This window comes from Gelidibacter sp., assembly GCF_035515035.1.
In the GTDB taxonomy this organism is placed as follows: Bacteria; Bacteroidota; Bacteroidia; order Flavobacteriales; family Flavobacteriaceae; genus Gelidibacter.
Genome location: NZ_DATJCA010000106.1, coordinates 1 through 167017, shown reverse-complemented (window position 1 = coordinate 167017; position 167017 = coordinate 1). Strand labels below are relative to the sequence as shown.

General features: G+C 37.6%; 145 protein-coding genes, 1 tRNA gene and 2 pseudogenes. 92 read left to right on the top strand and 56 right to left on the bottom strand.

The features are described 5' to 3' along the window. Positions 1-321 precede the first annotated feature (321 nt). Positions 322-1089: a TerB family tellurite resistance protein gene (locus tag VLZ86_RS09000; protein WP_325450495.1), complete on the bottom strand. Its 768-nt coding sequence runs from the start codon at positions 1087-1089 to the stop codon at positions 322-324. Between the two features lie 200 nt (positions 1090-1289). On the opposite strand from VLZ86_RS09000, the gene VLZ86_RS08995 reads away from it, so the two are divergent. The 7 genes and pseudogenes from VLZ86_RS08995 (at position 1290) to VLZ86_RS08965 (ending at position 5386) form a co-directional block, all read left to right on the top strand. Further along, positions 1290-1700, top strand: a complete 411-nt coding sequence (locus VLZ86_RS08995; protein WP_325450493.1) for a BrxA/BrxB family bacilliredoxin — start codon at positions 1290-1292, stop codon at positions 1698-1700. Positions 1701-1834: 134 nt separating this feature from the next. Continuing rightward, positions 1835-2245 carry a hypothetical protein gene (locus tag VLZ86_RS08990; RefSeq protein ID WP_325450491.1) on the top strand — a complete coding sequence of 137 codons (411 nt, stop codon included), beginning with the start codon at positions 1835-1837 and terminating at the stop codon, positions 2243-2245. A 20-nt stretch (positions 2246-2265) separates the two neighbouring features. Continuing rightward, the gene (locus VLZ86_RS08985) at positions 2266-3003 is read left to right on the top strand and encodes a lysophospholipid acyltransferase family protein (RefSeq protein WP_325450489.1); all 738 of its coding nucleotides are present in this window, start codon (positions 2266-2268) and stop codon (positions 3001-3003) included. Between the two features lie 12 nt (positions 3004-3015). Further along, positions 3016-4005, top strand: a complete 990-nt coding sequence (locus tag VLZ86_RS08980) for an acyl-ACP desaturase (protein ID WP_325450487.1) — start codon at positions 3016-3018, stop codon at positions 4003-4005. 222 nt (positions 4006-4227) lie between these two features. Next, positions 4228-4488: pseudogene (locus VLZ86_RS08975) on the top strand (GxxExxY protein). Next, entirely contained in the window at positions 4485-4580 is a 96-nt protein-coding gene (locus tag VLZ86_RS16310) for a GxxExxY protein (RefSeq protein ID WP_325450501.1), read from the top strand. The pseudogene VLZ86_RS08975 and the gene VLZ86_RS16310 overlap by 4 nt, the downstream one beginning before the upstream one ends. A 149-nt stretch (positions 4581-4729) precedes the next feature. Further along, on the top strand, positions 4730-5386 hold the full coding sequence (locus VLZ86_RS08965; RefSeq protein WP_325450485.1) for an HD domain-containing protein: 657 nt from the start codon (positions 4730-4732) through the stop codon (positions 5384-5386). Here the strand turns inward: VLZ86_RS08965 and VLZ86_RS08960 are convergent. Both VLZ86_RS08960 and VLZ86_RS08955 read right to left on the bottom strand, forming a co-directional pair. Next, positions 5359-6132: pseudogene (locus VLZ86_RS08960) on the bottom strand (TraB/GumN family protein). The gene VLZ86_RS08965 and the pseudogene VLZ86_RS08960 sit on opposite strands and share 28 nt — an antisense overlap. Positions 6133-6253: 121 nt before the next feature. Continuing rightward, entirely contained in the window at positions 6254-7327 is a 1074-nt protein-coding gene (locus tag VLZ86_RS08955) for a PA0069 family radical SAM protein (protein ID WP_325450483.1), read from the bottom strand. Positions 7328-7562: 235 nt separating this feature from the next. Between VLZ86_RS08955 and VLZ86_RS08950 the strand changes: the two genes are divergently transcribed. Then, positions 7563-9725: a S46 family peptidase gene (locus tag VLZ86_RS08950; RefSeq protein ID WP_325450481.1), complete on the top strand. Its 2163-nt coding sequence runs from the start codon at positions 7563-7565 to the stop codon at positions 9723-9725. A 395-nt stretch (positions 9726-10120) separates the two neighbouring features. On the opposite strand, the gene VLZ86_RS08945 is transcribed toward VLZ86_RS08950, so the two are convergent. The 6 genes from VLZ86_RS08945 to VLZ86_RS08920 all read right to left on the bottom strand — a co-directional run bounded on the left by VLZ86_RS08945 (position 10121) and on the right by VLZ86_RS08920 (position 16751). Continuing rightward, the gene (locus VLZ86_RS08945) at positions 10121-10903 is read right to left on the bottom strand and encodes an enoyl-CoA hydratase/isomerase family protein (protein WP_325450479.1); all 783 of its coding nucleotides are present in this window, start codon (positions 10901-10903) and stop codon (positions 10121-10123) included. 123 nt (positions 10904-11026) lie between these two features. Further along, positions 11027-12505 carry a sensor histidine kinase gene (locus tag VLZ86_RS08940; protein WP_325450477.1) on the bottom strand — a complete coding sequence of 493 codons (1479 nt, stop codon included), beginning with the start codon at positions 12503-12505 and terminating at the stop codon, positions 11027-11029. A 237-nt stretch (positions 12506-12742) separates the two neighbouring features. Then, positions 12743-13291 (bottom strand): CopD family protein, encoded by a 549-nt coding sequence (locus VLZ86_RS08935; RefSeq protein ID WP_325450475.1) that lies wholly within the window; start codon positions 13289-13291, stop codon positions 12743-12745. A gap of 14 nt (positions 13292-13305) precedes the next feature. Beyond that, a complete protein-coding gene (locus VLZ86_RS08930; RefSeq protein ID WP_325450473.1) occupies positions 13306-14658 on the bottom strand; it encodes an MATE family efflux transporter in 1353 nt (450 codons plus the stop codon). Then, the gene (gene hemH / locus VLZ86_RS08925; protein WP_325450471.1) at positions 14658-15692 is read right to left on the bottom strand and encodes a ferrochelatase; all 1035 of its coding nucleotides are present in this window, start codon (positions 15690-15692) and stop codon (positions 14658-14660) included. Before hemH ends, VLZ86_RS08930 begins: the two co-directional genes overlap by 1 nt. Positions 15693-15848: 156 nt before the next feature. Continuing rightward, entirely contained in the window at positions 15849-16751 is a 903-nt protein-coding gene (locus tag VLZ86_RS08920; RefSeq protein ID WP_325450469.1) for an AraC family transcriptional regulator, read from the bottom strand. Between the two features lie 215 nt (positions 16752-16966). Here VLZ86_RS08920 and hemA point away from each other — a divergent pair, with 215 nt between their 5' ends. The 12 genes from hemA (at position 16967) to VLZ86_RS08860 (ending at position 28481) form a co-directional block, all read left to right on the top strand. Then, positions 16967-18211: a glutamyl-tRNA reductase gene (gene hemA / locus VLZ86_RS08915; protein WP_325450467.1), complete on the top strand. Its 1245-nt coding sequence runs from the start codon at positions 16967-16969 to the stop codon at positions 18209-18211. Then, entirely contained in the window at positions 18204-19784 is a 1581-nt protein-coding gene (gene hemC, locus VLZ86_RS08910) for a hydroxymethylbilane synthase (RefSeq protein ID WP_325450465.1), read from the top strand. The genes hemA and hemC overlap by 8 nt, the downstream gene beginning before the upstream one ends. Before the next feature lie 115 nt (positions 19785-19899). Then, positions 19900-20931, top strand: coding sequence for a uroporphyrinogen decarboxylase (gene hemE, locus VLZ86_RS08905; protein WP_325450463.1), 1032 nt, complete (start codon positions 19900-19902; stop codon positions 20929-20931). 53 nt (positions 20932-20984) lie between these two features. Next, complete coding sequence (locus tag VLZ86_RS08900; protein WP_325450461.1) at positions 20985-21746, top strand: EI24 domain-containing protein; 762 nt, start codon at positions 20985-20987, stop codon at positions 21744-21746. Beyond that, positions 21736-22275, top strand: a complete 540-nt coding sequence (locus tag VLZ86_RS08895) for a GNAT family N-acetyltransferase (protein ID WP_325450459.1) — start codon at positions 21736-21738, stop codon at positions 22273-22275. The genes VLZ86_RS08900 and VLZ86_RS08895 overlap by 11 nt, the downstream gene beginning before the upstream one ends. Further along, complete coding sequence (gene hemF, locus VLZ86_RS08890; RefSeq protein WP_325450457.1) at positions 22265-23176, top strand: oxygen-dependent coproporphyrinogen oxidase; 912 nt, start codon at positions 22265-22267, stop codon at positions 23174-23176. Before VLZ86_RS08895 ends, hemF begins: the two co-directional genes overlap by 11 nt. 41 nt (positions 23177-23217) lie before the next feature. Further along, on the top strand, positions 23218-24210 hold the full coding sequence (gene hemB / locus VLZ86_RS08885; RefSeq protein ID WP_325450455.1) for a porphobilinogen synthase: 993 nt from the start codon (positions 23218-23220) through the stop codon (positions 24208-24210). Between the two features lie 163 nt (positions 24211-24373). Continuing rightward, positions 24374-24781, top strand: a complete 408-nt coding sequence (locus VLZ86_RS08880) for an Lrp/AsnC family transcriptional regulator (RefSeq protein WP_325450453.1) — start codon at positions 24374-24376, stop codon at positions 24779-24781. A gap of 82 nt (positions 24782-24863) precedes the next feature. Next, positions 24864-25976, top strand: a complete 1113-nt coding sequence (locus VLZ86_RS08875) for a CNNM domain-containing protein (protein WP_325450451.1) — start codon at positions 24864-24866, stop codon at positions 25974-25976. Continuing rightward, positions 25976-26449: a methylated-DNA--[protein]-cysteine S-methyltransferase gene (locus VLZ86_RS08870; RefSeq protein ID WP_325450449.1), complete on the top strand. Its 474-nt coding sequence runs from the start codon at positions 25976-25978 to the stop codon at positions 26447-26449. The genes VLZ86_RS08875 and VLZ86_RS08870 overlap by 1 nt, the downstream gene beginning before the upstream one ends. Before the next feature lie 95 nt (positions 26450-26544). Beyond that, positions 26545-27705, top strand: coding sequence for a serine hydrolase (locus VLZ86_RS08865; RefSeq protein ID WP_325450447.1), 1161 nt, complete (start codon positions 26545-26547; stop codon positions 27703-27705). A 65-nt stretch (positions 27706-27770) separates the two neighbouring features. Next, positions 27771-28481, top strand: a complete 711-nt coding sequence (locus VLZ86_RS08860) for a 3'-5' exonuclease (protein ID WP_325450499.1) — start codon at positions 27771-27773, stop codon at positions 28479-28481. Between the two features lie 730 nt (positions 28482-29211). On the opposite strand, the gene VLZ86_RS08855 is transcribed toward VLZ86_RS08860, so the two are convergent. The 5 genes from VLZ86_RS08855 to VLZ86_RS08835 form a co-directional block, all read right to left on the bottom strand. Continuing rightward, positions 29212-29865 (bottom strand): 3-oxoacid CoA-transferase subunit B, encoded by a 654-nt coding sequence (locus tag VLZ86_RS08855; RefSeq protein ID WP_325450445.1) that lies wholly within the window; start codon positions 29863-29865, stop codon positions 29212-29214. A 101-nt stretch (positions 29866-29966) separates the two neighbouring features. Then, positions 29967-30668, bottom strand: a complete 702-nt coding sequence (locus VLZ86_RS08850; RefSeq protein WP_325450443.1) for a CoA transferase subunit A — start codon at positions 30666-30668, stop codon at positions 29967-29969. Positions 30669-30935: 267 nt separating this feature from the next. Further along, positions 30936-33251 carry a penicillin-binding protein 1A gene (locus VLZ86_RS08845; protein WP_325450441.1) on the bottom strand — a complete coding sequence of 772 codons (2316 nt, stop codon included), beginning with the start codon at positions 33249-33251 and terminating at the stop codon, positions 30936-30938. 8 nt (positions 33252-33259) lie between these two features. Continuing rightward, positions 33260-33748: a gliding motility lipoprotein GldH gene (locus VLZ86_RS08840; protein ID WP_325450439.1), complete on the bottom strand. Its 489-nt coding sequence runs from the start codon at positions 33746-33748 to the stop codon at positions 33260-33262. Continuing rightward, on the bottom strand, positions 33738-35009 hold the full coding sequence (locus VLZ86_RS08835) for a regulatory iron-sulfur-containing complex subunit RicT (RefSeq protein WP_325450437.1): 1272 nt from the start codon (positions 35007-35009) through the stop codon (positions 33738-33740). The genes VLZ86_RS08840 and VLZ86_RS08835 overlap by 11 nt, the downstream gene beginning before the upstream one ends. A 321-nt stretch (positions 35010-35330) precedes the next feature. On the opposite strand from VLZ86_RS08835, the gene VLZ86_RS08830 reads away from it, so the two are divergent. Continuing rightward, positions 35331-36752, top strand: a complete 1422-nt coding sequence (locus VLZ86_RS08830) for a peptidoglycan DD-metalloendopeptidase family protein (protein WP_325450435.1) — start codon at positions 35331-35333, stop codon at positions 36750-36752. Between the two features lie 80 nt (positions 36753-36832). Here VLZ86_RS08830 and VLZ86_RS08825 read toward each other — a convergent pair whose 3' ends face one another. After that, a complete protein-coding gene (locus tag VLZ86_RS08825; protein ID WP_325450433.1) occupies positions 36833-37897 on the bottom strand; it encodes a rhodanese-related sulfurtransferase in 1065 nt (354 codons plus the stop codon). Between the two features lie 568 nt (positions 37898-38465). Here VLZ86_RS08825 and recA point away from each other — a divergent pair. The 4 genes from recA to VLZ86_RS08805 all read left to right on the top strand — a co-directional run bounded on the left by recA (position 38466) and on the right by VLZ86_RS08805 (position 42135). Further along, positions 38466-39482, top strand: coding sequence for a recombinase RecA (recA, locus tag VLZ86_RS08820; RefSeq protein WP_325450431.1), 1017 nt, complete (start codon positions 38466-38468; stop codon positions 39480-39482). Positions 39483-39623: 141 nt separating this feature from the next. After that, the gene (locus tag VLZ86_RS08815) at positions 39624-40040 is read left to right on the top strand and encodes a hypothetical protein (RefSeq protein ID WP_325450429.1); all 417 of its coding nucleotides are present in this window, start codon (positions 39624-39626) and stop codon (positions 40038-40040) included. Between the two features lie 22 nt (positions 40041-40062). Then, the gene (locus tag VLZ86_RS08810) at positions 40063-40605 is read left to right on the top strand and encodes an RNA polymerase sigma factor (RefSeq protein ID WP_325450427.1); all 543 of its coding nucleotides are present in this window, start codon (positions 40063-40065) and stop codon (positions 40603-40605) included. Further along, on the top strand, positions 40606-42135 hold the full coding sequence (locus VLZ86_RS08805; protein WP_325450426.1) for a hypothetical protein: 1530 nt from the start codon (positions 40606-40608) through the stop codon (positions 42133-42135). Positions 42136-42206: 71 nt separating this feature from the next. On the opposite strand, the gene VLZ86_RS08800 is transcribed toward VLZ86_RS08805, so the two are convergent. Next, on the bottom strand, positions 42207-42947 hold the full coding sequence (locus VLZ86_RS08800) for a lysophospholipid acyltransferase family protein (RefSeq protein WP_325450424.1): 741 nt from the start codon (positions 42945-42947) through the stop codon (positions 42207-42209). A 387-nt stretch (positions 42948-43334) separates the two neighbouring features. Here VLZ86_RS08800 and trpS point away from each other — a divergent pair, with 387 nt between their 5' ends. After that, positions 43335-44303 carry a tryptophan--tRNA ligase gene (gene trpS / locus VLZ86_RS08795; protein WP_325450422.1) on the top strand — a complete coding sequence of 323 codons (969 nt, stop codon included), beginning with the start codon at positions 43335-43337 and terminating at the stop codon, positions 44301-44303. Positions 44304-44784: 481 nt separating this feature from the next. On the opposite strand, the gene rpmA is transcribed toward trpS, so the two are convergent. The 4 genes from rpmA to VLZ86_RS08775 all read right to left on the bottom strand — a co-directional run bounded on the left by rpmA (position 44785) and on the right by VLZ86_RS08775 (position 47821). Next, positions 44785-45045, bottom strand: a complete 261-nt coding sequence (gene rpmA, locus VLZ86_RS08790) for a 50S ribosomal protein L27 (protein WP_325450420.1) — start codon at positions 45043-45045, stop codon at positions 44785-44787. 48 nt (positions 45046-45093) lie between these two features. Continuing rightward, the gene (gene rplU, locus VLZ86_RS08785) at positions 45094-45855 is read right to left on the bottom strand and encodes a 50S ribosomal protein L21 (RefSeq protein ID WP_325450418.1); all 762 of its coding nucleotides are present in this window, start codon (positions 45853-45855) and stop codon (positions 45094-45096) included. Between the two features lie 198 nt (positions 45856-46053). Next, positions 46054-47193: an ATP-binding cassette domain-containing protein gene (locus VLZ86_RS08780; RefSeq protein ID WP_325450416.1), complete on the bottom strand. Its 1140-nt coding sequence runs from the start codon at positions 47191-47193 to the stop codon at positions 46054-46056. Positions 47194-47326: 133 nt separating this feature from the next. Beyond that, on the bottom strand, positions 47327-47821 hold the full coding sequence (locus VLZ86_RS08775) for a DUF4199 domain-containing protein (RefSeq protein WP_325450414.1): 495 nt from the start codon (positions 47819-47821) through the stop codon (positions 47327-47329). A gap of 193 nt (positions 47822-48014) precedes the next feature. Between VLZ86_RS08775 and VLZ86_RS08770 the strand changes: the two genes are divergently transcribed. The 3 genes from VLZ86_RS08770 to VLZ86_RS08760 all read left to right on the top strand — a co-directional run bounded on the left by VLZ86_RS08770 (position 48015) and on the right by VLZ86_RS08760 (position 52221). After that, positions 48015-49334 carry a pitrilysin family protein gene (locus VLZ86_RS08770; RefSeq protein WP_325450412.1) on the top strand — a complete coding sequence of 440 codons (1320 nt, stop codon included), beginning with the start codon at positions 48015-48017 and terminating at the stop codon, positions 49332-49334. A gap of 29 nt (positions 49335-49363) precedes the next feature. Then, positions 49364-51439, top strand: a complete 2076-nt coding sequence (locus VLZ86_RS08765; protein WP_325450410.1) for a pitrilysin family protein — start codon at positions 49364-49366, stop codon at positions 51437-51439. A 257-nt stretch (positions 51440-51696) separates the two neighbouring features. Then, positions 51697-52221, top strand: coding sequence for a heavy metal-associated domain-containing protein (locus VLZ86_RS08760; RefSeq protein ID WP_325450408.1), 525 nt, complete (start codon positions 51697-51699; stop codon positions 52219-52221). Positions 52222-52282: 61 nt separating this feature from the next. Here the strand turns inward: VLZ86_RS08760 and VLZ86_RS08755 are convergent, their stop codons facing one another. The 3 genes from VLZ86_RS08755 to VLZ86_RS08745 are packed head-to-tail and all read right to left on the bottom strand — an operon-like array spanning position 52283 to position 53955. Beyond that, the gene (locus VLZ86_RS08755; RefSeq protein ID WP_325450406.1) at positions 52283-52801 is read right to left on the bottom strand and encodes a YciI family protein; all 519 of its coding nucleotides are present in this window, start codon (positions 52799-52801) and stop codon (positions 52283-52285) included. Positions 52802-52823: 22 nt separating this feature from the next. After that, entirely contained in the window at positions 52824-53303 is a 480-nt protein-coding gene (locus tag VLZ86_RS08750) for a CYTH domain-containing protein (protein ID WP_325450404.1), read from the bottom strand. Further along, the gene (locus tag VLZ86_RS08745) at positions 53296-53955 is read right to left on the bottom strand and encodes an NAD(P)H-binding protein (RefSeq protein WP_325450402.1); all 660 of its coding nucleotides are present in this window, start codon (positions 53953-53955) and stop codon (positions 53296-53298) included. The genes VLZ86_RS08750 and VLZ86_RS08745 overlap by 8 nt, the downstream gene beginning before the upstream one ends. A 43-nt stretch (positions 53956-53998) precedes the next feature. On the opposite strand from VLZ86_RS08745, the gene dinB reads away from it, so the two are divergent. After that, a complete protein-coding gene (gene dinB, locus VLZ86_RS08740; protein WP_325450400.1) occupies positions 53999-55105 on the top strand; it encodes a DNA polymerase IV in 1107 nt (368 codons plus the stop codon). 18 nt (positions 55106-55123) lie between these two features. Here dinB and VLZ86_RS08735 read toward each other — a convergent pair whose 3' ends face one another. From VLZ86_RS08735 to VLZ86_RS08710, 6 genes are all read right to left on the bottom strand, one after another. Continuing rightward, positions 55124-55516, bottom strand: a complete 393-nt coding sequence (locus VLZ86_RS08735) for a hypothetical protein (RefSeq protein WP_325450399.1) — start codon at positions 55514-55516, stop codon at positions 55124-55126. A gap of 220 nt (positions 55517-55736) precedes the next feature. Continuing rightward, positions 55737-57179, bottom strand: a complete 1443-nt coding sequence (gene pyk, locus VLZ86_RS08730; protein WP_325450397.1) for a pyruvate kinase — start codon at positions 57177-57179, stop codon at positions 55737-55739. 3 nt (positions 57180-57182) lie between these two features. After that, positions 57183-57662: an IPExxxVDY family protein gene (locus tag VLZ86_RS08725; protein ID WP_325450395.1), complete on the bottom strand. Its 480-nt coding sequence runs from the start codon at positions 57660-57662 to the stop codon at positions 57183-57185. Positions 57663-57787: 125 nt separating this feature from the next. Further along, positions 57788-58534, bottom strand: coding sequence for a ribonuclease III (gene rnc / locus VLZ86_RS08720; protein ID WP_325450393.1), 747 nt, complete (start codon positions 58532-58534; stop codon positions 57788-57790). A 7-nt stretch (positions 58535-58541) separates the two neighbouring features. Further along, positions 58542-59792, bottom strand: a complete 1251-nt coding sequence (gene fabF, locus VLZ86_RS08715; protein ID WP_325450391.1) for a beta-ketoacyl-ACP synthase II — start codon at positions 59790-59792, stop codon at positions 58542-58544. Between the two features lie 12 nt (positions 59793-59804). Further along, on the bottom strand, positions 59805-60038 hold the full coding sequence (locus tag VLZ86_RS08710; protein WP_007647141.1) for an acyl carrier protein: 234 nt from the start codon (positions 60036-60038) through the stop codon (positions 59805-59807). 299 nt (positions 60039-60337) lie between these two features. Here VLZ86_RS08710 and VLZ86_RS08705 point away from each other — a divergent pair, with 299 nt between their 5' ends. The 4 genes from VLZ86_RS08705 (at position 60338) to VLZ86_RS08690 (ending at position 65461) form a co-directional block, all read left to right on the top strand. Then, a complete protein-coding gene (locus VLZ86_RS08705; protein ID WP_325450360.1) occupies positions 60338-60937 on the top strand; it encodes a phosphoribosylglycinamide formyltransferase in 600 nt (199 codons plus the stop codon). A 110-nt stretch (positions 60938-61047) separates the two neighbouring features. Then, positions 61048-61686, top strand: a complete 639-nt coding sequence (locus VLZ86_RS08700; protein ID WP_325450358.1) for a ribonuclease H family protein — start codon at positions 61048-61050, stop codon at positions 61684-61686. Between the two features lie 729 nt (positions 61687-62415). After that, the gene (locus VLZ86_RS08695; protein ID WP_325450356.1) at positions 62416-63351 is read left to right on the top strand and encodes a PfkB family carbohydrate kinase; all 936 of its coding nucleotides are present in this window, start codon (positions 62416-62418) and stop codon (positions 63349-63351) included. A gap of 211 nt (positions 63352-63562) precedes the next feature. Further along, complete coding sequence (locus VLZ86_RS08690; protein WP_325450354.1) at positions 63563-65461, top strand: amidophosphoribosyltransferase; 1899 nt, start codon at positions 63563-63565, stop codon at positions 65459-65461. A gap of 605 nt (positions 65462-66066) precedes the next feature. Here VLZ86_RS08690 and VLZ86_RS08685 read toward each other — a convergent pair. Further along, positions 66067-66675, bottom strand: a complete 609-nt coding sequence (locus tag VLZ86_RS08685; protein WP_325450352.1) for a superoxide dismutase — start codon at positions 66673-66675, stop codon at positions 66067-66069. 211 nt (positions 66676-66886) lie between these two features. Between VLZ86_RS08685 and VLZ86_RS08680 the strand changes: the two genes are divergently transcribed. From VLZ86_RS08680 to VLZ86_RS08665, 4 genes are all read left to right on the top strand, one after another. Continuing rightward, positions 66887-70039 carry a UvrD-helicase domain-containing protein gene (locus VLZ86_RS08680; protein ID WP_325450350.1) on the top strand — a complete coding sequence of 1051 codons (3153 nt, stop codon included), beginning with the start codon at positions 66887-66889 and terminating at the stop codon, positions 70037-70039. A 23-nt stretch (positions 70040-70062) separates the two neighbouring features. Next, positions 70063-71256 carry a glycine C-acetyltransferase gene (gene kbl / locus VLZ86_RS08675; protein WP_325450348.1) on the top strand — a complete coding sequence of 398 codons (1194 nt, stop codon included), beginning with the start codon at positions 70063-70065 and terminating at the stop codon, positions 71254-71256. 124 nt (positions 71257-71380) lie between these two features. Beyond that, complete coding sequence (locus VLZ86_RS08670; protein WP_325450346.1) at positions 71381-72742, top strand: OmpA family protein; 1362 nt, start codon at positions 71381-71383, stop codon at positions 72740-72742. A gap of 67 nt (positions 72743-72809) precedes the next feature. Then, positions 72810-75566, top strand: coding sequence for a PD-(D/E)XK nuclease family protein (locus VLZ86_RS08665; RefSeq protein ID WP_325450344.1), 2757 nt, complete (start codon positions 72810-72812; stop codon positions 75564-75566). Positions 75567-75641: 75 nt separating this feature from the next. Here VLZ86_RS08665 and VLZ86_RS08660 read toward each other — a convergent pair. Both VLZ86_RS08660 and VLZ86_RS08655 read right to left on the bottom strand, forming a co-directional pair. Next, positions 75642-75715, bottom strand: a tRNA-Ala gene (locus VLZ86_RS08660). Next, the gene (locus VLZ86_RS08655; RefSeq protein WP_325450342.1) at positions 75706-75948 is read right to left on the bottom strand and encodes a GIY-YIG nuclease family protein; all 243 of its coding nucleotides are present in this window, start codon (positions 75946-75948) and stop codon (positions 75706-75708) included. The genes VLZ86_RS08660 and VLZ86_RS08655 overlap by 10 nt, the downstream gene beginning before the upstream one ends. Before the next feature lie 326 nt (positions 75949-76274). Here VLZ86_RS08655 and VLZ86_RS08650 point away from each other — a divergent pair, with 326 nt between their 5' ends. Further along, the gene (locus VLZ86_RS08650) at positions 76275-76775 is read left to right on the top strand and encodes a GNAT family N-acetyltransferase (RefSeq protein ID WP_325450340.1); all 501 of its coding nucleotides are present in this window, start codon (positions 76275-76277) and stop codon (positions 76773-76775) included. A gap of 210 nt (positions 76776-76985) precedes the next feature. Here VLZ86_RS08650 and VLZ86_RS08645 read toward each other — a convergent pair whose 3' ends face one another. Then, the gene (locus VLZ86_RS08645; RefSeq protein ID WP_325450338.1) at positions 76986-77627 is read right to left on the bottom strand and encodes a 2OG-Fe(II) oxygenase; all 642 of its coding nucleotides are present in this window, start codon (positions 77625-77627) and stop codon (positions 76986-76988) included. A gap of 117 nt (positions 77628-77744) precedes the next feature. Here VLZ86_RS08645 and VLZ86_RS08640 point away from each other — a divergent pair, with 117 nt between their 5' ends. Beyond that, positions 77745-78194: a 6-carboxytetrahydropterin synthase gene (locus tag VLZ86_RS08640; protein WP_325450336.1), complete on the top strand. Its 450-nt coding sequence runs from the start codon at positions 77745-77747 to the stop codon at positions 78192-78194. A gap of 275 nt (positions 78195-78469) precedes the next feature. Beyond that, positions 78470-79222 carry a UDP-2,3-diacylglucosamine diphosphatase gene (locus tag VLZ86_RS08635; RefSeq protein WP_325450334.1) on the top strand — a complete coding sequence of 251 codons (753 nt, stop codon included), beginning with the start codon at positions 78470-78472 and terminating at the stop codon, positions 79220-79222. On the opposite strand, the gene VLZ86_RS08630 is transcribed toward VLZ86_RS08635, so the two are convergent. From VLZ86_RS08630 to VLZ86_RS08595, 8 genes are all read right to left on the bottom strand, one after another. Further along, positions 79219-80499 carry an MFS transporter gene (locus VLZ86_RS08630; protein ID WP_325450332.1) on the bottom strand — a complete coding sequence of 427 codons (1281 nt, stop codon included), beginning with the start codon at positions 80497-80499 and terminating at the stop codon, positions 79219-79221. The genes VLZ86_RS08635 and VLZ86_RS08630 overlap by 4 nt on opposite strands. Positions 80500-80689: 190 nt before the next feature. Then, on the bottom strand, positions 80690-82381 hold the full coding sequence (recJ, locus tag VLZ86_RS08625; protein WP_325450497.1) for a single-stranded-DNA-specific exonuclease RecJ: 1692 nt from the start codon (positions 82379-82381) through the stop codon (positions 80690-80692). A gap of 75 nt (positions 82382-82456) precedes the next feature. After that, positions 82457-82879: an OsmC family protein gene (locus VLZ86_RS08620; protein WP_325450330.1), complete on the bottom strand. Its 423-nt coding sequence runs from the start codon at positions 82877-82879 to the stop codon at positions 82457-82459. A 165-nt stretch (positions 82880-83044) separates the two neighbouring features. Next, entirely contained in the window at positions 83045-84469 is a 1425-nt protein-coding gene (gene aspA, locus VLZ86_RS08615) for an aspartate ammonia-lyase (RefSeq protein WP_414652547.1), read from the bottom strand. Between the two features lie 531 nt (positions 84470-85000). Beyond that, positions 85001-85600 (bottom strand): uracil-DNA glycosylase family protein, encoded by a 600-nt coding sequence (locus tag VLZ86_RS08610; protein ID WP_325450326.1) that lies wholly within the window; start codon positions 85598-85600, stop codon positions 85001-85003. Positions 85601-85616: 16 nt separating this feature from the next. Continuing rightward, positions 85617-86984 carry an NAD(P)/FAD-dependent oxidoreductase gene (locus tag VLZ86_RS08605; RefSeq protein ID WP_325450324.1) on the bottom strand — a complete coding sequence of 456 codons (1368 nt, stop codon included), beginning with the start codon at positions 86982-86984 and terminating at the stop codon, positions 85617-85619. A gap of 182 nt (positions 86985-87166) precedes the next feature. Next, positions 87167-87844 (bottom strand): 16S rRNA (cytidine(1402)-2'-O)-methyltransferase, encoded by a 678-nt coding sequence (rsmI, locus tag VLZ86_RS08600; protein ID WP_325450322.1) that lies wholly within the window; start codon positions 87842-87844, stop codon positions 87167-87169. Between the two features lie 3 nt (positions 87845-87847). Further along, positions 87848-88591 (bottom strand): hypothetical protein, encoded by a 744-nt coding sequence (locus VLZ86_RS08595; RefSeq protein ID WP_325450320.1) that lies wholly within the window; start codon positions 88589-88591, stop codon positions 87848-87850. 103 nt (positions 88592-88694) lie between these two features. Between VLZ86_RS08595 and VLZ86_RS08590 the strand changes: the two genes are divergently transcribed. From VLZ86_RS08590 to VLZ86_RS08565, 6 genes are all read left to right on the top strand, one after another. After that, positions 88695-89342: a thymidine kinase gene (locus VLZ86_RS08590; RefSeq protein WP_325450318.1), complete on the top strand. Its 648-nt coding sequence runs from the start codon at positions 88695-88697 to the stop codon at positions 89340-89342. After that, positions 89335-90441, top strand: coding sequence for an alanine racemase (gene alr, locus VLZ86_RS08585; protein ID WP_325450316.1), 1107 nt, complete (start codon positions 89335-89337; stop codon positions 90439-90441). Before VLZ86_RS08590 ends, alr begins: the two co-directional genes overlap by 8 nt. Positions 90442-90516: 75 nt before the next feature. Beyond that, positions 90517-90927, top strand: a complete 411-nt coding sequence (mscL, locus tag VLZ86_RS08580) for a large conductance mechanosensitive channel protein MscL (protein ID WP_325450315.1) — start codon at positions 90517-90519, stop codon at positions 90925-90927. A 122-nt stretch (positions 90928-91049) separates the two neighbouring features. Next, positions 91050-92039, top strand: coding sequence for an aspartate-semialdehyde dehydrogenase (locus VLZ86_RS08575; protein ID WP_325450312.1), 990 nt, complete (start codon positions 91050-91052; stop codon positions 92037-92039). A gap of 134 nt (positions 92040-92173) precedes the next feature. After that, positions 92174-94339, top strand: coding sequence for a prolyl oligopeptidase family serine peptidase (locus tag VLZ86_RS08570; protein WP_325450310.1), 2166 nt, complete (start codon positions 92174-92176; stop codon positions 94337-94339). A 67-nt stretch (positions 94340-94406) separates the two neighbouring features. After that, positions 94407-95336 (top strand): ABC transporter ATP-binding protein, encoded by a 930-nt coding sequence (locus tag VLZ86_RS08565; RefSeq protein ID WP_325450308.1) that lies wholly within the window; start codon positions 94407-94409, stop codon positions 95334-95336. A 344-nt stretch (positions 95337-95680) separates the two neighbouring features. On the opposite strand, the gene VLZ86_RS08560 is transcribed toward VLZ86_RS08565, so the two are convergent. The 9 genes from VLZ86_RS08560 to pdxA all read right to left on the bottom strand — a co-directional run bounded on the left by VLZ86_RS08560 (position 95681) and on the right by pdxA (position 103132). Beyond that, positions 95681-96142 carry a 3-oxoacyl-ACP synthase gene (locus tag VLZ86_RS08560; RefSeq protein ID WP_325450306.1) on the bottom strand — a complete coding sequence of 154 codons (462 nt, stop codon included), beginning with the start codon at positions 96140-96142 and terminating at the stop codon, positions 95681-95683. Further along, complete coding sequence (gene mtgA / locus VLZ86_RS08555) at positions 96132-96827, bottom strand: monofunctional biosynthetic peptidoglycan transglycosylase (RefSeq protein ID WP_325450304.1); 696 nt, start codon at positions 96825-96827, stop codon at positions 96132-96134. Before mtgA ends, VLZ86_RS08560 begins: the two co-directional genes overlap by 11 nt. Before the next feature lie 45 nt (positions 96828-96872). Next, positions 96873-97988 (bottom strand): FAD-dependent oxidoreductase, encoded by a 1116-nt coding sequence (locus VLZ86_RS08550; RefSeq protein ID WP_325450302.1) that lies wholly within the window; start codon positions 97986-97988, stop codon positions 96873-96875. A gap of 141 nt (positions 97989-98129) precedes the next feature. Continuing rightward, entirely contained in the window at positions 98130-99482 is a 1353-nt protein-coding gene (gene accC, locus VLZ86_RS08545; protein ID WP_325450300.1) for an acetyl-CoA carboxylase biotin carboxylase subunit, read from the bottom strand. 86 nt (positions 99483-99568) lie between these two features. Further along, positions 99569-100045, bottom strand: coding sequence for an acetyl-CoA carboxylase biotin carboxyl carrier protein (gene accB, locus VLZ86_RS08540; protein ID WP_325450298.1), 477 nt, complete (start codon positions 100043-100045; stop codon positions 99569-99571). A gap of 36 nt (positions 100046-100081) precedes the next feature. Continuing rightward, complete coding sequence (locus VLZ86_RS08535) at positions 100082-101077, bottom strand: beta-ketoacyl-ACP synthase III (RefSeq protein ID WP_325450296.1); 996 nt, start codon at positions 101075-101077, stop codon at positions 100082-100084. Positions 101078-101258: 181 nt separating this feature from the next. Next, the gene (gene rpmF, locus VLZ86_RS08530; protein ID WP_066430995.1) at positions 101259-101462 is read right to left on the bottom strand and encodes a 50S ribosomal protein L32; all 204 of its coding nucleotides are present in this window, start codon (positions 101460-101462) and stop codon (positions 101259-101261) included. A gap of 11 nt (positions 101463-101473) precedes the next feature. After that, on the bottom strand, positions 101474-102013 hold the full coding sequence (locus VLZ86_RS08525; protein ID WP_325450290.1) for a DUF177 domain-containing protein: 540 nt from the start codon (positions 102011-102013) through the stop codon (positions 101474-101476). A gap of 72 nt (positions 102014-102085) precedes the next feature. Next, a complete protein-coding gene (pdxA, locus tag VLZ86_RS08520; RefSeq protein ID WP_325450288.1) occupies positions 102086-103132 on the bottom strand; it encodes a 4-hydroxythreonine-4-phosphate dehydrogenase PdxA in 1047 nt (348 codons plus the stop codon). Positions 103133-103267: 135 nt separating this feature from the next. Between pdxA and VLZ86_RS08515 the strand changes: the two genes are divergently transcribed. After that, the gene (locus VLZ86_RS08515; protein WP_325450286.1) at positions 103268-103858 is read left to right on the top strand and encodes a riboflavin synthase; all 591 of its coding nucleotides are present in this window, start codon (positions 103268-103270) and stop codon (positions 103856-103858) included. Here the strand turns inward: VLZ86_RS08515 and VLZ86_RS08510 are convergent. Both VLZ86_RS08510 and VLZ86_RS08505 read right to left on the bottom strand, forming a co-directional pair. Further along, positions 103855-104091 (bottom strand): hypothetical protein, encoded by a 237-nt coding sequence (locus VLZ86_RS08510; RefSeq protein ID WP_325450284.1) that lies wholly within the window; start codon positions 104089-104091, stop codon positions 103855-103857. The genes VLZ86_RS08515 and VLZ86_RS08510 overlap by 4 nt on opposite strands. A gap of 346 nt (positions 104092-104437) precedes the next feature. Then, positions 104438-105685, bottom strand: coding sequence for an NAD(P)/FAD-dependent oxidoreductase (locus VLZ86_RS08505; RefSeq protein WP_325450282.1), 1248 nt, complete (start codon positions 105683-105685; stop codon positions 104438-104440). Positions 105686-105791: 106 nt separating this feature from the next. On the opposite strand from VLZ86_RS08505, the gene VLZ86_RS08500 reads away from it, so the two are divergent. From VLZ86_RS08500 to argH, 39 genes are all read left to right on the top strand, one after another. Then, positions 105792-107324, top strand: a complete 1533-nt coding sequence (locus VLZ86_RS08500; protein WP_325450280.1) for an aromatic amino acid ammonia-lyase — start codon at positions 105792-105794, stop codon at positions 107322-107324. A 1-nt stretch (position 107325) separates the two neighbouring features. Continuing rightward, a complete protein-coding gene (gene fabG / locus VLZ86_RS08495) occupies positions 107326-108060 on the top strand; it encodes a 3-oxoacyl-ACP reductase FabG (RefSeq protein WP_325450278.1) in 735 nt (244 codons plus the stop codon). A gap of 89 nt (positions 108061-108149) precedes the next feature. Further along, positions 108150-109025, top strand: a complete 876-nt coding sequence (locus tag VLZ86_RS08490) for a lipid A biosynthesis acyltransferase (protein ID WP_325450276.1) — start codon at positions 108150-108152, stop codon at positions 109023-109025. Beyond that, entirely contained in the window at positions 109022-109465 is a 444-nt protein-coding gene (locus tag VLZ86_RS08485; RefSeq protein ID WP_325450274.1) for a hypothetical protein, read from the top strand. The genes VLZ86_RS08490 and VLZ86_RS08485 overlap by 4 nt, the downstream gene beginning before the upstream one ends. Further along, the gene (locus VLZ86_RS08480; protein WP_325450272.1) at positions 109462-109914 is read left to right on the top strand and encodes an acyl-CoA thioesterase; all 453 of its coding nucleotides are present in this window, start codon (positions 109462-109464) and stop codon (positions 109912-109914) included. The genes VLZ86_RS08485 and VLZ86_RS08480 overlap by 4 nt, the downstream gene beginning before the upstream one ends. Continuing rightward, positions 109907-111052: a beta-ketoacyl synthase N-terminal-like domain-containing protein gene (locus VLZ86_RS08475; protein WP_325450270.1), complete on the top strand. Its 1146-nt coding sequence runs from the start codon at positions 109907-109909 to the stop codon at positions 111050-111052. Before VLZ86_RS08480 ends, VLZ86_RS08475 begins: the two co-directional genes overlap by 8 nt. 6 nt (positions 111053-111058) lie before the next feature. After that, positions 111059-112132 (top strand): methyltransferase, encoded by a 1074-nt coding sequence (locus VLZ86_RS08470; RefSeq protein ID WP_325450268.1) that lies wholly within the window; start codon positions 111059-111061, stop codon positions 112130-112132. After that, positions 112125-112751: a 3-oxoacyl-ACP synthase gene (locus VLZ86_RS08465; protein ID WP_325450266.1), complete on the top strand. Its 627-nt coding sequence runs from the start codon at positions 112125-112127 to the stop codon at positions 112749-112751. The genes VLZ86_RS08470 and VLZ86_RS08465 overlap by 8 nt, the downstream gene beginning before the upstream one ends. After that, positions 112739-112996, top strand: a complete 258-nt coding sequence (locus VLZ86_RS08460; RefSeq protein WP_325450264.1) for a phosphopantetheine-binding protein — start codon at positions 112739-112741, stop codon at positions 112994-112996. The genes VLZ86_RS08465 and VLZ86_RS08460 overlap by 13 nt, the downstream gene beginning before the upstream one ends. Positions 112997-113004: 8 nt before the next feature. Then, entirely contained in the window at positions 113005-114195 is a 1191-nt protein-coding gene (locus VLZ86_RS08455; RefSeq protein WP_325450262.1) for a beta-ketoacyl-[acyl-carrier-protein] synthase family protein, read from the top strand. After that, the gene (locus VLZ86_RS08450; protein WP_325450260.1) at positions 114192-115211 is read left to right on the top strand and encodes a beta-ketoacyl synthase chain length factor; all 1020 of its coding nucleotides are present in this window, start codon (positions 114192-114194) and stop codon (positions 115209-115211) included. The genes VLZ86_RS08455 and VLZ86_RS08450 overlap by 4 nt, the downstream gene beginning before the upstream one ends. Next, complete coding sequence (locus VLZ86_RS08445) at positions 115208-115975, top strand: polysaccharide deacetylase family protein (protein WP_325450258.1); 768 nt, start codon at positions 115208-115210, stop codon at positions 115973-115975. Before VLZ86_RS08450 ends, VLZ86_RS08445 begins: the two co-directional genes overlap by 4 nt. Further along, positions 115965-116600: an outer membrane lipoprotein carrier protein LolA gene (locus tag VLZ86_RS08440; protein ID WP_325450256.1), complete on the top strand. Its 636-nt coding sequence runs from the start codon at positions 115965-115967 to the stop codon at positions 116598-116600. Before VLZ86_RS08445 ends, VLZ86_RS08440 begins: the two co-directional genes overlap by 11 nt. Positions 116601-116708: 108 nt before the next feature. Continuing rightward, positions 116709-117080, top strand: a complete 372-nt coding sequence (locus tag VLZ86_RS08435; RefSeq protein WP_325450254.1) for a 3-hydroxyacyl-ACP dehydratase — start codon at positions 116709-116711, stop codon at positions 117078-117080. A 15-nt stretch (positions 117081-117095) separates the two neighbouring features. After that, positions 117096-118295 (top strand): DUF2062 domain-containing protein, encoded by a 1200-nt coding sequence (locus VLZ86_RS08430; protein WP_325450252.1) that lies wholly within the window; start codon positions 117096-117098, stop codon positions 118293-118295. Further along, entirely contained in the window at positions 118288-120735 is a 2448-nt protein-coding gene (locus VLZ86_RS08425; RefSeq protein WP_325450250.1) for an MMPL family transporter, read from the top strand. Before VLZ86_RS08430 ends, VLZ86_RS08425 begins: the two co-directional genes overlap by 8 nt. 124 nt (positions 120736-120859) lie before the next feature. After that, on the top strand, positions 120860-121744 hold the full coding sequence (locus VLZ86_RS08420) for a cupin-like domain-containing protein (protein WP_325450249.1): 885 nt from the start codon (positions 120860-120862) through the stop codon (positions 121742-121744). After that, positions 121737-123416 carry a C45 family peptidase gene (locus VLZ86_RS08415; protein ID WP_325450248.1) on the top strand — a complete coding sequence of 560 codons (1680 nt, stop codon included), beginning with the start codon at positions 121737-121739 and terminating at the stop codon, positions 123414-123416. Before VLZ86_RS08420 ends, VLZ86_RS08415 begins: the two co-directional genes overlap by 8 nt. Beyond that, complete coding sequence (locus VLZ86_RS08410) at positions 123413-124702, top strand: phenylacetate--CoA ligase family protein (RefSeq protein WP_325450246.1); 1290 nt, start codon at positions 123413-123415, stop codon at positions 124700-124702. The genes VLZ86_RS08415 and VLZ86_RS08410 overlap by 4 nt, the downstream gene beginning before the upstream one ends. A 21-nt stretch (positions 124703-124723) precedes the next feature. Continuing rightward, positions 124724-125566, top strand: a complete 843-nt coding sequence (locus tag VLZ86_RS08405; protein WP_414652546.1) for an alpha/beta hydrolase family protein — start codon at positions 124724-124726, stop codon at positions 125564-125566. A gap of 137 nt (positions 125567-125703) precedes the next feature. Further along, on the top strand, positions 125704-129387 hold the full coding sequence (locus VLZ86_RS08400) for a ShlB/FhaC/HecB family hemolysin secretion/activation protein (protein ID WP_325450242.1): 3684 nt from the start codon (positions 125704-125706) through the stop codon (positions 129385-129387). A gap of 26 nt (positions 129388-129413) precedes the next feature. Then, positions 129414-131237, top strand: a complete 1824-nt coding sequence (locus tag VLZ86_RS08395) for an SLC13 family permease (RefSeq protein ID WP_325450240.1) — start codon at positions 129414-129416, stop codon at positions 131235-131237. Between the two features lie 139 nt (positions 131238-131376). Beyond that, positions 131377-133956 carry a phosphoenolpyruvate carboxylase gene (locus tag VLZ86_RS08390; RefSeq protein ID WP_325450238.1) on the top strand — a complete coding sequence of 860 codons (2580 nt, stop codon included), beginning with the start codon at positions 131377-131379 and terminating at the stop codon, positions 133954-133956. Between the two features lie 623 nt (positions 133957-134579). Beyond that, positions 134580-135479 (top strand): branched-chain amino acid transaminase, encoded by a 900-nt coding sequence (locus VLZ86_RS08385; RefSeq protein ID WP_325450236.1) that lies wholly within the window; start codon positions 134580-134582, stop codon positions 135477-135479. After that, entirely contained in the window at positions 135476-137155 is a 1680-nt protein-coding gene (gene ilvD, locus VLZ86_RS08380; RefSeq protein ID WP_325450234.1) for a dihydroxy-acid dehydratase, read from the top strand. Before VLZ86_RS08385 ends, ilvD begins: the two co-directional genes overlap by 4 nt. A 117-nt stretch (positions 137156-137272) precedes the next feature. Beyond that, positions 137273-139009, top strand: a complete 1737-nt coding sequence (ilvB, locus tag VLZ86_RS08375; protein WP_325450232.1) for a biosynthetic-type acetolactate synthase large subunit — start codon at positions 137273-137275, stop codon at positions 139007-139009. Positions 139010-139168: 159 nt separating this feature from the next. Continuing rightward, the gene (ilvN, locus tag VLZ86_RS08370; protein WP_325450230.1) at positions 139169-139696 is read left to right on the top strand and encodes an acetolactate synthase small subunit; all 528 of its coding nucleotides are present in this window, start codon (positions 139169-139171) and stop codon (positions 139694-139696) included. Between the two features lie 13 nt (positions 139697-139709). Continuing rightward, positions 139710-141212, top strand: a complete 1503-nt coding sequence (gene ilvC / locus VLZ86_RS08365) for a ketol-acid reductoisomerase (protein ID WP_325450228.1) — start codon at positions 139710-139712, stop codon at positions 141210-141212. 73 nt (positions 141213-141285) lie between these two features. Further along, on the top strand, positions 141286-142551 hold the full coding sequence (gene ilvA / locus VLZ86_RS08360) for a threonine ammonia-lyase IlvA (RefSeq protein WP_325450226.1): 1266 nt from the start codon (positions 141286-141288) through the stop codon (positions 142549-142551). Between the two features lie 9 nt (positions 142552-142560). Continuing rightward, positions 142561-144141, top strand: coding sequence for an NADP-dependent glyceraldehyde-3-phosphate dehydrogenase (locus VLZ86_RS08355; RefSeq protein WP_325450224.1), 1581 nt, complete (start codon positions 142561-142563; stop codon positions 144139-144141). Between the two features lie 348 nt (positions 144142-144489). Beyond that, the gene (locus tag VLZ86_RS08350; protein ID WP_325450222.1) at positions 144490-145107 is read left to right on the top strand and encodes a GNAT family N-acetyltransferase; all 618 of its coding nucleotides are present in this window, start codon (positions 144490-144492) and stop codon (positions 145105-145107) included. Then, on the top strand, positions 145104-146294 hold the full coding sequence (locus VLZ86_RS08345; protein WP_325450218.1) for an argininosuccinate synthase: 1191 nt from the start codon (positions 145104-145106) through the stop codon (positions 146292-146294). The genes VLZ86_RS08350 and VLZ86_RS08345 overlap by 4 nt, the downstream gene beginning before the upstream one ends. Then, positions 146291-147268 (top strand): N-acetyl-gamma-glutamyl-phosphate reductase, encoded by a 978-nt coding sequence (gene argC, locus VLZ86_RS08340; protein WP_325450216.1) that lies wholly within the window; start codon positions 146291-146293, stop codon positions 147266-147268. The genes VLZ86_RS08345 and argC overlap by 4 nt, the downstream gene beginning before the upstream one ends. Before the next feature lie 115 nt (positions 147269-147383). Beyond that, positions 147384-148184: a pyrroline-5-carboxylate reductase gene (gene proC, locus VLZ86_RS08335; protein ID WP_325450214.1), complete on the top strand. Its 801-nt coding sequence runs from the start codon at positions 147384-147386 to the stop codon at positions 148182-148184. Next, positions 148181-149323: an aspartate aminotransferase family protein gene (locus VLZ86_RS08330; RefSeq protein WP_325450212.1), complete on the top strand. Its 1143-nt coding sequence runs from the start codon at positions 148181-148183 to the stop codon at positions 149321-149323. The genes proC and VLZ86_RS08330 overlap by 4 nt, the downstream gene beginning before the upstream one ends. Before the next feature lie 163 nt (positions 149324-149486). After that, positions 149487-150422: an N-acetylornithine carbamoyltransferase gene (locus VLZ86_RS08325; RefSeq protein ID WP_325450210.1), complete on the top strand. Its 936-nt coding sequence runs from the start codon at positions 149487-149489 to the stop codon at positions 150420-150422. 81 nt (positions 150423-150503) lie between these two features. Further along, positions 150504-151280: an acetylglutamate kinase gene (gene argB, locus VLZ86_RS08320; protein WP_325450208.1), complete on the top strand. Its 777-nt coding sequence runs from the start codon at positions 150504-150506 to the stop codon at positions 151278-151280. Continuing rightward, positions 151277-152338, top strand: a complete 1062-nt coding sequence (locus VLZ86_RS08315; RefSeq protein WP_325450206.1) for a M20 family metallo-hydrolase — start codon at positions 151277-151279, stop codon at positions 152336-152338. Before argB ends, VLZ86_RS08315 begins: the two co-directional genes overlap by 4 nt. A gap of 121 nt (positions 152339-152459) precedes the next feature. After that, positions 152460-153749, top strand: coding sequence for an argininosuccinate lyase (argH, locus tag VLZ86_RS08310; RefSeq protein ID WP_325450204.1), 1290 nt, complete (start codon positions 152460-152462; stop codon positions 153747-153749). A 54-nt stretch (positions 153750-153803) separates the two neighbouring features. Here argH and leuB read toward each other — a convergent pair whose 3' ends face one another. The 4 genes from leuB to VLZ86_RS08290 form a co-directional block, all read right to left on the bottom strand. Then, on the bottom strand, positions 153804-154922 hold the full coding sequence (gene leuB, locus VLZ86_RS08305; protein ID WP_325450202.1) for a 3-isopropylmalate dehydrogenase: 1119 nt from the start codon (positions 154920-154922) through the stop codon (positions 153804-153806). 145 nt (positions 154923-155067) lie between these two features. After that, complete coding sequence (gene leuD, locus VLZ86_RS08300; RefSeq protein WP_325450200.1) at positions 155068-155661, bottom strand: 3-isopropylmalate dehydratase small subunit; 594 nt, start codon at positions 155659-155661, stop codon at positions 155068-155070. A gap of 162 nt (positions 155662-155823) precedes the next feature. Further along, positions 155824-157206 (bottom strand): 3-isopropylmalate dehydratase large subunit, encoded by a 1383-nt coding sequence (gene leuC / locus VLZ86_RS08295; RefSeq protein WP_325450198.1) that lies wholly within the window; start codon positions 157204-157206, stop codon positions 155824-155826. A 1-nt stretch (position 157207) separates the two neighbouring features. Next, on the bottom strand, positions 157208-158383 hold the full coding sequence (locus VLZ86_RS08290) for a 2-isopropylmalate synthase (RefSeq protein ID WP_325450196.1): 1176 nt from the start codon (positions 158381-158383) through the stop codon (positions 157208-157210). Positions 158384-158530: 147 nt separating this feature from the next. Here VLZ86_RS08290 and VLZ86_RS08285 point away from each other — a divergent pair, with 147 nt between their 5' ends. The 5 genes from VLZ86_RS08285 to VLZ86_RS08265 all read left to right on the top strand — a co-directional run. Beyond that, positions 158531-160078 (top strand): hypothetical protein, encoded by a 1548-nt coding sequence (locus VLZ86_RS08285; RefSeq protein ID WP_325450194.1) that lies wholly within the window; start codon positions 158531-158533, stop codon positions 160076-160078. 34 nt (positions 160079-160112) lie between these two features. Continuing rightward, a complete protein-coding gene (locus tag VLZ86_RS08280) occupies positions 160113-161015 on the top strand; it encodes a phospholipase A (RefSeq protein ID WP_325450192.1) in 903 nt (300 codons plus the stop codon). 431 nt (positions 161016-161446) lie between these two features. After that, entirely contained in the window at positions 161447-164419 is a 2973-nt protein-coding gene (locus tag VLZ86_RS08275) for a glycoside hydrolase family 3 N-terminal domain-containing protein (RefSeq protein ID WP_325450190.1), read from the top strand. 228 nt (positions 164420-164647) lie between these two features. Then, on the top strand, positions 164648-165880 hold the full coding sequence (locus VLZ86_RS08270) for a mechanosensitive ion channel (RefSeq protein WP_325450188.1): 1233 nt from the start codon (positions 164648-164650) through the stop codon (positions 165878-165880). Between the two features lie 679 nt (positions 165881-166559). Next, a partial coding sequence (locus VLZ86_RS08265; RefSeq protein ID WP_325450186.1) for an Arm DNA-binding domain-containing protein occupies positions 166560-167017 on the top strand: 458 nt, incomplete at its 3' end.

The following is a 167017-nucleotide window of genomic DNA, read 5'->3' as shown; positions in this document are numbered from 1 at the left end:
GATTTACCATCTTCTTTTAATTCAACAATCAATGAAGGTTGCTCGTCGCGAGACTCTCTTGAAATGGTAAACGTGTGCCTTAGTTTCAAAACATAGGGTCTTAATATCAATTGCATAGTATAAGATTTAATACATTTTTTGAATTAACATCAATAAAATGTCTATTTATAAAAAACTAAATTAATGAATTTATAGGGGTTTGAAGAGTTACGAAAGAATAAATATATGCGGAACAAGACCAAGCGATTTTTAACGGGAAGAAAACTGAGATCTTTGCCATCCAGAGTCGATTTCAAATCTATTGATTTTTTAGAATAAGATTTAAAACCTACGTTCCTTTTGTAATTTCTCATAAGCTTCCTGAACTTGTCGGAATTTTTCCACAGCACCTTTTTGATGTGCTTCGCCCAAGTGGATCACCCGATCCGGATGATATTTTTTAGCCATTTTTCTATAAGCCGTCTTAATTTCGTCATTAGTAGCTTCTTTTGTGATTTCAAGTATCTTATAAGCATTGTCACTGCTGTCATAAAACATGGCCTTAATGCTTTCATAATCTCGAGAGCTGATGCCCAAATACCCCGAAATAGTATGAATTTGATTGACTTCCGAATCCGTCACCATGCCATCGGCTCTAGCGATCCCGAATAGGAAATGCAACAATTGCAAGCGCGAGGCATGATCCATCATCTGTTGGATTTGCATACATACCTGACGCACTGGAATTTGTTGCTGATTAATACCCTTAAACAATTTAAATGCTTTATTGGCGCGTTCCTGCCCGTACATATTTACAAATTGCTGTCGGACAAAATCCAGTTCGCGCTGGTCTTGATGGCCGTCGGCCTTAATCACCACAGACGCCAAGATTAAAAGGCTCACTTCAAAGTCGCCGGGCTGGGTTTGCGGTTGTGCCTGTCTTCTGTAAGTTGGCTGATTTTTCTGCTTGGTTTGCCAATCGCCCAAAAGTGGGGTGCCACTTTCAGAGACTGAATCTATAATACTTCCCAATACCAACCCAATAATAGCACCAATTGGTCCACCAAAAGACCATCCTAATCCTGCGCCTATCCATTTTGAAAAACTCATCTATCTGTTTTAATTTTAGTAGTTCAAATATACTATAGTTAGTCATTTGAAGTTCTAAATAATTACTTAAATTTCCATTGACAACAGAAATACTATCATTCAAACTACCAACCAAGGACAAATATAATAAGGCGATTTTTTCATATCTTTGCAGTCCCGAACTTCGGGATGAATTATTAATCTTTTAAATATCATAATATATGTATCCAGCAGAATTAGTAAAACCAATGCGAGAAGACTTGACCAAGGTTGGATTTGAAGAATTACATACCGCTCAAGACGTCGATACGGCTTTAGCAAAAGAAGGCACAACCTTATTAGTCATTAATTCAGTTTGCGGTTGTGCTGCGGCAAATGCACGTCCGGGAGCGCGAATGAGTTTACAAAACGAAAAACATCCTGACCATACAGTTACTGTATTTGCAGGCGTTGACAAAGAAGCTGTTGCTCAAGCAAGACAGCATATGGTTCCATTTCCTCCAAGCTCACCAAGTATGGCTTTGTTTAAAGATGGCGAATTGGTGCACATGTTAGAGCGTCATCATATTGAGGGAAGACCTGCAGAATTGATTGCAGAAAACCTTGTGGATGCTTATAATCAGTACTGTTAAAAAGCTAGAAGCTTGAAGCACGGTGCTTGAGGTTTCAGAATTAAATTTTAAAAACCACGGTAAACTTATCGTGGTTTTTTTGTTGACAAGCAACCATTTCAAACAAAATGCATCTTTTTTAAAAGTACTTTCCTATGAAAAAATCAGCTTTCGTTTTAAAATTATCTGTACTATTTCTCTTACTGACCGCTAATAAATGTGATGACCCGGAGAATAGTTCCTGTGAAGACTATGTTTCACAATTAGACGGTTTGAGAGTAAAAATTGAAAACCTTGCAAATACTTCAGTGTGTAAGGAGAATTTTGAATGTCGTTACATGGCTTTTGGGAGTAAACCCTGCGGTGGACCTTGGAATTATTTGGTCTATTCAACGTCCATTGATACTTTGGAACTCCACAGCCTGGTAAACGCTTATAATAAAATGGAACAAGAGTTAAATGTGGCCTGTGAGCGAGTTTCAGATTGTATGATGGTTAATCCCCCGCAACGTTTGGAATGTAAAAACAATAAATGCATTGCCATTTATAATAGGTTTTTAGAATGAGTTTTTGTTAATTTTGCAACATGAGAAAAATATTAGCCTACCCATTAACTGTTTTATATTTCATTTGTTTTGGAATCACTTTGGTAGTATTCCATCCCATTCAATGGATCTGTTTTAATGTGTTTGGCTATCAAGCTCATAAAATCAGTGTGGATTGGCTTCAGTTTTTTTTGATGCGCTGCCTAAATGTTTTAGGGACCCGATTCACCTTCACCAATCCTTTTGATATTGACACGGACCAACCACTTATTATAGTGGCCAACCATCAAAGTATGTACGACATCTCTCCAATTATGTGGTATATGCGCAAACACCATCCTAAATTTATTTCAAAAAAAGAACTGGGCAAAGGCATCCCAAGTGTTTCTTACAATTTACGTCATGGAGGCTCTGTATTGATTGATCGTAAAAATCCGAGGCAAGCCATACCCGCCATAATAAAGTTTGGCGAATATATTGAAAACAACAAACGCGCAGCGGTTATTTTCCCAGAAGGCACGAGAAGCAAAACAGGTGTGCCAAAACCTTTTCAAACAAAAGGATTGGAAATGATGATCAAAAAAGTGCCCTCAGCGACCATAGTTCCTATTAGTATCAACAACTCTTGGAAGATGTTGCGCTACGGGAAATTTCCGATGGGTATTGGAAATCATTTGAAATTCACCGTACATCAACCTATCAAAATTGCTACCTTTGTAGATAAACAAGAATTAATCCGATCTGTTGAAGAGACGATTTCTTCTAATATTCATCCCTAAAATTACAAGATTATGTCTTTAAAAAATGTGAGATTAGAAGTGATGCAACACTTGGAAAAAGACGTCGAATCACTTATAGAAAAATATTTAATTCCCATAGATAAAATTTGGCAGCCCACTGATTTTTTACCAGATTCAGAAAGCGACAGCTTTTATGACGATGTTAGGGAAATTCGTGAATTATCTAAAGACTTACCCTATGATTTTTGGGTGGTTTTAGTAGGTGATATGATAACGGAAGAAGCCTTACCAACTTATGAATCTTGGTTGATGGATGTAGAAGGTGTAGATCAGGTAGGTCGAAATTCGTGGGGTAAATGGGTGCGTCATTGGACCGCTGAAGAAAACCGACATGGTGACGTGCTCAATAAGTATTTGTACTTGTCCGGCCGCGTCAATATGAGAGAAATTGAAAAAACGACACAACATTTAATTGCTGACGGATTTGATATTGGCACTGATAGAGATCCTTATAAAAACTTTATTTATACTAGTTTCCAAGAATTGGCCACTTATGTTTCCCATAATCGTGTGGGAAAAATTGCCAGAGAAAAAGGAAATAGGTCACTGGCCAGAATGTGTAATATCATTGCAGGCGATGAAATGCGCCATCACCATGCTTACTCTGAATTTGTAGAACGCATTTTCGCGGTAGACCCGAACCAAATGATGATCGCATTTCAAACCATGATGAAGCAAAAAATCACCATGCCCGCACATTTCTTGAGAGAATCTGGCAATGAGATTGGCACCGCCTTTGAAGAGTTTTCAAATACCGCACAACGTATTGGGGTTTACACCTCTGCTGATTATGTGGATATTTTGGAAAAACTGATCGACCGTTGGGAAATTGGCAATATTAAAAATCTTTCTGACGACGCCGAAAAGGCAAGAGATTACCTCATGAAACTTCCAGACCGAATGAAACGTTTGGCAGGCCGTATGAGAATTCCTGAAAATTCTTATCAATTTAAATGGGTGGAACCTGCGAGCTTGAAATAGATGCAGCGCTGAACTCGCCGATAAATCAGATTTTCACTGTTCATAATTCTCAAAAACTCAAAACTATAGTCTGTAGATAACAATTCATCGCACTTCTGACGGCAATCATTTTAGTCATAAAAAACAGCGTCAACTGCGTTGCGTTTTTTTTTGGAAATCAATAATTTTAAGACTTTCTTTTAGGTAAAACTATCCTATTAGGAAAATTATAAACATTCAGAAATTACAGAACATATTGTTAAGTGCCTCTACAATGCTTATAACCAGCTAGGTTATGGTTTTATTGAAAAAGTCCATGATAAATCCATGTTCAGAGAATTGAATAATATAGGCCTGTTTCTAGAACGATAAAAACCCATTAGTGTTTATTACAAGGAACAGAAAGTTGGCGAATACTACGCCGACCTCATCCTATCAGAATGTGTGATTATAGAAATAAAAGCAGCTGAATCAATTGTGAAGAACATTAATTTCAACTCATAAACTATCTCAAAGCAACCGATATTGAAGTAGGTCTCCTACTCAACTTCGGGAAAAAGCCTCAAATAAAAAGAGAGATTTATTCTAATCAATAAAGACTTTAGATTCTAAAATTAGAACACGGGTGACACAGATAAAACAGATTTACACCGATTTTAGACGATAAAATCTATAATTGTATTATTATATTAAAACTTTCATCAATGAAAATCATAAAAAATCCGCGTTATCAGCGTTCTATTACATGAACATCAAAAAAAATCAAATCTCACAAACTATCGCTTTCGTCAAAGAACAATTAAAAAATGCTGAAGGCGGCCACGACTGGTTTCATATTGAACGGGTTTACAAAAACTCATTATTAATTGCGAAACATGAAGTAGTTGATGTTTTCGTAGTACAGCTTGGTGCGCTGCTTCATGATATTGCCGACAGTAAATTTCATAATGGCGATGAAACTGTAGGACCGAAGATCGCCCGTCAGTTTTTAACGGCCAACGATGTGGATGCTGTAGTTATTGATCACGTCATCAAGATCATTGAGAACATCTCTTTTGGTGGTGGCAATGAAGTTCAAAAATTTAAATCTCCGGAACTTGATGTCGTGCAAGATGCCGACCGATTGGATGCCCTAGGCGCTATCGGCATTGCACGGACGTTCAATTATGGTGGCTTTAAAAATAGAGTTCTTTACGACCCCTCAATACCACCAAATTTGGACATGTCCAAAAAGGAGTACAAAGCTTCAAATGCCCCAACCATCAATCATTTTTATGAAAAGTTATTGTTGTTAAAAGACAAGATGAACACGGAGACAGGACGTAAAATCGCTTTAAAGCGGCACCAGTTCATGGAGTACTTCCTTAAGCAGTTCTATGCGGAATGGGACGGCGAAAAATAAAAAGACCTAACAGTCGCGATAGCTATCGGGACTGTTAGGTCTGGAGAGGTATAACCCGCTTTTCTCAATAGGTTGACAACACCCTGATCTCCTCCAAGATGGGCTGCACCAACACCATAAAATGTAGAAGCTTCTTTAGAGAATTTAGCAATTTCTGGAATCCAATTATTATTTCTTTCATCTAAAAATTTCTCCATCATTACAATATCACCTTTCATATATTCATCCATATACCCATATATTGCCTCAATATCTTCGGAAACGTAGAGTTGTGCCATCTTGTTAAAAATCTAAGCATTTTCTTCGGGCTTGCTAATCATTTCGACAAGATCATCTATCTGTTTTTCATAAGGTGCGGCATCAAAAACTGCCACTTGAGATGCGAAAGTTTCTAAGCCCTCAATTTCTTTTTTGGCTTCTTTTGCCTTTTGCATCAAGTTCATCTCAAAACTGGCTAAAGGACCATCAACCGACGCCATTAAAATAACAGACATTAACATAAACGGTTTCACGGTATTATACATTTGCATGCCGGATCCCGTTTTTTCCTTTAAAAAGTTATCCAATAATTCATACTCACTCTCGTCCATGTAAGACTTCAGCTCTGTTCCTTTCTCTAAATAAGAAAGCACCATCATATCTTTCATAAATTCTGGAGCTGACATATCTACTTCCAAAACAACCTGCTCGGAGGCTTCAAATGCAGATTTTACTTTGTCCTTTAACTCAAAGTCTTTTTCAGGAATAAGGTGACTAAAGTGTCTAATTCTTGAGCATTTATTGAAAAAACACCAATTAAAAACACAAAAAATAAAAGTTGTTTACTCATTAAAAGCGGACATAAAATAAGATGTCAAATTATAAGGATTAAAATAACTTTAGCTGCCCATCCTTGAACTGTTCGTGAAGCGACGAATTGAGTGTTGGCATCGATTTGTTCTTAAAATATTTAAGCTTTGCGAGTTTCACCATATCGTTGATTTGTTTGGCAATCTCACCTTCACCGTGCATGCGTATTCCAATGCGCGAGTCATTCAAACTCCCACCGTGACAACTCTCAATTTGATGCAATACTTTATCTGCACGATCAGGCATCGTTTTTTTAATCCAATCGGTGAAAATTTCAGCTATCGCGCCGTTCAATCTTACGATGGTATGCCCCATATTCAAAGCACCCATTTCTGACACTTTTTTTGCCAGTGCCAAGACCTCATGACTGTTTATGGAAGGAATAATGGGTGCCATCATGACGTTGACGGGAATGCCATGATCTGATAATATTTTTACCGTTTCCAATCGCTTTTTTATGGTTGCCGTTCTGGGTTCTAACACACTCCTGGTATCCTCAGAAAGCGAGGTTATGGATATATTGACCGCTATTAAATTGTCCTGTCCCAGTTCTTTTAATAAATCTAGATCACGAAGGATCAAGGCGTTTTTAGTAATAATGCCCACCGGATGTTTATATTTTAGAAAAACTTCCAAACACCTTCGGGTAATTTCAAATCGCTTCTCAGCGGGTTGGTAGCAATCTGTATTTCCAGACATCACAATAGGATGCGCTTCCCAACTTTTTCTTTTGATGAAATTTTCCAACAAAGCTGGTGCGTCTTTTTTTACCAAAATCCGACGTTCAAAATCCAAACCTGCGCTATAACCCCAAAACTCGTGGGTATTTCTTGCATAACAGTAGATGCATCCATGTTCACAACCTTGATACATATTCATGGAATATCCCATACCCACATCTGGGCTTGCCACTTTGTTGACAATCGTTTTTGGAAAAACCTCCAGAAAGAGCGTTTTATTTTTATCGGCCTCTTCGCCTTCCTTGGCACAGAATTCGAGAAAATCATCCCGAACTTCGTGACTTAATTCGAAGAAGCGATTGGGCACGTTAATTTGTGCTCCACGACCTTTTAAAGTAGGATTTGGGTCCATAATTATAATTTTATTGATAATTCCCGTCGTTATAACGAGCGTTTAAAGTTACTTTCAAATCCATCTATTTGATGGCTACAGAATGTAGAAATTTAGTTTACCCCCTCATTCCGAAACACATATACTTTTTAAACTTTCGTAAAACAGTTAAAAAATAACAAGGTTTTAACACTACTAAAGACCTTAAAACATATAAAAAATCGATAATTTTGGAACTCACAAATAATTTAAAAACATGAAGAAAATATTGCTTTCCCTCACCATTTTTATGATGACCTTTTCATCTGTCCTTAAAGCAGATGAAGGCATGTGGTTTTTAATGCATATTGAACGTCTTAACCAAAGAGACATGCAAAAAATGGGGCTTCAATTAACTGCTGAAGAAATATACAGTATTAACAATAGAAGTTTAAAAGACGCCATTGTACAATTTAATGGTGGATGTACTGCCAGTATTGTTTCAGATAGCGGTTTAGTATTGACCAACCACCACTGTGGCTATGATGCCATTGCGGAATTATCTTCGGCCGATAGAAACCATCTTAAAGATGGCTATTGGGCAAAATCACTAGATGCAGAATTAAAACCAGAAAATTTATACGTCAGATTCTTTGTGAGAATGGATGATGTTTCCACTCGTATCTTATCGCAAGTGAATGATACCATGTCTGAAAAAGAACGTGAAGCTGTTATCAATAAAGAGATTGCTAAAATTGAAAAAGAAAATAACGACGGTGGAAAATATACCGTTTCTGTTCGATCTTTCTATCAAGGGAACGAATTTTACTATTTTGTTTATGAAGACTTCAAAGATGTTCGCTTAGTTGGTACACCTCCAGAAAGTGTTGGTAAATATGGTGGTGATACGGACAACTGGGAATGGCCAAGACATACTGGCGATTTTTCCTTATTCAGAGTGTATGCTGACCAAGATGGAAATCCAGCAGAATACTCTACGGCTAACGTGCCTTTAAAATCAAAATACCATCTTCCTGTAAGTATTGATGGGGTTAAAGAAAATGATTTCGCAATGATCTTAGGATATCCAGGAAGAACCAATCGTTGGATGCCTGCACAAGGGGTTGAGCAAAACGTAAAATATGCTTATCCTGCTTGGGTTGAAGGTTCAAAGGTGAGCATGGACGTCATGAAAAAATACATGGATAATGACGAGGCCATCAATTTGATGTACGCGTCTTCATATGCCAGTATTGCCAACTATTGGAAAAATCGTGGTGGTATGATTGATGCTTTAACCGATCATAAAACAGTAGCAACGAAAACTAAAGTTGAGGACGCTTTTAATAAATGGGCCAATACCAAGAAAAACAAAGCTAAATATGGCAATGTGATTTCTGATATCAATGCTTATTACAAGTTGACCAATGATAAGGCGAAACATGACAACTACCTAACCGGTATTTTACGTGGCAGTAAATTTGCCGCCTTACCATACAGAATGGGAGGTGCTTTGGAACAATATGCTGCTGCAAATGAGGCCGCTCGTGAGAATATGCTTCCAAGGTTAGAATCGTTTATAGAAAGCTCTTATAAAGATTACCACTTGCCTTTAGAAAAAGAAATTCTTGCCAAACAATTGAATTTGTATGCTTCTAAAGCCAATTATCCTCTTCCTGAATTGGTAAAAGAAGTGGGTGATAAAAACAACAACGACTTTACAGCTTTTGTAGATTCTGCTTTTGATTCCAGCATTTTCACTTCAAAAGAAAACGTCATGGCATTTTTACAAAACCCTGATGTTTCAAAATTAGAAAGTGACCAATTATACAAATTGTCTAGACAGTTATTGACAAAATACAGAGAACAACCTGAAAACTTGATACAACCAGAAAACGATTATCAAGCTGCCTTTAGAAAATTAGTGGCTGGTTTACGCGAATCTGGATTGAGCAATATTAAATATCCTGATGCTAACTCCACCTTGCGATTGAGCTATGGAAAAGTGAGAGCTTTACCTAGAAAAGACGGCGAACAGAATGATGCAGAGGTTAATAACTACACGACCTTAAAAGGGATGGTTGCGAAATACGTTCCGAATGATGATGAATTTGACTTGCCACAAGACATGTTGGATGCTTATGAGAAAAAAGATTACGGACGTTATGCCAACGAAAAAGGTGAACTGTCAGTAAACTTTTTATCAGATAATGATATAACCGGAGGCAACTCAGGATCTCCAGTGATCAATGGGAAAGGCGAATTAATTGGATTGGCTTTTGACGGAAACATTGAAGCGATGGCTGGTGATGTTATTTTCGATGCGGATTTACAAAGAACCATTAATGTGGACATCAGATATGTCCTTTGGCTGATCGACAAATATTCAGGCGCTAAGCATATTGTTGATGAATTGACGATTGTTGGCGGGAAATCTTAATTAAAAAATTGACCTATTTTGCTTTTAGCAAATAGAAGCAAGACAGAAATTTGAAATAAAAAATGCGAACTATAATTGGTTCGCATTTTTTTATAGAATCATTTGAGAATTTTTGCTCCCTTTAGGGCGGGGCAAACAAAAAATCGGCATTGTATTTTCATTTTTTAATTCTTATGACTAAAAACGGATATGTAAAATCATTATTTGGATCGGTGAAAATCTGAGTGATCACTAGAACGCAGATAACGCTGATTTTTTATGATTGGCACAGATAGTTATTGACCGTTATTTATTTAACCAGTACAAAGCAAATCAGTTAAAATCTGCTCAATCTGTGTCACCTGCCCTGCCTTCAGGCGGGTCCGTGTTCCATGAGATTCCTGCCTCCGCAGGAATTATGACCCCGGAAACTCCGCCTTCCGCTTTTCTAAAAACGCTGTCGTGCCTTCGGTAAAATCGTCAGTGCCAAAGCATTTTCCAAATTGTTTGATTTCTACTTTATAGCCGTCCACGCCGTCTTTATAATTGGCATTAATGGCTTTTATAGCACCTTTAATGGCCACGGTGGAATTCCGCATGATTTTCCCCGCAATCTTTTCACATAATGGTATCAGCTCATCTTGTGTGGTCACGTGATTAACCAATCCGTAGACTTTCGCAGTTTCCGCATCAATCATGCCAGCGGTCATCACCATTTCCATGGCACGACCCTTTCCAACCAACTGTGGCAAACGTTGTGTCCCACCATACCCAGGAATTACGCCCAATGAGGTTTCTGGTAAGCCCATTTTGGCATTGTCGCTCGCAATCCTAAAATGACAGGCCATGGCCAGTTCGAGTCCACCACCAAGAGCAAATCCGTTGACCGCAGCAATAACTGGTGTGGAAAGATTTTCAATATAATCAAACAACAACTCTTGACCTTTAGCCGCTAATTTTGCACCATCTTCAACATCAAAATGGGCAAACTCACTGATATCAGCACCGGCAACAAAAGCTTTCTCACCACTTCCGGTAATAATGATCACCTTGGTATGTTTATCCTTGTCAGCCACTTTAAAAGCTTGATTGAGCTCGTTAATCGTCGCTTTGTTTAAAGCATTTAATTTATTGGGACGGTTGATGGTAATGATTGTAATCCCGTCGTTTCTTTCTGATAAGATGTTTTCGTAAGACATATAATTATTTTTTTTATTCCGCGCCTGCCTGTGATTGGACAACGCAAATCATTTATTTATTAAATATAATTAACTTTTCACACTGCAATTTGAAGTGATAAAAACTGAAAATTAAGCAATATTTTAAGAGATTCTGGTTTTAGTAGGAAGAATTTCTTTAGGAAAAGTCACCGTAAACGTTGTTCCTTTCCCATTTTGGGAAGTAAAGGAAATAGTTCCCTTATAAGTTTCTACGATGTTTTTAACCATCGCCAATCCAAGACCCATGCCGCTGGATTTTGTAGTAAACTTAGGTTCAAATATTCTAGCGATATTTTCATCGGTGATCCCCTTTCCATTATCAGAAACAGAAATTTTCACCATGTCATTCTCAGACATCACACTGACCACAACTTTTGGATTTTTGCTTTCGGCAACAGCTTGGGTAGCGTTCTTAACCAAATTGGTTATCACACGTATCAATTGTGTACGGTCCAACTGGCAAATAATTTCCTTTTCATCGGCCACAAAAGCAATATAATCTTCACTGAAAATATCCAAGGCCAATTTTACAATTTTAACCACATTAAGTGTTTCATTTTTTTGGGCAGGCATTTTGGCAAAATTTGAAAAGGCAGATGCAATGGAACTCATCGTATCAATTTGCTGTATGAGGGTTTTGCTATACTCATCAACTTTCTGGTGAATTTCAGGATCTTCAGGATTAAATTTTCGCTGAAAACTTTGAACACTCAGTCGCATCGGGGTGAGCGGATTTTTAATTTCGTGGGCTACCTGTTTTGCCATTTCGCGCCACGCCTGCTCACGTTCTGAAGTGGCCAGTTTAACTGCACTTTCCTGCAATTGGTCAATCATGCTGTTGTAAGAATTCACCAAAGTAGCAATCTCCTCACTGGACGATTCAATCTCAATGCGCTGATTTTGTTTTCCCAATCGGGTTGTATTTATTTTATCACTAATTGTTTTAAGCGATTTTGTAATGTATTTGGATAGGAAATAGGCCAGTAGAATAGCTAAGATCAGCATCAGAAAATAGGCATAGCCCAAGCGTTCTAAAAACTCATTTAATTCCTTATTCAAAATATCATCGTTTTGAATATAATGGAGGTTTAAAATTGCAATCGGTTTGAATTTTTTATCTGTGATATAGGTAAAAGACGATTGAAACGTTTGATCATGCTGCACAATTTTCTCAACATACCTGTGTGTGGCTGTATTGGAAAGCGCATTTAAAACATCAGCATCCAAACAACTTGAAAGCGTATCGCCTTCAATACTAGACTTTGACGATTTTAAAAGACCGCCCTCAAGATCAAAAAGATTGACTTGCAATTGGTGGATATCTGCAATCTTATAGATTTCTTCCCTAAAAATTAAAGGGATCTTTTCAGTTTTGGGCTCCCATGATGTTTCACGGATTACAAAGTCAATATGTCGCCGGATATTATCTTCCTTGCGTTCTAAACGATTCCGGTGATAATCCTGAGCTTCCTCATTATATTGATAAATCGTGACTGCTGCAATTAGAATGGAAGCGATAAGCACCAACAAAATCATTGCAAAAAAGATGCGTACACGTAAGGAAAGTCTTCTGGTTCTCATTTAAATAATTGTAGCTCGATAAAGATAGCAATAATCAGTCCAAATGACGGTTGCATCTTAAATTTCAAAAAATGGTATCCTCAAATTCCACGGGATTGGTGATTGATGATTATTGATCACTCCTAACTTTATCTGCCAGTATGAATCGGTGCAGATGAACGGCGCGTGATTTTGATAATATTTATTATTGAATTAAGATTAACGTCGTCTGGAATTTGGAACTTGGAATTTAAAATTCTAGGCATCAGGATTTCGATTTCTGATGTTTTTATATAATTTAAATCCCAGCATTAATAGCACGCCTAATACCACAATGCCCACCACCCCAAAAATCCAGTTGAATGAATTTTTCAGGATCACTAAAAACACCACAGAAAACAAGATAAACGTGGCCCCTTCATTCCACAGTCTCATGAAATTAGAGGTTTTTTTGACTTCATCGCGTTGCAATTGTTTGTAAAACTGATGGGTTTTTAAATGATAAAAGATAAGTAGGAACACGAACGCCAATTTTACATGCATCCAACCTTGATGTAACCACGACGGTATCAAAATAAGTAACCAAATTGCAAAAACAGTGGCTAAAATTGCCGAAGGCCAGGTAATAATGTTCCACAAACGCTTGGCCATCAATTTGAGCTGTTTACCTAAAATTTCCTTTTCAGGCGAGGGTTTATGAAAGGCTTCAATTTGATAGACAAACAATCTTGGAATGTAGAATAGTCCCGCAAACCAGGTGATGACAAAAATAAGATGTAGCGCTTTTATATAATTGTAATAGTCCATCGTTCAAAAATAAATTAAACATCTTTGGGAATCAGATTCTTCTTGATTTCTCGATTCAAGAAATAGGCGGTCACGATAGTGGCCAACACGTCTGAAATTGGAAAAGAAATCCAAACCCCAAGTTCGCCGTAAAACTTCGGCAAAATCAAGATGAGCGGAATGAAGAAAAAACCTTGTCTGGATAATGTCAATAATAAGGCGGGTACGGCTTTCCCAATGGCCTGAAAATAGGCAGCACCAATTAACTGCCATGCAATAATGGGCGTTGCAGCAAATACCCAACGCATATCGTTTGGAGCTTGACTAACCACAGCAGCATCTGTGGTGAACATCCTTGTGATACTTTCCGGAAATATCATCAATACAATAAACACCAAAGTTGCCAGAATTGCGGCGTATTTAATGGCCGTATTTAGCGTTTCCTTTACGCGATGGTAGTTTTCCGCCCCGTAATTGAAACCGGCAATCGGCAAAAATCCTTGAGTAACCCCAAGAACAGGAAACATGGCAAACATTAACATTCTTCCCGCAATCGCATAGGAGGTCACAGAAGTTTCCCCACCTAAATCAAAAAGGATATTATTCATGAACAAATAGGTGACGCTTACCACCGCTTGACGTGACAGCGTGACGAAACCCAAAGAAGTGATTTCTTTGACGATTGGAAAATTCAATCCCAAATGCGCAAAGTCAATTTTTAATTCTGATTTGTTGGAGATAAAAAACCAAAGGATAAATGCCAAACAAATCGCATAAGAAAGCGTAGTAGCCCATGCAGCTCCTGCCATTCCGAAATCCAATACATAGATAAAAATATAATCCATGATCAAATTACTGACCGAAGGAATCATCATAGCGTACATGGCAAATTTTGGCTTTCCCTCCGCTCTAATGACCGTGTTTGCCATCATACAAAGTGCTAAAAGCGGCACTCCATAAAGAACAATTTCATAATAGATTTTGGCGGGTTCAAAAATACCGCCTTTGCCACCAAAGGATTCGATGATGCCATCGGCAAAAAGTAATCCCACAGTGACCAAGGAAAGTGTCAACACCAAAGTCAAGGTGATTTGGTTGCCAAAAGTTTTCAGCGCTTTTTCATAGTTGTTACCGCCCAAGGCCCTAGAAATTATAGAAGAACCTCCAATCCCGATAGCCATTCCCAAAGCCGCAATAAAAAACGACACTGGTAAGACCACATTAATAGCGGCAATGGCCGTAGACCCAATCCAATTCCCAACAAAAATAGTATCCACCAAGATATTCAGCGACATTACCAAAATCCCGATTGATGCAGGAACAGCTTGCTTTATTAAAAGCTTGCTGATGGGTTGTGTGCCTAAATCTTGAGAGGAGTCTTTAGCCATTATACGGGTACAGCTTGTATAGTTGCCCAATCATTGATCCAATTGGAAAGTATCGTTACAAATTCATCATCATCATTTAAACAGGGTACGGTTGTAAATTCCTTACCACCCACTTCATGAAAAATTTCTTGGCCTTCCATGGCAATTTCTTCTAAGGTTTCCAAACAATCACTCACAAATGCCGGGGTGACAACCGCCAAGTTCTGCACCCCTTTTTTGCCCATACGTTCTATGGTCAAATCTGTTGGGGGCTGCAACCAAGGATCAAATCCTAATCTTGACTGAAACGACGACGAATAGGTGCCTTCTTTTAAATTGAGTTTTTCAGCCACTAAGCGTGTGACTTCCAAACATTGGTGACGGTAGCAAAATTCGTGCGCCGGAGATGGTGTTATGCAACAGCTCTTGTCGATTTTACAATGTGATTTTGTGATGTCACGTTTACGAATATGACGTTCTGGAACCCCATGATAAGAAAACAACAAATGATCATATGGATTGTTTTTTAAATGTCTTCCAATAGAATTGGAAAGGACATCTATATAATCTTCGCGATTATAAAACGCTTTCAGATCAGAGATCTTGAGATTTGGAAAATGTTCTTTACGTATTTCTTCTGCCAACACCAAAATAGTTTCGGTAGTTGCCATGGCAAATTGTGGATAAAGCGGCATCAAAAAGACCTCTTCAACCCCTTTGTCAACCAACTCTTGAAGCCCTTTTTTAATGGTTAAACTCCCATAGCGCATGGCCAAAGACACAGGAAGATCGGTGTTTTTTTGTATTTTTTTCTGAAGTCGCTCAGAAATCACGATTAGCGGCGAACCTTCCTCCCACCATATTTTTTGGTACGCTTCCGCGGATGCTTTTGGTCGTGTATTTAAAATAATCCCTTTTACAATGAAGGTTCTTAACCAAAGCGGAACGTCAATGACGCGTTCATCCATTAAAAACTCACTTAAATAAGGCTTAACATCTTCTGGTGTTGGGCTATCCGGCGAACCTAAATTGACAAGTAAAACTCCTTTTTTCATTGAAAACTTTTTTCATTCCTGCGAAGGCAGGAATCTATTTTTTTTAATTATATCCTATTCCTTCGAAAGCAGGCATCCATTTCTTAATTATAATCCAACTTCCACAGATCTTCAAGTCTCGAAAGTCTCTGGAATGAGCATCCTTTAAATATTAATTTACGAAGATAATGACATTAAATATTTTTTGGGGGTCGTGCCATATTTCTTTTTAAATGCCACTATAAAGTGGCTTGATGTACTATAACCAACTTTCAAGCCTACCTCATTCACATTATAGTCAGAAGATTCCAAAAGCTTTCTGGCGACTTCCATCTTATAATCGAATAAAAAACTATATACCGTATCCCCATAAATCTGCTTAAAACCTTCTTTTAGTTTCTTTATGTTCAAACCTATCTCCTCAGAAAGCTCCTGCAAGGTTGGCGGTTCGGCCATTCTGGAAATGACAATATCTTTGGCTTTTCTGATTTTGATCACATTGGTATCATCCACCAAAAAGGGACATTGTTCTATATTGGCATCCTCACTTCTATTGAAATATAAACTTAAGAGCTCATAGGCCTTCCCCTTAAAATAAAGATTTTTGATGGACGAATTCAAATTATAATGAATCAGTTGTGTCAAACCAATGGCCATGGAAGGAGAAATTTTTCCATCCTTATAATACTTTTTATCCTTGTTATCATTGCTCAAAAAAGTGATGTAGCCAGCTTCTTGGGAGAACAGCCCATGGAATTTTTTTATGGAGATCACAATTGAGACCAACCACGAATTGGGTTGCATTTCCATATGCATGGGCAAATCACGTTGTGGGTTATACAAAAGGAGTGAATTTTCCTCCATGATATCCAAAGCATAGCGCCCTTCATTGAAAATGAATTTACTAAGGCCCTTTAAACAAAAATGAAATTGAATAAAACTACTATCGATCTCTCGGGTAATAATATCCACGGCATTACTCTCGTTTTGATAGGTCAACACCAAAAAACCATCATCAATCTCAGTCTCTTCTAAAGAACCTTTAACGACATTTTTTAATTCCATTGTTTTAATATCCATTGTTTCTTATTTAGATTCATTCTAAACAAAACCATCTATAGGCATCGGTACTGCTGCAAAAGTATGTTATTTATGCCACTTCTATAAAATAAAAGACCAAAAAACACCGAGCGACATTTATAGTCCTTTGAGCGTTGTTTTTATTCAATTGACATTTCTACTTTTGTCTTGAATCTTCGCTATCGAATATCCAAAACCAGTATTGAGCACTATTTATGTTGAAAACTACTTATTTTTATGCCATTGGATTAAGCTATAAAAAAGCAGATGCGGATATTAGAGGTCGTTTTAGTTTGGACGACACTTCTAAACAAAACCTACTCCATCAGGCAAAAGAAATAGGCATTGAGAGTTTGATCGTCAATTCAACTTGCAATAGGACTGAGCTTTATGGTTTTGCGGAACATCCTTATCAACTCATCAAATTACTTTGTGAGAACTCCAAAGGCACTATTGAAGAATTCCAGCACGTCGCCTACATCCACAAGAACCAAGAAGCCATTTCACACATGTTTCGTGTAGGTTCTGGACTTGACAGTCAAATTTTAGGCGATTTCGAAATCATCAGTCAGCTCAAAACTAGTGCAAGAACATCCAAGAAATTGGGATTGCTCAACGCTTTTACTGAACGTTTGCTGAATGCGGTCATTCAAGCCAGCAAACGCATTAAGAACGAAACGGAGATTTCTTCCGGAGCAACTTCTGTATCGTTCGCCTCCGTTCAATATATTTTGAAAACGATCGAAAATGTTTCGGATAAAAACATTTTACTTTTTGGAACCGGCAAAATCGGAAGAAATACCTGTGAAAATCTGGTGAAACACACCAAAAACGAACATATCACCTTAATCAACAGAACAAAAACCAAGGCTCAAGAAGTCGCCGGTAAATTCAATCTGTTAGTAAAAGATTACGCTAATCTCCAAGAGGAAATCAACGCCTCTGATATATTAATTGTTGCAACCGGTGCTCTCAATCCCACGGTTGATAAAAGCCAGATTCAATCTAAAAAGCCATTGTTGATTTTAGATCTTTCGATTCCTAAAAATGTCAACCCTGATGTTACTGAATTATCTAATGTATCCTTGATCCATCTTGATGATTTATCGCAAATGACGGACGATACCTTAGAACGCAGAAAAGCTTTTATTCCTTTAGCTGAAAAAATATTAGACGAGGTTAAGCAGGATTTTAACAGTTGGCTTGAAACTCGTAAATTTGCACCAACCATCAACGCATTGAAGCACAAATTGCTCGATTTAAAAAATGCCGAATTGGAAACCCAACGTAAAAAATACGCCGATTTCAATGAAGCCCAAGCCGAGTTGATCAGCAATAATATCATTCAAAAAATTACGAATCACTTTGCGTACCATCTTAAAACAGATGACACGTCTACTGATGACAGTATTGAACTCATCAGAAGAGTGTTCCAGTTAGAATCCACAAAACATGTCTAAAATAATAAGAATTGGTACCCGTGATAGCGAATTAGCGTTATGGCAAGCCAAAGCTGTTCAAAATCAACTAGAGACTTTAGGTCATCTTACCCAATTAGTCCCTGTGAAATCAACAGGCGATTTGGTGCTTGACAAACCCATTTATGAAATGGGGATTGTGGGCGTTTTTACCCGAATTTTAGATGCCGCAATGCTCAACAATGAGATTGATATTGCGGTCCATTCGCTTAAAGATGTACCGACACTTTTACCTCAAGGCATTGTTCAGGCCGCAGTATTAAAACGTGGCAACGTGAGGGATACTTTGGTCTTTAAAAACAACGAAGAGTTTTTATCACAAAGAGATGCGGTCATTGCCACCGGAAGCTTAAGACGCAAAGCCCAATGGCTCAATCGTTATCCCACCCATACTATAGTTGGGTTAAGAGGCAATGTCAATACCAGACTCCAAAAATTACAAGAAAATGAAGATTGGAATGCCGCCATATTTGCTGCTGCCGGGATTGGAAGAATTGGGGTTCGTCCAGAGGATGCCATCAATTTAGACTGGATGGTTCCGGCTCCTGGACAAGGCGCCATCATGATTACCGCACGCGAAGAAGATGAGGAAGTGCTTGCCATTTGCAAAGAAATCAATCACGAAGAAACCGAAATCTGTACCACCATCGAGCGTAAGTTCTTGAATCTTTTAGAAGGTGGCTGCTCGGCACCAATTGGAGCTTTGGCATTCATTAAAAACGAAGAAGTCAACTTTCAAGGTGTGCTATTGAGTGTGGATGGCACCAAAAAGATTGAAGTTACACGTACCGAAAAACTAGGCAATCACCATAATATTGCACAATTTTCTGCAGATTACGTCTTGGAGCGTGGCGGAAGTAGAGTGATGAATGAACTTAGTGATACGGAGAGAGCCATTCAGGTTTTCTCTACCAGAAAACTATCCGAAGTACAGCGTCAGCGTTTTAAAAATGTCGCCGTAGAAAGTACCGACTTCTTAAAAATAAGTTTGAACAGGATTGCAAAACCGATATTGAAGTCGCCCATTGAAAACGTTATCATCACCAGCCAAAACGCTGTAGAAGCCATTACTGCCAGTGTTCCTAAAGAAGAGCTACAATTTAAGAATATCTATTGTGTGGGCCGACGCACCAAAAGATTGATAGAAAATAGAATTGGCAAAGTCAAGCATTCTGAAAATTATGCGAAAGATCTTGCTGCCTATTTGATAGAATTTATTGATGGAACTGAAGTGACCCATTTTTGTAGTGATATAAGATTGGATGAATTGTCTCAAACCCTTGAAAACAACAATATTAAGGTGAATGAGGTGGAGGCATACAAAACCATTTTAGATTCAGAAAAAATAGATCCGAATATTGAAGGGATTATGTTTTACAGCCCTTCAACCGTAGAAAGCTATATGATTAATAACGATGCCGAAGGGAAAGTTGCTTATTGTATAGGAGATACTACCGCTACTGAAGCCAAAAAATATTTTACGGATGTGCGGGTTGCCAAAATACCAACGGTAGAAAGTGTGATTGATTTGGTGAATGAAAATTATGTCTCATAAAACAGACATAATATAATACAGACATAACCTGCAAGTAGGTTTTTAATTCTGAATTACTATATAATAAAAAGACTAACTTAATAATGAGATTCCTGCTTTCGCAGGAATGTGGGACATGGTAAAAAACGATTTATACTTAAGAGCATTAAAAGGTGAAACAGTAGACCGTCCACCAGTTTGGATGATGCGTCAAGCTGGACGCTATTTACCGGAATTTCAAGAAATAAAGGCTAAATACGATTTCTTTACACGTTGTAGAACCCCAGAATTGGCGAGTGAAATTACCGTGCAGCCCATCCGCCGGTATGGTATGGATGCCGCTATTTTATTCAGCGACATTTTGGTGATTCCGCAAGCCATGAATATTGAGGTGCAAATGAAACCTGATTTCGGGCCCTATTTACCAAACCCAGTACGGACACAAAAAGATGTGGACAAGGTGATTGTTCCTGATGTGCATGTTGAATTGGATTATGTCATACAAGCCATTAAAATGACGAAGGAAATGCTTAATGACGAGGTTCCATTGATTGGTTTTGCAGGTTCACCTTGGACTATTTTATGTTATTGCGTACAAGGTCAAGGCAGCAAAAATTTTGACAAAGCAAAGCAGTTTTGTTTTACAAATCCAATTGCAGCGCATCAATTATTGCAAAAAATAACCGACACCACCATTACCTATTTACAAGCAAAAGTGGCTGCTGGATGTGATGCGATACAAATTTTTGATTCTTGGGGCGGCATGTTAGCGCCATCCGATTATCATGAGTTTTCATGGCAATATATCAATCAGATCATTGAAGCTTTAAAGGATCATGCCCCGGTGATCGCTTTTGGTAAAGGCTGTTGGTTTGCCTTAGGTGATATGGCAAAATCAAACGCCACGGCTTTGGGAATTGACTGGACCTGTTCTCCAAGAAACGCACGTTATTTAACTGGAGGAAATATTACCCTACAAGGTAATTTTGATCCTTCCAGATTGTTTTCGCCACCTGCTGAAATCAAGAAAATGGTAAAACAGATGATTGACGAGTTTGGAAAAGATAAATATATCGTCAACTTAGGCCACGGGATTTTACCGAATATTCCTTTGGATAATGCCAAAGCCTTTATTGATGCGGTAAAAGAGTATAAGAGTCCGAACTAAATGATACACAGACCTGACAGGTTTTAAAAAGCTGTCAGGTCTCATTTCAATCTATGATTGGCAACATTTTCAAAGGCATTAAAGCCTACGCAGGAACTTTAAAATTGATTTCCAAACTCAGACTTTGGAAATATTTTGGCGTTCCTATGCTGATCAGTTTTTTAGTGGCCTCAACAATACTTATTTCTGCTTACTCCTTTTCAGATAATTTCGCCTATTATATATCCAAACTATGGGTTTGGGAATGGGGCAAAGAAACGTTTTTCCTAATCAGCGAAATTTTAAGTGGTATTTTAATTCTCGTGTTGGGATTTATACTTTACAAGCACATTGTCATGGCCTTGTCAGCGCCTTTTATGAGTCCGGTATCCGAAAAAATTGAAGCCCATCTTTTAGGTGTAGAAAGACATCAGCATAGAAATACCTCTTTTTCTGAACAATTATGGCGTGGCATACGAATTAACCTGAGAAATTTAGTGATGGAATTGTTGTTGACAATCCCCATTATTCTCATCGGATTTATTCCAGTAATTGGTATCTTTTCTACCATAGCATTGTTCTTAGTCCAAGCCTATTATGCAGGTTTTGGAAACATGGACTATACTTTGGAGCGGCATTTCAAATATGATGAAAGCATTAATTTTGTAAAACAACACCGCGGACTGGCCATTGGAAATGGAATCGTTTTTATGTTGTTTTTATTGATCCCCATTATCGGGATTATTTTTGTATTGCCGTTATCAGTAACTGCGGCATCAACGGAAACAGTAGCTTTGCTTAAATCACAAAACAGATTGAAATCTAATGATTTATAGTTCGGAACATTTCAGTATTTCGCTTTTACAGCCCAAAAACGCCTTGCAGCTGAATAAATTACTGGTGTCCAATACCGAACGCTTTATTCGGTTTCTACCAAAAACCTTGGAAGAAAATACCACCTTGGAAAGTACACAAAACTATATCAAACGAAAAATCAAAGCGGCTGAAAAAAGAAAGGAATTCGTTTATATCATCCAAGATAAACACAGTATAGATATCATAGGGATGATCATTTTGAAGAATTTAGACTGGGAAGCAAAACAAGGAGAATTCGCCTATTGCATTGGCCAACGTTTTAAAGGCAAAGGCTTGATGAAGAAAGCTATAAAGGCAACCTCCCAATATACTATGGAAGAATTAGGATTGGAAACACTTCAAATACTGTCACACAAAACGAATTTGTCAAGCGTAAATACGGCTTTAGGATCAGGTTTTAAATGGCAAGGTACTTTAAAGGATGAGTTTGAGCCATTAAATAAAGCACCTTTAGATATGGAACTTTTTGAATTAAAACATGAAAGATAAATTCTACAATTACATCCTCACCCTCCAAGACACCATCACTTCAAAAATTGAGACTGTAGATGGCAAGGCTAAATTTCAAGAAGATCTTTGGGAACGTCCCGAAGGCGGTGGCGGACGCACACGAGTCATTGAAAACGGCAATGTTTTTGAAAAGGGAGGCGTCAATATCTCTGCAGTTCATGGTGAATTACCGGATAGCATGCAGCAATATTTTGGAGTTAAAGATGCCAATTTCTTTGCCTGCGGCTTAAGTTTAGTACTTCATCCAAAAAATCCGATGGTCCCGACCGTACATGCCAATTGGCGTTATTTCGAAATGTATGACCAACAGGGAAATATCGTCGATTCATGGTTTGGTGGCGGACAAGATCTAACGCCTTATTATTTGTTTGACGAAGATGCCATTCATTTTCATCAGGTCTGTAAAACAGCGTGCGATAAGCATCATCCTGACTTTTACGCGCTGTACAAGAAAAGATGCGACGAGTATTTCTGGAATTCCCACCGCAATGAAGCACGCGGCGTGGGTGGTTTATTTTTTGATTACTGCAAGTCACGAGATGACCTGTCCATGGACGATTGGTATAGCTTTGTAATCGAAGTTGGCGATAGTTTTTTGGACGGTTATGTTCCCATAGTGGAAAAAAGGAAAGAAATGCCCTATTCAGTTGAGCAACGAAATTGGCAGGAAATCCGTCGTGGCCGGTATGTAGAATTCAATTTGGTCCACGACAAAGGCACCTTATTTGGATTAAAAACCAATGGCCGCATTGAAAGTATCTTGATGAGTTTGCCGCCCCATGTACAGTGGGTGTATGACCACCATCCGGAGAAAGGAAGTGAAGAAGACCGACTATTAGACGTATTAAAACATCCTGTAGATTGGACGTCAAGATTATAATAGATTTTAAATTAACTACTGCACACTGAATACTGAAAACTATGTACCCATTAAGAAGAAATAGAAGATTAAGAGCCAATGATGCCATTCGTTCATTAGTAAGAGAAACCATCATTTCACCAAATGATTTTTTAGTACCACTTTTTGTTGTGGAAGGCAAACATGTCAAAGAGGAAATTGCCTCCATGCCAAATTACTTCCGTTACAGCTTAGATCTCTTAGAAAAAGAAGTTAAGGACCTTTGGAGCATGGGCTTAAAATCTGTTTTGCTTTTTGTAAAAGTTCCTGACAACTTAAAAGACAACCAAGGTAAAGAAGCCATCAACCCAAACGGATTGATGCAACGTGCTATCAAAACGGTTAAGAACGCCTGTCCAGAGATGTTGGTGATGACTGACGTGGCTTTTGATCCGTATTCCGCTTATGGACATGATGGCATCGTGCAAAATGGATTGATTCTGAATGATGAATCGGTGGATCTTTTAGCTGAAATGAGTGTTTCCCATGCTCAGGCTGGTGCCGATTTTGTCGCGCCAAGTGATATGATGGACGGCCGTATTTTAGCCATTCGTGAAGCCTTGGAAGATGAAGGCTTTACGGATACCGGAATTATGAGCTATTCGGCTAAATACGCCTCTGCATTTTACGGACCTTTCCGTGATGCCTTGGATTCTGCGCCAGTGGACATGAAAAATGTTCCGAAGGATAAAAGCACGTACCAAATGGATTACGGAAATCGTATTGAAGCGCTTAGAGAAACAGAGATGGATATTGATGAAGGGGCAGATATTGTGATGATCAAACCTGGGTTGTGCTACTTAGATATTGTACGCGAAATCAAAAATGCCGTGGATGTGCCGGTGGCGGTATATCAAGTTTCTGGAGAATATGCCATGCTAAAAGCCGCTGCTGAAAAAGGCTGGTTAAATCATGATGCTGTGATGATGGAACAAATTACCGCCATAAAACGTGCTGGAGCTGATGTGATTGCATCTTACTTTGCGAAGGACGTAATGAGACTTTTGAATAAGTAAAAGAGTTGATTTATATAAAATTTTATCAAAATTAAATTAGTAGAATATTCTAATTCGTTTTTGGTAAATCACATTAAACTGCAATTTTGGTTATCTATCAAAAATAATTTTATATATTTAATTTCGATTTAATGTATAATCACATCATATATTTTTGATTCAAATGGACAGTATAGATACAAAAATCCTCCAAATGCTTCGTCGAAACTCACGCGAATCTTTTGCAACCATTGGCAAAAAAGTAGAACTCTCTGCTCCAGCTGTAGGTAAACGCGTTAAGCAATTGGAGGAAAAAGGAATTATCTTAGGATACTCCCTAAAACTCAATCATGAAAAACTTGGGGTGGCAACCAAAGCTTATATCAATTTAAAAATCCATCAATCGAGTACTTTAAGAACCGCCTACAACCAAATTATCCCTCAAGAAGAAGTGCAGCGTTGCGATCGGATTACGGGTCAAGATAGTCTGTGTATCCTTGGATATTTTAAAAACACTCAGGATCTGATCACCTTTATTGAACGTATTTCACAATATGGAGTTCCAACAACCAGCATCATTTTAGAAAGTTAGCGCTAATTGTCAATTGTTTTTCATCAAAACATAAATAAAGAAACTAAGAATATCCTTAAATTAGCAGGAAACACTTAAATCAATGACCTTATTAATCCTCTATGCTTTTATTTCCATTTTCTTTTCCTTCCTCTGTTCCATATTAGAAGCGGTGTTATTGAGCCTAACACCAACGTTCATTAATATTAAGAAGAAAGAAGGCAAAAGTTATGCGGTAAGTTTGGAAGCATTAAAAAAGGATGTTGATCAACCGCTCATCGCCATTTTAACACTCAACACCATTGCACACACTGTAGGCGCCATTTTAGTGGGTGTGCAGGCCGAAAAAGTATTTGGAAATGGCGATAATTCCATTTTGATCGTATCGGCGGTGATGACCCTTCTCATTTTGGTTCTTTCTGAAATCATTCCTAAAACAATAGGTGCTACCTATTGGAAAAAATTGGCTAATTTCACTGCAAAAGGGCTCAATATCCTAATTTTCCCTTTAAAATATACCGGTATTCTTTGGCTTTTACAGTTGACCACCAAACTTATTGGTGGAAAAAACGCCCACGTTAGCACTGTGAGTAGAGATAGCTTTTTAGCCATGACGGATATTGCCCATGAAGAAGGTGTATTTCAGGAATCGGAGAGTAAAATTATTAAAAACCTCATCAATTTTAAAAAGATTTTAGCAAAGGACATCATGACGCCCCGTACCATGATGGTTTCAGAAGATGAAAAGACCTCGGTGAAATCATTTTTTGAGGAGCACCTTGAACTCCGTGTATCGCGAATTCCAATCTATTCTGAAAACCCGGATAATATTACAGGACTGGTTCTCAAAGATGATATTTTCAGAGAAATGGCCCTTGATAATGATCATAAAATATTGGCAGATATAAGAAGGGATATTATCATTATTGAACGGAACTTGCCAATTCCCATCTTATTTGAAAAATTGATAGAGAGTAAAAACCATATGGCGTTGGTCGTGGATGAATACGGCACCGTTACAGGATTGGTCACTATGGAAGATGTAATTGAAACCTTGTTAGGTCTTGAAATCATGGATGAAAGTGATACTGTTGCAGACCTACAAACGCAGGCTCGAAAAAGTTGGGAAACTCGCGCTAAACACTTGAAAATCATTCAGGATGGGCAGCACAATGAAGCTGAACCTAAAAACGACAACCTAAAGAATGATCGTTAGTGGAATCCTGCATCATCAAATCGCCATTAGGGTTCACTAAAATCAGTGGTGATGAAGACGGCATTAGCGCCATCACCATTTTGAATTCTGAAGAAAAAGTCACGGATATTATTCCCATAGAACTAGAAGATTGCGTCCATCAACTCAATCAATATTTTGAAGGGAAGCGCACACAATTCGATCTCATTTTAAATCCTGAGGGCACAGACTTTCAAAAGAAAGTTTGGGACGCACTTCAAACCATTCCCTACGGAAAAACATGCTCCTATTTAGAACTAGCACAGCAATTGGGAGATGTCAAAGCCATAAGAGCGGTCGCCAATGCCAATGGCAGGAATCCATTGTGGATTGTAATTCCTTGCCATCGTGTTATTGGAAGTGACGGAAGTTTGACAGGTTACGCCGGTGGATTGTACCGCAAACAATGGCTGTTGGAACATGAAAGCCCTTATAAACAGCAATCTTTATTTTAAACAAATAAGTCCTATTAGATTTTAAAAGCTGCAAAGCATTCTTGTATAGCCATTGCGAGAATATTCCTTATATTTAGTCCACTAAACTCCAACTAATGAAATTTCTCAAACAGTTCCTTAAATGGATCCTCATTTTACTAGTACTCATAGTAGCCGTTTTATACATTACCGATACTGATTATTTACTAAAAGCGGTGAGAACTATTTATCTCAAAGGTCATACTACCGCCTATTTAGAAGACTATAAAGAATTTGATAATGAAAAAGTGGCAAACGGAACCCCTCAACCTTGGCCAAACCATTTGGAATATAATTCTGTAAAAGAAACAGATGCACTCCAAAAAATGAATACAGACCTCGGTACTATTGCTTATGTGATTATAAAAAACGACAGTATTTGGTTTGAAAAGTATTATGACGGATTTGATGAAAAGTCCAAGTCCAATTCCTTTTCCATAGCGAAAAGCTATGTTTCTGGATTGATGCAAAAAGCCATTGAGCAAGGTCACATTAAGAGTTTAGACCAACCAGTTGGTGATTACTTCCCAGAATTTAGTGAAGGAAAAGCTGCAAGAATGACGGTTGGCGATCTCTCTTCCATGAGTTCCGGTACTAATTGGGATGAAGCCTATTATTCGCCATTATCCATAACCACACGTGCCTATTTTGATGATGATATTAAAAAAGTGATTTTAGGATTAAAAATGGACGACGAGCCTGGACAAAAATTTAAATACGCCAGCGGTGACACACAACTATTGGCCATGGTCATTGAAAAAGCAACAGGAAAAAAATTATACGATTACCTTTCAGAATCTTTTTGGAAACCTTTGGGATCTGAGAATTCAACCCTTTGGCAAGTGGACAGTGAAGCGAATGATTTGGTCAAAGCCTATTGTTGTATTGCAAGTAATGCCAAAGATTTTGCGCGCTATGGAAAGTTATTTAAAAACCATGGAAAATGGAACGGCCAACAAATTTTAGATTCTGCTTTTGTGGTAAAATCGGTTATGCCTCGTTTTCCAGAAAGTCCAGAATATGGCTACGGCTGGTGGTTGATTCAAGACCATAATGGCAGGGACTTTTTCATGATGCGTGGCCATTTAGGTCAGTATGTGATCGTACAACCTGAGGATAACGTGATTGTTGTGCGCTTGGGCCATAAATCGTTAAAGGTGGATGAAGCTATAGATCCGTTTACGGAAGATATTTATACCTATATTAATGAGGCCTATAAAATGATGGGCCAAAATTAGTGAGCACAACAGGAATATATAAAGGATATTAATTAAAAAGATTCCCGCCTTCGTGGGAATGGATGATGATCAGCAAACTCAATCTAGAAGACATCTTATTCCTGGATATAGAAACGGTTCCAGAAACACATCATTTCTCAGATTTGGACAAAACCAAACAAGAGCTGTGGGAACTCAAATCCAGATACCAAAGAGCCGATATTTCAGCGGGGGATTTTTATGAACGGGCAGGAATATGGGCGGAGTTTGGAAAAATTGTGTGTATTTCTGTCGGATATTTTAAATTTCAAGGGGATATCAGAACTTTTCGAGTGACCTCATTTTATGGTAATGAAGCTAAAATTCTCAATGATTTTAAAAATCTAGTGCTATCTCATTTCAGTCAAACTAAACATTTGTTGTGTGCGCATAATGGGAAGGAATTTGATTTTCCTTATATCGCAAGGCGTATGATCATCCAAAATATTGAATTGCCAAATAAGTTGAACCTCTTCGGTAAAAAGCCTTGGGAAGTCCCGCATTTGGACACCATGGATCTATGGAAGTTTGGCGATTATAAAAATTATACGTCTTTAAAATTGTTGACCAACGTGCTCGGAATTCCGTCGCCCAAAGATGATATTGATGGCAGTGAGGTATGCCGTGTGTATTATGAAGACAATGATGTTGATCGCATCGTTATCTATTGCGAAAAAGATACGATTGCAGTAGCACAAATATTCTTAAGATTACGTGGGGATTCGATATTGGAAGATAGTGAGATTAAGCATATTTAAATAATCTCCGCCCCCGACTTCGATAAACTACGTGAAGTTTTATTCGTTAATTTTCGATGAAATAAAATTTTGGGAATGTGCTCAAACTTAAAGCTATTAAAAAGAGGTCTTCAGCAAATACTTAGAATATACCCTATAGAGGATACAACAAAAATCTCACGCCTAGGGCACAGAAATATGAAAGTATTCGTTTCTGAGATAATTTGCAGGAGATTTCTCAGCAGAAGTAGGTTTCTGATGAAAAATCTCTCACAAAAAATTCATGCTTTGTCCCTGGGGCTTGGGTTAAAGCATGAATATCTTTTTTGTGAGCATTAAAATACCTTTAAGTAATTTTAATGTTTTTTGAAAGGTCTCAAATAATTTACTTTCAGACAATGTAGGTTTTGGTAGATTTGAAGCGGTATTCATAAGTCAAAATTTATGGTAGATTTGGGGCTAATCATAAGTTAGGTTATGGTAAATCTGGTTAAATAGTTTGTGTTAATTAGGTTTTGTAAATATGTAACTTTTTTTTAATAAATCAGTTTAAACACGTTATTATTCGATGAAATGCGCTATTATTTAACATTTAACACCTATTGTGAGGATTAATCCTACATATAGATAATTTATAGCCCTAGGATTATTATCGTTGTTTAAATAGAGAACAAAAAATAGCCACTAAGACACGAATATCATTTAGGAATGTATCCGTGTTATAGTGGCCAAAACATTTAATTGTAAATTTCTATATCACCATCTCAGGGATATCGCCTTCAACAATTAATTTCCCCTCAGTAGCCTTTATAATATCCTCTACTGATATTCCTGGAGCGCGCTCCAACAATTTAAATCCGTCTTCAGTAACTTCTAAAACCGCCAAATTGGTGACGATCTTTTTAACACAGGCTACTCCAGTAAGTGGCAAGCTGCATTTTTTTAATAATTTGGATTCCCCTTCCTTATTGGTATGCATCATGGCCACAATGATATTTTGAGCACTTGCAACTAAATCCATCGCTCCGCCCATGCCTTTCACCATTTTACCCGGGATTTTCCAATTGGCAATATCTCCTTCTTCAGAGACCTCCATAGCACCTAAGATGGTCAAATCCACATGTTGACCCCTGATCATGGAGAAGCTTAAGGACGAGTCAAAAAAGCTGGCTCCCGGCAATGTTGTTATAGTCTGTTTCCCAGCGTTTATCAAATCGGCATCCTCTTCCCCTTCATAAGGGAAGGGTCCCATGCCTAAAACGCCATTTTCACTTTGAAATTCAACTTCTATATCATCTCTGACATAATTGGCAACCAAAGTTGGAATGCCTATACCTAAGTTGACGTAATAGCCATCCTGGACTTCTTGTGCAATGCGTTTCGCAATTCCTATTTTGTCTAACATTTTTTTAAGTTTATAATTCTCGCGAAGGTGGGAATCTCATGAATTTATATCAGTTTTCCCTCACCCTTCAGATTGTGGTAACTAATGTTACCAAATACCTATTAGTTTCGTTGTCTCACTGTTAATTGTTCAATGCGCTTTTCATAATTTTCACCTTGAAAAATCCGCTGGATAAATATTCCTGGAATATGGATTTGGTTGGGATCCAAATTTCCAACAGGAACTAGTTCTTCAACCTCAGCAACGGTAATTTTGGCTGAACCACACATAGCGGGATTAAAGTTTCTTGCCGTCCCTTTAAAGATCAAGTTTCCCGCTGCATCACCCTTCCAAGCTTTAACGAAAGCAAAATCTGCTTCAAAAGCCTTTTCCAAGACATACATCTTTCCGTTAAATTCGCGGATTTCTTTACCCTCTGCCACTTCCGTACCATAACCTGCTGGCGTAAAGAAGGCAGGAAAGCCAGATTGCGCCGCTCTACAGCGCTCTACAAGTGTGCCTTGGGGAACTAGCTCCACATCCAATTCACCACTAAGCATCTGCCGTTCAAATTCATCGTTTTCGCCTACATAGGATGAAATCATCTTTTTGATCTGGCGCTTGTGCAATAACAAGCCCAACCCAAAATCATCCACTCCGGCATTATTGGAAATACAAGTGAGTTCTTTAACATCCATTTTAACCAAATTGTTAATGGCATTTTCAGGAATTCCACAAAGACCGAAACCACCTACCATAAGAGTCATGCCATCTTTGACTCCTTGCATGGCTTCCGTAACGTTAGCTACTTTTTTATTAATCATGAGTATTTTTTTAGGAGTTTTAAAATTACGAAATTAAATAGCCAATCTAAAATGATTTGAGCTTGCAGATATTGTGACTATTTTAAATGAGAACTATTTTCCATCGATTTATATCAGAAAACGGAAAGTGGACAAAAGGTTGCTAAGTAAAATCACGAGATTTTTGATATTCAAACATCAAAAGAAGTTAGAATATCAAAAAAACCATGGAAATCTTGGAAAAACCCTTTACTATAATGATGTAATAAACTCTATCTCAAAAAAGTTTTAAAAATCCAAGCGGTCATCAATACCATCACTATCGGATGATGCTTCGTTTCCTTTCTTACTGCAGTCTACATTTATAGAAAGATTTGCTGGACGTTCAAATTCGCCTATGGAAACTTCAAGATCTTTATCGGCGTAACATTTTTTCATGTAAAGTCCCCAAATGGGTAAGGCCATAGAGGCACCTTGTCCGTAGGCAATGCTTTTGAAATGTGTGGCACGTTCCTCACCTCCAACCCAAACACCAGTAACCAAATTAGGCACCATCCCCATAAACCATCCATCACTCTGATTTTGGGTGGTTCCGGTTTTACCAGCAATAGGGTTTGTAAACGCATATGGATAACCTGTTATGATTTCTTTATAAAGTTTATTGTCAACCGCCCAAGTGCCTCTTAATCGAGATCCCGAACCACCTTCAGTTACCCCTTGTAATAAATTGGTTGTCACATACGCTACTTCTTCACTGAGCACATCTTTTGTTTCTGGTGTAAATTGGTAGAGAATAGTACCATTTTTATCTTCAATACGCATCACCATTACTGGCTTGGTATAGACACCTTTATTGGCAAAGGTGGCGTAGGCGGCTACCATCTCATAAACGCTCAAATCTGGGGTTCCCAACGCAATGGCGGGAACTGGAGGAATTTCTGATTCAATCCCTAAGTTTCTTGCCATATCAATAACGGGCTGTGGACCCACTTTATCCATCAAACGTGCTGTAATGGTATTGATTGAGTTTGCCAAGGCACTCTTTAAGGTTCTAAAACCACCATATTTTCTGTCAGAATTGTCGGGGCTCCAAGGTAAAGGATTTCCAAATTTACCTGCTTCAATGGTTATTTTTGTATTTGGAAACGTATCACAAGGTGACAAGTGCAACTGGTCTATGGCCGTAGCATAAACAAACGGTTTGAAAGTAGAACCTACCTGACGTTTTCCTTGTTTTACATGATCATATTGAAAATGGCGATAATTTATGCCACCAACCCAAGCTTTTACATGGCCTGTTTGAGGCTCCATGGACATCATGCCCGCATGTAGGAACGATTTGTAATAACGCATGGAATCTGCAGGTTTCATAATGGTGTCGATTTCTCCTTTCCATGAAAAAACGGTCATTGGAGTGGGCTTATCGAAAGACGCTATAATTTCTTTTTCACTTCGTCCGTTAGCTTTCATTTTTCTCCAACGTTCAGATTGACGCATGCTTCTATTGAGCAAACTTGTGATTTCCTCTGGCTTTAAATCTAAAAATGGTGCTGTTTTGTTTCGTTCAGGGGTGTTTTGATGAAAAAATTCCGCTTGTAGCCTGGCCATATGCTCATGTACCGCATCTTCAGCATATTGCTGCATACGGGAATCAATAGTGGTATAGATTTTTAAACCGTCATCATACAGGCTATAAAGTCCTGTGCCATCCGGCTTTGGATTATTTTTGATCCAATCTTTCATAAACTCCGTTAGGTAAGCCCTAAAATAAGTAGCCAATCCTTCACGATGGGATTCCGGAGTGTACCGTAAACCCAAATCCAATTTCTTGAGAGAATCACTCACATGCTCGGTGATATAGTCGTATTTTTCGAGTTGGCTCAAAACCACGTTCCTCCTATTTCTAGTGCCTTCTGGATTACGCATTGGTCTTGGATTATAAAGTGCTGAATTCTTGAACATGCCCACCAACATCGCAGATTCCTTGACGTCTAAATTTTTCGTTTCTTTTCCAAAGTAAATTCTAGCAGCACTTCTAATACCATCAGCATTGTTACCAAAGCCATAGATATTGAAATACATCGCAATAATTTCTTCCTTGGTGTATTGACGCTCCAAACGGATAGCAATGACCCATTCCTTTATTTTTTGAGTCACCGTTTCGAGTTTGTTTTTAGATCTAACACCAACAAATAATTGTCTTGCCACCTGTTGTGAGATCGTACTTGCACCCCCTCTTTTTCCTAAGAAAAAGAATGCTCTCAAGGTCCCTCTTGCATCAATCCCAGAATGATCATGAAAGCGCACATCTTCCGTTGCAATCAATGCATCAACCAAATGCTTGGGCAATTCTGAATAATCTACCGGGGTACGGTTGTCATTATTATAAATTTTAGCCAGTAACTCCCCATCTGAAGAAATAATCTCTGTGGCCAAATTAGTGGAAGGGTTTTCTAAACGGGTATAATCAGGCATTTCACCAAAAACACCCCACGAAGCCAAGAAAAATATTAAAACAATGAGTAAGACGCCTCCTATAATGGTCATCCAAAACCATTTGATGTATTTGGAAAAATTTTGGGTTTCTGCTTTCTTTTTCGCCATAATCTAAATTAATTCGTTGCGGGTTCAATCCGGAATCCCACATCTGTAATACCTTCTAAGTTATCAACGCCATTAACCTCCCCATTATTACGCATGGCGTGCTGAATGGTGATTTTATACGCTCCAACCTCATCAAATTTAACGCCTTCCCTATACCATAATTTATTCTCCTTAACATCTGTAAAACCTTCTCCCATAAGCGTTCCATCAGGCTCTGCCATCTGGTATTCTAAAGTGTCCTTAATGGTTTTGCCGTGTGGAAAATTGATTTCAGAGATCAAAAATAAATTACTGAATTTATAATCATTAGTAGTTCTAATGTTGATAAAGAGATTATAAATATTTGTAGAATCTGGAGGCGTCACCGTAAATGAAATCAAGCTATCCTTGTTCCATTGGTTGGGCACTGATTTATATTCGTCAAAAATTTGATTGGAATCACAACTGAACACCAAAAGTACCGTTGTTAAAAGTATCCAAGAAAATTTATTTGGCATCGTTGGAATTGGGTTTATTCGGGTTTGGTTTTCTTCTTTTCTTTTGACCTGTTTTTTGCGGCAGTTTTTGTGATTTTTGCTGAGGCTTCTTATCTTCAGCATCTTGTTTTTGTGTCTCTGGCCTTCTCGTTTTGCTTTTGGTGTTTCGGCGTTTACTCTTACGTTTTGGCGTATCAAACCGTGTTAAACTATCTTGGCCCACCACATTTTCAAAATCAGATTTCACATCTTCAATCAATTCTGATGCATAATCTTCAAGGCTTGTTACTTTTTCTTTTTTCTTGTTTAATGCGATAATTTCATTGGCCTGATCTGTTGTTAATTTGTGCCAATTCATCCATTCGCCTTCATAGGCATACCACATGAATCCTCTAAAAATATCCGTTTTTTGGCAAACTGCAGTCCCTTTTTCAGTGTAGAGTTTAGTATCCGTTTTCGGGAAGTCTTTTAGTGCATCCAAATAGGCGTCCAGCTCATAGTTAAGGCAACATTTCAATTTACCACATTGACCCGCCAATTTTAATGGATTAAGAGATAATTGCTGATAGCGTGCCGCCGATGTGCTCACAGACCTAAAGTCCGTCAACCACGTAGAACAGCACAACTCACGACCACAAGACCCAATACCACCAAGGCGTGCAGCTTCTTGTCGGAACCCTACTTGTTTCATTTCTATTCGGGTACGGAATTCTTTGGCAAACAATTTAATCAATTCCCTAAAATCAACGCGTTCTTCTGCCGTGTAATAAAAAGTAGCTTTACTGGCATCTCCTTGGTATTCAATGTCAGAGATCTTCATTTGCAACTTTAGGTCAATGGCAAATTGCCGCGCTTTGACCTTCATGGGCTCTTCCTTATCACGTGCCTCAGACCAGACGTCAATATCGCGTTGGGATGCTTTCCGGTAGATCTTTAAAACGTTCTCTTCGTCATCAAGTTTAACGTGTTTACGTTTCATTTGAATTCTCACCAGTTCCCCCGTAAGGGTGACCATGCCAATATCATGACCTGATTGTGCCTGTGTAGCTACAATATCGCCAATGCTTAGCGTTAAATTTTCTGTGTTTTTATAATATTCTTTACGTCCATTTTTAAAACGTACTTCGACTCCTATAAAAGGCTCTTCCCCTTGCGGAAGAGACATGTTGGCCAACCAATCAAAAACAGTTAATTTATTGCAGCTATCTGTGCCACAGGTACCATTGTTCTTGCATCCTTTTGGTTGTCCACCCTTTCCGGTTGAGCAACTGTTACAACTCATGTTATGTTATATATATAATTCGTTTAATAACGAATGAGGATTAATAAATTAGGTCTTTGAACACATTAAATTCTTAATGTCGTGAGCGTACAAAGCCATCTTATTTTAAAACGTAAAGATAAGATTATTTATTTCAGTTATATAATTGAAAAATCATGTTACTGATCCAAAATGAATAAAAAATTATAATAAGCTTTATAGCAATAGATTACAGTTTATTTTATACATTTATAAACCCCTTAAATAAATTTTAGACAATTTTTATGCTCACATTTTAATATTTCCTGTAGGTCGTCTTATTAACCATTAATCCCTTACCTTATGAAAAGCAATTCTACGTTACTTATTTTATCTTGTTTTTTCTTATGTTCAATTGGTGCGTTTTCTCAGGATATTTCGTCTACTGTTACAGGAGGTGAGTATAAGTTTAATGAAAATAATACCCAATGTTTGACAGATGAACAACGGAAAGAAGTGCTCAATGACATTAGATCAAATATCTCCCTATTAAGATCTCAAAACAGATTGATTCACAACGAGACCCAAAAACGCGCTCCTACAATTTTGCTTAGTTGGCCAGTAAAAATGAAAGATGGCGCCCCATACAATGAAGTTTGGGCCATTTCCAATTATGTCGATCAAAATCCTGAGTACCCCAACAAGGTTCTTGATTATAACTGCGGAACGCGAACTTATGACACCAAGGCTGGTTATAATCATATGGGCGTGGATATCTATACTTGGCCATTTAGTTGGAAAATGATGGATAATGATGAGGCAGAGATTGTAGCGGCTGCTCCAGGTCAGATTATCGATATAGGCCGAAACCAATCTGATAGAAGTTGTGTGTCTAACAGCAATCTTTGGAATGCCGTTTATATACAACATGCCGATGGGAGTGTGGCGCTTTATGGCCATATGAAAAAAGGGTCTCCAACATCAAAGAATGTTGGAGATACCGTAGAACGCGGTGAATATCTCGGGATTGTGGGAAGTTCTGGAAATTCAACCGGACCGCACTTGCATTTTGAAGTTTATTCAGAAATTAAATGGAACGGCGTAGGGCAAGATGTCCTAATAGATCCTTATGCTGGAGAGTGCAATAGCATGAATAATGATTCTTGGTGGGAGGAACAAAAGCCTTATGTCAATCCAAATATCAACGCTGTTTTGACCCATTCAGCACCGCCTGTGTTTCCTGATTGTCCAGGTCAGGAAAATACGTTTGAAAAGAATGTATTTGAACCTGGTGAGAGGGTTCATCTCGCTGTTTATTTAAGAGATCAGCTTGCAGGTTCAAAAATTAACCTCAAAGTTTTAAGGCCAAATGGAACTCTATACACTAATTGGGATTTTGACTTGACCAGCAGTTACCGGAGCTCTTATTGGTATTGGATTATAGATATGCCATCCCTGTCTGGCGAATGGACTTGGCGAGCTACCTATCAAGGCCAAGTGGTGGATCATAAATTTACAGTGGGCACCTTGAGTGTGAAAGACACTGAGTTTGATGCTATCTCCATCCATCCCAATCCTTTTAATGACGTCGTTTACATTCAATCCAACAGCTTCGTCAAAAAAGCATCCGTGGTTGATATTCTGGGAAAAACAATGATGATCAAAACGAATGGCGCAGAAACCATTAAAGAAATCAATCTTAAATCTTTATCAAAGGGTTTGTACTTTTTAAGATTGGAAGGGGTCAACAAGGAGCAAAAGACCATCAAATTAATTAAAGAATAATAGGCTTATCCTATAGGGTTCAATTAAGAATGTCTATTACTTCTCGACTGAACCCCAACGGAAACACATACTGTAAAGGCTTACTTTTTTAGAATCTCAAAAATATTCCTTAAGTCCTGTTTGTATGGTAAATGGTCTGCTCGTCCTTTTTTAAAGATATCATTACTATTCCCTTGCCCCTTACGTAGTTTTTTTTGCTCCTCATAAGGTAAATGATGGACTTCCATACAGGTTGTTGAGCAACAGTTATCCATTTTTTCTTTGCAAGCGTCACATTGTATAAAAAGTAAATGACAGGCGTCATTGGCACAATTGGTATGCAAATCGGCAGGGCTTCCACATTGGTGACAATGTGCGATCACATCATCAGAAATGCGTTCTGAACGGCGCTGATCAAACACGAAATTCTTACCAATAAATTTATTTTCTAGGCCTTTTTCATTGACTTGTCTCACATAGTTGATGATGCCACCATCTAACTGATACACATTCTTAAAGCCTTTATGTTTGTAATAAGCACTCGCTTTTTCACAACGGATACCGCCAGTACAGTACATTACCAAGTTCTTATCTTCTTTATGGTCTTTCAAATCCTCTTCAATAATATCCAAAGACTCCCTAAATGTATCCACATCTGGAGTAAGCGCATTCTTAAAATGACCAATTTCACTTTCATAATGGTTTCTCATGTCCACCAAAATTGTATTTTCGTCTTCAATAAGCTCATTGAATTGTTCCGCATTAACATGAACCCCAATGTCGGTCACATCAAAAGTGGCATCATTTAATCCGTCGGCCACAATCTTATCACGCACTTTGACTTTTAATTTTAAAAACGCAAAATTATCATGTTCAATGGCAATATTGAGTCGCACGTTTTCTAAGAACGAAATACTATCTAAATGGGCTTTAAAAGCTCCAAAATTATCTGCTGGAATTGACAATTGGGCGTTGATGCCTTCATGTGCCACATAGATTCGACCCAAAACATCAAGGTCGTTCCAAGTTAAAAACAAATGATTTCTAAAAGTTTCTGGATTGCCAATTTTGGCGTAGGCGTAGAAAGAGATAGTCAAGCGGTCTTTTCCCGCTTGAGCAATGAGTTCAGCTCTTTCTTTAGCGCTTAAGTTATTGTACAGTTGCATGCTATACTAATTTTTTAAGGTTAAAGTTGGGCAAAGATAGGAAAAAAAGTTTTCAGTGGGCAGTATTTCAGTCGGCAGTGGTTGTGGGTGAGTTTAAAAAGTAAGTCGCTTTGTATATTTGTACATTTGATGAACGTTGTGGCTCTTGCGAAAATTGATGGCACATCTGTCATCAAACTCTTATCATCCAATATAAAAAAAGCACTAAAGATGTTATCTCAAGTGCTTTTTCGAGGACTAACTCGTTCATACTCTTTTAAATTTCCATTTATAAAATAAGTACTGTGCTAGCCTCCATCGGCTTTACAATTGCCGTTCAAAAAGAGGGCAATTGAAACGCCTAATGCGCTGTTAAAAACAATTTTCCTAAAACACTTCATCTGTTACATTTAAAGGTTATTAAAAGTCAGATAAAAGTTGCCACTTGTAAAAAGGACCCATTTCATAGCAAGATTTCCCAATCTTATAATGTAGATGCGCAAACAATAAAAAGGTTGCGTGATAAAGATTTTTAAGATGAAAAAAAGTCGTATTTTAGCTTCAATAAAAATTAGAAAAAGAACAACAAATGAGTAGTGAAAAAGAAGCAAAATTAAAAGCACTGAAATTAACTTTAGACAAGTTGGACAAAGCTTATGGCAAAGGGGCCGTAATGATGATGAGTGACCAATCTGTAGTAGAGGTTGAAGCGATTTCTTCAGGCTCCCTGGGTCTGGATATCGCATTAGGTGTTGGTGGGTATCCACGTGGTAGGGTCATTGAAATATATGGACCAGAATCATCAGGTAAAACAACCTTGACCTTACATGCCATTGCAGAAGCTCAAAAAAGTGGTGGGATTGCAGCATTTATTGATGCAGAACACGCTTTTGACAGAACCTATGCCGAAAAATTGGGCGTGGATTTAGAAAACTTGATCATCTCGCAACCCGATAATGGCGAACAGGCGTTAGAAATTGCCGATAATTTGATTCGCTCTGGTGCCATCGATATTGTCGTGATAGATTCCGTTGCGGCCTTGACTCCAAAAAGTGAAATTGAAGGTGAAATGGGCGACTCAAAAATGGGCCTACATGCACGATTGATGTCCCAAGCCTTAAGAAAATTAACAGGTTCCATCAGCAAAACCAATTGCACCGTTATTTTCATTAACCAATTGCGTGAAAAAATTGGAGTGATGTTTGGCAATCCTGAAACTACCACTGGAGGTAACGCTTTAAAATTCTATGCTTCCGTGAGATTGGATATCAGACGTTCTACACAGATTAAGGAAACTGATGGGAATGTCATTGGTAATAAAACTCGTGTAAAAGTGGTGAAAAATAAAGTAGCGCCACCATTTAAATTGGCGGAGTTTGATATTATGTATGGTGAAGGAATTTCTAAAGTTGGTGAGATTTTGGATATTGCCGTTGAAAATGAAATCATAAAGAAGAGCGGTTCATGGTTCAGCTACGGAGAAACAAAATTAGGTCAAGGGAGAGATGCCGTTAAGTCCTTAATAAAAGACAATCCAGAACTGAGTGATGAATTAGAAGCCAAGGTTAGAGTAATCGCCAAAGCAGCCACTTCTAGTGACGACTAAAAAAGATCATTTTGTGCTGTCATGAAGCGTAAACTATAAAAATCCCTCAAAAAGGGATTTTTTTTATTTTATGACGCAACCTTTAAGATTAAAACGCATCTACATAATGAAAAAGAAAAATATACCCTAATTCCATTTTTTATGAAAAAATTTGTTTTTTTATGTGTCGTGCTGTTGTCATTGGCATCTTGTAGTATTGATGATTCAAATGATTTCTATAATGAAATCCTTCCCGTAGAAAGTGTTGTCATGCCAGAAGAATTTGTACTTGGTGAAGTCTACCCTATTACAGTTAAATACATTCGTCCTGCTGGATGCTATGTTTTTTTTGATTTTTATTACACTCGCGAATTGAACCAACGCACTGTTGCTGTTGTCAATTCCGTATATCCGAATCAAAATTGTGGGCTTTCTGAAGAAGCAGAAGTGGAAGCTACATTCAACTTTAAAGTGACCAGCAATGGCACTTATATCTTTAAGTTTTGGCAAGGAAAGGATGATAGCGGAACGGATTTATATTATATTGTAGAAGTGCCAGTTGTGGACCCGGAAGCATAGACGAATCACTAATACTATAACTGTGAGTTTAGAACAACTCATTATCAATTGTAAAAAAAACGATGCTAAAGCTCAAAGCCAGATATACAAGCTCTTTTCGGGTAAATTGTTTTCGCTTTGCCTTAAGTATTCAAAAAACTATGCAGAGGCACAAGATAATCTGCAGGACTCTTTTGTGACCATTTTTAAAAAGATTGATCAGTTTAGTCATAAAGGCTCTTTGGAAGGCTGGATGAAACGTATAACCATTAACACAGCGCTTCAGCGTTACAGAAGTGTAGGAGTTTTTAATATTGTCAATGAAGATCAAATAGAAGATGTTGCCATTGAAATTGATGAAGATGAAATCAGTCTTGATTTTCTATTAGGCATCATTCAAGAATTGCCCGATAGGTACAGATTGGTATTTAACCTTTACGTTTTAGATGATTATTCGCACCAGGAAATAGCTGATATGTTGGATATTTCAACAGGAACTTCAAAATCAAATCTCTCCAGGGCGCGACTGATTTTAAAAGAAAAAATCGAACAGTATAAAATGCAAGACCATTTGCAAAGTTTATAAATGAATGATAAAAAACATATAGATCGCCTTTTTCAGGAGAAATTCAAAAATTTTGAAGCTACTCCAGATGATGCTGTGTGGGAGAATATCCACAATGCACTTCATAAGGACAAGCGCAAACGTCGTGTGGTTCCTTTATGGTGGCTTGCAGCCGGCGTTGCTGCCGTTTTAGTTTTGCTACTTACGGTTGGTGATAGTTTCAATCGTGGTGACGAATTTAATATTCCAGAAACCCAAACTGTCGGTACTGAAAATGCGCGTTCATCTAAATCAACTAACAATATTGCTGTTGATCAAAATAAAAAGGATTCAGGCGATATAGATAGCAGCACTTCTAATGGCCTAGTAAATACTGAACAACCTGAAATCACAGAGGATGGCCCGAAAAATGATGTTAATAAAAAGTCAGATAACGATAAAACAGCAACACAACTCGTGCAATTGAATTCCCGTAACAACAAAGTCAATCCATCGGATGCTCAAAACACGATAATTAATTCTGAAAAGAAGAAGGCGTCTGGTTCAATTATCAAAAAAGAAGCCGTTGCTAAAAACACCCCAAACCTACCTGAGCTTGATCGCAATCAAAAAACTACAGAACCAGATTCTGTTGGTAATAAGACCATTCTTGAAATTGAGAAAGATCAAACCCAAATTGCCAAGGTTACAGATCAGAACATATCAAAAGAAACTGAAACGCTTAAAGAAAATAAGGATATCCTCGCTTTAGACAAAGAGGAAGAAAGTATTGAAGAGGCTATTGCCAAAGCCAATTCGACAAATGAAAAAGAAAAAGAAGAGCAACCAAACAGATGGAACATTACCCCAAATGTGGCACCTGTTTATTTTAACAGTTTAGGAAAAGGCTCTACTATTTCCAATCAATTTGTAAATAATAGCAAAAGCGGCGAAGTCAATATGAGCTATGGCATCAATGGTAGTTATGCTATCAATGAGAAGATAAAAATTAGAGCCGGAGTCAACAAGGTGGCTTTAGGCTATAGCACGGATGGGGTTATGGCATTTAATGATATCAATAGTGCTAGTGGCAATACACGCAATAAAGACTTGCAGAACATCAATTTCACAAGCCAAAGAAAAGCAGATGCCTACATGAGTACGTCCAACATCAATTCAGAATCGGCGCCACAGTTTATGGTCTCGAACGTTAACGGTGCCCTAGAACAGCAATTTGGATATATTGAAGTGCCTTTAGAAGTTGAATATAGCATTATAGACAGCAAATTTGGAATGAACGTCATTGGAGGATTTAGCACGCTTTTCCTTAATAACAATGAAGTTTATACTGTTTTAAACAATGAAAGATCACTCTTGGGCGAAGCAAATAACATCAATAGTACGAGTTATAGTGCCAATTTTGGATTAGGGTTTAATTATAACATATCACATACACTTAAACTAAATCTTGAGCCAATGTTCAAGTATCAATTAAACACATTTACCAATACTGCCGGTGATTTTAGACCATATTTTATTGGTGTTTATACAGGGTTTAGATTTAAATTTTAGATTTTTAGTTAGGTAGTTTTTGCAAATCCGCAATGACGAAGAAAAGCTGCTCAATGCCAAGAGCAGCTTTTTTAGTGTTTATGACAAACCAATAATTGCTCCAGAATTATGGTTCTCGCCTGCTCATTTAAAGCTTTTGCATCCTTTGAAGTGAGACCTTCAGTACTTAAAAACTTATGGACCTTAACACGCATCTTACCCGGTCCACCGCTAAAAAACACATAAGAAAAACGCTCTTTATTATCTATAAAAGTCATCGGGACAATGGGAATTTGATGCTTAATGGCCAATCTAAAAGCACCATCCTTAAAATCGTCTAAAATAATGTTTTCATCCGGCACTCCTCCTTCGGGAAAAATACAGATGCTCAACCCCTGTCTCAAGCGTTTTTGAGCTCTCAAAAAAACGGCTCTACGGCTTTTTTCAGAACTTCTATCCACCAAAATACAGGTACGTTTATAGAAAAACCCAAAAAGAGGAATCTTTGCCAATTCGGCCTTTCCTACAAATACAAAAGGATTTTTGGCACTCACCAACATCAACATTATATCAGCCATAGAGGTGTGATTGGCAATAAACATGTAGCTTTCTTTTGAATCTAAAGGTTGATCTTTTTTAACACTCCATCTAAAGCCCATACCTATTAAGATAATTTTAGCCCATAAACGCGCCAATTTAAAGAAATAGGGATACCAGGTTTCCTTTAAAATTGAGAGAACTAAAATTGGAAACAATAACAGAATTGGCACGGTTACTAAAATGTAAAACCAAATGCGGTAGAGGATCCAAAACGGGTATTTTAAGATGTTCATCGCCTCAAAACTAAGTAATTTAATCGAGCTATCTTTTTAAAAATTTCATCTGAATCTGCATATGATATTGACCAAAGAGAGATTAACTACGTAGGACCTATGAGTTCCTGCCGGCGAAGGAATTGGTCTTAAAATTTTCATCTGTTCAAAAGTGATTAATTTAATTGAGCAATTGTTTAAAAAAATTTAATAATCTTCCCAGAATATAAGATCGAGTAAAATGAGATTAACTACGTTGAACCTAAAGGTTTTTTGCCTTCGAAAGAATTGGGTTCAAAATACTCATCGGCTTAAAACTAGCCAATTTAATTGAGCTATTGTTCGAAAAAAATTACCTTTGTGGTTCGTTGAACAATTAAAAAGATTCCGCTTTCGCGGGAAGTAAACATGGCAAGAATACTCACAGGAATACAAAGTACAGGCACACCACATTTAGGAAACATTTTAGGCGCAATCATGCCAGCCATCAACATGGCGAATGACGCTAAAAACAATTCGTTTCTATTTATTGCAGACATGCATTCCTTAACCCAAATCAAGGATTCTGAAACCCTGCGTCACAACACCCATAGCGTTGCTGCGACGTGGTTGGCTTTCGGTTTAGATATTGAAAAAGTGGTGTTTTATCGTCAAAGCGATATCCCTCAAACTACAGAGCTTTCCTGGTATTTGAGCTGCTTCTTTCCGTATCAACGCTTGATGCTGGCCCACAGTTTTAAGGATAAAGCTGACCGACTTGAAGATGTGAATGCAGGCTTGTTTACTTATCCCATGTTGATGGCTGCCGATATTCTATTGTATGATGCCGAAATTATCCCAGTAGGAAAGGATCAATTGCAGCATATTGAAATGACCCGAGATGTCGCTTCCCGTTTTCATGCTAAAATGGGTGAAACTTTTGTGATGCCAGAAGGTAAAATTCAAGATAACACCATGCTTGTTCCAGGAACCGATGGTAGCAAAATGAGCAAAAGTAATAACAATTACATCAACATATTTTTACCAGAAAAACAGCTGCGTAAACAAATTATGTCCATTGAAACGGATAGCACGCCCTTAGAAGATCCAAAAAACTGGAGCAACTGCAATTGTTTTACAATTTATAGCTTATTGGCTTCTGATGAGGAAACCCAGACAATGAAGCAAAACTATGAGCAAGGAAATTATGGCTATGGACATGCAAAACAGGCGTTATATGAATTGATCCTTTCAAAATTTGAAACTCCACGTGAGCGCTATCATTATTATATGAACCATTTGGAGGAAATAGATAAAGTTCTTGCGGTTGGGGCAGAAAAAGCGAGAGTAGTGGCAGACGAGGTGTTGGGACGGGTGCGAACAAAGCTTGGCTATTAAGCCTGCCAGAGATCTCGTTAACGTTCAAAAGCATCAGCCGGAAGAGCCAGCACGCTTAAATTTGGACTACATAAAAGTTGTAGAGTCATTAAAAATGGACGAACTTTAATTTATTTCTAAACCCGCTTCAACGGCTATATAATTGTTCTAAGAAATTTAATAATCTGTATAGCTATTTCAGGACGGGTTAAGAAAGGGTCCAATCCATAGATACTCCATGGATAGTGTATGGATAGTATATTGATGATTTATGGAATGGATAAATCCAAAACGAGTTAAAGAAAAGAAATTGTTCTGTACAGTGTAAGAAGGATAGGATAGAAAGGTTACACCTTGTCATAACCTATTTTAATAACTTTGATATGACACAACTGTTAGACTTGAGCGTTTAAAATAGTCAAACAGATAACAAAGATCTAGAACCAAAAAACCCTTTCTGTTTCCAGAAAGGGTTTTTTGGTATTAAAAGAATCTGTAAAGATTAAACCTCAAACGGTTCAATTGATACATAAGACCTATTGTCTTTTTTCTTTGTGAATTTCACTAGACCATCAACTTGTGCATGCAAAGTGTGATCTTTTCCGCCATACACGTTTTCACCTGGGTGATGTGTATAGCCTCTTTGTCTTACGATGATATTTCCAGCAACAGCAGCTTGACCACCAAAAATCTTCACACCAAGGCGTTTCGATTCTGAGTCTCTACCGTTTTTCGAACTACCAACTCCTTTTTTATGAGCCATTGTCTTAAGGTTTTAAATATTTGCCTTTTTGGCAAACAGGTTATTATATTATTTTTTGTCTTTCAACAAAGCTTTAGCTTGTTTTACCCACTCTTCAGTTTCGATTTTCTCACGAGTGATACCATCGATAGCTGAAAGTTCTTCTCTATCAGCAGCTTTCAATTTGCTGATTTGCTCAAACGTATAAATACCTAATTCGTTAAGCTTCTCTTCGTAAACAGGACCGATTCCGTTGATCAATTTTAGATCATCAGCATCTGCCTTTAAAGCAGTTCCAATACTGTTAAGTACTTTTTCAATGTTGATTTCAACGTTCGCATCTTCCGCTCTGTGCTCTGCACGAGTTATAAGATTCTCACTTACTTCAACTTCTTTTTTAGCAGGTTTCTTAGGTTCTACTTTCTTTGCCTCTTTAACTGGCGCAGCTTTTTCAGCTTTTGCTGGCTTTTCTGCCTTAGCAGGTTTAGCCTTTACAGTTTTGTCGGCTTTAGTAGCTCCTGAAGCAACAATGCTCTCAATAATGATTTCAGTAAGAGCTTGACGGTGTCCGTTTTTTACACGGTAACCTTTACGTCTTTTCTTCTTGAAAACGATAACTTTATCACCTTTAAGGTGACTTAAGACTTTTGCTCCTACTTGAGCTCCGTCTATAGCTGGGGCGCCTAAAGTAAATTTATCACCATCACCAATCAAAAGAACATTATCGAAAGACACCGTCTTTCCTTCTTCTGTTGCTAAACGGTGAACAAACACTTTCTGGTCTTTTTCAACTTTGAATTGTTGCCCTGCTATCTCTACAATTGCGTACATAGCGTAACGTTTAAATTAGTTAATTTTTATTCTAAAATGGGTGCAAATATACAGCTAAATAATTAAACTACAAACGTTTTTTAACGTCAGAACGGAATATTTGAGATAATAATCGAGATAGGCGGTTCTATTTAATTTTTCTGAACCTTAAAATACAAGTTACATAAAAATTAAATCTCCCCAAAAGCGCAATTAAAATTACCTTTTACGTTGTCCAATTGAGCCGTTCTCAGTTGGAATCAATTCAAAGATATGGGAGGGTACCAATGATTTCTCAATAGTATGGGAGACAAAAATAATGGTGATTTGAGTATTTTCAACCAAGGTGTTTATCAAGTGCGAAACCAACATCGTATTTTCCGGATCAAGACCTTCAAATGGTTCATCCAAAATTAATAAGGGTGGTTGTTTGATTAATGCCCTAACAATTAACACCAGTCGCTGTTGCCCTAAGGGAAGTCTGTTGAAATAAGTGTTTTTTAAATGCTTCATTTCAATAATATCAAGCCATTGTAAGGCTTTTTGTTGTTGCATCCCACTCGGTTTTGCATATAATCCAATAGAATCGAAAAACCCCGATAGAACCATCTGCTCCACCGTATGATTTCTTTTAAATAATTCAGTTAGATTAGTAGAAAAATAACCGATTTTCTTTTTGATATCCCAGATGCTTTCTCCACTTCCTTTCTTTCGGTCGAAAATAGTGATAGCCTCTCCAAAGGCCTTAGGATTGTCGCCAGTAATTAAAGACAGTAGTGTACTTTTTCCTGAGCCATTAGGTCCAATGAGTTGCCAAAATTCCCCTTGCTTAACTTTCCAGCAAATATTTTTGACAATGGGCTGCTCCTCATAGTTTACTGAAACATTATGGAATTTTATCAGGGTTTCATAACGTTCCTTAAAAGATACCAAAGAACTCGGGAAATCAAATTTATGATTAGAAGCATTAGGTTGGATGGTTGTTTTTATCTCTGAAAGAACAAAAGAATTTTCAGTCACATTATATTTATTCTTTATAAATGGTAATAAACTTTCTTCTTGATGGGCTAGTTGTAGTATGGACAGGGAATGCGACAATTCCAAAAGCTGTTTGTACAGCGCCGTTCTTGAAGTCTGATCTAGATGGTCAAAAGGATTGTCAAAAATAATATAATCTGGATTTTGGGCCAAACAGTATTCTAAAAACAGCTTTCGTCGTTCTCCCGAAGAAAAGGTGTGCAAGGGTCTGTTTTCTGAATTTGGTATTTCAATAGACTGATGTTTGTGTTCCTTTTCAATTAATTCGGTTATTGCCAAATCGGAAAACAATACACCTTTGTTATCATTAAAAACGCTCAAATCATCCGTACATTTATTAGATAAAACGTGATGTATAAAAGCTCTTTTATTGACTGAATTGGATAGGACAATGCCGTAATAAAGAGGACTCCGATTTAGTATGTTGATTGACGTATGGAAATTATAAAAGAATTTAATTTTTTGTTTTGTTTTTGGGTTTATTTTCGCTGAAGTGTTCCTGTTGGCCAAGATGCTGGCTTTTCTTAAAGATTTGCATCCAGGTCAATGTCAACACAGCTGTTGATGCCAGCCCTTCCATTAGAATAATAAGAATTAAAATCCCTCCACCGCGCTCGGTATTGTCAAACCAGCTTTTTAAAATGGTTTCAGGAAATCCTTTATCAAGATGGAACATATAGACGGCCATAAAAACAATAAAGCATCCGGTGGCAATAAACCCAGTAAGCAAGCCCGTTTTAAAACCATCTACATAAGTAAAATCAGCATTGAACTTATATTTGTAATACTTGATGGCGAAGTAAATGCCTGCAGCCATAAAGAGACCATTCGCCAAACGCAACCACGGTTTATCATGCAAATTAAACAATCTCAAAATCAAGAAATAAGCAATTAAGCTACCGGCAATAAACAACCCATATTTTAAGGCTACTGATAAAGATCTGTTCATAAAATGATAATTTAAGATTTTTTAGAATCTTAAAATTCGACAAAATTTCAGTAGTAAAATAATTTTTTAGCCTTAATTTTTCTCGTAATTACCTAATTCCTACAATCATTGCTTATTTTTGTGTGGATTTGTAACAAACGTTAACATAAAGTTACTTATAGTAAACGATAACTAATTTTTTAAAAACAACACAATGAAAAAACACTTATTCTCTTTAACCGCTTTGCTGCTTTTTGGCACTCTTGCCAGCGCTCAACAGGTTGAATTTGAAGAGTTTGATTTAGACAATGGCCTACACGTCATTCTTCATCAAGACAATTCAGCTCCCGTAGTAATTACCTCTGTCATGTATGATGTTGGAGGGAAAGATTATGAACCTGGTCGGACCGGCTTTGCCCACTTTTTTGAACACTTATTGTTTGAAGGCACCAAAAATATTGGTCGGGGTGAGTGGTTTACTATTGTCTCTTCAAATGGAGGATCAAACAATGCCAATACGTCCCAGGATAGAACGTACTATTATGAGGTTTTCCCTTCTAATAATTTAGAACTTGGTTTATGGATGGAATCTGAGCGTTTAATGCATCCAATTATTAACCAAATTGGTGTGGATACTCAAAATGAAGTGGTAAAGGAAGAAAAAAGATTGCGTTTTGACAATGCACCTTACGGAGGATTCTTAGCGGCAATTAGCGAGAATCTATTCAACGTACATCCTTATAAAGAAAAGTTGATTGGTGAAATGGAAGACTTGGATGCTGCTACTTTAGAAGAATTCAACGCTTATTTCAAAAAATACTATGTTCCTAATAATGCAGTTTTAGTAGTTGCTGGGGATATTGATGTCGCTAAAACCAAAAAAATGGTGAAGGATTATTTTGGTCCAATCCCAAGAGGTGCTGAAGTGGTAAGGAACTTCCCTAAAGAGACGCCAATCACTGAAACGATAAAAGCAAATTATTACGATAACAACATTCAAATTCCAGCCGTTATTGCTGCATACCGCACACCAGGTTTTAAGGAGCGCGAATCTTATGTATTGGATATGATTTCAACATATTTAAGTGGTGGTAAAAGCTCTGTACTTTACAAAAAAATGGTAGATGAAAAGAAAATGGCACTTCAGGCGCAGGCCATCAACGTAGGCCAAATGGATTACAGCGTATTTGCAATTTTAGCATTGCCTTTAGGCGATGTGCCATTGGACAGTTTGTTGGCTGAAATGGATGAGGAAATCGTTAAACTCCAAAATGAATTGATTTCTGAAAGAGATTACCAGAAACTTAAAAATCAGTTTGAAAACCAATACGTCAACTCCAATTCAAGCGTTTCAGGGATTGCTGAGAATTTGGCAACCAACTACCTTTTAAAAGGTGATGTAAACCTTATCAATAATGAAATTGACATCTATCGTTCTGTTACTAGAGAAGAAATTAGAGATGTTGCCAAAAAATACTTGAGTTCAAACCAACGTCTTGAGCTTGACTATCTTCCAAAAAAAGATAACCAATAATTAAAATTTAAAAACAAACATTGTATCATATGAAAACTTATATATCAGGATTCTTAATGGTGTTTTTTATGGCTTTTTCTGCTCATGCACAAATTGACCGCTCAAAACAACCTCAACCCGGACCTGCTCCAAAAATCGATCTAAAGTCACCTCAAGAATTCACTCTTAAAAACGGGATGAAAGTCATGGTTGTTGAAAACCACAAACTCCCTAGAGTTTCATTTAGCTTAACTATTGACAATAAACCAGAAACTGAAGGTGCTAAAGCTGGTGTTTCTAGCTTGGTTGGTAGCATGATGGGCAATGGAACGACATCTATCTCTAAAGAAGCATTCAATGAAGAAATTGATTTCTTGGGCGCGCGTTTAAACTTTAGTTCTTCGGGAGCGTTTGCCAGTGCTTTAATTCAATATTCTGATAGAATCTTGGAATTAATGGCTGACGCTGTCATTCACCCTTTATTAGTTGAGGAGGAGTTCCAAAAAGAAAAAGAACGACTAATTGAAGGCTTAAAGACACAAGAAAAAAGTGTTGATGCTGTTGCTTCACGTGTAGGAAGTGCTTTGTCTTATGGTGTAAAACATCCATATGGAGAATTTGTAACTACAGAAACTGTCAATAACATCACCTTTGGAGATATAAAAGCTTTTTACGAAGAAAGCTTCAATCCTAATAACGCCTATTTAGTTGTGGTTGGAGATGTGAATTTCAAGACCATTAAATCTCAAATCGAAAAACGATTTGGAAACTGGACTAAATCTGTGGACATTCAAACAAATGTTCCAGAAGCAATGCCCAATGCACAATACACACAAATCAATTTTGTGGATATGCCAAACGCAGTGCAGTCTAACATTGTATTGACCAACAACGTCAATTTGAAAATGAATGATCCAGATTACCATGCCGTATTGATTGCCAATAAAATCTTAGGAGGTGGCTTTGATAGTTACCTTAACATGAACTTACGTGAAAAGCATGCTTATACCTATGGGGCAGGATCTAACGTAAATGCCGATAAATATATTGGCCGTTTTAGAACGAGTACTGCAGTAAGAAATGCCGTTACAGATAGCGCGGTAGTGCAAACATTAAAAGAAATTAAGCGCATTAAGGAAGAGCCTGTAGATCCAGTTGCCCTAAAAAATGCAAAAGCAAAATATGTAGGCGACTTTGTATTGGCTTTGGAAAGTCCGCAAACTGTCGCCCGTTATGCTTTAAATATTAAGCTGAACAACTTGCCAAAGGATTTTTACGAAACTTTTTTGCAGAAAATCAATGCGGTTACTGCTGAAGATGTTAAGCGTGTAGCCAATAAATATTTCAAACCAGAAAATGCACGTATTATCGTGGTCGGAAAAGGTGCCGATGTTTTGGAAAACCTAGAGAAAACTGGAATTCCAATATTGTATTTTGACACTTTTGCAAATCCTGTGGATAAGCCTAAATTCTCAAAACCAATCCCAGACGGAGTAACAACTCAAACCGTGATTGACAATTATTTAAAAGCGGTTGGCGGTAAAGACAAAGCAAAATCAGTAAAAACAGTATGGACTGATGCAAATATTACCATTGAAGGCATGCCTTTTTCTCCTGTTGGCGAAATGAAAGCCATGGTGCCAAACAAAACTTCTATGGAAATGTCCATTGAAGGAATGGGGGTGATCATGAAACGAAAATTCAACGGCACCACTGGATATATGGAACAACAAGGTGCAAAACTAGAACTTACAGAAGATCAGATTGCAGACCAAAAAGCTGAAATTTCAATTTATCCTGAATTGTATTATGAGCCAAGTGCGTTATCTTTAGAAAGCATGATCAGTATTGATGGAAAAGATGCGTATAAAGTGAAAGTTACTTTAAATGGCAAAGATTCGTTTCGTTATTACGAAGTCGAGTCAGGCTATTTAGTGAGAGTTGAAAAAACAACGGAAGCACAAGGACAAACGTTTACAACTGTTGAAGATTATGGCAATTATTCGCCAGTGAAAGAAATGATGTATCCTTACAGCATGTCTGTTACTACAGGACCACAAGTCATCAAAATGAACGTGACCAACCACAGAGTAAATGAAGGGGTTACTGAAGCTGATTTCAATTAACCTAGCGTTATAAATAAAAAAGTCTGAGGTTTTAAACTTCAGACTTTTTTTTTGCTTTATACAACCGCCCGACCAAACTATTTAATTGTTCTGTCTGTTTATGGAAACAAATTTCTGATGCCAATGTTTCTCGACTTAACATCCTGTATTATAAATTGTTGATTTTTAATGTAAAAAAGCTGAACTTTTCTTAAGTTTGTTTCTTATTACTTTTCTAAACGCTTTAACTCACATCGAGTTCTAAATTATTATATCCTATGAAACCATTCAAAACACTTGTATTGCTTACTGCATTGGCACTATTCTCAGTAGGCTGTAAAGAGGCTCAGCCTGAAATTAAAACAATTGACATGGAGCAACCAGAAATGGTCTCTGAAAAGCAATTGGATCCTAATGCTATCTATGCGAAAGCAGAGTTTGGAATAGAGGGAATGACCTGCGCCATGGGTTGTGCAAAAATGATTGAAAAGAAAATCGCTAAAATGGATGGCGTAAAATCGGCTACAGTTGATTTTGACACAAGGTTGGCAATGGTTGAATATGATAATGCTAAAGTAAGCCCTAGCACTCTGGAGGAAGCCGTTGTATCGGTTTCAGATGCCTATAGCGTGAAGGACATGAAAAATGTTGACGCATTTTCTACGGACCATAACTGTGGCGCAGATTGTAAAATGGCATGTTGTGCCGATAAGAACCTGAAAGATGAACACAATTCTATTGATAATAAAGCATGTAAAGACGACTGTAAAAAGGCATGTTGCGCTAAAAAGGAGAAAGCTTAAACTTCTAACATATACATCTTTTGGAAAACCACTGTTGCGCAAACAGTGGTTTTTTTATTATTTACCTCAGGGAGTAACCTTTTGGAGCCCACCACGGGTGAATTTCAATCACCAAACTGCCTTGTTTAACCATCGGATCAGCATTAGCGAGACTGTCAGCCATTTTTAAAGTTGGTACATTATAAATGGTAATTCCAGATAGGTCACCAATATCCCCAAAAGGTCCAGAAATATCAGCATAACCTAAATCATACATGTTCTTTAAGTGCGCCAAATGGGCCTTTAATAGACGTTTGGACTCTTCTTCGTTTTGGATTTTGTTGGGACCATTCTTTAAAAAAGCGATAAAATATTGCTGCATGATAATCGTATCCTTCGTTTTCTCATCAATTACATCAAAAATTTGATAACCTTTTTTAAGCAAATCTTCTCTAATTTCTGTTTGGGTCTTCGGCTCAGGAAGGATTGTATCCAAACGTTCTGAACCTACCGTCACATCATCTTTGTCTATCTTTCGGTATTTCTCACTACAAGAGGTCAAAAAGAGCAATGCTCCAACTATCCAAACTATATTTTTCATAATTCTCTGGTTTATAAACTTACTAAGACCAATTTTTATAAGGGTTCTTTAATAATTGAGAGTTAAAGTATTTTGACTGTCCGGTAACCTCCTTACCGAGCCATTCTGGTTTTAAAAAAACTTCAGAAGCATGGCTAAGTTCAATCTCTGCAACAATCAATCCTTCATTAGTGCCAAAAAACTCATCCACTTCAAAAACATGTTGCCCAGATTTAACTTCATACCTAATCTTATCAATAATGCCTTCTTCACACAGCTTCAACAGAGCCAGGGCATCTGATACGGATATTTGCTTTTCCCATTCAAAACGAGACACCCCATCTTCTGATGGTTCGCCTTTAATAGTCAAAAAACCTTCATCGCCACTGATTCTGATGCGGACAATTCGACGTTTATCTGAATTCAAAAAAGCTTGAACAATCCGAGTTCGCTTAAATGCTTCAGACTTAAACGCGTCTGAAACAACTAAAAACTTACGTTCTATTTCAATTAATTCACTCACCTAATTCCTGTATTTTTTCTGATTCTATTCGTACTGAATTATACTTATTATTTGCTAGCCACACCATACATTTTGCGATGGTCTCTGGGGCAATGGGCTGATAACGTTTAAGACCTCCAAAACGAAATATCGGTTTTATGAGATTCATCAGGGCATTAAACACGTATTCGCCAAAGCGAAATTCTTCGCGTTTACCGCTAATCAAGGACGGTTGTAAAATATAAGTGTATGGAATTTTTTGCTCCAATACTGCGGCTTCCATTTTTCCTTTTGTTCTATTGTAAAAAACCTTACTCTTCTTTTTGGCTCCCAAAGCTGAAATGACTAAAAAAGTGTCAATTTCATTCTCTTTGCAAAGTTTTGCCGCTGCCACAGGTATTCCATAATCAATTTTAACGTAGATATCTTTATTTGAGGTTTTCGCTTTGGTAGTTCCCACACAACAATACACTTCATCAGCTTTAAATTTATTTTGATAATGCGACAATTCGAATAAGTCAATGATATATTCTTCTAATTTTGGATGTTTAATGTTACAAGAATTCCTTCCAAAAACAGTCACATGACCATAGCGCTCGTCTTCCAAGAGCATTTTCAACAAAATGCTCCCTGTAAACCCAGTTGCTCCCAAAACAATAGCCGTTTTTGCCATCTTTTATAATTTCTGTTCCGTTTAGATGTTATAAATTTACACTATGCCAAACAATTTACCAATAAGAAAGATCATTCATGTGGATATGGACGCTTTTTACGCATCTGTTGAACAAATGGATCATCCTGAATTGAAAGGTAAAGCATTGGCGGTTGGAGGTAGTGAGAAACGAGGCGTTGTGGCAGCTGCAAGTTATGAAGCGAGAAAATTTGGTGTTCGAAGTGCGATGAGTGGGATGCAAGCTAAACGTAACTGTCCTGACTTGATTTTTGTTCCCCCACGATTTGATCGCTATAAGGAAATTTCAAAGAAAGTAAGAACCATATTTTATGATTATACAGATTTGGTGGAACCTCTTTCTTTGGATGAGGCCTATTTGGATGTGACCGAGAATAAAAAAGGCAATCCAAGTGCCTCTTTGATTGCCCAAGAAATTAGACAACGTATTTTTAAAGAAGTTGGACTTACCGCTTCGGCAGGAATCTCCATTAATAAATTTGTAGCTAAGATTGCCAGCGATTACAACAAGCCTAACGGACAAAAAACAGTCAATCCTGAAGATGTTTTAGACTTTTTAAAAGCTTTGGATATCAGGAAATTTCACGGCGTGGGAAAAGTAACGGCCGATAAAATGTATCAATTGGGGATTTTTACGGGTGAAGATTTAAAATTAAGATCCCTAGACTATCTTGAACAGCATTTTGGCAAATCAGGTAGTTATTATTACTACCTGGTTAGAGGCATTCACAACAGTGAGGTCAAACCCAACCGCATCCGAAAATCTTTAGCTGCTGAGCGTACATTTAATGAAAATTTATCAAGTGAGATTTTCATGCTGGAAAAATTGGAAAAAATTGCCAAAGAAGTCGCAAAGCGTTTGGAACAAAGTAAAGTGGCAGGAAAAACCGTCACTTTAAAAATAAAATACAGCGATTTCACCCTACAGACCCGAAGCAAAACCTTACCCTATTTTGTAAGTAATAAAGAGGTTATTCTTGATACTGCCAAAGATTTATTGTATCAAGAAAAGATGAGTAATTCCGTAAGGTTACTTGGGATTTCCATGTCCAACCTAAATACTGAAGACAAGGCTACTCAAGTGACTAATTTAAAACAAACCGTCAACGTACAATTGAAGTTTGGTTTTTAGTTAGATCCGTGGTTAACTTTAATTTTCGACAACATTAATTTCTGCCCGATAATCATCGGGGTCAATAGTTTGATCTGAAATTGGATATGGTATAATTTGAACTAATTGGATGGTAAACCCTTCAAGGATGGTATCGTTTTGAAATTTGCTATTAGTGTGCAATTTAAAACTCCTGACAGTATTGTTTTTTGTAAATGTGAAAGCGGCCACAGCATCACCTTCCCAAACGCAAACAACACCTGTTGGGCATCTTGAATCATTAACAATCGAGTCCAAACAGATGCGGGCGTCACTTTCAAATTTGTCAAAACACCCATCACGCTTTAAATTAACAGTGCCATGGGTGCCCATATCGTTATCGGCACAACTAAAACTTATACATAGAAGTAAAAGAAGGAAGGCCTTTTTCATTAGCGTTATATTGTTTTTTGTAAACTATAAAGTCGATGCTATATCAACAGATGTATCTTCAACGAATTGGTTGCGTTTATAATTTTTCAAATTTGACGGTCTATAAATTTAACTCTTTTTTAAACATCATACATTTATCAATAAAAAAACCTCAAAGACTTTGATTGAAAGCCTTTGAGGTTGGTATGTGTAAAAGCTAAATCTTATATAGCTTCTTAACTTAAAAATTACAATTCGTAATTTCAGTAACTCTTAAAGTGTTGACCATCCCTTTTTCTTGTATAGGCATTGCCGCCAAACTTACCAGCATATCACCTGTCTCTAGATAGCCTTCTTTACACGCTATGGCATTCACATCTTCAATAGTTTCATCAGTGCTTACAAACTTGTCATAGAAAAACGCTTTAACTCCCCATAATAAACTGAGTTGTGTTAAAATACGTCTATTAGATGTAAATACTAAAATATGTGAACTTGGTCTCCACGCTGAAATTTGAAAAGCAGTATAACCACTATTCGTCAATGTTGAAATTGCTCTTGCGTTGATTTCATTGGCCATATTTGCGGCGTGAAAACAAATGGATTTTGTTATATAACGCTTGGTACGAATATGTGGTGGCGACTGTGGTACCTTAATCAAAGGTGAATCCTCCACACTTTTAATAATATTGCTCATTTGTCTGATCACTTGCACAGGATATTGTCCTACAGAAGTTTCACCTGAAAGCATCACAGCATCAGCCCCATCCATTACTGAGTTGGCAACGTCATTCACCTCTGCACGCGTTGGCGTCAAACTTGAAATCATCGTTTCCATCATTTGCGTGGCAATGATTACTGGAATACGTGCGCGTTTGGCTCTTAAAACCAGTTGTTTTTGAATTAATGGAACTTCCTCTGCAGGAATTTCCACACCCAAGTCACCACGTGCTACCATCAATCCATCACAATAGGCAACAATTTTATCAATATTTTCTACAGCTTCCGGTTTCTCAATTTTGGCAATAATCGGAATTTTATGATCACTATGCTTCTTGATCAATTCTTCAAGTTCCATTAAGTCCTCCGCATGGCGCACAAAGGAAAGAGCCATCCAATCCACTTTCATTTTGATTGCAAAAATGGCATCTTCAATATCTTTTTCTGTCAAGGCAGGTTGTGAAATATTCGTGTTTGGTAGGTTTACACCCTTCTTCGATTTCAAAGGACCGCCCTGAATGACACGAGCCTTAACTTCAGATTTTTTATCTGTAGAGACCACTTCAAAAATCAATTTCCCATCGTCCAGCAATATGCGTTCGCCTGGTTTTGCATCTTGTGGAAATTTATCGTAGGTCATATAGACACGCTCTTTTGTGCCTTCAAATTTCTTGCCCGTTGCAAAAATTATTTCATCACCTTCATTAACCACAACTTCGCCTTTCATTACGCCAACGCGCAATTTTGGCCCTTGTAAATCGCCCAAAATGGCAGCATTATATCCAAATTCCTCATTGAGTTCACGAATCATTTTGATGCGTTCTTCAACATCTGCATAATCAGCATGGGAAAAGTTAATTCTAAAGACGTCCACACCTTCATCAAGCATTCCTTTTAATACGGCTTTAGTACTGGTAGCTGGTCCTAACGTGGCTACTATTTTTGTTTTTTTTCGTTTTTGCATTAATCAAAAAATTAAATTATCTCTAGACCTTAATTGGTCTACATCAATCGTGTAGGTTGTTATTACTTGAGGGATGGCCTGGATTTTGTCTAACATCAGCTTCTCGTCCAGATAGCGGTCGTCATTGGTGATTTTGATCAAAAAATCCACATTTTTAAGTTCAGGCAGCAAATGATATGTTTTCAATACTTTTTCACTGGTTGAAAACAAGGAACCAGAACTTTGCAAGATGTCCTCCTCTTTTTTACAAACGTTTGACACCATGTGCCAAGTTGTAAAAAGTTCTTCATCAAACCATTCGTAAATAGGATAGTTAGCAGCAAAATATTTGTAGTCTAAATCTTGAGGTTGACGTTTCAGGTTCAGGTTCAAATATTTATTGAGAAGATACGCCAATCTGTAATCTTCCAATCTACAATGTACGGCTAAAAGTGAGTAGGATGCGTCATAAAAATCATCTACAAGTAGTTTGTGTAACGCCATAGTGATAATAACATGAGCCGTAAAGATAGCACTTTATCTCCACTGTAATATCAAGTTTGGTATATTCTTAACAGGCGCATCAAGCGAAATCGTTATAGTTAGTAACTTTTATGGAACGCGGAGAGCTATTCTTTAAAAGATCGATTTATCTTATTTTGAAAAGCAAAAAAAGCACGTTTGGAAGCTTTTTCTTCGGCCTTCTTTTTTGAAGTTGCTCGTGCTTTGGAAACTACTTTTCCATCTATGGAGAGCTTCACGGAAAAATGCTTGAGATTATCATTGCCCGTATCTTCATAGACATTATAGTCAAAAGTCTTCTTTTCTTTTTGGCACCATTCAATCACCAAACTTTTATAACTAATGACCTTTCCTTCTAGCGTCTCAATATCAATATGCTTGTTGATGACTTTTTTATTGATGAACTTCTCGCATTGTTTGTAACCTTTGTCAAGAAAAACAGCGCCAACAAGGGCTTCAAACAAATTACCGTGAATGTTACTTCCAAAATTATTTTTAGGGATTTTAGATTCGACAAAGTCGATGAGCTTAAGTTCCTTGCCCAATTCATTTAGGTGCTCCCTACTGACTACTTTAGAGCGCATTTTTGTCAAGTATCCCTCATCTCCTTCCGGCACTTCGGCATAAAGATAAGCGGCAATAACAAGTCCTAGCATGGCATCTCCAACAAATTCGAGCCTTTCATAGTTGAGCGCCATTCCCTTTTCATCCTTGATATTCATGGAACGGTGGGTAAACGCCTTAATGTAAAGACTCTTGTTTTTAGGCTTATAACCTAAGATTTTCTGAAGTTCTAAAAAAAAATTCCCGTCATTTTTAGAACGGGAATTTAATATGTTACGAATGTAATTCATTCGGGATTTAATCTAATTTTTTGAATAATACACAAGCGTTATGACCGCCAAATCCAAAAGTATTACTCATGGCCACGTTAACTTCTCTCTTCTGAGCTTTGTTAAGTGTTAAGTTTAATTGCGGATCAATATTTTCATCAACAACCGAATGGTTGATCGTTGGAGGCACAATGCCGTGTTCCATGGCCAAAATTGAAGCAATGGCTTCAATAGCCCCTGCGGCACCTAACAAATGGCCTGTCATTGACTTTGTTGAATTGATATTGATATTCTTGGCATGTTCACCAAAAACCTCCGTAATGGCTTTAAGTTCAGCAACATCACCTAAAGGTGTGGACGTACCGTGTGTATTGATATGATCAACATCTTCGGGCTTCAATCCAGCATTTTCCAAACAATTTCTCATTACGGCAATAACTCCTATTCCCTCAGGATGTGGGGCAGTCATATGATAGGCATCAGACGACAATCCGCCTCCAACTACCTCAGCATATATCTTGGCTCCTCTTTCTTTTGCATGCTCATATTCTTCCAAAATGATCGCACCGGCACCTTCACCCAAAACAAAACCATCTCTGGTAGCGTCAAAAGGTCTCGAAGCCGTTTCTGGACTATCATTCCTGGTTGATAAGGCATGCATGGCATTAAAGCCACCCATTCCTGCAATGGTAACAGCTGCTTCACTACCGCCCGTAACAATTACATCGCAATAGCCCAAACGAATATAGTTTAGGGCGTCAATCATTGCATTGGCAGCAGATGCACAAGCCGAAACCGTGGTATAGTTAGGGCCCATAAATCCATGCTTAATGGAAATGTTCCCTGGAGCTATATCTGCAATCATTTTTGGAATAAAGAACGGATTGAAACGCGGGGTTCCATCTCCTGCGGCAAAATTAAGCACCTCATTTTGAAAAGTCTCTAAACCTCCAATACCAGCTCCCCAAATAACACCAACGCGAAGTTTGTCCACAACATTTAGATCCAATTTAGCATCTGCAATGGCTTCATCTGAAGCCACCATGGCATACTGCGTAAATCTGTCCATTCGGTTGACCAGCTTCCTGTCAATGAATTGGGTAGCATCAAAGTTTTTTAATTCGCACGCGAATTTAGTTTTGAACTTTTCAGTATCAAAATATGTTATTGGCGCAGCACCACTTTTACCACTAACCAGAGCGTCCCAATATTCATCTTTGGTATTCCCGATTGGTGTAAGAGCACCTAACCCTGTAACTACAACTCGCCTCAATTCCATAAAGTCTGTTACTTATTTTGCTGCTTCTATATAAGAGATAGCTTGACCAACTGTAGCAATATTTTCTGCTTGGTCATCTGGAATTTGGATATCAAATTCCTTTTCAAATTCCATGATCAATTCCACAGTATCCAAAGAATCTGCTCCTAAATCATTTGTGAAGCTTGCTTCAGTGACAACTTCGTTCTCGTCTACACCTAATTTGTCTACTATAATCGCTTTTACTCTTGATGCAATGTCTGACATAATATTTAATTTTAAGTTTTATTAATTGGCAAAAATAAAAAACTTTATTCTAAAACCCATTATTATTTCTACAATGTGTTAGAATTGTGTTTGTGATTTGCAAAAATACATCTAAGTATTTCTATTTTACCTCCTAATTGTTAATAATTATTCTTTTTTTTGTTTTTGAATTTGGAAGCTAATATCTGTAAATGAAATGAGATTATGGAATTTTGCTGAACATTTTTTAATTTGATAGTAAATTGCACCTGCATTTTGACAGTCAGGTCTGACAATAATTTAAAAAGAGAAATTAGCCGATGAAACGTATCGTAATTTTTGCGTCCGGAAGTGGTACTAATGCTGAAAATTTAATCAAGTATTTTCACAACAGAGATATTGGTTCTGTCATTCTGGTGTTGACTAACAATCCTCATGCCAAAGTTTTAGACCGCTGTAAAAACCTCAAGGTAAGTGCGCTGTCTTTCAACAGAATTGCATTTTCCCAGAGTAATGACGTGCTCAATATCTTAAAATCATCGCAGCCCGATTTGATAATTTTGGCTGGTTTTTTATGGAAGTTTCCAGATTTTATTCTGCATGAATTCCCTAATAAAGTCATCAACATCCATCCTGCCCTACTTCCCAAATACGGTGGAAAGGGAATGTATGGTAGTTTTGTCCATGATGCAGTTGTGGCGAATAAAGAAGCTCAAACAGGTATTACCATTCATTATGTTAATGAGCATTATGATGAAGGCGCAATCATTTTTCAGGCGAAATGCGACCTGAGCCCATCAGATACCGCGGAAACGGTTGCGGATAAAATACACGAATTAGAAATGGCGCATTTCCCGAAGGTGGTTGAGGAATTATTGAGAACTCAAGAGAGTAATTCCAATGGCCGAAGGGAAGGATAGATCCTCAAATGAGTAGGCTGTTTCGTCCGAATTAGTGAAAATCTGTATAACTCGCGTGCAAGAAATTATTAATAAATTTAGTGGGATTACCGCCGTCGCGGGAAGTAAACATGAGCAAAAAGAAGAAATATTACGTCGTTTGGAAAGGTCACAAAACCGGTATTTTTGAAAAATGGAACGATTGCAAGGCCCAGATCACAGATTACCCAGGGGCACAATACAAATCTTTTGAAACCTTTGATGCTGCAAAAAAAGCTCTCGATGGAAACTACAGAGACTATATAGGCAAATCCAAAAGTTTTAAAAGTGATTTGACCGAGGCACAACTCAAAAAAATAGGACAGCCCAACTACAACTCCATTTCAGTAGATGCAGCCTCAAGTGGTAATCCGGGTATTATGGAATATAGAGGCGTGGATACCAAAACGAAAAAACAACTCTTCATTCAAGGCCCATTTCCTGAAGGAACCAATAATATTGGAGAATTCTTAGCCCTTGTTCATGGTTTGGCTTTCCTTAAAAAACACGAAAGCGAACGGATCATGTATACTGATTCAAAAATTGCGATGAGTTGGGTCAAGAAAAAAACTTGTAATACAAAATTACCGCGCAATGCAAAAAACAGGGAGCTATTTGAATTGGTAGATCGAGCCGTTAACTGGCTTAAAACGAATACTTACACGACGACCATAGTCAAATGGGAAACCAAAGCTTGGGGAGAGATTCCTGCGGATTTTGGGCGGAAGTAAGAGCGTCTTATTGGAAATATTGCAAGTAGATTCAGCTCCCTCATATGAATGCCGCTGATTATAACAAACCCAATTTTGATCCTGAAAAACGCCTAGTGCCTTTTTTGAGAACTTACTTAGGCTATTGAACATCCTACCTGGCTTTTCTTTAGGGCTGAAGATCTTGGCAATTACCTCAACAGTGGGAATAAAACAGATGTCCATATCCAAAATACATTTTCTGATTTAGAAAGTAAATGTTCCTGCTCACTTATCAGTCAAACGAAAAAGACGCGGAACAGATCCGGTATATAAGAAAAAACTATGGCCAAGAATTAAATGCCCTTTCCAGTGGGGAAGCATACCTTCATACCATGAACCCAATGATAAAGTAACCCGGAATTTATTTGGATGAGCCAGAAGCAGCCTTTTGTCCGTCAAAACAATTATCTTTTATCTATTTACTCCATAACCACTTGCAAAATCATTTAACCCAATTTATCATTAGAACAGGTTCCTCAATGCTTTTGGGTTATCCTCTAGCAACCATTTATAACATTAGCAATAAAGGAATGCCGGCAACACCACTTGAAAACACGGATCATTATTTAGATAAATAATCATTTTTGAATTACCCCAAGGCCTTTTTACGTCATTTCCATTCTTGACAAACCTGAATAATTCCTCGAAATTAGTACTGAATTCGTGACTAAAAAGCATTATCTTTGCAGCAAATTTTGAAACCTCAGTATGAGTAAATTAGTAATAGTAGGTACCGTCGCTTTTGACGCTATTGAAACACCTTTTGGAAAAACAGATAAAATCTTGGGCGGCGCCGCAACCTTTATAGGCTTGGCAGCATCCCAATTTAATGTAGATGCCGCAATTGTTTCGGTTGTTGGCGGTGATTTTCCTCAAGAATATTTAGACTTGTTAGCTAATAAGAATCTTGACATCACGGGTGTTGAAATTATAAATGAAGGCAAAACCTTCTTCTGGAGTGGAAAATATCATAATGATATGAACACCCGTGACACTTTGGCAACTGAACTTAACGTGCTTGCCGATTTCAATCCGGTAGTTCCTGAAAACTATAAGAATGCAGACGTGGTCATGCTTGGCAATTTACATCCGTTAGTTCAAATGGGTGTTTTAGAGCAAATGAACAAAAAACCTAAAATGGTGATTTTAGACACCATGAATTTTTGGATGGATTGTGCTCTTGAAGAATTAAAAGCAGTGATCAAAAAAGTAGACGTCATTACCATTAATGACGAAGAAGCACGTCAATTGACTGGGGAATACTCGCTTGTAGTGGCTGCCCAAAAAATCCATGAGATGGGTCCAAAGTATGTGGTCATCAAAAAAGGAGAGCATGGCGCTTTGTTGTTCCATGGCGAAAACGTCTTTTTTGCACCTGCCTTACCATTGAGAGAAGTATTTGATCCAACTGGCGCTGGCGATACTTTTGCTGGTGGATTTGCAGGGTATTTGGCAAAAACAGAAGACTATTCTTTTGAGAATATGAAAAATGCTGTCATTTATGGTTCTACCTTAGCTTCCTTTTGTGTTGAAAAATTTGGTACAGAACGGATGAAACATCTCGAAGACAAGGAAGTTTATCAGCGGTTGAGTCAGTTTAAACAGCTTACCCAGTTTGAAATCGTCTTAGAGAATCATCAATAATTTTGAAAAAACGTATCATTAGAACTAAAAAAATAAAACAATTTCTTATGACCCCTAATCAACATCAATCGGAGACATTTAAAATTGAATTGACATTAACTAACGCGCTCTTAATGGAGCGCGTTTTTTAATACCCTTAGTTTGTAATAACTTTCAATCTATTCAGACTAAACCCCAATAACGATAGCAAATCTAAAATTGAAAAAGACCAATGAGTGATGCGATAAAACATGAGTGCGGAATTGCACTGATCAGACTTTTAAAACCCTTAGAATTTTATAAAGAAAAATACGGGAGTGCATTTTATGGCGTCAATAAAATGTATCTAATGATGGAAAAACAACACAATCGCGGTCAAGATGGCGCAGGTTTTGCTAGCATCAAACTCGATACCGCACCAGGAGAACGCTATATCAGTCGGGTGCGCTCCATTGCACAACAACCCATTCAGGACATTTTTGCGCAAATCAATGAGCGTGTCAACCGAGAGTTTGCAGAACATCCAGAATACACAGATGACGTTGCCTTACAAAAAAAGAACATTCCTTATATAGGTGAAGTGCTTTTAGGACACGTACGTTATGGAACTTTCGGAAAGAACAGTGTGGAGAACGTGCACCCCTTCTTAAGGCAGAACAATTGGATGCACAGAAACCTGATTGTTGCTGGAAACTTTAACATGACCAATGTTAATGAGTTGTTTGAAGGTTTGGTTAAAATAGGACAACATCCAAAAGAAAAGGCGGATACCGTTACCATCATGGAGAAAATAGGTCATTTTTTAGATGATGCCGTGGCTAAAAAATACAAGCAACTTAAATATGAAGGTTACAACAAGAATGAATGTTCGCCATTGATTGCCGACCGACTTAACGTTGCCAAAATATTGAAACGCTCGGCAAAAGACTGGGATGGAGGCTATGCAATAGCTGGCCTTTTAGGACATGGCGATTCTTTTGTACTCCGTGATCCTGCAGGAATACGTCCTGCATACTATTATCAAGATGATGAAATTGTAGTTGTAGCGTCTGAACGCCCAGTAATTCAAACCGTATTCAATGTTAATTTTGACGATGTGAAGGAATTAACCCCGGGTCATGCCATCATCACAAAAAAATCTGGAGAAACGACCATTAGAAAAATCTTGGCACCATTGGAGCGCAAGGCTTGTTCATTTGAGCGCATTTATTTCTCGCGAGGTAGTGATGCCGAAATTTATCAAGAACGAAAAAAACTGGGCAAGCTTCTCATGCCAAAAGTCTTGGAAGCAATTAATTTTGACACTAAAAATACTGTCTTTTCCTATATTCCCAATACAGCTGAAACGTCATTCTTTGGAATGATTGAAACTGTAGAAGATCATCTCAATAAAAAGAAGACAGAAGCAATCCTTGAGGGCAATGGTGGCCTATCAGCAGAAAAAGTGACACAGATCTTATCCGAACGTCCTCGAATAGAAAAGATAGCCATTAAAGACGTTAAGCTCAGAACTTTTATCACTGAAGATAGCACCAGAGACGATTTGGTGGCGCACGTCTATGATGTGACTTATGGCGTGATAAAACCTACGGACAACCTGGTAATCATTGATGATAGTATTGTGCGTGGCACGACCTTAAAGAAGAGCATCATTAAAATGATGGACAGGCTCCATCCTAAAAAAATTGTTGTGGTATCCTCGGCACCTCAAATTCGTTATCCGGATTGCTATGGTATCGATATGGCGAAACTTGAAGACTTAATTGCTTTTAGGGCCATGCTTGAGCTTCTCAAAGAAAATAACAAATACCATCTTGTAGAAGAGGTCTACAATAAGTGCTTAGAACAAGTTGAACTGGAAGATAAAGATGTTAGGAATTTTGTAAAGGAACTTTACAACCAATTTAGTGCAGAACAAATTTCCGATAAAATTGCAGAGCTTATTTGTGATTCAAGTGTGAAATCAGAAGTAAAGACCATTTTTCAAACTATCGAAAACCTCCATATTGCTTGTCCTAAAAACTTAGGTGATTGGTATTTTACAGGAAATTATCCTACAGCTGGAGGAAATCGTGTTGTCAATAGAGCTTTTATCAATTTTTATGAAGGAAATAACAAACGTGCCTATTAGATTTAGGAGAATGAGAATAGCCTTAATTAATTAACAAAACGACTCTTTATCGGATAATTATGTAATTCATCTAAATTATACATCAAGTTATTGAAATTCAATATACTTTAGTGTCACCATAACATAAGTAGGTTAAGTTCATGGTAGATTTGGGGCAAAAAAAGGTAAACTTCTGTTTACCTTTTTTTATGCCCTTTTTTTTGTAGCATATCCTATTGATTTTTAAGTTGATAGTATCTGACACTAAAACAATGACTTACAATATACTCATTCTAGATTTTTTTCGACTAAAAACATCATTCAGCCTAATTTATTCGCAGTTTATCTAATAAATTGAACTATTACATTTTAGACCACTTATATTTGCTTCACCATAACATAAGTAGGTTAAGTTTATGGTAGATTTGGGGCAAAAAAGGTGGACACTCGTCCACCTTTTTTCATTTCACACCTGCGTAGGCAGGTGTCTATAAATATAATTCCAACATAAGATTTTCCAAAGCACTTCACTTTCACATAAAAAAAAAGCAAACTTTTTCAAGTCTGCTTTCATTATTTTATTTAAAATCTACAAGGTTTTGAAAACCTTGTAGACAATCGAAATGTTATTTCGCTTCTGCATAACGTCTTTCAACCTCATTCCAATTGATCACATTAAAAAATGCATTGATATAATCAGGTCTTTTATTTTGGTATTTCAAGTAATAGGCATGCTCCCAAACATCCAATCCTAAAATTGGGGTACCTCCGCAACCCACTCCTGGCATCAATGGATTATCCTGGTTTGGTGTTGAGCAGATTTCCACTTTCCCGCCTTTATGTACACATAACCAAGCCCATCCTGAACCAAACTGAGTTGCAGCAGCTTTACTGAACTCATCTTTAAAAGCATCAAAGGAATCAAACGCTGCTTCTATAGCATTTTTCAAGTCTCCTGACAAACTTCCTTTTCCTTCTGGATTCATAATTTCCCAAAACAGGGAGTGGTTGTAAAAACCGCCACCATTATTTCTAACAGCCTTATTCTCCATATCTAGATTAATCAAGATATTTTCAATAGTTTTACCTGCCAAATCAGTACCTTCAATGGCAGCATTTAAATTATTGGTATAACCCTGATGATGTTTTGAGTAATGGATTTCCATTGTTTTCGCATCGATATGAGGCTCTAAAGCATCATAAGCATATTTTAATTTTGGTAATTCGAAAGCCATAATGTATATATTTTAAAGTGTTAATATTTATTCAACCCAAATTTACACATAAAACTGTGCATTAAAAAATATTAAACGCTTCGTATTAAAGAGTTAAGAAAAGTTTAACGTTGGTACGGATGTTAGCATGAAAAGCACGGTATTGTTGAAAACTTCAAATTTCCACATATAAATCAGGGATAGTTTTTATCTTGTATAAAAAATCTAAATAATGGAAATCAAACATCCGTTCCTAATTTATAATGCCTCAGCTGGCAGTGGGAAAACCTTCACGTTGGTCAAAGTGTACTTAAAAATACTGTTCACCGCCAGCCACCCAAATGCATTTAAAAACATTTTGGCTTTAACGTTTACCAATAAAGCGGTTGCTGAAATGAAAGAACGTGTTGTAGAAATGCTGGTTGCATTTTCAGACCCTAGTATTTTACTAAATCCCATTCCAATGTTCGGGATTCTTTCTGATGAACTTAATATTGATTCCAGAACACTTCATGAAAAATCAAAAACAATCCTAAACACCATCGCTCATAATTATGCAGCATTTGATATTTCTACAATTGATAAGTTCAACCACCGATTGATCAGAACATTTGCCCACGATTTAAAACTACCTCTCAATTTTGAGGTAGAATTGGACACCAAAACAATTCTTGCAAAAGCAGTGGATCAATTGATCGATAAAGCGGGGACAGAAAAAGAACTCACCAAAATACTCGTGGATTTTGCCATCGAAAAGGCCGATGATGATAAAAGCTGGGATGTTGCTTTTGACTTTAATCAAATTGCACAACTGCTCATTAATGAAAATGATATTCCGTATTTTGAAGCTCTAAAGGAAAAATCTATTGAGGATTTTAAAGGGCTTAAAACACAGCTTCTCCATCAAATTACCCTCTTAGAAACTGACATTATTCAAAAAGGACAGGCCACTCTAGATCTTATTGAGCAAAACCATTTAATGTTTAATGATTTTTCAAGTGGCTATCTTCCGAAACATTTTTTAAAATTAGCTGAGGGCAATTTTGATATCAATCTGAATAAGTTAAAATGGCAAACCGATTTATTGGAAGGAAACCCACTTTATCCAAAACGTGTTGATGCCGATAAAATGGGAACCATAGATATGCTCCAACCAGCGATTGCTTCGTTTTTTGAACAGAGCAAACAAGATATCATTCAATTTAAGTTTCTGAAAAATATTCTTAAAAATATCACGCCATTATCGGTTTTAAATGCGATTTACAAAAGCCTTCAAGATATAAAGGCTGACGAAGATTTAGTCCTTATTTCAGAATTCAATTCCCTTATCAGTACTGAAATAAAGTCGCAGCCAGCACCATTTATTTATGAACGCATTGGAGAAAAATATCGACATTATTTTATTGATGAATTTCAGGATACCTCAGCGAAACAATGGGAAAATCTAATTCCTCTAATTGACAATGCCATCTCGAGTGAGAATTTAAAGGGCGAAATAGGCTCCGCCATGTTGGTGGGCGATGCGAAACAGGCTATTTATAGATGGCGTGGTGGGAAAGCAGAGCAGTTTATAGATTTATATACAAAACGAACACAACCTTTTCATATCCTACAGCACATTGATAATTTACCAAAGAATTATAGAAGTTTAGAAACCATTATAAATTTCAATAATAATTTTTTTAAACACCTTTCCACTTTTGCTTTTTCTGATCCATCACATCGTGAAATCTATGAAGCCAGTCACCAAAATATTCATTTAAACGGTGAAGGGTTTATTGAGCTTTCGTTTCTGGAATTTGAAACGGAGGACAAAGACGCCGCTTACGGCCAAAAAGTATTGGAAGCCATTCAAAAAGCTCAGGAAAACAACTTTGAGTTGCGGGATATTTGCATTATTGCAAGAAAATCAAAAGAAGGAATCGCTCTTGCTGAATATTTGAGTGTGGAAGGCGTCCCCATTATCTCTTCAGAATCCTTACTGCTCAAAAATTCGCCAGAAGTACAATTTCTCACCAATATCATTGCATTGGCATCACAACCATATAATGAAATGTTAAAAATTGAGACCTTGAGTTATTTGGCGGACCACCACCTTAAATTGGAAGATTTCCATCAGTTTTTTCAAAGTCTGGTTCATTTAGATGCTTTTGAGATGTTCAAAGCACTGAATCAATATGATCTGTTTTTCGATTTTAATCAATTTTTACAACTTCCTTTTTATGAAGCTGTAGAAAGTGTGGTCAGGCAATTTAATTTAAATAAAACCTCCAACGCTTATGTTCAGTTTTTTTTAGATGAAGTTTTAGACTATTCTCAGAAGTACAATGCCGGTTTTTCGAATTTCACCTCACATTGGGACGTCAAAAAGGAAAAGTTATCCATCACGTCTCCACAAGGTAACAACGCTGTGCAGATCATGACCATCCATAAATCTAAAGGTTTGGAATTTCCAGTCGTAATTTTTCCTTATGCCAATCAGGATATTTATTTTACTATGTCACCTAAACTATGGTTTCCCGTGAATCCAGAGGCGTTCAATGGTTTTTCAAATGTTTTTATCAATGTCAATAAAGATTTGGAAGACCTTGGAGAATTAGGACAAACCATGTATGCCGATTATAAGGCTCAGTTGGAATTGGACAGTATAAATTTGTTATACGTTGTCCTCACTCGGGCCGTGGAACAGCTCTATATTGTCTCAGAACACGTTGTCGATAAAGGAAATAAAGACAAGATAACCCTGTATTCAGAATTGTTCATTAGTTACCTCAAATCGGCCGGATTATGGAATGACTCCGAAAAGACCTACACTTTTGGGCAACCAAAGCGGGTGCTGTCGGCAAAAAAAGTTGAAAAATCCACTGTTCAGGAATGCTTCATCTCTGTAGCAAAAGAAAGTCACGATCTACGCATTGTAACCAATGCCGGTTATTTATGGGATACAGAGCAAGAAGCCGCCATTGAAAAAGGAAATTTGGTGCATTTGATCTTATCCAGGATTAAATCAGAGAACGATATTGATCTTGTTTTTGATGACTTTGAAAGCAAAGGAGATCTCAATCCCCAACAAAGCTCAGAACTTAAACCTATTATCAACCACATCGTACATCATGAACAATTAAAGGCTTTTTTCTTGCCCGAACATGCGGTGTATAATGAAAGGGATATTTTGACTTCGGGAGGTCTTATTTTAAGGCCTGATCGCATTGTAGTGAACAATAACCTTGAAGCCGTTATTATGGATTATAAAACAGGTGCTGAACGGCCTACACATCAAAATCAACTTAGGGAATATCAAATTATTCTTGAAGAAATGGGTTTTAAGGTCGTGAAAAAAATACTTGTATACATAAATGAGGACATTCAAGTAAAAGAATTTTAACTTTGCAATAAATTCAAATTATTATGTACGGCAAAATACAACAACACTTACAAAAAGAACTTGAAAATATTAAGGAAGCTGGGCTTTATAAAGAAGAACGTATTATCACTTCTCCACAGGGCGCAGAAATAACCTTAGATACTGGTCAAACTGTTCTAAATTTTTGTGCCAATAATTATTTAGGTCTATCCTCGCATCCAGAGGTAGTGCAAGCTGCCAAAGACACTTTGGATAGCCATGGATTTGGTATGTCTTCAGTGCGATTTATTTGCGGCACTCAAGATATCCATAAAACATTGGAGCAAAAGATTGCTGAATTTTACGGCACAGAGGATACCATCTTATACGCCGCTGCATTTGATGCCAACGGTGGTGTATTTGAACCATTATTGGATGCAGAAGATGCAATTATTTCTGATTCCTTAAACCATGCGTCCATTATTGATGGTGTTCGTTTATGTAAGGCGGCACGTTACCGTTACCAAAATAACGACATGGAAGATCTCGAAAAACAGCTTATTGCGGCCAACGAGAATGGTGCACGCTTTAAGATTATTGTAACTGACGGCGTCTTTTCAATGGATGGATTGGTAGCACCATTGGACAAGATTTGTGATTTAGCGGATAAATATGATGCTATGGTCATGATTGACGAATGCCATGCCACTGGATTTATTGGAGAAACGGGACGTGGTACCTTAGAAGAAAAAGGTGTTATGGGAAGAATAGATATTATCACTGGAACTTTAGGGAAAGCTATGGGCGGCGCCATGGGTGGATATACTACAGGTAAAAAAGAAATCATTGAGATGCTGCGTCAACGCTCAAGACCTTATTTATTTTCAAATTCACTTGCTCCTGCAATTGTTGGTGCTTCTATTAAAGTATTTGAAATGCTTGCTAACGACACGACTTTAAAAGATCAATTGACAAAAAACACCAAATATTTCAAAGAAGCCATGTTAAACGCAGGTTTTGATATAATAAATGGTGATTCTGCAATTGTTCCAGTAATGCTTTACGATGCCAAACTATCTCAAACCATGGCTGAAATGCTCCTTAAAGAAGGCATTTATGTAATAGGGTTCTTTTTCCCAGTTGTACCTAAGGATAAGGCCAGAATTAGGGTTCAATTATCGGCGGCCCACACAAAAGAACATTTAGATAAAGCCATTGCTGCTTTCATTAAAGTCGGAAAATCGTTGGATATTATCTAAAACTAGTCCAAACAGTCCTATTTTAAGGCAATTATTCAACATTTTTATATATTTGTCTTTGTTAATAAAGTTTAACATCTTACTTTTGCTCTTAATTAACACTTAAAAATTAAATTATTAGAATATGAAAAATCTTAGCAGATTATTTTTCGCTATGTTGCTTCTATTAAGCTTTAGCAACGCCAACGCACAAGACGCTAATAACCCTTGGGCAATTGGGGTTGGCGTAAATGCAGTTGACTTTTACCCAACGGGTGAAGACGGACAGGGAGGAATCTTTGATGAGTACTTCAATTTTGGAGACCATTACAACGTCTTGCCTTCATTATCTTCAATTTCTGTTTCTAGATACTTATCAGACGGTTTTTCATTAACTGTAGCTGGTACTATCAACGAAATCAGTAAAATTGGTGATGCACCAGCTGATGATTTATCTTACTATGCTTTAGATGGTACAGTTAAATATAGCTTTGGTCACCTATTAAACTCAAAAGTTTTTGAGCCATACCTAGGAGTAGGTGGTGGTTACACTTGGGTTGATGACATTGGAGCGGGTACTCTTAACGGAACTCTAGGTTTCAACGTTTGGTTTTCAGATAACATTGGTATAACAGTTCAATCTGCTTACAAACATGCTTTCGAAGACTATTTAGCTACACATTTCCAACACACTGTTGGTTTAGCACTTAAATTTGGTGGAAAAGACACTGACGGAGATGGTATCTACGACAAAGACGATGCTTGTCCAGACGTTCCTGGTTTACCAGAATTCAACGGGTGTCCTGACACTGATGGCGATGGTATTGAAGATGCAAAAGATGACTGTCCAAATGAAGCTGGTTTAGCTGAATTTAATGGCTGTCCTGATACTGATGGTGACGGTGTTCCAGATCATTTAGATGACTGTCCAACTGTTCCAGGCTTGAAAGCCTTGAAAGGTTGTCCAGATGCTGATGGTGATGGTGTTCCAGATCATATTGATGAGTGTCCAAACGTAGCTGGTCCTGCCGCTAACAAAGGATGTCCTTGGCCTGATACAGACGGAGACGGTGTATTAGACAAAGATGACAAATGTCCAGACGTTCCTGGTACTGTTGCAAACTTTGGTTGTCCTGAAGTTAAGCCAAGTGCTGAGAAAATGAAACAATTGAATGACTATGCTAGAACTATCTTATTTGATACTGGTAAAGCAACATTCAAGAAAGAATCTCACCAAACTTTAGAGGCTATGAACGCTATCTTCAAAGAATTCCCAGAAGCTACTTTTGCTATCGAAGGATATACTGACAGTGTAGGATCAGAAAGATCTAACCAATTGTTGTCAGAAAGAAGAGCTAACGCTGTAAAAGATTGGTTAATTGCTAACGGAATTGACAAAGACCGTTTAACTGCAAAAGGTTTTGGTGAAGAGAATCCAATTGATTCTAACAAAACTGCTGCTGGTAGAACTAACAACAGACGTGTAGAAGTAAAACTTACAAACTAAGTTTTAAAAAACTATAAATATTTCAAAAAAACGCTCCGATATTCGGGGCGTTTTTTATTTTTATACAATGAGGAGTTTTCTAAAAGAAGTCATCGACGATATACAAGAGAAGGGGTGGGATATTTCACAACTCACTTTTGTATTACCAAGTAAAAGAGCTGGTACCTTTTTAAAGGATATCCTTTCGCATACTATTGAGCAGACAATATTTGCACCCGAAATTCTATCCATTGAGGAATTTATTGAAAAACTTTCTGAGCTCACTTACGCCAGCAATACAGAACTTCTTTTTGAATTTTACCAAGTATACACAAAGCTCACTCCAGATGAGCAACAAGAAACCTTCGACCAGTTTTCAAAATGGGGACAATTACTACTTCAGGATTTTAATGAAATAGACCGGTACCTCATAGATCCTGATCATATTTTTGATTATTTAACTTCCATTAAGGAAATTAATCATTGGTCTTTATCAGAGCAGCAAACGCCCTATATCAAAAATTATTTAGCATTCTGGAACCGACTTAAAATCTACTACGCATCGCTAAAGGAAGAACTGATCCTAAATAAAAAAGGATATCAAGGGTTGGTATACAGGGAAGCGGTAAATGGCATTGGATCTTACATGACATCCAATCCTAATAAGAAACATATTTTCATTGGTTTTAATGCTCTAAATAAAGCCGAAGAACGCATTATACAAGACTTACTGGAGCAGGAATTGGCAAATATCTATTGGGATATTGACGAAACATTTGTTAACAACCCTATACACGATGCCGGTTTATTCATCAGACAACATCTCAAAAATTGGCCATATTTCAAAAAAAATGAAATACATTGGATAGGTGAAAATTATCGCTCAGATAAAAACTTACACACTGTTGCTGTTCCGAAAAGTATAGGGCAAGTAAAGTATATTGGTGAATTACTGGACACCTTGTCCAGGGACGATCTAAAAAATACTGCAGTTGTTTTAGGAGATGAAACGCTATTAATGCCCTTACTTAATAGTATTCCAGAAAAAGTAGAGGCAATAAATATCACCATGGGTCTGCCTCTTAAATCGGTACCCTTGGCGTCATTATTCGATTTGGTATTCAAGATTCAGAAGAGTCACGATAACACACTTTATTATAAAGATGTCGTCGCTATTTTATCCCACTCGTTTATACAATCTGTATTAACCCATGATGACATTAATTACAGCAATCACATCATAAATTATATTCAAAGTAATAATATTGTTACGATATCCGTTGAGAAACTATTAACCCTTTCAGAAGGGAAACAAGAGGTTTTAAGACTTTTATTCCAATCCTGGAACAATAGCTCGGAGAAAGCATTTAACAACTGCTCACGTCTCATTTTAATGCTAAAAGCAGAACTCGATTTAGAAAAATCAAAGAACCTTTTAGCTCTCGAATATCTTTATCGATTTAATCAAATATTTAATGAGCTCCAACGCTACAACTTAAAATATAACCTCATCAGCAACAGTACAACACTCTATTACCTTTATAGAGAGCTATTGAGTAGTGAAACACTAGATTTTAAAGGCGAACCCTTACAAGGTCTCCAAATTATGGGTATGTTAGAGTCTCGCGTACTGGATTTTGAAACGGTTATCATATCATCCGTCAATGAAGGCATTCTTCCGGCAGGAAAAAGCACAAATTCATTTATACCTTTTGATGTTAAACTTGAAAACGGTCTTCCAACCTATAAAGAAAAAGATGCGGTTTACACCTATCATTTTTACAGACTTCTACAACGCGCAAAAAATGTATACATCATCTATAACACAGAACCTGATGTATTAACCGGTGGTGAAAAGAGCCGATTTATAACACAGTTACAGATTGAAAAGATTCATAACGTAAAACATTCTATTGTCGTTCCAAAAGTGGAGGTTGCGCAAAAGCAGTTCAAAATCATTAAAAAAACCGAGGGCGTGATGACAAGGTTGCAGCAGATAGCCAGCAACGGGTTCTCGCCATCATCATTAACAAATTACATCAGAAACCCTTTAGATTTTTATTATCAGAAGGTTTTAAAAATTCAAAGTTTTGAAGATGTTGAAGAAACTGTAGCGGCCAATACCTTGGGAAGTGTCATTCACCAAACCTTAGAAGATTTTTATACGCCTTATAAAGGGCAAATGCTAACCGAGGCGCACTTGAAGAAGATGAAAACTTTAATCAATGCTAGTGTAACGCTCCATTTCAAGTCATTTTATAAGGAAGGCGATATGACCAAAGGAAAAAACCTTATTATTCTTGAAGTAGCCAAGCGTTATATATCAAATTTCATCAATAAAGAAATTGAAACTTTAAAAGCCGGGCACCAAATTAAGATTATAGATTTAGAAAAGGAACTTGACATTCCCGTCAACATCCCAGAATTGAACTTTGAAGTCCGTTTAAAAGGTACTGTGGACAGGATTGATGAATTTAATGGAACACTCAGGATTATTGATTATAAAACAGGAAAAGTTAATCCAGGGCAAGTGGAGATCGTGGACTGGGAAGATATTACCTTAGATTACAATAAATACAGCAAAAGTTTTCAGGTTTTGGCCTATGCCTATATGCTGAATGAAACGGAGCTAATTTCTCAACCAATTGAAGCCGGAATCATTTCATTTAAGAACCTTCAGGGCGATTATTTCTTAAAATTTGGACAAAAGCCATCATTAAGAAGTAGAGACAAGGACCAAAGCATTACCGCAGAAACCTTAGTTCATTTTCATGAAGAACTCAAAAGACTGATCCTAGAAATATGCAATCGTGAAATCGATTTCATTGAAAAAGACGTCAATTAGTAGAAAGTTCAGAAATGAACCCGTTTTAAAAAAGGATTAAAACAAAAAAGCAACGCTTTCGCATTGCTTTTTCTGTGGAGAAGGACGGGCTCGAACCGACGACCTCTTGACTGCCAGCCAAGCGCTCTAGCCAACTGAGCTACATCCCCAAATTATCTTTACGCCACCTCCGTCCTGCGGAAGTTTTGAAATATTTTTCTCTAAACCTTGCTTCTATTCTCGTAGGATAATCCTCAGAGTGAAACAGTTCCCAAGGTGTAAATGCCTTAGTGGATTTTACTTGACCAGAATTATGCGATTTTAGTCTGTCTTTAAAGGATGACGACATTCCTACATAAAACCTGTCAAATTTAGGGCTATATAATATATAAACCACAAACATATTTCGACTATTCTAGCGCTCCCCGCCCGAACGTACCGTTCGGTACGAGCGGGTAGCCAACTGAGCTACATCCCCAAATTATCTTTACGCCACTTCCGTCCTGCGGAAGTTTTGAAAAACACTTAAGTTTCTTTGACTAAGCCGCAAACTTAAAATATTTTTTTCTTTTCTAACTACTTTTTTGATACTATATTTTTATCGCAAGCTAATTTCGATTTAATCCTTTGAAAAACACCATAACATTTCAATAAAAACTTTTTTATTTTTGATGACTCCAGCAGATTTAAAATACCCTTTATATCTTAAACACTAAATTTACCAAAAAAATGATCCGGAAAGCCACTTCGTCAGATATTGAATCTGTTTTATTGTTGACAAAAGCCTGTGCCAAGTCCATGATAAGCAAAGGAATTTACCAGTGGAATGAGCATTACCCAAATGCCGCCGCTTTTGAAAAAGACATTGCCAGGGACGAACTTTATGTATTGATCAGTGACCATGCAATTGTTGGAACTATCGTGATTTCTTCTTTTATGGACAAAGAATACCAGGCTATAACATGGCTAACTCCTAATGGAAAAAATCTATATATCCACCGCTTAGCAGTTCATCCCGACTATCAAGGACGTGGTTTTGCACAGAAACTTATGGATTTTGCAGAAAACTTTGGAAGAGACAATGGCTATAGCTCAATAAGGTTGGATACCTTTTCCCAAAATCCTAGAAACCAAAGATTTTATGAATGTCGCAATTACAGGCGTTTAGGTTCGGTTTATTTCCCTCTGCAAAGTGAGCATCCCTTTTATTGTTATGAGCATCTGTTGTAACTATTATATAAAATCCAAAACAATTGCTTTGATAAAAAAATTAGGCGAACGCGTTTTTCCTATGGCACAAAACGTTTAACTTTGACACTTTCTATTTTAAAATTAATCTATGGAAATTCTTGAGTTTTTAAGTGGTAACGGCTTGTTTTTAATATTAGCCATCGTATTGGTGGTTATTTATGTTTACAACCGAAGAAAAAATAAGTAGAATCACCTAGTCTTCAACCATCCCGTGATGCTCAATCTTTCGGTTTTAACAGGTTTTACCTCGTGTTCAATAAGCTGACTCTCAAAAACTACAACACGACCTGGAAAAGGATAGATGACCTTTTCTGTTTGACTACCATTATCATCCAAATACAATACCAATTCGCCTCCATTCTCTGGCACCCAACCCGATTCATTCAAATAACAAACAAAAGAAAGCTTACGTCTATCATCATTCTGAAAAGTATCAAGATGACGTTTATAAAAAGTGCCTTTCGGGTATAAAGCGTAGTGAAATTCTTTGTGAAGAATACCCAAAAAACACGTCCTGTTGAGATAGTTGACAAGACTATTGATTTTATTAAAAAACAAACCTTCGGCGCTATTGGCATGAGATTCATCAATCCATAAAATAACATCACCTCTAATAGCTTTGATAACGGTAGCATTAAGTTTATTGCCAATTGCCGCCTTTTTGAAAGCATCCTCCGTGTGTTTATCCATTAAAGACTGTCTGAGCAAACGCACCTCTTCGTCACTAAAAAAATCTTCAACAATGGCATACTTTTGAGCAACAATATCTTCAATAATCTTTTCGTATAAAGGATTCTCTACAAAAGCCATATCTTGAAAGATGGGATTCATTAAATACAGGAATTAAATGTGTGAAGTTCAAATAAATATAGGGTTAATCTGTCAAATGTAATCGAAAAAGAGATTCCTTTTTGCAATTTGAATATCTTTGCAGTAAATTAATGCTATATGAGCAGAATTCGAATTACAAAGCAATTTTCTTTTGAAACAGGCCACGCCCTTTACGGCTATGACGGCAAATGTAAAAATGTACATGGACACAGTTATAAATTGTCGGTTACTGTTATTGGTAAGCCAATCACAGATGCTTCAAATGTTAAGTTTGGGATGGTCATCGACTTCTCAGATTTGAAGACCATCGTAAAAGATGAAATTGTTGATGTCTTTGACCATGCTACTGTATTTAATAAAAACACACCACATGTAGAGTTGGCGAAAGAATTAAAAGATAGAGGCCATAGTGTGCTTTTGGTCGACTACCAGCCTACTAGTGAAATGATGGTGATTGATTTTGCTGAAAAAATCATAAAACATTTACCAGAAACGATTCAACTTCATTCCTTAAAACTTCAGGAAACTGACACAAGTTTTGCAGAATGGTATGCGAGTGATAATTAGTGTTCTGTCTACAGTGGGCAGTTTTCAGTAGGTAGTGGGCATTATTAAGTAGGTAGATGGCAGGTAGTTTAGGATTCTGAGGATATGATTTAGGCGCTTGCAGTTTTGAAATAGATAGCGAAATAATTTATCACAACATTTTATGTAGAAATCTATGAAAATCTGTGATTCTGATAGCAATCGGGACGTGTCAAAATTTTTAATAGATAGATATCAATCCGATCCGTTTTTAAATATGAGATTCCTTCGAAGGCAGGAATTTAAAAAGTAGTTTAATGAATATTCCAAAAGGAAAAAAAATATATTTTGCTTCTGACAACCATTTAGGAGCACCTACGAAAGACGAGTCGTATCGAAGGGAAAAAAAGTTTGTGGCTTGGTTAGACGAAATCAAACATGATGCTGCCGTTATCTTTTTACTTGGAGATCTTTTCGATTTTTGGTTTGAATACAAGACCGTTGTTCCAAAAGGATTTACAAGAACTTTAGGGAAACTTGCTGAAATAAGCGACTCTGGGATTCCTATTTACTACTTTGTGGGCAATCATGATTTATGGATGCACGGTTATTTTGAGGAAGAATTGAATATTGAAGTCTTTCATAAACCAAAGGAATTTGAATTTAATGACAAAACTTTTTTTATTGGGCATGGCGACGGTTTAGGACCTCATGACAAAGGCTACAAACGCATGAAAAAAGTGTTTACCAATCCGTTTTTTAAGTGGTGCTTTAGATGGTTACATCCAGATTTGGGCGTTAAGCTTGCCCAATATATGTCCGTTAAAAACAAATTGATTTCTGGTGATGAGGATGCCAAATTTTTAGGTGAAGACAAAGAATGGTTGGTACAGTATTCCAAAAGAAAATTAGAGGAGAAACATCGTGATTATTTTGTCTTTGGACACAGACATCTTCCAATGGAGGTTAAGTTGAATGACCAGTCTTCTTACATTAATCTCGGGGATTGGATCCAATATTATACCTACGGTGTTTTTGATGGTGAAAAAATGGAGCTAAAGACCTATTAAACTTCGTTCTCGTGCGCTTCTAGATCTTTTCGTAGATCCAGCTTTCTAAACGAAGGAGAGACAATTCCTGTGGTCACTACCGTCAATAAGGTCATTGTACCTCCGAAAACAACAGCGGTTACGGTTCCCATAAGCTTTGCTGTCAAACCGCTTTCAAAAGCCCCAAGTTCATTGGAAGACCCAACAAACATAGAATTAACGGAAGCCACGCGTCCTCGCATGTGGTCAGGTGTTTTTAATTGCAAAATGGTTTGGCGGATAACCATCGAAACACCATCAGTAACGCCACTGAAAAATAAGGCGGCAACGGATACCCAGAAAATGGATGACAATCCAAATACAATGATACTGACCCCAAAACCAAAAATAGCCCCCAATAGTTTCATTCCCGCATTTTTGCTGATAGGAATATAGGCCGTGATCAACATGGTTAAAAACGCCCCTACTGCCGGCGCTGCTCTTAGTACTCCAAAACCTTCAGATCCCACCTTTAGAATATCCTGTGCAAATATGGGCAACAGTGCCACTGCACCTCCAAAAAGAACAGCAACCATGTCTAAAGTCAAGGCTCCCAGTACGGCTTTTGTTTTAAATACAAATTTGATACCTTCTTTTAGGCTGTCCATGATGGGCTCACCAATTTTAGGATTCAAGATTGGTTTTTTAGAAATGCGAAGTAAATTAATAAGTGCCATTAATGCGAACCCCATAATCAAACACATGGACCAATGCACGCCAATCCAACCGATGCTAAAACCTGCCAGTGCTGGACCTAGAACCGAGGCCACCTGCCAAGTTGAACTGCTCCAAGTGGCTGCATTTGGATATAGTTTTTTGGGCACAATTAAAGCAATCAATGAAAATACTGTAGGACCAATAAATGCCCTAACCAATCCGCCACAAAACACCAAGAAATATATACTATATAAAATTTCATTGGTTGACCAGGTGCTTACGACTTTTGGCCAGGTCAATAAAAACAATCCAAAACTGATGACTGAAAACCCCAAAATGCATTTTATGAGAAGGCCCCTTTTTTCTTTTTGATCCACGATGTGCCCTGCAAAAAGCGCAATTCCTACCGCTGGAATAATCTCCATTAGACCAATTAAACCAAGCGACCATGGATCTTTAGTTATTGAATACACTTCCCATTCAATAATAATAAACTGCATGGACCACGCAAAAACCAACGCAAAGCGTACCATTAAAAAAATATTGAATTCCTTAATCCGAAGTGCAGCGTAAGGATCTTTTTTGCTTGGTTTTTGTTCCATAGACATCAGGCCTTTTAGAACAGTGATATGTGTACTAAAAAGCGCTTAAATTTTACTACAAATGTAAAACAACAGAGGTTGTTATTTTAGTTTTTTGTTTTCTAAAATAGTGGTGATTCTATTATAACTTTCTGAAAGAGACTTACAAAAATTCGGACTTTGCAGGGGAATCGAAAATTAAGTTCAATGATTAAGCTTTAATATCCCTTAATTTTAATTGCAGGCTAACCTGACCTTGCCAATGGTTTTCATCAATGGAGTATACTGCTTTAAAAGGTTTTTTATCCGTGATCAAATCATATTTATCACCCAGGTTAAAACCGATACCTACTATGTTTTGTGAATTTCCTTGTCGGGCTGTAATTCTTAAATGTTTATCGTCGCCTCCAACACATTTGCCATAACCTGTATCCTGTAAATTTTCGGTCATGAAAACTGGAGCCATGTTCCCAGGTCCAAAAGGGGCAAATTGTTTAAGAATACGGTAAAATTTAGGTGTAATATCTTTGAAGTCTATTTGAGTATCCACTCGGATTTCAGGAATCAATAGCGCTCTATCTATCGTTTTTGAAACCTCATCTTCAAAAGCTTGTTTAAAAGCTTCATAATTTTCTTCTTTGAGCGTCAATCCTGCGGCATATTTATGTCCCCCAAATTGTTCGATATGTACGCTGCACGCTTCTAATGCATTATACACATCAAATCCAGATACAGATCGAGCGGAAGCCGCCAATCTATCGCCACTTTTGGTAAAAACCAACGTAGGTCTGTAATATGTTTCAATTAAGCGCGATGCCACTATGCCAATAACCCCTTTATGCCAAGAATCTTGAAAAACGACTGAAGTGAAACGTTCCTCTTCTTCATATTCTGCAATTTGCAGTAATGCTTCTTGGGTAATTTGCTGATCGGCTTCTTTTCTATCGGTGTTAAACTGCTCAATTTGGAGGGCATAGGCCTGCGCAAATTCTTCATCTTCTTCCGTCAATAAAGCCACGGCGTGGTTCCCATGTTTCATCCGACCTGCGGCATTGATTCGTGGCGCTATTATGAAAACCACATCGGTAATGGTGAATTCGGTTTTTTTTGTTTGTGCGATAATTGCTCTAATCCCTGCGCGCGGCTGTCCATTGATCACTTGTAAGCCGAAGTAAGCTAACGTTCTATTTTCACCGGTAATGGGAACAATATCCGCCCCAATAGCTGTAGCCACCAAATCGAGATATTCAATTAGGTCTTCAATGGATTTACCGTCTCTGGACGCTAAAGCCTGAACTAATTTAAAACCAACACCACACCCGCACAATTCGTCATAAGGATATGTACAATCCTCACGTTTTGGATCTAGAATAGCCACAGCATCTGGAAGTTCAATTCCAGGTCTATGATGATCACAAATAATAAAATCGATCCCTTTTTCTTTAGCGTAAGCCACCTTATCAATGGCTTTTATCCCACAATCGAGCGCAATGATCAATGAAAAATCATTGTCATGGGCAAAATCTATTCCCTTTATAGAAACGCCGTAGCCTTCATCATAACGATCAGGAATATAGGTTGCTACAGCATGACTTCTGGTTTTTAAATAAGATGACATTAAGGCTACTGCCGTTGTTCCGTCCACATCATAATCCCCAAACACCAGTATGTTTTCAGATGCAGCGATGGCCTTTTCAATACGCCCCACCGCCTTATCCATATCCTTCATTAAAAAAGGATCATGTAATTCATCAAGGCTTGGCCTAAAAAATTGTTTGGCATCTTCAAAAGTCTCAATACCACGCTGAAGCAATAAAGAAGCAATAGTAGGCTCCACCTGAAGCGCTTCAGACAACTGCTTAATTTTGGAAAGTTCTGGTTTTGGTTTTAAGGTCCAACGCATTTTTTCGTTTCTGGTTTCAGGTTTAGAATGTTTCAAGTTTTATTGATCTCAGACCTGTCGGGTCTCAGTTGAAAACTATTTATTATGATAATGGATCGATGTATTCACTTTTGCAAATCTTCTAAACATTTCCATGACGCCGCAATATTTTTCTATGGATAAATCGACCGCTTTCTTTATCTTTCCTTCATCGAGGTTTTCGCCATAAAAATGATATTCCACTGTAACCGTATGGTAATATTTAGGATGTTCTTCTGTCAATTGGCCATAAGTATCCATTCTAAAATCTGAAACTGTTACTTTCATCTTATTCAATACTGAAACCACATCAAGTCCCGAACATCCAGCAAGTGCAGAAAGCATCATGGCTTTTGGTCGCAGTCCAGAATTATACCCACCATTTTCTTCTGAAGTATCCATTAACAAGGTTTTTCCACTTGGATTATCAGATTCAAATTGTGAGTTTCCTTTCCAGTGTGTGATGACTTTATCTTCCATTTTTATCAATTTAAAATTAGGAAGTTGTCTATTGTGAGTTCAACTTCCAAGTTTATATTCTTTCATCCAAAAATACTATTAAATATCAAGATTATCCCTTTAGGTTAGTGCAATATATTTGACCTCAAATGGACGATTGGAAAGTTTCTAAAAGACGAATTTCTACTATTTTAAAGCTAATGCCGTATATTCCGGATGCATTAAGTTTACAGGACTAAGGATCATGTCTAACTCTTTTTCAGACAGCAGCTTTTTCTCAAGAATAAGTTCTCTTATGGTTTTGCCTGTTGCTATGGCCTCTCTCCCAATCACATCTCCCATATGATGACCGATATAAGGACACAAGAAGGTGATAAGCCCCACCGAATTATAAACCATTCCCTTAGTATGAACTTCGTTTGCAGTGATTCCTAACACACATTTTTCAGCAAGTGCCACACAAGCATTAGAGAGTAATTCTATCGATTCAAAAATACACTGTGCAATAACCGGTTCCATGACGTTTAATTGCAATTGGCCGGCTTCCGCAGCAAACGATATGGTCACATCATTGCCAATCACTTTAAAGCACACTTGATTCACCACTTCAGGAATAACTGGATTGATTTTGGCCGGCATGATAGAAGAGCCAGCTTGCATTTCAGGCAAGTTTATTTCATTAAACCCACAACGCGGTCCAGAGGACAACAACCTTAAGTCATTACAAATTTTTGATAATTTAACCGCAGTTCTTTTCAATCCACCAGAAATCATAACATAGTCTCCACAATCAAAAGAAGCTTCAATTAGGTTTTCGGCCTCAACAAAACTAGCTTTAGTGAATTTTGCCAAATAGCCAACTGATAGTTTAGAAAACCCATTTGGGGAATTTACACGTGTGCCAATTGCAGTCCCACCTAAATTTACTGGCAGGATCACGTCTCTGCACATTTTTAGCATTTTTGTTTCCTCTTTTAAATTCGTGGACCATGCTGAAAATTCATCACCCAAAGACATAGGCACGGCATCCTGCAATTGTGTCCTGCCCATTTTCAACACCTTCTTGAACTCTGTCCCTTTTATGTCCAAACGTGTGGTAAGAGTATTAATTTTTTCCAACAGGTGGTTCATATAATAATATATTGCCACTCTAAGACCGGTAGGATAAGCACAATTGGTAGACTGCGATTTGTTGACATGATCGTTTGGATGCAAAATATCATATCGACCTTTCTCATGACCGTTCATAACCAAAGCCACATTTGCTATGACTTCATTGGCATTCATATTAACGGAGGTTCCTGCACCTCCCTGAAACAGATCAGATGGAAAATATTTTGCGTAGGTATCTAAATTGTCCAAGATTTCATCACAAGCATTGATGATCATATCAGCCTTTTCTGATGGCACGGTACCTATCTCCTTATTTGCAAAGGCTGCAGCTTTTTTAGTAATAATCAACCCTTTTATAAATAAAGGATAATCTAGAATTTTTGATTTTGAAATCTTAAAATTATTAATCGCGCGTTGTGTATGAATACCGTAATAAACATTGTCATTAATTTCCAATTCACCAAGTAAGTCTTCTTCAATTCTGGTTTTCATTGTAATGTGTTTTATCTTCTATTTGATATCGTTTTCGCTTAAAAACGCAATGTATAATAACTCACTAGCAATCAACATATTAAAGACATAGGTGTTTGACTAAAATATTGATTTTGAGTAGATTATATCCATTTTTTTAATCATATTTATAATGACAAAAAATAAATAAAACGGTAAAATTAATGAATTAAGCTCAATACGCAATGCGCAATTTTAAAAGGAAAGTTCGCTGTAAGATGGATTTTTAGCAATCCTCATTTATCAATGGGCAAACTGATAATTTAGAATATCAGACCCCTTATTGTAAGATTTTAATAATTGCTTGGTGTTTTATAAGCGTAGATTTAGGGATAATGAAACAAAGACTTCAATCACTGATGGATCTGCACCTATTTATGAAAAATGAAACCATAATAATGATTATCTATTTATTATGAGAATTAATAAAACATGGATTACAGGAAAATGATTTTGTCATTTTAAATTGAAACTTGATTGGTTTTTGACAATCTCATGCATTATGCAAAAGTGAAATTCCTATAAACTATTATTATGATCGGATTGTAGATCCAGGATCGTATTGATAGATTTTTTCAACTCCGATACCACTTCCTCTTCAAACCAAGGATTCCGAGTCAACCAAAACCGATTGCGAGGTGACGGGTGTGGCAATGGAAAATAATTAGGCAAATATTCTTGATAATCGGCAACGGTTTCTGTCAAGGTTTTCTTGGCATTTCTCTTCAAATAATATTTTTGGGCGTACATCCCTATTAAAAGTACCAATTCAACATTCGGCATAAACTCAAGAAGTTGTTGGTGCCATTGCGGGGCGCATTCTGGACGAGGTGGCAGATCACCACCTCCACCTCTACCTGGATAACAAAATCCCATAGGCACAATGGCAAAATTATTCTCATCGTAAAATTCTTCGGAAGTCACGCCTAGCCATTTCCGCAATTGTTTACCACTGGCGTCGTCCCAAGGTATTCCAGAGGCGTGCACTTTGGTTCCTGGAGCTTGCCCCACAATAACGATTTTAGAATTGGGATGCGCAGTCACTACTGGTCTTGGTCCCAGTGGCAAATGGGCTTTACAAAGACTGCAATTTCTTATATTATGAAGTAAATCTTGCATTGCAATTATATGACTATTACTTATTCTCCATCATCTTTTTAAAATCCATACTATAGGAAGGATAGGTTAACATCATGCGCTTAAATTCTTTAACGGTCATTTTATTATAGATTGCGGTTGCAAATACATTGATACTTTCGTTGGCTTCAGAACTTAATATGTGGGCACCCACTATTTCATCAGTCCGTTCATTTACTAAAATCGTGTAAGCATAGGTGTCTTCATTTTCCTTTCTCGCATTAAACCAATAGCTGCAATCACCTTGATAAACCTTAACGCTCTTATACCGCGCTTTAGCTTCTTCTAAGCCATAACCCACAGACGATAAGTTTGGCGTAGTAAATACCGTTGAAGGCACACAAGGCACATCTAAAATTTTTGACTTCTCCTTAACTACATTGTTTCCCACAATATATCCTTGAAGTCCAGAAAGTGGCGTAAGCGATGGTGACTTGTTGGAGACATCACCACAGGCATAGACCTTAGAGTGCGATTTGCTTTGTAAATAATCATTGACCACAATACCATCCTTATCTGCATCAATTCCGGCATTCTCCAAGCCTAAAGCTTCTATTGCCGGCACTCTGCCCGTGGCATTAATCACTTTTCTGGATTTATGAGTCTTTGCTTTTCCATCCATTGAATATGATATTTTTAAATTCTTTTTCAATTTTTCGATCCCGGTGACATCGGCATTAAAAACAAACGCTACTCCTAAATTTTCCAATTTAGTAATTAACTTTTTCACCAAATAGTCATCAAATTTGGCAAGAGATGTGTTGTCTCGTTCTAAAATGGTTACTTTACAACCCAAGGTTGCCAACATGCAGGCAAACTCCATGGCAATATATCCAGATCCAATAAAGGTTATGGACTTTGGAATTTTCTTAAAATTCAGAATGTCTTCACTTAGTTTCAGGTGCTCCTTGCCTTCAATGTCAAGGTCTCGAGGAATATTTCCGGTAGCAATAATAAAATGATCGGCAGATACCACCTTTCCTTCTACCTCAACTTCAGTTTTACTAATGAATTTTGGCGATTGGTGATATAGTGAAATACCTAACTTTTTTAATTTTTCTTCCGTATTTGGCGGAATGGGGTCAGAAAATGACCTTTTAAACTTTTGTACTTTCTTCCAATTCAGTTTTGGTAATTTTTCAACACCCCGGCCTCTTAAGTTTCTACTTTGATAGACCAAATGTGAAAATTGAAGTAATATCTTTTTGGAATCGCAACCTCTATTGGCACAAGTTCCTCCAAATTCTCTATTATCAGCAATGGCAACACTCAGATTGTATTCCCTACAAATCTCTGCAGCGGTTTGTCCAGCAATACCAGTTCCAATGACAAAAACGTCGTAGTGTTTTATTTTAGTGTTTTTCATAACGATTAAGATACCGAAACTTCCGATAAAATATGTTATGAAAATTCTAAAGTTTAGAAAAATCCAGTATTGCCAGAGAAAAAGATGAAGATATTAGAACAAAGACAAGATGAGATGCTAAAAAAAATAACCTTTGAATTTAAACCTCGTCTTAACCACGTTTTTTAGTAGTCGTTAAAGAATTATTCCTTTGGTTTGCCACCAACCACGATCACAATTTCGCCTTTGGGCGGTTTTGCGGTATAATGCTGCAAAACTTCCATTGCCGTACCTCTGATGGTCTCTTCATAGAGTTTGGTCATCTCCCTAGAAACGGAGACAGCTCGGTCTTCACCAAAATATTCACAAAAATGAGACAAGGTCTTAATAAGTTTATGTGGACTCTCATAAAAAATTAGGGTTCGGGTTTCTTCAGCTAAATGAAGTAATCGTGTCTGTCTTCCTTTTTTGACGGGTAGAAATCCTTCAAACACAAATTTGTCAGTGGGCATGCCGCTATTCACCAATGCCGGAACAAAAGCAGTCGCTCCTGGGAGACAATCCACTTCTATCTGATGTTCAATACAGGCACGCGTCAATAAAAATCCTGGATCAGAAATAGCTGGTGTTCCTGCATCGCTAATTAATGCGACTGTAGTACCCGATTTTATTTTTTGAACCAAAAGCTCCACCGTTTTGTGCTCGTTATGCATATGATGGGATTGCGACGGGGTTGCAATCTCAAAATGCTTTAAGAGTTTGCCGGAAGTACGTGTGTCCTCTGCCAAAATTAAATCGACTTCCTTTAGAACTTCAACCGCCCTAATAGTCATGTCCTTTAAATTACCAATCGGCGTGGGAACGATGTATAGTTTACCCATTTATTAATCAAACTTTCCTTCTATAATCTTCATAAATCGATCTTCCACATCCTCTTTCCCTAACCAATTATTATAATCCGGTTTGACAATGTTCTGGATTAAATTTCGTGCTTCATCTAAAGAACTTGAGGTATTAATTTGAGAAAGCACACGATCATAGTCTTCTCGTTGGCCATCAAAAAGATGTTTTATAAAGGCTATTTTATCATTAAGGCCAATATTGATTCCGTTTTTAAGTTTGTCGTTTAAGGATTTTTTCAACTTCTCATTTGAATTTGGAACAGGGTCAAAAACAGGCATGTTCTTAAAGCCGGCCGTCAGCTCCTCAAAGTCGTCCTTATCTTCTGGCTCGTCATCTGGTGTTTCAGGAAGTGATTGTTGGATAAAAGCATCTATTTGATGTGTCTCATGGGGCATTTGGGCTACCATGTCTTTAATTTTCTCCATGACGGGCTCCATAATATCATCATCCTCTACTTCATCAAGATTGACATAAATTTTATCATCACGTTCAATATTATCACTAATTTTATTGTTGAAGGCCACATCCAACATCTCAAAGAATGACGAATCAACGCCAATAGTAGGCATTGATTGTTCCAAATTTTCATTGGCAAATTTTAAAACGCTCAATTTTTCATATAACAAACCCACTTCGCGGTGCATTTCCTTAACATTCTCTCTGCCCTTTAATTTTAGAATGCGATGTGCAATACTCATTAATTCAGACTCCAACTTCTTCTTCATAACTTTTAACTTTAATTCTAATTTATGCTTTTGATTTTTGGTAAATTTGCGCCACCTTTATGTCAAACGAAGGTAGGCTTTGTTTTAGTGTTAAAATTACGAAATGTTTCTTGAAAATACAGTAAATCCTAAAGAACAATTTGGGTGGATTGAGGTTATATGCGGCTCTATGTTCTCGGGTAAGACTGAAGAATTGATCAGGCGTCTGAAGCGCGCCCAGTTTGCAAAACAAAAAGTTGAAATCTTCAAACCTACCGTTGACGTGCGGTATGATGAAGGCATGGTAGTCTCTCATGACGCCAATGAAATCCGTTCAACGCCAGTACCCGCAGCTGCTAACATTCCAATTTTGGCTGACGGTTGTGATGTGGTCGGGATTGACGAAGCCCAATTTTTTGACGATGAGATTATTCGGGTTTGCAATGACTTAGCCAATAAAGGCGTCAGGGTCATCGTGGCCGGACTGGATATGGATTTTAAAGGGAATCCTTTTGGTCCCATGCCCTATCTAATGGCCACTGCTGAGTACGTCACTAAAGTCCACGCCATTTGCACTCGTACAGGAAACTTAGCACAATACAGTTACAGAAAAGCCCAAAGTGACGCTTTGGTCCTTTTGGGAGAGGTTGATGAATATGAACCCTTGAGCCGTGGTGCCTTTTACAAAGCCATGTTAAATGATAAAATAAGAGGAATGAAGGTCAACGATCCTTTAGAACTCAATCAACAAACCAAAAACCCCAATGCCTAAAGCGCAAGAAACTATTCTAGAAATTGAGCTTTCAGCCTTAAAGCACAATTACGAATATCTCAAATCCAAACTCCAAAAAAATACCAAATTTCTAGCCGTAGTTAAGGCATTTGCTTACGGTCATGATGCTGACGAAATCGCGCTTTATTTGCAAAATTTAGAGGTGGATTATTTTGCTGTCGCCTATACCGGAGAAGGCGTAGCGTTAAGAGATGCAGGTATTACAAAACCAATTTTGGTGTTGCATCCCTTGCCCATAGGGTTCAGCACTATCATTGAAAGATGTTTAGAACCCAGCATTTATAACCATAAAGTACTCAATACATTCATACAGATGGCCGCTGAGAAAAATCAAAAGGACTATCCCATTCATTTAAAGTTTAATACGGGACTAAACCGATTGGGTTTTTCTGAAAACGATGTTGAGGGCGTCTATTCAAAGCTCAACGCATCGAATGCCGTCAGTGTGAAATCGATTTTTTCTCATTTGGCAGCAAGTGAAGATCCATCGGAAAAGGAATTTTCGCAACTTCAAATAAATTCCTTTAAAAACATATCAGAAAAATTTAAATCGTTTTTTGGTTATCTACCCATGCGCCATATGAGCAATACTTCGGGAATATTAAATTATCCAGAGGCCCATTTCGATATGGTGCGAAGTGGCATTGGATTATATGGTTTTGGAAATTCAGAAACAGAAAATAAAAATTTCAGGCCTATTGCTTCGCTTAAATCGGTTATCTCTCAAATACATGACATAGAGAAAGGCGAAACTGTAGGTTATAATCGCGCTTATAAAAGTGAATCTTCTATAAAAACGGCAACAATTCCTATTGGTCATGCTGATGGGCTTGGAAGGCCCTACGGAAATGGAAAAGGGTATGTGATTATATCGGGGAAAAAAGCCTCTATTGTTGGAAATGTCTGTATGGACATGATCATGGTCAATATCACAGGAATTGAATGTCAAGAAGGTGATGAAGTCATTGTCTTTGATGCTTCAAACACTGCCGAAGAATTGGCGCATTCTGCCAATACGATTTCTTACGAGTTGATTACGGCAATTTCACAACGTGTTAAAAGAAATGTTAAAAAATAATCCTTCTCAAGAAATAAACCTCCCTTTTTTTACTTATTTTCGTAAGAATATAACACTAACTTAATTTAAAAAATTATGTGGAAAGAATTTAAAGATTTTATCATGACGGGTAACGTCATCGATTTGGCCGTAGCAGTTTTGCTTGCTGGCGCTGTCGGATTAGTTGTCAATGGCTTTGTCAGTGACATCATGATGCCTATCGTAGGTTATTTCTCTGGAGGTGTCGATTTTGCTGACATGTTCTATGCGTTAGATGGAAAAACTTATGAGTCCTTAGCAGTTGCAACTGAAGCTGGTGCAGCAGTAATTGCTTATGGAAAATGGATCAACTCCATCATTAATTTATTGATTGTTGGTTTTGTTTTATTTATGATCGTCAAAGCGTATGCTAAAGTAAGAGCCAAAAAGGAAGAAGAGCCTGCAGCTCCTGCTGGACCAACTGAAGTTGATTTATTGAAAGAAATCAGAGACGCACTAAAAAAATAATCACGCTACACCCATATTCTAACTTTAACCCGATTTATACAATAAATCGGGTTCTTTTTTAATAGATCTTCTATAAATACATTGAATAAATGGTTACTTTAGCGACTTAAATTTTTTTAATTATGAAAGTAGCTGTTGTTGGCGCCACAGGTATGGTTGGTGAAGTGCTGTTAAAAATCCTTGAAGAACGTAATTTTCCTTATACGGAATTAATGCTAGTAGCATCCGAAAAGTCTGTTGGAAAAGAAATTACCTTTAAAAATGAAACTCATAAAGTTATAGGCTTGGCAGAGGCGGTCTCAAAAAGACCAGATATTGCCTTCCTTTCTGCCGGAGGCAATACGTCCTTGGAATGGGCGCCAAAATTTGAAGAAGTTGGCACTACGGTCATTGACAATTCATCGGCCTGGAGAATGGATCCTTCAAAAAAATTGATCGTTCCAGAAATTAATGCCCATCAACTTACAAAAGAGGATAAAATTATAGCCAATCCTAACTGTTCAACCACTCAGATGGTCATGGTCTTGGCACCCCTCCACAAAAAATATAAAATTAAAAGAATTGTTGTCTCTACCTACCAATCCATTACAGGAACTGGTGTAAAAGCAGTGAAACAATTAGAGAATGAATTGGCTGGGATTAAAGGCGAAATGGCCTATCCGTATCCAATCAATAAAAACGTTATCCCACATTGTGATGTCTTTGAAGAAAACGGATACACAAAGGAAGAAATGAAATTGGTCAGGGAAACCCAAAAAATCTTAGATGACCGTTCCATTGCGGTTACTGCAACTGCCGTTAGAGTTCCTACTCAAGGTGGGCATAGCGAAGCCGTAAACATTGAATTTGAAAAGGAATTTGACGTTTCTGAAATTCGGAAACTTTTAAGCCAAACTCCTGGTGTTGTGGTTCAGGATAATCTTGATGTCAATACGTATCCAATGCCCATTTATGCCAATGGGAAAGATGATGTTTTTGTTGGACGCATTAGACGTGATGAATCTCAACCAAATACTTTAAATCTATGGATCGTTAGTGATAACCTAAGAAAAGGGGCCGCTACCAACACCATACAGATTGCGGAATATCTGATTGATAAAAATCTGATTTAAATAGGAAATTTAATTAAAACAGAAAATTTATCCATCCGTAGATTTCTTAACATTATATTAAAAAAGCTCCTACACCCAATTGTAGGGGCTTTTTTGTTTATTTTTGGAACACAACATTTAACACGTTTACTTTTATGAGAAAATTAGCGCTTGCCATGGTAGTTCTAACGACGATTACCGCCTGTAAAAATGAAAATGAACTTAAAAAATCCAATGTAATTGCCGTGACTTATCCAGAAACCAAAACTGTAGATACCGTTGATACCTATTTTGGCGAACAAGTAAAAGATCCTTACCGCTGGCTCGAAGATGATCGAAGCGAAGAAACCGGCGCATGGGTAAAAGCCCAAAATGAAGTAACCGCTAAGTATTTAGAACAAATCCCTTATCGTCAAGAACTAAAAGAACGCTTGGAAGAAATATGGAACTATGAAAAAGTAGGCGCTCCTTTTATTGAAGGTGATTATACCTATTATTATAAAAATGACGGTCTGCAAAACCAATCGGTTCTGTACAGAAAGAAAACAGGAGAAGATCACGAAGAGGTCTTTTTAGATCCAAATACCTTTAGTAAAGATGGTACTATTTCTTTAGGTGGTCTTAATTTCTCAAAAAGCGGAAAACTTGCGGCTTATCAAATTTCTGAAGGTGGAAGTGATTGGCGAAAAGTGATCATCATGGATGTCGAATCCAAAAAACAAATTGAAGACACCATTGTAGATGTCAAATTTAGTGGTATTTCATGGAAAAATAATGAAGGCTTCTATTATTCTAGCTATGATAAGCCAAAGGGCAGTGAACTGTCGGCTAAAACAGACCAACATAAACTCTTTTATCACAAATTAGGAACCTCGCAGAAACAAGACCAATTAATCTATGGTGGTACAGAGGCACAAAAACACCGTTATGTAAGCGGAAGTGTAACTGAAGACGGGAACTACCTCTTCATCTATCCAAGAAACTCAACTTCTGGAACAAAGTTATTAATGCAGGATTTATCACAACCGAATAGCAAAATGATTACCATTTTGGATAATTCTGATAGTGATACTGGCGTTATTGAAAACGTGGGCAGCAAACTCTATTTAATTACCAATAGAAACGCTCCCAACCAAAAGGTCGTTACTGTGGATGCTTCAAATCCAAGTCCCGAAAATTGGAAAGATTTTATTGCTGAAACTGAAAATGTATTACGCGCTTCTACCGGAAGTGGTTTTGTGTTTGCGAGTTATATGGTAGATGCAGTTTCTAAGGTAATGCAATACGACTATGATGGAAAACTGGTTAGGGAAATCCAACTTCCAGGCGTTGGAAGTGCTGGCGGTTTTGGAGGTAAGAAGGAAGATGAGATTGTTTACTACTCATTTTCCAACTACATCACCCCAAGTACTATTTATACTTTAGATCCTAAAACCGGTAATTCGGAAGTGTATATTAAACCTGGAATCAAATTTAATGCTGACGATTTTGAAAGCAAACAGGTGTTTTATACTTCAAAAGACGGCACGAAAGTACCCATGATCATTTCTTATAAAAAAGGCATCGAATTAAACGGAAAAAACCCGACCATTTTATATAGTTACGGCGGATTCAATATTTCAATGACACCTTCTTTCAGTATAGCCAACGCTGTTTGGATGGAACAGGGCGGTATTTATGCTGTACCTAATATTCGTGGTGGTGGAGAATATGGTAAAAAATGGCATGATGCGGGTACCAAATTGCAAAAGCAGAATGTATTTGACGATTTTATCGCTGCCGCAGAATACTTAATTGAAAACAAGTACACATCATCAGATTATTTAGCCATAAGAGGTGGTTCAAACGGCGGACTTTTAGTGGGCGCAGTCATGACGCAACGTCCCGATTTAGTAAAAGTAGCCATCCCTGCAGTTGGGGTTTTAGATATGTTGCGCTACCATACTTTCACTTCAGGCGCTGGGTGGGCATATGATTATGGCACCTCTGAAGATAACAAGGAGATGTTTGAATATTTAAAGGGCTATTCTCCTATCCATAACGTCAAAGAAGGCGTAGAATACCCTGCAACCATGATCACAACCGGAGACCATGACGATCGTGTCGTTCCAGCACACAGTTTTAAATTTGCTGCGGAACTGCAAAGCAAGCAGACAGGAACCAATCCAACATTAATCAGAATTGAAACGGATGCCGGCCATGGCGCTGGAACTCCGGTTAGTAAAACCATTGAGCAATACGCCGATATTTTTGGATTTACCCTATACAATATGGGTTATAAAGTGCTTCCAAACAAAACCAAATCCAAGATAAAAGGATAACTAATTTTGAGTTGATTTTCAGACCTGTCAGGTTTAAAAACCTGACAGGTCTCTTTATAAAATACAGATGCTAAACGTCCAAAACATAACCTTCTCTTACACTAAAAAAAGCGCCGATACGCCTGTGCTCAATAATCTTAACTTTTCAGTAAATAGAGGAGAGCACGTTTCCATTATTGGAGAAAGTGGCTCAGGAAAATCCACATTATTAAAGGTAATTTATGGAGAACATGATTTAAACGAAGGGCAAATTTTCTGGGATGATACTGAAATTTTAGGCCCAAAATACAATCTTGTGGTTGGCTATGATTTCATGAAGTATGTTGCCCAAGAATTTGACTTGATGCCATTCATAACAGTGGAAGAAAATATTGGCAAACATCTATCCAATTTCTATCCAAAAGAAAAAAAAGAACGCGTTCGAGAGCTTTTGGAAGTGGTCGAATTAGAAGACTTTGCTAAAACGAAAGTCAAAACCTTAAGTGGGGGACAAAAACAAAGAGTAGCTTTGGCAAAAGCTCTGGCAAATAAGCCGGAAATCATATTGCTGGATGAACCTTTTAGCCATATAGATAATTTCCAAAAACAGTCTTTGCGTAGAAGCATTTTCAATTATCTAAAAGAAAAAAATATTGTGTGTATTGTTGCAACACATGACAGTGAAGATGTGTTGGGATTTGCGGATCGAATGATTGTGTTGCACGATTCAACCATAATGGCAAATAAATCACCTTTACATCTTTACAAAAATCCAGAAACACCATTAATTGCTTCTTTTTTTGGTGAATTTAATCTGATTAACAACAAAATAATTTACGCACATGAACTTAAAAGAGTAGAAACCTCAGATTTAAAAGTGCTGGTCCAGCAGTCCTATTTTAAAGGCCATTTTTACTTAATTGAGGCCTACTCAGAAGAGGATGTTATTTTTTTCGAGAATGCTACAAACTTGGAGAGAAACACTGAAGTTTTTCTAGAAATTATTGAAAGGCAATAGCGAATGCTCTTATTTTATAGGAAATTACTATCTGATAGAAGCGCAATCGATGAAGCAAACTGTTTTTTCGAAAATAATTCACCATTGGACATAAATTAAGAAATCTACCTAAAAGTTGTTAAATATAGCCGATTTTAACGGGTTGTTATTTGCCTACAAAATATCAATGCCTATAAAGAAAACAGATGAACAAAGCGTTCAACGTAGGGAAGCCTAGACCATTCTTTAGGATTATCACGGCCTGAGATTCACAGAATAATGCTCCTGCAGGATAAAAACAAGAAGAAAGTCGTAACAAGTCCTTCAGTCTTAGACCTCGCAGATTTTGAAAACCTGTGAAGTATTTAAAAAATGTTAACAATCATAAACTTGCTATCCCTGAAAACTACGACATCTCCAATTCTTTTTCCCATCAAAAGTAATCCCATAGGTGTATTTGGTGAAATCGCAAAAAACCATTGGGAATTTGCTGTCATTTGACCTGCACTTATCGCTATATAATAATTTGCATTTGAAGTAGTAACTACGCTGCCCAAGCCAATTATTTCAGACCTGATTGTCTTGTCAATTTTAGATAAAGCTTCTTTCAGTTTCTCTACTTCGGCCAATTGTTGACCCACTTTTTCACGTTCCAACTGTAACATCGCCCTGCCTGTTTCATGTTTGTCACCAGCACTGCTTTTGGTCTCCGACATCAAGGATTCCTGAATCTCCTTAATTTGATTTTGGATCTTTGAAATACGATCTTCAACAAAATTGACGCATTGTTCATAAAGATGTTGCTTTATTTTCAGATCATTTTCCATCCTCCTTATTATAATTTAAAGCACCGTGAAAACTCATCTGTTTCATGATCCATAATTTTCGACCGGCAATATAGTTTGTGGGCGGATTTGCACGATATTTTAATGGTCGGGGCAAGATAGCGGCAATGGCGGCAGCTTCGCTTTTGCTCAACTTTGAAGCCGATTTCTTAAACCAATACTGAGATGCTGCTTCAGCACCATAAATTCCCTTGCCCATTTCAATACTGTTCAAATAAACTTCCATAATACGTTCCTTTGACCAAATTAATTCAATCCAGAACGTCACATAGGTTTCCATTCCTTTTCTCGCCCAACTGCGCTGTGGCCATAGAAATACGTTCTTTGCAACCTGCTGGCTAATGGTGCTGGCACCTCTTACTCGTTTCCCTTTTTGGTTGTTATCAAAAGCCTTTTCAATGGCTTTCATATCAAACCCGTTATGCTTTAAAAAGTTCTGATCCTCACTACAAATCACAGCCAACTGTAAGTTTTTGGAAATTCCCTCAATTGGTACCCAATCATGTTTCCAAACAGTTTCTTCCTTAGCCTCTTTCTGTTCAAAATATCTAATAACCATCAAAGGTGTCGCCGGAACAGGCACCCATTTGAAGACAACCACCCCAAGTATTGGAATGATCAAAAGCCACAAGACCAATTTGAAAAGAAATTTTAATAGTTTCATCATAAATTTTTCTATTTAAACCTTTCCAGGTCATCATAATTTTATGGATCAATCGACCAAATCAGCCAATTCCCTTCCCACATGACTTCCAATGGCAATACCCATACCTCCAAGCCTAACGCCACAAAAAACGCGATCACTCAGTTGTTTTATAATTGGTTTTTTGGTATTGCCTACACCCATAATCCCACTCCAACTTTGTTCGATTTCAAAAGGCGTATTGGGTAAAATTGTTGTTTTTAAAAGTTCTTCCAACTTGTTTTGAATGATTTCGGTCTGCGCCATGTCAGTGGTTTCTTCGGTTTTGAAATCGAGATTACGACCGCCACCCAACAAAATTCGCGAGTCAATATTACGAAAATAATAGAACCCTTTATCGAGATGAAATGTGCCTTTAATTTTTAGATTCTGAATAGGTTTTGTAATTAAAACTTGCGCTCTAGCGGGTTTCACTTCAACATTTATCAGTTTTGATGCGAATCCGTTTGTGCAAATTAGAAAGTGATTCGTTTTAAATTGAAATTCACCAGTTTCGATTTGCACGAATCCATTCAGTTCTTCAAACTGTTCAACAGTAACGGAATTAAGAATTAAAACCCCTTTGTTCAAGACCAAATCCGTTAGGGATCGCATCATCTTTCCGGTGTCAATTTGACCTTCAAATGGTGTAAAACTAAGTTGCTTTTGAATGTTTTCAAAGTGGAAGGGATTGTCTCTAATTTGAAAAACATCCTCCTTAAAATGTGGCTTTAGTAGTGCATTCACTTTATCCATATGAGACAAGCAATAGTCATAGCCTTCGTGATCATGTTGATCAAACAATTCATAACCGCCATTCTGTTGATAGTCGATAGTTTGATCAGATAATGTTTGGCGTAATAATGAAAGACCGTTTCGTCGTTTCTCTATCAGTTGAACGACTTCTTCCTCAGAATGTGTATTGAGATCATCTAAAATTTCACTGAGACTTCCAAAACAAGCGAAACCAGCATTTTTTGTGCTCGCTCCCTGCGGTAAAAAGCCGCGTTCAAGAACCACGATAGTGGCTTTTGGAAACCGCTCCTTTAACCGTAAAGCACAATTGAGGCCAACAATTCCGCTGCCAACAATGGTGTAGTCAATGTTGGAGAGGTAGGTTTTTATTTCCCAATAGGAAAGGTTCATTCTTTTAAGGTTTTGGGGTATAAAAGTAAGAATTATAAACTCGTCCTATAAAATAAGGATGGTTTTTAAAGAGGAATTATCGCTATAAAAATAGGATCGTGGCATAAAAAAACTCCGAAATTTCTTTCGGAGTCTGTATTCTTAATCTTCAACCGGCGCTTCCATTTTAAAGCTTTCCATAAATTTAGTGGTATAATTACCAGCTAAGTAATCTGGATGGTCCATTAATTGTCGATGGAATGGAATTGTAGTCTTAATCCCTTCTATTACGAATTCGTCCAGAGCACGTTTCATCTTACTGATGGCTTCATCGCGTGTTTGCGCAGTGGTAATCAACTTGGCAATCATAGAATCATAGTTTGGTGGAATGGTATAGCCTGAATACACATGCGTATCCAAACGCACCCCATGCCCGCCTGGAGCATGAAGCGTGGTAATCTTGCCTGGGGAAGGTCTAAAGTCATTATATGGATCTTCCGCATTGATCCGACATTCAATAGAATGTAGTTTTGGCGTATAGTTTTTACCGGAAATAGGTACCCCTGCAGCCACAAGAATTTGTTCTCTGATCAAATCAAAATCAATCACTTGCTCAGTAATAGGATGTTCCACCTGAATACGGGTGTTCATCTCCATAAAATAGAAATTACGATGTTTGTCTACCAAAAATTCTATTGTTCCTGCTCCTTCATATTTAATGTATTCTGCCGCTCTTACTGCAGCCAATCCCATTTCATTACGAAGTTCATCAGTCATAAACGGTGATGGAGTTTCTTCAGTCAGTTTTTGATGACGACGTTGAATTGAACAATCACGTTCTGATAAATGGCAAGCTCTACCTGTAGAATCCCCAACAATTTGTATTTCTATATGACGTGGTTCTTCAATAAGTTTTTCAAGGTACATGGCATCATTTCCAAAAGCAGCTCTCGCTTCATGACGTGCAGAATCCCAGGCATCCTTAAGCTTTTCCCGTTTCCAAACGGCACGCATTCCTTTTCCGCCACCACCTGCTGTAGCCTTTAACATTACAGGAAAGCCCATTTCAACAGACAATTTTTCGGTTTGCTCATAAGATTCCAAGATGCCATCACTTCCTGGCACACATGGTACTCCTGCCTTTTTCATGGTCGCTTTAGCCGAAGCCTTATCTCCCATGCGTTCAATCATTTCTGGAGAAGCGCCAATAAACTTAATATTGTGTTCTTCGCAAATTTTTGAAAACTTCGCGTTTTCAGACAAAAAGCCATAACCAGGATGAATGGCATCAGCGTTAGTAATCTCTGCAGCCGCAATAATATTGGACATTTTTAGATAAGACTCACTACTTGGTGGGGGTCCAATACATACAGCTTCATCCGCAAATTTAACATGCAGACTTTCTGCATCTGCCGTGGAGTAGACAGCTACGGTTTTAATGCCCATTTCCTTACAGGTTCTGATAACACGCAATGCTATTTCACCTCTATTGGCAATTAATATTTTTTTAAACATAACATTTCAAATTAAAAATTTCAAATTCCAATCACCAAATTCCAAATATTGGATTTTGAGATTTGTCTATTGGAATTTTTATTTGGTTATGAAGGATCTACTAAAAATAATGGCTGATCAAATTCAACTGGAGAAGAATCGTCAACTAATATTTTAATAATTTTCCCTGAAACTTCAGATTCGATTTCATTGAACAATTTCATAGCTTCAATTACGCACAAGACATCACCCTCTTTGATCGTTTTACCTACTTCAACAAACATTGGTTTATCTGGTGAAGGCTTACGATAAAACGTTCCGATAATTGGTGATTTTATGGTAATAAACTTTGAGTTTTCATCAACAGCAGGAGCTGCAATGGGTTGTGGCGCAACTTGTGGTGCCTGGGCTTGAGCAACAGGAGCGGGACCCATTGGAATTTGTTGTACGTACGTTGTGGATTCTCCTCTATCTTCACCACCAGTTTTGATGGTAATTTTGATATCGTCCATCTCTAATTTAACCTCACTTGCGCCAGATTTAGCAACAAACTTGATTAAGTTTTGAATTTCTTTTATATCCATAATAATTAGAATTTAAATATTTAAAGATTAGTTAGTCTATGAATTATAAGCCCAAGTAAGGTACACTGAACCCCAAGTAAAGCCTCCTCCAAATGCCACAAATATTAATTTGTCGCCTTTTTTTAGTTGTTTTTCGTAGTCAAATAAGAGCAAAGGTAGAGTTGCAGATGTTGTGTTTCCATATTTATGGATATTTGTCATTACTTTGCTATCATCAAGCTCTATCCTACTGGACGTGGCATCAATAATACGTTTGTTTGCTTGATGAGGTACCAACCACGCAATATCATCTTTTAGTAGATGGTTTCTGACCAGTATTTTTTCGGTGACGTCCGCCATATTAAAAACAGCGTTCTTAAACACCATCTTACCTTCTTGAAAAATAAAGTGCTTTCCTTCAGCTACCGCTTCGGGGGTTGAGGGATAGGAAGAACCACCATAGGTAGCCTGCAAGAATTCCCTTCCATTTCCATCACTTCTCAACAGTTCATCCTGAAGACCCAAACCTTCTGTATTGGGTTCAAATAGCGCCGCACCCGCACCATCTCCAAAAATAATACATGTGGCCCTATCTTTATAATTGATCATTGATGAGTTTTTATCCGCACCTATCAACAATACTTTTTTATATTTTCCGGATTCAATATAACGCGCAGCTACGGACATTCCGTATAAAAAACTAGAACAAGCGGCTTCCAAATCAAATGAAAATGCATTTGTAGCGCCAATTTGTGTAGCTGTATAGGCAGCCGTAGCAGCAGCCTTCATGTCTGGGGTGGCTGTAGCAACGATTACCAGTTCTATTTCTTTCGGATTTAAACCTTTTTTTTCTATAAGATCCTGAGCGGCTTTGATGGCTAAATAGGAAGTGCCTTTACCGTCTTCTTTTAAGATTCTTCGTTCCTTGATTCCTGTTCTACTGGTTATCCATTCATCATTCGTATCGACTAAGGTTTCCAAAATTTGGTTTGTTAATATATATTCAGGTACATATCCTCCTATGGCAGTAATTGCAGCGGTGATTCTACTCATTTTTTTGTATTAGATATGACCAAAAATTCGACTAAAATCAGCCAAAAGCAGTAAATTATAACTGAATCTACTGAATATTTAGTCAAATATGATGCAAATTAGGTTGTTTTTAAGACTTTCGAAAATTAATCATAAAAAAAACGCTCATATATGAGCGTTTTTTTGTATGCATGCATAGTAGTTATGCTAAGTTTTCCTCTTTCTCAGAGTTATCTATAAGCACCTGACCTCTGTAGTATAGTTTTCCTTCATGCCAATGAGCTCTATGGAACAAGTGTGCTTCCCCTGTAGTAGGACACGTTGCAATTGTAGGAACAACTGCTTTATAATGTGTTCTTCTTTTATCTCTTCTGGTTTTAGAAATTTTTCTTTTAGGATGTGCCATTTTATATCGTATTATTTATCCGTTAATAGTTTTTTTAATGTATTCCATCGAGGATCAATCTCCTCTGATTCTTCTTGTTCTTCTAAGTTTTTTGGACTTAGTTCTTCTAATTTTGTAAGTATTTCTGATTTTAAGGTACCATCTTCTATTCCTGGATGGATACGTTTTATCGGCATTGCCAATATAATCAATTCATAAATGTATTGAGCCACGTTAATCTCGAACTCACCATGGGGGACGATTAAAATATTCTCATCTTCATCATTGTATTCATCTCCAAAGTTTACCACCAAATTAAAATCATCTTCAATTGCTTGGTCGTAAGGCTCATTAGTGGTATCGCAATTAACATTGACGATACCTGATGATTCAAAATCCAATTCTAAAAGTGTTGATTTCTTTTCAAAAACCAAATTTACTTTTACATTGACGTCATTAAATTCATCAAACTCAAAATCTTCAAAGAACTTTTTATCGATTTGATAATCAAAATGGTGCTTTCCTAATTTTAATCCTACAAATTGTATGTCATACTCTTTTAAGGGCTTCATGGTCGCATTCATTTTGAGGGTGCAAATATAGAAAATATTTCTTATTAGAAAAAAGCTATTAACAAAAAATGTTTACATCTTTTTTGAAGCCTTCTTTAGAGGATTTTTAGTGAGCTTTTTATATTCCTTTCTATTCTTATAAATCTGAATAGCAGTAAAAACCGCCGCTTTAAATGAACTTTCATCTGCTGTTCCCTTTCCCGCAATTTCAAATGCAGTTCCATGGTCTGGAGATGTTCTTATTTTGTTCAAGCCTGCAGTATAATTGACACCTTCTCCAAAAGTGATCGTCTTAAAAGGAATCAATCCCTGATCATGGTACGAGGCAATAATAGCATCAAAATTTTGATAATTTTTAGAACCAAAGAAACTATCGGCAGAATACGGTCCGTAGACCAATTTACCTTTTTCCCTTATTTTCAGAAGTGTCGGTTTTAAAATTTCCTCATCTTCTTTTCCAATAACACCATTATCTCCGGCGTGTGGATTAATGCCCAAAACCGCAATTTTTGGTCTGCTGACCCGAAAATCCTTAACTAAGGAGTCATAAACAGTCTGCACTTTTTCTTCAATAAGTTTTGAAGTGATATGTTCCGGCACGTCTTTAACCGGGACATGATCTGTAAGCAAACCTACCTTAAGCTTCTCAGTAACCATAAACATCAGACTGTTCCCACCAAGTTCCTTCGCTAAGTAATCGGTATGTCCTGGAAAATTGAAACTATCAGATTGAATGGTCAATTTATTGATTGGCGCAGTTACCAATACATCAATATCATCATTTTTTAAAGCTGCGGTAGCTCTTTCCAAGGATTTAAAAGCATATTCTCCAGCTTTTAAGTCCTCTTCCCCAAAGGCTATTTCAATTGTTTCTTTCCAAACATTTAAAACATTCACCTTTGCTTCAATCACCTGATTCAAGTCATTTATGCCGTGAAAATTAATACCACTGTTAAAATGTTTCTTGAAAAACGACATGGTTTTAATAGACGCAAAAATTATCGGGGTACAAAACTCAAGCATTCGGGAATCCTCAAACGTCTTTAAGATAATTTCCGCACCAATGCCATTTAGATCACCAATGGAAATCCCTACTCTAATTTGCTCTTCTTTTTTCATCCTAATATGATTATCCAGGTATAATACGGTTTAATTGAACTGTTTTCCAAATAGAAGATTATCCTAAATTTCTTATTAAAGCGTTATCTTTGTAACCCATTATACAAATGCAAATTTAACTAATTATTCGACAATATGTTTACTGGAATCATTGAAGATTTAGGCGTCATTACAAATTTGGAGCAAGACCATGACAATCTTCATATCACATTAAAAAGTAATTTTACATCTGAACTAAAAATAGATCAAAGTGTGGCCCATAATGGCGTATGCCTAACGGTAACCTCATTGAATAATCCGCTTTACCAAGTTACGGCAATTAGGGAGACCCTCAACAAAACCAATTTGGGAGAATTGAAAATTGGTGATCAGGTAAACTTGGAACGTGCCATGAAGCTTGGTGATCGATTGGACGGTCATATTGTGCAGGGACATGTAGACCAAACAGCCGTTTGTAAATCTATTGAATTTCAAAATGGGAGTTGGCTATTTACTTTTATATATGACGCAACATTAAGCAACATCACCATAGAAAAAGGTTCAATTACTGTTAATGGTGTGAGTTTAACGGTGGTAAACAGTTTGAAAAATGAATTTAGCGTTGCTATTATCCCTTACACCTACGAACACACAACATTTCAATTTTTAGAAAAAGGAAGTGTTGTAAATTTGGAGTTTGATGTTTTGGGGAAATATATTAAACGACTTTACGAATTGAAACTCTAAACCTGCGAAGGCTTTTTTGAGTACTTAACAATTATATAGATTCCATAAATAAGGGCAGCAAAGAATAGAACGATCAATCCATTGTCTATGGGCAAACCTGGTGGTCCTGGTCCGCCTTGTGGAACTGGATGCGGAGGTCCGTCACCGCCACCAACACTAACTTGAGCATTGCCTACAATACCCATAAACATCAAAAACATGGTGGTGAGAATTTTCTTCTTTGGTTTGGTCATTATCATGTAAATGTATAAAAAAAAGCGAATTAACAAATTAAAAAATAAAAAAAACATCCATGAAATGCAATTTTTATCGATAAAATACATAGTGTTGAACTTAATTTGCCATTAATTCTCTTTACCAAATATATGTATTTTTAGCATACGTCTTTAATGAGATGAAATTATTTATTTAAAAATAGCTAGAATTTATAACGCAAACAATTATCAGTTAGTATTTTAGTCAGAATGTAGAAAACATCCGATAAAAGTATTTGAAGATTTTAAGGAAGTAAGCTATTTAAATATCCAGAAATCGATATGTAACGTATGAAACCCACCAACATAAGAGTCAAAAATTCCGTCATTCATTCCAGGTCCTTTTGTTCATATGAATAATATTCGCCAACGTTTTGATCAATCTATCGTGGTTCTTTACAAACGGATTGGTTTCATCCCATACATAACCTGCCAAAACCGCGCAAATTTGTTTCTTAATGTCGGGATTATCCGTCCCTTCAAAAAAAATGGTTTGTAGATTCCCGGTGTACCACTCCTTAACGTAGGAAGCAAATACTGAAACTCCCTTTTTCATATACTCGGCATACTCCTTTTCCCAGTCGACGGATTCATTTTGCAATTCTCTGGTGATTAATTTTGCCGCTTTTAATCCTGATTCCGTAGCAAAAGTAACCCCAGACGAAAATACCGGATCCAAAAACTCGGCACTATTCCCTGTAAGGGCATACCCTTTCCCATACAGTTGGGTGACAGATTTGGAATAATTCTGGATGATTTTGGGCTCAAATAAAAAATCGACGTTCTTGAACCGTTCATAATAATAGGATGATTCTTTGAGCATTTCAGAAAGTCGCTCTCCTGGTGTGCCATTAAAACTGTTGATGAAATCCGTTTTTCCAACAAACCCGAGACTTGTATTGCCATTGCTGAATGGAATGACCCAAAACCAAGTATCGGTATCAAGCACGTCAAAGGTTATAAATGTACCTTCTGTTCCTGCTGGACGTTCCAATTCTTTTACATGACTAAATATGGAAGAATGCTCAGGTATCGTCGATGGTTTGTCAAGGTTTAATAATCTTGGTAAAACCCGTCCATAACCACTGGAGTCAATAATAAACTTTGCATGAACTTCAAATGTGTCCTCATTTTCAGTTTTTACAGTGGTTTGTGATGAACCATCTTTATTGAATTCTACCGAAATAACTTCCTGGTTAAAGGCAATGTCCACTCCTTTTCTTTTCAGTTCTTCCGTAAGTGCATAGTCAAAATCGGCTCTTGGGGCTTGCCACGTCCAGTCATACCCTTGAGTATACTTTTCACTAAAATCAAATTCGCAAATGGTGTCGCCCTTTATAAATCTTGCTCCGGTTTTAACTTCAAAGTTCTGGGCAATCAGACAGTCCAATAAATCTACCTCTTCAAAATGATCCATACATCTCGGTAATAAACTTTCACCAATCACAAAACGAGGAAAAACACTCTTTTCAATGACTTTAATAGTAATACCCTGCTTATGTAAATAAGCGGCGGCAACGCAACCTGAAGGTCCTGCACCAATAATCAAAACATCAACCTGAACATCCTTCATAAAGCAAATGGATTTAAATGATTTATTATTTTACATTTGTAGCACAAAAATAACCACTTTACTTCTGGTTATTGAACTATTTAAAAACATTGTGAACCCAATCTGAATGTTAGCACTTAATGGAACCTTAGGAATCAGCGATTTTCAACAAATCCTATTTGGCAATCAATTGATTCAAATTGAAGAAAACGTTCTTAAAACGGTCGAAGAGAGCTTTGAGTTTTTAAAGACCTTTTCAGAAAATAAGATTATTTACGGTGTCAACACAGGTTTTGGTCCGATGGCGCAGTATAAAATTGAAGATTCAGAGCGGATACAGCTTCAATATAACCTGATCAGAAGCCATGCTTCAGGAACTGGAAATCCAATGCCGCCATTGTATGTTAAGGCGGCTATGTTAGCGCGACTCAACACCCTGTGTTTAGGAAATTCTGGCGTACACAAATCAGTGATACAACTAATGGTCCAATTGATCAATAAAGATATCACTCCGGTTATTTATGAACATGGTGGCGTTGGCGCCAGTGGCGACTTGGTACAATTGGCACACTTGGCGTTGGTGATGATTGGTGAAGGAGAAGTTCTATATAAAGGAGAAAAACATGCCACAGAAATTGTTTTCAAAAAAGAAAATTTACAACCCATTTCCATACAACTACGCGAAGGCATCGCTCTAATGAATGGCACTTCAGTGATGACAGGCGTGGGCATTGTAAACACTATTTACACACGTCAAATTTTAAACTGGACGGTGACAGCTTCTTCTGCAATTAATGAAATTGTAAGTGCCTACGATGACCACCTCTCTTTTGAATTGAACCAATCAAAAAAACATCAGGGGCAACGTGAAATTGCAGAACTCATGCGCACCCATTTAAAGGACAGCTATTTAATAAAAAAACGCGAACATCATTTATATAATGAGGTCAAAAACGTTGCTGTTTTTGAAGATAAAGTTCAGGAGTATTATTCTTTACGTTGCGTGCCACAAATCTTAGGTCCCGTTTTGGATACCTTAAATACGGCAGAAGCAATTTTAATTGAAGAAGTCAATTCCGCAAATGACAATCCGATAGTAGATGTCAAAAATCAAAATGTCTTTCATGGTGGAAATTTTCACGGAGATTATGTATCCTTAGAAATGGACAAGCTAAAATTGGTAGTAACCAAAACTTCGATGTTAGCTGAGCGCCAATTAAATTACCTACTCAATCCAAATCTCAATAGAATCTTGCCACCATTTGTCAATCTGGGAAAACTCGGAGTGAATTTTGGAATGCAAGGCGTTCAATTTACCGCGACCTCAACAACGGCAGAAAATCAAATGCTTTCTAACCCAATGTACGTGCACAGTATACCTAATAATAATGACAACCAAGACATTGTCAGCATGGGCACCAATGCTGCTTTGATTACAAAAAAAGTGATTGAAAATGCCTTCGAGGTACTCGCTATTGAGTTGATTACCATTACGCAGGCCATTGAATATTTGAACATAAAAGATAAAGTGTCCTCAAAAACTAAGCAGATGTATGATGATATTCGTGCCATTGTTCCTATGTTTAAGGAGGATGTGGTTATGTATCCTTATGTGAATGCAGTGAAGGACTTTCTAATTAATGAGCATAAACAAAACTGACATGGCAAAGAAATGCGCACTAATCACCGGAGGTTCCAGAGGTATTGGCAAAGCCATCTGCATCCAACTTGCCAAAGATTCAGAATATCATATTCTCATCAATTATAACGCCAACAAAGAAGCTGCACTTCAAACTTTAACCGAAGTTGAAGCTGTTGGCGGTTCTGGTCAAATCATTCAATTTGATGTTTCCAAAATTGAAAACGTGCAAAACGCACTAAATACCTGGCAGGAACAACAATCTGATGCGCTTATTGAAGTTTTGGTCAACAATGCTGGGATTACGAAGGACGGACTTTTTATGTGGATGAAGCCTGACGAATGGCACGACGTCATCAACATCAGTCTCAACGGATTCTTTAATGTGACCAACCATTTGATTGAAAAAATGTTATTAAACCGCTATGGTCGCATTATTAATATGGTATCGATTTCTGGACTGAAAGGTGTTTCTGGACAGACCAACTATTCCGCTGCAAAAGGTGCGGTTATTGCCGCTACAAAATCATTGGCTCAAGAAGTTGCCAAACGCAATGTTACGGTAAATGCTGTAGCTCCTGGTTTTATAAAGACTGACATGACCGAAAATCTGGACGAAGCAAGTCTTAAAAAGATGATTCCCGCCAATAGGTTTGGAACTCCTGAAGAAGTAGCGCATTTGGTCTCTTTCTTGGCATCAAAAAACGCATCGTATATTACTGGCGAAGTGATCGGGATAACTGGTGGCGTGCACTAAGAACTTTGTAATTTCTGAACCGAAAAATTCATGTAAATTTGATGCTTTAATAATACGCTTAATTCAAAAACCTTAACTTCACAATTACAATGGCAGAGTGGGATGGTAAATCGAGGGGGACTGTTTTCGGTTTTAAGGTCTTTGTGTTTTTTATAAAGAACTTCGGAATTGACGCTGCCTACGCATTAATGCATCTTCCCGTACCCTACTTCTGCTTGTTTTCGGGTAAAAACGTAAGGGGATTATGTCTATATTTCAGAAATAGAATGGGCTATTCGCGTTCTAAAACTATGGTCAGCATCTACAAAACGTACTATACATTTGGTCAGACCTTAGTTGATAAAATTGCCATCTCATCCGGTTTAAGAAGCGATTATACCTATGAATTTAATGGGGAAGTAAAAATTTCTGAAGTATTGGAAATGAATAAAGGTGGCATTCTAATCAGCGCGCATATTGGCAACTTTGAATTGGCGCAATTCTTTTTCAAGGAACGATTAGCCAAAGATTCCATCAGTATTGTCATCACAGATCAAGACCATGAAGACATTAAAGACTATTTGGAGCAGTTCGTAAAAAAAGAGACTCATTTTATAGTGGTCAAAGACGATTTATCCCATATTTTTGAAATCAATGCGGCATTGGCGCAAAACAGAATTATTTGTATTGCTGGAGACCGATATTTGGACAACACGAAATATCTGGAAGCAACACTTTTAGGCAAGAAAGCAAAATTCCCATTGGGACCTTTTTATTTGGCCAACCGTTTAAATGTACCTGTTTTGTTTGTTTATGTGATGCGTGAACCCAAACGGCATTACCATTTATATGCGCAGTGGGTGGATTACAAACAAGGCGATATAAACGACCTATTAAAAAAATATACCGAAAGTGTAGAACATATGGTCAAAAAATATCCGTTGCAATGGTTCAATTTTTATGATTTTTGGGAGGATAGAAAATGAAAACTTTAAAAACCCCGATTACCCATCTTGATGGCATCAAAAAACTAATTCCACATCGTGAGCCGATGATAATGGTCGATTCATTGTTGGAATGTAATGATGGGAAAGCACTCGTTGGCTTTACTATTCTAAAAGATAATATATTTTTAATCAATGATGAGTTATTAGAAACAGGCTTGATAGAACACATGGCGCAAGCTGCCGCCTTATATATCGGATTTAAGAACTATTCTGAAGAGAGGTCAGCAAAAGAAGGATTCATCGCCTCCATAAAAAGTCTAAAAATCGAAAAGTTACCAAAAATAGGTGAGAACATGACCACGGAGGTCTCCATTATTCATCAAATTATGCACATGTCCACGGTTAAACTTTCTACCGTTAGTAATGGTATTATAATTGCCAACGCCCAAATGAATACTGTTCTCAAAGAAGACGAATGAAAAAGTCAAATTTAAAACAAGAAAATTCTACCTTAAAATTTGTCCATCAAATTAGAGTGCGATTTAACGAAGTCGATTCAATGGACGTGGTTTGGCACGGGAATTATGTGAAATATTTCGAAGAAGGACGTGAAGCCTTCGGAAGGGAATTTGGTCTGACCTATCTTGATGCCAAAAACCAAGGATTTGCAACTCCAATTGTAAAAATGTCCTTAGAATATAAATTACCCTTGCGCTATGGCGAAGTAGCCACCATTGAAACCACTTATTTAAATTCGCGCGCTGCAAAAATCGTGTTCTCCTATTGTATTAAAAACGAAAACGGTCAAACGGTTTGCACTGGCGAAACCACTCAAGTTTTCACCAATTCCGAGGTGGGAGAAATGTCGTTAAATTTGCCCGAATTTTATAAGATCTGGAAACAAAAACACGGATTATTGCATGACTAAGTGTTATTTATCATATCATAATATCACGTCATCATTAGGTTTTGACACGACTACCGTTTTCAATCACCTTAAAAATGAGAAAAGTGGTATCCAAATCGTAGAAGATCCTACCCGATTCTACAAACCATTTTTCGGTGCTGTAATTCCCACTGAAATCTTAGATTCAAAGTTTAAAATCTTAGATTCAAAAAATAAATTCACGCGTTTAGAAAAAATGCTGATCTTGTCACTTTCGAAAACGATAACTGCATCAAACATTGAAATAAATAACCGCGTGGGCCTTATTATTTCCACCACCAAAGGAAATATTGATGTCTTGGAGCATCAAAATCAATTTCCAAAAGAACGTACCTATTTGAGTGAACTGGGAAAAATCATCAAAAATTATTTCGGATTTGAAAATGAGCCTCTTGTAATTTCCAATGCTTGTGTTTCTGGAATCTTGTCTGTTGCCATTGCCAAGCGCTATCTTCAAGAAGGTGTTTATGATCATGTTTTTGTGGTTGCGGGAGATATAATCTCAGATTTTGTACTTTCAGGTTTCAACTCGTTTCACGCCCTGAGTGATGCTCCATGCCAACCTTTTGATCAAAATCGTACTGGAATTAATTTAGGGGAAGCGGCGGTAAGTGTTTTGGTAACTTCGTCCAATGACTATTTATCTGATGATACCGTAGAAATCTTGGGAGAAGGCAGTTGCAATGACGCCAATCACATATCCGGGCCCTCACGTACTGGCGAAGGATTGTACAGAAGTGTTAAATCGGCATTAAAAGAAGCACATATCAGCACAAATGAAATCGATTATCTTTCATCTCATGGCACTGCAACACTATTTAATGATGAAATGGAGGCTATTGCTTTTAATAGGGTAGGATTAAACCAAACGCCATTAAATAGTTTAAAAGGTTATTTTGGGCATACCTTGGGCGCATCAGGTTTGTTGGAAACCCTTATCGGCATGCAGTCCTTACATCAAAATACCCTAATTGCATCCGCAGGATTTAAAACTTTAGGGGTTTCACAACCACTCCATATCATTACGGAAACTACCCAACAAAAGTTACGAACATTTTTAAAAACCGCGTCTGGATTTGGAGGCTGCAATACTGCTGTCCTTTTCAGAAAAGTATCCTAAAAATTTATGACAAAAAAAACAATTAGAGCCGCAGATGCCCTATTGGAAGCACAAAAGATTGCTTTCGCACCATTTATCTTTCAATCGTCAGTAACCTTAAAAAAACTGGGGGTTTTTGACCTGATCTTTGATAGTCGCGATCAAGGTGGGATTACCCTTGCTGACCTTTCCGAAAAACTATCCATCAGTCGCTATGGGCTTGGTGTACTTCTCGAGTTTTCTGAAAGTGCAGATATCGTTCATAAATCGGAAAATGGCACCTACGAACTCACGAAAATAGGCTACTTTCTAAATTATGACAAAGCGGTCAATGTCAACCTGAATTTTACTCATGATATATGCTATAAAGGTCTATTTCATTTAGAGAAAGCCATTGAAACTGGCAAACCATCAGGCTTAAAAGAGCTTGGAGAATGGGACACCATCTATGAAGGACTTTCGCAATTAACACCGCAAGAGCAACAATCGTGGTTTGAATTTGACCATTATTATTCAGACGGAATTTTTGTGGAAGCTTTAGAACGCGTTTTTAAAAACCAACCAAAACTTTTGTTTGATATTGGTGGTAACACAGGAAAGTTTGCATTACAATGTTTTAATTATGACGAAAATATCCAGGTGAAAATTATCGATTTGCCCGGGCAATTAAATAAGGCTTTAAAAAATATTCAAGATGCAGGCTTTGAAAATCGCATCAGTGGACAGCAAATCGATTGGCTAAAACCCAACCCAGCAATTCCAACAGGGGCTGACGTCATTTGGATGAGTCAGTTTCTGGATTGTTTTTCAGAAGATGAAATCCTTAAAATCCTATCCACTTGTGTCACTTCAATGAATGATAACACTGAATTGATCATCATTGAAACCTTTACGGATCGTCAAGAATTCCCCATGTCAAAATTTATTTTGGAAGCCACATCACTATATTTTACGGTCATGGCCAACGGCAACAGCAAGATGTATCCGTCTACGGTGTTTGAATACCTAATAAATAAAGCGGGGCTGACTATTAAGGAAGATTTAAAGCTTGGAGAATATCACACCATGCTTGTTTGCAAAAAAACTAAGGCTTTTGGGTAAAACATACCATATATCGTCCTATTGTCATATTAAAAACAGCAGCATTTCAGTTGATGGAAAGCTTCTGTTTTCGAGTTCCAATCAGGAATTTCAGTCGTTTATTAAAAGTGCAGCACAACATTTGAATACCAAATACCCCAAATTCTACAAAATGGACAATTTGAGTAAATTGGCATTCTTGGCGGCTGATATCTTATTGAAAAGTGCTAAATTAGATTCAAATAAGGAACATAATATCGCAATCATTTTATCCAATAAAGCATCCAGTCTCGATACCGATAGAGCCTATCAATCGTCCATCAGTGATTCTGAAAATTTCTTTCCAAGTCCCTCCGTATTTGTATACACCTTACCCAATATTTGTATTGGCGAAATAAGCATCAAACATCAACTCCATTCTGAAAATTGTTTTTTTATATTTGACAGCTTTAATGCCGATCATTTATGGATCAACGTGCAAAGTCTTTTAAAGCAACAAAAAGCTGAAAAAGTCTTGTGCGGTTGGGTTGATCTGGATGATAAAAACTACGAAGCTTTCTTATATTTGGTAGAAGAAAATGGTATTATTGCACATAGCCCCAAAGAAATTAAGAGATTATATAAAACATGGCAGAATTAAGACAGGAATTAAAAGAGAAAATTATAGAGCAATTAAATTTGGAAGAATTTAGCGTTGCCGATATTGCAGACGATGATGCACTTTTTGGTGATGGATTAGGATTGGATTCTATTGATGCTTTAGAACTTATTGTGATGTTGGACAAAGATTACGGCATCCAATTAACGGACCCAAAAGAAGGGAAAGAAATTTTTAAATCGATTGCTGTTCTGGCAGATTATATTACAGAGAACAGGAGCAAATAACACTAAATATGGGCGTTGCAATTACCGGAATGGGTATCATTTCTGCAATAGGTCACTCTGTTGAAGAAAACAAGACGTCTTTATTGGCATCAAAAAGTGGTATTGGAAATCTACGACATATCCTTACCAACCATTCCCAAGCAATTAAAGTAGGTGAAGTTTTGCTTTCTAACGCTGAATTAACAAGACAACTACACCTTCCTGAAATCCATAATTATACCAGAACAGGATTGTTAGGACTTGTAGCCGCAACAGCGGCACTTGAAAATTCAAACATTTCTGATTGCTCAACCTATAGAACCGGATTTATCTCCTCTACAACCGTGGGAGGGATGGATATGACTGAACAATATATCAAGCAATTTGCCACGGATGTGACAACTCAAAAATATATCGCAACCCATCATGCGGGTGATTCTACCCAAAAGATTGCAGATACGCTTGGTATTAACGGATTGGTCACTACAATTAGCACCGCATGTTCTTCAGCAGCAAACGCCATAATGCTGGGGGAACGTTTGATAAAAGCAGGAAAATTAGATCGCGTTGTTGTTGGCGGCACAGATTCGTTATCAAAATTTACCATCAACGGATTCAAAACCTTGATGATTCAATCTGATGCCCTTTGCGCACCTTTTGATGCCCATCGTAAAGGATTGAATTTGGGAGAAGCTGCCGCTTATTTGGTTTTGGAATCTGATACCGTGGTACAAAAAGAAAAAAAAGATGTCCTTGCTTATCTTTCTGGTTATGGCAATGCCAATGATGCTTTTCATCAAACAGCATCTTCTGATAATGGTGAGGGGGCATTTCTGGCAATGCAAAAAGCATTGGAAATAGCAAACTTGAATCCTGATCAAATCGATTATATCAATGCTCACGGCACCGCAACACCCAATAACGACCTTTCAGAAAGTATCGCTCTAAAACGAGTGTTTGGAGATCAGATGCCAGATTTCAGTTCTACAAAGTCCTTTACAGGCCACACTTTGGCCGCCGCCGGTGCCATAGAAGCGGTGTTTTCTATCTTAGCATTACAGGAACAGTACCTCTTTCCAAACCTCAACTTTAATACCCCCATGCCAGAAACTGGACTCAAACCCATAACTTCTGGGATTAAAAAAGAGATACGGCATGTACTATCCAATTCCTTCGGATTTGGCGGCAATTGCTCCACGCTTATTTTCTCAAAAGCATGAAAAAAGTCTACCTCAATACCGCCGTAAATATTTCAGCCCAGGACACTTTTGATCAAGAAGGGTTTTTGAATGAGACCAAAGAACTTTCAGGAAAAACAATTACAGCCAATTATCCAAATTATAAACATTATATCACGCCTGCCAACTTAAGGCGTATGGCTGAAGCGGTAAAAATGGGAGTCACTGCTGCTACTCAAGCATTAAAAAACATGGCGATCACTCAACCTGATGCCATTATTACAGGAACAGGAATGGGTTGTATTGATGATACTGAGAAGTTTTTGAACGCCATCATTTCTAACAGTGAACAATTTTTAACACCCACCTCTTTCATACAATCCACCCATAATACCGTGGGTGCACAAATTGCTTTAAATCTAAAATGCAAAGCTTACAATAACACGTATAGTCAGGCTTCGGTATCATTTGAATGGGCGTTAATGGATGCGCAGGTACTCTTACAACAAGGAGAAGCAGAAAACGTGCTCGTTGGAGGTTACGAGGAATTGGGCAAGGAAATCGTCACTTATCGACGCATGATGGAAGATGCCGATAGTTTAGGAATTCAAGTACCATTTGGCGAAGGCGCAACGTTTTTTATTGTGTCCTCAGAGAAAACAGAAAATAGTATAGAACTGATGGATATTGAAGTCTGGAGTAAAATTTCAACAACGTCCATTCAGGACAACATCATGAGGTTTTTAGAAAAAAACACCCTTCAGCTTTCTGAAATTGACGCGCTCATAGTAGGCAGAAATGGGGATGTATTTGACCACTATTACAACTTAACCGCCGATCTTTTCGAAAATATCACCCAACTACATTACAAACATCTCAGTGGCGAATTTTACACTGCATCCTCTTTTGGGTTGTGGACTGCCTATGAAATCCTCTCGCGGCAAGAGATTCCAAAAGCACTGATTTTTAAAGGAGAAACCAAATCTAATAAGCATACTATTTTACTTTACAATCAATTTAAAGGTCGCGATCACAGTTTTATCCTTTTGAAACGATGAAAAACTTCAGAATTTTAACGGTTAGTACCATCCTGTTATTTTTATTGTTGATCATCCTTGATACTACTGATGGCATTGCATTGTGGTGGTATGGATTACTCTTTATGTTTTGGTTTTTGATGATGGCCATAGCATCATTCTCCATGAGTTGGAAATTTTATTTAAAATCCATCACTTCTAATAAAATCGTTACGGATAAAAAAATCGCGCTTACATTCGACGACGGCCCAAACTCAGAGTTTACATTAAAGGTGCTGCAAATTCTGAAAGATTACAATGCGAAAGCAACTTTCTTCTGCATCGGTCAAAATATTGAAACCTATCCTGAGATTTTAAGAGCCATTGCGGATGGTGGCCACGACATCGGTAACCACTCATTTTCACACGACTTAATGATCGATTTTAATTCCACAGAAAGGTGGCTGCAGGAAATCAAGCAAACCGACAATAGCATCCATAAAATCACCGGTAAAAAAACAACGCTGTTCAGACCGCCTTTTGGAGTCACCACGCCCAAATTGGCCAAGGCATTAAAGGTTACTGAGCATAAAGTCATCGGTTGGAACATACGTTCTTTTGATACGGTTATTAATAATCCTCAGAAGATTCTCAAACGCATTACAAAACGCGTACATCCCGGAGCGATAATTCTCTTGCACGACAAACAATCAAATGTTTTGCTATTTTTGGAACATTTATTGCAATTCCTCCAAGATCACGACTATCAAGCCGTGACCATAAATGAACTTCTCCATGAAAATTAGAAATCAAATACTCCTTTTAACGTTTACTATTCTATCTGTTTTCAACGGGATTTCACAAACAAAACTCTCTGAATCAGAGCAAACGGAATTCAAAACGAAAGTTCAAAGGACCGCCGAAAACACAGAAACCATCATCAGCGATTTTGTGCAAACCAAACATATTTCTGTTTTAGATAATGCAATTACTTCCGAAGGAAAACTGGTATTTAAGGCTCCCGATTTAGTGAAATGGGAATATATCAAACCTTATCAAAACACCGCGATTTTTAAAGATGACCAACTGCTTGTCAATAACGAAGGAAAAAGACAAAATATAGATTTAAGTTCCAATAAAATGTTCAGAAGCTTAAATTCTCTAATTGTTAATAGTATTAAAGGTGATATGTTTGACGAAACACAATTTGATTTGGAATATTTTAAATTAGACGAGATTTATTTGGTGAAATTTGTTCCGAAAGATAAACGTCTGAGAAAATTCATTGCCTCCTTTGAACTTAAGTTTTCGGGTATAACTGCCGAAGTTGATGAAGTCAAATTAATTGAGCCCAATGCTGATTATACGGTGATTACATTTCAAAATAGAAAAGTAAATACGACGGTTTCTGAAAGTAATTTTAAAAATTGATGGCATACAGAAGCGCGATTAATTGAAGAAAATTTAATCCGTAGAAGAAATTGACGTTCTAAACTCTTCGGCTCTACGCCTCTAGAGCAGAAAACCTAAAAATAAAAGATGTTACTAAAAAATTTCTACAAAATCCAAACGTCAGAATTTCATGAGGACAATTCATTTGAGACCGTTATTAACGTTCAAAAAGAACATTCTATTTTTAATGGTCACTTCCCCAATTTTCCAGTTACTCCAGGAGTTGCACTGATGCAGATTATTAAAGAACTTACTGAAAAACAGCTTCAACAACCCTTGTTTTTGAAATCGGCTTCCAATGTCAAATTCTTGTCTTTGGTGGATCCAAATAAGAATGCCATCTTAAAATTTAGCATTACTTTAGAGGAAGATCTTCAATATGTCAAGGTAAAAAATACCACTTCTTTTAAAGACGGAACACCAGTATTGAAATGTTATATTACCTTTGACAAACGCTAATTACGTCTCAAATTTATGACGCTCCCAGAAATCCAATCTCAAATAAAATCTTTACGGTGTTGTGTGGTCTTACCCACTTACAACAACGAGAAGACTTTGGAACGGGTTTTAATTGGCGTTTTACAATACACCACGGACGTCATTGTCGTCAATGATGGATCAACGGATAGCACACGAGAAATTTTATTAAATTATCCTCAAACAATCCAGTTACATCTCCCTCAAAACGTTGGAAAAGGAAATGCCTTGAAAACCGCATTTAAGCATGCTGTTAGTTTAGGTTTTGTTTATGCCATAACATTAGATACTGACGGTCAACATTTTCCATCAGATATTCCCAATTTTATTGAAGCGCTTGAGGCCTCTGAAAACAAAAACATTCTTATTATTGGGGATCGCAACATGAATACTGCAAATGTCTTAGCAAAAAGCGCTAAAGGCAACCGGGTGTCAACCTATTGGATGAAAGCTGCCACAGGACTGAAACTTCAAGATTCACAATCCGGTTTTCGCATGTATCCCATCAAGGAAATGGCCTCCATCAAATTTATGAAGGCCACTAAAAAATTTGAATTTGAAATTGAAGTCATCGTCAAATCCTATTGGGCAGGTATTGCTATTATACATGTGCCCATTAAAATACTTTATGACTTAGATGAACGGGTTTCACACTTCCGACCATTTATGGATATTTCGCGAATGGTCGTCCTTTATATTTGGTTTCTTCTTGTTAGACTCTTTTATATCACGCCTCGTAATTTTTTCAGAAAACTAAAAAAAAAAGGTCTAAAACGATTTTTTTTTGACGACTTTTTAAGAAACCAGGATTCTCCAAAAAAGAAAGCCTTATCCATCGCATTAGGCGTTTTTCTGGGCTTGTCGCCACTTTGGGGTTTTCATACCGTTATCGTCATTTTTTTAGCTATTTTACTCAAGCTCAATAAACTTATTGCTTTTGCTTTTTCAAATATCAGTTTCCCGCCATTTATCCCTTTTGTGCTTTTATCGAGCCTGCAAACTGGAAACTGGGTGTTGAGAATTGAATCCCATTACACTTTGGAAGGCATTCGAGAAAATTTTGATTTGATGTTACATTTGGAATCCTATCTTATTGGTAGCTTGGTCCTTTCCACATCCTCTGCCTTGGTATTTGGCCTCTTAGGCTATGTGTTTTTCTTAATAATTGACAGTAAAAAAGTGTTAACACATGGCTAATTTTTTCTATGCTTTATATAACCGTATCCAAAGGCAGAGAACGGTTTTTGGAATTGTTTTAATCCTGATTTTCGGAATTCTTATATGGGTCGCGTCCACCATTAAATTTGATGAAGACATCTCAAAACTAATTCCGAGCAATTTGGAAAACCAACAATTACAAAAAGTTTTAAAGACTGCTCAATTTGCCGATAAAATCATCGTACATATTGAAAAAGAAAAAAGTGGCATTACAGATGATTTAACGGACTATGCCACTCAGTTTTTAGATTCTCTTTCTACCCACTCCAAATCGTTTGTAAAAGACATTCAAGGTAAAATTGAAGACGAAACCATATTTGAAACCATGGATTTCGTGTACAACAATGTCCCTTTATTATTAAAAGCTGCCGATTATAAGAACATTTCTAAGAAGCTACATCCGGATTCCATTGCAAAAATCACAGAAAATAATTATAAAACCTTAATTTCTCCCTCAGGAATTGTTTCTAAAAAAACCCTCATTAAAGATCCGTTGGGGATCTCATTGATGGCTTTAAAACATTTACAGCAATTAGGTATTTCAGATGATTTCACTTTAAAAGAGGGGTTTTTGGTCAGCAAAGATGGGCTACATGTCCTTCTTTTTATTACGCCCACACATCCTAGCAATTACACCACGGAAAACGCCCAGTTCTCAGAGCAACTGTATCAGTTTCAAGAGAGCTTAAATAAAGTTTTTAAAGACAAAGCACAAAGTTCCTATTTTGGTGGAACGTTGATTGCAGTCGCCAACGCCCAACAAATCAAAAACGACATTCAGATTACCGTTACCATTGCCATGGTTTTACTGATGACACTTTTTATTGTGTTCTATAAAAAATTGACCATTCCTATTATTCTATTTGTGCCCACCCTTTTTGGCGGCCTCTTAGCCATCTCTGTTTTATCAGTAGTCCGATCTGAAATTTCTGCGATTTCATTGGGGATTGGGGCCGTACTTTTAGGAGTGACATTGGATTATTCTTTGCACATCCTGACCCATATCCGAAATAAAGAAACAGCAAAAGAGCTTTTTGACAGCGTCTCAAAACCAATCTTAATGAGCAGTTTAACAACAGCATTGGCATTTTTATGTCTTTTGTTTGTCGATTCTCCAGCACTTCAAGATTTAGGCGTTTTTGCTGCCATCAGTGTTATGGGTGCGTCTGTTTTTGCTTTGGTGTTTATTCCTCAGGTTTATAAAGGAACTTCTACTAAGGATACGAAACGTTCTATAGTTGACAAAATAGCTTCTTACGACTTTCACAAAAACAAAATCTTTATCGGAAGTATTGCCGTCCTTCTCATAATAAGTGCCTTTAGCTACCAACGCGTGACATTTAACCAAGATATTTCCAATCTAAATTTTCAACCGGAAGCCATAAAATCCGCGGAAGCGAAATTGGACACACTCATCAATATTTCATCTAAATCATTGTACGTCATCACTTTTGGAACGAACGAACAAAAGGTTCTGGAAACCAACGATGAAATTTTCAATCAACTTCAAAATCTAGAGAAAGAAAATCAAATCATAAGTTATAATTCTGTTGGCGCTTTGGTAGGGTCGGACAAAAAACAACAAGCATCCATCAAAGTTTGGGATCACTTTTGGACTGCAGACTTAAAAACCCAAATCCAATCTCAATTAATTGAAACCGGAAGTCAATTCGGTTTTAAGCCCTCTACGTTCAAAGAATTCTACACACTTTTAGATCACGACTTTCAACCGTTATCAATTGATGATTATAGAAAAATTAATGTGATTCCGATTTCCGATTTTATTGCCAAGGAGGATAATTTTATGACCATAAGCTCAGTAGTTAATGTAGAAAACAATCATATTGAGAAAATTAAAAACAGGTTCATGAATTTTAATAACACCCTAGTTATTGACCGACAGGCCATCAATGAAACGCTATTGGGCCATCTTAAAAACGATTTTAATAAGTTGTTGGTATATTGTGTTATTGTAGTTGTTTTATTGTTGCTCGTGTTTTATCAAAACATCAAATTAACCTTGGTTACGGTCATACCCATTATCATTACATGGTTTGTAACCATAGGTATTATGGGTCTTTTTCATTTAGAATTCAATATTTTCAACATTATCATTTCCAGCTTTATTTTTGGATTGGGTGTTGATTATAGTATTTTTATGACCAACGGGATGCTCTCAGGAAAATCATCCATGACCACTCATAAAACCTCAATCATTCTGTCCGTTTTAACCACGATCTTGGGGGTTGGGGTATTGATTTTTGCAAAGCATCCAGCGTTACATTCTTTAGCAACCATTTCAATAATTGGAATTCTTGCAGCCATGTTTATTTCATTCGTAGTGCAGCCAATATTATATCGACAATTGATCTCGAAGAAATCACCTAAAATAAATTCTCCGGCAAAGGGCGCAGATTAATCCAGAATAACGCAGAAGGAATTAATGGAAAAGTTCAGCAAATATGAGCGGAATCTGCAGTAAAAATATCAGCCGGAAGAAATCCGAAAAACTTTAAGTAATTTGTCAAACAAAAGCCTTCAATATGGGAACCATCAAAACAACACCAATTACCAGAGTAAAATCCATCAGTAAGGAAGACTTTATTGAACATTATTTCAAGCCACAAAAGCCAGTTCTAATTGAGGATCTCACTAAAAACTGGCCCGCTTATGAAAAATGGAACCTGGATTATATACAAAGCTTAGCTGGAGATCAAATTGTCCCCTTATACAATAATGAGCCTACCAAAGGCCGTCAAAACTCAGTTGTTCCGGCTGAAAAAATGAAACTTTACGATTATATAGAAATCCTCAAAACCCAACCTACAGATTTGCGGATGTTCTTTTATAACGTGCTGCAAAAAATGCCGCAATTACTTAACGATTTCAGTTATCCTGATATCGGACTGCAGTTTTTTAAAAAATTACCCGTGATGTTCTTTGGAGGAAAAGGCTCCAAGGTCTTGGCTCATTATGATATGGACTTGGCAGATTTGGTCCATTTTCATTTTCATGGCCACAAACAGGTTACTCTTTTTGCTCCAGATCAAGCCAAACATCTTTATAAGGTGCCATTTACGGTGCATAATCTCGAAACAATTGATATGGACCATCCTGATTTTAAAAAATATCCAGCTTTACAATTGGCAGAAGGGATTTCTGTACAAATGAAACATGGCGATGCCCTGTACATGCCAAGTGGCTATTGGCATTATATTACCTATCTAGATGGCGGATTTTCCATCACTTTACGTGCGTTTCCAAGAAAAGTGGGCCGTTTGGCAAAACTCTTTTCAAATATTGTTTTTATGCGCACTTTTGAAAATGTCATGCGCCGTACTATCGGTCAAGGATGGGTAGATTACAAAGAAAACCAGATGGTGAAACGCATGAACAAAAATTACAAAAAAAAGTATCCAGATGCATAACAAGCATCACATAAGACATTTAATTTTTAGTAGCATATTCCTTTTAGCACTCAGTTCTTGTGGTATTAGAAAATCGCTTAATAGCCTCCCGGACATTAGTGGATATAACGCAAATATTCCTGAGCGTACAGCAATCAACGACTCCACTTTTTTTGTCGGAAATAATTTTCTGACCAAAAACAAACAAGGGCTTTGGGAACTTTATGTAGAAGGCGATCCGTTGGAACGCGGACTCATTGCAGGCCTATTATCTGAAGAGTTGATGTATAAACAAGAGGCTGTTTTTTTGAATAAAATAGAAAGTTTGGTCCCTTCGGAAGGACAGCAAAAATTCCTCAGAAAATTTTTGTCCTGGTACAACCGTAAAATGTACAAACATGTGCCCGAGGAATTTCAGTCGGAACTTTACGGGATTTCTCGCTATATGTCTGATGATTATGATGCCATTGCAACACCTTATCTGAGAGCTTTATATCTCCATGGTGCGCATGATATTGCCCATGCATTGCAAGACCTGGCATTGGTAGGCTGTACGTCTTTTGCGGCTTGGGATGGAAAAACGGAGGACGGCGGGCTTTTAATCGGTAGAAACTTTGACTTTTATGCTGGCGATGATTTTGCAGAAAACAAAGTGGTCTCGTTCATCAATCCACATAAAGGATACAAATTTATGTCCATTTCTTGGAGCGGGTTTATAGGCGTCGTTTCGGGCATGAATGAAAAAGGTTTGACGGTAACCATCAACGCAGGAAAATCTAAAATTCCTTGGATTGCAAAAACACCAATTTCCATCTTGACTCGGGAGATTTTACAATATGCCTGCACCATTGAGGAAGCCATTGCGATAGCTAAAAAACGAGAAGTTTTTGTTTCAGAAGCCATAATGGTGAGCAGTGCCAAAGACCGTAAGGCTGTTTTGATAGAAGTTTCACCCAAAGATTTTGGGGTTTACAATGTAAATAACTCAGATGAATTAATTTGTTCCAACCATTTCCAAAGTGATCCGTATAGAAAAGATCGTCGCAATAAAAAAACAATTCAAAATAGCCATTCGCAATACCGATATGATCGGATGGCCCAATTGCTTGATGAAAAAGAAAAACTTAATCCTGAGAAAGCGGTTTCAATATTAAGAAACACCAACGGATTAGACGATAAAGCTATTGGCTATGGGAATGAAAAAGCACTGAATCAACTTTTGGCACATCATGGCATTGTTTTCAAACCTGAAGAGTTGAAAGTTTGGGTTTCCGCTAATCCGTATCAATTGGGTGAGTTTGTAGCTTATGATTTGAATACAGTGTTTAGTGACCGACAAGGAAATCCATCGGCTGTGACGTTATCCAACCCAAAACTCAACATTCCAAAAGATCCATTTCTGACTACGGAAACCTATAGAAATTATGAAATGTATCGGGTTTTGGAAGCCAAAGTGGAACATGCCTTGAACCATAAAGAAAAGCTCGACGACAGCACACTTCAGAAATTATCACATTTAAATCCGAAGTATTGGAAAGCCTATTATCTTGCAGGACTTTATTTTTACAATCATAAAGATTATCATAAGGCGTTGAAAAATTTTGAAGTAGCTTCCGAAAAAGAAATAGCGACGCAGTTGGAAGCAGATAAAGTATCCAAATATCTTAAAAAATCTAAACGAAAAGCAAGATGATTCCTGAAATTGAAACGAAATCTACAGCAGAAATAAAAACCTTTCAGGAAGCAAAACTCAAAATTGCCCTGAACTATCTCTCAGAGAATTCTCCTTTTTATCAACGTCATTTTGAACAGCATCAAATCACAGTTGCAAAGATTCAAACCCTTGAGGATCTGACAGAGATTCCCGTGACCACAAAAGATGATATCCAACAATTCAATGACGATTTCATCTGCGTCCCAAAATCTAAAATCATTGATTATGTCACGACATCAGGAACTTTGGGTGATCCGGTGACCTTCGCCCTTACTGATGCCGATTTGGAGCGTTTGGCTTATAACGAGGCCATTTCTTTCGCCTGCGCAGGTGTCACGTCAAGTGATGTTTTACAATTAATGACCACAATTGACCGACGATTTATGGCCGGATTAGCCTACTTTTTAGGCGTCAGAAAGTTAGGTGCAGGAATTATCAGGGTTGGCGCGGGCATTCCAGAATTACAATGGGATTCCATTATAAAATTTAAACCCACCTACCTCATTGTTGTGCCTTCGTTTTTGTTGAAACTGATTAAATATGCCGAACAACATGATATCGATTTAAATGCTTCCGGAATAAAAGGTGCCATTTGTATTGGAGAGTCTTTCAGAAACGACGATTTCACCCTTAATACCTTAGGTGAAAAAATTACTGAGCATTGGCAAATTGATTTATTTTCAACCTATGCCTCCACTGAAATGAGCACCGCCTTTACCGAATGCGAAGCTCAACAAGGGGGGCACCTCCATCCTGAGCTCATCATTGCAGAGCTTTTGGATGATTATGATCAACCGGTAAAAGATGGGGAAATTGGCGAACTTACCATCACCACTTTAGGCATTGAAGCTATGCCGCTATTACGTTTTAAAACAGGTGATATGATGAAAGCCCATAACCAACCCTGTTCCTGCGGAAGAACGACGTTGCGCTTGGGACCAATTGCCGGTCGTAAAAAACAAATGATCAAATATAAGGGTACCACATTATATCCGCCAGCGATGCAAAATATTCTTAATAATTTCAATGCTTTGGAGTGTTTTGTTATAGAAATCAGCCATAATGCCATTGGAACGGATGAAATTTTGATCAGAATTGCATCAGATTCGCCTTCAGATGAATTATTGAATCAAATAAAAGATCATTTTCGAGCCAAATTACGGGTCACTCCCAAGATCGAATGGTCTGATAAGGAAGTGATCGATGCCTTAAGATTTCCTAAATTAAGTCGAAAACCCATTCTCGTCATTGATAAACGAAAATAATGGCCTATTTTTAACATGACCATGACACAAAAGAACAACATTTTAAAAAGACCGCATAAAAAGCCAATTCTTTGGGATGCCTTTTTCAACGCGACCAATACCCAAAAACCTTTAGTCATATTTTGTCATGGCTATAAAGGATTTAAAGATTGGGGCGCGTGGGATTTAGTGGCAGAAGCTTTTTCGGAAGCTAATTTATTTTTCGTGAAATTCAATTTTTCTCATAATGGCGGCACGATGGATCAGCCCATTGATTTTCCAGATTTAGAAGCTTTTGCAGATAACAACTATTCAAAGGAACTCGAGGATTTGGATGCGCTCATCAAATTTTTGCATTCTACATCCAATCCTTTTCAAGCTGAAATCAATCCTAACAAGCTTATTGTTATCGGCCATTCTCGGGGTGGTGGGATTGCGACCATAAAAGCATCAGAAGACCAAAGTATTACGCAGTTGATTACGTGGGCAAGTGTCAGCGATTTCGGAAGGAGAACGGCCACATCTGGGGAACTTGAACAATGGAAAAAAGACGGCGTAAAATACGTGCTGAACGGTAGGACCAAACAGGAAATGCCACATAATTATCAGTTTTATGAAGATTTCAAAGCAAACGAATCGCGCTTAAACATTGAAAAAGCCGTTAAAAACTTGAAAATTCCGCATCTTATTATCCATTCAAGAGAAGATCCTTCCGTAGCCTATAATGAAGCTGAAGAGTTGCATTCCTGGAATCCTAAAAGTATCTTATTTCCCATAGAAAATAGTGATCATGTCTTTGGGGCATCACATCCTTGGTTGAAAGACGATCTTCCAAAACCTTTAAAAACGGTGATCCAGAAAAGTATTGCTTTCATTAATACATAGATTTTATAGACAAACAATGCAGTTAAAGATATTTTGGAATGGGTACGCCCATGTTTGAAACATTTAATAATATGCACACATTACTGAATCATCAATGCATTTGGTAATGCTTTCTATTTAAGAATAATACAATTTCCATGAGAAGAAATATTTTGATATCCCTTTTGATTGTTACCCTTTCGGCTTGTGCCACTTATAAGCCACAATCTAAAATTTCCGAAAAAGAAAGGCCAACCTCAAAAGAGCCTGTGCATACGTTTTATGTTGTTGGTGGCTTAGGAACTACAGAAACTGACTCCAATCCTGAACTTCAAAATCTCCTAAAGTCCTATTTGGACAAGGCCAACAAGAAAAGCACCTTACTTTATACCGGCGATTACCTTCCAGAAAATCCCGACGAAAATGAGAGGGAAAGATATATAAAATCACAAATTAAAATCGCCAAGGATTTTAAAGGGAAAACCGTATTCATTCCCGGCAGTAATGAGTGGAGCAGCAACAATACCAAGGAAATAGAATGGGTTGAAGACTATTTAAAAGATAAGGAAATTAAAAATTTTGAAGTGCAACCCACAAATGTCTGTCCTTTAGAATATGTCGAAATCGATGAAACTCTAGATATTCTCTATGTCGATTCCAATTGGTTTGAAACGAATTGGGACCATGTTGAAGGTATGAACAAAAAGTGTCCAGACATCAATACCAAGCGCAGATTTAACGAAGAATTTGAAGGATATATCAAAGATTCCAGAGGAAAAAACTTATTGATTGTCATGCATCATCCCATATTTAGCAATGGTAAATATGCGGGAAACCGAACCTTTTTAGAAAGTATAACACCATTGCCAATTGTTGGTAATATTGTTAACGAAATTATAGATTTAGGAGGTTTCTCAAAACAAAGACTCAAATCCCATCGGTATAATTATATGCGTACCGTCATCAGTTCGTTGGTACAGGATAATGATCGGGTGACTATTGTTTCCGGACACGAACAAAGTTTACAATACTTGGCCAGTGATAACATTCGTCAAATTATAAGTGGTTCCTTAGGCAAACGTACGGGCACAAAAATATCAAAAGGCACCATTTCCAATATTGGGGGTTCTTTGGATTTTGAAGGTAAATTCACCTATGGAGAAAATGGCTTTGCCGTCATAAATTATTTTGAAGATGGTACTTCTGAAGTTAAATTTGTGACTGAGAAAGAAGCCTATGTTTTTGACCTCAATAGTAAATTTCCAGAAAAAATTGAAGAATATCCAATTCCGACATTTTCAGAACACACAAAAACACTGCCCATCACTACCGATAAAGATAAACTTGATAAATCCGGATTTTATAAATTTGTGTGGGGTGATCGATACCGTTCTTATTTAGGAACACCGGTTACGGCAAATATTGCCATCTTGGACACTTTATATGCAGGTTTAAAAATTACCAAACAAGGCGGTGGGCATCAGTCTTTTTCTGCACGTCTTGAAGATGCAAAAGGTAAGGAATATGCCATGAGAGGGCTGGAAAAGGATGCTTTAAAGTTCCTGCGGTTTAAAGTTCCTGGCATCGCCTACGTGGAAGAAGATTTCAAAGGCACATTTGCCGAAACGGTTGTTTATGACTTTTTTAGCACGAGCCATCCCTATATGCAATTGGTCATTGATCCGATAGCAAAATCGGCAGGTGTCAACCACGCTAACCCGCAGTTATACTATTTACCAAAGCAACCAGGGTTTAAGTTCCTGGGACCTAATTATGGCGATCAATTATATTTTATTGAGGAACGCCCAATGATGGAACAAAAAGATTACGAAGGCTACAATCGTGCAAATCCTGAAGAAAAAGGAGAAGCGGTCAACTTTGAAAGCACTACCGATGTTCTAGAAAAACTGAATAGAAGCGAAAAATATAGCATAGACCAACGTGCTTACATCCGCGCCCGATTATTTGATATGCTTATTGGCGATTGGGACCGTCATCAAGACCAATGGCGCTGGATACAATATGAGGTCAGTAAAGATGACACACGGTTTATTCCTATCCCTCGCGATCGGGATGCAGCATTTTCAAAATTTGATGGCGTTGCCATCCCAATTATCAAAATGATCATGCCTGATGTGAGGTTTTGGCAATCCTATGATACGGATATAAAGAATGTAAAATGGTTTAACGCTGAAGGCAATAATTTGGACATCGCATTTTTGAATAAACACGATGCTTCTGTTTGGGTGGAAGAGGCAAAAATAATCCAAGCGAATATCACTGATGAGGTTATCGACCAAGCTTTTAAACGATTGCCAACCGAAGTCCAAGATGAAGCTTCTGAAGATATTAAACGCAAACTCAAAGGCCGATTGAAAAACCTTGATGGTATTGCTCAGCGATATGGAGACAGAATGCAACAGGTTGTGGTCATCCATGGGACGCATAAAGATGATAAAATAGAAGTGACGCGTCTTCCACAGGGCAAAACCAAAGTTGTGCTCAAACGATTAAAAACAGATGCGCCTAACCCCATTTTCTTTGAACGCACGTTTGATAGAAAAGACACAAAAGAACTCTGGATTTATGGTTTAAATGATGACGATAAATTTGTAGTTTCGGGAGAAGGAGATCGTGAAATTATGGTGCGCTTGATTGGTGGTCATGGAGACGATGTCTTTGAGATCAGCAACCGTAAAAAACTGAAGGTATACGATTGGAAACATGAAGAAGCTGAGTTTACAGATAAAACTCCGTCAAAACAATTCACCCAACTTTATGAAACCAACACTTTTATTTACCGTGAATTTAAAGAGAATAGTAACGTATTTTTTCCAAATTTAGGATTTAAAACTGATGAAGGTGCATTCTTCGGATTGAAAGACACCTACACCAACCACGGTTTTAACGGTGAGGATTTTAGATATAAGCATACCCTATCGGCCAATTATTTTTTCAATTTTGGTGCCGTAGAAGCCAACTATTATGGCGTCTATGCTAACATTATTCCTAACTGGAATTTTGAAATGGTTGGGTATTATGCCAGTGCCCAATTTGCTAACAACTTTTTTGGCTATGGAAATGACACCACCTATGATGAAGATGCAGTAGGTAAGGATTTTAATAGGGCGCGCATAAAACAAATTAAATTAAGAAGTGGGATTGCTTACCGAAGCATCCATTTACATGCGCTATTTGAAAACTACAGTGTCGAAGATGACCCGGAGCGTTATTTTAATACAGATAATTTTGTAGACGATGTTTTTGAAACCCAAAATTATGTGGGAGCAGAAGCCGATGTGCTCTATGAAAATGCCGATGCCATGGACTTTCCCACCCGTGGACTTTATTTTAAAGCGGTTTTAGGCTACAAGAAAAATCTGAAATTAGATAATAATCAATTTGGTTACGCAGTTTTTAAACTCGGTTTTGATCGTAAATTGATTCCTTCTGGTGACTTAGTATTGGGCTCAAAAGCGGAAATTAGAACCAATTTTGGAGACGACTATTTATTTTATCATGCCCAGTCTGTAGGTGGCGACACCGGATTGCGCGGCTACAGAAATGATCGTTTTTCTGGTAAAACGTCATTTTATCAGAGTACCGATCTTAAATGGCGTTTAAAAGAATTCGTCACTGCAGTAACTCCAATCACCTTGGGTATATTTGGTGGTTTTGATTATGGCCGTGTTTGGGTGTCCGACGACATGTCAAACACGTGGCACAAATCTTATGGTGGCGGATTTTGGTTAGGTAGCTTAAATGCACTATCTGTAAATGCCGGTTATTTTGTATCTGATGAAGATGCCATCATACAAATAGGCCTCGGTTTTGGATTTTAATTAAATCAGTAAAAATATCGGTTGCCATGAGTTTTGAGATCATCCTTGTATTTATCATTCTGGGAGTAACAATTCTGCTCTTTGCAACCGAAGCAATGCCTATAGATAAGATTGCATTCCTTATCATTGTAGCGCTTGTTTTATCTGGTTTGAACTCTCCTGAAGAGGCTATCAGTGGGTTTTCCAGCTCCGCCACCATCACTATTTTGATGCTCATGATTTTGGCGATTGGTCTAGAGGATAATGGTGTTATTGATCTGTTAACCCAATCCATCAAAAAACTGAAAATTCTGCCAATGGTTTTGATGGTTCCGGCGTTCATGCTCATATCGGCATCCATCTCATCATTTATTAGTACCACGGCAGTGGTCGTTATTTTCATTAAGATTATTGCGCAACTTTCAGAGAAGTATAATTTCTCGGCTCCAAAATTGTTAATGCCCATTTCATTTGCCGGTATATTGGGAGGGAGCTGTACCTTAATGGGAACTTCCACAAATCTTTTGGTGAATTCCGTGGCTCAAAAATTAGGAGCAGAACAGTTTTCGTTTTTTGAATTTACGATATATGGTGTTATTTTATTGGCCGTTGGGATTGTGTTCATGACCTTTGCAAGCCGATGGTTGCCAAAATCCAATAACAATGATCTCACAGACACTTTCGTTGACAACACGTTTATGTTCACATTGACGGTAAAGCCGGAATCAAAACTTATTGGTACTGCAATTGCCGATGCTAAATTTTATAAAAATCCAGATATCCGTGTATTAAGGCTTATCCGTAATGATATTGTCAACAATGCCCCTGGTCCTAATACCACGCTAAGGGTGGATGATAAATTAGTCGTTTTAAGTGATGTCAAAGCCTACGCTTCCATCTCTAAAGATGATTTTAGGCTTACCTCTGAAAATGAATTGTATTTTCCGGAAGATATGGATGCGGATCTTGAAAACGAAAGCGGAAAAAGTCGATACAGCTTTGTGGAATTGTTGATTCTTCCAGGTTCTGAATTTATTGATAAATCGTTTTCCGAAATTAAAACCTTGCTCTTTAATGTAGCGAGGCCTTTAGGAATCCAAAACAGAAGACAATTTGAAAAGGGAATGCGTCTCAACCTTCCAAAAATCATAAAAAACACCAATTTACAAGCGGGAGATAAACTGCTCTTGAAGGCAAAAGAAGATGAAATCAAACATCTATATTCCATTGACAATACTATAGTACTAAGACACCATGAAGAAGATTATAAAATCAATCCGTACAAAAGAGCCATAAGCCTCTTGGCCTTGGTAATGGTTGTTGGGTTGGCAGCAAGTGGAGTACTGACCATCTTATCAAGTGCATTGGCTGGCGTTGCGTTGCTTCTTATAACAGACTGTATCAATTTATCCAAGATTTATAAAAAGGTAAACTGGCAAATCATTTTTTTATTGGCGGGAATGATTCCGTTGGGAATAGCAATGAACAACTCCAAGACCGACATTTGGATATCAGAGGTTCTATTGGACCTGCTTACGGGACAGAACAATATTATAATTTTAGGCGTACTTTTCTCGATTACGATGGTCATGAGCGGTTTTATATCCAACAACGCCACTGCGGTCATCATAACACCAATAGCTATAACTCTTGCTGCTGGCTTAGATTTACCCGCCAAACCATTCATTCTTGCGGTTATGTTTGCCGCCAATTTTAGTTTCTTTACACCTATGGGCTACCAAACCAACACCTTAATTTACGGAACTGGAGCCTATAAGTTTAGGCATTTCTTGATCATAGGAGGATTATTGTCCATTATTTTAATAGTTGTGGGTACGCTTCTATTATCCACAATGCTTAACGGCCACTAATTTCAACATTTTAGTATCTTTATATTGCGATATCCTAAAACTAGGCCTCTATAATATCGTTATTCGGTAAAAATTTCAAATATATCCACGTTTTACACTTAGCTTTATTAATTTTAGAGGTTTAAATCAATTCAAACAAATGTCAAAACAACCAAAATTAACGCGTTTTAATCAAAGTGTTTTATCAAAATATCAAATTTACAATGGTATTTTCATGACCTTGCCCTTTGATGCCGTCACGAAAACCGGTGTTTTATTGCCATTGTTTCATGAGACCTGCCGAAAAGGCTTTAGTGAAGGGATGGACCCTACCACTATTGTCAATTCATTTTTTGAAAAATACCAAGCCAGACGCAATCCAGAAAGCCAAATCAACTTACTGTTTCGTTTTATCCAATATATTGAGCGTCAAGTCGTGTTGTTTGATGCCATAGAGGACGCGGCATTCCCGATAGTCAATAATATGGATGGGATTGGGACCTTAAGGAGTTTGAAAGAAAGCGTGACAGCAGAAAACAAAATGGAATTGCTCCGTAAATATCTGAAGGAATTTAAAGTCCGTATTGTACTGACCGCCCACCCTACTCAATTTTACCCAGGTTCCGTTTTAGGTATTATTACAGATTTGACCGAAGCTATTAAGGAAAATGATTTGCTTCGTATTAACGATTTACTCGCACAATTAGGGAAAACACCATTTTTTAAACATGAAAAACCAACGCCTTATGATGAAGCCGTCAGCTTAATATGGTATTTGGAGAATGTTTTTTATAAATCCTTTGGGGACATTTTCGACTATATCCAACAGAATATATTTGACGGAAAGACAATTGACAATAACATCATCAATATTGGTTTTTGGCCTGGTGGTGATCGCGATGGAAACCCTTTTGTGACGCCTGAAATCACTCTCAAAGTGGCAGAGCGTTTAAAAGAAACCATTATTAAAAATTATTATCGCGATGTTAGAAGACTGAAAAGAAAACTCACCTTTAGAGGAATTGAGGAGAGAATGTCGCAACTTGAGAAGGAATTGTACGAATTAATGATTGGCAATCCTTCTGAATTAAATTTAGAAGATTTAAAGGCAGAATTAAATTCAGTAAAGGACATTATTATTGATGAGCACCAATCTTTGTATGTTTCTGAAATCAACAGTTTACTCAATAAAATCCATCTTTTCGGATATCATTTTTCAACTTTGGATATCCGTCAGGACAGCCGTGCCCACGAAAAAGTATTTATTGATTTAGTCAAAACCCTGTTAAAAAATGGCAGTACTATTTTTCCGAAAAACTATTTCGAACTTTCACCATCTGAACAAGTGGAAGTGCTCTCAAAGGTTAAAGGGCAAATTGACTTCTCTTTGATAAAAGATGACGAAACATTGAAAACCCTACAAATCATTGAAGCTATTAAAACCATTCAGGAAAAGAATGGCGAACAGGCTTGCAACAGATATATCATCAGTAATAATCAAAGCACGCTCCATGTGATGCAATTGTTTGCGATGTTAAAGCTCGTTGCCTTTCAAGATCAAATGACCGTTGATATCGGTCCTCTTTTTGAAACCATTACCGATTTGGAAAATGCTCATTTGGTCATGGAAGAGCTTTATACAAATTCGGCATACAGTGCACATTTAAAATCAAGAAATAACAAACAGACCATCATGCTTGGGTTTAGTGATGGTACCAAAGACGGTGGCTATTTGATGGCCAATTGGGCTATTTATAAAGCGAAAGAACGCCTCACTGAAATTTCACGTAAGTATGATGTGACCGTTATTTTCTTTGATGGCCGTGGTGGTCCCCCTGCTCGTGGCGGTGGAAAAACACATAATTTTTATGCCTCTTTAGGACCTACTATTGAAGACAAAGAAGTACAATTGACCATTCAAGGACAGACTATTAGTTCTAATTTTGGCACTTTAGATTCGTCACAATATAATTTGGAACAGTTAATAAGTGCTGGTATTCATAATAGCCTAAGTGATTCTGATTTACGTATGGTGCCTGAGAATAGGGAAGTCATGGGCAACCTGGCCACCTTGAGTTATAAAGCGTACGCCGATTTTAAGGCACATCCAAAATTCATTTCTTATTTAGAGAATATGAGTACCTTAAAATACTATTCCAAAACCAATATTGGAAGTAGGCCAACAAAACGCGGCAAATCTGAAGGTCTTGTTTTTGAAGACTTAAGAGCCATTCCGTTTGTTGGATCTTGGAGCCAACTTAAACAAAACGTCCCAGGATTCTTTGGGGTTGGAACCGCTTTAAAACATTATGAAGATGCCAATGAATTTGAGAAAGTACAACATCTATTTAAGACTTCAAGTTTTTTCAAAACATTGATTGAGAACAGCATGATGTCCTTGTCAAAATCCTTCTTTGATCTGACCAAATACATGTCCGACGATCCTGAATATGGTCCTTTTTGGAACATCATCCATGACGAATACGTCATCACTAAGCGTTTGATCCTTAAATTGACTGGCTTTACTGAATTGATGCAGGAAGAACCTTCTGGTAAAGCGTCCATTAGCATACGGGAATCCATTGTGTTGCCCCTTTTGACCATCCAGCAATATGCCTTAAAGAAAATACAGGAATTGGAGAAAGAATCCCCACGGGATGACGCACAAATAAAAGTGTATGAAAAGATTGTGATGCGTTCTTTGTTTGGAAATATTAATGCGAGCAGGAATTCGGCCTAAAGATTTGAGTTCTTACTTCGAAATTATTTCTTAAGAGAAGTAATCGGGCAATTTTAACAACAAAGGTTTGTAAATTATTTATAATCAAGTCTTTGTTCTTGATTCTACAAGTGCTGTGGTCTTGATTCTTTATCAGACAACAATGAATTTAAAAAACATATTCAAACATTATTCACAAAAATATTAGGTTTTGAAATAATAATTTTTGATTTTTGAAAAATAAATGAACAGACAAAACTTAAATATTATTTCTATTATTAGCGTTGTGATTATTTCACAACGATGAGGAATGGTATCTAAAGTTTAAAAATAAAACGTAAAGCCTTCCTCATATTTGGAAGGCTTTTTTTGTACCCATGAATCAGATTATTGTCATTATTAGCGTGATTATTATTAACTCGAGTTAGTTGATACAGTATGCTATTTCCATAAAAGCCTGTATCAATTGAGATACAGGCTTTTTTAATTGAAAAGTTTAGCATTTGAACGTCATAAATAAACTATTCTAAAAAATTGAATATCAGAATTTTAGATGTTAAAGATAAACACTGAGTTTAGTCTCAAACTGCAAATTCGAAACCTTGAAACAATTCTATATTGTAATTTTAAAACTTTAAATGATTATGAACGCGTATTCCAACAACCAAACTATTATTTACCACAACGGTGAATATCTAAAGCCTGAAGCCGCCACGGGTAATTTATACAGCCAAACTTTACATTATGGCAATGGCGTTTTTGAAGGCATTAGATCTTACGAAACTCCTGAAGGCACCAAAATTTTCAAAGCTAAAGAACACTACGAGCGATTAAAATATGGCGCTGAGGTTATGGGGATTCCTTTCAACTATACTGTTGAAGAGCTTACAGCAATCACCTACGATCTTTTAAAAAGAAACAACCTTGCAGACGCCTATATCCGTCCTTTGATCAGTACAGGTGCCAATATGGGATTATATACTTCAAAGGAATCCATTTTGACCATGCAATGTTGGGAATGGGGGAAATTAATGGGCGATAAATTATTGCGTGTGATGACTTCTTCTTTTGAACGTCCAAATCCAAAATCCTGTTTTGTGGAAGCAAAAGTGACCGGGCATTATATCAACTCCATTTTATCCACCAATGAAGCCAAAGACGCAGGTTTTGATGAAGCGTTGTTATTGGATATGCATGGCAATGTGGCAGAATGTTCAGGGGCAAACATCTTTATGGAAAAAAACGGAAAGTTATATACGCCTAAAAAAGGGAGTATCATGGCAGGAATTACACGTTCTACCATCTTAGAAATTTGTCAAGAAGAAGGCATCCCGGTTGAAGAAAAGCATTTCAAATTGGAAGAATTGAAACAAGCAGACAGTTCATTTTTTACGGGAACGGCAGCAGAAGTTGTTGGACTCAAATCTTTAGATGATTACGAGTTTCCATTAAGATGGACAGATTCCTTAGGATTTAAATTAATGCAGTTGTACCAACAAGAAGTTTTAGGACAACGAAAAAACAAATTTTCAAAAGCACTATGAGTAATTTAAATAAATACAGTAAAACAGTCACTCAAGATCCAACTCAACCCGCAGCACAAGCCATGTTGCACGCTATTGGATTGACGACCGACGATTTTTTCAAACCCATGATTGGCATTGCCAGCACAGGTTATGAAGGGAATCCGTGTAATATGCACTTGAACGACTTGGCAAAATTGGTGAAAGAAGGCACAAAAAATGAAGATATCATTGGATTGATTTTCAATACGATTGGTGTGAGCGATGGCATTTCCATGGGAACTCCTGGGATGCGTTATTCCTTGCCTTCTCGTGACATTATTGCAGATTCCATGGAAACTGTGGTTCAAGCCATGAGTTATGACGGTTTGGTAACTGTGGTAGGTTGTGATAAAAATATGCCCGGCGCTCTAATGGCGATGATTCGTTTGAACCGTCCAAGTATTTTAGTGTATGGCGGTACCATCGATTCAGGTTGCCATAATGGAAAAAAATTGGATATCGTTTCCGCATTTGAAGCTTGGGGCAGTAAAGTTGCAGGCACCATGTCAGAAACTGAATACCAAACTATAGTTGAGAAAGCTTGCCCTGGCGCAGGCGCTTGCGGCGGCATGTACACTGCAAACACTATGGCTTCGGCTATTGAAGCCTTGGGAATGACTTTACCCTATAACTCTTCAAACCCTGCCCTGAGCAAAGACAAACAACAAGAATCTATTAAGGCGGGTGAAACCATGCGACTCTTATTGGAAAAAGACATCAAACCTTCAGACATCATCACCAGAAAATCTCTGGAGAATGCTGTAAGGTTAGTGACTATTCTTGGGGGATCTACCAATGCAGTACTCCATTTTTTAGCTATTGCAAGAGCGGCACAAATAGATTTTACACTTAAGGATTTTCAAAATATCAGTGATAATACGCCATTTTTAGCCGATTTAAAACCAAGCGGAAAATATCTGATGGAAGATGTACACGCTGTTGGCGGAATACCTGCAGTTTTAAAATATCTTCTTAAAAAAGGAATGCTCCATGGCGATTGTATGACGGTTACTGGAAAAACAATGGCAGAAAACCTTTTGGATGTAGACGATTTAAAAGAAGGTCAAGACGTGATCATGCCTATAGAAAAACCGATAAAAATTTCTGGCCATTTACGCATGCTCTATGGCAATTTAGCTACAGAAGGAAGTGTGGCTAAAATAACCGGAAAGGAAGGCCTACGTTTTGTAGGAAAAGCTAAAGTATTTGAAGGAGAATATGCCGCCAATGATGGCATTAGAGATGGAAAAGTAGAAAAAGGCGATGTTGTCGTTATTCGTTATGAGGGTCCAAAAGGTGGCCCAGGAATGCCCGAAATGTTAAAACCAACTGCCGCCATTATTGGCGCAGGATTAGGTCAAGATGTGGCATTGATTACAGACGGTCGTTTTTCAGGAGGTACCCATGGTTTTGTGGTAGGACATATCACTCCTGAAGCTCAAGAAGGCGGCGCGATTGCCTTGGTTAAAGATGGTGATACTATTACCATTAATGCCGAAACCAATACCATTACTTTAGAAGTATCAGAAGAAGAACTTCAAGACAGACGTTCAAAATGGCAAGCGCCTGCATTAAAATTTGAGCGAGGCGTTCTATATAAATATGCAAGAACAGTTTCATCGGCATCCAAAGGATGTGTAACGGATGAATTCTAAAATTCCTGCGAAGGCAGGAATCTTTGATTTAAGAAGCCCTAAATAGAAATTAAAAGACTATTGGAGATTCCTCCCGACAGCTATCGGGATCAAAAGGAATAAAAAATATTTTTCAATATGAAAGACACACAAACATTAAATAAAGAAGAAAAAACCACCACTACCACAATGCGAATCTCAGGTAGTGAAGCGATCATCAGATGTTTGATTGCTGAAGGTGTGGACATTCTTTATGGATATCCAGGTGGTGCAATTATGCCTGTATACGATGAACTTTATAAGTTTAGAGATCAAATTCACCATGTTCTCACCCGTCATGAACAAGGCGCTACCCATGCTGCCCAAGGTTATGCACGTATTTCAGGAAAAGTTGGGGTGGCGATAGCTACATCTGGACCTGGTGCTACAAACCTGATCACTGGTATTGCTGATGCACAAATAGATTCGACGCCTATGGTATGTATTACTGGCCAAGTGGCTTCACATTTATTGGGAAGTGATGCCTTTCAGGAAACGGATATTATTGGTATTTCTACCCCGGTAACAAAATGGAATCATCAAATCAGCAAAGCCTCCCAAATTCCTGAAGTGATTGCCAAAGCATTTTATCTTGCCAGAAGTGGACGTCCAGGACCAGTATTGATTGATATTACTAAGGATGCCCAATTTGAAGAGTTTGATTTTTCCTATGAAAAATGCAAAGGCGTCAGAAGTTATAATCCGGTCCCAAAAACTGATATTGACGATGTGAAGGCGGCAGCGCTTTTAATAAATTCCGCTAAGAAACCATTTATCGTTTGGGGACAAGGCGTTATTTTAAGTGAAGCCGAAAAAGAATTGATCGCCGTTATTGAAAAAGCAGGCATCCCAGCGGCATGGACTATTCTTGGTGCTTCTGCAGTCCCAACAGCGCATCCATTAAATGTTGGGATGGTAGGCATGCACGGCAATTATGCACCCAATGTGTTGACTAATGAATGCGATGTTTTAATTGCAATTGGCATGCGTTTTGACGATCGTGTTACGGGAAAACTGGAGTCTTATGCCACCCAAGCTAAAATTATTCACTTTGAAATTGATCCTTCTGAAATTGATAAAAACGTAAAAACCGACGTGTCAGTTTTGGGCGATGCCAAAGAAAGTCTATCCCAATTATTGCCATTACTCAAACCAAATTCGCATACCGAATGGCATCAACAATTTAAAGATTTGTACACCATAGAATACGAAAAAGTCATAAAAGATGACCTCCATCCTACAAAAGAAGGTTTGACCATGGGCGAAGTGCTCAAGGAAATCAACATTCAAACCAAGGGAAATGCTGCTATTGTAACCGACGTTGGCCAACACCAAATGATCGCATGTCGATATGCAGAGTTTACGACTACCAGAAGTAATATCACTTCTGGCGGATTGGGAACAATGGGATTTGCACTTCCTGCCGCCATTGGGGCGAAAATGTCAGCACCAGAGCGCGATGTGGTAGCAATTATTGGCGATGGTGGTTACCAAATGACCATTCAAGAATTAGGCACTATTTTTCAACAAAAAGTACCCGTGAAAATTGTTGTTTTAAACAATGAGTTCTTAGGAATGGTTCGCCAGTGGCAACAGTTGTTTTTCGAAAAACGATATGCTTCCACCGAAATGACCAATCCAGATTTTGTCGCTATTGCAAAAGGATATTATATCGAGGCGCAAAAAGTAACCAAAAGAGAAGATTTAAAAAAGGCCGTTGCTGAAATGATGGCTTGTGAAGGACCCTACTTTCTAGAAGTACGCGTAGAAAAAGAAGGCAACGTATTTCCAATGATACCAACGGGTGCAAGCGTTTCAGACATCCGTTTGGAATAAGGGGAAAGTATGAAGCATGGAGGATTAAGACATCATAATAGATAAATAAAGAATACAGAAAATAGAGTATCGAATAAATAGATGATTATATCAAATTGAGGTAGACGTCCAATATCTATATTCTAATATCTATAATCTCAAAAAAAACATCTTAAAAAAATGAATGAAACCAATTTATATACCGTTTCCATTTATACGGAAAATAACATCGGATTATTGAATCGTATCTCGGCAATTTTTCAACGTCGCCACATCAATATCGAAAGCATCAACTCATCGGTTTCTGAGATTGAAAATGTATCCAAATGGACCATTGTGGTGAAGCTCTCGGAAGAACGAATGAAAAAAGTAATCGGGCAGATAGAAAAACAAGTAGAGGTCATCAAAGCCTACTACCATACGGAAGAAGAAACCATCTATCAAGAGTCCTGCTTATTTAAACTCAGATCTAATCTACTGTTTGACGAACGTCAAATTCAAAACATCATTAAAGAAAGCAACGCAAGAATCGTTACTGTTAACAGAGAATTTTTCGTCATTGAAAAGTCTGGGCGTAAAGAAGAATTAGAACTATTACACCGTGAATTAAGTGTTTTTGGAATTATGCAGTTTACCCGTTCAGGACGCATTGCAGTAACCAAAGACGAAATGAAAATATCAAAAATGCTCGAAGCATTTCAACATTAAAAATCAAAATAAAATGTCAAATTATTTCAACACATTACCGTTAAGATTACAATTAGAGCAATTAGGAAAATGCCGATTTATGGAGGCTTCAGAATTTGCAGACGGCATCACTGCGCTAAAAGGAAAGAAAATAGTTATTATAGGGTGTGGGGCCCAAGGTTTAAACCAAGGTTTGAACATGCGCGATTCCGGCTTGGATATTACATATGCCCTACGTGACGCAGCCATTAAAGAAAAACGTGCATCGTATAAAAATGCAACTTCCAACGGATTTACCGCAGGTACTTATGAGGAGTTGATCCCAACTGCGGATTTAGTCTTGAATTTAACGCCAGACAAGCAACATACTGATGTTGTGAAAACGGTCATGCCATTGATGAAAAAAGGCGCAACCTTAAGCTATTCCCACGGTTTTAATATTGTCGAAGAAGGCACTAAGATTCGCAAAGATCTTACCGTTATCATGGTAGCTCCAAAATGTCCAGGAACTGAGGTTCGTGAAGAGTATAAGCGTGGTTTTGGGGTGCCAACACTAATTGCGGTACATCCAGAAAATGATCCAGAACAAAAAGGTTTGGAACAGGCCAAAGCTTATGCAGTTGCCACTGGAGGTGATAGAGCAGGTGTTTTGGAATCTTCTTTTATTGCTGAAGTAAAAAGTGATTTAATGGGTGAACAGACCATTCTTTGTGGGGTACTGCAAACCGGATCGATCCTAGCGTTCGATAAAATGGTTGAGGAAGGTGTCAATGCCAATTATGCGGCTAAATTGATTCAGTTAGGTTGGGAAACCATCACTGAAGCTTTGAAACATGGCGGAATCACAAATATGATGGACCGCTTATCTAATCCTGCAAAGATTAAAGCCTTTGAAATGGCAGAGGAATTAAAGACCATTCTAAAGCCATTATTTGAAAAACACATGGACGATATCATTTCTGGGCATTTCTCAAAAACCATGATGGAAGATTGGGCCAATGATGATGTAAATCTTTTAAAGTGGCGCGCTGCAACTGGCGAAACTGCTTTTGAAAAAACAGAATTAACTACTGATCATATTCCTGAACAAACGTATTTTGATCATGGGGTGCTGATGATAGCCTTTGTAAAATCGGGGGTAGAATTAGCCTTTGATACTATGGTGAGTGCCGGTATTATTGAAGATTCTGCCTATTACGAATCCTTGCACGAATTGCCGCTAATTGCCAATACCATCGCAAGAAAAAAATTGTTCGAAATGAACCGCGTTATTTCTGATACGGCAGAATATGGCTGTTATTTATTTGATCATGCCGCCAAACCTTTATTGGTAGATTTCATGAAAAATGTCGATCCGAAAACAATTGGAACTTCTTTTTCAACATCAAATGCCGTGGACAATCAAGAATTGATTGCGGTTAATGAAGCCATTAGAAACCACCCTATTGAAACAGCTGGGAAGCGTTTAAGGGCTGCCATGACGGCCATGAAAGTCATAAAAACTGATGCTGAAGTTGAAGATTCGGTTTTAGTATAAAAGAAATTTTTACATCCTAAGGATGTGTTAACATAAAAGGCAGGAGTGTTCCTCCTGCCTCTAAAGAATTGTGATGAAGGTTGAAACTAAAATATATTACCCAAGTATGGCAGCTGTTGAAGAAGCCGCCAGAAAATTACAAGATGTTGCAGATGTAACACCGCTGACCGTGAGCAAGCGCTATTCAAAAGAATTTGAATCCAACATCTTATTTAAACGTGAGGATTTACAGCAAGTACGCTCTTACAAAATTAGAGGTGCCTATAATAAAATGGCATCTTTGACCCCAATGCAAATTGAAAACGGAATTGTGTGTGCCAGTGCCGGAAACCATGCTCAAGGCGTTGCATTATCCTGTAAATTATTAAAAATTAAAGGCACTATTTTCATGCCTGCACCCACGCCCAAACAAAAAATTGAACAAGTCAATATGTTTGGTGAAGATTATACTGAAGTTATTTTGATTGGCGATACGTTTGATGATGCCAACGCGGCTGCAATGGAAGAATGCGAACGCTTAAACAAAACTTTTATCCATCCATTTAATGATGAAAAAGTAATTGAAGGGCAAGCAACTATGGCTTTGGAAATTATTGATCAGGCCCAGCACCCAATCCATTATGTATTTGTACCTGTTGGTGGTGGCGGATTGTCGGCGGGATTATCTTCTGTGTTTAAGGAATTATCCCCTAACACAAAAATTATAGGGGTGGAACCTAAAGGCGCGCCATCTATGTCCACTTCCATTCAAAACAAACAAAATACGGAGCTAAAAAAAATAGAAAATTTTGTTGACGGTGCTTCTGTAAAACGTGTGGGCGATTTAAACTTTGCTATATGCCAGCAAAATTTGGATGCCATGATTACGGTTGATGAAGGTAAAGTATGTGAAGTCATGCTCGACCTGTATAATAAGGACGCCATTATTGTAGAGCCTGCAGGTGCTTTAAGTATTGCAGCTTTAGACCATTATGCCGATGAAATAAAAGGTAAAAATGTCATTTGCATCGTCAGCGGAAGTAATAATGACATCACCAGAACCGCCGAAATAAAAGAACGTGCCCTATTATACGCCAATCTAAAACATTATTTTATCATCAAGTTCCCTCAACGTGCAGGTGCTTTGCGTGAATTTGTGGTGGATATTTTAGGACCCACAGATGATATCACCTACTTTGAATACACCAAAAAAACCAATCGTGATAACGGTGCTGCCGTAGTGGGATTGGAATTAAAATCAGCAGATGATTTACAGCCTCTGATTACCAAAATGAAACTTCGAAATTTCTATGGCGATTACCTTAACGACAAACCCGATTTATTTCAATTTTTAGTATAAACCCATCTTATGAATAACATTCCAGAACAGTTTCAAATAAAATCACTTATCCATCAAAAAAGCTATTTAATAGATGGCGAATTAAGACCCTGGTCTGGAGAAAGCTCAGAAGTTTATTCTACAATATCTTCAACTGAGACCTATCATCCAACATTGTTGGGTACCATTCCTAACTTAAGCAAAAAAGAAGCTTTAGATGCTTTAGATGCTGCAGTTAACGCGTATGACAAAGGTCAAGGTTTATGGCCAACCATGAAAGTCAAAGACCGAATTGAATGCATGGAAAACTTTGTGGCCCAAATGAAAACCAAGCGTGAGGAAATTGTAAAATTACTCATGTGGGAAATTGGCAAAACCCTACCCGATTCAGAAAAAGAGTTTGACAGAACGGTCGATTATATCTACGATACGATTGAAGAGTACAAACAACTGGATCGCGATAATGCCAAATTTGAAAAAAACGATGGCGTTTATGCCCATATCCGAAGGGGTCCGTTGGGCGTCGTCTTATGTTTAGGACCTTACAATTATCCTTTAAATGAAACTTTTGCGTTGTTGATTCCTGCTTTGATCATGGGAAACACGGTGACTTTCAAACCAGCAAAATACGGAGTCTTGTTGATCTCTCCTTTATTGGAAGCTTTCCAAAGCAGTTTTCCAAAAGGTGTTGTTAATATTCTGTATGGTCGTGGAAGAACGGTTGCCACACCAATTATGCAGTCTGGGAAAGTTGATGTTCTAGCACTTATAGGGAATAGCAAATCAGCGAATGCTTTACAAAACGAACATCCAAAAAGTAATAGATTACGATTAGTCTTAGGATTGGAAGCAAAAAATCCGGCCATTGTTCTTGCAGATGCCGATTTGGATCTGGCTATCGACGAGTGTGTCGCGGGTACAACATCATTTAACGGGCAACGGTGTACGGCACTAAAAATAGTGTACGTACATGAAGACATTGTTGAGGATTTCAATACACGTTTCTCAGCTCGGGTTGATGCTTTAAAATTTGGGAATCCTTGGGAGGCCGGTGTTAAATTAACGCCACTACCTGAATCAGATAAACCACAATACATTCAAGAGTTAATTGACGATGCTCTCGAAAAAGGAGCAAAAATCCTGAATAAAAAAGGCGGTGAAACTTCTGAAAATTACATTTTTCCAGCAGTATTATATCCCGTTAATAAAAACATGCGCGTATTTCAAGAAGAGCAGTTTGGTCCTGTAATTCCAGTACTTTCGTTCAAAGATATTGATGAACCTTTAAATGATATGGCGGCCTCAAATTACGGACAGCAAGTCAGTTTATTTGGAAGCGACATCAAAACCTTGGCGCCTTTAATTGATACTTTGGTGAACTTGGTATGTCGTGTCAATTTGAACAGTTCCTGTCAACGCGGACCGGATATGTATCCTTTTACCGGTAGAAAAGATTCTGCCGTAGCCACCTTGAGTGTCCATGACGCCTTGCGTTCATTTTCCATAAGAACTTTTGTGGCTTCAAAGGACAATGCCTATAACAATGCCATTCTAAAGAATTTACTAGACAGCAAAGCCTCAAATTTCATGAGTACCGACTATATTCTTTAAAAAAAGTTAAAAATTATTTGAAATACTAAATTTAATGTTACTTTTGATCTATGATTCTAATGAAAAATAAAATACGTCCATCAAGTCCCGCAATGGTATTGCGCAGACGCTGTGCATTCTAACCTAAAAAGAAGTCGCTAACGTATATTTATTTTTTTCACCTTGATCACATCTCTACATATAATTTACTTTTCAAATTCAGTTGTTTTAAATAGCAACCGTATTAGGATATGTCCTGTATTGTTCCGTCGCCCTTAAGGGTGCGCACTATATTTGGAACTTAGGTGAGTCCGGTTCTTTTTTCTCGACAACATAATCTTAATTTTTTTTAATTTAAATATCAGAACAATGGACATTGTTATTGCTAATAAATCTCATGCTATTTACGCTCAGATCATTTGCGACACCATTGCGGAATCAGCAAAAGTAAGAGGTACAGGTATTGCAAGACGTACACCTGAATATATCATGACCAAATTGGAAAACGGAAATGCAGTTATCGCTTTAGATGGCGACACTTTTGCGGGGTTTTGTTATATTGAAGCTTGGGGACATGGTAAGTTTGTTGCCAATTCCGGATTGATCGTACATCCTGACTATAGAGAGCAAGGATTGGCCAAGAAAATAAAAGCCCGTGTTTTTCAACATTCCAGAGAGAAATTCCCAGATTCTAAAATATTCAGTATTACTACAGGATTGGCGGTTATGAAAATGAACAGCGAACTGGGCTATAAACCAGTGACATTTTCAGAATTAACCGATGATCAAAGTTTTTGGAAAGGATGTCAGACTTGTAAAAATTATGACATTCTTCAACGGACCGAACAAAAAATGTGTTTATGTACGGGCATGTTATACGATCCAAAAGCTAAAGATAGAGACGAACCAAAAGAAGTGAAAACAAAAGTGTTCCAACGATTAAAACAAATCAAACAGAACTTGTTTTTAAAAAAAGATAAATCATGAGCAAAAAATTAGTTTTAGCCTATAGTGGCGGATTGGATACCTCATACTGTGCGGTCCATCTCAGTAAGGATTTAGGCTATGAAGTACACGCGGTAAGTGTGAATACCGGCGGGTTTTCTTCTGAAGAAATCAAAAACATAGAAGCCAATGCCTATAAAATGGGGGTTTCTACCTATAAAAATATTGACGCTATAAAATCTTATTATGAGAAAGTGATCAAGTATCTGATTTACGGAAACGTCCTAAAAAACAATACATATCCGTTATCGGTAAGTGCAGAACGTATCATTCAAGCCATTGAAATTGTTGAATACGCCAAGAGTATCAACGCCCAATATATTGCCCATGGTAGTACAGGGGCAGGAAACGACCAGGTCCGTTTTGATATGATTTTTCAAACCTTGGCACCTCATATTGAAATTATCACCCCTATTCGAGATCTAAAATTGTCCCGACAGGAAGAAATTGATTATCTTAAAAGTAATGGGGTAAATATGTCTTGGGATAAAGCGAAATACTCCGTCAATAAAGGGCTTTGGGGTACGAGTGTTGGTGGGGAAGAAACCTTAACTTCTGAAAAACCATTGCCAGATTACGCGTATCCGTCACAATTGGAAAAAGAAGGTGCAGAAAAAGTAACCTTGACGTTCAAGAAAGGACAATTTGTAGCACTCAATGGAAACGCGAATACACCAGAGAAAAATATTGAGCTTTTAAATACGCTTGCTTCGGCCTATGCTATTGGGCGTGATATTCATGTTGGTGATACTATTGTTGGAATTAAAGGTCGGGTTGGTTTTGAAGCTGCTGCGGCACTCATCACGGTAAAGGCACACCATTTATTGGAAAAACATACCCTTACGAAATGGCAATTGCAGCATAAGGAATACCTCTCCAGTTTTTACGGGATGCATTTGCATGAAGGCCAATATTTGGATCCAGTCATGCGAAACATAGAAGCCTTTTTAGAAAGTAGCCAACAAAATGTATCGGGAGAGGTTGTAGTGACCTTAAAGCCATACCATTTCAGCTTAGATGGCATCAGCTCTGCTCATGATTTGATGAATGCGAAGTTTGGTAGTTATGGCGAAATGAACAAAGGTTGGACCGCAGATGAAGCCAAAGGGTTTATAAAAATCATTGGCAATCAAAATAAAATCTATCACCAAGTAAATTCAGAATCATGATTGACGTTGGGATTATTGGAGGTGCAGGATATACGGCAGGCGAATTGATCCGGTTGCTCTTGAACCATCCAAAAACAAATATTGATTTTATTTATAGTACCTCCAACGCTGGAAATAAAGTGCATAAAGTACATCAAGATTTGGTGGGCAGCACCGATTTGGAATTTTCAAGTATGATCAATCCAGAGGTGGATGTTCTGTTTTTGTGCTTGGGCCATGGCAATTCAAAAGCGTTTTTGGAAAGTCATAAATTCTCGTCTCAAACTAAGATCATCGATTTAAGCAATGATTTCAGATTGGAAAAAGATCGTGATTTTAAGGGAATGCATTTTGTTTACGGATTGCCTGAACTTAACAAACATGCTATTCAAAAAGCAAACTCTATTGCCAACCCAGGATGTTTTGCTACGGGAATTCAATTGGCACTTTTGCCGTTGGCAGCCCATCAACTTTTAAAAAGCGATGTCCATGTCAACGCCGTGACCGGTGCAACAGGTGCCGGAACCTCATTATCAGATACGACCCATTTTTCATGGCGAGATAATAATTTTTCACATTACAAGGCCTTTTCACATCAACATTTGGGGGAAATCAATGAAAGCCTCTTTGCGTTGCATAAAGACGCCCTGTCTGAAGTCATTTTAGTGCCCAATCGAGGGAATTTCTCAAGAGGAATTTTCACAACGGCCTATACTGATTTTGATGGAAGTTTGAATGAGGCCAAAGATTTGTATAAAACCTATTATAAAGACGCTGCGTTTACAATAGTTTCTGATGAAGAAATCCATTTAAAACAAGTAGTCAATACCAATAAATGTATTCTTCATTTGTATAAACACAACACCAAATTGTTAATCACAAGTGTTGTGGATAACCTATTGAAAGGTGCTTCGGGACAAGCGATTCAAAACATGAACTTGATGCTTGGATTTGAAGAAACCGAAGGATTATTGCTTAAAGCAAATTATTTTTAATAGGTCATTAGACCTTTCACGTTTTATCCCGAAAGCGTTCGGGACTGAAAGGTCTTTACAAAAAAGAACAACGTTGAAGTTTAATTAAGAGATACCCGCCTTCGCGGACATGAATATGAAAATAGCAATCATCGGCACAGGAAATTTAGGGAAATCGATCGCAAAAGGTTTGATTACCACTAATGCAATTACCACACTTTATCTCACCAAAAGAAATACGGACAGCATTACGGAATTTGAAGGTTACAAAAATGTGTTCCTCACTACGGACAATATTTTGGCACTTAAAAACTCGGATATTATCATTTTAGCCGTTCAACCTTCCCATTTAGAAAAGGTATTAAAGGAATTTACTCCATTAATTACAGAAAATCACGTGTTGATTTCAACCGTTACTGGGTTTAGCATTGAGAAAATTGAGACTATTATTGGTGCTGATCAGTTTATCATTAGAGCCATGCCCAATACCGCTATTGCCGTGGGAAAATCAATGACCTGTATCTGTAGCAATGTTAAAGGCACTAAACGCATTAAGGTTGCGGAGGCCATTTTTAATCGGTTAGGACATTCTTTGGTCATTCCAGAATCGCAAATGCAAGCAGCAACAGTTGTTTGCGCCAGTGGCATTGCATTTTGGATGCGCTTAATTCGCGCCACTACCCAAGCCGCCATACAATTAGGTTTTGATGCTAAAGAAGCCCAAGAATTGGCCATGTACACCAGTGAAGGCGCTGCCAGTCTATTAATTGCCAATGGTCACCATCCTGAAGAGGAAATTGACCGTGTAACAACGCCAAAAGGCTGTACAATTGAAGGCTTAAATCAGATGGAGCACAAAGGTCTAAGTTCGTCATTGATACAAGGTATGGTGGCTTCCTACAATAAAATCAGTAATATTAGAAAAGAACAAATATGAGTTTATTCAATGTCTATCCGCTTTTTAATATCACGCCGGTACGTGCCAAAGATCTTACTGTTTTTGATGACAAAGGCGTCGAATATTTAGATTTATATGGTGGTCATGCCGTAATTTCCATAGGCCATTCGCATCCAGAATATGTAGCGGCCATTTCCAACCAAGTAAAAAATTTAGGTTTTTATAGTAACGCGATTCAAAATCCGTTGCAAGAATCGTTAGCCAAAGACCTTGGACGCATTTCAGGATGCAAGAACTATCAATTATTTTTGTGTAATTCCGGCGCTGAAGCCAACGAAAATGCACTCAAATTAGCGTCTTTTCATACAGGAAAAAAGAACATTCTTGCGTTTAAAAACTCGTTTCACGGACGTACCTCAGCGGCAGTGGCTGCCACTGACGACCCCAAAATTGTCGCCCCATTAAACGCACAACAACATGTAGATTTTGTGGCTTTAGGCGATCTAAAAGCGGTAGAAAACATTCTTAAAAAAGAAGAAACCTGTGCCGTTATTATTGAATGCATTCAAGGTGTGGGTGGATTGGATGAAAGTACCACTGAGTTTTATCAAGGCCTGGAAAAACTGTGCAAGACCTACAATGCCATGTTGATTGCCGATGAGGTCCAATCTGGTTTTGGAAGAACTGGCGAATTCTTCGCATTTCAAAAATACGGTTGGACCCCAGATATTATTTCCATGGCCAAAGGTATGGGTAACGGATTTCCAATTGGAGGCATCTTGATCCATCCAACTATTAAAGCGTCGTTTGGGTTGTTAGGAACAACTTTTGGTGGGAATCATTTGGCTTGTGCCGCTTCTTTAGCCGTCTTAAAGGTTTTGGAATCAGAAAAGCTGATGGAAAATGCAGATGAGATGTCGGCTTATTTTATTAAGAAAGCACAGCATCTACCCCATTTAAAAAGCATCAAGGGTCGTGGATTGATGTTGGGACTGGAGTTTAATTTTTCAGTAGCAGAACTCCGAAAAAAACTCATCCACACGCATAAGATATTTACTGGAAGTGCCAAAAACCCGAATTTAATCCGGATTCTACCACCATTAACCATTCAAAAAGAACATATCGATTTGTTTTTTGGAGCCTTAAAACAGGAGTTGGTGATGATGAATGGGATTTAACGTGATGAACGAATCAAACTTTACAGGTTTTTACCTGTCCGACGAAGGAGGAACACCTTGTAGATTTAATAATCAAATTCCTGTAGGGACGGAATATCAACCTGCAAGTAGGATTAAACAGAAAATTAACTAAAAGAGATTCCCGCCTTCGCGGGAACTAAAGATGAAAAAATACACCGAAATAAAAGACATTTCCAATCTCTCTGAGGTCATAAAGGAAGCTATTTTACTCAAAATGCAGCCTTTTGATTTTTCGGAATTAGGAAAACATAAAACCTTAGTGATGTTGTTTTTCAATTCGAGTTTGAGAACCCGTTTGAGTACAGAAAAAGCAGCACGTAATTTAGGCATGCACGTAAGTATTCTCAATGTCAACGATGCTTGGAATATCGAATTTGAAGATGGCAGCATCATGAATGCCGGCAGCTCTGAACACATCAGGGAAGCTGCCCAGGTGATCTCTCAATATGCGGACGTTATTGCTGTTCGTGCATTTCCAACGCTTACGGACAAAGCTAAAGATGCATCAGAATATATTTTAAATAGTTTTATCAAATACGCCACGGTGCCAATCGTGAATATGGAAAGTGCTACGGCGCATCCGTTGCAAGCTTTGGCAGACGCGATTACCATAACCGAACTTTCTGAGACGCAAAAACCAAAAGTCGTTCTGTCTTGGGCGCCACATCCAAAGGCGTTACCACAAGCGGTTGCCAATTCGTTTGTGGAAATGATGCAAAAGATGGAGGTCGATTTTACCATAACGCATCCCAAGGGGTATGAACTTGATGAAAACATCACCAAAAACACCCCCATCAATTACAATCAGGAAGACGCTTTAAAAAACGCTGATGTTGTGTACGTGAAAAACTGGAGCAATTATAAGGACTACGGAAAAGTCTTAAATCAAGACCCGAATTGGATGATGACCCAAGAAAAACTGGGCACTGCAAAATTTATGCACTGTTTGCCGGTAAGACGAAATGTGGTGGTGGAAGATGCGGTTTTAGATGGTGAAAATTCCATAGTGATTAAACAAGCAAACAACAGAACCTTTGCGGCGCAAGTGGTATTGAAACATATTTTAGAAAATTTATAGAGTCCTGACAGGTTTTGAAAACTTGTCAGAGCTTAGATATAAGATGAAAAATTAAGAGATATTCGCCTTCGCGGGCATGTTATGAAAACATTAAAAATCATTAAAATAGGCGGTAATATCATCGATAATGAAGTGGCACTGTCTTCTTTTTTAGATGTATTTGCAGCTATCGAAGCGCCAAAGATCCTGATTCATGGTGGCGGTAAATTAGCCACACAGCTGGCCAATCAATTGGGTCTTGAAGTCAAAATGATTGATGGCAGACGTATTACGGACAAGGCCACCTTAGACCTCATCACCATGGTGTACGCCGGAAAGATCAACAAAAATATCGTGGCACAATTGCAATCAAAAAACTGCAATGCCATTGGGTTTTCTGGTGCCGACGGAAATACCATTATTTCTAAAAAACGGCCGATAAATCCCATCGATTTCGGATTTGTTGGCGATGTGAAAAAAGTGAATGTCAAAACGCTTCAAGTTTTATTGGAACACAAGGTCACTCCAGTATTTTGTGCCTTGACCCACGATAAAAAAGGCCAGCTTCTAAATACCAATGCCGATACCATCGCTTCTGAACTGGCCATTGGATTTGCTGCGCACTATCAAACGGAATTATATTATTGCTTTGAGAAAAACGGCGTTTTGAGAGATGTGACGGATGAAAATTCGGTAATCAAAGAAATCACTGTCCAATCCTATCAAAGTTTAATTGATGATAAAGTTATCGTAGACGGCATGCTCCCAAAATTGAACAATTGCGTTTATGCCATTGAAAAAAATGTTCATAAAGTCTGTATCGGAAAACCAGAAATGCTCTATGACGATCAGGCCAATTTTACAACCATTACCAAATGATACAAAAACTGACGACAGATGCGATTGCTTTGTTAAAAAACTTGATTGAAATTCCCTCTTTTTCCTCAGAAGAAGACAAAACTGCCGAGTTGATAGAACAATGGTTTCAAAAGTTTAATATCGATTACAAACGAACGATCAATAACGTTTGGGCATTAAACAAACATTTTGACGAATCAAAACCTACCTTGTTGCTCAATTCGCATCACGATACTGTGAAACCCAATTCCGCTTACACCAAAGATCCTTTTAAGGCTATTGTGGAAGACAGCAAGTTATACGGCTTGGGCAGTAATGATGCTGGCGGCTGTTTGGTATCTTTGATTGCGACGTTTACTTACTTTTACGAGCAACCAGATCTTAAATACAACTTGGTCATTGTCGCTTCCGCAGAAGAAGAAAGCAGCGGTCCGCATGGGCTGAACAGTATGTTGAAGATGATCCCAAAAATTGATGTGGCCATTGTGGGTGAACCCACATTAATGCAACTTGCCATTGCGGAAAAAGGTTTGGTGGTCTTTGATGCCAAGGTAAAAGGAACGCCAAGCCATTCGGCGCATCCAAACGACGATAATGCTATTTATAACTGTATTAGCGTATTGCAATGGTTTAAAGATTATAAATTTGAGAAAGTATCTGATGTTTTGGGTGAAGTAAAATTGACGGTGTCTCAAATAAATGCCGGGAAACAACATAATGCCGTTCCTGCAGAAGTGGATTTGGTGGTGGACGTTCGTGTGAATGACCGTTATACCAATGCTGAAATTGTGGAAATCCTTCAAAAGGAAGCGCCATGTGATAGCATCATTCCACGAAGTCTAAGGTTGAATTCGTCGTCTATTCCAAAAGAACACGCTTTGGTTCAGGCGGGTATTGCTTTGGGTCGCGGTACTTATGGGTCACCAACACTTTCAGATCAAGCGGTTTTAACTTGTCCGTCGTTAAAACTAGGTCCTGGCGACAGCACCCGATCGCATTCCGCCGATGAATTTATTTATATTAGCGAGATTGAGGAAGGGATTGAATTGTATGTGAAATTGTTGCAGGAAATAGTGTAGAAAAAGAATCAATATTTTAGAACCAAGAATCAAGACAACTTGACTTGGTTCAAATTTGTTGCAAGATAAAATTAATTTAAAAAAGAAGCGTAGGTATAGATTCCTGCCTTCGCAGGAATTTATGAAACTCTGGGATAAAGGTATTAGTATTGATAAAAAGATAGAACAATTCACCGTTGGAAACGACCGGGAAATTGATTTACACATTGCCAAATATGATGTTCAGGCGTCTTTGGCTCATGCCAAAATGCTTCAATCCATCGGTATTTTATCGAAGGACGAATTGGTACAATTGGAAGGCGGTTTAGAAATCTTAGCTCAGCAAATTGAAGGTGGCACTTTCACCATCGATTCACAATTTGAGGATGTGCATTCTAAAATCGAATTTGAACTGACCAAAACCTTGGGTGAGGTCGGTAAAAAAATCCATACGGCGCGATCACGAAACGATCAAGTTTTGGTGGCGCTCCAACTTTATTACAAAGAAAATATCGGCATTATCTATGACAAAACTGAAGTGTTTTTCAACACCTTGTTGGACTTGGCCGAAACTCACAAAAAAGCCTTACTTCCAGGTTACACGCATCTACAGGTAGCCATGCCATCATCTTTTGGTTTATGGTTTTCGGCTTATGCCGAATTGCTGATTGACGATGTGTATTTACTTAATGCAGCTTTAAAAACCGTCGATCAGAATCCGTTAGGTTCAGCGGCTGGTTACGGGAGTTCCTTTGGAATTGATCGGGAATTGACCACTAAGGAATTGCAGTTTTCGACACTCAAATACAATGTCGTTGCAGCACAAATGGCTCGTGGTAAAAGTGAACGCACCCTATCCTTGACTTTAGGCAGTTTGTGCAATACCATGGCGCGCTTTGCAATGGATATTTGCCTGTATATGAGTCAGAATTTTAGCTTTATCACCTTTCCGGACGAATTGACCACAGGCAGTAGTATCATGCCGCATAAAAAGAATCCTGACGTCTTTGAGCTGATTCGCGGCAAGTGCAATAAAATTCAGGCCCTGCAAACGGAGATGCTATTGATAACCAATAACCTTCCAAGCGGCTACCATCGCGATTACCAACTATTAAAGGAAAATATGATACTTGCGATCAATGACGTCAAGGATATCCTGGATATTTTCAATTATGCCATTCAGCAAATTGAAATTAAGGACATCGATTTAAACGATGCCAAATACCAGTATCTATTTACGGTAGATAATATGAATACTTTGGTTGAGGATGGTATGAGTTTCCGTGAAGCCTATCAAATTATTGGGAAACACGTACAAGACGGCACCTATAAACCGGATACTTCAAAAGAACATACTCATGTGGGAAGTATGGGGAATTTAAGTTTGGAGAAGATCAAAGCAAAGTTCCCAAAACGTGAAAAGCATCCGTGAAGGATGCTTTTCTGAAGAGCTACTATTTAATAATTCTGACTAACCAAATTAAACTTAAATAATAGTAGATTGTCCTAAATGGATGTTTGTGAAATTCATATTCGTGTCTTTAGGATTATTTATAAAATCTTCAATGAAATCGCCCACTTTGGTGGTTGAAATATGATTGAATTTGGTGTTTAAATCGGGTGTTGTAATATTTAGTTTTAACGAACGTTCTACGCCTTCTCTAATTAGTTCGGCTTCTTCATACAATTCGAAATGATCCAATAACATGGCCGCCGATAATATGGACGCAATCGGGTTGGCGATACCTAAATCTTTAGCCTGCGGATAAGAACCGTGGATAGGTTCAAACATGGCGAAGTAATCTCCAACCGATGCTGAGGCCAATAGTCCAATTGAGCCACCGATAACACTTGCTTCGTCGCTGATAATGTCACCAAACATATTTTCCGTCAAGATAACATCAAATTGTTTCGGATTCAATATGATCTGCATGGCTGCATTATCTACAAATAAGTAGTCAAGTTTGACGTCTTTGTATTCTTCTGAAATTTCAGTCACCACTTTTCGCCATAAACGCGAAGATTCCAAAACGTTGGCTTTATCTACCAAAGTCACTTTTCGTTTTCTGGATTGTGCCGATTTGAATGCCAAATGTGTAATGCGCTCAATTTCGGACCGGGTGTACACACATAAATCAGAAGCCGTATTCCCGTCCTCACTTAACGTCTTTTCACCGAAATAAATACCTCCGGTCAACTCTCTGTAAATACAAATGTCCGTACCTCTAATGAATTGTTTCTTTAATGGCGATTTGTCCAACAATGTGTCGTAAGCCTTAACCGGTCGGATATTGGCATATAAACCCAATTCCTTGCGCAGTTTCAGCAAACCTTGTTCAGGGCGTACTTTTGCCGACGGATCATTGTCATATTTTGGATCGCCAATGGCACCAAATAAGATGGCATCGGTGTTCTTACATAATTCAAGGGTTTCTTTAGGCAACGGATCGCCTGTTTCATCAATTGCAATAGCACCTACTGGCGCATATTTGAATTGAAACGAATGATCAAATTCTTGCGCAATCGCTTTCAAAACCTTGACAGCTTGTGCGGTTACTTCTGGTCCAATGCCATCTCCTGGCAATACAGCTATTTTTAATTTCATAAATTTCTGCGAAGGCAGTCCCGAAAGCTTTCGGGATCACCCTCATAATTTTAGTGTTATTTTTCTTTTTTCTCAATTTTTCGACGTCGCATCAATGATTTTACTTTCAAACCTACAGGGTTTCAAACCTACTTGCAAGTTGTTTTTAATACGTTTGCAATGTCTTTTCAAATGCTTCAATCGTTTCTTTTTTACTCAATAAATAATCAATATCATCATAGCCATTGATCATGCAAGTTTTTTTGTAGGCATCAATCTCAAAAGGTTCTGAATGGTTTGCACCCTCAATCCCAATGGTTTGTGCTACTAAATCCACATTAATTTTAGTGTTCGGATCGGCGGTAATGGCGCTCATCAGTTCCTTTAAAAACTTGGGAGACACTTGGATTGGAAGCAAGCCGTTATTAAGCGCATTCCCTTTAAAAATATCTGCAAAAAAACTGGATACGATTACTTTAAACCCATAATCGGTTAATGCCCATGCCGCGTGCTCTCTACTACTGCCACATCCAAAATTATCTCCAGCCACCAATATTGGCCCTTTAAACTGAGATTGGTTCAAAATAAAATCCGCATTGATTCCACCATCCTTTTGAAATCGCCAATCTCTAAACAAGTTCTTCCCAAACCCATCTCTGTTGGTAACTTTCAAAAAACGCGCAGGGATAATTTGATCCGTATCGACATTTTCGATATCCAATGGGATTGCTGTTGCTTTTAAGGTTTTAAATTTTTCCATACAATGCCCGCGAAGGCGGGTATCTCTTTAAATTATTAGTTACTTTTTTAGCCACGAATACACGACTGTTTTTCTATAGCTTTTTTATAAGTTTCTGTCCTTTTCAAACCTACAAGGTTTTCCTCCTTCTGCGGACAGGTTAAAACCGTGTAACTTGGCTTTCTAATTCAACTGTTTCATAATATCAATAATCTTCCCTTCAACGGCGGTTGCTGCAGCCATCAATGGGCTTGCTAAAATGGTCCTGGCGCCCTGACCTTGTCTCCCTTCAAAATTTCTATTGGAAGTGGAAACGCAATACTCGCCTTGCGGGATTTTATCGTCGTTCATTGCCAAACATGCTGAACATCCTGGTTGTCGCAATTCAAATCCGGCGTCATCAAAAATGGTTTTAAGACCTTCTTCGATAATTTGGGCTTCTACTTGCTTGCTTCCAGGAACTAGCCATGCCGTGACATTATCTGCTTTCTGTTTACCTTTAATATAATCTGCCGCAATTCTAAAATCTTCAATTCTTGAATTGGTGCAACTCCCTATAAAAACAAAATTGATGGGTTTGCCAATTAAGGTTTCACCTTTCTTAAAATTCATGTAATCCAAGGCTTTTTCAAAAGACGCATCACTGGTTTCAGGAATAAATCCGGAAATTTTGATTCCCATTCCAGGATTGGTGCCATAGGTTAACATCGGCTCAATATCTTCGGCTTCAAAATGATATTCCTTATCAAAAACCGCATCAGCATCGGTTGGCAATGTTTTCCAAAAGGCTACTTTTTTATCGAAGGCTTCACCTTTTAGAGCAAATTTTCGACCTTTTACGTATTCAAATGTCGTTTCATCCGGAGCAATCATCCCACCGCGAGCCCCCATTTCAATACTCATATTACAAACGGTCATACGACCCTCCATTGACATATTTTCAAACACATCACCTGCATATTCACAAAAGTATCCTGTGCCGGCATTGGTACCGATTTTTGAAATAATATATAGAATGACGTCTTTGGGTAGCACGCCGTTCCTCAATTGTCCGTTAACCGTTACTCTTAAACTTTTTGGTTTTGTAAGCAATAAACACTGACTTGCAAAAACCTGCGCCACTTGACTGGTCCCAATTCCGAAAGCGATAGTTCCAAACGCGCCATGGGTTGACGTATGGCTGTCGCCACACACAATAGTCATTCCCGGTTGGGTGATGCCCAATTCTGGTGCCATGACATGTACAATGCCGTTGTATTTATGACCTAATTCATAGAGCGTAATATTATTCTTTTTGCAATTTTCAGAAAGTTGCTCCAGCTGTTTTCTGGAAAGCTTATCCTTTATTGGCAAATGCTGATTGATTGTAGGTGTATTATGATCGGCGGTCGCAACAATTTGATCTGGTCTAAAGACTGGAATGTTCCGTTCTTCAAGCTCATTAAATGCTTGCGGACTCGTTACTTCATGAATCAGATGTTTATCGATATATAGAATTTGTGGACCGTTTTCAATCGTATCTACAACATGCGCATCCCAAACTTTATCAAATAAGGTTTTTCCCATTTTAAGCCGAAATTATTTGTTGGTACACTTTGCTGGTTTCAATGATTTGATGGATATCCTTATCATTGACTTCTTTTTTCTGATCTGCAAAATTCAAAAAATTAATGTAGACTTCATCCAATTGTAATTTTGTCAATTCATAGCCCACATTTTTAGCGCGATATGCCAAAGCTGCACGACCACTTCGGGCAGTCAAAACTATAGCAGATTCTGTAACCCCTACATCTTTAGGGTCAATGATTTCATAAGTTTCTCTATTCTTGATCACGCCATCCTGATGGATTCCTGAACTGTGCGCAAAAGCATTGGCGCCAACAATGGCTTTATTTGGCTGGGTATAAATGCCCATACTTTCTGAGACCAACTGACTGATGCCGTATAAATGTTGGGTCTTGATATTGGTATCCAAATTTAGATACGGATGCTGTTTTAATACCATCACCACTTCTTCAAGCGCGGTATTTCCAGCGCGCTCCCCTATCCCATTAATCGTACATTCAATTTGCCTTGCCCCATTGATCACTCCTTCGATGGAATTGGCAGTTGCCAAACCTAAATCGTTATGGCAATGGCAGGATAAAATGGCGTTTTCAATCCCTTTGACATTCTCTTTTAGATATTTGATTTTTGCTCCATATTCACTTGGTAGACAATACCCAGTTGTATCTGGGATATTTAACACCGTGGCTCCACCTTTAATGGCCATTTCGCAAACCCGAGCTAAAAATTCATTATCTGTTCTGCCAGCATCTTCCGCATAAAACTCGACATCTTCAACAAAGCTCTTTGCAAATTTGACCGCTTCAAAAGCGCGCTCCAATATGGCCTCTTGATTAGAATTGAATTTATATTTAATATGTGAGGCAGAAGTACCTATTCCGGTGTGGATTCTTGGATACTTTGCATATCTTAGGGCGTTGGCCGCAACTTTGATATCGTTTTCAACGGCACGTGTCAATCCGCAAACAACAGTGTTTTTTATTAATTTCGAAATTTCTTCAACAGATTTGAAATCGCCAGGGCTGGACACTGGAAAACCGGCTTCAATAATGTCAACACCTAAGTTTTCGAGTTGCTCTGCAATAATGAGTTTCTGTTTAGTATTTAACTTACAGCCAGGAACTTGCTCGCCATCTCTTAATGTAGTGTCGAAAATTTGAACATTATTATCAGACATTTGTTGCATATTATTTTTGTATTGACAAGCTAATTTATAATTTGTATTTAAATTTGGTTGGTCATGGATTCGGCTTTTACGATGTTCAGTCGTTTTAAAATATTATAAGATATTGATTATTAATTATTTGAGTGACATTTTAACGTGATGACTAAGGAGCAAAAAGATAATTTATTTCAGTTGGTAAAATCATTGACCAAGTCTGAAAAACGACAGTTTAAGCTGTATGTTGGGCGGCTTGATGTTAATGCCGACTCTAAATTCTTGAATCTTTTCAATTATATGGACAAGGCCAAAAGCTATGATGAACCTGCAATCATCAAGACTGGTATTGTAAAAAAACAGCAGTTGGCTAATGTAAAGGCACATTTGTATAAGCAAATCTTAATCAGCTTAAAACTCAATCCCTCTCATCAGAATGTCCGTTCGCAAATACGCGAACAGCTTGATTTCGCCTCCATTTTATATCATAAAGGCCTCTATAAACAGAGTTTAAGAATTCTGGATAGAGCCAAAGAACTCGCCATTCAAAATGAAGAAAAAAATCTGGCCTATGAGATTGTGGAACTGGAAAAAATCATTGAATCACAGTATATCACTAGAAGCATCAGCACGCGTGCCGATGAACTGACCGTACAAGCCAAAGAATTGAGCGAATTGAATGTCATCACCAGTAAGCTTTCAAATCTGTCCCTTCAATTGTATAGCATTATATTAAAAACGGGCTACGTCAAAAATGCAGAAGAAGGTCAGAAAGTAACAGCATATTTCCACGATAGACTCCCTAAATTTGAATTCTCGAAAATTGGTTTCAGAGAGAAATTATGGCTTTATAATTCCTATTTATGGTATAGTTTTTTACTTCAGGATTTCTTGAATTGCTATAAATATGCCTCAAAATGGGTGAATTTGTTTTATGACAACCCACACATGATCAGTTTGAATCCTGTTTTCTTTTTAAAGGGAAACAATTATCTTCTGGAAGCCCTATTTTTTATCGGAAGAAAACCGAAGTTTTTAAAAAAGTTGCGCAACTTGGAAGAACGCTTGGAGCAACCCGATTTCCCAAAGGATGAAAACGTGGACGCATTGGTCTTTTTGTATCTCAATTTCCACCGGATCAATCAACATTTTATTGACGGAAGCTTTGAGGAAGGTTTAAACCTCATTCCAAGAATTGAAAACAAATTAAAAAAATACAACAATCGTCTTGACGAACACCATAAGATGATTTTTTACTATAAATTTGCAAGCTTACAATTTGGGGCAGGAAATAATAAAGCCTGTATTTTCTATTTGGATAAGATAATTTCTAATAAATCATTATCCATGCGCGAAGATTTACAGACTTTTGCACGGGTCCTGAATTTGGTCGCACATTATGAAGCTGGAGTAGATTATCATATGGAGAGCTTGCTCAAGAGCACCTATAAATTTCTGATTAAAATTAATGATCTGTACGAGGTGCAAAAGGAAATGATCAAGTTTATCAAAGGGTTACAGGATATTTATCCGCATGATCTGAAAAACGCGTTTATTGAACTTCACAGAACTTTAAAAACCTATGAAGATCATCCTTATGAACGACGCGCCTTTTTGTATTTAGACATCATTTCTTGGTTGGAAAGCAAAATTGAAAACAAACCTGTTGGACAAATAATTAGAGATAAATATTTGGCAGAGTTTGCGAAATAACGTTATAAATTACGTCAACTACACCCCTGTTTTTATGTCATTTATTAGATTTTCTTTTTTGATCTTTTTGATCACATTTACTGCCAATTTAAAGGCCCAGGGACTTTTTAAGAAAAAAGATTCTATTGTCACCCAGACCTTATCCCAAGCCTGGGAACTTGATTACAAAGATAGAAACGGCACCTTCAGGTTGAATTCCTACCAACCCTTTTATGTGATGCCGGTGCATTGGACCAATCGCATCAATAAACAGCCTCAAAGCGTAGGACAAGAACCCGCTTTTGATGAGCCCATTGATCTTCATTCTACAGAAGTGAAATTTCAGCTTAGTTTTAAGACGAAAGTACTTCAATCCTTCCTTTTTGGCACAGGTGATCTTTGGGTGGGCTATACCCAAATTGCACATTGGCAAGTATACGCTCCAAAGTTGTCCCGTCCTTTCAGGGAACTCAATTATGAACCTGAACTCATTGCCAATTTTCCATTGGATTTCAATTTTTTCGGAATTCAGGCCAGAATGGCCGGCGTCGCATTTAACCATCAATCCAATGGAAGGCCCGACCCTATCTCAAGAAGTTGGAACCGAATTATTTTTCATTTGGCTTTGGAACGGGAAGATTTTCAACTTTATCTCAAACCTTGGATTCGCATTGGTGGGGGCTCAGAAGATGATGACAATCCGGAGATTGAAGATTATATAGGTCGCGCAGAAGCCAACGTCATTTACAGAAAAAATGGACATAGTATGAATATATTGTTGCGCAACTCATTGTCTTTTAATGACAATCATGGAAGCGTTCAATTCAACTACATGTATCCCATCAGAAACAATCTAAGAGGCCATTTACAGATATTTAGTGGTTATGGAGAGAATCTGATTGACTATAACCACTATCAAACCACGATTGGACTGGGGATTTCTTTTGTGGAGTGGTAATAGGTTACTGTGTATTCAAGTTGCCTTAGCGGAATCACATTGTTTTTCTCGTCCATACCTATTGTTTTTAAAATAAGCACATCCATTCTAAGATTAGGTCAGTGCTACCTGACTTAATTTACTGTAATCTAAACCCTCGGTTTACGTCATTATGTGACTTATAAGAGTTTTTATTTTTCAGAATGCGCCTTGTCAGCTTAAAGAAATTATAAAGTATGTCATTACATAGGGTCCTTTAGATGGCATTATTAAAGTATAGTGTCGCCTACCCCATTTTAAAATCGGCTGTCCCTTGTCGCCGATATTTGCAAAATGTCTGCTGATAATTTATTATTTTGTAGTCCGTTAGAAAATCCTTATCCTTAAATATCGATTTGCTAAACCAGCAACCAATATATATGCTTGGAGCATTTCAATGATAAAATTCACAAATGACAAAAAAAACAGTTTCCATCGTCCTCACTTTAATTCTTTTAATAGCAAGTACAACGCTCAAGGCACAGCAATTATCGGCTAAAAAACCCCCATTTTTACACTATGAAAACAGCGTTTGGGTAGATTCTATAATGACAACTCTTTCTGTAGAGGAAAAGATTGCACAGCTGATCATGGTTCGAGCGTTTTCGAACAAAGGCGAGGATCATAAGCAAGAAATTTTAAAGATGATCGCAGAACATAAAATTGGCGGACTCATCTTCTTTCAGGGTGATCCTGATACACAGGTACAGCTGATGAATGCTTACCAAAACGCTTCAAAAGTTCCCTTATTGGGGGCCATGGATGCTGAATGGGGTTTGGGTATGCGCTTGGAAAGTACCATCAGTTATCCGTTTCAGATGGCTTTGGGAGCTATCCAAGACGACACCCTACTTTACGAGATGGGTATTGAAGTTGCCAAACAATTAAAGCGCACCGGGATGCATATTAATTTTGCTCCTGTGGTGGATGTCAATAATAACGCTAACAATCCGGTGATCAACTACCGATCTTTTGGAGAAAACAAGGACAATGTGGCCAAAAAGGCATCGGCCTATATGAGTGGGATGCAGGATGAGTTTGTCTTAACGACTGCAAAACATTTTCCGGGACATGGCGATACGGATGTCGATTCGCATTACGCTTTACCACAAATCAACCATTCTTTAAAACGTTTGGATACACTCGAATTGTTCCCTTTTCGAAAACTTATAGCGGCAGGACTTGGCGGGATTATGGTAGCGCATTTAAATATTCCTGCGTTAGATTCTACCGGGGTGCCGTCCACATTATCAAAACCCATAGTGACTGATTTACTCAAAAACCACATGGGTTTTGAAGGGCTGATTATTACAGATGCTATGACCATGAAGGCAGTTACCCAAGACCATTCGCCAGGCATTGTGGACCGAGATGCAGTTTTGGCGGGCAACGATGTGTTGGAATTGGTGGAAAGTGTCCCGAGCACCATCCTTGAGATTAAAAAAGCCCTAAAAAACGGATTGATTTCCCAAGAGCAGATTGATGAAAAGGTTAGAAAAGTATTGGCGGTTAAGCAATGGGTGGGATTGCATAAGTACACTGCCGTCAATCCAGAGCATATTGTCGCGGACTTAAATTCGACCACAGCACGATTATTAAATCAACAATTGGTAGCCGCATCTCTTACCGTGCTTAAAAATGAATCTCATATGCTCCCCTTTCAGCAATTGGATGAGGTCAAATTTGCCTCAGTGTCTATTGGCGCAGAAGATATAACTCCTTTTCAAGAGCGTCTGAAGCTATATACAAAAGTTGACGCTTATCAATTACCAATTGAAGCCACCTCAGCGGACATTTCAAAATTACAAGACCAACTTAAAGCTTATGATCAGTTGATTATTGGCATCCATGACGAAAGCCAACGCCCAAGTAATACGCTCAAATTTTCGACTGCGGTACAAGAGTTTATTGGTGAATGGTCCCAAAAAGATAAGAGTACAGTAGCGTTTTTCAAAAATCCGTATGTGCTTGATAAATTAGCAAACATTGAAAAGTCTGCTGGACTAATTATAGCTTACCAAGACTCAAAAGAAGCCCAGGAACTTACGGCGGAAGTTATTTTTGGCGGTATTGGCGCTCAAGGGAAATTACCGGTTAGCATAGGAAATAAATTTAAATATGGAGAAGGAATCAACCTAGAAGGGGGCGTCCGATTTAGTTATACGCTACCGGAAGCGGTGGGTATGGATTCTGATATTTTAAACGGTAAAATTGATTCTCTGATGAATCTGGCTATGGATTTGAAAGCCATCCCAGGTGGGCAAGTTTTGGTCGCTAAAAATCAGAAAGTGGTCTTTCATAAGGCTTATGGTTTTCACACCTATAGTGATACCATCAAAGTAAAAAAGGAAGATCTGTACGATTTAGCTTCTGTAACCAAAATTTCTTCGGCCATGGCAGCCCTCATGACATTATATGATGAAGAAAAATTTGATTTGGACGGCACTTTAGCCGACTATCTGCCAAGTTTTAAAAACAGTAACAAGTCGGATATCCCATTCCGGGATATTTTAACCCATCAAGCACGTTTTCAACCATGGATTCCTTTCTACAAAAACATTTACCGTAAAAATGGTGGCTATAAATGGTGGACGATTAAAAAGGATTCTTCGGCCAGATATCCCGTTAAAGTTGCGAAAAACATGTATTTGCATCGCAACTACTCTGATAAAATAGTTAAAACGATTCGCAAATCACCGCTTTTGGATAAGAAAGCCTATGTCTATTCCGACTTCTTTTTCATCCTATCCCCACGAGTGGTCGAAAGTATGGTAGACGACGATTTCTCGTCCTATTTACAGCGGAATATTTACCAGCCCTTGGGCGCGACCACGATTACCTTCAACCCATTGGACAAGTATGGCTTAGAAAACATTGTACCTACGGAAAACGACTTCTATTTCCGCCATCTTCCGATACACGGAACAGTTCACGATGAAGGTGCCATAATGCTGGGTGGGATTTCAGGACATGCGGGCCTTTTCGCCAACGCCAATGATCTTGCCAAATTGATGCAAATGTACCTCAATATGGGCACTTATGGTGGCAAACGCTATATTGAGGAAGAAACCTTACGGAATTTTTCTAAAACCCAATTCCCCGAGTCCGACAATAAACGTGCCTTAGGATTTGATAAACGCCGTCCTAATGCAGCAGGTATTGTCAATAATACTGCAGCTGACGCCAGCGAGAGCAGTTTTGGACACACTGGGTTTACGGGTACGATGGTTTGGCTGGATCCGGAAGCGGATTTATTGTACATTTTTCTGTCTAACCGGGTGTCGCCTACACGGGATAATGTTCGGTTGTATAATTTGAACACACGAACGGAGATTCAGCAGGTGCTCTATGAGGCGATCAAGGGGGGTGCTACTAAAGAAAAATAGATACTTAACCTAGCCAAATAAAGCACGTAATTATTTTGGCAACATCCAAAAATTATAATACCAGATATCAACTCCGAAAAAACATTCCACCACCCACAATAAGCATCTCTTAATTTGAAATCCGTGATGCTACTTCCTACAATATGAGATTGTTAAGTTTTAGTATTAGATACATTTAACATATAATTTGTATCTTAAAGATTTTAATTTTAAAAATCTTAACATTTTATGGAAACACATTTTCAACGCTTTGCAGACACTGTAACAGATTATCTACCCAACCTTCTAGGTGCTATATTAGTCCTAATTATTGGTTGGCTAATTGCCAAATTCTTCCAGAAACTGATTTCAAAATTACTTGATCGGACTAAATGGGGCAATAGGGTTATGAATGAAGAGCATTCTAAAAGTACCAGTCATTTTTTAGGTAAAATAGTGTATTACCTCATCATGGTCATCGTTTTACTAATGGTACTAGAAATTTTAGAAGTTAGCGCAGTCCTTGATCCCCTTAAAAATATGCTTAACGAATTCTTGGCTTTTATTCCGAATTTAATTGGTGCCGTCCTCCTAGGATTTATCGGCTATCTCTTAGCAAAATTTGTATCGAGCCTGATTTCTATGGGTGGTAATTTTATTGATAAATTGGTAGATAAAACTGGCTTTAAGGACACTGATATGTTAGTGAATATTCTTCAAAAAGTAGTATTCATTATTATTTTCATCCCTTTTCTTATCCAAGCATTTAATGCCTTGCAGATGAATGCGATTTCTGGTCCAGCCAATGAAATTCTCTATAAATTCACTGATTTAATTGGCGAAATTATTATTGCTGCACTGATCCTCATTATTTTTATTTGGGGCGGAAAATACTTAGCGTCATTTTTAAGCGAACTTTTTAGAAGTTTAGGATTTGACAGAGCAGCTGAAAAAATTAACATACAACATATGATTGGTGCAAACCAATCATTATCGACGTTAATCGCCAACTTGGTCTATTTCTTTATAGTGTTTTTTGGAATCATTACGGCAGTTTCCATTTTAGGTTTAGATGATTTAAGCTATATCCTCAATGAAATTCTTTCAGTAACCGGACAAATTCTATTTGGATTGGTAATTATTGCTATTGGCAATTACATTTCGATGCTCATCTACAACACAATGAAACAATCCAATAACAACAATTTTATTGCCGGAATAGTACGTGCGGCATCGTTAGCGCTATTTATTGCAATTGCCTTAAGAACTATGGGGATTGCCAATGAGATAGTCGAATTAGCATTTGGCCTTATATTGGGAGCCATTGCCGTAGCTGTTGCATTAAGTTATGGCCTTGGAGGACGCGCAGCAGCAGGCGAACATTTTAAAGATATTATTGATAAAATGCGTGAAAAAAATAACACGCCAATACAAAGGGATCAGTATCAAGATCCTAATGACGGTAATCCTCCGATTGTTTAAAAATAGTTTTTTAGATACAAATTAACTTGATCATCCTTAAACATTGATATTGTCAAATTCAAACCTGCTGGTATGTTTAGGTCATATCTAAACTACTTATCTTTATCTTAGCATATTAAGGCTATAAAACATAGAAGAAAATCTTCAGTCCTGCTTCGGTGGGACTTTTTTTTTAAAAGAAAAGCTCGCTATAACATCACTTTTCCCAATAAGTTTTTCATAGTTTACCATCTTCATCTAAGATGCTTTCTCTTTATTTAATCATTTAGAAGAAATTTTCTTTACTAATATCTCAAGAATGAAGATATTCTCATAATTCAATAATCAATCAGAAAATTTTCTCTCTTAGAAATATTAGTATTAAATACAGGTACAGATCCAATATCTTCGACCATTTCTAGACTTAACAAATAGAAATGTTTAACCTAAAAGCACAAAAAAAGCCCTACATCTCTGTAAGGCTAGTGTTTACTTGTGGTCCCACCTGGGCTCGAACCAGGGACCACTTGATTATGAGTCATAAATTTTCAATTTTCATGTACTTTCATTAACTTTCTTATGATCTCATAATCAATATATTAACACATAATATTTTTCATTTAGCCATATATAATTTACTTTTATACCTGCAATTGTTGTACTAATGTTGTACTATGGTTCGAATAAAATCAACTCCGATATGGCTACTATTAAAACAGTTCTTCGAAAGACAAAACTAGATAATAATAAATTTCCAATCTATTTGCGAGTTACGCATTTAAGAAAATCAAAGTTTTTCAGAACACCGTTTAATTCAACATTGAAAGAATGGAATGAAAAAACAGGTGAGTTCAATTCTAAAAATGACAATGCGATACAAAACAACAGAGTTCTTAATAAATTTAAAAGCAGAGTATTAAAAATTATAAACGATTTTGAAATTGAAGACAAAGATTTCAGTTTTAAAGTTCTGGAACACGAGCTTAGATTGATCTATAATCCTCTTCAGAACAATTTTTTCAATTTTTTCAATTCGATTACTCAGGAAATGCTCGATAGTAACAGAATTGGAAGCGCTGATGTCAACAAATACACATCCCTATCGTTATTAATGTTCAATAATAATTCGTCAGACTTAAATTTTGAGGAAGTAGATGC

Excerpts from the sequence above, each read along its gene's own strand:
- VLZ86_RS08275 (WP_325450190.1), top strand. The coding sequence starts at position 161,447 with ATGACAAAAAAAACAGTTTCCATCGTCCTCACTTTAATTCTTTTAATA.
- argC (WP_325450216.1), top strand. The coding sequence starts at position 146,291 with ATGATTGACGTTGGGATTATTGGAGGTGCAGGATATACGGCAGGCGAA.
- ilvC (WP_325450228.1), top strand. The coding sequence starts at position 139,710 with ATGTCAAATTATTTCAACACATTACCGTTAAGATTACAATTAGAGCAA.
- kbl (WP_325450348.1), top strand. The coding sequence starts at position 70,063 with ATGTACGGCAAAATACAACAACACTTACAAAAAGAACTTGAAAATATT.
- pyk (WP_325450397.1), bottom strand. The coding sequence starts at position 57,179 with ATGCAAAAACGAAAAAAAACAAAAATAGTAGCCACGTTAGGACCAGCT.
- VLZ86_RS08830 (WP_325450435.1), top strand. The coding sequence starts at position 35,331 with ATGAAAAGCAATTCTACGTTACTTATTTTATCTTGTTTTTTCTTATGT.
- VLZ86_RS08875 (WP_325450451.1), top strand. The coding sequence starts at position 24,864 with ATGACCTTATTAATCCTCTATGCTTTTATTTCCATTTTCTTTTCCTTC.
- VLZ86_RS08920 (WP_325450469.1), bottom strand. The coding sequence starts at position 16,751 with ATGGATATTAAAACAATGGAATTAAAAAATGTCGTTAAAGGTTCTTTA.
- hemF (WP_325450457.1), top strand. The coding sequence starts at position 22,265 with ATGAAAGATAAATTCTACAATTACATCCTCACCCTCCAAGACACCATC.
- VLZ86_RS08640 (WP_325450336.1), top strand. The coding sequence starts at position 77,745 with ATGAGCAGAATTCGAATTACAAAGCAATTTTCTTTTGAAACAGGCCAC.
- VLZ86_RS08510 (WP_325450284.1), bottom strand. The coding sequence starts at position 104,091 with ATGACCAAACCAAAGAAGAAAATTCTCACCACCATGTTTTTGATGTTT.
- VLZ86_RS08350 (WP_325450222.1), top strand. The coding sequence starts at position 144,490 with ATGGACATTGTTATTGCTAATAAATCTCATGCTATTTACGCTCAGATC.
- VLZ86_RS08845 (WP_325450441.1), bottom strand. The coding sequence starts at position 33,251 with ATGGCGAAAAAGAAAGCAGAAACCCAAAATTTTTCCAAATACATCAAA.
- leuC (WP_325450198.1), bottom strand. The coding sequence starts at position 157,206 with ATGGGAAAAACCTTATTTGATAAAGTTTGGGATGCGCATGTTGTAGAT.
- VLZ86_RS08930 (WP_325450473.1), bottom strand. The coding sequence starts at position 14,658 with ATGGCTAAAGACTCCTCTCAAGATTTAGGCACACAACCCATCAGCAAG.
- VLZ86_RS08630 (WP_325450332.1), bottom strand. The coding sequence starts at position 80,499 with ATGGAACAAAAACCAAGCAAAAAAGATCCTTACGCTGCACTTCGGATT.
- VLZ86_RS08430 (WP_325450252.1), top strand. The coding sequence starts at position 117,096 with ATGACGCTCCCAGAAATCCAATCTCAAATAAAATCTTTACGGTGTTGT.
- VLZ86_RS08400 (WP_325450242.1), top strand. The coding sequence starts at position 125,704 with ATGAGAAGAAATATTTTGATATCCCTTTTGATTGTTACCCTTTCGGCT.
- dinB (WP_325450400.1), top strand. The coding sequence starts at position 53,999 with ATGCCAAACAATTTACCAATAAGAAAGATCATTCATGTGGATATGGAC.
- VLZ86_RS08280 (WP_325450192.1), top strand. The coding sequence starts at position 160,113 with ATGTCATTTATTAGATTTTCTTTTTTGATCTTTTTGATCACATTTACT.
- rpmA (WP_325450420.1), bottom strand. The coding sequence starts at position 45,045 with ATGGCTCATAAAAAAGGAGTTGGTAGTTCGAAAAACGGTAGAGACTCA.
- VLZ86_RS08645 (WP_325450338.1), bottom strand. The coding sequence starts at position 77,627 with ATGAATCCCATCTTTCAAGATATGGCTTTTGTAGAGAATCCTTTATAC.
- pdxA (WP_325450288.1), bottom strand. The coding sequence starts at position 103,132 with ATGAAAAAAGAAGAGCAAATTAGAGTAGGGATTTCCATTGGTGATCTA.
- VLZ86_RS08570 (WP_325450310.1), top strand. The coding sequence starts at position 92,174 with ATGAGAAAATTAGCGCTTGCCATGGTAGTTCTAACGACGATTACCGCC.
- VLZ86_RS08500 (WP_325450280.1), top strand. The coding sequence starts at position 105,792 with ATGTTAGCACTTAATGGAACCTTAGGAATCAGCGATTTTCAACAAATC.
- VLZ86_RS08760 (WP_325450408.1), top strand. The coding sequence starts at position 51,697 with ATGAAACCATTCAAAACACTTGTATTGCTTACTGCATTGGCACTATTC.
- ilvN (WP_325450230.1), top strand. The coding sequence starts at position 139,169 with ATGAATGAAACCAATTTATATACCGTTTCCATTTATACGGAAAATAAC.
- VLZ86_RS09000 (WP_325450495.1), bottom strand. The coding sequence starts at position 1,089 with ATGAGTTTTTCAAAATGGATAGGCGCAGGATTAGGATGGTCTTTTGGT.
- VLZ86_RS08990 (WP_325450491.1), top strand. The coding sequence starts at position 1,835 with ATGAAAAAATCAGCTTTCGTTTTAAAATTATCTGTACTATTTCTCTTA.
- VLZ86_RS08405 (WP_414652546.1), top strand. The coding sequence starts at position 124,724 with ATGACACAAAAGAACAACATTTTAAAAAGACCGCATAAAAAGCCAATT.
- VLZ86_RS08490 (WP_325450276.1), top strand. The coding sequence starts at position 108,150 with ATGGCAGAGTGGGATGGTAAATCGAGGGGGACTGTTTTCGGTTTTAAG.
- VLZ86_RS08805 (WP_325450426.1), top strand. The coding sequence starts at position 40,606 with ATGAATGATAAAAAACATATAGATCGCCTTTTTCAGGAGAAATTCAAA.
- VLZ86_RS08535 (WP_325450296.1), bottom strand. The coding sequence starts at position 101,077 with ATGAGTAGAATCACCGCTGCAATTACTGCCATAGGAGGATATGTACCT.
- rpmF (WP_066430995.1), bottom strand. The coding sequence starts at position 101,462 with ATGGCACATCCTAAAAGAAAAATTTCTAAAACCAGAAGAGATAAAAGA.
- VLZ86_RS08575 (WP_325450312.1), top strand. The coding sequence starts at position 91,050 with ATGAAAGTAGCTGTTGTTGGCGCCACAGGTATGGTTGGTGAAGTGCTG.
- hemE (WP_325450463.1), top strand. The coding sequence starts at position 19,900 with ATGGTAAAAAACGATTTATACTTAAGAGCATTAAAAGGTGAAACAGTA.
- proC (WP_325450214.1), top strand. The coding sequence starts at position 147,384 with ATGAAAATAGCAATCATCGGCACAGGAAATTTAGGGAAATCGATCGCA.
- rplU (WP_325450418.1), bottom strand. The coding sequence starts at position 45,855 with ATGTACGCAATTGTAGAGATAGCAGGGCAACAATTCAAAGTTGAAAAA.
- ilvB (WP_325450232.1), top strand. The coding sequence starts at position 137,273 with ATGAAAGACACACAAACATTAAATAAAGAAGAAAAAACCACCACTACC.
- VLZ86_RS08680 (WP_325450350.1), top strand. The coding sequence starts at position 66,887 with ATGGAAATCAAACATCCGTTCCTAATTTATAATGCCTCAGCTGGCAGT.
- VLZ86_RS08450 (WP_325450260.1), top strand. The coding sequence starts at position 114,192 with ATGAAAAAAGTCTACCTCAATACCGCCGTAAATATTTCAGCCCAGGAC.
- VLZ86_RS08995 (WP_325450493.1), top strand. The coding sequence starts at position 1,290 with ATGTATCCAGCAGAATTAGTAAAACCAATGCGAGAAGACTTGACCAAG.
- VLZ86_RS08775 (WP_325450414.1), bottom strand. The coding sequence starts at position 47,821 with ATGAACAGATCTTTATCAGTAGCCTTAAAATATGGGTTGTTTATTGCC.
- VLZ86_RS08610 (WP_325450326.1), bottom strand. The coding sequence starts at position 85,600 with ATGCAAGATTTACTTCATAATATAAGAAATTGCAGTCTTTGTAAAGCC.
- alr (WP_325450316.1), top strand. The coding sequence starts at position 89,335 with ATGCCTAAAGCGCAAGAAACTATTCTAGAAATTGAGCTTTCAGCCTTA.
- ilvD (WP_325450234.1), top strand. The coding sequence starts at position 135,476 with ATGAGTAATTTAAATAAATACAGTAAAACAGTCACTCAAGATCCAACT.
- VLZ86_RS08425 (WP_325450250.1), top strand. The coding sequence starts at position 118,288 with ATGGCTAATTTTTTCTATGCTTTATATAACCGTATCCAAAGGCAGAGA.
- VLZ86_RS08945 (WP_325450479.1), bottom strand. The coding sequence starts at position 10,903 with ATGTCTTACGAAAACATCTTATCAGAAAGAAACGACGGGATTACAATC.
- VLZ86_RS08330 (WP_325450212.1), top strand. The coding sequence starts at position 148,181 with ATGAGTTTATTCAATGTCTATCCGCTTTTTAATATCACGCCGGTACGT.
- rsmI (WP_325450322.1), bottom strand. The coding sequence starts at position 87,844 with ATGGGTAAACTATACATCGTTCCCACGCCGATTGGTAATTTAAAGGAC.
- VLZ86_RS08385 (WP_325450236.1), top strand. The coding sequence starts at position 134,580 with ATGAACGCGTATTCCAACAACCAAACTATTATTTACCACAACGGTGAA.
- VLZ86_RS08445 (WP_325450258.1), top strand. The coding sequence starts at position 115,208 with ATGAAAAACTTCAGAATTTTAACGGTTAGTACCATCCTGTTATTTTTA.
- VLZ86_RS08605 (WP_325450324.1), bottom strand. The coding sequence starts at position 86,984 with ATGAAAAACACTAAAATAAAACACTACGACGTTTTTGTCATTGGAACT.
- VLZ86_RS08390 (WP_325450238.1), top strand. The coding sequence starts at position 131,377 with ATGTCAAAACAACCAAAATTAACGCGTTTTAATCAAAGTGTTTTATCA.
- recJ (WP_325450497.1), bottom strand. The coding sequence starts at position 82,381 with ATGCGTTGGACCTTAAAACCAAAACCAGAACTTTCCAAAATTAAGCAG.
- VLZ86_RS08705 (WP_325450360.1), top strand. The coding sequence starts at position 60,338 with ATGAAACGTATCGTAATTTTTGCGTCCGGAAGTGGTACTAATGCTGAA.
- mtgA (WP_325450304.1), bottom strand. The coding sequence starts at position 96,827 with ATGATGAAACTATTAAAATTTCTTTTCAAATTGGTCTTGTGGCTTTTG.
- VLZ86_RS08560 (WP_325450306.1), bottom strand. The coding sequence starts at position 96,142 with ATGGAAAATGATCTGAAAATAAAGCAACATCTTTATGAACAATGCGTC.
- argB (WP_325450208.1), top strand. The coding sequence starts at position 150,504 with ATGAAAACATTAAAAATCATTAAAATAGGCGGTAATATCATCGATAAT.
- VLZ86_RS08900 (WP_325450461.1), top strand. The coding sequence starts at position 20,985 with ATGATTGGCAACATTTTCAAAGGCATTAAAGCCTACGCAGGAACTTTA.
- VLZ86_RS08345 (WP_325450218.1), top strand. The coding sequence starts at position 145,104 with ATGAGCAAAAAATTAGTTTTAGCCTATAGTGGCGGATTGGATACCTCA.
- VLZ86_RS08635 (WP_325450334.1), top strand. The coding sequence starts at position 78,470 with ATGAATATTCCAAAAGGAAAAAAAATATATTTTGCTTCTGACAACCAT.
- VLZ86_RS08670 (WP_325450346.1), top strand. The coding sequence starts at position 71,381 with ATGAAAAATCTTAGCAGATTATTTTTCGCTATGTTGCTTCTATTAAGC.
- VLZ86_RS08415 (WP_325450248.1), top strand. The coding sequence starts at position 121,737 with ATGCATAACAAGCATCACATAAGACATTTAATTTTTAGTAGCATATTC.
- hemH (WP_325450471.1), bottom strand. The coding sequence starts at position 15,692 with ATGAAAAAAGGAGTTTTACTTGTCAATTTAGGTTCGCCGGATAGCCCA.
- VLZ86_RS08935 (WP_325450475.1), bottom strand. The coding sequence starts at position 13,291 with ATGGACTATTACAATTATATAAAAGCGCTACATCTTATTTTTGTCATC.
- VLZ86_RS08955 (WP_325450483.1), bottom strand. The coding sequence starts at position 7,327 with ATGGACCCAAATCCTACTTTAAAAGGTCGTGGAGCACAAATTAACGTG.
- VLZ86_RS08550 (WP_325450302.1), bottom strand. The coding sequence starts at position 97,988 with ATGAACCTTTCCTATTGGGAAATAAAAACCTACCTCTCCAACATTGAC.
- trpS (WP_325450422.1), top strand. The coding sequence starts at position 43,335 with ATGGCAAGAATACTCACAGGAATACAAAGTACAGGCACACCACATTTA.
- hemB (WP_325450455.1), top strand. The coding sequence starts at position 23,218 with ATGTACCCATTAAGAAGAAATAGAAGATTAAGAGCCAATGATGCCATT.
- VLZ86_RS08505 (WP_325450282.1), bottom strand. The coding sequence starts at position 105,685 with ATGAAGGATGTTCAGGTTGATGTTTTGATTATTGGTGCAGGACCTTCA.
- VLZ86_RS08710 (WP_007647141.1), bottom strand. The coding sequence starts at position 60,038 with ATGTCAGACATTGCATCAAGAGTAAAAGCGATTATAGTAGACAAATTA.
- VLZ86_RS08395 (WP_325450240.1), top strand. The coding sequence starts at position 129,414 with ATGAGTTTTGAGATCATCCTTGTATTTATCATTCTGGGAGTAACAATT.
- mscL (WP_325450315.1), top strand. The coding sequence starts at position 90,517 with ATGTGGAAAGAATTTAAAGATTTTATCATGACGGGTAACGTCATCGAT.
- recA (WP_325450431.1), top strand. The coding sequence starts at position 38,466 with ATGAGTAGTGAAAAAGAAGCAAAATTAAAAGCACTGAAATTAACTTTA.
- VLZ86_RS08695 (WP_325450356.1), top strand. The coding sequence starts at position 62,416 with ATGAGTAAATTAGTAATAGTAGGTACCGTCGCTTTTGACGCTATTGAA.
- argH (WP_325450204.1), top strand. The coding sequence starts at position 152,460 with ATGAAACTCTGGGATAAAGGTATTAGTATTGATAAAAAGATAGAACAA.
- VLZ86_RS08475 (WP_325450270.1), top strand. The coding sequence starts at position 109,907 with ATGACTAAGTGTTATTTATCATATCATAATATCACGTCATCATTAGGT.
- VLZ86_RS08590 (WP_325450318.1), top strand. The coding sequence starts at position 88,695 with ATGTTTCTTGAAAATACAGTAAATCCTAAAGAACAATTTGGGTGGATT.
- VLZ86_RS08745 (WP_325450402.1), bottom strand. The coding sequence starts at position 53,955 with ATGGCAAAAACGGCTATTGTTTTGGGAGCAACTGGGTTTACAGGGAGC.
- VLZ86_RS08840 (WP_325450439.1), bottom strand. The coding sequence starts at position 33,748 with ATGCCAAATAAATTTTCTTGGATACTTTTAACAACGGTACTTTTGGTG.
- VLZ86_RS08565 (WP_325450308.1), top strand. The coding sequence starts at position 94,407 with ATGCTAAACGTCCAAAACATAACCTTCTCTTACACTAAAAAAAGCGCC.
- hemA (WP_325450467.1), top strand. The coding sequence starts at position 16,967 with ATGTTGAAAACTACTTATTTTTATGCCATTGGATTAAGCTATAAAAAA.
- VLZ86_RS08355 (WP_325450224.1), top strand. The coding sequence starts at position 142,561 with ATGAATAACATTCCAGAACAGTTTCAAATAAAATCACTTATCCATCAA.
- accC (WP_325450300.1), bottom strand. The coding sequence starts at position 99,482 with ATGTTTAAAAAAATATTAATTGCCAATAGAGGTGAAATAGCATTGCGT.
- VLZ86_RS08470 (WP_325450268.1), top strand. The coding sequence starts at position 111,059 with ATGACAAAAAAAACAATTAGAGCCGCAGATGCCCTATTGGAAGCACAA.
- VLZ86_RS08725 (WP_325450395.1), bottom strand. The coding sequence starts at position 57,662 with ATGGCGTTACACAAACTACTTGTAGATGATTTTTATGACGCATCCTAC.
- VLZ86_RS08620 (WP_325450330.1), bottom strand. The coding sequence starts at position 82,879 with ATGGAAGATAAAGTCATCACACACTGGAAAGGAAACTCACAATTTGAA.
- VLZ86_RS08865 (WP_325450447.1), top strand. The coding sequence starts at position 26,545 with ATGAAATTTCTCAAACAGTTCCTTAAATGGATCCTCATTTTACTAGTA.
- leuB (WP_325450202.1), bottom strand. The coding sequence starts at position 154,922 with ATGAAATTAAAAATAGCTGTATTGCCAGGAGATGGCATTGGACCAGAA.
- VLZ86_RS08860 (WP_325450499.1), top strand. The coding sequence starts at position 27,771 with ATGATCAGCAAACTCAATCTAGAAGACATCTTATTCCTGGATATAGAA.
- VLZ86_RS08655 (WP_325450342.1), bottom strand. The coding sequence starts at position 75,948 with ATGTTTGTGGTTTATATATTATATAGCCCTAAATTTGACAGGTTTTAT.
- VLZ86_RS08665 (WP_325450344.1), top strand. The coding sequence starts at position 72,810 with ATGAGGAGTTTTCTAAAAGAAGTCATCGACGATATACAAGAGAAGGGG.
- VLZ86_RS08485 (WP_325450274.1), top strand. The coding sequence starts at position 109,022 with ATGAAAACTTTAAAAACCCCGATTACCCATCTTGATGGCATCAAAAAA.
- VLZ86_RS08685 (WP_325450352.1), bottom strand. The coding sequence starts at position 66,675 with ATGGCTTTCGAATTACCAAAATTAAAATATGCTTATGATGCTTTAGAG.
- VLZ86_RS08835 (WP_325450437.1), bottom strand. The coding sequence starts at position 35,009 with ATGAGTTGTAACAGTTGCTCAACCGGAAAGGGTGGACAACCAAAAGGA.
- VLZ86_RS08770 (WP_325450412.1), top strand. The coding sequence starts at position 48,015 with ATGAAAAAACACTTATTCTCTTTAACCGCTTTGCTGCTTTTTGGCACT.
- VLZ86_RS08420 (WP_325450249.1), top strand. The coding sequence starts at position 120,860 with ATGGGAACCATCAAAACAACACCAATTACCAGAGTAAAATCCATCAGT.
- fabF (WP_325450391.1), bottom strand. The coding sequence starts at position 59,792 with ATGGAATTGAGGCGAGTTGTAGTTACAGGGTTAGGTGCTCTTACACCA.
- VLZ86_RS08940 (WP_325450477.1), bottom strand. The coding sequence starts at position 12,505 with ATGAGAACCAGAAGACTTTCCTTACGTGTACGCATCTTTTTTGCAATG.
- VLZ86_RS08895 (WP_325450459.1), top strand. The coding sequence starts at position 21,736 with ATGATTTATAGTTCGGAACATTTCAGTATTTCGCTTTTACAGCCCAAA.
- accB (WP_325450298.1), bottom strand. The coding sequence starts at position 100,045 with ATGGATATAAAAGAAATTCAAAACTTAATCAAGTTTGTTGCTAAATCT.
- rnc (WP_325450393.1), bottom strand. The coding sequence starts at position 58,534 with ATGAATTACATTCGTAACATATTAAATTCCCGTTCTAAAAATGACGGG.
- VLZ86_RS08755 (WP_325450406.1), bottom strand. The coding sequence starts at position 52,801 with ATGAAAAATATAGTTTGGATAGTTGGAGCATTGCTCTTTTTGACCTCT.
- VLZ86_RS08650 (WP_325450340.1), top strand. The coding sequence starts at position 76,275 with ATGATCCGGAAAGCCACTTCGTCAGATATTGAATCTGTTTTATTGTTG.
- VLZ86_RS08315 (WP_325450206.1), top strand. The coding sequence starts at position 151,277 with ATGATACAAAAACTGACGACAGATGCGATTGCTTTGTTAAAAAACTTG.
- VLZ86_RS08825 (WP_325450433.1), bottom strand. The coding sequence starts at position 37,897 with ATGCAACTGTACAATAACTTAAGCGCTAAAGAAAGAGCTGAACTCATT.
- VLZ86_RS08435 (WP_325450254.1), top strand. The coding sequence starts at position 116,709 with ATGTTACTAAAAAATTTCTACAAAATCCAAACGTCAGAATTTCATGAG.
- VLZ86_RS08455 (WP_325450262.1), top strand. The coding sequence starts at position 113,005 with ATGGGCGTTGCAATTACCGGAATGGGTATCATTTCTGCAATAGGTCAC.
- ilvA (WP_325450226.1), top strand. The coding sequence starts at position 141,286 with ATGAAGGTTGAAACTAAAATATATTACCCAAGTATGGCAGCTGTTGAA.
- VLZ86_RS08460 (WP_325450264.1), top strand. The coding sequence starts at position 112,739 with ATGGCAGAATTAAGACAGGAATTAAAAGAGAAAATTATAGAGCAATTA.
- leuD (WP_325450200.1), bottom strand. The coding sequence starts at position 155,661 with ATGGAAAAATTTAAAACCTTAAAAGCAACAGCAATCCCATTGGATATC.
- VLZ86_RS08700 (WP_325450358.1), top strand. The coding sequence starts at position 61,048 with ATGAGCAAAAAGAAGAAATATTACGTCGTTTGGAAAGGTCACAAAACC.
- VLZ86_RS08410 (WP_325450246.1), top strand. The coding sequence starts at position 123,413 with ATGATTCCTGAAATTGAAACGAAATCTACAGCAGAAATAAAAACCTTT.
- VLZ86_RS08985 (WP_325450489.1), top strand. The coding sequence starts at position 2,266 with ATGAGAAAAATATTAGCCTACCCATTAACTGTTTTATATTTCATTTGT.
- VLZ86_RS08855 (WP_325450445.1), bottom strand. The coding sequence starts at position 29,865 with ATGTTAGACAAAATAGGAATTGCGAAACGCATTGCACAAGAAGTCCAG.
- VLZ86_RS08880 (WP_325450453.1), top strand. The coding sequence starts at position 24,374 with ATGGACAGTATAGATACAAAAATCCTCCAAATGCTTCGTCGAAACTCA.
- VLZ86_RS08325 (WP_325450210.1), top strand. The coding sequence starts at position 149,487 with ATGAAAAAATACACCGAAATAAAAGACATTTCCAATCTCTCTGAGGTC.
- VLZ86_RS08950 (WP_325450481.1), top strand. The coding sequence starts at position 7,563 with ATGAAGAAAATATTGCTTTCCCTCACCATTTTTATGATGACCTTTTCA.
- VLZ86_RS08290 (WP_325450196.1), bottom strand. The coding sequence starts at position 158,383 with ATGTCTGATAATAATGTTCAAATTTTCGACACTACATTAAGAGATGGC.
- VLZ86_RS08735 (WP_325450399.1), bottom strand. The coding sequence starts at position 55,516 with ATGAAAAAGGCCTTCCTTCTTTTACTTCTATGTATAAGTTTTAGTTGT.
- VLZ86_RS08850 (WP_325450443.1), bottom strand. The coding sequence starts at position 30,668 with ATGATTAATAAAAAAGTAGCTAACGTTACGGAAGCCATGCAAGGAGTC.
- VLZ86_RS08595 (WP_325450320.1), bottom strand. The coding sequence starts at position 88,591 with ATGAAGAAGAAGTTGGAGTCTGAATTAATGAGTATTGCACATCGCATT.
- fabG (WP_325450278.1), top strand. The coding sequence starts at position 107,326 with ATGGCAAAGAAATGCGCACTAATCACCGGAGGTTCCAGAGGTATTGGC.
- VLZ86_RS08815 (WP_325450429.1), top strand. The coding sequence starts at position 39,624 with ATGAAAAAATTTGTTTTTTTATGTGTCGTGCTGTTGTCATTGGCATCT.
- VLZ86_RS08980 (WP_325450487.1), top strand. The coding sequence starts at position 3,016 with ATGTCTTTAAAAAATGTGAGATTAGAAGTGATGCAACACTTGGAAAAA.
- VLZ86_RS08965 (WP_325450485.1), top strand. The coding sequence starts at position 4,730 with ATGAACATCAAAAAAAATCAAATCTCACAAACTATCGCTTTCGTCAAA.
- VLZ86_RS08285 (WP_325450194.1), top strand. The coding sequence starts at position 158,531 with ATGACTAAGGAGCAAAAAGATAATTTATTTCAGTTGGTAAAATCATTG.
- VLZ86_RS08515 (WP_325450286.1), top strand. The coding sequence starts at position 103,268 with ATGTTTACTGGAATCATTGAAGATTTAGGCGTCATTACAAATTTGGAG.
- VLZ86_RS08440 (WP_325450256.1), top strand. The coding sequence starts at position 115,965 with ATGAAAATTAGAAATCAAATACTCCTTTTAACGTTTACTATTCTATCT.
- VLZ86_RS08480 (WP_325450272.1), top strand. The coding sequence starts at position 109,462 with ATGAAAAAGTCAAATTTAAAACAAGAAAATTCTACCTTAAAATTTGTC.
- VLZ86_RS08270 (WP_325450188.1), top strand. The coding sequence starts at position 164,648 with ATGGAAACACATTTTCAACGCTTTGCAGACACTGTAACAGATTATCTA.
- VLZ86_RS08690 (WP_325450354.1), top strand. The coding sequence starts at position 63,563 with ATGAGTGATGCGATAAAACATGAGTGCGGAATTGCACTGATCAGACTT.
- hemC (WP_325450465.1), top strand. The coding sequence starts at position 18,204 with ATGTCTAAAATAATAAGAATTGGTACCCGTGATAGCGAATTAGCGTTA.
- VLZ86_RS08765 (WP_325450410.1), top strand. The coding sequence starts at position 49,364 with ATGAAAACTTATATATCAGGATTCTTAATGGTGTTTTTTATGGCTTTT.
- VLZ86_RS08800 (WP_325450424.1), bottom strand. The coding sequence starts at position 42,947 with ATGAACATCTTAAAATACCCGTTTTGGATCCTCTACCGCATTTGGTTT.
- VLZ86_RS08525 (WP_325450290.1), bottom strand. The coding sequence starts at position 102,013 with ATGAAGCCCTTAAAAGAGTATGACATACAATTTGTAGGATTAAAATTA.